Here is a 201163-nt window from a genome sequence, read left to right as displayed (position 1 = left end):
CCCTCCACAGGGTCCTCGACACGATCTTTATTCATAGCCACAGCAGTGATCCTTTCAAGCCCGCAGCACTCAGCCGCGGACCATCAAGCCACCACCGTTTACACACACCATCGGACAGTCCCAGATCAGCGGGAGAACCTATTCCTTCGCGACATGCCTGTTTCACTATTCAGTGCCTGACGTGCCGGACCGATCCTTCTACGAGATACGAGTGGCGTCTCGAGGTGGCCCGACTTTCACCCACGCCGATCTATTCGCTGCTGGATGGAAAGCTGACATGTCTATCGGGTGACAGGTATTCCAGGATCCGGGTTTCTGAGCCGTACTCCCGGCGGCAACCGGATGCCGCACCCAGCCGTATGACCCCACAGCGAGGCCCGGCATTCAAAGCCGCTTCGACCTCCATCTGATGCCATCACAGACGGTCGAAACTCCACTTGAACCTGGAGAAAGATAGGGTGTGTTGAGGTTGGTTTGCCCGGCACACTCGTTGGCGTGAAAAGCTCCGAGACCTTTGTCGCATTGCCTATCCGGCCGGAATCTTCCAGGGTTGTGCACGCGGGTGGGCAGACAGGTTGTGCACCTACTCTGACCCGGGCTTTCAGGACTAGAAGACTGGTTTGGCGCCGTTTTCCGAGTTGCCCCCGCCACTTACTCGCAGCAGGCCTTCGGGCCTGCTGTTTGTGTTTTGTGAGCTGGGGTGTTGGGTATCGGGTAAATCGGTTGAGGGGCCTGGCAAAGCGCGCGACACTCGCGCATGGGCACTACCGCCGACAAACTGGCCGAATCGGTCGCAGAGATTGTTCGCATCCCAAGTGTTAACCCGCTTCAGCCGGGTCCCCGGGCGGAAGCCGCGGGACCGATTGGAGAAGCGGCGCTTGCCAACCATTTGGCCAAGCGTTTTGAAGCCCTAGGTGCCACCGAGGTTGTGCTAGATGAGGCGTTAGAAGGACGTCCCAACGTCTACGGGTTTTTCCCTGGTCGTACCGATCGGTTGGTGGTGTTAGATGTTCACACCGACACCGTGACGGTGGAGCACATGACCGACCCACCTTTTGATGGTCGGATTGAGAACGGTGCCGTGTGGGGCCGGGGAGCGCTCGACACCAAAGCGTCGATGGGGGTGATGCTGGCCTTGTTGGAGGGTTGGCAGGTGGCTGGGGTGCGCCCGGAACCGACCCTGTTGGTGGTGGGATCAATCAGTGAAGAAGCCGGTGGATTGCCAGGGGCTGCCCGTTTTCGGGAATGGGCGGAGGGTAGAAATCTAGAAATCGACCAGATGATGGTGGCTGAGCCCACCAAGTTAGCGCCGATTCATGGCCACAAAGGTGGGGTAGGCGTGACGGTCACCGTGCATGGTGCGTCGGCACATTCGGCGCTGCCGCACTTGGGTAAGAACGCCATCGTGGCGGCGGCACCAGTAATTCTGGCCTTCCAAGCGGAACACGAGCGGCTGCAGGCCCTCACCCCCAATACTGAGCTTGGCAACAGTACCGTGTCGGTAACGGTGATTGAAGGGGGAACCGGAGGCAACGTTATTCCAGCTTCTTGCACGGTGCGGGTTGGCCAGCGGGTGGTACCTGGTGAAGATGCCAACGAGGTGTACGAGCGCTTGGTGAAAATCGCCGAAGAGGCGTGCCCCTTGCCGGTAACCTGCGAGCCGATGCGGTCGCCGGAACAAGACGGTCGGTACGGTTCGGACGCTTTCTACCAATCAGCTGATTCGCCGTTTATTCAGCTGTTGGCTTCGGTTACCGGGAACAGTCCGACGGTGGCACCTTATGGCACCAATGCGCTGCGATATGTGGGTTTTGTGAACGAGCTGGTGGTGTTTGGTCCGGGCAGCATTGACGATGCTCACCTAGCCACCGAACACATTGATATTGCTGGTTTGGTTCGTTTGGCCGAGGTCTATACCGCCTGGTTAAACCCGGCCTAAGCCTGTCACTAATGATTTAGGGGTACGTTTCCGTTCTCCCCACCTCCGACCCTTAGTAGACGTGCCGTTAGCTCAAGGTCTCATGCTTAAGCTGATGCTAGGTTTTCTATTCCATGGACAGTAATAGCGCCGAGTGGTTGGGTCTTAACCGGGTTTCCGAAACCGAGTGGTCTTTCAAGCTAGCTGGTCGGCTATGTCGGCCCGATGCCCGGCTCTACGGAGGTACCGGGCTGGCGGCGATGCTGGCTACCATGGAAGCCCAAACCGGTCGCACCCCGCTGTGGGCCACGGTGCAGTTTGTGGGCAGCGCGGCGCTCGGCGAGCAAATAGATTGTGAGCTAGAAGTGCTCGCTAACGGGCGTCGAACCTCTCAGGTGCGTTTCACCGCCCGGGTAGGCGACCGGGAGATACTAGCCGGGGTAGGTTCTACTGGTATCCACGTGGACGGCAAGGTCCCCAATACCCAAGTTCCGGCTATGCCCAAAGTGCCGGGACCAGAATCTGGTGTGCCGTGGGGATCACCTCTTGCTCGTGACCCCCAAGTGGAAGACTGGACCTATACGGCCGAAGTTCGAGAAGTGGAAGTTGACCCGCTTCGTATGTACATGTGGGCGCGTATGCGACAAGGCGAAGCTATTGGGGCTGCGGAGTTATCGTTTCTGGCCGATATCGTCCCGCCTAGCGTGTTGCGGGTGGTGGGCGAACATGGTGGCGGCAACAGTCTCGATAACTCCATGCGATTTGCTCACCTGGTCGACACCGAGTGGGTGCTATTCGAGTTTGACCCTTGGTTTATCGCCGGAGGTTATGTTCACGGTGGGGTAAAAGCGTGGGCAGAAACCGGTGAGTTCCTGGCCCATGGAAGCCAAACTGCTTCTGCCACGATCATGCCTAAACCGGTGGGTTGAACGCGGCCCTTACCGCGCCTGATTCCGGCAAGACGATGAGCGAGGTGATTACTGAGCTCATTCGCTCTGGGCTACACAAACAACAGCAGCCCACCCAGAAAGGTGTGCGAGGCTTACCGGTAGTCTCGGTTGGCCGAACGATCACCGCCGAAGACGTACGAAACCTTGCGGACGAGTGACTAAAACGTTCCCGGCTGATACCAATGTGCTGATCGCTTTGATCGTTCGTGAGCACGGCCACTTCGAGCTGAACGGTGATTCCCCCTGTATTCACCTAATTACGATGACTGACCTGTCGCTCGAGCCCCTTCTATTGCCGTTCGGAAAGACGTGATCACACGGCGGCAGGACGTGAACGGTATGCTCATAGGCATGGAGTTGACGAAGCTGATTGAGACCCGTCCGGGTGTTCGGAGTGGTAAGCCATGCTTCGTGGGTACTCGAATATCGGTTTACGATGTGCTCGAGTATCTTGCTGCTGGTATGAGCTCTGAGGAAATTATTGCTGACTTTCCTGAACTCACCGATACGCATGTGCGAGCTGCCTTTCAGTTTGCGGCGCTACGTGAACGCCGCCTAGCTACAGCGTGAAGCTGTTGTTCGACCAGAACCTATCTCGATTTCTTGCATGGACCCCCACCTAAATTCGTATGGCTGCGTGTTGGGAACGTATCAACCGAGGAAATTTGCCGTGTGCTAATTGACTATCGTCATTCCATTAAACGTTTTGGGATGGGCGGTGGAGAGGCGTTGTTACCAATACCTGCACGGGATAGTCCATCGGCCTAACCCGCACCCAAAGTTTGGTTTGGTCCCAGTCAATGTTCGAGCGTTGATTCTCGACACCTTATAAAGGTCAGTTCATTGCGGGTGACGAATATGAACGTGACGGTTTTGTATCGGTAGTGTCAACCCCTTCATTACGGTGTGTGGCGGACACCGTCGGTCGATGTATGGTCGAGAGGCCACGACGACCTAGATTCGTTTCGGTGTACTGACCGCTCTTGAACGAGACCTAGACGGTCTTGCGTGTCAGGGTGGCTATGTCTTGGTTCCGACGTACACCGAGCGTCCCGGATGGAGCATGTGCGGCATGCGCTCGAAGTCCAGACCTGCCGCCGCGAAGCTGCGAGCGAACTCATCTGGATCTGAGAGGCGCATCGTGTGCCGCTCCTCGACAGTCGTGATGCCCTGTGGAGTCGCGGCGACGTACTGCATCTCGATCGCGCAGTGCATGCCAGACCTTGAGGAGCGCACCGCGCGAGCCACTGCGAGATCACCCTGACGACCCGACTCGGCGTTGACGGTCGACCCGATCCAGTAGTCAGGTTCGACCCACCCCTCGATGAGCAGCACGCCACCCAGGTTGAGGTGTCCCGTCATGTTGGCCACAGCAGCGTCGAGATCTTCCTGTCCCGTCAGGTATCCGATGCCGCTGAACAGCGAGACTACGACGTCAAAGGTACGGTCGAGTTGGAAAGATCGGAAATCACCTTCGACGAGTTGGACGTTGGGTGCACGCTCAGCTGCGATATCCAGCATTGGGCGGCTCAGGTCGACGCCGACGACGTCGAAGCTGGACGCGAGGTATGGCAGGTGTGCGCCAGTGCCGCATCCGACATCGAGCAATGTGGCAGCTGTTGGCTTGTGACGCAGAACCTCGCCGATCACGAGCTCCGCTTCTGTTTGCGGGGCGCGGCCTCGGGCCTCGTGGATCAGGTCATAGAAGCGAGCAGCATCTCCATACACGGGCTTTAGCATAGTGCCGCTCCAAGTGTGCCTTGGTGGAATCTGCCGTGGATTGGTTCAGTCAGTGAATCCGCGATAATTGCAGTCCGTCACTGGTGACAAACTCAGCGCGGCCACTGCCGAGCCCCAGCTTCCGCCCGGTGACTCGTTGCCGGGGTTCATCTCATCCAACGTTTGGAGGGGCTGGCACGAGGTGCACGAGCTACAAAATGATGACGTATTTGGTAGGCGCCTTACGCTCCGAGGTTTGGTTGAACTAGCACGGATTTAATCAGGGTAGGGCCAGTTATGACAGCTATTGCCGGATCGGCCACCCGGATTAAAACCAGTGCGAAACCACAAGCGAGTCCGTGGCGAGCTGAGTTGAACGACTTGGTTAGGGCAGCTTCGGGCGGGATGCTCTTTGGTGTGCCATTGCTCTACACCATGGAGGTTTGGTGGATCGGTAGCCACACCCGACCAGAGCAAACAGCGGTTGTACTCGCATTCCTGGCGATACCAGTGTTCGCTCTTAATTTGACCGAAGGTTTCCGCTCGAAGCCTGACCCGAGGTTCTGGGAAGCGGCGGCTGACACGGTGGAGGCCGTGGCCATTGGTCTTGTAATCACAGCGATCGTGTTGATCTTATTGCGGGAAATTCAGATTGGCCCAGATATCGCAACTGGGCCGGCGCTAGGCAAGGTTTTGTATGAAGCAGCGCCATTTTGTCTAGGTATCGGTGTTGCCCGGCATTTTCTTGATGGCGCAACACAAAAGCAAGATGACCAGGTTGACAATAAGGATTACCTCAAGATGAGTGGCACCGCCAGAGGCGAGTCGACGAGCCCAACTGAGACGAGCGAAGATGAAGGGCGATTGAATGCGACGCTAGCTGACCTGGGCGCGGCCACCATAGGCTCTGTGTTCATTGCGCTTAGCATCGCCCCCACCGACGAAGTTCCCATGATTGCCAGTCGGATGGGCGGCGGCTGGTTATTGCTGGCGGTGGCCGCTTCATTGATTTCTTCCTATGCAATCGTGTTCGCTGCTGGATTTTCCCGTCAGGAGAGTCGGCACGCTCAGGAGGGCATATTCCAAAGCCCGCTAAGTGAAACAGTGGCCTCCTACCTGGTTGCGTTGGTGATTTCAGCGTTCTTGCTCTGGTTTTTCCAACGCGACATGAGCCCTGTCAGTGATTTATTCAATCGAGTGATTGTTCTTGGTTTTCCCGCCGCTGTGGGAGGCGCCGCGGGACGTTTAGCGATATGAACAACGATCATGAACAAGGTCGCAGTGCAGCTGAATGGACGACTTTTGCTGGCGCTTGCCTTATCTTACTGGTAGTCATTGGGATGCTGATCGCCCAGATGGGTGACCAACATTCTCCTGCCGAGCCCGTAGCAGTTCTCACCGGTGAAATCCGCCAAGTTGGCGCTAGTCACCATGTAGAGGTGGAAGTAACGAACGTTGGCAGCTCGACCGCGGCAGAGGTCACAGTTGAAGCCAAACTTGAGCTAGCTGGAGAGGTTTCGGTGGGTGAACAAGTTGTTGATTTTCTGGCCCCGGGGGACAAAGAGCATCTCGTGTTTGTGTTCGATAATGACCCAAGTGTGGGCCGATTGTCGGTACGGGTTTCTGGATATGCCGTTCCTTGAATCGACGTTGAATAGGGTGCATTGGTTTGTCGCATACCGCCTAGCAACGATGCAGTAGCGAAACTGACCGTATGATGTGTCAGCGGCTTGACTACGGTCGCGGTTCCAGCCGGTGGGAAGGCGAAAACCGATCAACATTGCGGCGGTGCAGCTCACCAAAAGGAGCTGGGTCAACTCGCAATTGGATGTAATTAGCCCCTAATCCGCCGTTTTGTTTGTCTTGCGTTCAAAATATTTGTGGGCTACGTGAGGCTTGTAGCTAGGCCGAGGGTTCTTCACCCAGAGATTTTCGGGCATCCGCTAGCAACAAATAGAGGTGAAGAGGGTCGGTAGGCGACTTCGCAAAGCCGAGGCTTTGGTAAAACGTGGTTGCCTCTGCGTGCAGGGCATGAACCAAAAGGATCCGCACACCGATCCGATCGGCGGCGGCCAGAGTCGACAAAATGGCGTCGCGAACTAGAAATCGTCCTAACCCATACCCTTGTGCTGCCCGATCAACCGCCAGTCGGCCCATAAGAACGGCCGGCACCGGGTCAGGAGAATTCCTACGTAACCGTCCCGATAAGTCGCGGTGGGCAATAGCCACAGCAGACAGAGTGTAATAACCGAGGAGCTTGTCCGTTCCGCCGTCCAGGCAGACATAACAGCGGCTTAGGTCTCGCGTGTGGTTGGCCAAAGCCTTATCGACTAGGTAGCGGTTTAGAGATTCCTCACCACAGTCGAAACCAGCGGTGATGTCGGCAGCGTTAATCGGACGCGGACGTTGTGGTTTCAGTCCCAGGGCGCAGCTTCCTTAAGAAGGTTGGCAAGCTCACGCCGGTGCATCGCAGGGCGATCAAGGATGGCGTTGAACTCTTTCCAAGCAGCGTCATCTATATGAAAAAGTCGACGATCAGCCAGGGCCTCCTCAGCTCGCACCAACGCCGCGGTGGTAACAAACTCGGTTAATGATTGGCCACTGGCCGTCGCCGCTTCATCGATTAGGGCACGCTGATTTGGGGTCAGGCGCACTGCTAAGCGTGCATCTTTGCGCTCCACTGACCCGGGATTTGTTGTAGCCATAAAAAAGAGTGTACGCCTATTGTGTCAACAATCAACCGAGCAATGCGGTGGAAAGCTGTTGCACGCCGTGAGTAACGGTGAGTTATCAATCAACGACGAGTTTGGTGCGGGCTCGTTTAGCAGCGGCCACCAAACCTGTGAGTGAGGCTCGGGTTTCGGGCCAGGCGCGAGTTTTCAGTCCGCAGTCGGGGTTCACCCAAAGCCGTTCGGTGCCCAGCGTTTCAATGGCACGAGCCAAGAGATCGTCGTATTCATCATCACCCGGTACCCGCGGCGAGTGAATATCCCAAATACCGGGGCCAATTTCGTTGGGATAGTGGTGCACCACAAAATCGTCCAATAACTCCATGTGGGAGCGAGAGGCTTCCATCGAAATAACATCGGCATCCAACGCAATAATGGCGCCTAAGATCTCACCAAATTCGGCGTAGCACATGTGGGTGTGAACCTGAACGTCATCAGGTGCCACCCCAGCCACCAGTCGGAAGGCTTCGGTCGCCCAAGCCAGATATTCCGCCCGGTCGGCTTTGCGCAGGGGCAAGCCTTCGCGTAGCGCTGGCTCGTCGATCTGCACGACAGGAATACCGGCCTTAATCAGATCATCAACCTCATCACGCAACGCCAGCGCCAACTGTTTCGCAGTGGTGGACCAAGGCTGATCGTCGCGTACAAATGACCAGCACAAGATGGTGGTCGGACCGGTCAGCATGCCCTTCATAGGGCGATCGGTCAGGCTGGCGGCGTAGGTGCTCCACTCCACCGTCATGGGTGCCGGCCGCACAATATCACCGTAAAGTACCGGCGGTTTCACACACCGCGAACCGTAGCTTTGCACCCAGCCATTAGCAGTAGTGAAGAACCCTTCCAGCTGGTCACCGAAGTATTCCACCATGTCGGTGCGTTCAAATTCGCCGTGCACCAAAACGTCGAGACCAAGCTCTTCTTGTTCTCGAATGCAGGCCTCGGTGGCTTCTTTCAAACCGGCTTGGTAGGTGGCCCGGTCGATTTCACCTTTGCGGAATTTTTGGCGCAGTTCACGAATCTGGCGGGTTTGGGGGAAAGAACCAATGGTGGTGGTGGGCAAAGCTGGCAACGGCAAACGCTTGGCTTGAACCACCCGGCGTTCAACATAAGCAGAAGCGCGTCTCGACATGGCTGGGGTGATCGCGGCCACCCGATCGGTGACTTCTTGGCGATGGGCTCGCTCGGAAGCCCGACGCGACGCTGCCGCAGCACGGTTCTCGGCTAATTCGGCATCTACACCGTCGCCACGACCGCCAACCACCTCACCGATAATGCGGATTTCATCCAGCCGTTCGGTGGCAAAGGCCAACCAAGAACGAAACTCGGGGTCAAGATTCGTTTCTGCGGAAAGGTCAACCGGCAGATGTAAGAGTGAACAAGAAGGCGCGATCTGAACTTTGTCGGAGCCGATTTGTTCTACGACCTGGCTAACTACCTCGATTTTTTGGTCAAGATCGGAGCGCCACAAGTTTCGACCATCCACAACCCCAAGCGACAGCCCCAAAGAGTCGGGCCGGGCCGCCAAGACCTGGTCAAGCTGGTCGGTGCCTCGTACTAAATCGAGGTGCAAGAAATCAATGGGGAGCCCAACGGCTGTTTCGACCGACGACCCGAGCGCGCCGAAATAGGTGGCCAGAGTAACCTCAGCATCACCAGCGGCTTGGCGTAGAGCCTGGTAGGCCGGGGCATAGGCGGCTAAGGCTTCATCGAGTACATCGGTGACCAAAAGCGGTTCATCAAACTGGAAAGCGGTGGCACCGGCCTGGCGCAACGCACCCACCAGTTCCACGTAGGCGGGTAGCAACTGGTCGATCAACTCGAAGGTGTTGCCGCCATCGGTCCGTTTGGAACGAGCCAAGAAAGTAATGGGGCCAACCAGCACTACTCTGGCGGCTACCCCTTGGGCTTGGGCTTCTTGTAGGTGCGCCAAAAGTCGGGCCGGGCGGGCTTCAAAGACCTGGTTCGGGGCTAGTTCGGGAACCAGCTGGTGGTAGTTGGTGTCGAACCATTTCGTCATCTCAAGGGGGGCCCGCTCTTCCCCATCAAGCGCCCCACCCCGGGCCATCACGAAATAGCGTGCCAACCCAGCATCGTCGGCCTCGGGATCAAAAGCAGCACCGCCGAAACGCTCCGGCACCGCACCAACCGCCAAAGTGGCATCGAGCATCTGGTCGTAAAGAGAAAAATCACCCACCGGAACCCGACTTAAACCTCGCTCGGTTTGAAGCTTCCAATGGCGGGCCCGTAACTCCGCGGCCGTGGCGCGTAGCTCATCGTAGGTGCCGCTACGCCAAGCTGCTTCTTGGGCCCATTTCAGCTCGCGGGCAGCTCCAATACGGGGAAAACCAAGGTTGGCGGTAATGGTCATGAGTTTGTTATTCCTTCAGTCGAATTGTTTGGTGGTACTGCTCCATTTGGGGTGTGCTGAATCTCAACGAGGTGCTTACCGTCCACGATAGGAACCTAAAGAAGCAGTTGCGGCTTTGTGTCGGTCTTCGCGCTGGTGATGCAGCTGTGGTTGTGGTGAGCCATGACCAACAACTTCATAGCGATCTGGCCCACTGGCCCCAGCTGCTCATGATCAGGATTTGAGGACGAGGTTGCTAGCGAAGCGCCAGTAGCTTTTTAACCTCGGGGTGCCACGACTCGCTAGCGGTGGCATGCACAGATCTCCAACCAAACGATCGGGCCACCTCAATGTTCTCATAGGTGTCGTCAACAAAAACTACCGATGACCGCTGGTCCGGTGATAGCCCTAATTTTGCTGTTACAACTTCAAAGAATTGCCGGTCGCTTTTTTCGAAGCCAATGTCAGCCGAGTAGAAAATCTGGCCAACAGGAATGCTCTCGTTGATTCGTTGGTAGAGATAGTGAGCCCGTCGGTGTTCTTGGTTTGTGACTAGCACCACTTGGTGTCCTGCAGAAACAGCTTGGCAAGCGAGCTGAAATGTTGCCTCGAAAGGTATGTAATCGGCCTCGAACCAACAAGTCAGTACAGATTCAACATCGGCTGTAGTTCCCAAGAGTTTCAACGACGCCTGAAGTTCATCCTCGACGGACGCTTGACCAGTGACGATTTGCTTCCATTTTGGCTCAAAGAAGGTTTCACGAATCTGATTACGGTCAATTCCAAATTGTGTGTTGAGCTCGATGGACCAGTGACCAGCACCGCCACGATTGGGGTCGAGCAGAACGCCATCAACATCAAGAGCAAGTATCGCCATTACCTAACCCATGTTAGCCAACGTGGCGCTGTCGGAACTTCGGCCAACGCATATAACGCGCGAGGGCAAACCTTCCTTAGGGCCCTTCCCTATGGCGTCGGGTGGCCACCGTTTACATTGAGCGTTTAGCCGATGCGTGGCCTCGATGAAATAAAGACGAAGGTTTGTTTCTGTGTGCTTAGTTCACCGGGAGACGGCCTAGGCGGAATCACCCGGCAGATAAAAAGCACAGTTTGGCCCGGGTGCCTGAGCCAGGCGGCTGTCGAGGGTCATCAAGGGTGCTTCAATCGATTCCGCTACCGCTACGTACCAAGCGTCGTATGGAGTGAGGTTAGCGCCAAGAGCCCAGATTCGTTCTGCGAATGGTTCGTATGGAAAAAGCTCAATTTGAAGATCAAGTAGGTCGTGGTAGGCGAGCGAGGCCACCTCGTTGCTGATCTCATTGGAATGGCTGGCCCGGCGTAGCACGTTGGCCACCTCTACTTGGATTAATACCGGCGCAAACAGCGCTGCTTCGGTGAGGAGCGCTTCGGTCCATTGCCCGGTGGGGCCGCTATCAACCAGCGCTGATAGCACCGCCGATGCGTCGACCACTAGGTTCAACGGCGACCCTCGGAGACATGAGCCAGGATTGCCTTGTCATCGAGCTGGCTGCCGGTGGCTTTCTTGCGGCTATTGATTCGGGCCATAACGACCTGTGCGGTGGGGCGACTAGCAAGTTCGATAAGTCGGTGTCGCAAGTATTCCTGTAGCGACTGTCCGTTTAACGCTGCTCTCGCTGATAGTTCTTGGTGGGTCTGGTCGGGGACGTTCCGGATAGTAATGGAAGCCATACATGCATTTTAGCAGTGTTAGCGGCATAATGATGCTGCAAGGCGATCTGGGTTTGAAATAACCATGGTCCGATCGCTACACCAGTAGGGTTCGAAAACCTGATTTCGACGGCGACCGCTCGGCCTCTCCTTGAAAGGCGAGGCTCTGGTGAGAACAGTGACTGCGCCCAGCCAGTGATCGGTCGGTCAACTCTAGGGTTCAGCCAGTAGATTGTCTTAGAAAAGCTAAGGGGATGCTGGTGAAGATTGAACAAATAAGACTGCAGGACGACAACGACCAGGTCACCCTCACCACCTACGTGCTGGAAGATTCGGCCGAAATGTTGGGTGGAGCTCGTCGACCGGCGGTGCTCATCCTGCCTGGTGGTGGCTATATCTTCTGTTCCGATCGTGAAGCTGAGCCGGTGGCCATGGCTTTCGCCACAGCCGGTTACCACGCTTTTGTGTTGCGCTATTCGGTTTATGGGCTAAGCGACCAAATGACCAATCTCGAGCCCCGCGCCCATTCCCCTCACCCCCGACCGCTCATCGATGTGGCTTTGGCTATGCGTGAAATCAACGATCGGGCCGAAGAATGGGGGGTCGACACCGAGCGCATTGCGGTGGCTGGCTTTTCGGCTGGCGGGCATAACGCCGCCATGTACGGCGCCTATTGGGACAAACCGCTCGTGACTGATGTTATTGGTGAGCCGCTGCGTCCAGCGGCCCTTATCCTTGGTTATGCCATCAGTGACTTCACCGATTTGGTCGAGCGGTTATCAACGCGAAGTGAGTTTGAAATTGCTCTCTACAGCTCGGTGCTTGTGGCGTTTTTCGGTAGCACCACACCTAGTGACGATGAACTTAAAGCCGCCAGCCCTGCCCCCTTGGCCGATGGAAGCTTCCCACCGTCGTTCATCTGGGCTACCGGTGCTGACATGGTGGTCCCACCACAACAAAGCCTGATTATGGCCCAACGCCTGGCCGATCTCGGTGTGCCCAATGAAGTGCATCTCTTTGAAGAAGGCCGCCACGGTTTGTCGCTCGCCACCCAAGCCACCGCTAGTGGCCAAGGCGAAATCGAACCCCGGGTGGCAACCTGGTTCGAACAGTGCACCACCTGGCTGGCTAAACGTTTTGCGCTTCCCGTGCCCGAAAGGTCTCGCTGGGAACGCGCCTAGCCGGCCCGTCGAAGAAGCCGAGGTGCGCCGACTGCCGATCGCAAAGCCTAGCTGGCTGGCTTGACGGGCTTGGCTGGCCAGGTCTGCGGGCCGAAGTCTGAACGTGCCAGATCGTATTGAACGTGCCAGATCGAATAGTGGGGCAGTTCGTGCTTCGTCTCGGATCTTGTTATGAGTTTTCTCCGCATAGCGCGTAAAACTCATAACAAGAACGGTGAAGAATTGGGGGGTGAAGTGAGAAGCCGAAATTCGACGGCTGGGGCTGTTGTGGTGGCACAAACCGCCTCTGTCGTGTTGCTCGTAACTCTCGTTACCTGGTTCCTTATTGGTCAGCTACGTGAGACACCAATTTCCACCGAGAACGGGTGGGACTACAACGACTACCTCTTCCAAGTTTCGTCGCTGCCAAGGTGGCTTGAATACGTCGTTGCTTTGGTAGGCACTGGGACGCTTTGGTGGGTGTTGCGCCCGTTGAACCGAAGGCTTAGTGCACGATGGTCTGCTAAAGGTCGATGGCTCCTGCTTATTCATGCTCTAGCTACTGGTGTTGCCGTGGGTGCTGGGGGAAGAGTTATTACTGCAGGTACCAGCGGAGCCAACATCGGTGGCGGGCTGCTCATGATGGCCCTTCCGATCCTGGTTCTTGGTAGTTGGCTAGCGGCAGCACCCATCTATCGCCGTGCGAATATACCCCGAGGCAACTAACCAGTCCCCTTAGCGGTTTAGGGGTTTGCACTGGTCGAGCGCTGGTGATCCGTTGCGTGCCGCATATCGGTCTATGTTCCGAGATCGCGTAAGTCACGCCACATGCGATCATTAAGGGCACCAGTGGCCCCAACCCGAAAAGTCTGGCTGGGAACGCGCCTAGTGGGCGGGCTTGGCTGGCTTGGTCTGGGGGACGAAGCCTGAACGTGCCAGATCGTATAAACGTCCTGGCTACCTAGAATGGGGAAGAGCCTGCCAATTAGAGGAGCTTGATCATGCCCACCCATGACCATGAGCACGGCCACGACGACGATCAGCCGAGCGATTACCGCCAGGGCGGCGCTGTCGACCGTGATGATCACGATCACGATCATCACGATCATGGCCATGACGACGATGGCCACAACCATCACGACCACGGTGACCATGCCGAACATTTTCGCCGGCTGTTTTGGTGGAGCCTGCTGTTAACCCTTCCCGTCGTCATTACCAGCCCCATGGTGATGGACTGGTTTGGATACAACCTCGATTTCTACGGTGTGAACTGGGTGGGCCCAGTTTTAGGCAGCATCATTTTCTTTTGGGCGGGCTGGCCGTTTTTAGAAGGTGGCTTATCCGAGCTTAAGGCCCGCCAACCGGGCATGATGCTCTTGATCTCAATGGCAATCATCGTGGCCTATGTGGCCTCAATGGTCACTTCGTTCGACCGCTTTGATCTTGATTTTTGGTGGGAGCTGGCGGCACTAGTGTCGGTAATGTTGCTGGGCCACTGGCAAGAAATGAAAGCCTTGGGCCAAGCCCAAGACGCCGTAGCTGCATTAGCCGAACTTCTACCCGATGAAGCAGAACGAGTGTTACCCGATGGTTCAACCGAATCGGTGAGACTAGATGAATTAGCCGCCGATGACATTGTGTTGGTCCGTTCGGGTACCCGAGTTCCCGCTGATGGCGAAATTCTTGAGGGCTCGGCAGAACTTGATGAATCGATGATCACCGGCGAATCGAAACCGGTGGCCAAAACGGCGGGTGACCTGGTAATTGCCGGCACGGTTTCTACCGACTCTGCCATCCGGGTTCGGGTGCGCGCCGTTGGTGAAGACACCGCCTTGGCTGGCATACAACGTTTGGTGAGCGAAGCCCAAGATTCCCAATCACGTACCCAAGTGTTGGCTGATCGGGCGGCGGCACTGTTGTTTTATGTGGCTTTTGGCGCCGCCATCATCACGGGGGTCGTGTGGCTGGTAGTTGGCGATGCCGGCGAAGCTGTGACCCGGGTGGTTACCGTGCTGGTAATTTCGTGCCCTCATGCACTGGGCCTAGCCATTCCCCTTACTACCTCGATTTCGGCAGCCTTGGCGGCGCGACACGGCATTCTCATCAAAGACCGTTTGGCGTTTGAGCAAAGCCGCACCATCGACGCTTTTCTCTTCGACAAAACCGGTACTTTAACCAAAGGTTCCCACACGGTGGCCGGTACGGCGGGGGTTGCGCTCAGTGAGCGCGAGGTGCTTCGGCTCGCCGCCGCGGTAGAGGCCGACAGCGAACACCCTTTAGCTCGAGCCATTGTGACGGCGGCTTCGGAAGCCGGAGAAATTCCAGCGGCCACTGAGTTTCGTTCCATGACTGGCCGCGGCGTTGAAGCCACAGTCGAGGGCCGCACCTACGCCGTAGGTGGGCCGAACATGCTGCGAGAACGAGAGCTAAGTGAGCCGTCGGAACTAGCCGAGTGGATTGAAGGCTGGCGCGAGCGGGGTTCATCGGTTCTATTCCTAACCGACGATCACTCGGTACTGGGCGGCATCGCTGTGGAGGATGAAATACGCCCTGAAGCTCGCACTGCCGTCGATGAAATTAAGAAACTCGGTCACCAGGTGGTGCTTATCACCGGCGATTCACAGGCCGTAGCCGATGCTGTGGGCCATGATCTTGGGGTCGACCAGATAATGGCTGAGGTACTGCCCGAAGATAAAGACGCCCAGGTTTCTGAGCTGCAAGAACAAGGCCTCAAGGTGGCCATGGTTGGCGATGGGGTAAACGATGCCCCCGCACTAGCCCGAGCCGATGTGGGCATTGCCATCGGCGCGGGCACCGATGTGGCCATCGAATCGGCTGGCCTCATTTTGGCTAGTTCCGACCCTCGCTCGGTGGTGAGCATCGTTAAGTTGTCGGAAGCCGCCTACCGAAAGAGCGTTCAAAATCTGTGGTGGGCGGCTAGCTACAACATTGTGGCCATACCAATTGCGGCCGGTGCGTTGGGCTGGGCCGGTGTGGTTATGCCACCAGCTCTAGCGGCGATTTTGATGAGCCTTTCCACCATCGTGGTAGCCGCCAACGCCCAACTGCTTCGTCGAATCGACCTCGCCGTTTCCTAGCGCAGCCCCCCGATGTCGTAAGCGGATCTTGTTATGAGTTTTGCGCGCTATGCGGAGAAAACTCATAACAAGATCACGGGCAGTCAGCGATTAAGCGGTGGTCGTGGTGGTTGTCAGCGTGTTCACGCGTTCTGGAGCAACGCGGGCGGCGTGGCGAATAGCGCTAAAGCTCAGCAGCGAAGCCACCACAAAAGCCAACGACAACGGCGTTATGGTGCCGTCGAATTGGCGGTCGATGAGTGAGCCGAGAATTGAACCGATCACCATTGGTGCCATGCCTAACAGGGCGGCTCCCGACCCAGCCACATTGCCCAACGGGATCATGGCCGCCGTATTGGCGTTGATCATCATGATTTGTAGCGACATCAACGTGAGTAGCAGGGTGAATGCAAACAACAAGAACGGTGGTGTTCCGTCTCCAACAATGGCTACAACCGCCATCAGGGTTGAAGCGAGAACGAAGCCCGATGAGGTTACAAACAGGATTCGATCGAGGCCGATCCGTTCCACAATCCGCCCGTTGATGAGGGCGCCTACCGCAAGGCCCACCGCCATCACGCCAAAAATCAGGGGGAACCAGGTATCAAGCCCAAACACAGTGCCGAAGATGTTTTCTGATGAAGCTAGGTACGACAAAAATACGCTGGTGGCAATGGTGATGGCAGCTAGATAGGGCAAGGTACCCGGCGTGGTAAGCACTATCCGCCAGCTTGCAATAATCTCGGTGCCGCTTAGGGATCGACGTTTTTCTGGCGGTAAAGTGGCTGGTAGACGTACCGAGAAGGCAAATACCACCACTGCCACTGCAGCGCACATAAGTACTGTGTAGTGCCACGAGCCGAGAGCAACCATGGCTGCCCCAGCACTCGGAGCGATCATTGGTACCAGCAGGAAGATGGCCATGATGTTGGACATTTGGCGAGCCATCTGTTCGCCTTCAAACGAATCTCGAATAATGGCAGTGACCGCCACTCGTGGCCCTGCGGCGCCGAGGCCCCAAATAAATCGAGCGAACGCCATAGTGGCGAGCGTTGGCGCGAGCATGGTTGCAATCGCACCGATGACGTAAATGGCGAGGCCACCCCAGAGCACCTGGCGACGCCCGAAGCGATCAGCTAGCAGCCCGGCGGGAAGTTGGCCTAGCCCAAAACCGATCATGAACCCTGTGACCAGCACCGCGACGTCAGTGGCGCCACGGGCTAAACCAAGGTCGTCTCGGATCGAATCAAAGGCGGGCAGCATCGAATCAATGGCGAGAGCTGTCATAGCCATGGTGAGCGACATGGTTAAGGTGAATGCCACCGATCCGGGTCGTAGTTTTCCGCTGTGGCTTAAGGCTGGTTGATCAGCGTCCGAGGCGTTGGTGTGATCGCTAGAGGCTTTGGGCATTCCCTGTATCCTGGCGTGGTTCTAAATTTTCAGCACATTCCTGGCTGTGTTTGGCATTAGTTGTGTCCGACATCCGCTGTGTTCGGCATTAGCAGCGTTTGTCGTTGGCGGTGTTGGGCGCACCTGATATTAACGGTTCGCCCTCTGTTTCGGATCTTGTTATGAGTTTTCTCCGAATAGCGCGTAAAACTCATAACAAGATAACCGGCGGCCCGAGCATTCGGAACGACCGTCTGCCGTTTCTGGACAGGTTCTAGAAAGAGCCCCGCCGCTCGCTAGCCGCGCTCTTTGCTTGCGAATTTTGCCGACGAGTTCGTGCCACAACATAGGTTGCTAGAGCCAAAATTGCGGCCGCAACAAGAGTGGCAAAAAAGCCAATTCGGCCGACAGTGGCATCGATAGTTCGTCGGCTAGTCGATGATGGGTCGGCCAAAATAAACCCGACAAATATCGCCGCCGCCAACGAGAGGATAAAGGCGGTAGCTTGCCATGCGCGCCCTGACAGTTGGGCACGTTTCCGCAGGATGAGGCCCGCTTTTAGCACCCGTCGCACTCGCACTATTCGTAATGCTCCCACCAGGCGAATCAGCCGAAATATCTGAATTGGTCCCACCGCAAAAACCACTGCCGGGATGGTGAGAAGGGTGACAGCAACTACAAAACGGTGCTTGCGGAGCCATTCCAAGCGGTCGGTGCTAAACGCCAGTAGCACCAAAGTTTCAGCTATGAACACGGCCATTGTGGCGTAGTTGAGAGCTGACCCGACGGTTTCAGCGTGGCCTTCCATGGTGGTTAGAAACATGGCTGGAACCGAGGCCAAAGCAGCCACAATTACCGGAGTTGTGAACCAAGCCTCAACCTGTTCAGCACGATTACTTTCGGCTTCGGGCACAACACTTGTTTCAGATGTAGGAACGTGGCTCACAAAAAACAGCTCGGGTCGACGTCCTAACCAGGCTATCGGTTTTGCTTCGCCGAAGCGGGGTCCTAATTGGAAGCTAGATTTGAACGGAGCTCCGCCACACGCCAGTAAGAATCCACGGCGTTTTCAAGCGGAATCGTCCCATTGTCAATGGCCTGAGCCAACGCCTGATGAATTTGTTGGCATGCGGCCGTTGTGGCAGTGATGAAAACGTCGACTCCGGCGTTGGCAGCCTCAACCACAACTTCCTCTATCGGCCCGAGTTCTTTAACAGCTTCGGCGTCGAAGGCATCGGAAATAACTACACCATCGAAACCAAGCTCATTCCGCAGCAGGTCGTTGATGATGTGTTCGGAAAGCACCGCCGGTACCGAGTCCAACGCCGGGTAGGTAGCGCTTGAAATCATCACCGCATCTGCGCCCGCATCAATACCAGCGATGAAAGGTGGCAGGTCTGTGGCGTTCATCTGTTCCCGAGAAAGATCGATCTCAGTCGGATCGAAATCGGTGTTAGTAACCGCCGCACCAAGCCCCGGGAAATGTTTCACCGTGGTCGCCACACCACCGTGACGTAGCCCAGAAACGAAGGCCGCCACGGCCTCGGCTGCTAATTGGGGGTCATCGCTGAAAGAACGTTGTTGGCTCACTAGGAATGACCCTGCTCGTGCCACATCGGCCACCGGGGCGAGGTCGAAGTTGGCACCCCAGCTGAGCATCACTTCGGCGGTTTCAGCACCTTGTTGAGTTATTTCTTCAGTGCTGAGGCGACCGAGTTCAGAGGCGCTCAATTGGGGAGGTCCGTCGATGCGGCGAATCTGGCCGCCTTCTTGGTCGATGGTGATTATGGCTGGGCCTAACCCGCTGGCGGCTTGACTGGCAGCGGCTTGAATGGCGGCTGCGCTTGTTTGGGCGGTTTGTTGGTTGGGGATATTGCTCTTGAACCACAGAACGCCGCTGGCTTTACCTTCAGCGAGCATTCCCAAAATCTCATTGGGCACGGTCAGGCCCGAATAGCTACAAATTGTTCTGGCACCGGCTAATTCTTGGGTTGGTGGAGGTGGAACCGTGCTGGTTGTAGTGGCCTCGGTGGTTGAGGTTGAACTGGTTGGCGGCTGTGTTGTTTCCACTTCAGTGGTAGGGGGGCTGCTCTGGGTAGTTGAGGGTGCCGATGAAGAACCTGGTTCGGAACACGCCGCCAACACAGATAGCACCAGCAACAATGCAACTCTCTTGGCCACACTTATGCCGAAAGTACCGAGAGCATCACCGCCGGGAGCATGTCGCTTGGCGGTTTCAGTGGTTTCAGTGGTTTCACCAAGTGGGCTGGGGCGTGGATTGGAGCGTCGCCGCATATTGCCAGCCTGGCATGAGTTTCGCTAGCCCACAACGAAGAGCTGGATTTACGAAGGGCCAGTAATTGTGACTGACCCGAGAGTTTGTCGAGCTAGTGAGTTGTCGTAACATCGCTGGCGATGACTAGCACCTATGCGCCCAAACGTGATGAAGCCTTGTTCCGTCTCGAAGGTGATTTTCTCATCCCCGGGGTGCTGTGTCGAGGTCCATGGTACGAGGGATCGCTGCATGGAAGTGCCATGTTGGCGGCTATTGCACGCGGGGCCGAAAACCATCCCACCGATGTTCCCCGACAGGTGGTGCGACTCACAGTTGACATGATGCGTGCGGCCCCCATGGCACCGTTACGAGTTGAAACATCCACCGTTCGGGCGGGCAAAAGCATAGATTTCGTCGACATCTCGCTCTATACCGACGATGAGCTTTGGGTTCGTGGCACTGCGTTGCGGGTTCGGTTAACCGATTTACAGGTTGACAACAACCAGGCCGCAGAGCGCTGCCCGGTGCCACCTAGTGGAACAGACATAGCCGCACCTCCTTTTATGCGGCCCGGAGCAGATGAGCCAGCCTTTCATCACGCCATCGATATTCACATTGACCCGATGGATGAAATGGTCTGGTTTCGTCTGGCCGTTCCAGTGGTGGAAGGTGAAACCAACTCGGGCTTCTTGGCCGCTGCCACTCTGGCTGATTGGACGTATTCGGTTCCCAACCTGTTGCGCTCTACCCAGGAGAGCCCGACTGTTGATGAGGAGCGAACCGTTTTTGCTATCAATGCCGATACCACCCTCAACATGTTTCGTCCTATGTCGGGGCCTTGGCTTGGGATGAACACCGACTCGCACATTGGCGTGCTGGGTGCCGGTGTCGCCAATGCCCATCTCTACGATGAAAACGGCGTCCTCGGATTCGCGTCACAAAGCATCCTGGTTCGGGGGCCAAGTGGGGCACCGCTTTCAGTCCGCGAGGTTTCTGGTTAGAAACCGCCGCTAAAGGGCCCCGTCACTCAACCAACCAGGGTGATAGGTCGAGCATGGAGAAGCTTCGCTTGCCGCTTCGCCAACCGCTCGCCATCGAGTGTTATTGGGCGAGCGGTAGTCATCAACAACTCACCATCGAGTGTGATTGGTGGAATGGCCGCCGCTCGCTGAACCTCTAGCATCGGCTCGCCTTGTAAGACGTGCAAACGCGTGCTTTATGCGTACTTCGCTACTGGTGAGAAGGTGCTGGAGGCGCGCCTTCGACCTCGAATGAAGTTTCGTCGATATAGCACCACCACCAGTTCTCACCCGGTTCGTAGGAACGAATAAGTGGGTGGTCGGGGTGTTCGTGCCAATGGGCGGTGGCATGTTGGTTTGGTGAGCTGTCGCAGCAGCCGACATGACCACAGCGCATGCACAAGCGAAGCTTGACCCACTCTCCCCCGATACGCTCACAATCTTCGCAACCGTTACTTGAGGGGGTGACGTCGGCGACGGTGTCTAGGTGGGCACAGATTTCAGTCATATCGCAGTGCTCCCTTCTGCTGATCTCACGATAACAGCGCTGCAGGCCGTGCGTGGCGTTGATCGTTGTGCCGCAACCGGGTACATTCAGCGGGCATGAAATACGGCATCATGTTTGCGAACACTGGTCCATACGTCAGCCCCGAGGGTGCTGCTGCTATTGCCAAGGCCGCTGAGCAGGCGGGTTTCGAGTCGCTGTGGACGGTTGAGCATGTGGTGGTGCCACGTGAATACGCCTCGGCCTACCCGTATTCAGGTGATGGCAAGATGCCGGGTGGTTCTGATTTCGACATCCCCGATCCACTTATTTGGCTTACCTGGGTCGCAGCCCAAACCACCACCTTGCGGCTCGGTACCGGCGTAATGATTTTGCCTCAACGCAACCCGGTGATTACTGCCAAAGAAATCGCCACCCTAGACCTGCTCTCTGGCGGCCGAGTAGAGCTGGGCGTTGGGATTGGTTGGTTGGAAGAGGAATTCGAGATTCTAGGCGCTTCGTTTCCTGATCGGGCGATACGCACCGAAGAGTATGTGGAGGCCATGCGGGCACTGTGGTCACAAGACCACGCCACCTTCGAAGGCGAAACAATCAAATTCACTGAGGCAATCAGTAGGCCACGTCCCATTAACCGCAAGGTGCCAGTCCACATCGGGGGACACTCGGTCGCCGCGGCGCGAAGGGCTGGGCGTTTGGGCGATGGATTCTTCCCCGCAAAAGGCGACTTGCCCGCACTGTTAGATGAAATGCGCCAGGCCGCAGAAGACGCCGGGCGTGACCCGAACACCATTGAGGTGACCGCGGGTGGTGCTGGTGTGGCTGCCGGTGGTGAACAGGCATTAGACGAGGTGGGCCGCCTAGCTGAGCTAGGGGTCAGCAGAGTTATTGTTCCACCCATGGGTTACAACCCAGCCGCAATAGGGGAAGTGCTAGCCCGTTTCGGTGACGAAGTAATTGCCCCCAGCCAGGCGTAGAGCCACCGCTACCTGAGTGCCAGCCGTAGAGACACTGCTACCTGAGTGGTCGCAATACAAAGTTCGGGCATAGCGGGCTGTGCCTCTCTTGCAGGCATACCTAAGCCTCACTGGAAGGCAGGCCGAGCGTCCGCTTGGGCAGGAGAACTTGAGCTCAACTACCCAGCGGACGGTCAAGATATAGCTAGTTGCTTTTGAGGTGGTTAATTCTGCCACCTCTTAGGGCTCATTTGGGGGCGAAGCGCTGACCGCCGTCGAGGCGGATACACGAACCGTTCAACATGGCCGATTCCACAATGGCCACCGCCAAAGTGGCGTACTCATCTGGGCGTCCCATCCGCTTCGGGAAAGCAGCATCTTTAGTGAGCACATCAGCGAACTCATCGGGGATGCCTTTGGTGAGCCCAGTGGCGAACAAGCTTGGTGCGACCGAGTTCACCCGAATACCCATGCTCCCCAAGTCTCGGGCCATGGTAAGGGTCATTCCGGCAATGCCAGCTTTGGCGGCGGTGTAGGCCACCTGGCCAATTTGACCCTCGAAGGCCGCAATTGAAGCGGTATTAATTATCACGCCACGTTCGCCGTCGTCGTTCGGTTCGTTCTTGTTCATTTCCCAGGCCTGAAGACGGTTGAGATTGAAGGTAGCGATTAGGTTCAAGTCGATAATGCGTTTGAAGGCATCCAGTGGGTGAGGCCCGTTCTTGTCGATGGTTCGTTGGGCAACTCCGCCACCAGCGGTGTTAATGGCGATGTGAATTCCGCCCAATGATTCTGAAACCTCCGGCACCACACGTTCCACCGCAGCTTCATCGGTAACATCTAGTGGGTGGAATGTTCCGCCCAAGCTTTCAGCCACTGCCGCGCCATCCGAGGTTGGCAGGTCGACAATGGCGATCTTGGCACCCTTTTCTTTCAGCCGCTCGGCGGCGGCACGTGCCATTCCCGAGGCGCCGCCAACGATCATGGCGCCGGTTCCTGAAACTTGCATTTACTACTCCTGTCTCCGTACGGGCACTGCCACAGATGGGCCCTGCAACCTTCACCAAAGGCTATACAACAGGCCGGTTTGAAGGTGCCGGAAGATAAAAGTTCATCAACAGGGCGTAGGTAACAGCCGCACAGATCTATGGTTTGGGCTCATATTCGTAGCTTCGGAACTCTGCCTTTGGAATTTGGTGCCCTTGGTTTCAAATCCCCTAGGTTTCAAGTCCCCGTGGTTTCAGGTCTTCCTGCTCTCAGACCTTTAAGCCGTAAGGTTCTAACCAGGACCGGCGAAGCTTAAAAGGACTCTCGATATCGAACTTCGAGAGCGGCTTGGCTGTCGATTCGTTGCATTCAAGGCGTTAAAGGTGGCCCTCTAGTAGTTTGTGACACGTAAAACGATTGCGCTGCGCCCACACGTTGGTGGGTGCAGGCTTCTTTCCCTTGTTATGGCTATGAACGGAGCGGGCCACATATGTCTGATGTAGAACCAGTATTAGTGCGTGAAGAACGGGGAGCAGTGTTAGTACTGCGCCTAAACCGACCCGAGGCGCGCAATGCCTTGAATCCCGAATTGATGGGAAGCTTTGGTGCCGCGCTAGCCGAGGCCGAGGAAGACCCCAACATTCGAGCCGTGGTGGTTACCGGCACTGGTGACCGGGCGTTTTGTGCTGGAATGGACCTGCGGGCCTTCGCATCGGGCGACAACAAGCCCACGCCCGAACAACAAGAAGGCATGGCAGTTTTTGGTCGGTTTGTGCGAGGCAACGTAAGCGTACCGGTAGTGGGCGCCGCCAACGCCACAGCCGTTGCGGGTGGCTTTGAAGTGCTGATGGGTTGCGACATGGTCGTGGCTTCTTCGGCCGCCCAGTTTGGCTTGCCCGAGGTGAAGCGCTCGCTGTTTGCTGCAGGCGGAGGCATTGTGCTGGGCACCCGTATTCCATTGGCGGTGGCCCTCGAAATGACTCTGACCGGCGACAACATATCAGCCGAACGTGCCTATGAGCTGGGCTTGGTTAACCAGGTGGTTGAACCCGACGAGGTGTTAGAGGCCGCTATTGCGATGGCCGAACGCATCGCGAAGAATGGCCCGTTGGGGTTGGCTGCGACCAAGGAATTGGTGCGTATGGCGGTTAACGACATCGACGCTGCCTGGGAACGCCAGTCGGTTCTGCAACCCCAGGTCTTTAACAGCGAAGACGCCAAAGAAGGCGCCACTGCGTTCATTGAGAAGCGTGACCCGGTTTGGAAGGGCCGCTAATTCCTCTTTGGTTTCTGATCTTGTTATGAGTTTTCTCCGCATAGCGCACAAAACTCATAACAAGATGCTGCTGACACATCCAGCTGGTTTCAAAAACCGAATCTCCCCGAATACGGAGCTTCCCGAATACGGAGCTTCCCGAATGATGATCGCGCATAGATGTGGATTGTCTACTCGTTAGGGGCCGCATTCTTTGCTGGCTTAACAGCGGTGTTAGCAAAAGCTGGCGTCGAGAGCATCCCCTCAAGTCTTGCCACCGCGGTACGGACAATAATTGTGTTGGTTTGCGCCGGGGTGATGGTACAGCTTGTCGGTTCAGCGCCGACTATCACCGAACTTGACGCCAAAACCTGGGTGTTCCTGGTGCTTTCGGGTATCGCCACGGGTGCCTCTTGGCTGTTCTTTTTCCGTGCCTTACAGCTGGGACCGGTCGCTAAAGTAGCGGTTGTCGACAAGTCGAGCATCGTTTTGACCCTCGTATTGGCCATCGTTGTCTTCGGTGAAACCGAATCGCTAGCGGTAAAGCTGGTCGGAATAGTCCTAATAGCGGTTGGTACTTACTTTATGCTCGAGCGGCCAGCCCGATCCGACACCGGAGCCGAACAAGGCCCGTGGATGCTCTATGCGTCAGGTGCTGCTGTTTTCGCTGCGCTAACAGCGGTTTTGGGCAAAGTGGGAATCTCGGGCGTGGAGGCCAACCTGGGTGTGTACATCAGAACCACCGTCGTAATTGTGATGGCCTGGTTGGTTGTTCTTGCCAAAGATGAATACGTCTCTTTGCGTAACGTTCCGAAGCGAGAGTTGGTTTTTCTAGGGCTGTCAGGTGTGGCGACCGGCGCTTCTTGGCTGTTCTATTGGAAAGCCATGCAAGATGGACCTGCGAGCGTGGTGGTGCCCATCGATAAATTGAGCGTGGTAGTAACAGTTGGTTTGGCGGCCATTTTCTTTAGAGAGCGACAAGGCCGAAGGTCACTCTTAGGGTTGGGCTTAATCGTCGGGGGAACCTTGGCCATGGTGGCCACTGCCTAATGGCTAAGCGTCGGGCTCGGTGGTGTCGTAGCTGCTGGCATGATGACCCAAGCTGCTGGCATGATGACTGAGATTCGCGTGTGCAATCCCGATCTTGTTATGAGTTTTCTCCGCATAGCGCACAAAACTCATAACAAGATCGTTGTGATTAACGGAAGGAAAGTGTGAGGTAATGGCCCGGCTTTATTTGGTACGTCACGGACGAGCGAGCGCTGCGTACAACGTAGACGCCGACCCTGGTCTCGATGAGCTGGGTCGTGAGCAGGCCGACGCGGCGGCCGCTGAACTTCAGAGCATCGGTCGCTTACCAATTGTGACTAGCCCAATGAGACGTTGTCGTGAAACGGCGGAACCGTTAGCCAAGCTTTGGGAAACCGAAGCCGTGGTAGATCAGACGGTTTCGGAGGTCGTGGCACCGACCGATGATTTGGAAGGTCGGGGTGAATGGCTGAGCCGTGCCATGGCCACCGGGTGGGCACAGCTAGAACCGCAACCACAGGCTTGGCGTCAATCTCTATTAGAAACGGTAAGAACCGCCGACAAAGACACCGTAATCTTCAGCCATTTTATTGCTATCAATGCCATCATCGGTGCCGCCCGAGGCGATGACGCCGTGCTGCAGGCCAGGGTCGACAACGGCAGCATCACCGTGGTTGAAAACGGCCCCAGCGGCCTGAAGCTCGTTAATTGGGGTCGCACGGCCGATACCGAAGTTCTCTAACAAACTTATGGCTTCCGCTAGCCAGAACACAGAACAAGGTGGGCTCATGGTCTGACCAAACGGGATTTGGTAGCTGGAATGTGTAATGTGCGGTGACCAGCTGATCAAGCCAGGAAGGTTAGGTTCAGAGCCCTTGACTTCGTGGATTAGTTTTTTCAGCTTCAATAATATGGTTGGCGTTGGTTGAGCCCTCGGTTTGCTTGCCCCACCGGAGCGCGACCAGTAACGCAACAAGTAGTACGGCTGCGGCGATGCCCCATGCAACTAGACTGCTCATCTTGCTCCTCCTTTTTCTATTCGATAGCTCGTATGATACAAGCATATGATCAATATTGTGGCGGCAGAGGTATGTTAGGCGGGCCACGTGAGCCCGCCTAACATACCTAGCATAATCTTAGTGACATAAGATTATTCTCGGGTCTGCGTGGTGCAGAGGTTGAACTCTTCAAAGGCGAGTTCCAGCACTTTGGTCGGAACAAGGTTGCCGCCAGGGCCATACATAGGCTCAGTGTCCACGCCGAATGACGCAATGCATTCAACCGCATCGGCCATGCTGTTTTGGCGATCACCAAAGGTTTCCAGTGAAAATGCTTGATCGACAAAGAAAGCGAGCTCGTCGTAACATTTGTCGTGAGCTTCGATCCCGGGGTCAGATGGTGCGGGATCAGAGGAAATGATTACCCCATAGCTGAGCAGCTTTCCGCTCCAGTCTGGTTCGGTGTCGGTGACGTTTAGCCCGGCCTCACGGGAACACGAAATTACTCTATTAATTGCATCTTCGTATTCAGACCTGGTCACCTCGCCATCCTCTAAAGCCTCAAATTGAGATTGCAAACCTGCTGCTTTTGCAAGCTGCGCCATTTCGAGTATGGATGTTTTTACGGCATGGCTATTCGTTGGATCAATATTATTAGGGTCATTATCTGACTTCGCAGATACATTTGCGTTGAGTATTAGTGTTAACGATGCAACTATGAGCACCCCGAGTGTTGTAGCTGCTATTAGTCGCATGAATTGTGGTTTCAAGAACTCTCGAAAAGTCATTTGCATAATCCTTAGCGTTGCTAGTGGTATTTATCTCAGAGTGAATAGCTCGTTATGTACCCATTTGCTCGGTGCTCAGAACGGCTCACGTAGTACCAGCCGTTGCTTGGTGTTGAAGAGAAGGTGTCAAAACCACTTGACCACGACGCATAGTAAAGGTGGTGTGGGTCAGGATGGTCATGACCTTTATAAATTCCGATGATCCGGCTTCCTGTGCTGGTGCACGTACCCGAAATGGCACCGCTCGTAGCAAAGGCACGTGCAAAATAGCTGAAATCACCGTCCATGTGGGCCACGGAGCGACTGCACGTACCAGACGTGGCAGCAGTGACGTGCCAATTATCGTTACCTGTGTGTGGCGTCAAGATGTGGGCTGATGCCACGGAGCCGCTGGTTACACCAATGGCGGTAACGAGGGAAAGTAAAAGTAAGCGCATAAACGCACGCTTGTACCTCGTGAATCTGTTCGACATGGTTCACGCTCCTTATTCTATTTTAACCGGGTAAATCCCCCACCCGATTTCCTATGTAGGTAAAAGCCACTATACACTTGTATTTGGTAAAATGGCAAGGGAAATTATTTAGGTGCTGTTGAACGGTTGCTTAATCCTGTAAAATTATTTTAGTAAATTTTATCAAAGGGCGCAGCCCGGGTGGTCTTGGGGACCACCGTAAGCGTGCGGTCTTGAACCAACCTCTCGTCGCGGATGGCCTACGCTTGTAGGTATGAGTGTTGTGAAAATTAATGCCATAACTGTTCCAGCTGAAAGCGGCGATGAGCTGGCCCATCGCTTTGCTGCTCGCGCTGGTGCCGTCGATGATCAAGACGGTTTTGAGGGCTTTGAACTACTACAGCCGACTGATGGCCGGACCACGTGGCTAGTACTGACTCGCTGGCGCGACGACGCAGCTTTCGAAGCTTGGGTTAACTCGGCGGCCTTTGGTGCTGGCCATCAGTCAGAAGGGGGGCAGGGACAGGCCCCTGAAGGTGGCGAAGCGCCGAAACGTCCGGTTGGAACGGCGGCTGAGCTTTGGTCGTTTATACCCGCCGGCGGTTCAAACCCGCAAGGTTGACGCTCTCGGTCCCTTGTTAAAACGCTCGGATCCCTGTTAAGAATCGTGGGGAGTTCACACCAGCGCGAAATAGGCCCGGGCCCTCAGTAGGTACGATCTGGTCGAGAATGGGGAGTTCACACGAGCATGGAACAGGCTCAGACAGTATAGAACTCTTAGCTGTGCCGAAAATGAGCGGCCCTTAGGGTCGATCAGGTTATGACTGCTCCGAGACTGACCTGGCCGTCGGCAGCACCTCGCTTCTATACGAATCGAAGCCCACGAAAACTCAACGAGAGCCTAAAAAATTAACCAGAGCCAGCGGTGGAGACGGATCACGCCCGTAAAGCAACACCGCCGGCTCTGGTGTCTTGAAGCCGCCCGTTGGAACATTGAGCACGTAGCTAGTTCGACCCTTGAGCACGCCGCCGGTTCGAACATTGAGTCTTAGCTAAATGGTTTTAGGGTAGTTGTACGGCATGAGTGACCCCCAAGACCAAGCCGAAGCGCTCGATGACGACAAAATGGCGGTTACCGACACGCCGGTAGACGACCTTGAGTACCCACCCGAGGAACCAATGGGTGTGGGCGAATATGGCACCACGCCAGCCGAAGGACGGGTCGATGAACCGATTGAAGAACGTGAAGATCGGTATCGAAGCGAAGAGCTGCCCGAAGAAGATGGCATGCGTTTAGTTGAACCGCCCGACGACAGTGACGAGGTTGGCGCTGAAGATACCGAAGGCACGTCGGTCGCCAGATCGGTTGACGCCTCCGACCTTTCTGCAGAAGAAGAAGCCGTGCATTTCACCGATCCTCCGCCAATGGACGACTACGAAGACTGAGTTGCCAGATTGGCAAGCAGGGGCTTGCATAGGCGGTCGGTCAGTGTAATGGCTGGTGATAAAGGGGTGACAACGTGGGGAGTGGCTTATTGAGATAGGTTTAAGCCACACGCGTGTCGAGGCGAGAAGCGGAGCAAGCCATGTATGCAGTTACGATTGTCGACGGTGCCCTCCATTGGAAAGAGCATCCCGATCCGGTACCCGGTGCTGGCGAGGTGCTGGTGCATGTACGCGCGGCCGGTCTTAACGGGGCCGATCGCCTCCAAGTGCTAGGTCGATATCCGGCTCCGATAGGTTCACCGTCAGACATTCCAGGCCTAGAACTGGCCGGTGAAGTGGCGGCTCTTGGCCCCGGGGCTGACCGCTTTAAGGTAGGTGACCGAGTAATGGCCGTGGTAGGTGGTGGTGGCCAAGGCGAAATGTGTCTGGTTCACGAACGCCATCTGATTCCAGTACCCGATTCGCTAGATTGGGCCGCGGCTGGTGGTTTCCCCGAGGTTTTCACCACGGCCCATGACGCCCTCTTTACCCAAGCTGGCCTCTCAATGGGCGAACGGCTGTGTGTCCATGGTGCCGCGGGCGGCGTGGGAATTGCCGGGGTTCAGCTGGGGGTGGCCGCTGGTGCACATGTGGTGGCGACGGTTAGGAATGAAGGACTGCGAGAAAGCGTGGCAGCCTTGGGTGCTGACGTTGTAGAACCCGATGGTTTTGGCAGTCACGGTCCTTTCGATGTGGTCCTAGAGCTTGTCGGCTCGCCCAATCTGCCTAACGACTTACGTTCTCTAGCAATTGGCGGAAGAATCGCCGTGATCGGTACCGGCGCTGGCAACAAAGCCGAAGTAAATCTGACTGATCTCATGGTGAAAAGAGCGCGCATCCACGGGTCAACCTTGCGAGCTCGAAGTCTTGAAGACAAGGCCGCCGCGGCTCGTGCTGTTGAGAAACATGTATTGCCGCATCTAGCTGCGGGAGCACTGAAAGTTCCGGTTGAAGCCACATACCCAATGGCAGAAGCCGCTGACGCCTACGCGCGTTTTGCGGCTGGCGGAAAATTCGGCAAGATCGTTCTGATTAACGACTGAACGGGTACCCAGGTCGGGCAGGTGCCCTTAATTTACAAATGTCACCGGGGCGCCGATGGTAGGAAGAACTGTGCGCAGGCCTACAGGGGAGAACTCGTGCCTCATTGGGTCTGTCCCGGTACGGAAAAGATACAGCGCCGACTAATAACTTGTCGGTCACTGAGGGTGGGCGCAGCTAGTCGGAACTGAATTCCGGCCAGTCGTTCACGATGTCGACCATTTTCGCCCCAAGATTTACAGCGCTGCCGATTAATGGGCCCTGAGCTACTCGTGGGTCGTCGTAGCTTGAAGCGTTACGTCGGGAATGCAACAATCGAATGAGCCCGAGCTCTTTGTCGCTAAGAAGGTCGGCAAAGATGCACGTGAGAAAGTCGGCGACTTTGCCGTGTGTTTCCCCCTCCAAGCGCTGGCCCAAAGAAGCGGAACAGGCTTTGGCAAGATCGTGCATTGCTGACCAAATCATTTGTAATGCCCCAGCTGGGTCGTGGTTGATGATTAAAGCCGCCGATTGGTGGTGCCGGTGAGCGGATGCCACCCACGCACTCGCGGGAACCACGTTCGGCGCTTTCAACTTGTCTAACAGGTGTTGTTGGAGACAGCTAGCTGTCTGGTCTTTCATCCTCGGAAACCTCAACTAGGGGTCCGGCCAAGATGGCCGTAGTAATGGCATTCGAGTCACCGTTTTTGTTAGTGAGAATATAAGGTGAAATGGTTATTCCACGCTTGCCCGACACGCTGAGACAAGCCTCGACGATGGGCCATTCCTCGCCGGTGGTTTCAACCAGCACATCTATATCGTCGGGCGGAGGCCCAGCTTCGCCGAGGTGGCGGCGTGCCCAAGAGCCAAAAACTGCGACTCGACTAACGCCGTTAATGGCGTAGAGCTTGGCCAGGTCACTAAGTAGGCCCACCGTATGGTCAGCCAATGCGACCAAATGTGTGGTTGTGGGGTTATCCCAGTTGAGGGAAAGCTGATTAGCACGTCCGATGGGAGTAGCGATAAGAACACCAGCGTTACTCAAGCGTGCTACTTCGGCAGCAACGGTGGCCCTATTTAACCTGTGACGTTTAGCAATTGAGGCCGCCGTTAACCCGGGGTGAAGGCTAACTTCGTGCAAGATGATTGGCTGCACACGGCTGCGCCAAATGGGAACCAGTTCTGTTTCTGCGGTGCGAGCCATAGCTGAATTCTAGCGGTATGAAGTTGAGATTGTCTTGCTAAAGACGACATATGGCTGGTTTAGCGCAACAATAGGAATACGGCAGCTTCGCCGAGACGAACTGCTAGCCCAACACTGAACCCAACCTCTAACCCGTTCGCCAAGCCAACTACTAATTCAGACCGCGGGCGTCTTGTTTCAAAGCCGTATCGACGGTTAAGGCCGAAGCCACCACCAACGACAAGAGCGGCTGGGGAATAGACTCGTGAATCTGCACCACGTAGTTGTCGGCTGTGGTGAACATGGTCTTCATCAAACCTTCCCAAGTCTTCGTTATACGGGCAATTTCCACGTCGTTAGCATCACGAATAGCGAAGTTCCAGGCGCGCCAGTTCTCGGCATTGATGGAACCCAATGCCTGGCCCCCAGCTTCCAAACTAAAACGGATCTTGCCGAACACGTTCTGCTGCACAATCCGACCAATCTCGGAGCTGTTGGCATCCTCAACCACCACGGTCGACTTAAAAACTTTGGCGGGTCTGGTCAGGCGGAGCCGAATCTGCCCTTCGCTGTCGGCAATCTCTAGTTTGTGAGTCATGAACTGATCCCAACCAGTTAAAACCCGCATCGCCTTCTTCACCGATGATTGACCGACTTGGTTGACCGCTGCGATCTGTTTGCCATGTTGATTGAATACGCCGTATTGATTGTTAACTTCAATCAGCTTGACCTTCTGACTGACTACCAGAATCGGTTCGCCCCACAATGTTCCGTCGCCGTCTGCAATGTTCTGCTTAATCCCAGCGCCTCGGACTCCATCACCGGTCACCATCTTCACAACATCGGGCCGACTCGGTGCATCGCCAAGGCCAAAAGTCGAATCAACCTTGTCTCCGAAATCCGGTTCAAGTGGTTCCGCCGATTGCACGCCACCGTCTGAAACGTGGTCGGTCCATTGGACACCATCCCAGTAACGGTACTCGTGGCGCCCCGCCGGATCAGGGTACCAATTAGCTGGTGTTGAATTATCAGACATGACTACCTCAGTAGGGAAGTGGCAGGGAAAGTTCCGGATGGACCGACGGGTCGGCAACCATCGAATCACGTCACGTACTTATGAAGGAATTGGTGAGCTTAACAGCTAGCTTTCCGCTTCCGGCCTTCGGTAGGTGTCGACCGTCCAGGTCTCGTTTATAACGCGGCCATCTTTAGTGGTGGCGATTCGCTGGGTGCCATATATCGAACGGTGTGATGACATTACGTACGCCACACTGCAAGCAATAACAAGTGGTACCAATGGGCCAAGGCCGAACAGCTCGATTCCCATTATCGTGCAGGCCAAAGGGGTGTTAGTGGCCCCCGCGAAAACTGCTGCAAACCCAAGTGCCGCCGCAAGCGGCACCGGCAGCCCGAGTAGGTGGCCAAGGGTTGCGCCTAGCGTGCTACCAATCACAAAAAGTGGGGTGACTTCACCCCCGTGAAAACCGGAGCCCAAGGTGAGCGAGGTGAATACCAATTTTAGAGCAAACGCGAACGTAGCTACACCAATCGCCTCGTCTAACGAGTTGGTGATTAGAGGTAGCGATAAGCCCAAGTAGTCGCGCGTGCCAACCAGGTAGGTGAGCCCAATAACCCCAAGTGCTCCAACTACCGGTCGCAGCGGTGGGTACCGCAACTGCCTAGTAAATGTGGCTTTAACGAATCGGGTCAGCTCTACGAACACTCGAGCGCAAAGACCAAAGGCAATTCCGGCCACCACTACCTTGGCAAATACGACGGGTGTGAAATTAATAGCTTCAATTATGGGTACTGCTAGGTGTTTTACGTCCAGCGCTATTACTACACGATCACCGACTACCGAAGCTGCGACCGCGGTGATTAGGGCGTCGTATCGCAAACGGCCGATCGCTTGAACCTCAAGAGCAAACACCGCTCCAGCCAACGGAACGCCGAAAACAGCGCCAAAGCCTCCGCCAATTGCGGCGATTAACAGGTTGCGTCGCTCCTCGGGATCAAAACGAAAGGTACGAGCAAACCAATCGGTTAACCCAGCTGACATCTGGATGGCGGTAGCTTCTCGACCAGCTGAACCACCAAAGAGGTGCGTAGCGATAGTGCTGATGAAAATGAGGGGTGCCATTCGCCGCGGGAGCCAGCCTTGCGGGGAATGAATTTCGTCTATGACCAGGTTGTTTCCCTGCACAGCGGCTGCACCATAGAGATGGTAGGTAAGTCCAATCGCTAAACCGGCTACTGGTAGTAGGAACAAGAGCCAAGAGTGTGCGAGTCGTGTCTCGGTGGCCCATTCCAAGCTCAGAAGAAACCCGCCTGACGACAAACCCGCTAATGCTCCGACGGCACTGCCGAAGACGAGCCAGCGCAGCAAGTATTTAGCTAAACCCCAATGTTCCTGCACGTTGATGCGGCTCAAGCCTATTAGGTTTCGCAAAGAAGGCGTGCCCGTAGTGGTGCGTTCGGGGGGTGCCTGCCGCTGATGCCGATGACCTAACCGTTTAAGGAGCTTGTTAAACAACGTGAGTCCTTGTCTCAACCCGAGTAGGCGTTGCGCCTGGTGACAGCTTTGGCTTATAGCCCAGTTTCTACCAACAAGCGCGCCGCGATTGCTTAGTAGGAGCCATCAGCCCTAGGGCGGTTAAAGGCGAGCTCCATCGCCGTTGAAAAGATTACTAAGTTGAGGATAACCGGTGTAGCGGTGTGGCTTGTTATCTGGCAGGTGCGCTTTCAGCGTATGGAGCAGGTGTTCGGCCTTTTAGGTTTGGTGCTGGTGGTCTTTGCTGTCGCTGCCTTGAAACTGGGGCCGGATTGGTCGCAGCTTTGGCAAGAAACCACCCGTCCTACAGTTCCTAAAGGCGAAGGTGTGCCCACCTATTGGTATTACGCTATTGCTCTCTTTGGCGCGGCTTTAACTCCCTATGAGGTTTTCTTTTATTCCTCCGGCGCTGTTCAAGAACGGTGGACTCGGGACGACTTGAAAACAAACCGGATTACCGTGTTGGTTGGTTTTCCTCTTGGTGGGCTGCTGTCCCTTTCGATTATGACCACCGCCGCAATTGTGTTTCGGCCTGCCGGTTTCATGGTTTCCGAGTTGGCGCATGTGGCTTTCCCGGTGTTTCTAGCGCTGGGCAAGGTAGGGCTTGCCTTAGTAATTATTGGTTTTTTTGTCGCGACTTTCGGTGCTTCGCTCGAAACAGCGTTGTCTAGTGGCTACATGGTGGCCCAATATTTTGGTTGGCCATGGAGGAACGATCGACCGCTCGCCGCGGCTCGTTTCCATACTCTCGTTTCCATACGCTCGTTATCGTCGCCATCTTTTATGGCCGTCACGGTTGGGCTGACCACTCTCGACCCGATCAAAGTTGCCGAGTTTTCGTTGGTATTTTCCGTGGTGGCCTTACCGTTGACGTACTTGCCCATCTTGGTGGTTGCCAACGACCCGTCGTACATGGGTGTCCTTGTGAATTCACAGATTTTGAAACCTTATGGCGGCGCTCTCTTATTGGACGTATCCCCGGAGCACGCCATGAATCTGAGTGAGCTGTTAGGTCTCGAAGTGGTAGATTTCGACGGCCGCAAAATCGGTAAAGTTCGAGAAGTTCGCTTGGTGCACGACGGTGTCCGGCGAAGCGTCCCGGGGGTTGGTTTTAAAGTGCAAGGCTTCATCGTTGGGAAATGGACGATTGGTGCCCGCCTGGGTTATGACCAAACCGGCATGAAAAGCCCTTGGATGGTGGCGGCCATTGCACGGTGGTTTATGCGCCGCAGCGTTTGGATCCCATGGGAGGGTGTTGGGAATGTGGAAGGCGACCACATTGCTCTTCGAGTGCGAAAAGCCACATTGGGGCCGCCAGCAAACGTTAGAGACGGGGAAGCACCTCGTCACGAATAAATTTGAAACCTCGTTCTTGGTTTGGTCCTACTTGCTGTACAAAGATTCGTGTCGCACCTGCTTCGGCCAATTCTCGAAGTTGGGTTACGTATCGTTCTGGATCAGGACCAACGGGAGTATTGCCGACAGCATCTTCTTCAGTCACTATTGAAATGGCTTGTTCGAAAAGTGCCGGTGTGCGCAGATCCTGGCTCAGCTGTCCGGGTACACCGCTCGTTGGCCAAAGTTTGTGGCAGATCTGGCGGGCGCGCTTTTCATCTTCATCCCAGCAAAATTTCATTAAGACATGAACCTCGCCCTGGCCGCCGTTCTCCCGAAAAGTCGAGATTGTGCCCGAATCGGCACCGGTTAGGACTAAACCGTCGGCCATTTCAGCCGCTGCTATCGCTGCTTGGGGACCAAAGGCCGACATGAAGATTTTGGGCGGGTTGTCGGGGAGGTCGTAAAGCTCGGCGTCTTCGACCACGTAGTATTTACCCTCATAAGACTGTTCACCACCGCCCCAAAGAAGACGCAAAATTTCGATCGCTTCTTTCAGCATGGCCAAGCGTTCGCGTGCGGGCGGCCATCGGTGGCCAAGAATGTGCTCGTTTAAGTTCTCGCCGGTGCCCACACCTAACCAGAACCGGCCGTTGGTTAAAAGCGAGGTGGTGGCCGCTGCTTGTGCGATGATCGCCGGGTGGATTCGCACGGTTGGACAGGTGACAGCTGTGCCAAGGGAGATTTCGCCTAGTTGAGACAAAGCCGCCAGCGCTGACCACACAAACGGTGAATGCCCCTGCGCTCGAACCCACGGGTGGTAATGGTCGGTCACGGCGAAATCTTGAAAGTCATTCGCCATGGCGGCACGGGCCGAAGACAGCAAAGTATTTGGGCCCTGTTCCTCACAAGAGAGGCCCGCCCCCAATAAAAGATTATTCGATGCCATGGTGAACACTGCCCACCATTGTCGCGATCAAACAATGCCAGAAATATTTGGCAAACGGTTATAGAGAACCCCGAGACACCTGGAATACACCCTCTGTGAACTGGTGAAACACTATTGCGTGGTGCTTTACCTAAATGTGGCTTCCACTGGCTTTACGTCCACGGAATCCGCCCGGCCGCCGGGAAAACAAGTGTGACGCCGGTAACATATAAATGCGGGCAAGTGGCTTTCTTGTATTTGAAGACGCTGATAGCGGTAAGTGTGAATCAGTGGCCTCCAAATAGGGAGGCCTTGCTAAGTGAAGGAGTAAGTGATCATGGGTAGCAATTTTGACGAAGCCAAAGGCCGAGCAAAAGAAGCAGCTGGCGACCTTACTAATGACGATGAGCTGAAGAAAGAAGGCAAGCTCGATCGGGCAGCCGCCAAGGTAAAAGAGACGGTAGAAGGCGCGAAAGACAAAGTGGAAGACGCCATCGACTCGGTAAAAGAACGTATGTCGGACTAGCACCAGCTCGAACGAAAGTTATCGAGCATTACCACGAACTTGAAGTTTCCTGTGAAGAGTTTTCAAGTTCTGTAGACAGAAGTACGCGACACCGAGACGATTTAGATCGTTATTCTCTGGGAAAGGTAAATCGTGAATCTAATCTTAGGAATTGTAGCCTTTATTTTAGTGATTATCGGAGTTATCCAACTCTTGCAAGGCGCACTTATCTATGGTCTCGTGCTTATTATTGCAGGCCTGCTTATAGGCCCAGGTGGCTATAGTGTAACCCGTACTCGAATGCGGTGATTGTAAATGGTGTAACGCGCCCATCTGGGATTATTCGATTTAATCCCAAAGTGGTAGGGGCCGATTTTAAGAAATATCAACTCGAGCAATCTGAGTGTGCTTGGGTATCTAGCGCGGCGGAAATTCGATTAATGGCCGAACCCGGGGGCTTCGGTCAGTTATCCCACCGTAGGTGGCGAAGGGGGGCAGTCTCATATGACGGTGAACCTCGCAACATCAAGACATCGCAACACGCACACAACAGCACCTAACGCCCTCCCTAGGGGCGAACGCAAAGACCCACCGGCGCAAAATCCGCAGGTCTGGGCCGACCATATTCTGGTTGCAGATAGCAACGACCGCGATGCTCTTGACCGGTTGGTCAAGGAATATCAAAGTTACGCCCTTTCCCTGGCTGCGAGGTTGCACCGAGGGCATGAACCTCGTGAAGATTTGAACCAGATAGCACTTGAAGGCCTTGTTTTGGCGCTTAAGCGCTTTGAACCAGCTCGCGGTATTCCGTTTCCGGCCTTTGCTACGCCCACAATTATGGGCGCAATACGTCGCTACTACCGCGATCACGGCTGGCTGGTGCGAGTGCCACGCAGTGTGCACGAATTCGTGGGTAAACAACGTGACACGACTGAACGGTTGTCGTCGTCGTTGCATCGTCCGCCAACGGATGTCGAGACAGCCGCAGCCATGGCAGTTTCAATGAAAGAGCTGCGGTTGGCGAACATGGCTCTACACGCCCGCGATACCTGTTCGCTTGACGCTGTTATGGGTGACGAAGACCCATTAAGCGAACGCGTCGGCAACGAAGATGCAGGTTATGCATTAGCAGAAAACCGTATGGCGGCTGAAACCGCCATTCGTGAGCTTAACGATGCTGGCAGACGCTTGTTGCATCTGTACTTTTTTGAAGAGTACACCCAAGCACAAATCGCGGAAGTTCTTAAGGTAAGCCAAACACAAGTTTCACGACTGTTGCGCGATACTTTGCGTCAATTACGAAGCCAAGTTGAAGCCCGAGTTGCTAGTTAGTCGGTTACTTCCAAAGTAATCTTTATGTACTAACAATTTATTGATTGAAGCGCTAGCGGTGTGTTAGTGGTTACGCAGCGCTTCAATTAGTTGATCTTTCGTCATTGAAGATCGACCTTTAATACCAATCTCTTTGGCTCGTTCATACAATTCCGCTTTGGTGCGGTCCGGATAGTTTTCAGCTTCACCTCCTTTACGCCCGGTTTCGGAACGTGAAGTCGCGGCCGATTGATTGGCGATCCGGGCCGCTTTCTCTTTGCTGGCGCCTTCCCGGCGGAGCGCTTCATACTGCGCATCATCCTTAATGCTTGGACCGTGATCTTTAGCCATGATTTGCCCTTTCATCGGCGTGCTCTGACATGAATTGCTTCATGGCGCACTTCCCAATTTCAAGGCCTGAACCCAACGCCAATTGATATCGCCCGATCGAAGTGCTGATGGCCCATGGCTCGTTAAGTGGGTAGAGGTAACACAACGGTGGTTTGGCCCGCGCCACGCTGCTGGGTGACCTCAAAGCATGAGGCCCCATGACCTAGGCGACATCTTATGGCTTCCGTTCTTGGAATTAATGCTGTATTTCACGACCCGGCAGCAGCCCTTGGCGCAGCATTGGCGGTAGCGCACGAAATGGGCGACCAGCCCGAGCCCATGACCATGGGCATGCCAGTCGTATCAATAGGCACGCTAGAAGTACCCGACGCAACCCGAGCCACAGTTGAGGCAATTGACATTCTGGGTTCAGTAACTTCGGTAGTTTGTTGAGCTGGCGTTGATGTGCCTGGTCCTTTGGTCTCAGTGCCAACGGAATCATGGAACCGGGTGATAGCTGTAAACCTCATAGGTACGGCCGCCGTGGTCCGTGCCGCATCGCCCGAACTTGAACGTAGCCGCGGACGCGTGGTCATCGTAGCTTCGACCCTGGCACATTGTGCCGTCTCCGACGCCACGGCTTATTGTGCATCCAAATTCGGCGTAGTGGGTTTCACTCGTGCGGTTGGCTTGGACGATTTTCTAACCTCTGTACCGGCGCTGCGAGCACTGCGGAAACGTTTTAGCAACGGCCACTTGGTGCTTTTTGGACCGTCGGCACCTTCCGAGTGGGGTCCGCCTAAGAATGGTCGGCATGTCGCCCTTTGGTCGGGACGTCGAGGCGATGCTCACGCCGCGACTGTTGACCCGGGCCTGATCGAAATTTCCGTGGCACAGGTTTGGAATGCCATTCTTGCGCTTCAAGAAATCTGGGTGAATCCGCCTTTGTCGAGATTGGTTGATAAGGCGTAATAAATAGTTTGCATTACGATTCGGCCATCACACAGGCAGTACGAGTCAACTCCATGCGAGACGTGTACGTCGTCGGCTATGTTGGCTGGTCGCGCATAAATTGCGGGGTTGATGCTGCACAGGAACGTTCACCTGAACCTGAAGCGGCGGCTCTACAGCCTCGCGGTGACACATCTAACGAGGAGGATTTTGTGCGTTTTACCGGTGGGTCCAAATTTCTGGTCGGCGTCTTTGCAACGCTTATGCTGGTGTTTGCAGCCGCTTGTGGCAGTGATGACGATTCAGCGGCTCCATTAGACAATTCGGCGTCGAGTGTGACGGATGATGCTGATGGTTCGCAGGCTGGTGGAGACTCAGATAGTGCCGAGGTTGACGATGGCGAAGAGGTCGTCGACATTGACGATGAGAACGGGAAGGGTAATGGCCAAACAGCCGGAGGCGCCAGCACCCTGATAATCGACGGTGAAGAAATCTCGGTCGATAAACCGTTGTGCTACCTACGTCCTCAAGACGCCGCAGCTGGCGGTGGGAATATCTTGGCTACCGCCCAAATGTATGGAACTAACTCCGAAGGAGAACAGGTTCACATCGATTTCACTCGCTTTGATGAAGACAGCATGTTTCACGGAGACATTGTCGATGTGAACATCGGCGAAATTATGTCGGCCGAGAACTACCAGGCTTCTCTTGAAGAGGGCGCTATTTCCGTCGATGGCGGAATAGTGCGCGGCGACAATGTCGTCGTCGAAGGTGGACCAGACTTTTCTGAATTCGTGGTCTCATTCGTAATGGCCTGTTAGCCCGCTGAGCAGCCCTTAAAGGTGCGCACAATCGTAGGCAGCGTGGCGAAGTGAGCTTTCCTTCGTAAGATAAATCTTGTGAGCGATACCGCAGTAATGCCAGCTGGGTTCCTAGGGCACGGCAGCCCCATGAACGCCATAGAACACAATCGTTATACCGATGCATGGAGTTCTTTCGGCAATGCCGTTCCCCGGCCTCGCGCTATACTTTGTGTGTCGGCACATTGGTATACCAACGCTTCAGCCGTTACCGCAATGGCCAAACCTCGGGTAATCCATGACTTCTATGGTTTTCCCGATGAGCTATTTGATTTTGATTACCCGGCGCCGGGCCACCCCGAGGTCGCCGAGTTGGTAACTGAAATAGCGAAACCGGTGTGGGTTGGTTTGGCTGCTGATTCTTGGGGTCTTGATCACGGCACCTGGTCGGTGCTTACTCACGCCTTCCCAAATGCTGATATTCCGGTGGTGCAGCTTTCTATCAACGCCCTTGAACCACTGGAATACCATTTAGACCTTGGAACGCGTCTGCTTGCCTTGCGTGAACAGGGAGTGCTGGTAGTGGGCAGCGGCAACGTGGTGCATAACCTGAACTTGTTGGACTGGAAGAATACCGACAGCGGAGAGCCTTGGAACCACAGTTTCGACGAGGCGCTGATTGAGCTTTTGACACAACGCCCTGACGAAGTGCTGAAGATTACCGAGCATCCTTTCTATAGCCGCGCCGTTCCAACTCCCGATCATTTCATTCCCGTGCTTTATCTGGCGGGCTTAGCGGCCGCCTCAAATGAGACGTTGGATGTTCTCATTGAAGGGCCAGCGTACGGGTCGCTTTCTATGACCAGCTATTCTCTGGGCGTCAATGCACCGGTCGCGGAAAGTACTGAACCTGCGGCTGAATTAGAGGCGCCAGCTAGCCAACATCCCGATCAAAGCAATATCTAGCGTTGGTCGGTGGCCTCGAGGTTTAGCACCAGCAGATAATTTCACCGAGGAACGTTCCGAAGGAGGCGTCGGGGTGAGCCGCCCATTCCCTCCAGCCTGCCGAAATTCGTTCTAACGTGCTTGGCGTGGCCAGTTCTAGCTCAACGCTTTGGGTGGCAATCGCGGAATGGAGAATTCGCTCGGCCCACATTTCTCCCCAGAAACGACTGCGATCTGGGGCTGCAAAACTCCAGGCACTAGCTGATACTTGAACATTTTCAAAACCGGCCGCATGCGCCCAGCTAAGCAGGTGGCGGCCCGCTTCGGGTTCACCGCCATTGGAGCGAGCCACAGCTTGATATAACGCCATCCACTCGTCTAGCTCGGGTATTTTGGGAAACCAATTAAACGCCGAATAGTCGCTGTCGCGAACTGCAACGAAACCGCCGGGCCTGCAAACACGTCGCATTTCTCTAAGAGCTTGGACTGGGTCGTGTACGTGCTGCAACACCTGATGGGCGTGCACTACATCAAAGCTGCTATCGGGAAACTGCATCGCGTGAACGTCTCCCACCACGCCGTCGGCACTAAGCCAGTTCGCAGCCAACTCATCCATGGTTAATCGGATGGTTTCATCAGTCGTCTCTAGTGCAGTCACACGCCCGGGTGCCACCAAAGACACGAAGTCGCGGGTAATGGTTCCGGGTCCGCTCCCAATGTCTAACAGGTCTTGTCCGGGTTTTAAGTATGGAAGCAGATAGGCGGCGGAATTAGCAGCATTACGCCACCGATGCGACCGCAAAACCGAATCATGATGCCCATGGGTATAACGGCGTTCATTTGCGTTCATTCTGCTGTTGAGCTTACCCACGCTCAAGGGTCCTTTCCTTACAAAGGCTGGAGTAGTAATTTAATTGGCGTGCCGCCAGATTTGACTGGTACGGAAGCTGTTCGCCTGAGCCGTTTTATTGAAAGCCTCTCGACTGACGACACTGATAGTCAACAGTTCAGGGACGAGTTTTCCCGTAATCGGTTGGTGCTCAATTAAAAATATTGGCTTGAGAGCGAGTAGCAGAAATCTCTAATTCGAGTGCGCTTGCGAGGGCAACTAGCGTACGCAACGTTGGGTTTTGTGCGTGTGCCGAGAACAAGCGTCTGACCGCTTCTGGTCGCAGTCCAGCACGGCGTGCCAATTCTGCTTTTGAGAACCCCAGTTCCTCTCTACGGTCATCAAGTGCCCGGATGATGCTGTCGAATTGTTGAATCCGACCTTTGGCTTCTTCGTAGTTGGTCTTGTATGCGGGGTCCTCTAGCCTATTCGCGAAATACCGCTCGGCACCGGTCTGTGGTCGCTCCATGCTCTTAGCATATGCCGTAACATAAACGTTACGCTACCGGTATGGAAGATGTTCGAAGATTTGAGCGGTATCGGTTGAGGTAATATTGCGATCTATTTGTCAGATTCTGAAGGACCTTCGAGTGCGTTACCCAAGGGTTCTCTCGGGTCATGTTTAAATGTGAACTCATTCGGTAACTATTCCACCTCGAATGGTGCAAGTAGGTTTTTTGTTTGGTGTAGGACAGTTGAGAACTCCTGCGTTCCTAGAAGGAAAGACGCTGATTTTTGAGTATGGACCTTGGCTGGCTTGATCAATTGCCACAACCAAATCAAAAACGCCTTGCGGTGCGGGTTAGCGACGAAGCCCGTCGTTGGCTCAGGAAAGGTCATCCGTGGCTTTATGAAGATTCAATAACCTCAATTTCACACGATGGCCAAGCAGGTGACCTTGCGGTTGTTTTCGACTCCAAACGCGATTTCGTCGCTATAGGTCTTTTCGATCCGAACTCGCCTATTCGGGTGAAAGTGCTGCATCGGGGTAAACCCACTCCAATCAACGATCAATGGTGGGGCACACAACTAGAAGAAGCCTTAGTTCGCCGTCAAGGTTTGTTGGCTTCCACGCACACCACCGGGGTACGGTGCATTAACGGAGAAAACGACGGCTTCCCGGGTCTGGTGGTCGACAAATACGACCAGATAGCTGTCGTCAAAATCTATACCGAAGCCTGGTTACCCTACCTGGCGACTTTGGTGCCGCAGTTGGTAGAACTACTAGAGCTTGAGAGCCTAGTTTTGCGTCTCAGTCGCCGTAGCGCGAACCATGTACCCGCTGTCATCTATGACGGTATGGCAATTTACGGACATGCCCCTACCGCGCCAGTTCTGTTTAAGGAAAACGGTTTGACGCTAGAGGCCGATGTGGTGGCCGGACAGAAGACTGGTTATTTCCTTGACCAGCGCGATAATCGTCATTTAATTGGCGAGAACGCTAGGGGTGCAAGGGTGCTGGATGTTTTTTGTGCTGGCGGTGGGTTCACTGTTGCGGCCGCGGCGGGGGGTGCCCGTTCGGTTCTTAGCGTTGACATTAGTGCCCCAGCACTTTCGGCTACGGCCCGAAATTTGGCCCACAATGGCCATATTCCAGCGGTTGCAAATTGCAAAGCCTCTTCTCGTCAGGGAGATGCCTTCGAGGTGTTGGAGCAGCTTGCTAAGGAAGGTAAACGCTTTGATGTGGTGGTCGTTGACCCGCCAGCATTTGCGCAGAACCAAGCCAGTGTTGCCTCGGCGTTACGCGCCTACGCCCGCCTTAGCCAATTGGCGATCCCGCTGGTCAATAGTGGTGGGCTCTTGATGCAAGCCTCGTGTTCGAGCCGGGTTACGGCCGAAGATTTTTATCGCGTCGTAACCAAAACGGCCAGTAATGCGGGTGTTCAACTAGAGGAATTGTGTCGTAGCGGCCATGCGCTAGATCACCCGGTCCGATTTGAAGAAGGGAAGTATCTTAAAGCGATTTTTGCGCGAGTTCGCCGCTAGAACCGCTATTCGACGACGCTTCAGCCACGTTTTCGCCACTAGAGCGGTTGCCGCGAAGCTTGAGATACGCCACCTTGCCTACACCAAGCACTGGTCCGGCCAAAATGGCACCTACGAAGCCAAAGAGCGAACCACCGATTAACACCCCGATCAGAATAATAAGGGGAGGCAGGTCGGCGGCTTTACTGCCGACTGCCGGTTCAAGAACATGGTTTTCGAACGACTGGTAAGCAATGAAGATAACCAGTGCAATGATCCCTTTAAGCGGACCCTGGGCTATTGCCAGCAAGACCAGCGGCGCGCCACCCATGAAACCACCAATTTGCGGAATGAAGTTCCAGGCGGTTGACCACACACCAAGTACTGGTGCCAGCGGCACGCGCAAGAAGAGGGCAATGAACATCACTACGATGCCGTTCAAAGCTGCTACAAAAGCCGAGGCCGCAGCCACATTGGACAAAGTGGTGTATGCGGCTTCGCCTAATTCCTGGGCCCTTTGGCGTGACCTAGACGGTACGAGACTGCCCGCAGCATTCACTAAACGTGGACCGTCGAGCAGGATTGCTAAGACTATCGAGACCAGCCAAAACAGCCCGATTAGTCCATCGCCGGCTGACGCTGCAACTCGTTCAACTAGCGACGAATCACTTAAACGATCTGGAAGTTGTTTCAGTTCGTCTTCGATTTTTTGGGAAACATCATTGTCGGCCAGAAGCTTACCCACGATGGGCAAATCTTCCAGTGAGGCAACCGCTTCGGGCGCTTCTTTCGCTACCTGGTTGGCAGAGTCGGTCACCGACGGTCCGGCCACGATGGCCACGGTGGCCAAAAACGCAACGAAAAGGCCAATCACAAAAGCAATTGAGGCAATCCGAGGGAACTTCCACGACCGCACAATGGCGGACACGGGCCGGTCAACGCCAATGGCGATAAACCCGCCTACCGCTAGCCAGATGACAAAGGATTCCATCGATTGGCCCAAGCGATAAAAACTAAAAATTCCGAGGACCAAGACCGCCGAAGTCAACATGGTGCGTGGCGAAAAGGTGACTAAGAGCGAACGGTTAGCGGCCGATTCGACCGCGGCTGCTGTGTCACCGTTTTCGTAAGAAGCTGATGCTTCTAGCTCACTCAGTGGAATTTCACCGTCACTGTAGGCCAGTAACTGAGCTTGTTGAGCCTGTAGAAAGTCGCGATAGGCAGCCAGTATCCCGGCCAAAGTTGCTACCACCACCAAGCCCACAAAACCACCGACGATGCCCAGGATGTAAAGCCCAGCACCAATACCAAATAGTTTAAGAACCGGTCCGAGTCGGAGTTTGTCGTTTGCCCATTTTTTGCGCAGGTAGCGGTCGATAACGATAAATAGGACGGCAAAAGCCGCCACACCTAAAGGCCAATTGTCGGTGGCGAAAGCCATGGCAACAATGGGTGACCATGCCAAGGGACCGCCCAAAATGGGCATGGTGACGGCCAGAGCCACCCAGGCGCCTAGCGAAATCGAGCCGGGCAAACCAAGAATCAAAACCACACCGGCCGCAACTAACCCGTGCCCGGTACTCACCCCAATAGTACGACGACAGTATGAACTGGCTCTAGAGGCACCGCTATAGATGAGGTGTCGGAGGTTGTTGCGTCGTTCGGGCGAGGAAACGCCACGCAACGCGGTGGCTAAGAGTGTCTGGCCCTCTGAGACCATGAAAGCCGCCATTACGGCAATAACTACCAATTTGCTGAGTTGGCTAGCAGCAGCGGTGAGGTCGGAGTCACCTAGCACCGCGAGCGCGGCGAAGTCGTCGAGCAGGTCGTGACTCCGTGTCACTAGATCCATTTTTTCGGCTAATTCAGCCAGCGTGCTCTCGGGTTGCAAACGTTCAATAGCAGCTTCGATCCCATCGGCTAAGGCCGTCGACTGGCGATTTAGGTCCCAGCCAATCGTCGACGCCGAAGCAACAACCAATGCCATTCCCCCGAGCGTCACTCCAACAAGTGCTAACGCTTTGGGCATGTGTCGTGACAGGCGATTAATACCCGGCGCAAATACGATCGCAGCAGTGACCGCACCAATTATGAGTGCCAAAACCGAGTGAGCACGATCGACAATTTGTAGCGCCAACCAAGTCGCCACAATGATTGCGGCGATAGCGAACAAGCCTTGTGGTGGGATGACCAATCGGTAGGTTGACAGCCGTTGAGCACCAGTTTTGCCGTGATCTGTGGTGCCCCGAGAACTCATACGGGCAGCTTATCGGCCTTAACCAAACGGTAAAGGTTTTGGTAAATAGATAGCAGTCAGCCCTACTTGGTGGTGTTGTAGGGTTCACCGCTACCTACCATCGGTTCGGTGGCGCATCGGTAATTGGCGAGTTGTGTTTCGTTGGTCAGTGCCGAAGTCCGAGAAGTGACGTTTCGGTGGGGCCGCCTTCCCAAGGCGGAACAATTCTTACCAGATGGTCTTAAGTAAAAAACGCTTGGTATAGAGGCTCTGGCAAGCCTTCAAAAGGTGAAGATTGGGTGTGATGCTTGGAAATGGCTTTCTCGCGCTTTGCTAACCAACGGGCAGATTCCACCACCGTGGTGATGTCGTCATCCGGACGTCCTAAATCAGTTTCCAAGTACACGCTATCAGGCTGTCGAGATGCTATTTCTTGGCTCCATGCATGCATCAGCGATCGTGGCAAACACCAGTGATATAACGCTGCATCCCAGGTGACGCAGTTGTGAAAGGCGTCAGTCGCAGCGGCGCCTACCGCCGCATGGTCACGGTGTCCGTCTGATCCAGTGGGGTCGAGCGTGACTACGACATCGGGGCGGTGCTGCCGCAAGAGCGAGCCAAAGCCAAAGGTTTCGTCGTCGGTATGGGCGACCACTGCTAAGAGCGTCGGTGTGATTTCTTCGTCTGTTGGCGACCCTGGTGTTGACTGAATAGTCAGAGCATGGACTCTATTTTCGTTGGTGAGGCTGTGAACATGGCGGTTGGCGGCCGCGAAGACCCCGGCTGCTTCATCCCAACGAGGATCGGTGGTGCTCGGCCATTGGTTAATGGCGTCTTGGGCCCATTTTGTCCATTCGAAAATGGTGGAATGAATCCGAAAAATTAATTCGAAACTGACGGCGTTGACGGATACCCGTTGGGCGATGGCCCCATCAACCGGGTAGTCGGCAGTTCCGGCACCTACCTCGGCCAGCTCAGACATTGCTTCAAAAGCAGCTTCTCGCATGTGTTCAATGGTGCGAGCAAGCAGTTCAAGCGAACCACCGGGGGCGAAAAACACCTTGACCAGGTCTTCAATTTCGAGACGTGGGATGGAACCGGTCTGGTCCAGCCAACGGCGGAGGGCTCGTTCTCCATCCGTCGTTATGAAATATACGGTGCTGGTGCGTTTTCCAGTGAGTTTCTCCTCTGAAGCTGCAAGACCCTTGCCTACCAAAGCCTTGGGTAGGTCGTAGATGGTGCGTTCTCCAAGTGGCCAAAACCAGCGCAACGACCGCTGAAGCTGAGTCGCTAACTCGTATGTTGTCCACGGTTGAATTGCCAACAATCCGAGAATGGCCGCTTCCCCGGTGGTCAACGAGGGTACCCCCCGGACATCTCCAATCCATAAATCGATGGGGTTCACGAGATCTTCCAAGATGTAGCGCTGAATATCTAAGATCTGTTCCCGACGAGCGTCTTCGTCAACGGTTGCTGCTTGTTGATCCAACATTGTGTCTAACTTGGAATCGTTGGTACCGGTCCAGTTCCGGGGCCCTCGATGGGGCTTGAGCGGTGGATTTAGCTATGGTCCCAGGGCCCAAAGCAAACGATAGTAAAGGATCCGTGACGGATCTGGGTCAATCCCGTAGGCCTTGAAGAACCGAGATTCCCAATCTGAACCGAAGTTCCACTCAAGGCTCCAGGATGCGATGGCCAGATCTGCCCATCGATCGGAAATCCCAAGCGAACCCAGGTCCACATGTGCCGCCCATCGGCCCGTAGAGTCGATCAATGTATTAGGGGCGCACGCATCCCCATGACACACAACAATGAGGTCGGGTGTTGGCGGATCTTCGAGTATTGCGAGGGCGTCTTCCAGGGTCAGATTAATTCCAAGGGATGCAACATCTAGGTCAGTTAGTTCTCTATTTGATGCCCGTGCCATGACCTGGGACACGCGATCTTCGGTACTCCATTTGAAGGGACACAAAGGGACGGGTAATGACTGGTGAAGAGCCGCAAGACCTTGTCCAATGGCATCAACGGCAGCCTTGGGGACAGTCTTCCACCAATTTGATACGGCACTGCTTGCCTCGATGCCCTCGCTAACTAACCAGGCACCATCTTCGTTCTGGCCGATGTCTAAAAGCTTCGGCACTGGGGTGTAATCGTAGGCCCATTGCATCCTCTGCGCTTCAGCGTGCAGTCGATGGTAATGATCGGGCGGTCCCCATTTAACAAAAATAGAGGTATGGCGGTCAGATATTTTATAAGTAACTCCGCCTAAGGTATTAATCCAAATGGGTTCAACGGAGCGTTGCCCGGCAATGCCTCTTACCGTGGCTGGAACGGTAATCTGACCCTCAGGCGGGCCTGCAATTCGGAAGCTCAATGGGGACCTGGCTTCATACGCTTAATAAGCGATGCCCGACAGCTAGTCTTTCTTTGAGAAACGATCCTTCACCGACTCGAATGCCGATTCGGCCTTGTCTTTTACATCTTCGGCAATGTCTTCGGCCTTATCTTTCACGTTCTCGGCGAAGTCTTTAGCTTTGTCTTTCAGCTCGTCCTTGTCGGTGTCTTTAAGCTCACCTAGGGCTTTTTTCGCCTTGCCAACGAGATCATCTGCTCCGGCCATGCTTTTCTCCTCTGTTTATTCGTGTGATCACGGCTTGATCTGAAACGAGGCGGTAGTAAAGCAACCCTCAATCGAGCGCTTGCTCAACCTACGCGCCTTTCCCTGATTCTAGCTTCGCCAGTGTTGCAGGTATCAGCACTTTTGGGTGACACCTGTAACTTCGTCTCGTGCGAATTGCGAATGAACAAGCTGCATTACGGTTGGGATTACCCGTATCGGGGGAGTACTAGATAGTTAAGGTGCAAAGACAGACGGTTAATAGGGAGAAGCTATGACTAGCGATACCTCAATAGAACAGTTGCAGCTTAAGTTTGGCTACTTCTTGGTACCGAATGAGGATCATCAGCTGATTGAAACGGCTAAGCGTGTTGAGGCTTTGGGGCTTGACTACGTGGGAATCCAAGATCATCCCTATCAACGGCGTTATGTAGATACCTGGATGTTGATGGCCTTTATTGCGGCCCACACGTCGACGCTACGAATTTTCCCTGATGTAGCCAACCTGCCGTTGCGACACCCGCCGATAATCGCCAAGGCCGCCATGACTATTGGCAAACTTTCAGGCGGACGCTTTGACTTGGGTCTCGGAGCAGGTGCTTTCTGGGATGCCATCGAAGCCTACGGTGGTGAAAAACGTGGTCCTGGTGAATCTTTACGGGCCTTGGAAGAAGCGATTTCAGTGATCCGGATGATTTGGAGTGGTGAAGGCAACCTCCAGTTTCGGGGAAATCACTACCATCTGGCCGGGGCACGAGGCGGGCCGATGCCCACGGCACCGATAGGTATTTGGTTGGGTGCCTATGGACCCAAAGCGCTTGATCTCACCGCTAGAGTCGCGGATGGTTGGGTGCCTTCTTTCCAAGGGGATGTGGCACCGATCGCGCAGATGAGTGAACGTTTGGACGAAGCGCTTGACTCGGCCGGTCGTGCTCGAAGCGAACTGCGGCGGGTGATGAATATTTCTGGGGAGATAACAGATTCTTCATCACGCGGTCCGCTGCATGGACCGGTTGATCAGTGGGTAGACCAGCTCTGGGAATTCGCGACCGTCTATGGCTTCGATACCTTCCTGTTGTGGAACGAAGACCCACGACAACTCGAACGGTTCGCCAAAGAGGTTGTTCCAGCTCTTCGGGTGCCATAGTTTATGACCGCAAATCTGGTAGCTAGCTCATACACGATCCACTCTCTAGCCGCGGTTTATTCCCATTTAGGGTGAGGTGGTGGCCAGCGACACTGGGGCGAGCTCGTCGAGTGAGTTCACCTCGGTGGTGCAGTAGGGCATTAGATCGGTAAGTAAGCGAGTGCCGTTTATCACCGCCTCGGGTGAATGTACACCGGGTGTCAGTTTGGACTGGAGCATCTGTTTTGCGCCCAGTGCGACTGGTATCCCCGTGGAGCCATCCATGCCAGACGGAAGCGTTGCGGCGTGGCATCCTACGGTGGTTCTTTGACCATTTAAGGTGCCCGTTGCGAGGGCGAAAAAAGAGGGCAGTTCGCCATAATCCTCATAATTCTGGGCCGACAAGGTTTCTAGGATGTCGGGGCGGCTAGAGGGTTTTACGAGGACGCTCGCGGCTTCCTCTATTGATAGTCCGCTAGCGTCGAGTTGCCTTTGAAGTTCGACGAGAAGCGAAATGACTCGCTTTGAGGTCATTATCACGTTAGCGCTCCGGCCTTTTAGGCCTAGAGAGCTTATAAGGGTTAGCGGCTCGGGGTGGCCCACGATGTAACCGGTGCCTGAACCGAATCCGGGGAAATCAAGTTGGACAGCTTCTAGTGGCGGCACATCGATGTGATGGCCACCTTCAGCGATGGTGACCTTGCCGTGGATTTGTTCCATTAAGTGGACGGCGGCTGCCGATGGCTTCGTCGAACCTGGTACGGTTCCGCCCGTGTTTTCAGACCAGCCCGAAGTTTCGACTCCTAAAGGCCACGCGGTGAAGCAGTCTTCAACCTGATCGAGCTGGCTGGCAGCACGTTTTGCCAAGAGATTCGACAGCCCTGGGCTGGCACCCATGCCAATTACTGCGGCAATGCCTGCCGCTGTGGCTTCGGCGTCTAAGGCGAACATGGCCTTGGTGGGCTCGGGGTCATCGCAAATGTCGATGTAGTTCGTTTTCGTAGCAATTGCCGCTTTCAAGGTGGGCACACCGAGGCGGAAAAACGGTCCGGCGCAGTTAACGACTAAATCGGCATCCGACAAGAGCGCCTCGAGGGCCTCCTTGTCTAGCGCATCGATTTGGGTAGGTGTGATAGTGGTTTTCGGCTCCGAAATTCCAGCGGCAATGCGCTGGGCCGCTTCTTCCACGTAATCGGCTAACACCAGTGATGTTATGGACGAATCTTGAGCCAGATGTTCGGCGGCGGTGCGACCCATGCCTCCACCAGCGCCTAATAGTACGACTTTCATGGTTGACCCTTTCATTGGTGGCGAATCCCCCTCGCCCCGAATCACTAGTCAGCCGTTACCTGGGCAACGTATGACCACCGTCATGTGATCAAAACCATAACGGCCGTTTTAGATTCAGTCAATGAAGTTTTTCAGGCCAAACTCTTAGTTAGTGACCGGAGCGGTTTGAATCTCGTCCAGCACGGTGTCGAAACGGCGAAACAAGGCTGGAATTTGTGCTTCGTCCCGCAAGACTCTGGCCTGGTTCGATGCCTCTACAAACAGGCGCCTCGCGGTCGCACCTTGCCAACCTTCAGGAAGAAGCTCCGGAGGTAGAAGCGGGTCATCTTCTAGAATCACGCCCCATCGCGCCACCACCGCTACGACTGCCGCCAAAGCTTGTGTGGTATCAGTAGCTTGTTCCAATTGGTCCAGTATGTGGGTTGTTTCTTCCACGAAAGTAGACCATCGATCAGCCAAATCTTTCAGATCCCACAACAGTGCAGCGAGTGCACGTGGCTCGCTTTGGTCACCAACCGTCAAGTTACGGCTTGGGATGTAGATCATGCGATCGGCCACGCCAAGGTTGGTGGCCACTCGCCGTATCGCCGCGTCCCAATCATGAGGCGATACGTAGAGTCCATTCGCCAGAGGTGCTCCGCTTAAAATACGAACGATATGGTCCCGGAGAGCATTTCGTTCGGAGCGCCTGCCTTCGTCGATTGTGAATCCAACCAGATGCCAACAGCCATCCCAACTGGCGTTAGGCCGATCAAGTGACCAGGCCAAACGCAGAAATTCATCTTGTGGATCGATTTGACGACGACCTTTGGCGGTGGCGGTGAAGAGCGCTTGGCGGCCTTGGCCTTCTTGGGAAAAGATGTCTTCTTGAACTAAACGGGCCAGGCATTGTCGTACCTGATGTACGGTAAAACCACACGTCAACGCCACGTCATAGAGCTCGTCAGCAGGCAGGCTGTTATCGGGGCGGACCATGCCCAATACCAACGAGCGTGTCGAGATTAGATCGGTAAGTTCAACCACCTAGCTAGTCTGGCAGCCCCAATCAATTTTGGCGCGACTCCCTCCCCACTATGAACCTGAACAGATCTTGTGGCTTCGCTGTAGGATTCGGTTTTGTGATTCCTGTTTGTGGTCGGACGTGTTCTCCGAGGTCAGCCGGGGTGTGTGGATGCGGTCAAGACCTGTCGATCTTTGTTGTAAAACCGCTGTGATGACGGCAACTGAAGGCCACGGTAATCTGGCTGGGTGGCCGACTCCTTTGGAAAATCAAACGACTATTTCGATCTGGATGATCCGTTGCGGTCTCAGATACTGGCTGCGGCGGCCAAAGTAATTGGTGAAAAGGGCTATTACGACACCCGAATCGTCGACGTCGTTCGGGCCGCTGGATTGTCAGCAGGAGCGCTGTATGGCCGCTTTGAATCGAAGGAAGATTTATTAAAAGCCGCCATCGTTGAAGCGACCTACTCCGACAGTGCTGCCACTGGTTACAACCGAGACTTGATTGCCGAAATGACGGTCAACGCGGCCCTAAATGAAGCACCGTTGGGTGACAACGAAGCGCTACGGCTTGAAGCGTTTGTTACCTCGCGACGTGACGACGAGGTGGCCAGTGCCGTGCGTGAGGCCCAAGAGCTACGCCGACAGTCTGCCCAACCGATTGTTGATGACGCCTTAGGTGGTCCTGCAAGCCCCGAGATGAACATGCAGGTTGATGCGGCGCTTTACATTTTAGAAACGCTTCACCTGGGGTTCTTGTTACAGCGCTCGGCCGGTATACGACCGCGTGACCCCGATGCTTGGGCCGAGGTTGTAACCGAAATGGTGAACTCACTCTTAGGCGATGTAATCGAGCGCGCCAACAAACTTCGGTAAGCCAAACAACGGATTCGCCCTAGGTTGCAACAGGGTTAGGCCGCGGCCGGGCGCAAAGGTTGGTGCAGCAAACTCACCTCATTAAACTAGGGCTGCTTCGGCGGCTTCTGTAGCTCCAATATCGGCATAGGCCAGAAGTTCTTTGCCTAGGGAATAGGCAATACGGTCATTCCAGGCCATCTCCGGATTAAGGTGACGGCGACTGTAGCGTAGTGCCACTAAAGCGGAGCGATTGTCTGCGGCACCCAGCTCACACAAAAGTGCCCCCTGCACGACATGGTTTAACAAGGTTGTTAAACGCTCCACCCCAGCGTGTGTCCACTCGGTATCTACGCTGTCGATTTCGGCCATGCGGTTCGCTAACTCGTCACGCTTAGAGCGCACCGTTTCTACTGCTTCAGCTAGGAAAGAAGGTCCGGTCGCGGCTAGGTCTAACGCTTCGTCGACTCGGGTCAATACCGCTTCGTGGGCGTTGTCGCGCCTAATGGCTCGTAGCACGTCAAGGGAGCAAATATTTTCCGAACCTTCCCAAATGGGGTGGCACACGGCATCGCGTAACAACCGGGTGATACCCCAATCCTCGCAGTAGCCGTTTCCTCCAAAAAGATCAATGGCATAGCCCGAGATTTCTACCCCAAGGCGACACAAACGTACCTTGGCTGCCGGCACCAGAATTCGGCGTAGGCGTGCACCTTCAGCATGTCGACCTGCACTTACACACTCAAAGCCCAAAGCTACGGCGGCTTCTAGGTCAACCATACGGTCGATTAGCTGCTCACGAACCAGCGGTAAGTCGGCTAGAATACGGCCTTTGGCTTCACGGTGATGGGCCCAAATTACCGCTTCCAAAAATGATCGGCGTGCAATACCTAATCCCATTAAGGCCACGCCGAAACGAGAGCCGTTAACCATTTCCATCATGCGGTTAAGTCCACGGGCGTCAGAGTCTGATTGGGTTCCATCTGAGCGTTTCGGGCGCAAGGCATAACCAAGAGCATCATGCAGCTCCACTTCACCAGTGGGCACCGATCGTGTTCCGAGTTTGTCTTTCAGTCGCCGCATCGAATAGGTGTTGCGGCTGCCGTCTTCTAGGTAGCGGGGCAACAGGTATAGCCCTATGCCAGCGCTACCCTCGGTAGCTCCCTCGGGGCGTGCCAGAATGACGATGGCATCACCGTCAATATTGGAACAGAACCATTTCTCGCCGTTTAGAAGAACTCTTCCATCACCGATATCTCGGGCCGTGCAGGTAACAGTTCGCCCGAGGTCAGAACCTCCGTTTCGTTCGGTGAGAAACATTGAACCGTCGGTGCCCTCATCGAAATTGTCGGTTCGAAGCCTGGCGAGTAAGTCATCTCGCAAATCATCGGGAGCGTAACTGGCTACCAGCCCCGCTACCCCCGAGGTCATACCCAGCGAACACACCATTCCGGTGTCTGCTTGTGAAAGCAGGTAGTTTGCAGCGGCGGTTACCACGCCTGGGGTTGGTCGGCCTCGGCGTTCGGCCTCGGCGGCGAAGCCAGAAACGTAACCGGCCTTCCATAGTTTGCGTTTAGAGTCGAGGGTTTCCGCCGGGTGATGAATCTCGTCAATTTCCTCGGCCATGCGTCCGTAGCGAATGAGCTGAGCAGGAGCAGCGTCGATCACGTCGGCATTTTTCGCAATGTCATTGGCGCAAAGCTCGGCAAAAGATCGCAGGGTTTCTTCGGCCCATTCACGATCTTCCGGGGCTGTTTGGCTTCTGACTCGAGCCTGTAAAATCGGGTCCAGATCGTACCAGTTGGTGCCAATCGCCCCGTCCATCTTGGTGTAGTCAATGCCGCTAACTGACATAGCGCCTCCCCAGCAAGTCCACCTAGGTTCGACCGGTTGGAGAAGAAGCGAGCGTGTCGAATCCTTGGTCCCGCGTGGTCGAGAGTTCTTATTTGGGCCCATCATAACGACATCAGACCATCCGGTGAGATGATTCATGTCGCCAGCTGCTGGTTCAAACGGCGGCTATCACAAGTGGCGGGGAAGCTGGCTAGGCTCGAGAGATATGTGCGATCACTGCGGATGTCGCGACTATGAGCCGATTGCCGAACTTACCGCCGAGCACGACGAGATCATGAACCTGGCGCGTTCGGTAGCGGTGGCCACCGAAGATGGGCTTGCCGACCCTCTTGAGGTTGAGCGATTGCAAGCATTGTTAGAGCTGCATACCACTAAAGAAGAAATTGGTCTGTACCCGTTACTTCTTAGTACCGGCGATTTAGAGCCCGAGGTATGTGAGGCTTTTGAAAACGAACACGATGACCTTCACCAGATGTTAACGGATGGGGTCTTTGACCAGCGTCAATACAACATTTTGGTGACGCATATTGAAGCCGAAGAATACGGGCTCTTCCCCAGCGCCATGTACGCCTTTGATGCCGAGCTATGGACCAAGCTGTCGGAAGCTCATCATCGGGCCATGCACCAACTAGGCATTGCGCACGAGCACTAAGCTCACCACAGCTCTCGGTTGGCAACACAAGGTGGTTGGGACTCCAGCTAGATGAGCTACGGGTTTAGTTTGAGCAGCATCGTACTGTGGGTGATGCTGCCGTCTTCGGAAGATTTTTCGTCTACGACCACGAAACCTAACCTCCGATAGATACGCATCGCCGGGTTGGCGTTGTCGACACTGAGGCTAAGTGCTGGCAGCTCCTTCGACCGTGCCGCATCAATCAGCATCTCGATTAAGCGGCTACCCAGGCCTTGTCCTCGAGCTTCTGAAACCAGTCCGAGGATTAGCTCTGGTGTGTTTTCATCGACGAAACCGTAGCTAGGTTCATCGGTATTGAAGTAGCGGTACCAGGTAGCGCCGAGTGGGGTGCCGTTGGTGTGTGCCACGAAGCCATAGTCGCCATTCTTTGGGAAATCGGCCACATATTTGGCTAGCCCCGGCTCGGACATAATTTCTGCTACTGGACGAAGTGGATTGGCGTGCCAGTCGACTGCCACGGCAAACATTGTTTCGAGAAAGGCCTGGTCGTCAACGGTGGCTGGCCTGATTTGGATCACTTCTCGTTGCCCGCCTTTCAACGGTTTGGTCCAGGTTGGAAACAGCACGATGACGGTGCTTTGGCGTCTTAGGGTCGTAACTGTTCTGTCGATTGCTTAGCACAAATACGTCACACTCAACCGAGCGGAACGCGCTTCGGTGTACGCATTGCGACGAAGGAGCAGGTCTATTCCTCGGGTCTATTGCGAGGGTTGATTGCGAGGGTTCTAGGGCGGGGGCCAGATTCAAGCCCCGACTTGGTGTGTTCACTGCGGAAATTTCTTAGACGGATGTTTCAAAGGTTGTGAAACAATCTATTGCGATATATCGTTAGCATATCGCAATAGATTTATTAGGAGAATTAATGAGAAACATGCGTAATTACAGAGGCGGCGGTTTCGACAGTGGTTTTGAGCCGCGTGAACGAAATGACGGTCGCGGTTACGGTCGAGGCCGAGGTCCAGGTCGTGGTCACGGTGGCGGCGGATCCGGTGCAGGCCGAGGATGGGCAGCTGCCGAAAGATCAGGCCCCGGTCGCCGGGGTGGGCCTCGTCGTGCGCGCCGCGGTGAAGTCCGAGCCATGATCTTGGCCTTGCTAGCCGAACAACCGATGCACGGTTATGAGATGATCAAAGAAATTGAAGAACGTACCGGTGGAGTGTGGAAACCCAGCCCCGGTTCCATTTATCCAACCTTGTCGATGTTGGAAGATGAAGGCTTGCTCACCGCTGATCAAGAGTCAGGCCGTCGTTCTTTTACCCTAACCGAAGCAGGTCGCACCGAGGCCGCTAAAGGGGAAGGGCAAGCAACCCCTTGGGAAACAGTGATGGCCGGAGTAAGCGCTTCGGACCACTCGCTGCGCCAAGTCACGCGACAAGTAGGTATGGCCTCGCGCCAGGTGGCCGAAGCTGGCAATGAAAAGGCCAAAGCCGATGCCGTTGCGGTGCTTGTTGAGGCTCGCAAAAAGCTCTACGCCATTCTGGCCGAAGCTGATTAGCGAAATTTCCGAGTGCGAAGCTGGTGCGAATTTGCACCGCTTCGGTGCAACTTAGGGTCGTGGGCAGCCTTGGTAGTGAGAGTGAACAATAATTCGATGTGGCGCTAGCAGTGGCTCTACGGCTGGCTGGTATCAAAGGCAATCTGGCTGGTATCAAAGGCTATAAAGCATGCCAGTCGTCACACAGGAGCGGTAGGGTTTCCAAAAGCTTCAATAGTGAGGAGCCGACCGCTCGCCATGTCAGCCTCCACCCCAACTGCGTTTTCCCCAGCTGCAGCCCCACAAGATCGAAAAACCGCGGCCACCCAATCCTCGGTCGATCCTGCCCCGCTATGGAGCCCAGCTGAAGAACGTGCCCTGCTCGAGATAGTTGGGCGTTCAACCCCGGTAGTCACCGACGGCTGGCGAACTATTGACCTTGGTCGAGCGCTGTTGTTGGGCTCTCCGCTGGCAGTAGCCATTCGTTTAATGCATCTGGTAGCCGTGGTGGCCTTCGTCCTTTTCGTTAAAGGGCTCTCCAGCACCACGTCATGGGGAAACCTTTGGCACAGCTTTCGTTACCCCCTCTACACGGTGGCTCTGTTGCTGATCGTCAGCATCACGGTGCGTCGACTACCAGCACAAAAGCTTATTCGCTACTGGGGGCTCGGTACGATGTTGACCACCAGCTTGGTGTACTACCTAGCCGGACCCCTAATGCGAATCTTCGAGAGTGAAAGTCCCGACATTTGGTTGGTGCCGCCCCTTGAAGAAGCCGCCAAATTGGCCCCGATAGTGGTGTTGTTGGCATTCATGCGTCGGTTGAAGTTCCAATATGGCACCGCCGATGTGTTGGTGATTGGTTTCGTTCTCGGTTTCGGGTTTGCGTTCACCGAAGATGCACTGTGGGGTCGAACCACAGCCGATGGGTTTCGGGGTGTTTGGGGTTACCTAATTCCAGGAATGTGGAATGTGGGTGATGGTTCGGTAGTCGTTGGTCATGCCGTGTGGAGCGCGGTGGCGGCTTTCGGATTGGCACTAGTGGTGTTGCACTGGCGCAACGCCTTGTTGCTGATGGTTGGTGGAATCTGTTTGGTGGCACCAACCCTTGATCACATGAGAAGCAACGATCATGACAGCATCGCCCCTTGGTTGCAGAACATATTTATCGGCCACTACTCCTTACCGGTACTTTTCTTGGCGGCCATTGTGCTAGCAGTTGGGCTCGACTACTTCACGCTGCGGCGGGTGTCAGTTCGTGATCATCTTTTAGCCCCACGCCAAAACCCTTCGCAGGGTTACCTCAAGAACCAAAATGTTGACCGCAGTTTCTTAGACCGCTTGACACCCTGGCGATATTTGCGTTTGCGCAATGGACTGTATTACCACCGTGCCTATGAGGTAGACCCATGGCCACAAAAGCGCCCGGCCGATTACACCGTGGCCTTGCGAATGGCTGGCCGAGCAGGTCGAGAGTGCGGTGCGCTAGACGGTAATCTGCCTGCCGAGATGGGCTGGGCCCCATGTCCGAACAACCTGCAACACCAACGGTGGTTCAATGATCAGGGCTGGAGCCCTTATGTGGTCGCAACGAATAGCGGTGTTGAAGAACCAATTGTTGAAGCGGCACCGGATCGACCCGAAGCCATGGCCCAGCCACCGCAGCGAGCGCCCGAGGCATGGGTGAAGCAGGTGGCGGCGCTAGTGGTGTTAGCGACCGCTTATGTTGTTTATCGCGTGGCCACCGGCAGTGAACCAGAGCCTGACGTTATTCGGTTTATGCCGGTTCCTGGAGGTGATGGTTTACCCGGCGGCCTAGTTGGCGACCCTTCCGTGCGCCTGCCAGAAGTGTGGTGGACAAGTTTGCCCGGTGCCGGGAATCCACCGCCGCCTTGGGGCGATCTCGGTGGTCCAATGTCGGGACCCCCAAGCCCCGACCCAACGCCACCTCCACCTCCCGATGAAACCGGACCGAACCTCGATGGTCCTGACGCTCCTCCAGACAGTGAAGGTCCACCGCCACTGCCCACTGGCCCGCCGAATGATGGACCTCCTGATGATGGACCACCTGATGATCCTGATGATACGAATGAGGACTGTCCATGAGTGATCCACTACAAGTCGTCATCAATGGAAGCACTCAAGCGGCGTTGCTGCATGTTGATCTGGGCGCGGGCTTGCGTTTCTACGCCGATGAGCGAAGTACCTCGCGGCGACTTCGGGACTATGAACTACGGGTGGCACTCACCGGAGCGCGTCCACCAAGCGACATAACAGCCGTCTTGGTTGAAGCTGATTTGCCCTCGGGGTTGGTAAGCGCCGAACTAGCACCCAAGCCACACTTAGTCTGGCAGCACTACTGGGATGGTCAAGGACCGAGCCCCGAAGCTGTTAATTCCGCCAACGGTGCGGAAATGGCGTTAACCCCGACTATCGGTTCTTCGAGTATTCCGGTTCGGGTTGGTTGGCGACGTCAACCAACCCGCGGTCGGCCCGAACATACTCAGTGGTGGCAACGAGACCAGATCCGGGGAACGTGGGATGCGCGCAGCGTAGGTTTTGGTGGATTTGTACCTTATGGCTTATGCCACTTTGAGCCTTCCACGCAGGTGCTTTGGCACGGTGCTGGCCAACGCTCCACGCAGGTTGATGTGGTTCCTGGCACCAAGCGATCAACGATTGGTCTTTCGTGGGTACCCGCTCGTGATGAGCACATTGTGGTGGCCACCCAAGCACATGTTCATGTCTTTGGCGGAAATGGTTACCATCTGCGTAGCTTCAACCGTGTTAGTACCAAAGAAACGTTTCGTGCTCGATACGACGACCGTTGGCAGCTCACTGGCTGGACTCTGCCTGGTGATGTTCAAATTTCTTGCCAAATTGGGGCTGAAACCGTTCAGATTCGGAGCTTTACCGGAGCACAGTACGAGCTCGTCCTAGACGCCCATGGTCGTGCTGCCAGCCTGAAGTTGATCAAAAATAATGAAGCCGCTCCAGCGCTCTTTGAATTTGGGTTCAATGAACATGGGCTACTTGAAAACGTGACCGATCCCGTGGGTCTAGAAGCGCGAGTGCTTCACGACCAGCTCGGTAACGCAACCGCGGTCTCGTGGTCGAGCGGATATCGGGTTGACACCGTTATTACCAATGATGCTGGAGTTCGAAAGATTTCCCAGCTAAGCGGCGGAGGTCAAGAGTCAAGCGTTAGTCGACGTTCGGTAAACATGAAGGGCACCGAACTCCGCCAGCATTGTTGCGGAAGCGGTTCCGACACCATAATCACCGAGGCACCGGGTGAAACCATCACCCTGCAGCCGAATGGCACCGTGGTGAATGTGGCAACCGAGACCCGCTCGAGTTCGGATGGCGTTACGCAAATTGAACGGGTCACTCATCGCACACCTGGTGGGCGACTAAAAACCACTATCCGGCACAAGAACACGGCGGCCAAGGGCACGATCACCGAGGTAGTTGACCAACACGGTTCGAAATGGCGACGAAGTTTTGATCCTCAGCGAAGAGCGTTTACCGAAGAATCGCCGAACGGCTTAGTGACTAGCGCGGAATTTACTGAAGCTAACCAGCGCCGCTGGACACAACCCGGGTTAGGGGTGGTGGAAGCTACCTACGAGCAAGGTCGCCTGGTTCACCAGAGAGCTGGTACTTCTGAAGCGAGTTTCCTGTACAACGAGCACGGCTGGGTAAGTGCCATCAACCACGATGGTCTCAAAAGAGAGTTTCGTTATGACTCGGCTGGTCGGCTGGTAGATGAGTTTAACGGGCTTGGCTGGCTGCATTATGAGCGAGACGCTGCCGGTCGGGTGGTAGCTACAACCTCTCCAAACGGCGACCAAACCCAGTTGGAACTGGCTCTCGATGGGCTGGTTCTCAAACGGCGGCGACCGACCGAGATTGGCATTGTTACCGAAGAGTTCACTTACAACGATGATCGTATTTTGGTTTCTAGCCAAGTCGAAGGCGAGGCAGCACTCGACTATGTCCGCGACCAGGCCGGGCGTGTGACGAAGCTAAGTGCAGGCGAGACGGAAACCTCTTTCGTTTGGAATCCACACAGCGGTCAACCACAAAGCGCCGCCACCCACCACGGCGACAGCGTTGCCTATGTTTACGATGGATATTTGTTGGCGCGTCATGAGACAACCGGGCGGGTTAATGCCACCATTGAATTCGACTATGACCAGCATTTTCGGGAATGTTCGGTAACCGTCGATGGGCTAATCGTGAACACCGAACGCGATGCTGCTGGCAACATTTTGGTGAGGGGTCCGGTCCGAGTAGTGCGGGAAGCTGAAACTGATCGGGTTTCGTCACTGCTTGTTGGACAGTTACGCACCGAATACCAATACAACTCGAGCGGGGCACTGGTATTTCACGCCACCTACCACGGCGAGCAGCTGATTTTCGCGGAAACCATCACCCGTGATTCCGCGGGCCAAATAGTAGAAGTAGTAGAAACCGAATCAGCCTCGCAACAAACCATTAAATACCGCTACGACCAGGCAAAACGTTTAGTCGGAGCTTGGCGAGATAATTCAGTTTTGCTGGGTCTAAACTTCGATCCCAACGACAACATTGTTGAATACATTCGTAGTGATCAACACCTGACCGCCACCATTGGGGCAGGTGATCGACTACGCACCTTCGATGGTTTGCCGGTGGAACACAGCCCCTCAGGACTAGTGCAACGCCTTGGCCGACGCCAGTTCCACTACGACGGTTTTGGCCAGTTACAGAGAGTGGACGTTGACTTTTCGCTGCCAGCGTCAGCCTCGAGGGAACACCAAGGATCTAAGGTTGACCCAACCGAAACAGCAGGCGAAGTCAACGTCGAAGGCGTATCGCATTCGGTCGAATACCGGCGTGACGCCTTTGGTCGGCCGCTCGAAGCCAATGACAACGGCAACCTGCGCTATCAGCTGTTGTGGCGTGGTCAGCGTGTGGCCCAGGTCTACTATCCAAACGGCCGTACCCTACGAACCGTGCATGTCGATACGGCCACAGCACCAGAAGTTCTCTTTGGGGGCAACGAATTGCTTCGTGTGATCAGCGACCACCGAGGCAACGTGCGGCGAGTGATTGAAGCAACGACCGGTGAAGTGGTCCAAGCCCTGGATTACGACCCGCTGGGTGACATCGTGGCTGATTCCAATCCCGGTTTCCAGCCTTTTGGTTATGCGGGAGCGCTGCATGACTCAGTGGCCCAAGTGGTTGATTTGGGTGCTCGACAACTCGACCTTTCAAGTTCCCGTTTCTTACAGCCCGACCCGCTCGATTTAGCTGGTGGCCAGTCAAACCTGTATGTCTATGCTGGCAACAATCCCGTTAACCGCCACGACCCGCACGGGTTACAGAGTTCTTCACAAGCCCCAGTGCAGGTTTGTGAAGCCACCATTATGCCCACACCGGGCCGGTCGTCTTGGGCATCGGTGGACCACGGTTATTTGAAGGTCAACGGTCATCGGCGGGGAATGGCTGGTACCGGTGACTGGCGAGACGGCCTGTGGGTGGAGTGGGAAGAACACGGTGATGAATATGCCGATGTTGAAAGTTGTCGTCCCATTGAAGATGCTGACCCGGAATGTTTGTTGAACGTGACCACCCCCGGGGGAGGTTTACTATTTTATGCGCCTAACAACATTTGTTGGGATGCGGTTTGGGAAGCCCTTGACGCTTGTTCGCCCGATGCTAACTGGAGCTTTGGCGAAACCGATGAGACCTGGCCTTTGGCACGGGCGCACGAAGGTATCAGTAACGTTTCTCGAACCAGTCGACGCTACACGCGCAAAGCCATCGATACGATTCTTGGTTGGTTCGACTGAACAACCCAGCAACCCGAATCTTTAAGTTCGCCTAAACATCTCGGACGATAAAAAAGTATAAGGCTGCAGCGCTGCGCCACGGTGATACCGGTGCGAACGCTACAGCCTTAAGGTCCTTACGCTACCTATGTTGCTCGCTTATTAGGCGAGCGGTAGCTACTACTTAATCAACGGGTCGCGGGGGAGCCCGAGGATGCGCTCACCAATTTGATTCCGCTTAATCTCCGAGGTTCCACCGGCGATCGACATGCCACGATGCATCATGAAGAGGCCGTGACCAATAGCTCCCAAACCATCGGTAAAGGCAGTGTCGGGGCCGTTCATTTCAGCAATGAAGGCTGCCGATTCGTGGCCTAGCTCTGACAAGATGAGCTTGGTCATGGCACCTTCGGGGCCAGGTCCAGCGCCCGCAACGGCACGGTTCACAGCCCGCAGGTTCAACAACCCAATAGCTTGGTTCTTGGCGATATAACGGCCTAGGCGGGCAGCGCCACCATCAAGACGCTCGGGATGAGCATCGAAAGTTTCAACCAACATCGATGGTGGAACGGACATACCACCTTGCCCCCCACCAATGCTGACACTCTCGTTGCCTAGAGTGGCGCGAGCGACAGTCCAACCACCGTCAACAGGGCCAACCACATCGTCGTCGGGCACAAAAACATCAGTGAAGAACACCTCGTTGAAGCCGGAATCACCGCTGGTTTGACGCAGGGGACGAACCTCAACGCCTTCAGCGTGCATATCAATCACCATCATGGTGATGCCATCGTGCTTGGGTACATCGGGGTTGGTTCGTACTGTAGCCAGGCCAAATGACGACAGATGGGCACCCGAGGTCCACACTTTTTGGCCATTGACCAGCCAGCCGCCGTCAACTCTGGTGGCTTTGGTCTTCACACCAGCGGCATCCGAGCCAGCATCGGGTTCCGAGAAGAGCTGACACCAAATAACTTCTTGGTTGAGAGCTGGCATGACCCAACGATCGAGCTGGTCTTGGGTGGCGTATTGCACCAAGGTCAGAATATTCCATCCGGTGATGCCCAGATTGGGGCGCTGAATACCAGCCTTAGCAAATTCTTGCTCGATGACCAGCTGCTCGATTGGGCCAGCGTTGCGGCCATATGGGGCTGGCCAGTGGGCAAACGCGTAACCCGAGTCAATAAGGTTGGCCTTTTGTTCAGCCTCGGGAAGGGCTTGATGCTCGGCAATGAAAGCTTGGACTTCGGCCCGGATTGGTTCGGCTTCTTCGGGAAGCTCAACCTCTTTACCTCGTGAAACACCCTTGCGGGTTAGATCAACCAAATCAGCGGCAGCGTCGTCGGGGCGAATGATGCTTCCCAGCACGATCGAGCGGCGCATATTTAGGTGGGCGTCATGCTCCCAAGTAATGGCGATGCCACCGTGTACCTGGGTATTCAGGTTGGCACAGAGATAAGCGGCATCGGCTGCTAGTGAGGCCGCCGTAGCAGCGGTGAAGGTGAAAACATCACCTCCGGTGGCAGCAGCTTTGGCGGCATCCCAAACGGCACTGGTGGCCAGCTCGGTCGCGACCGCCATGTTGGCACAGTGATGCTTCACCGCTTGATAGGTTCCAATCACACGACCGAACTGCAGACGTTCTTTGGCGTATTGGGCACCCTGGTCAGTAGAGGCTGCGGCTAGCCCGGTAGCCTCTGCGGCCAGAATAACGCGGGCTAAATCAACTAAAGCTTGAGCGCCACCAGCCACTACCGTGGCTTCGGCGCCATCAAATGAAACGCGTGCGCTGCGACGGGTGGGGTCGAGGTTGGGTGGATTTTCAACGGAGGTACCAGCACCGACTTCCACGATGGCTAGGTCGGCTCCTGTAGGCACCACGATGATGTTGGCTAATCCGCCGCCCAAGACCGTGCCCGCATCGCCTGAGACTTTGTCGCCGTTGGCGGAAACGCTTCCGCCAAGGCCAATACCGCCTAGGAGTGAACCGTCAACCAGACCTGGTAGGAGCCGGGCTTTGGTGGCCTCGTCGGCCACGGCATCGATCACGGCGCTGGCAATTGTGGTTGGAACTAATGGGCCGGGGGTCACCTCGCGGCCAGTTTGTTCGATGACCACCACTAGCTCTTCAAGGCTGTAGCCCGAACCGCCATACTCTTCGGGAATGTGGAGCCCTGGCCAACCCATGGCAACCATTTCGCCCCACAGCTCGGTAATGGGCTCGTCGGGGGTTTCAAGCAGTGTCCGTGCGGCCCTGATGGCTCCGCGGTTGGTCAAGAAATCTGCGGCTGTTTCCGCTAGAGCCTTGTGGTCTTCGGATATAGCAATCGACATATATAACGTCCTTGATTGGTCGGTACTCGAAACGGGTTCGCTTCTGCGTTAGTCCAAGTTGTAATGATGTCATGCCAAGGTGGGTCGCGCCTGAGTGTTTGAGATAAAGGTGACTTAGGGCACCGCTTGCCATTAGATCTTCGTGCTCGGCGCTGCTTAAGGCCTTGGCTAAATTGCGAGGTCGCACACATTCCGCGCGCTTGTTGCTAAACGCTGAGGCCTATCAAACGGGTGACTCGTTCGTCGTCGCCACCTAGGTGTTGGGCCAATACCCCAAGCACACGTTGCAAATCGAGAGTGTGGGCAGCAAGCATTTCTTCTAGGTCAGCCCAGTCTTTGGTGCGGTTAAAGAAAGCTTTGAAAACCGCCAGATCATTACAGTTCAGAAACGGTATTGAATGCCCGGCGAAGTTCTCGTAGCGCACTCGAGCGGCTACCTCATGGTGAAACGGGGTGGTGTTTAGAAATACGTCGAGCGGGGTTTGGTCCCACCAGAGTCGAACTTGGCCATCACGCGTTGCCACCTCAATGTCGTCGTCGCTCCAAATGAGGCCGTCGGGAAGGGTTTCAAACACCGTGCCAGCGGCTTCGGCATCTAGAAAAATGTTGATGTCGATGTCGATGGTGCCTCGGGCTTGTTGCGTGCACCAAGCCAAAGCCAATGCTCCGCCAAAGCCGTGGGGAACCTCACCAGCACTTAAAGCCAGATGTATCTCCACGATTTTGTCAACAATTGAAAGGCGAGGTTCGGGGAAGGCCATTTAGGGTTCACTCACTTAGACAACAATTGTGTTGGCACAGAAATACAGCGTGGTCTTAAGGTTTGGCTGGGGCGTTATTCAACCGGTTGAATTCGGAACTTGGGGGCCTGAAGGGTGCGAGAGTGACGGGCCGGAAATTGCGCGGCTAGTTCCAAGGCCATCTCAAGCTCATCGCCTCGGTCGAGCCCGTTGGCCCGGCGAATTCGGCGTTCTAAACGAACGTCGAGCTCGTAGCCCGCGGCACGAATTATTCGCATCATAGTGTCGATTGAGGGGCTGTTACGGGCGTGTTCGTAGGCCACCAAAGTCGAGTGTGAGGTGCCTGCGCGCTTGGCTAACTCTCGCAAACTCAGTTGTGCCGATGAGCGGGCTTCGGCGATCAAAGTTGCTTCCATACACCCATGGTATCAAATTTGATACCATGGTAAACCTTGATAGTCCGCACAGTCCTGATAGCTCTTCAGTTGGTGTATTTAGACTCCGAGAGCTATGAGAAGGCCCGCTTATCGTTTACGACGTCGGCAAGCCGGGTTCGGAGAAGCTCGCTCAAGTTAGCAAGACCGTCGTCTTGAGACCCTGAACCATTTGCTGCCACGCTGATTTCGTCAGCTTGTCGGTCGATGTCTTGAATCACATTAGAAATTTTAGCTATGGCGTCAGAAGCTGCAGCTGCAGCGGTTTGTGTTTGCCGTATATTCTGCACAATCTGACTACCTGATTCAGAGGTCGCATCTGCCAAATGTCTAATTTCTGTGGCTACTACGTTAAAGCCCTTACCGGCTTCTCCGGCACGAGCAGCCTCTATGGTTGCATTAAACGCAAGTAGCTTGGTTTGGGCGGCGACCTTCTGTATAAGGGTTGCCGCTTCTTCTATTTGTTTTGACGCCTCTTCTAAAAGGACGACAGTTTCTCTAGCCGCTTTTGATTCAGATACACCGATACCTACCGAAGTAGCCAGGGCACCAGCAGAGTTGCTTAAGTCGGTGGATGCCTCACTAACTTTCGATGCCACATCAAGTATGAGGCCATCGGCCGAACGCATTTCATTGTAGGCGTAATTAATGGTTTTGGCACCCGTGGTAAATGCGCCTTGTGTGCCCCGGGTTAGGAACTGTCGGTAGAACCTACCTTCCGCCGCTGCCTGTAGGGTTGCACTTGACTCTCGAACGTAGGCGTCGGTGTTATCGATTAATGAATTTATAGCCCAACGTACTTCCTCTAGAGCTGGGATCAGCAGGTTATCGTCGGTAAGCTTCGGAACCCGTACTTCTAAATCGCCTTGGCTAGTTCGCCGACAAACGGATGTTATGGTCGCTATGGCTGTTTCGAAGAGCTCTAATTGTTGTCTAAACTGTTGTCGTTTAGTGCTTCCAGGTTTCTTCAGTGTCGACATCTTGAACATCACAGTCTCTCTACTGACTTTGTAGCTAAACCCCAGACGTATTCATCGTAGGTTTGATTTTGTCGAGCGAGAGTTTGTTGCAATAGATCGGTGCCAGCATCAATGCTCGCTCTGCCTCGACCCGCAAGCTTTTCTTGAGTGAGTAACATTGAATAGAGCTGGCTCACTTCATTTATGGCATCTCGGTCAGGCACTCGACGGTTTGAATGATATCCAAGAACATTTCCTTGAGTGTCTAAACTCGGTGTTATGTGAGCAAATACCCAGTAATATGCGCCATCAGCGGCCAGGTTGTTTATGTATGCAAATAGTTCTTTGCCATGCCTAATGGTGTCCCAAAGTAGTTGAAAGATGCTACGAGGCATTTCAGGATGTCGGATAACGTTATGAGGTTTACCAATTAGTTCTGACTCGCTGTAAGCAGAGACTCTGATGAACACGTCATTAACGTAAGTTAATCGACCCTGGAGGTCGGTCTTAGAGACAATTACCTCATCTAGATCAAATGATCGTTCGACGCCGGTCGCTAGTACTGAAGTTTTGGCCATAAGAAAATCTTTCTGGGACACGACTCCTCAAGGCCCGAGCTGCGGTGCTGAACCTGCGACGAGTAACAAGAGCGGGTAGGACGTGGTGCAACCCTTCCTACATTGACCTTTGAGATCGGCTTGACAACACCAAACATTAGAAACGACGTTAATAGTTTTGGAAAACGATTAAACACAACCAGCAGCGGGCGGCGCACCCATTTAACCTGGTTGCGCCAGCAACCGCTCGACGACTTGGCGTTTCATGGCCGTTTGTTTAGCTCGTTAGCCGATTGGATGTTCACCCGACGGCTGATCTGCTGATTTAATCCAGAGCCAGCGCAGTATCGGCAGGCTGGATTCTTAGTGGTGCTGTGCTTGGCTCGCCCCGCAATACGCGAACGGCTAGTTGCCCTTGTGAAAGCGACGCCTCAAGGCCAGCGCCAAAGCCAGCGGGAACATCAATTTCTCGTTCGTAGCCGCCGTACTTCCATTCCTGAATCAAGTACTGTCTCGGCCCAGCGCTTCGCAGCTCGCCAAAGATTCGAAGCTTGCCATCGGCCAGCTCAATAACTACATCATCGGGTTGAACCGTCGGAAATGGTGCCACAACCACCATTGCTGCCGAGCTTTCATAGACGTTGATGGGAACGTTTTGCAGGGTCATGCTGGCTCGCGCCCGTTCGGTCGCATCAAGCACTTGTTGATGCAATGCAATGCTGTCCACTGAACACCCCCCAATTGGTGTATGACAGGAATCAAAAGTGAATTCCTTCACACCGAGGTTAGTGGTTGGGCTCTGGTTTTCCGACCTAGCGCCTTTGATTCAACTCGATACAGCGGCCCGCCAGCAGTTTTAGAAGCGTCGAGGTCACGTTCGGAACTTTCCACGGATTGTGAACACGACTAACGCCAGCCGAGAGGAGCAGTAGTGCTCGAAGTCGAGCTTCATCTTGGCGATGCCCTAGGTCTTCAAAGAGTTGGGCAAAATGTTCGAGCATGGCAAAGTCGGCGGCCTCGACCGCCGCGGCTGCTCGTTGGTCACTGCCAGCCCAATCACGCATGGCAATATCGAGCGGCCCGAGAGATTTGTTGTGGGCGAGCTCGGCCACAGCCTCAAGTCGCTCAAGGGGGTCGGCCACGGTAATGCTTGAGATCAGCTCGCGAACTTGATCACCACCGTAGAAGGTGGCCAGTTCGTTTCGATAGGTGGCGATATTACGAAAATGATGGTAGAAGCTGCCGGTGGTTAGCCCAGCCTCTTCACAGAGTGCGTCTAACTTCACCGAGCGAATCCCACCGGTTCGTAACAGTTCCTGCCCGGCTAAAAGCCAGCGTACCTTGGCAGAACCCATAGTCATAACAAAGCTCGCCCTCTTGAAATAGCCGCCAGGGTGACAGCGCAGCGTTGTTGGTGATCAGAAAAGATCTTGTGCATAGTTTGTCTTGTTGGTTGATATCCTAGATCAGTTTTACATCATATCGGATTAGGGCATGCCAGTTCTTAGGGTTGATTCTCGAAACGCTATTAGTCTGAAAGACCGAAAGCACGTTAAGCAAAGGGAATGTGATGGAACGAGATGTATTCGAGGCTGAGCACGACATGTTTCGCTCTAGCATTCGAGAGTTCTTTGAACGTGAAGCCGTACCCAACATTGAACGATGGGAAAAAGAAGGTGTTGTCGACCGCGAGTTGTTCCTAAAGGCCGGTGCCGCTGGTTTCTTAGGCATTGATTTACCCGAAGAACACGGCGGCGGGGGAACCCGCGATTTCCGTTACAACCAAATAATAAACGAAGAAGTGCAGCGAGCCGGCCTTGGCGGCTCGGGCTTGGGTATAACGTTGCACAACGATATTTGTGTGCCCTATTTCCGCGACCTCACCAACGACGAGCAAAAGTCTAGATGGCTGCCAGGTATCTGCTCGGGCGAGCTGATAACGGCAATTGCCATGACTGAACCTGGTACTGGTTCCGATCTCGCCAACATTTCTACCACTGCCATCCGAGACGGCGACTACTACCTGGTCAACGGGTCGAAGACGTTTATCACCAACGGAATCAACGCCGATTTGGTAATAACCGCCGTTAAGACTGACGCCACCCAGAAGCATCGCGGAATGTCGCTGTTGGTTATCGAGCGAGACACGCCCGGTTTCAGCCGGGGCCGAAACCTCGAGAAAATCGGTATGCACGCCCAAGATACGGCGGAGTTGGCTTTCAGTGATGCCCGCGTCCCGGTTGCCAACCTTCTTGGGGCCGAGGGCGAAGGCTTCAAGCTACTCATGACCAATCTCGCACAAGAACGGCTATCAATCGCCGTTGCTGGGGTGGCGGCGGCCAAGGCAGCCTTGGACTGGAGCGTTGAATACACCAAAGAACGCCAAGCTTTCGGCGCACCCATTAGCAGTTTTCAAAACACTCGATTCGCCCTTGCAACCTTGGCCACCGAGGTCGAAGTTGGTCAAAGTTTCATCGACCGTTGTGTAGCTTTGTTAAACCAAGATCGCTTAAGTGCCGAAGACGCTGCCATGGCCAAATGGTGGTGTACCGAGCTACAGGGCCGTGCGGTCGACCAAGGCGTGCAGCTCCACGGAGGTTATGGCTACATGACCGAATATCCCATTGCGCGTGCCTACATGGACGCCCGTATAACCCGAATTTATGGTGGCACTACCGAGATCATGAAAGAGATCATCAGTCGCTCACTCTAAGGCGGACTAAGAACCTATTTCTTGTGCTTTTCGGAAGGCCCGTTCACGTCGAATGGCACGGAAATAGGCTGCTCGATCATCAAAGCGATGGTGGGCTAAATAACTATCCAGATCATCAGGCGGGTCAACGCCGTGCACCTCGGTGAACCACCATCCCAGCAGCTGGCCTTCGTCGGCGTTCATGCCATCATCGGTGTCGGTATCGGCCTTGCCGCGGGGAGTGTCGTTGAGCTCGTGCGCCCAGGTTGAGCCAAGCGCGGCGTGTTTTTCCCGAGCTCGTTTCAACAACGTCCCGTATCGCCGATCAATGCGCAGTACATCAGTAGCTACCGGGGTTAAGCTATCGCCGAGCAATGCTCTTGACCAGGCCAAATGAGTGTCGCCAATAATGATCGTGCGTAGATCATCGACATCCATTTGTTCCTCAGCCAACCATGCCAGTACGTCGCCTTGTTCCAACAGACCCATCTCTCGTCGGCGTTCGTCGAGCATCAATTGGGTTTCATCGGGCCGCAGCTCGACCGAACGTGCATCAGCAAAGGCCGAAGCCAAAAGCCGAACCATGGCACGATCCAATATTTCTTGGTGGGCCACCGCGTCGAGCCGTAGTTCATCCATTACTTGTTCGAACTCACTCACGGTGGCTGGCAGATCATCACGGCTGCGTCCCTCAGCGATTTCAAGCCGCGCCTTCTCCCAAAAGGTGGTGTGCTCGAAATTCCAGGTCTTCGGTGCGACGCTACGACCCGAGCGGTCCCACTCCGCCATTACTTCCAACAGATGTCGTGCGTCGGCCGCCTTTTGGTTAATGGCACCCTCTGCCAACCAAGGGACTAATTTGCGCTGCACCTCGGTAGCAGCCGCTCGCTCAAGCAAGCGCAATACGGTTGGCCAACGCCGTTCGGTGTAGTGCAGGGCCTTAGAGATCTTGGCAACTTGGTCGGCCTCGTCATTAGTGATCACGCCCTCGTGTCGAGCCTGGCTGAGAGTGGCGCGAATGTTGACCATGGCATCGGTGGTGGGGCGAAAGTCATCCTGCGGTCCAAGGTGGGCCACCGCCACTTCATCGTCATCTTCAAGAACACCGTCTCGGAACCATTCAAATACGGTGCCGACACCCACCATGCCGAAAGGAAGCAGTTCGACGGCCCGAAGCGCGCCCATGCTTGAAGCGCCAAAAAGCTGTACCCCTTGTTCCATTGCCCAAAGCAATTCTTTGTGCCATGGGGCAGGAACACGTTCAAAATATCCGTCGATAATGCCAATGGCCTTCGGTCGGCCACCTAAAGCACGATAAACATCACCCATGGCGGCGGGCGGCTTCACAACTGCCTCTGGCAAGAGTCGGCTAATTTCCGCGGCTGGCAGCGATGGTCCACCGAAAATAACTAGTTCATTCACAGTGAATTCACCTTGTGTAGCCGGGCAACAAACTCTTGCGCCCTCAGGTTCGGTTGATACCAAGTTCCACCCGGCCCACGATGTTCAAGCCCTGGAACAACCACGCGGAAGACCGGAATGCCAAACTCTTCCTGGCTGAGGTCGATGGCCACAATTTCATCTAAGCCACACGCCACCAGCATGGCGATGATCACAGCGACATCGTCTTCTAGCGAATCAGTGGAGAGATCGGAAAGTTCGCCGAAATCCCTACTGGCTGTTTCCTTCATTAAACGGCGACGTTGCGAAACGCTTTCGGCGCTTTCAGCTTCGGCATATTCGCTATAGAGATTGTCGTCGCGTGCACCAGCAATATAGGTGAGTCGACTTTGTGCGGCTTCGGTCAAAGCTCGGATGAAAGCCACTTTTGGATTGAGGTGGCAGCCGTGGCCCGAGCTGATAGGCAGCGGACGCCACGGATTGGCCACTCGATCAAAAATCTCGCAGGTCAAAGTCGGTAGTCCAATATCGGACGTGATATCCCACATGGCTACAAAAACACCAGCTTCGTGGCACTGCTCTAGAAGTTCTCGACAATCGGGGTCGGTAACACTTTCGAGGTTGATGCGCCTAGTGGCACCTAATTCTTTGGGGACGAGGTCAAAGAGCGTTTTAGAATCGCGTTCAATCACTTCGCATAACCCGTGGCTAATAGCTTCCAGGGGGTGATTCCCCGATGCCAACCCGTTGGATGTCATTGAGAAGCAACCCGCCGACGGAGGCATAGGTAGCGAACAGTCGACACCAACCACCTCTTCTGGTACCCAAACTGAATCGCCACTCACCAAATCGGTGCCCTCAATCCACAACAGCTGCAATCCCGGATCCAAGGTGCCTCCATAAGAACGAGGCAATCCTTGATGTTGGATCACACGGTTACTTCGTTCGATCTCGGTGGCCGACGCCCTCCAAAGGGGCAGTCGAATGTGCTCCGAATGCCAGCCTTCGATGCTTTCCATAATTCCCGAAGCTTTGGCATGGTCTAGGGACAGACCTTTGCCTTGCGACACCGCTAGACCGCGGCTGTTTGGTCGGGCCACCATCACCACTGGAATGCCAATGACATCCAAACCAGTCACATTCGAAACCCTGGTTATCCCGAAGGTGGGAAAATGGGGCTGGACCCAGGCGATCGTCTCCGCAGGAGGCCTTACACGGTGAGTGCCTCGAAATACGCGCTTGTCGCTATTGCCGTAATCGTGAACGATCGCCCGAGTGCCGGGCTGATCGTTAGCCGATAACAGGGCCCGGTCCTTTACGCCAGCTCAGCGTGTCGGATGCTGAGATAATCACGGTCTTGTCGTTGTCGCCCGCAAACGTGGTGCCCGAAGGAACCGAGCCAAAGGGACCAAATTGGCCCCTCAGAATCTGGTTGGCTTCCTTGCCCAAGAGGGGGTTACTGAAGTCGAAACCCGAAACCTCATCAGCGCTGAAGGCTTCCTTGGCGACGGCCGCGCTGGCATCGTCAACTTTGTACTTGGCCAAGATGACCTCTGGAATGAAGTAGACCGAACCGTCGGTTCCTTCAATAACGGCACCAGTTACGCTATCCATTTGTTCTGCCACAGGTACTCCTAATTAGGGTCGCAGATCTCGTTGTGAAATCTGTTCTGAACTTGAGCACCTTGGTGAGGTGCCCGACCTACTAGACATCGAATGGCCAGGTTGGTTACACAACATCATTCGAGCTTGGTGCCGCGCATACCCGGCGGGTATGAAACGACGCTCGGCTTGGAAATGTATGTTTTTAAGGCTCGATGTAACCGAACTAGTGGCCTAGCGTCTAGGCGGTGTCGAAGTTGAAGCGGGTGCGTGATTTAGAAGCGCATCACCACAGCAGAAGGACTTAACAAAGTGAGTGATACGCCTCAAGGGCCAGGTTGGTGGAAAGCATCGGACGATAAGTGGTATCCGCCAGAACAACACCCCGACTATCAAGGCGGGTCTAGCCCCGATCCTGTTGAGCCGTCGGGCCAGCCATCCAGTGGCGATGCAGCCGTGCCACCGACAACTCCGCCAGCAGCCACGCCACCGACAACTCCGCCAGCTGCTGCAGCCGGGGTTCCGGGTGCCACAACCGGTGCACCCAATACACCAGGAGCCGCGCCCGGCGCTACTCAAACCGCCGCCAAAGAAAATGGCTCGAAATCAAAGTTGATTGTGGCCGTAGTGGCAGTCATCGCGGTGATTGCGGCCGGGTTTGTGCTGGTCAACGTATTAGGTGATGATAAAGCCTCGGCTGATGGGGTAGCTCTTACTCCTCTCGGCAAGGCCGGTGCCGACGGCTTCACCGCTTCCTTTGCGACTGAACCAACAGGTAGCTTGCGCGCTTTTGCTGAAAAGGGTGCGCCCACTACCCAAGAGGGTGATGAAGGCGACGACGAAAACACCGACGCTGACAATGCCGAAACTGGGATCGACCGCAAGGCCGGTTACAAGTCGATTTCGGGTGATGTGCCTGGCCTCTACGGCGGCACGCTCGACGAGCTTTCCTGCGATGTTGATCAGCTCAGCACGTTTTTGGCAGATGACGAGGCCAAGGCCACTGCCTTTGCGGGGGCTTTAACACTAGATCCTGCCGACCTCGATGCATACCTAGATGGTTTGACCCCAGTGAACCTAGGTTCCGACACCAGAGTGCTAAGCCACGGATTCAAAGATGGTGCGGCCGTTGCAAGTGAAGCAGTGCTTCAACGCGGCTCGGCGGTGTTGGTTGACGCTCGTGGCGTACCTCGAGTGAACTGCTATGGCGGTAATCCGCTGTTGCCACCTAGCCTGGGTGACAACGAAAGTTTCAGCGGTGACAAGTGGGGTACATTCGATCCCGCCGAAGTAGTGGCCGTCGAAGAATCCTCCGGTGACATTGATGAGTTCGACCTGATTGACGTTGAAACAGGCGAAATGTTCTCTCGGAAGGCCGGTAAAGGTGATGCCAGCCAAGGTCGTGATCGTCCTGCCCAAACCGGACGTCCAATTGATGGTGAAATTGAGCTTGACAAGGTTTACAACGACCGTCTTGAAGACGACCGGCTCGAAGCCCGCTACACCTTTATTGCCCCCGACAGTGGCGTAATAACCTTCCGCCTGGAGAATGATCGCGAAAGCACCAACTCCGTACGTGTCGAAATATATAACGTAGGCTCACGCCTCTACAACAAGCGGATAAACCCCAACGATTCGACCGAGTGGACGCTAGTGCTCGACCACGAAAGTGGCGGCCAATTCGAGATAATCCTTGACGAAGGGCCAGCCCTTTACAGCTTCGAGCTGGCATCGGATCTCCAGAAAGATGCTGGTCAACAAGGTGATGCCGGAAGTAGTTACGACACCGCGTTTGAGATCGAGGCAGGCGAAAAGGTTAACGGACGGCTGGGCAACCATGACCGCCTTGACACCTATCTGGTGGAATTGCCGGCCGGTGTGGTGTTCTCCTTCACAGCCGAGACACCACGTGACTCCAGTACCGTCAAATATGAGATCTATTTTGAAGGTTCAAGGGTCTTTAACGGTCGTGTGAATCCTGGTGGCAAAACTGAATGGAGCCAGCTGTTCTCGGACAAAGAAACCGGTTACCTAGAAATCTACGTGACCGAAACCGAAGGTGCCTACAGCTTCCAAACCGATATAACCCCGCAAGAAGATGGCGGTATTGAAGGCGACGCACCCGGTGACTTGGCCTCGGCACGGTTGGTGCCGGTAGGTGAGGAACTAAACGGTCAGGTCGGTGGGCGTGATCCGGCTGACTACTACCTCTTTGACGTGACTGACGCCAACATGACTTTCCAAATTGCCAACGCTGCTACCAGCATGAATACGCTCCGTTTTGAAATTTATAATGAATCGGGTAACCGGCTCCTTTCGCATCGGGTAAACCCAGGTGCCAACGATCAGCGTGAGTTTGAAGCAGAAGTTGGTGAGCGATACGCGCTTTACATTGATGAAGGGCGGGCCGAATACACCTTTGGATTCAACATCTCAGGTGAATAGGCAGAAGCAACAGCTGTGACCGCCTCAAGTTTTCGCATCAATATTGAGGGTCCCGATGGATCCCGCCAATCTCTAGAGCTAAACACGGCTCTAGAGTTTGGCCGGGAGGCCACGGTAGTAATCTTCGACCCGCTGGTGTCACGTCGCCATTTACGTTTAGAGCCCACGCCCGCCGGGGTAATTGTTGAAGACTTAGGTAGTTCAAACGGTACGATTTTAAACGGTGTGCGGTTACGCTCCGCCACCGTTTTAGGTGCGGGCGACTGGCTGCAGATCGGACGAACCCGAATTGTTATCAGTGCTGAGCAACCGAACGCAGTGCCTGATGAGACGAACGTTTCGACTCCGCTAGAAGCAGCGAACCGTCCGGCCCTGGACGAGCTGGTCACGCTTGAAACCGATGCCGCTTTTATTCGCTATCGCGCCGCCAGCTACGCCGAAACTATCGTCGCCGAGCTTGCAAAAAGTGTCACGCTAGCCAGAAGACGTTTGGCTAATTTGGGTTCCGAACCCTGGGGCGTAAAGCCACAGATATGTTTTGTTGACCCTTTCCCCGATCCTTCAAACCCGAATGAATTAGTCACTTCAGGGGCTGTAATTGTGGCCGAACGTGACGAGGTGTGGGTAGCGGTCACCTCCGAACGCTCGCCCGAAGCCCCCGAACGATATTTGGCGCGGCTTTTTGGTGCACAGCTACCGGCGGCTGACGAGCTGGGCCTACTTCTTGACGGCTACGGCTTGTACCTGGCTGGGCTTCGACCTGACGACGAACTGCGTGAGAGCGAAGTTCCACCGATCAGTGCTGCCGACCCCGACCAGGCCGTAATCTTGGCGGCGTCATTCGTGGGGTATCTGATTAAGCGGGAAAACCAGCAAGCATTTTTGCGGTTCTTAGCTGCGGCACGATTGGGTAACCGTGACGAAGCCTCACGGGCCGTCTTCGGTGAAGGTTTGGCCAAGCTGGAACAAAACTGGCGTCAAAACCTGGCACGAGAACAGGTGAAAGCGAAACCACGAGCCTTCTTCCGCCTGGCAGCCCGAGAGCTTCGGCCTTATTGGGCCAAACAGATTGAAGTCGCTATCTACATGCTGATGGGCTTGGCTTTCACGGCCGCTTTCCCCTTTGTGTTCCGCTCTTTAGTGGACGATGCCATACCAAATGGTGACTGGAACAAGGTCACCACGTTACTGGGTGGCTTAGCAGTGGTGTTGGCCATTTCGCAGGTGGCCTCGCTGCGGCGATCGTACCTGTCTACCTATATGAGTGTGGCCGTGGTGAACAGCATCCGAGAGCGAATGTTCGCCCGTTTGCAGGCCCTCTCACCGGGATGGTATCACCGTCAAGAAGCTGGCGATGTTATGTCACGTTTCTTCTCAGATGTCTCACAGGTGGAATCGGGCTTCAGCGCGGTTTTGCGTGATGGGGCCTTCGAACTTTTGAGCCTGGTGGTTTCGGCGGTGGTTCTGTTGAGCTTGAACCCACTTTTGGCCTTAATCGTGTTAGCCGGGGTACCCGCGGTGGCCGTGATTTACTCACGAATGGCCAGTGGTGCGCTTAGCCGGTCGATGGCGGTGCAAGAACAAAGCGGTTCGGTACTGAATGTTCTTTCCGAGAACTACAACGCCCAACCAGTAGTTAAAGTTTTTGGACTAGAACAACGTGAGGTCAGCCGCTTTCAAGCAGTTTCCAAACGTCTTTTCGACTCGATGCTGCGCCTGTCGCTCTTTGGCGGAATCTTTTCACTCACCGTGAACAGCGTGGTGATGGTACTGCGCCTGGTGGTTCTCGCCCTAGGAGCCTGGCTGATTCTTGAAGGCCGTTTTTCGATCGGTGGTTTGGTGGCTTTCATGGGCCTCATGGGCGAAGTGCTGGGCCCCATCGGCAGCCTTACCGGGGTGGGTCAGCAGATGCAGGCCTCAACCGGTGCTTTGGCTCGGGTGGAAGAGGTGTTGAACGCCGAAATTGATGTGCCAAACAGCCCCACCGCAGCCGACGTGCCGCCCCTCACCGGTGAGATTCGTTTCACCAACGTCAAGTTTTCTTATGTGCCTGGTGAAGCCCCGGTTTTGGATAATTTCTCGTGCGTGATTCCGGCTGGCACCAAGGTGGCTTTCGTGGGACCATCAGGCGCTGGGAAGAGTTCGGTGCTCAACCTGCTTATGCGTTTCTACGATGTGGATGAAGGTTCGATCACCATCGACGGACGTGACATTCGTGAAATCACGTTGGCCTCATTGCGCCAACAAATGGGTGTCGTCCTGCAAGAGAGTTTCTTATTCGACACCACGATTCGTGAAAACCTACGAATGGGCCGGCTGAATGCTGCCGAAGCTGATCTAGTCAGCGCCGCCGAAGCAGCTGCTATCCATGAAACTATTTTGAATCTACCTGGCGGTTACGACACCTTAGTTGGCGAACGTGGCGGGCGACTTTCTGGGGGGCAGCGCCAACGTTTAGCTATTGCTCGTGCTCTGGTACGCGACCCGGCCATCTTGATTTTGGACGAAGCCACCTCGGCCTTAGACCCTCGAACCGAACGCCAAATAGCAGCCACCCTTGATGAAGTGGGTCGCTCACGCACCACGGTTGCGGTGACTCACCGTTTGGCTTCGGTGGCAAACTACGATCAAATTTTTGTGTTGTCCCAAGGTCGGCTGGTGGAACAAGGAACACACCAAGAATTGCAGGCTGCCAAAGGGGTTTACGCCGAGTTATGGGCCGAACAATCGGGCGGGTTACCAGCGCAAGACTCGTCGGTAGAAGTGGCCGCTGCTTTAGGGCGACTTGAGCTATTCGCCACTTTGTCAGGTGAGGCACTAGAAGCCTTGGCGACCAGCATGCGCCGGTTGCCCCTGGCCCCCGGCGAAGAGATTTTTAATGACAATGGGGCTCTTACCATGCTGCAAAGCGGCGGAGCACGCGTCATGACAACCAACGCTCATGGCCAGCGCCAACAGGTGGGTGAGTTAGCACCTGGCCAGGTGTTCGGCCTTTCCGCCATCCTCGGTGATGCGAGCTCGCTAATTTTACAAGTCACTGAAGCTTCGACCGCGTTGGTGTTAGACGCCGAGGTCATAAGTGGAGTTGCCGCGGAACATAGCGTCGTTGCCGAGGCATTGGCCGGTTCGGCACCTCGGGTAGGGCCAGAAGAAGGATTACGTTTACGTGCCACTATTGGACCCGCGTCCCTAGCACAATAGAGCTGGCACCAAGGTTCCTTGAACAACGGAGATAAAGTGCTAAATTTCGATGATCCGGTTCTGCTCAGCGTGCTTCAAGCTGCTTGCGATGCGACCGGTGCCGCTAAGGCACTACTTCTAGCAAATAATGATGTCGAGCTAGAAGTGGTGGCTGGATTGGGCGACGGTAGCTCGGCCGCTGAGGGGGTAACAGTGCCACTAGGAGTGGGCGTTGCCGGCTTCGTGGCAGCTTCGGGCCAACCAGTGGCTTTAGCCCCGCACTCAGCTGACGCTCGCATTGCCGAAGATGTTGCCGCTCAACTTGGTTGGGAACCTAAGGCCATCCTCACCGTGCCGTGTGCCGGTAACGACACCATTGCTGGGGTCTTGGAACTAATCGACCCGGTTGGTGGCAACGGTTTCAACTTTGATGATGTTGAAATCACCACGTTGTTAGCCGGCGTAGCCGGAGTGGCACTTGAGCATCGGCTGGCTAGCAACGCAGTACCTTCCCCCGAAGCCTTGGGCCGCGATATTGTGAGTCTGTCGCAATTGAACCCGAGTCGCTATAACCAACTTGCTCCCATGATCGAGATTTTGCTCAACAGTGTCTGACCCTCAACTGCCAGCTTACGGGCGGCGTTCTACGGTATTGCGCCTAGATTCGGCGGCCTCCATGGACGACCTCTCTCCGAGCTGGGCTTGGGGAGGTGCCACCGGTAAGGGTGTGAGGGTGGCGGTCATAGATTCTGGCGTTGAAGCCCAACATCCAGACCTAGACGACTGCGTGGATGAAGCTAGTGGGGTGCAAATTACCCTTGACCCACACGGTGAGGTGGTTGAAGAGCGCGGCCCTCATGACGATTCGGTGGGTCACGGTACAGCTTGTGCCAGCATCATCCATGGGATTGCGCCGGAAGCTCGAATCACTAGCGTCAAAGTGTTGGGCCGAGGCTTGAGCGGAAAAGCAGCTGCCTTTTTGCGCGGGTTGGCCTGGGCGGTTGAAGAAGGTTTCGACGTAATTAATTTGTCCCTAGGCGCGAATCGCCGAGAATGGGCGTTGCCGTTCTATGAAATTTGTGATCGTGCTTACTTTTCGGGCTCTTTTATCGTCACGGCCGCCAACAATCTTCCCCGGCCCAGTTTTCCGTCGCTTTATGCTTCGGTGGCCAGCGTTGCCTCAAGCCTGTCAACTGACCCTTATCGCTTTCACCACAACCCTGAACCTCCCACCGAGTTTCTGGCACCGGGAGTCGACATCGATGTGGCGTGGAAAGATAGCTCGCGTATTGTGGCAACCGGAAATTCCTACGCCGCCCCCCATATCAGCGGAATAGCGGCCCTTATCCGCTCGAAACATCCTGAACTCCGACCGTTCCAGCTGAAGACCGTTTTGTGGGCCACAGCCGCCAACGTTCGAGAGGCACCCCGGCCTGCCGGACGCCGCACAATAGTGCGTTCGGGCACCGTTTCGTCACGCGCCAGCATGGTGCTACGTTCCACCCCAATTCAAGGTGTTCGCCTGGGTACAGAACCTCATAACTAATCGCCAGAAATGTTTCAGCGGCTGTGGTGGCCTACGATCGAAACGTGGGCCACGACGTAAGCGACGAGGGGTTGGTGCAAGCCACCATAAAAGGCGACGGTAAAGCCTACGCCATTCTCTTTGAACGTCATCACAAAGCAGTGCGCACCACAGTACGAGGCCATCTACGCGATTTAGACGCTGTGGACGATGCCGTACAAGACGCATTTACCCAGGCTTTATATCGTTTAGATTCTTTACGCGACCATTCACGATTTAGACCTTGGTTGTTGGCGATTGCACGTAATAGCGCCGTCAATCATCGCCGCAAGAACACCAAGGTGACGCTCGTTCCAATTGACGAGGCTGGTGGTGAAGGCACGGTGGCCATCTCTGAAAATCTCGGGCCCGAAACTGAGGTTGAACTCCGAGAGTTGGCCAATTTGGTTCGTGGTGGGGTAGCGGATCTAACCAAGCGAGATGCCACCGCAATCTCGATGGTGCTGTGGCTTGGGGTAGGTCCTCAAGAAGTGGGCGAAGCCTTTGGTATAACAACTGGTGCCGCCAAAGTTTTGCTACACCGGGCCCGTCACCGCTTGCGAAACGCGCTAATCGTGCAGATGGCAGCAGCCAGTCGAGATTTTGATTGTGAAACCTTGGTTGCACTCGTCCAACGGGATGAGATTTTGGAGGCCGCCAAGCATGTAAAAGACTGTTTTAGTTGTCTAGAAGCCAGTAAAAAAGCAGTAGGATTGACTGACTAATCATCTGTCCCGGCATGGACGAGTGACTACTATTTTTGAACAGATTATGCGGTCTTTAGCTGGCGGTGTAACCGCACCCATGAAATAAGGTCTAGGTAGGCGTGAGCGATGACGACGAACCCTTAGAGGACAAAACTGACGCAGCGCAGAACATGCTTGCCAAGCTGCGGCGTTTTATGGACGAAGAGCTGCAACCAGACGAACGTCAAGCGCTTAGCGCCCTACTGGCCCCCGGTATTGCCTCGGTTTATAAAGACCCGGAAGACGACGAGGTCACCGGTTTTCAGGTCACGTCCTGGCTCCCCGAGGCCCTTCCAAACTACTTATCGCAAGCAGTACGAGTTCGCAGTTGGCACGTTGAAGGTACGTAGCTCTACGGGGTTTCGTCTCGCGCGTTGTCATATTGTTCTTGACAGCGTACGAAAATCTGCTCCATTGGAGCGGTAAGGCTGTCACCATCACGCTGGAGCAATGCGTCATTAGCCATAAACGCGGCCACTGTTAGCTCTTGTTGTGCCAGCTCCACCGCACAATCGCACACTGGTTTGGCTACCTCACCTTGTAGACACGCTCCTTCTAAACGAGCGATGGCAGCCACGGGAATTTCATTTGTGGATGGATCGCCGCTGTTGTTTCCACCTCGTAAGAACACCATGGAGCTCACAATCACCAAGGCCACTGCTGCTATTGCAATCAGCAGGTATCGCGCGGGTCCCGGCGATTTGGGCGGGCTGGCCGGTTGGACGTCAGGTTCTGGTAGGGGTGGTGTGGCTGCAGTAGGTGCTGGGGCTGTTGGTGGCGGTGTAGCGGGAACCGAAGCTGTCGGTGCTGATGTTTGGGGTGTAGCAGCTTCCTGCGTCGCCGTTTCAGGAAAGGTAGCTTCGGGTGCTGTCTGCTCAGGGGCGGTTGGTTCAGGTGTGGTTGATTCGGAGGCCGCGACCAGACCAGTGGCTTCTAGGTCGGCAACAATAATGGTGGCATTTGAAGGTGGAATGTTCTCTTCGGGAGCATCCTGATTTACCGGCGCGTCAAGCGCGGGTTCTGCAACCATCTGCGGTGCCTCGGTGTTACCACGTCCGAAAACTCTGGAGTCCAGCACCGGGAAGCTAGCGTTGTCAAGCCAACCAATCCCAAAGCTGGCGGTACCGGCACCGTGTAGTTTCCTCGCGAAATCGAGGGCACTAACCGGTCGATTTTCGGGTGCTTTTTCTAAGGCGTGCATTACTACTTGGGCAATGGGCCCTGGCACGCTGGAGGCAGCCTGGGTTAGCGGAACCGGCTCTTCGTTCACATGTCGAAACAACTGGGCCAAAGGTTCACCCGTTGATGGAAACGGGAGATCACCCGAGAGCAGTTCGTACAGCATTACTCCCACGGCGTAAACGTCGGTAGCGGCGGTGACTTGGCGGCCTAGGCCCTGCTCGGGTGCCATGTAGGCCGGAGTTCCCATAATAACGCCGGTAGCGGTACGGGTTGAGGAAGCGTCGCCCAGCACTTTGGCGATGCCAAAGTCAGCCAGTTTCGGCACCCCGGCGGCGTTAAACAACACGTTTTCGGGTTTAACATCACGGTGCAAAATGTCTCGTTCATGGGCGTGTGCTAGTGCTGAAAGCACTGCCAAGGAGACTGCGCAGGCGTCTTGCGGGCTCAGCTCTCCGGCTTGGAACCGATCCCACAAGGTGCCTCCGGCCATGTATTCCATCACCAACAGACACATGCCATCTCGTTCAACAAAATCGTAGAGGGGCACAATATGGGGATGGTCGAGTGAGGCCACCATTCTGGCTTCGGCCAAAAACCTTGCTCGAACTTCAGGGTCGGCCCCGAAAGCCCGCGGTAACTGTTTAACGGCGACCTGGCGATTAAGTGTTTTGTGGGATGCCTCAAGCACTACACCCCATCCGCCTCGACCAATCTCGCCCGCAACCTCGTAATTAGGTAGCGATTCAACCAGTAAACGGCGTTCAACGTTCATAGTTCAGCGCGTGGAAGTAACGGTAGAGGTGAGGCCATAGCGCTAGCTTAGAGGTCGTTGCAGCCCGACCTCGACCATCGTCGCATTGGTAATTGATGCACCCCCCGATGGATTTGGTGCCTCTAGACCCATATGTGCCATGGTCCGGTTGGGTCAGGGCGAATGGCGTGCCAGGTAACTGTGACCCGGGCTTGCTGTCCAGCAATAGCTTGAATCTGGTGTAGTTGATGACCATTGAAACACAGCAACGAGCCAGGTGAATACGCCACTTCGGTCGCTGGCTCGGCCATTGTTACTAGCTGTCCTTCGGTGCCAAAACCGTGGTTCCACAACTTCAAGCTCCCGCCCACATCAGCGTTTTGCAGCATAAGAACAAAGCTCAGGTTGGGTGTTAACAGCCCCGCAGCGTCTTGTGAGGCGATGCCCATCCAATCAAAGTGAATATCACCGTCGTTATCGGACAGCTCTGCCGAGCTTGGTTCAAAGTTGATAATGCTTGGCCCTGCCCAACCCGGCCGTTCTATTACCTCGGCACCCAATAACTGTGCTGTTAAATCGATGATGTGTTGTGTGAAACCAGGAATCGTGTTTTCTAAGGCTGTTTTGCCTTGTGTTGCGCCGTGACGATACTGGGCAACCCGTTCTTCAGGCTGATGGTAGCGATCAACGTAGGCGAACCATACGGCCCCCAAAGTTGTGGTGTTTCCCAAGCTAGTTCGATCCCATTGTTGTGCTCCGCGGCTGGCTTCAACCCACGAAGCCGCCTCGGCGGGGTTTAGGGCGTCGGTAATTAGGCAACCGTTGTAGGTGTGGGTTAATTCACCTACCTTGCCAGTGGCCTTGGCTAGTGAGGTTAAGTGAGTTTCTGTTGGGGCTAAGAGGCGTGAATATCGACCTAAATGCGAAAGCGCCACCTCCACGGTGGCAGGCGGAGTGCTCCAAAAGTGGTTGATTATTTCAATCAACTCGCCATGATTCAACTCGACCTCGATTGGATCGGCATCTTTGGCCGATGGAACTGAGGCAACAGAATGCGGTGCTGTGCGGTGGGTGTCCATTGCGAACCAAGTCGTTAAAAGCTGAAAAAGGTTACTTGGTGGCTGTAACTAAATGAGGGCGTTGTCGTCTTGGGAGCACAAGTAAGCACATGTAATTGAAAACCAAAGGAGTTTCAATGGCCGACGAGTTTCCAAGCCTTGGCATTAACGCTACCTCAGACACCATCACCATCAAGCTGCCTACCCAAGCTGACACCAGCTTGCCTCGCATCCCAGCCGAGTTGTTGGACCGCGAAGTACCAAGCCTCGTAGTGGAGTGGATAATCGAATCGGACGAAGTCGGCGTTTTAATCCAAGAACTGCTGCAGGCACCGACCGCCTCACTGTGCAGAATCTTTCACGTTCCCACCAATGCCTCCCGTGACAACCTCCTTGATCCTAAGCTCTCAAACCTCGGTGGCTTCGCTTTCGGGTCGCCTGCTATCCAAGCCCCGGCTTTTCGTGCCCCTAGCCCGGCAACACGACCCGAGGTGAGCGGTTTCTCAGGTGGGCCGGAAATTATTGAGGCTCTGCCAGCAGGTGTTCAGCTACCCAACCGGCTGCTAGAACTCTGTGAAATCGCCGCACGGGTTCAAACCTGGATTGAAAAAGGATACCGGGTGCGTGACTGGGCTGAAGACGAAGGCTTCGGCGATGCTAACTGGCTACCAGCCGCCAGCTAAGCCATGACTGGTTTCCCCACCGAAAATACAGTTGACGCTCTAGGACTTTTATTAACTAGATTCTGTCCGGCGGCTTGTGATCATTGCGGGTCTAGCTCTGATCCCGATCAGCGTGATTGGATGGACCAACTGCTGGCTAAGCGCCTGTTGCGTGCTGCCGCAGATAGCCAAATTTCACGTGTTTTGTTTTCAGGTGGGGAACCTCTCGCCCGGTTCAACCACGCCTTGCCCATTATTGAGGCCGCCGCGCAGGAAGGTTTAGAGGTGTCGGTCTGCTCAAACGGAAATTGGGCACGCGACCTTAGCCAAGCCAAACGCCGAGTTGGCGAGTTGGTAGAGGCAGGGACGACGGCGCTCTTGCTTTCCACTGACCGTTGGCATCTTGAGTTTATTCCCCTCCAGGCCGTTCTTAACGCCAGTCACGCTGCCAGTGAAGCGGGGCTCGAAGTGCAAATCTCAGTTCCGTCGGCGGTTGGTGATTTTCAAGCGATTGGCTTGGCTTCAACCTTGGCAGCGCAGTGCGGGGTTGAAGTGGTTTCACACCCAGTCCACCCGGTAGGCCGTGGTAAAGAACTGTCGTTAAAGACAGTAGGAATTACCCCGCCAGACTTGGGTGGGTGCCATTTAGCGGGGCACATCGAAGTTGACGTCAACGGTTCGGTTTCAATTTGTCCGACCAGCGCCGAGTTTGGGCCCGAGAGCCCCTTGGTATTGGGCAACGCTGATGATGTTGAGCTAACAGATTTAATCAACAATTATCGACGAACCCCTTGGTTTGCCATTATCCGCATGTGGGGGCCACTCGGTGCCCACCTTCTGGCCGGAGGGCATCGTGATTTGAGCGATAGAAGTCCCAAGACTGCGTGGCATCCGTGTCACTTATGTGCCGAGGTAAATGCGGTTAACGAAACCGTCGAGTTGGCCTCTAATCGGCTTGGTTCCGATTTACTAGCGCCCACGCCACCCGAACAATTTGCACTTGTCTTGTCAATGGCTGCTCGGGAGATTGCACAAGCATTCGACGCACATGAACAACTAGTAGAGATCAAATGACGACCACAACAAATGCTTCAACCGCCCTGGCCACCTCGGTGTATGCCCTACGAGCAGAGGTGGGTGAAGACTCGGTAATGTGGTCATCTACCCGTACCGGGCACCATATCCTGCTTGATTTAACCAACGATGCATTGGTACAAAAAGGCTTGCTAGATGATCTAGACGACCAGTTGTTGGGGTTGCTGTATGCCACTGGCATTTTGGTGCCTTCGCATTGGGATGAACGCCAAGCCGCCCAAGATGCTTATCGTGAAGAACAAGACGCGAGCGACACCTTGCTACTCACTATTTCGCCCACAGTGGCGTGTAATTTGCGCTGTGGCTATTGCTTCGAAGCTGACCATCCAGCACGTGCCATGCCCAAAGCTGAACAAGATCAGTTGGTGCGATTCGTTAAACAGAATATAAGCGGTCGACAGGCCTTGGCCGTGACCTGGTTCGGTGGCGAACCGACCTTGCAAATTGACACCATTTTGAGTCTGTCGCGCCGTTTAATGCAGGTAGCTTCTTTCGCCGGTGCGGGATATTCAGCCACCATGATTTCCAACGGAACCCTAATTGACGACGCTATGGCCGAAGCGTTGGCGAATGCCCGAGTTTCAAGTGTTCAAATCACCATGGACGGCGTGGCAGAAGTACACGACTTATTGCGCCCAAGTGCGTCTGGGCGAGGCTCGTATGAGACCACATTGAACGGGGTAGCGGCGGCGTACCGGCACCTTAGCGTGAGTCTTCGAGTGAATATCGACCGTCGAAATGTGGAGGGCGTGCCTGCGCTCTTAGAGGACCTAGCCCAACGAGAGCTATTTGTGAACCTGGGTTTTGTTCGAGTTGAGCCCGCAGCGGTCTATCAACCTGAAAACTTAGATTCAGTTCCCGAATCTTTCTTAACGGTGCCCGAGTTTGCCGCTGTTGAAGTGGAATTGTACGAACGTGCCCGCGAACTAGGCTTTTCAATGGCAGTGGCTTTTGACACTTCGAGTTCGACACCTTGTGCCGCCGTTAAGAGTTCTCATTTCGCATTTGAACCGGGTGGTCGAGTGAAACGGTGCTGGGCCGAGGTAGCAGATGACAACAAAGTGGTAGCTAGCTTGGGGGTAGTCGGGCTTACTGTCAGCGCTGAAGCTGACGAACGTTGGCGAACCTATGAGCCATTTGATACTGGTTGTGAAGGATGCCCATTTTTGCCGGTGTGTTGGGGTGGCTGCCCTAAAGCACGCCTCGATGGTGCCATGTCGATAGCGACAAGCGATGCCGAACGAAAGAAATTCAAAGAGCTTTATGTCTGTAACCCGCGGCGTTTTAACTGGCACGAACTCGCAAAACGGGGCTTTGTAGCCTGACTACATGGCGCTATGCCACCCTGAATTACCACGATTTGGTCCGCTGTCGTTAACGGCCTAAATTTGCGGCCCCAAGGCGCCGTTTCGCCAAGCGTTAGGTTAATGACTGTGCTTCAGGCGGCGCAGAGTTCGTTCCATCGACAAGAGCCCCAATGATGATGGTGACTGCACTCCAAGTGCGTTCAATAGAGCGCGGTCGCTGCCCAGACGGCTAGAGGCAGCTGAAACCTGTGCCGCCATTTTTTGAAGCTGTTGGTTTTGGTTAGCGAAATGAAGCTGGTTGCTCATCGAGACCTGGCGTTCTTGCCAACCAGCGGTTTCACCGGGCCAAGGAGTGTTACCGAAGTGGGCCGACAGAGCTGGAAAGAAAGTGTTGAGCGCCAAATGGTGCGCGAATGCTTCATCCCATACCACGGCTAAGGAAGCCCCTTCCGGTATCGACCGGACGATAACCAGATGGCCAACTTCATGAGCCAAGCCGTAGATAAGGTTCATGCCTACGGGTGGCGGCAGAGCTTGTTCGATATCAGAAATAGCCAGCATGATCGTGCGTTGATAATCGGTACGCAAGATTTCTTGGCCTACCAATACCATGGAAACCTGAAGCTGAATGGCAGGTAGTAGCAGTTCTAATTGCTCGGTCGCCGCTTGGTGGCAAACCTCGATCACCTGTTGGGCGGCCTCTACTAGCCAACTTGGCGTAACTTCGTGGTCCATGGGCGCCCAGTCTGGTGTTGACTTACAATTTTGGCTCTCGGGGAAGACCCAAAATGCGCTCTCCGATGATGTTGCGTTGAACCTGGCTGGTCCCACCGCCGAACCAGCCACCAGGAGCAGCCAGAAGCGAGTTAGCTTCGGGGCCCAACAAAGTAGCGTTCGCGCCTTGGAGGTCGGCGGCCAGGTTGGCCAGGTCGAAGCTAAATCCGGTCATTCCAAGCTTGCCTAATGATGAGTTAACGGAAGCGGTTGGGCCCTGGCGCTGGGTCATATATAGGTAGGCCTTACCTTGGCACCAAAGCTTCATCAGACGGTCTCGTTCAACAGCGCTCAGGCCACGTTCTTGGGCCAGGGCCAACAAGGAATCGAGACGTTTGGTGATCGCCCGACCGGTGCCACCAATGTGGCCGCGTTCATTGGTTAGAGCGGCCATTGCTATTAGCCAACCCTGACCTCGTTCACCTATCAGAGCATCGGCTGGGATTCGAGCGTCAGTGAAGAACACTTCATCGAATTCCGCGTCGCCAGTCATCTGCCGTAAAGGGCGGGTTTCGATGCCCGGGGTGTGCATATCAACCACAAAGAACGAGATGCCCTGGTGTTTTGGCGCGTCGGCTTCGGTGCGGGCCAACAAAATGCCCCAATCGGACGCCCGAGCACCAGAACACCAAACTTTCTGACCATTTAATACCCACTCGTCGCCGTCGAGTTCGGCTTTGGTAGATAACGATGCCAGGTCACTACCAGCACCCGGTTCCGAAAAAAGTTGGCACCAAACACGCTCGCCTTTAGCAGTTGCCGGAAGATGGGCATTTTTTTGTTCTTCGGTTCCAAAAATCTGCAGCGCTCCCGCTGCCAACACTAAGCCCACCATATTCAAAAAAGGCGGTACCGAATGGTCTGCGCAAGCTTCCATCCAGGCTTGTTGATGTTCAACACTTAGGCCCTGGCCGCCGTAAACCTCAGGCCAAGCAATGGCAGCAAATCCGTTCTGGTGCAGTCTCGCCTGCCACTCCATACCCTGATCACGCCGCTCAGCGGGCATGATGGGCCCCCAATTTGGCGGTGCCGTTGATTCTTGTTCCGCTAACCAAGCGTTAGCCCGCCCTCGAAATTTCTCCACGCTGATCATGGCTACTGATGTTAGCTAAATGGCCACAAGAGACCTTCAGTTTAAGTAAAAGCCGAGGCCTAAAGTCACGATTTAAATAAAGCCCGAGCATTCATTTGGTAGTCGTGCAACAATTACGAAAGTACAAACAAAATTTGCCACAACCTGTCATCCTCTAAGGAGGTACTGTGACAACTACCGCGCCCGATGAGCATTTAGAAGCGGTAACGATTGACCGTGTAGTCATTCGTTTTGCTGGGGATTCTGGCGATGGCATGCAGCTAGTTGGTGATCGCTTCACCGACTTGTCTGCAAGCTTTGGCAACGACCTTGCCACCTTCCCCAACTATCCAGCGGAAATTCGTGCACCCGCTGGAACCGTGCCCGGAGTTTCAAGTTTTCAGGTTCACATTAGTGATCACGATATTGTGACCCACGGTGACAACCCGAATGTCTTAGTGTGCATGAACCCTGCAGCCTTGTCGGCGAACATTGCTGACCTTCCACCGGGTGGAACTTTAATTGTAAATAGTGATTCCTTTGAACAGCGTGACCTTGATAAGGCCAAACTAAAATCGAATCCACTAACCGATGGTTCACTTGAACAATTCAAAGTGTTCCAAATCCCGATGACCTCAATAACGGCGCGGGCGACGGCCGAGCTTGGTGTGAAAGCCCGCGATGCTGAGCGATCGAAAAACTTCTTCGCTCTCGGGCTAGTGTGCTGGATGTACAGCCGTCCCTATGAGTCGGTCATTGAATGGACGAACAAGCAGTTCGCGACCCGTGAACTAGTCCGCGACTCAAACCTAGCGGCCTTTCACGCTGGCTATGCTTTTGGTGAAACCGCCGAATTGTTTGACCACCCCTTTGAGGTGAAACCGGCTGCTTTGCCCAAAGGTAAATATCGCAATATCACCGGAAACTTAGCCACAGCGTATGGACTAATCGCCGCGGCACAGCAAGCGAAACTTCCAATGGTGTTAGCCAGTTATCCGATCACGCCCGCCTCAGACATTTTGCATGAACTTTCGAACCACAAGAACTTCGGTATCCGAACTGTTCAAGCTGAAGACGAAATTGCGGCCGCCGCTATGGCGGTTGGTGCGGCATTTGCTGGAAACTTGGCCGTTACCACGACCTCCGGTCCCGGCCTTGACCTGAAGTCGGAGGCCATTGGTTTGGCTATCAGCCTTGAATTGCCCATGGTCATTATTGATGTGCAGCGTGCTGGGCCTTCTACTGGAATGCCCACTAAGCCCGAACAGGCCGATTTGATGGCTGCTATGTACGGGCGTCACGGCGAGGCACCGTTACCTGTAGTAGCCGCTAAGACAGCTCCTGATTGTTTTAACGCGGCTTTCGAAGCGGCCCGTATTGCTCTGAAGTATCGAACGCCAGTAATTCTGCTTTCCGATGCCTACTTGGCCAATGGTGCTGAACCCTGGTTGCTGCCCGACCTCAACGCCTTGCCCGACATCTCGGTTGATTTTCAACGCGAAACTAACGCTTCCGATGCTGACGGCAATCCCGTTTTCTTGCCTTACGCGCGTGACCCTGAAACATTGGCTCGCCCCTGGGCAGTACCTGGAACGCCTGAACTTCAGCACAGAATAGGCGGAATTGAAAAGCAAGACGGTACCGGCAACATCAGCTATTCCCCTGAGAACCACGACAACATGGTTCGCCTCCGCCAAGCGAAAATCGATGGCATCGCCAAAGATATTCCCGGTGTGGAGGCTGACGAGCAAGATGATGCCAAGCTTCTCGTATTGGGATGGGGCTCCACCTGGGGTGCCATAAACGCCGGTGTGCGTCGTGTGCGGGCTCAGGGTCACAAGGTTTCGAGGGCTCATTTGACCCACCTAAGTCCCTTCCCTGCCGATCTAGGTGAGCTGTTGATGCGCTACGACAAAGTTCTTATTCCTGAAATGAATACGGGCCAGCTGGCTCTGTTGATCCGTGGGCGGTTCTTGGTGGATGCCCGTAGTTATACCCAAATCTCGGGTGAGCCGATTAAGGCCTCATCGCTTGAGACTGCAATTTTGGAGGAGTTGGCCCGATGAGCGCATTACCTGTTGATGCCGTCAATGGTTCCGAAGGAACCCCGGTGGCCTTGACCCGAAAAGACTTTGTTTCCGACCAAGAAGTTCGTTGGTGTCCGGGTTGCGGTGATTACAGCATTTTGGCAGCAATGCAATTTATGTTGCCTGAAATCAACGTGAAGCCCGAAGACATTGTGTTCGTCTCTGGCATCGGCTGTTCATCACGGTTCCCCTACTACATGAACACCTACGGCATGCACACCATTCATGGTCGTGCGCCAGCTATTGCCACCGGCGTTGCACTGACCCGACCCGATCTTGATGTTTGGGTTATCGGTGGCGACGGCGACATGCTTTCCATTGGTGGAAACCATTTGATTCATGCCTTGCGTCGTAACGTTAACATGAAGATTTTGCTGTTTAACAACGAAATCTATGGTCTTACCAAAGGACAGTATTCACCCACTTCCGAACAGGGCAAGGTCACCAAATCGAGCCCGTTTGGCTCGCTCGACTATCCCTTCAACCCGCTATCGGTGGCCATTGGGGCCGAAGCTACCTTTGTGGCTCGTACCCACGATATGGACCGCAAGCATATGCAAGAGATCTTCACCCGTGCCCATGAGCATAAAGGTGCGGCCTTCGTTGAGGTCTACCAGAACTGCAACGTGTTCAACGATGGGGCGTTCGACGGTATTTTGCGCAAAGACGTGCGTGAAGAGATGCTGATTCCCCTAAAACATGGCGAACCGATTCGGTGGGGTGCCGATGGCCAACATGGTGTTGTGCTGAACGAATACGGTGAAGCTTACGTTTGCAGCGTCGAAGACGTCGGTGTCGAGAACCTATTGGTTCACGATGAAGGCCGAGAAGATCCATCGCTGGCGTTTGCTCTGTCGCGTATCTCTGAAGGCCCCACCATGCCTACTCCAATTGGAGTATTTCGCGATGTGGAGCGCCCTGTTTATGACGAACAGGTAGCGGCGCAGGTTGAGTCTGTTTATGAACAGTCAGGGCCAGGTGATTTAGAGGCGCTACTCAATTCGGGTACCACTTGGACCGTTGAGTAACACAGTGAATTACGGTCGGTTCGGGCCACTAATAAGGGTTCGGGCCACAGTGCGAGACTTGAAGGCAGAGCCAACGTCTCAATGTTCTAGCCTCCGTTAAATGCCTAAGTGGGCACTACCAGCAGATCGATTTAGGTTGAACCTGCTGGTAGCGCCCTTTTTAGGCAGATTCTACTAAACCCGAGTTGTTTAGTCGGGTTTAGGAAGTTAGCGTGCACCACATGCACAAATTGTTCGCTTTCCCCGAAACAGTCAATGAATACGCGGCACGGACCGTGGCTGCTGGCGTAGTGGCAATGTGTGCGCTTTTGTTGGTGACTGGCTGGCACTGGCTGGTGGTGCCATTGGCATATGGCTTTGTGGCACGGGTGCTTAGTGGCCCTACCTACAGCCCCCTAGCGCTTTTGGCCACCAAAGTTGTGGTTCCGAAGCTTGGTCTGCCGAATCGTGAAACCGCTGGTTCCCCTAAGCGATTCGCGCAAGGGATAGGAGCCACATTGTCGGTTACGGCTGTGGTGTTTTTGGCCAGTGGACATCCCGGTGTTGCCAGCGTGTTGGTGGGCATGATTTTGGTAGCGGCCAGCTTGGAAGCGGCCCTCGGTTTTTGTGTCGGCTGCTTCATTTTTGGCGGCCTGATCCGCTTCGGGCTAATACCAGAATCGGTCTGTGCTGAGTGTGCCAATATTTCTGAACGTCTGGCACGTCGCGAGGCCGAACTGGCTGCTCAGGCTGCCCACGGCACCAATTCCAACCAAATTTTACCCTCGGCCTAGCCCCTGTATTTGAGAACGGCCAGCGTGGGCTGGCTATTGCTGCGGCGTAAGGACCGTCATACCAAACTTGTCACGACCGCCAACATAAGCAATGGCGTCTACGGCTTGGCTCATGCTGAAACGTTTGGTTATGGGTGCTTTAATTGTGCCGGCGGCCAACATGGCTTCCAGGTGATCGCGGTTGCGGGCGGCGGTTTCGGGTTCTAGACGCTGAAAGTCGCCAATTTCGTAGCCGGTAATGGTTGAGCCCTTCAGCAGCACCAGATTCAGTGGGATCTTGGGAATGGAACCGCTGGCGAAGCCGATTGCAACAAAGCGCCCACCGTAGCCCACCGCGCGCAGTGCTTTTTCGGAGTATTGTCCACCGACAGGGTCGAGCACGATGTCGACACCCTTAGGGCAAAGTTGCTTCAGGGTCTCTTTGAAACCGTCTTGGCTGTAGTTAACGGTTTCATCGGCACCAATTGAGCGGCAGAACTCAAGCTTTTCTTCACTCGACGCACATGCCACAACTCGTGCACCAAGGGCTTTGGCAACGGTAATGGCCGCACTGCCCACAGCGCCGGAAGCACCCAGAATTACTACGTCATCACCGTCTTTGAGCACACCGGCAGATTCTGACACTAAGGCATCGTAGGCGGTGCGATAGGTAGCTCCGGTCAGGCATGCCAATTCAGCGCTGAGACCATCTGGGGTGTGCCGAAGAGCTGCTGCTGGCACGGCTGCTTTTTCGGCAAAGGCACCTACAAAACCCATGCCGTGTACACGATCACCAACGCCAAAGCCCGATACATTTTCACCCACCGCCAGTACAACTCCAGCCAAGTTATTGCCTGGTGTGTAAGGGGTTGGCACTTTAATCTGGTAGAGACCAGTTGCAATCAAGGTGTCAACAAATTCCACCGAAGCGGCGTGAACCTCAACCAGTACTTGGTCGGGTCCAATGGTGGGGTCAGCCACCTCTCTTAGCTCGATTGACTCGAGTCCACCGTCATCTAAACAAAGCACTGCACGCACGAATATTGTCCTTTAGCCACAATTACAACGTGCCACCATGATGACATCCCTATGCCTGGCATGTCGGTTGATTCGTGGTCGAGGTTGCCGGGCCGTGCAACGAAGGTGCGGCGCGAAAAGAATCGTCCTAACCGTAGTGATGGCGGGGTAGTGCTGCTAGAGGTGAAATATGACTAATCGAAGAAAACTGCCATCTGTGTTCCTGGTTTTGGCGATGGCTCTGGCTTTTAGCGCATGTAGTAGTGATGACGACAACGGCGACAGCGGTGCGACCGGTGATGACCTAGCCAACGGAACTACTGAGTTGCCCGAAGACCCAAGCAGCACACTGCCTCCGGAACAGTCGACTACAACTACCAGCGACGCTGAATCTTCCAACGGCGATTCATCCAACGGCGATGGATGCTGGGTGCATCTCTATGATGACGATAATTTCAAGGAAACTGACGACAACTTCCGGCTCACCGAGCCGGGTCGTTACAGCGACTTGTCTAATCTTCCCGGTGCCGACAAAGACTGGGACGATGAGGCCGACTCGATTCGCGTAGGAGACTCCGCCACGGTCACACTGTGGTCGAAGCGTGACTTCCAAGGCAATAAGTTGGAACTCGGATCTGGTGATGAAGTCGCCGATCTTGACGATGAACCGGAGTCACTTGAACTGGTTTGCGACTAGCTTCCAACCAGTCGAATCACAACTGAATAATTAGCTTGTCTGGCTATTAGGGCCGAAGGTCCCGTGCGCTCTATCCCTTTGGCCCTTGGCCCCACCACGTCTCTACATAATGATCGTTGTCTAGAGGCAACCGCTTTCAACGCCCGACCCCTGTTTCGGCAAGGTCCCGCTGTTCATGAAGCGTTGTCGCGACCTGGTGGTTCCAAATGCTTATTTATCCATAGGCGAAAGAAGGCGAGCAGTGGCACTTTCTTCTGGTATCCGGCATCGACGGCAACGTTGGCGCCTAATAGCGGCGGTTTTAGCAGTCTTCGCAGTAATTGCGGCGGGCTGCTCCGATGACGGTAATGGAAACGGCGGCGGGGGAGGTGCTTCTGGTTCGGTGCAACAGATTGCCCAAGAGCGTGGGCTTTCAGAAGCCGACCTCATCGCGGCCGCCAAGACCTACGTTCCCAGTGGTCAACACGACGAATTTCTAACGTTTGCTTCTGGAGGTCACTCCGGTCAGGTGCACGTAATAGGCGTTCCTTCAATGCGGTTGCTCCGCACAATTGGTGTATTCACGCCCGAGCCTTGGCAAGGTTGGGGTTATGGCAACGTGGCAACTGAGGAGGTCCTCAGCCAAGGACACAATCCCGATCACGAAGAGCTTCGTTGGGCTGACACTCACCATCCTGCACTTTCAGAAACTGACGGTGAATACGATGGTGAGTTCTTATTTATCAACGACAAATCAAACTCGCGGGTAGCGGTCATTGACCTTCGTGACTTTGAAACAAAACAGATTGTCTACAACCGCGTGGCCAACAACGACCACGGCGGTACCTTCGCTACCCCAAACACCGATTGGGTCATTGAAGGCGGCCAATATGCGGCGCCACTTGGTGGCGAGTTCGCACCGCTAGACAACTACGACGACGACTATCGGGGTCTCATTACCTTCTGGAAATTCGATCGTGATGCCGGTCGAATTGATGTTTCAAAGTCTTTCTCGATGGAGCTGCCTCCTTACTGGCAAGACTTGTGTGACTCTGGAAAATTGGCTTCTGACGGTTGGGTATTTTGTAACTCGATCAACACCGAGCTGGCCACCGGCATGGAGCACTCCGGTGCTGAATTCGAGGCTGGTACCAGTGCCAACGAGACCGACTTCCTCCATGTCATTAACCTGAACAAGGCGGCCGAAGTCTTCCAAAACGGCGGCGCTTCCGAGATCAACGGGTTTCCTGTGATTGAGCTCAACAAAGTTGTGAGCGAGGGTCTCTTACACTTCGTTCCTGAGCCTAAGAGCCCCCACGGTGTTGACGTAACGCCAAATGGTGAATATCTAACAGTTTCGGGCAAGCTCGATACTCACGCCAACGTGTATTCGTTTAAGAAGATTCAAGATGCCATCGCGGCTGGAGTGAGCGAAACCGACCAATTTGGTGTGCCTATTATTCCCATGGAAGATGCCATCGAGGCCCAGGTGGAGCTGGGTCTAGGTCCACTACATACCCAGTACGACGACAAGGGCTACGCCTACACCAGCCTGTTCCTAGATTCAGCCATTGCTCGTTGGACTTTGGGTAATGGTATGGAGCCTGAAGGCGAAGAACCCTGGAGCCTAGTTACAAAGACCGAAGTTCAATACAACGTTGGTCACCTGACCGTGGCTGGAGGCGACACGGTTAATCCCGATGGTCGCTACCTGATCTCCATGAACAAGTGGTCAATCGACCGTTTCTTCCCAACTGGGCCATTGCTCCCGCAAAACTTCCAACTAATGGATATCAGCGAGGGCGGCCAAACGATGCCGGTGATCTACGACTCACCAATCGGTGTGGCTGAGCCGCACTACGCCCAGATCATTCGGGCCGACAAGTTGAATCCGTACATTGTCTATCCACTTGGTACGGACCCCAGCTTGATGGCCGGGCATAGTCAGCCAACTGAAGATGCAATCGGTAAGAACGCTACTTTGAGCGAAGAGGATGCTGGTGTTATTCGTGACGGTAAGAACGTCACCATCAACATGACGGCAATTCGAAGCCATTACACCCCCGACCTGATTGAGATCGAGCAGGGTGACCACGTGGTTTGGCACATTACCAACTTGGAAACTACCCAAGACGCCACGCACGGTTTCGCAATACCGGGCTACAACATAACCACCAGCTTGGAACCTGGAGAGACAGCGACGCTTGAATTCGACGCCAATGTCCCAGGAGTGTTCACCTACTACTGCACCGAGTTCTGCTCGGCCTTGCACCTAGAGATGGTGGGATATTTCTTGGTGAAGCCGTAGTTAGGTAGCACTAACTGAGGATGCGGCCCAACTCGCTGACCTAGTTGGGCCGCATCCTCACACTCAATTCTTCGCATTGGAAATACGTCGTACGGAGGTGGCGTAAATGGGTCTCATGGCCCGGGTGCTCGGTCCCCGAATACCTAAAGACGAGTACAACGAGTACAGGGCGCGTTACCGCCTACCGACGGCCTTCTTCATTGCCGCCATGATGGCAATCTTGCTATCTCTGTTGTTTCCATATTGGCTGCTTGACCTTAAAGCACCACAGTTTCCACAAGGCCTTCATGTCAAGGCCTATGTAAATCGGCTGGAAGGGCGAGTTGACCCAGTTACTAATTCCAACGATTTAGAACAGCTCGACGCTTTAAATCACTATGTTGGTATGGCGGGCCTCGATGAGGGTGCCGAGTTTGAACGCTCTATTGCTGTTCTTTCCATTGTGGTATTTGCAGGGTTATTAGCGTCAGCAATTGCTATTAATAGCCGATATGTGGTGTTGATGGCGCTGCCAGCAATGCTGTTTCCTTTTATTTTCCTATTAGATCTGCAGTATTGGTTATGGAGATATGGCCATACTTTAGATCCGCGGGCGCCACTGGCTAATGCAGTTGGTGAGTTTACCCCGCGTATTTTCGGTACTTCAAAAATTGCACAGTTCAATACCATCGCAAAACCTGGCACTGGCCTCCTGTTGGCATTCGCGGCAGCGATCTTGGCGGCACTCGGTTTGTGGTTCCACCGTCGAGCTTTCAAGCCGCTGGTATTAGCCGCGCAAGAGGAGCAGGTGATAGCAGCCACGAGCGAGCTAGAAGAAGGTGACGGTTAGCGAGCCGTGACCATGCGATTTCCTCTCGCTTTGTTGCTGGCTGTGGCGGTGAGCCTGACCGGGGTTTGGCTCTTGGTTTCGACCAGCAAGGCCGACGGTCAAGTTGCCAATATTGAATCGGCAATTGATCTAGCGTCTTTGATTGCTAAAACCCCAGCGGGTGAGACTCTTAACTTGCCAGCCGGGGTTTATGCCGGTGGTGTGGAAATTGACAAGGCCATAACCCTAAAGGGCGAGCCCGGTACCATTATTGACGCCTTTGGGCACGGTTCTGTAATCACGATCAACGCTGCTGACGTGGTCTTAGATGGTCTTGAAATTCGCGGAACTGGTGCCACGATTGCCAATGCCGACTCGGCGGTGTACGCCAAAAAAGCGCCTCGTACGACCGTGCAAGACTGCGTGATACACGACGCATTGTTTGGGGTCTATCTCCTGGAAGCCCCCGACTCGGTGGTCTTACGGAATGACATTCGCTCTAAAGAGGTGAGGTTAACCATGCGCGGTGATGGTGTGCATGTCTACCAGTCGCCGGGCACGTTGGTCCAGGGAAACGAGGTGCGAGAAGGGCGAGATATAATTGCATTCTTTTCGTCGGATACCAGGATCATTGACAACAAGGTTGAAGACGGACGTTACGGACTGCATATTATGTACTCCGATAATGTTGATGTGCAGGGCAACATTATGTTTCGCAATTCAACTGCCATCTATGTGATGTATAGTCGCGATAGCGAAATCAAAAATAATGTGTTGTCTTTCAGTGCGGGGCCGAGTGGTTATGGTATGGCCACTAAAGAATCTGACATTCCACTAGTGAGCGGGAATCGGTTTGTGGGAAATCGGGTGGGAGTATTTATGGATACAACGCCATTCAATGCTGGTAAAAAGCTCCGTTTCGATCAGAACGTGTTTGCTTACAATATTTCTGGTGTGTTGTTTCAGCCGTCCATACATGACACCGAGTTCACCGGCAATGCTTTCATTGACAACCAGGAACAGATCTCAATCACTACCGGTGGAGTTCTACGCGGGAACGACTGGACGATTGATGGCGTAGGTAATTACTGGAGCGATTACGCCGGGTATGACCGCAACGGTGATGGCCTAGGCGACATTCCTTACCGTGCTGAAAGCTTGTACGACTCTATGACTGATCGTCACCCTAAGCTACGTTTTTTCGCCGAGACACCGGCAGCGCAAGCTTTGGACGCCGCGGCCCGAGCCTTTCCATCATTGCGACCTGACCCTAAGGCGGTCGATGTGGCGCCGTTGGTGCACGCACCAGAACTGCCCAAAATTGAAGGCATGCCCGAGGGTGCTTCACGGAGCGTCTTGGCGTACATGTCGATACTGCTTCTAGGGCTTGCAGCGATCTTGGTGTGGCGCGGCACCAGACCCCTAGGACGGGTGGCGACATGATACGAGTTCGTAATTTAGTTAAGCGTTACGGTTCGGCTGTCGTGGTCGATAACGTTTCGTTCAACGTTGAGCCCGGTGAAGCTGTGGCATTGTGGGGTCCTAATGGGGCTGGCAAGAGCACCATTATGCGATGTTTGTTGGGTGCTATTCGGTTCTCTGGCAACGTTGAAATCGGTGGTTTTGACGTACGCAAGCGACCGAAATCGGCTCGCACATTAATCGGCTATGTGCCACAACATCTTTCCTTCTACGACGACATCACCGTGGCCGAAACCGTTGCCCTTTCAGCTCGGCTGCGCCGAATCGATGTGGCGGCTGGCATGGTGCAACTAGAGCGGGTTGAACTAGCTGAACATCAACGCAAACGAGTAGGTGCGCTCTCGGGGGGAATGAAACAGCGTCTGGGCATCGCGTTAGCGCTAATGGCCGACCCGCCAGTGCTGTTACTCGATGAACCAACCTCATCTCTCGATGTGGTTTCGCGTGCTTCAGTATTAGAAGTCTTTGAGGGTCTACGCGATTCCAGGCGAGTGATTGTGCTCACCTCGCACCATTTGGAAGAGGTTGGGGTGATCGCGGATCGGGTGATTGCCATGGACGCTGGCGTGCCGGTCTTGGTGTCAGAGCCCGCCACGCTGGCAGAGAAATTGGGCCTGCGTTCATGGATGCATGTGAGTATCGACGACAGCGATATTGATTCTTCGATCGACGTTCTGACCGCGGCTGGTTTCGAGGCCAGCACTAATAGTCGTGGCGTGTTGGTTGAAGTTACCGCCGGAGAAAAAGGACGCGCTTTGAATGCGCTCAGTGCTGCCGGAATTCTGCTTAGAGATGTGGATGTGTGGCGCTAATGGAAACGGTACAAGAGCATCAACCAAAGGCCCGTGAACGCACCGAAGCTCGTGTGGTTCGGGTGCTGGCTTTCAAAGAACTTCACGACGCACTGCGAGACCGCTGGCTATGGCTTTATGCGGGGGCCTTTGCGGTTCTGGCCACCTCGATTAGTTCTATTTCAGCGTCCAATACCTCAACCATTGGATTTACGGGCTTTGGTCGCACGGCCTCATCATTAGTGGCTTTGGCCCAAATGGTTGTGCCTTTAATGGGCCTAACTATCGGGGCTCGCAGTGTGGCTGGTCAGCGCGAACGCGGCACGCTGACGTTCTTATTGTCGCATCCGGTTAACGCCACCGAGGTGTACCTGGGCATTTTCTTAGGGAATGTGGTGTCGCTCTTGGCCGCGGTGTCAGCGGGTTTCGGCATCGCAGGAGGGGTGTCTGCACTTCGGGGGGCACCGGTCGATGGTGTCGAGTTGGTGTGGTTGGCGCTTTTGGCGTGGCTCTTGGCGGTTTCCATGGTCGGTGTGGGCATGGTGGTTAGCACCATTTCGAGCCGAAGCGCCACGGCGATGGGCTTAGCGTTAGTGCTGTGGTTGGCCTTTGTGCTCTTGGGCAACCTTGGGCTCATGGGCACCGCTACCGCCACCCGAATGGGTGAGGGCAGCCTGTTCATGGCGGCCGTTGCGAACCCCGTTGAGGCTTTCCGCTTGTCAGCGATGACCATGCTCGATGGTTCGCTTGATGTATTAGGACCTATCGGAAACTATGCCGTGGACCGTTTTGGTGATCGAGTCAGTTGGGTCACCGGCGGATCTCTGGCAATTTGGACGATTATTCCTGCCTTGGTGGGCGGAGTGGTATTTACCAGAAGGGCAGAACGATGAGGCGACTTATCACAATTAGAGTGGGCTTTTGGCCGCTGTTGTTGGCCATATTGTTGGCCGGAACTGTGAGCATTTCCGGTTGCTCAGATGACGTGGCTTCGGGCCCACCGAAGATCAGTTATGGGCGCGACACCTGCGATTTTTGCCACATGATAATCAGCGAAGCACGCTATGCCGCCGCTTATCGAGATGGTAATGGCAAGCCGTATATTTTCGATGATATTGAAGATCTGGTGCTGCACGCCGAAGAACACGGCCATAGCAGTGACATGACGGCTTGGGTGCATGATTACAACACTGAGGAATGGCTAGAAGTTGACGATGCTTGGTTTGTATTCTCGCCCGAGATTCCAACGCCCATGGCAGGGGGAATGGTGGCTTTTGAAACTGAGCAAGCCGCCAACGATTTTGCCGAAACAGTTGAGGGTGAGGTCCTTCGGTGGGACGGAATACTCACCCATGTGGCCGAAGGGGGTGATGCCGGCTCGACACATGAGCATGGCGGCCACTAAGTGGTGAAATCTATACTATTTCTACTATCTGTTATTTAATTTGAAAAGGCTGGTGAGGTTGTATGAAGAGGTCTAATTTCAGAGCAGTGCTGGGCGTGCTAGCAGTGGTTTTTAGTTTTACATTGTTAGCGGCAGCGTGCGGAGACGACGATGATTCAGGTAGCAGCGGTAACGGAGGAACTTCCACCACTGCAGCGGCCGATAACGGCGATTCCAACGGTGGATCGGCTGGGGGAGATGCTGCCGCAGGCAAAGACCTATATGCAGGAAGCTGCGTGTCATGTCACGGTGCCGATGCTAAGGGTTTGCCAAATCTAGGCAAAGACTTGGTTGATTCCGACTTTCTCCATGACTTAAGCGACGCCGATGCAGTGGCTTTTATTAAGCAAGGTCGTACGGCCGCTGACCCTGAGAACACTACGGGCGTTGATATGCCGCCTAAGGGTGGAAACCCGGCCTTAAATGATGACGACATCAACGACATTGTGGCCTATCTTCGGTCGATCGCCGAGTAACCGAGCGAATGTGAGTTGAATGAATGCTCGAGCTAGTAAACCATCAGAATTCGGATTGTTAGCTCGGACGTCACGGCGGCACTGGGGCGGCGTTTTAGCTGTCTTGGTGTCGCTGCTGATGGTTTTAGCTAGTTCTTGTAGTTCCGATAATCAGGCGGTGAAACCGAACGGCAGTGGTGCCGCGGCTGGTAATGCCAATGGCGACAGTGTGTCCGTTGCTTATAACGCAGTCGATGCTGTTACCGGAGAAGCGGTTTCAATAGATGACCTGGTGGGGCGACCTGCCATGGTTTCGAGTTGGGCTACCTGGTGTGCGCCCTGTCGACGTGAGCTTCCGGCGTTGGAGCGCTTGCATTTGGAACAGCCCAAAGACGGGCTACAGGTGGTGATTGTGAACCTGGATTCCTCAACACGCGACGAGACCATCATCCAAAAGATGGTTGACGATCTTGATCTCACCATGACGCAATGGCGCGATGGTGACGACAATTTTACCCAGATTTTTAAGGGTTTCGGGGTACCGATGTCGGTCTTAATCGATTCCTCTGGCCAAATCGTGCACACCTGGCACGGCGCTATCAACCCCGATAGCGAAGGTGTCCGCAGCATTATTGAAAAAGTTCTTTAGGCCAGCGCGGCCGCAGACCCTAAACAGTGGCCTTACACACTAAACAGTTCACCGGTGGAAGGGTTGCAGCAAACTGGGTTAGTGGACGTTAACGCTGGGTTTAGTCATACCTTCGTCGTTAACTTGCTGTGTTAACCCAATGAGCTGTTCAAGATCGTGCAGTTGTTTATCGAGTCCATCCGAAGTCAGCTGCACTCGCAGTTCATTAATTCCGGCCGCCGCATAAAGTCGTAGACGATCGAGAATTAATTCCGGAGTACCAATCAGATTGGTTTTGAAGCCGATCTCGTTAGGAACCCGTTCTCGAGCGGCTTCTCGATCACCAGCTAGCCAAAGCTTCTGCACCGCCTGAATGTCCTCGCCCCAACCTTGGCGTGCAAAGGCGTTGTTGTAGAAATTGGTGGTCGGTGAGCCCATGGCACCAAAGGTGAACGCGTATCCTGCGGCGTGGCGTTGTGCCGCCTCCTCCACGTCGTCAGTGAATTCCACGGAAACCGACACGGTAAGATCGATTTCACTCAGGTCCCGTCCGGCCTTGGTCGCCCCTTGGCGAATTGGTTCAATGAACACTTCGGCTGATTCTGGCATAAACGAATTACCAATCCATCCGTCGGCTTGTTCTCCAGTTAGCTCTAGGTTGGCCGGACCTAAAGACGCTAAATAAATGGGAACGTGTACCGGCGGCATAGCTGATCGAATGCTGCGACCTTCTCCACCTGGCAATGGGAGTTCATAAAGGTCGCCTTTATAGTTGAGTTTCTCGCCCCGAGTAATCATTCGCACGATCTCGATGGTCTCTCGGGTACGGGTGATTGGTTTGTCGAACGCTACACCGTGCCAGCCCTCCATAACCTGCGGCCCGCTGGTACCTAGGCCCAGAATAAAGCGGTCGTGCGAGAGCGCCTGCAACGATTGCGCTGACATCGCCAACAGAGCCGGCGTTCGTGTGCCAAGCTGCACAATGGCGCTGGCCAGGCGAATTTTGGTGGTGCGGCCAGCCAGAAACGCAATGGGGGTTAAAGCGTCGCCAGCCCAGAATTCGGGCAGCCAAACGGTGTGAGCACCTAGTTTTTCGGCTTCTACGACAAAGTCAATAGCACTTGGTGAGTAGGCACCACCCCAGATTCCAATTTTCATTAGTGCTTTCCTAGCTCTAGGTAGCGGCCCTCACTGACGTTCTGCCAAGTTTTTAATGCCTTCGAGGACGGCATGGATGTTGGTTTCCCATTCACTCAGGCGCCGGGCCACAATCCGTTCTTCTTTATCAGGCATTGCTTTAATGGCAATGGAGAGACCAGATGGTGCTGGCCCCATTCGGCCCCCATGGGTTAGTCGAACCGGTGCTTTGGAATCGTGTGACGGTTCAAGTCGGTACCACCAGGTGGAAGTCGGCGATTCGACGCTGGTCACGGCCCACTCAAAATGTCTTTCGGGTTCGTAAACAGTTACGTAAGAAATCGTTTCCCAGCCCCCCATGGCCGAATGTTCGTTTCGGCCCTTGAAGCTGGCACCGGGTGCGGGCCCGCCATCTATCCATTCAGCGCCTTGGAACTCTTCAGAGAACCTGGCAGGTGTATTGATGTCGGTTACTAGCATCCAAACGATTGGCGCTGGAGCATCAATATCAATGGATGCTTCAAAGCTGGGCGCATCAGAATACCGCATGGTCCTCCCCCAGGGCGTTGTTGTCTCCGCTCAGCATAGGTCTAGTTAATAGCTAGTTCCATGAACAAGGGTTTGTGGCTATTGCCGCTAGGCTCTACTCTATTCCATAGATATGTGGAGGATGAGTGGTCAGCGGCAGCAAGAGAGATGAACTCTTTAACGATCTGGCAACCGTGGGCAAGGCGTTAGCGAACCCGAATCGGCTGAAGATAATCGACTTGTTAAGCCAAGCTGAATACTCCGTGGATGCCATTGCGACTGAATTACGTACGGGCGTCACCACTATTTCGGCTCATCTGCAGGTCTTGAAGGCCGCCAGTGTGGTAGCCACCCGATCTGAGGGAACCAAGGTCATCTACCGTTTGGCTGGTGACGATGTGGCCCACCTGTATGCAGCACTTGGCGCAGTAGCGCGTTCGCATTCGGCGCAGGTGGCGCGTTCGTTGGAAGACTACTTGGCTGGAGAACTAGCAGAGACGAGTGAGGCGGGCCCAGCTGGGGTGGATGAACATAGCGGGGGCGAAGCCGAGGTGAAACAGGTGACCAAGGCCGAACTTGAGCGGCGACTAAACGAGGGCAATATCACCCTCATCGACGTTCGCTCACCGATTGAGTACGCGGCGGGCCATATTGGTGGTGCGGTTTCGATTCCGTATAGCGAACTGGTCGAGCGGTTAGAGGAAATTTCGGCCCTCACTTCTCTTGGGTTTGAAGCCGATGGACAGCCCCGAAGCGAGCATCAAATCGTCGCTTATTGTCGCGGTGCCCATTGTGTACTGGCGCACGAAGCAGTACGTATCTTGAACGCCCACGGTTACCATGCAGTTCGACTTGAAGAGGGATTCTTAGAATGGCGAATTGCTGGTAAGGCGGTTGAGGTTTAAGCCATTTCCCGCCGAGCTCGTTTCCAAGCCACCGCCAGAGCCGCCACCAGAACAACCACTGCGACCAACCAGCCCGGAATCCAACCGAACCAGTCGTTAATGCGATCTTGTAGGCGAAACTCTAAGTCGGTGTTATCGCCAAAGAGTCCGGTAGCCCCCACCATCCCGTCGAAGCGGATAAACATCCAACCGATTATTACGAACAGCGCCCCTGAGATAACCGATGTGGTGTGGGTACGAATTGGGCCAAGCTTAATCGGTTTTCCACGAAGCCAACCACGTTTGCCCAGGTCAAAGTGGTCCCACGCGGCGGCCATCACGAACAATGGGGCTGTCATTCCCAGGGTGTAAACCCCAAGCATGATGCCACCGTGTAGCGGCACCGATTCGGTGGCCGCCATGGTCAAGATGGCACCTAAGACGGGGCCGGAACAAAACCCGGCCAGGCCATATACGGCACCTAGGGCATAGGTTGAAACAATGCTTCCTTGCACGTCTAATTTTGCGGTCCCGGCCTGTAGTCGATTGGTGAAAGGTATGGAGAAACCTTTGCCCAATAGCTGATATACCCCCAAGGCAATCAACACCCAACCCGCTACTAGAATCATGGTTTCACGGTGTTTGTAAACCACCGTTGAAGCTAAGGTCGATCCCATTCCGAGTGGTACCAAAACGGTGGCCAAACCAGCCCAAAACACAAGCGTTCGCATTGCAAGAGCGCGCTTGGTAGAAAACGCATAGGCAAAGAAGGAAGGCACCAAGAGCGCGCTACAAGGCGATAACAGTGCCAAAACCCCGGCCACAAAAGCCGTTATTAGGGTAACTTCGCTCAAGGTCCGGTCCTATTAGGCGGGCTGAATCGACGTAGAGGCAAATGCTGCTAGTCGAAAACAACGCCAGCTGCGACCGCCGCGTTTTCGATGGTCGCAACAAATACTTCTGGCGGTTGTGCGCCACTTACGAACTGGCCATTAATAAAAAACGCCGGGGTACCTGTGACGCTGTATGAAACACCTTCATCACGGTCGGCATCAACTGCCGCGGCGGTGGCGGGGTCGTTCATAACTTGGCTGAAGCGTTTGGTGTCGAGTCCAAGATCGGCCGCAGTGGCGATCAAATATTCGTCGGTGAAATGTCCGCTATTAGGGCGGCCTTGTTCGGCGAAAAGACGGTCGGTGTATTCCCAAAACGCTCCTTGGTCGGCTGCCGCGTGGCCAGCATTTGCAGCGGTGAACGATTCGGTGCCGAGAAAGGGAAAGTCGCGCCATTCGATACGAAGAAGTCCGGCTTTCACGTAGGTGTTAATCAGATCGGGCTGGGTTTGGGTGGCGTGACGCCCGCAAAACGGACATTGATATTCGCTGTACATGATCATCACAACGGGCGCATCAGTTGATCCGAGTGCAAAACCATTGTCGCCCCGAGGTCGAGGACCGGGGAAGTTGAAGGCTGGCAAGTTGGCAGCCGGATCTTCGTTTGGGTTAGCCGTGGCTTTTTGGTCAGAGTTGCCAGCACCGGTGAACGAGAGAATGGCAATGATGCCAGCTACCGCCGCTATCACCAATGGAATAGTGGCTTTCTTGAGCCCACTAGACAGGCCACCGGAGGAAGCTTTAGCCGTGTTTGTCTGTTTGCTCATGCGCCTTGAAACTCCCATTATCCAAAACTCTATGGAATATCGTACCTGGTAAGTAGGAGAGGCCCAAATCTACGAAACGCGTGCTAGCAGTCAGCCTTTCGACAAGTTGCGCTATTGTGACGCCAGACACAGCACTGAGATTTGGAGAGAGTGATGGGTGCAGGCTCAATTTTGACTGACCGGGGATTTTGGCAGTTGCCCTTGGAAGAGCGCATGCTGGGATTTCAAAAGGTCCGCGAAGAAAGTGCATTTGTTCCGGCCCGCCTCGAATTTCCCGAGGTTGGAATCTCGGAAGACTTTTATGCCATCACGCGGCACGCAGAAGTATTAGAAATCAGTCGCAGGGCTGACGACTTTTGTTCCGGCAAGGGCGCCGTAACTATTCAAGATATGGCCGAAGATGCACTTGAGTTCTTTGGATCTTTTATCAACATGGATGACCCTCGGCATGCTCGCCAGCGTGGCATTGTGGCGCGTTCTTTCACTCCCCGTCAGCTTCAGGGGGTCCTCGACAGCGTAGAAACCATCGCTAATGAAGTCATCAATAGCTTCTGTGAGGAGGGTGAGGTTGATCTTGTTGAGGTGCTTTCACAGCCGTACCCGCTCCTGATTATTTGCGACATGATGGGCATCCCGCGTAGCGAGTTCCAAACAGTTCTCGACGCTACCAACGTGATTTTAGGTGCTGGCGACCCTGAATTCTTGGGTGGCAAAACCCAGATAGAGGCCATCTTCGAAGCGGCCATGTCGCTTGAAGCCCTCATGCGGGAACTTGGCGAAGAACGTAAGCGGAACCCAACTGATGATCTAACCTCGAAGCTGGTTCATAACGATGTCGGCGAAGACATGTTCGACCCTGCCGATCTAACCCCGTTTTTTATCCTGTTGGCGACTGCTGGCAACGATACCACTCGAAACGCCATTTCATACGGGGTGAAGCTGCTGTCGGAAAACCCCGATCAGAAAGCTATTTGGGCTAATGACATCGACGGAGTGACGCCCACGGCGGTGGAAGAAATCGTACGGGTGGCTTCACCGGTAACCTTTATGCGCCGTACCGCCACCCGAGACGTAGAGATTTCGGGTCATCAGCTACTTGAAGGTGACAAGGTCGTCATGTTCTACGGTGCTGCTAATCGCGACCCACGTAAGTTTGAGAACCCTGAAGTCTTTGACGTGTTGCGCACGCCCAATGATCACGTTGGGTTTGGAGGACCGGGCCCTCACTTCTGCCTGGGCGCTCATTTGGCTAGGCGTGAACTAAACGTAGTTTTTCGCCAGCTGCTCACTCGGTTGCCCGATATGGAACTGGCTGGTCCGCCAGTTCCACTCGATGCAGTAGGTATTCCTTTGGTGGCAGGTATCAAACACATGCCAGTGCGATTTACGCCCACCGCCCCTGTCTAACGGTCCAAAGTTCCGGCTTTAGTTTCCGTAGGTGTGAGGCATAATGGCGTCGTCTGGAATGACCCCCAAACGACCCGATTGGTAATCCTCCACCGCTTGAACCAGTTCGTCTTTGGTGTTCATCACAAAGGGGCCGTAGTGGACCATTGGCTCACCAATCGGTTCACCGCCCAACAGCAGCACTTCCATGGAATTGGTACGGCTGTCTTGTGATGCGCTGGCGGTTAGCAACAACCGATCGCCAGCGCCAAAGGCCGCGGTTTGGCCCATTTTGATGGGTGCATCTTCAGGGCCAATGGTCCCTTCACCAGCAAATACGTAGGCCAAGGCGTTGTAAGTGCGTTGCCAGGGCAATGAAAGGCGTTCCCCGGGGGCAATTGAGGCGTGGATCATGGTTATGGGCGAGTGGGTAGAGCCTGGCCCTTGGTGGCCATCCACTTCGCCAGCGATGACACGAATCAGCGCGCCGCCATCTTCTGAGGCCAACAGCAACACGTCGGAAGCTTCAACAGCTTGGTAGGCCGGTGGAAGCCATTTGGCTTTAGCGGGAAGGTTGACCCAAAGTTGGAAACCGTTGAAGAGGCCCCCGGTTTTCATCATTTCCGCTGGTGGGGTCTCGATATGGAGAATGCCCGAAGCGGCGGTCATCCACTGGGTGGCACCCTCGGTGATTAGTCCTCCGCCGCCATGGGAGTCTTGGTGTTGGAACTTGCCATCAATTAGGTACGTCACGGTTTCAAAGCCGCGGTGCGGGTGCCAGTCGGTGCCTTTAGGCTCGCCGATTCCATAGTCGATTTCACCCATGTGGTCCATCATTATGAAGGGGTCGGTTTCGGTGTATGGCAAAGCCGCCATGGTGCGCCGCACCGGGAAGCCCAGACCTTCAAATCCGCTCGGGCCCGTGGTTATGGCCTTTACTGGCCGTTCAATTTCTTCGAGATTGGCGCTTGTGACTCGTGGTAGCACCATCGTGTCAGCGGTTACAGCAGGCATGCGAGCTCCTTTGGTGGGAATGGTTGGGTTCTGGTTGTGGAAAGGCGGGTTCGTTTGGGTGGTTGTGATTCTTAGTTAACCAAGAGTCTACCAACTATAAACATGATACGTCATATATTATTCCCCATTGGTGAATGTTTATCTCTGAGGATCTAACAAGATGGTGTGACCGGTCCTCGCTCATGCGCCAGGGTTGGCTCGGGATGACAAAAGGTTCGGCAGTTGTGTAACCGTTCTGGGCTTTTGGGTGTCTAGGGTGGTGACTTGTCTCCGACATAGGCGTGAAAGGAAAGTGTTTGATGATTTCTGGTTCTCGAGCGAGCCACTCTTTGTTGGGCCGACTGCTGGCAGTGGTTGCTGTTGGTGCTTTGTTCTTTGGTGGGGTGGTGGCCTGTTCGTCAGATTCTGAATCTGAAGGCCAAAATGGCCAAGGTGTGAATCTAGGCCAAGCATCTAGCGATGTTGATAATGACGGCGATGAAGGTGCCGAAGCTGACAATGGCGCCGATGAAGGTGCTAGCTCTGATGCCGGGTCGCAAGAACGTTCAGATTTGCCAGATGGCTTTCCAAACATCCCACTGCCAAATTTCACTAAGTCAAGCACTTTGATGAGTGGAGACAACCCGGGTGGCACCTTTAGCGTTCTGCTAACTATTGATCCCTCGTTGAATAAATCTGGCGACGACCTAATTGAGGAATATCGAACCCAATTGGTGGGCGAAGGCTTCGAGGTGCTTGATGAGGGCCCACCGTCGGCAGAGCTTGAGAATGATGAATGGACGATTTATTTCCACTCGTCCATGGACGGAACGCTGACGGTCGCCGTTTCCCCAAGATAGGCTAATGGCCAACTCTATCTAGGCGGTTAGGGGCGGTCATGCGTCGTTCGTCAGATGTTAATGCCACGGCAGAGCCCAACATGAGTGGCAAACCCGAGATCTCACCGAAAGAAATTAAGGCTTACCGGTGGAATCTGATAGCTCTCGCCGTAGTGGTCATAAGCGCCGTTTTGGTTCTTTTAGTGCCGACCGGCAGCAGTGTAGAAGTCTCGGTCGTGCAAGACGAACTTGGTGCCCGTACCGAAACGGTGACCAAAGATAGTGTGTCTCTGCTTGAGAACGAAGGACCATCGGTTCTGATTCTCATGGCTATCCCGGTGCTCTTAGTTGCCGTGCCGTTGATATTGCCCGTTGCACGACGTCAGCAGGCCCGAGTTTTCGTGACTGGATTAATGGGTGTATTTATTGTGCTCGGCATGATGAGCATCGGGGTGTTCTTCATTCCGACACTGACCGTGATGATGATCTCGGTGCTCGTTAACCGATCGAAAACCCCAAGATTCTGATGACACAGATTGCCATTCAGCAAACCATTATCGGGCTGCCATAGGTGAGTTAGATGGCCGAAAGTGCGCCGTGGCTCAAATGTAAACGGATGCTTCGCGAAGGCAACTGCTCGGGAGCATGAGTCACAATAACGGTCGCCGTTTGTTGCTCGGTGGTTAAATTAGCCAACAGTTGCATAACCTCTCGGCCGCGGTCCTCGTCGAGGGCCGCGGTTGGTTCGTCGGCTAACAAAACTGATGGCTTGCCCATCAACGCCCGAGCAATGGCCACCCGTTGGCGTTCACCACCGGATAGTTGGGCTGGTCGGTGGCCAAACCGCTCGCCGAGGCCAACCTCAGCTAACAAGTTCTTGGCTCGGCTTCGCGCTTCTGAATCCAACTTTCCGGCTATGTGGGCCACTAGTTCCAACTGTTCGAGCGCGGTGAGAGAAGGCAGGAGATTGGCCGATTGGAAAATGAGACCGATGTGGTCTTGGCGAGCTTTCGTACGTGTGCGCTGGTTGGCGTTCGTGAAGTCGTCACCAGCGATGACTATTGTGCCGGAGCGAGGTTCTCGCAGTAGTCCAGCCACCGCAACAAGGGTTGATTTACCTGAACCTGAAGCTCCGGTGATTGCTACCAGTTCACCAGACTCAACGGCCAAGTCGGCCTTATCCAGAATAACCAGCTCTTCGGGACCGTCTTTTACCGTGACGTTGATGTTTTCTAGACGAATGCTCACCTTAAACTCCTGCTGCCATCGCCACGGCCGGGTCGACACTGGTAATTCGCCGTAGAGCAATCAATGATCCCAACATGCCCGCCGCTATGAGAAGCAGTGCCGTGGTGAGCAGTGACGTTGGTTCAATCCGAAAAGGAACCTGGTCGCTAACTACTGCGCCAATAGCCGCCGCGATAGCGGTACCTACCAAGGTGGCAAGGGTAATCACCACCGCCAGCTGGCCCAGCGCGTCTCGAATTACGTAAGTGGTGCTTGCTCCGAGTGCCTTCAGCAACCCAATTTGATGAGTGCGCTGCACGGTCCACACTGTAAAGAAAGCTCCAATCACCATGGCGGCAATTACGATCAAGAAGCCTCGGATTAGCGACATGGTGGCGCTTTCAGCCGCGAAACCGGGTGAACCGTTGTATGCCGCTGTTTTGGTATGCACCACGGTGTCAGAAGCGTTTGCCAAGGCATGGAGATCGGTGTCGCCAGTATCTCGAATGGCTATAGCGTTAAACCTACCTCGAGCGCTTTCGCCAAAAACGAGCTGTTGCCAGACCTCAAGGGAAGTAAAAGCGATATCCACGTGGCCATAAGAACCGCTGTAGGTGAAGCCTAAGATTGGAATTGTCGTGTCGGGGCCGATGATTGTGAGCTCGTCGCCCACAGCCAGACCGTCATCTAAGAATTCATCGCTTAGCACGATTCCACCCTCTGTTAGAGCGTGTTCAGCCTCACCCGTAGGCGCCAGAAACGACCCCGTCGAGGTACCGAACAAGGCCAAATCGATTGTTTTGCCCTCGGGTGTGCGTGCATTGAAGAAAGACATACCAACCGGTGCCGCATCGTCAGGCATGGCCTCAAGCCAAGGCTCCGCGTTGTCAGAATCCAAGCTCGAGCGGCTGAATTCCACTCCCGCTCCTTGTTGAAACGCGAGATGAGTTAGCGGCAAGCGCCGTAAACCTGAAATTCCATCATCCACAAGTCCTGTGGCTAAACCTGAAAGCAGGCCTGCCAAGAGGGCAACCAGTGCGATTACGACGCCAACCAGCACGAAGCGTCCGCGGGCAACCCAAAGGTCGCGCCAGGCAAGGAACATTCAGTAATCCTTAGTTCGAAGAAGTTTGATCTAGACCGCCACGGTGTAGATCACCGACCGGCTAAGCATGTACCAACAATCAAGTATACGTTCCCTAAACGCCTGTTTGTGGTCGAGTGGCTTGGCGAGCGTGGTGCTGAGGTGCTTACTTGGTGGGTGCTTGGCGAGAGGTAGCCGCTAAGTCATCTAGGAATCCGTGTGCCCACCCCACGGCATCGTTACGCTTAACGGCGGTTCGCATCCGCTCCATACGTTCTCTAGCTTCTGGTGGTGCCATCGAAACAGCCTTTACGATAGCATTTTTCAGGGCATTGATGTCGTATGGATTCACGATCAAAGCGTCGGACAACTCGTCAGCGGCGCCAGCAAATTCTGAAAGCACCAGCGTCCCGGTGAAGTCGTACCTGGTGGCGACGTACTCTTTGGCCACCAGGTTCATACCGTCTCTAAAAGGCGTCACCAACATGACATCGGCGGCTCGATACATGGCCATTAGGTCGTCGAAGTCGACGTCTTGATGTAGGTAATGCACCACCGGAAAGCCAACCCGGGAATGATCACCGTTAATTTGGCCCACCAGTCGATCAACTTCGGCACGCAAAGTGATGTAGGCCTCCACGTCGTCACGGCTTGGTTGAGCCACTTGCATCATGGTGACATGGGCGGGGTTCAGTTCACCGTCATCCAATAATTCGCCCAACGCCCGTAGTCGAAGATCAATTCCTTTGGTGTAGTCCAATCGGTCAACGCCTAAGAGCACCGTGTGGGGTGTACCTAGGCGGGCTCGCAAATCGCGTGCCGATTCTGTGGTCTGGTCGCTCATGGCGGCCTCTTCATAGGTATTAAATGAAATACCAATCGGGTAAGCCGACGCTCGTGCGGTGCCGGTGGGGGTCTTTATCAGGTCACCCTCAACCGAATCAGCCAGATTTAATTGTTGAACTAGACGGCGGAAATTAGCGGCTGAGGCCGGGGTTTGAAAGCCGACCAAATCGGCGCCGAGCATGCCGCTGGCTAATTGGCTTCGCCACGGTAAGGCTACAAATAACTCGGGAGGTGGAAACGGGATATGTAAAAAGAAGCCAATGCGCAGATCAGGTCGCAGCTCGCGCAACATGGCGGGCACCAGTTGCAATTGGTAGTCGTGTACCCACACTAAAGCACCTTGGTTAGCTACCTGGGCTGCGGCATGAGCATAGTGTTCGTTTACTCGCCGGTATCCGTCGAACCAACGCCGGTGAAACTCGGCCGGTACCGCTTTGTCATGATAAAGCGGCCACAACGTGCCATTCGACATTCCATCGTAAAAGAGCACCTTTTCATCTTGGGAAATAGTGACTGGATGAAGATAGAGTGCATCCAAATCGAATGGGTCTTCGGCGCCATCGCTCCCGGTCCAACCAATCCAGGCGATACCTTGGTAACGGGTTAACGCAGGTTCTAAGGCTGATACTAATCCTCCGGGACTTTGCACCCAGCCGCCTTCTTCTTCGCCTTCGGATGGGTCTTCCGATGGTTCTTCCCAACGTACCGGCAACCGGTTCGCCACAATTACTAGGTCAGCATGTCTATCTTGTTTCGTGTCCATGAATAGTCTCAGTCTGCTGTTGCAAAAAGTTGGTCAGGTTGTGCAGCCATTCTTGTACCTGCCCCGGATCGGCCAACTTAAAACGTGCCCAGGTGCGGCGGTTCTCAGCTATAGCCTGAGTTTCGCTGGCTACCACGATGGTTATGTCAGCGTCGCCACGGGCCACAAAAGCGTCTTCGTCGGTGCGGTCATCCCCGATGTAAACCACTAGCCCCCGAGGCAGTAATCCCCACTGCTTAACAATCCAGTGTACCGCATGACCTTTGTGCCAATCGAGAGCGGGTCGAACTTCGCTGACCCGTTTTCCGGTAGTTATCAATACTTCATCGTGTTGGGAAGCCACGGTTTTCACCGCTTGGCGAACCATTTCCACTTGGCCTGGGGCTACTTGGCGGTCGTGAACACTAAGACCGAAAGGTTTCTCTTCTACTATCGCGCCAGCCACGTCGTTGAGGGCGTCGTGCAATTCTTTGGCTATAGAGGAAAAGACCTCGTGATAACGGGCGGCGTCTACAGGATGATGCACTTCACCGTTTGGCTGAAGAATCTCAAAACCATGGCTGCCAGCAATGTAAAACGAGGAGTTTGGAAGCCTGGCTTTTACCTCGGTGGCTTGGCGTCCGCTGATAATGGCAGTTGGAACCAGCGAGGCCAGCCGGGCAATAACGATGTCGTTTCCAGCCAGGAGTTTGGCATCGTCGGGGTCGTCGACAATGGGAGAAAGCGTGCCGTCGAAATCTAAGCAGACTCCCACCGGCCTTGCGCCAATTAGCGTTTCAAAATCAAAGGTCGAATCGAGCGCGTTGGGCAAGCTCGAGACAAGGCGTTCGGCTCTGGTCATGCCGGGCTGACTCTGCTCTTCCATGTCTTTACCCTAGGCCGCAAAATTTGGGGCTGTGTTGCTTCGGGTGGGCATTAGGTCTTCTAGAACCGATTCGCAGTTCCGAGCATGGTTGGGTTTGCTATATCCATTCTTTGCGGCGAAACACGACGTAGAGAATGATTGAGAGCACCACAATTAAACCAACGGATGTGGCAAGCCCAGCGGTATTTCCATAACCAGGAAACGGTACGTTCATGCCGTAAAAGCCTGTCACTAGCGTTGGAACCGCCAGGATCGCGGCCCAGCTCGTTACCTGTTTCATGATTTGGTTTTGGCGGTAATCGCGCAGGCTCAAGTTGGCTTCAGCGATGCTGGTTGCCATATCGCGCAAAGCCTCGCTTGATTCGGTGAGTGTCAAGGTGCGGTCGTAAAGGTCTTGGTAGTACGGCCGAACCTCCTCTGGGGTGGTGGTTGCAGGCCGATAGGTCATGGCGCTCAATGACTCTCGGGTGGGGTTTATGAGTCGATGAAAGTTCATCAGAGCTCGCCGCATCAAGAACCACTGGCGCTGATTACCTGGAGAAATGGGGTGTTCTGAAAAAACTTGCTCGCTCAAATCGTCGAGGTAATCGTTAAAAACTTCTGCCATGTCGTCATAGCTATCTAACAGATTACTGAGCAGTGCATACAGAAAAAACGCGACTTGCTGACGACTGGAAACCTCGAAAGAATCCCAATCCTGGTAAACCTGCTTAAGCGGAAAATATTCGTTTCGGTGAACCACGATTACCCAATTGCTGCCAAAGAAAACGCTAATTGGGCTTTGGCTCACATGAGATGTAGAGACATTGAAATGTATGGCTCGAAGGGTTATAGCGAAATGGGTGTCATATCGACTAAGCCGCGGTCGTTGACGAGTGTTCTCGAGGGCATCGACGGCTACGTCGTGTAGGTCAAAGAGGTTGGCCAACGTTTCGAGTTCACTAGGAGCTGGCTTGAGGAGATCAATGATAATCACCGAGTTCGGCTGATTAATGTAATTCGACACCTCAGCCATAGGGGCGTCGGTGAGTACCAACTCCCCCTCGACGTACACACGGCTATTTAGCGAACTCATCGAGTTCATTCTTCCATGCTCGCCGGTTGTTGCAACGAGTAAAGCCCCTAGTTATACGTAGCGGCTAAGGGGCGTTGCAGAAATAGCCGTTGAGCTAACCAGAGTTTGGGTCTAGCGCCACAAGGAGATTGGTCATTAGTTCGGAACGTTGAAGACTGTTCATCGAGTCATCGAAATCGATGCGTAGGCTGATCACTCGAGAATTGCGAGCTTGGTCAACGCTCCATTCGTTGTTGGATAGTTTTGAAGCATTGTCTTCAAGGTCCGTTAACTTGGCCTCAAGCTGCTCTTTTAGTTCTATTGCTTGAGTCTCGGTGGCGCTGACGATGACTATATGAGCTGCACTTACTTGAGCTTCCCACCAGTTGAGAGGTGCTAGCGCGATGGCTGGATAGGTGTCAGCTTCGCCGGGAGCCTCATTGAGAGTAATGGCCGCAGACCAGCGACTGTGTTGTCGTAGGTGGTTGAGAACTTCACGTGCCTGATCGAGGCTGTCGCTCTCGGTCGGTGCGTCGAGTATTTGGTCGATGGTCCCTTTTAGTGATTCGGTTGAACGGGTGGCCACGAACAGACCATCTACTAGGGCCACACGATGACCAAAGGAACCAAGAATTGAGGGTCGGTCGTACTGAGCGAAATCTTCTCCCCACGAGTAGTAGGTGACGCCGCGGTGTTCGGCAGTTTCAAGCAGGTCTACCCAATCGGTGTTGTTATGAATTGTGGCGTCAAGATTTTCGGCACTGAAATCTCCGCTAAGTACCCAAGTCTCCTCAGGTGGGAAACCCCACCGAATTGCGGCAGTTATATCGAGGGGGTCGATACCAAATTCGCTCAACCATAGATTTGGGTCAGTCCCTTCGGTAGATGCTTCGCCATCAAGCGATCCACGCATGGCCAATTGAAGGGCAATGGTTAGGTTCTCAGTGGTTAACTGGCCCGATTCGAAGCCAAAGTGGAAGTCGACATAGTCGATCGGGGCTATATCGGCAGCTTGGGTCCAATTGACAGCTCGGAAAATGTTTAGATCAACGGGACTCGAGGCGACTAGATCGTGGCCGTCTTTTTGGTTGACGTAGACGAGGGCCGCTGCTGCGACCACCACCAGAATCACGGCTGCGGCGACGAGAGCTTGGAGCTTTAGGAGTCCGGCTTTCGAGGCGGTTAAATCCACTGCTCTCGTAGCGGCGGCTCGTTCTCGCGCCTCGGTGGCAGTAATCGGTCTTGAGCCTTCCCCGTTATAATCGACCCACGCTTTTATCTGTTCTTCGATGCTAAGCATGGTCCACCTCCAAATGGCGTCGGAGACCATTCAGGCCACGTTTGAGATGTGTTCCAACAGAGCTTTTTGAGATATTTAAAGCTTCTGCTACCTCGTCATACGTCCAGTCACAACCGTAAACTAAGACCACTGCAATGCGTTGTGACTCACTCAACTGTGACAAGCCAGCGGCGAGCTCAGGTTCAAACTCCGGAATCCGACCCACCCGATCGACATAAGGCATAAGGCCTTGGCGCTTCTGCCGGCTTTTTGATTGAGCCACCCGGAACACGTACCCTCTCGGGCTGCGCATCGAACGGACCCGATGCCAGTTCTCCCACGCCCAAGCGAGGCCTTCTGCCGTTGCATCACGACCGTCTTCTGGGCCGTATAACGAAACCAGAGCAGCGCGAAGGCTTGCCTCGTGGGCTTCGACAAAGTCATCAAACTCTGTCTCTTGAAACTGGCTCATACCTATAGAGACCGTTACATAGGAGGTTGGGACGACACCAGATTACGAAATAGTTCTTCCTGGAAACGGTAGGATTGGGGTGTGATTCCGGTTAGTCGAGCTGAAATAGCACCGCCGCTGCAGGTGGATAAGTGGTTTAATGCGGCCGCTCCGATCACCTTAGATGAGCTTCGTGGCCAGGTCGTGGTGATAGAAGCGTTCCAAATGCTGTGTCCCGGTTGTGTGGCTTACGGTTTGCCCCAGGCCCAACGGATTGCCACCACTTTTAGCAACGAAGTAACCGTGTTGGGGCTGCACACAGTCTTTGAACACCATGCTGCCATGGCCCCGGTGTCGTTAGAAGCATTTCTGTATGAGTACCGCATTAATTTTCCGGTTGGGGTTGATACACACTCCGATCCCGAAGGGATGCCCGCCACCATGCAAAGCTACGCGTTGGCAGGTACACCAAGCCTTCTTTTAATCGATAGAGCTGGGCGTTTACGGCTAAATGGTTTTGGACACCTAGATGATCTGGCGCTTGGTGCCGCTATCGCCCGACTAATTGACGAACCGAGCCCGTAGCCATCGTCGGTGCCGTCTGATACGTGCGGTAGGTTAATGGGTAGATGCATTAGGGAGGCTCGATGCCAGAGCACATGAAACAGTTGGCGAACCTGGGTGATACCACCGAAATTTGTGTAAGCACAATGTCGTCGCCGGTGGGTGAGTTGTGGTTGGCTGCTAGCGCTACGGGGTTGCGGGCATTGATGTGGCCCGGTGAGTACCCCGAGCTGCAACGGCTTAGTGGCCCCAAAGACATTGGCGATAAAGCTGCCGCAACCGCGATCTTAGAGCAAGCCAAAACCGAGTTGGAGGAATACTTTGTTGGGGAGCGGCAAAGCTTTTCAATTCCGCTCGACCCGGTAGGAACGGAATTTCAGCTGGCCGCGTGGCAAGTGCTGCGTACAATTCCCTACGGCGAAACCATTTCCTATGGTGACCAGGCTCGGGCGCTGGGCGACATCAAAAAGTCGCGTGCGGTTGGGGGTGCCAATGGTCGTAACCCCATCAGTATTATCGTGCCGTGTCACCGTGTGGTCGGTGCGAATGGGAAACTCACCGGCTTCGGCGGCGGTCTTGACACCAAATCGTGGTTATTGCACCACGAAGCCAAAGTAAGCGCACAAGTTCTGGTTTAACTTCGATTTTTGATTTTGTGATGCTTGCGCCTCAGCGATTCTGCGTTGCTGGAACGTGGCACTCCTCAACTAGCAAAATCGTGTCGAGTGCGAGCCATACCGCTTTCACCTTCAGAACTGGGTTTCACTCCAAGGACCTGGTGCACCCCGAGGCCTCCGTCTTCAAAGCCGACTGCCGAGGCCGCCATATACAGGTGCCAGACCCTGGTACGTTCCTCGCCCACCAAGCGCGTTACCTCACCGCGGTGTAACTCTAGATTTGCCACCCAATGCCTCAGGGTTTCAGCGTAATGTTCTCGTAAGCTCTCGACGTCGCGAACTTCAAAGCCGCTAGATTCCATGGCTTGAACGACGTTGCCCACGTCGATCAATTCACCGTCGGGGAACACGTAACGGTAAATGAAGCTGCGGTTACCCAGCTTTGAACCACCGACGCTAGAGATGGCATGGTTCAAAAGGCGACCGGTCGGCCGTAGAAGATCGTTTAGAATGCGGAAATATTTGGCCATGTGGACCTTGCCCACATGTTCAAACATGCCAATGGATGAGATAGCGTCGAACGTTTCACCACGCAGGTCGCGGTAATCTTGCAAGCGAATTTCCACGCGCTCGGAAAGGCCAGCTTCGGCAACTCGCTGTTGTGCGAGTTCGGCCTGTTCCTGGCTGATAGTAACGCCTACCACGTTCGCCTGATGTTCCAGTGCGGCGTGCATCGCCATCGAACCCCAGCCACAGCCGACATCTAAAAGCCGTTGATCCGGTTTTTCATGCAAACCAAGTTTGCGACAAGTTAGCTCGTGTTTGGAAGCTTGAGCTTCGGCCAGCGTCATCCCAGGCTCAGCAAAGCGAGCACAGGAGTAAGTCAGTGAGGGCCCAAGAATTAGCCTGTAGAAATCATTGCCGACATCGTAATGATGGCTGATGTCCGAAGCGTCGCGTCGTTTGGAGTGACGCCAGCCTTTAACCCGCGCTTCAGTTTGCGGGGCCTCCGGCGGCAGGTGGAAAAGATCTAGCTTCTGGGCGGCAGTGAGCACCGCAGGTAAGGCGCGCAGTCCTTTATGGATAGCTCGGCCCGCGGGTCGTAACGCCTTGATTAGCGCAAAAATATCACCCTTAAAATCGATTTCACCGGCGACATAGGCCCGCCCCAAACCAAGTTCGTCAGGCGCCCAAACGATGCGCTGTAGTGCATTTTGAGAACGTACAAAAATGCGGCCAGCGGGGTTTGGTGCACCGATTGATGAGCCATCCCAAAAGACAAGCTCTACCGTGATCTCGCCCAAAAGGCTGTGAACAAGCGGCTCTATTAGCTCTGCTACCGTGGCGGTTGGGCCCGACGAGGTGGGGTCCTGATCGCCATTCGATGTGGCATCAGCATGCTCTACGGCTGCCATTGCTGCCTCCGTATTATCTAGTGGCATTTCTACTAACCCTAATGTGACCTACGTAAAGTCGGCACAGGTTTTTTTCTTCAGTTGGGACTAAAGACCTCTAGATATTATTTCTACGAATAGCTAGAATTATCTGTCAAGGCTAGGTCGGGGCGTGTAAAAGCCGCTGACTCGACAGTTTGGCGTGAGGAGTACTGACGTGTGTGATCATTGCGGTTGTCGAAACTTTGCACCAATTGCGGAGTTGACCGCAGAGCACGTGGAGATTCTGGCCTTGGCCTGGCAACTTACCGAAGCACACCAGGAAGGTCGTAGTGCACCCGAAGGTGTGGCCAAAGAGCTGTACGCCTTGTTGGAGGTGCATGATGCCAAAGAAGAGGTGGGGCTTTATCCAATCTTGTCGGCCCTAGGTGGGCTCGACGACGATGTGCGGGCACAACTTGAGGCCGAACACGCCGAATTGTTCGAGGTTCTCGACCACGGCGTGTTCGACCGCAAGGTTTACTACTCCCTCGAATCACATATTGAACTGGAAGAACACGAACTTTTCTCGGGTGCCATGCTTCGATACGACGAAGCCGAATGGGAAGAAATGAGCTTGGCTCATCACGCCGTGGAACACGCCTTTGGCCGTCCTCACAGCCACGGTGAGGACGATCATCACCACGCCCATGGCGCTGGTGCGCACGAACATTCTCACGAACACGAACATGTCCACGGACATGCTCACCCCGGCCAACCGGCAGCGGTGGCACCAGTTACCGCGACGGAGCCAGTTCACTAGCTATCTTTGAACGCTGTGCCTACCAGGCGTCGATCCAGGGTAATTTCTTGTCGGTTCTGACGGGTCGCGGCGGTAGTGCGGCCAAGGCATTGCTAATCCACCGACGAGTGTCGGCTGGGTCGATCACATCGTCAAGCGCAGGCGTTAGACCCTGTGCCAGGGCTTTGCCTCGCTCATAGGCGGCTGCCACCATCGATTCGTAAGTGGCTTGGCGTTCATCGGGGTTTTCAATGGCGGCCAGTTCGTTGCGATACCCGAGCTGCACTGCTCCCTCTAACCCCATGCCGCCGAACTCTCCGGTTGGCCACGAAATTGTGAACATTGAGGCCTGATAGCTGCCACCAGTCATGGCAATGGCGCCAAGTCCGTAGCTTTTTCGCAGAATCACCGCCAGTAATGGAACGCTGAGATTCGCCCCGATTACGAACATTCGTGAGCAGTGGCGAATTAGTCCCGTAGTTTCTGCTTCGGGGCCCACCATGTTCCCGGGGGTGTCTGAAAGTGAAACGATTGGAATGTCATAAGCCTCGCACAGCTGCATAAAGCGGGCGGCTTTGTCGGCGGCATCAGAGTCGATGGCACCGCCCAGGTGCATTGGGTTGTTGGCCATAATACCCACGGGGTGGCCTTCGATTCGGGCGAATGCGGTGATCATTGCTAAACCGAAATTAGGGCGAAGTTCAAGAACCGAATCGGTGTCGGCCATGGTTTCTATAAGTGAGCGGATGTCGTAGGCCCGAACCCGATTTTCGGGAATGGCACGGCGCAATAAGCGCTGGTCAGCGCATTCCCAGTTTTCAGTGGACCCCTGAAAATAACTCAGGTATTGCTTAGCGATCGCCACTGCCTCGGTTTCATCTTCTACCAACACATCGATCACACCGTTTTGTTGCATCACCTCGATGGGACCGATTTCTTCAGCTCGAAAAGTGCCCAGACCACCACCTTCAACCATGACCGGACCGCCCATGCCAAGGCTGGTGGATTTGGTGGCGATGATAACGTCGCAACAGCCCAACAGCGCGGCGTTTCCGGCAAAACAATTACCCGAAACTATGCCAACCAGTGGCACCGCCCCGCTTAGCTTGCCCCAGTACTCAAAACCTCGGATAAAGCCGCCCCCTTCCGTGTCTCCCGGTCGGCCGCCGCCCCCTTCAGCAAAAATCACGGTGGGTAGACGCCACCGCAAGGCCAATTCGGCAATGCGGTCAAGTTTGAAATGGTTATTGGCGCCTTGAGTGCCTGCCAACACGGTGTAGTCATAGCCCATAACTGCTATTCGGCTTTGTTCCACAGAAAACAGGTGGCCATTGACATGCGCCGTTCCCATCACGAACCCGTCGGCTGGGGTTTGGGTAATCAACTCTTCGATGGAGTTGCGGCGCCGCCTGGCGGCCACGGTGAAGGCACCCCATTCGGTGAAAGTGCCAGAATCGCAAAGATCGTCAAGATTCTCTCGAACCGTGCGATGGCCCTTGGCATGCCGACGTGTCACTGCTTCGGGGCGGTTGGCGTCGAGGGTATAACGGCGACGGTCTAGAACTTCACCTAGATCACGGCGAATTTCATCGAGATCGAAGATTTCGGTTTCTTGGGGCGTATTATTGGCAACAAGATCAGCTGGTTCCAAGACAATAATGGGCTGACCTTTGGCAACCGTATCGCCCACCTGCGTTAAGACCTGGGTGGCGACTCCGGCGGAATCAGCTAAGACCAGATGTTCCATTTTCATGGCTTCGATAATGAGTAGCTCATCACCATGGTTAACTGTGTCACCGCTCTTGACTAGAACTTCAACGACGGTGCCATCGGTGTGAGCAGTAATGGTGTGGTTACCGTTTGGAGGTGCTGATATTGTTGCGAATGCTGGTTGTTTTTGGTTTTTGGGAGTTGCGGCGTCGGTCGATGTTGAGGTCGAGGTGTTTCTTTGCTGGGCCGGTGACGCTAAAAGCGCTTTGTTAAGCGAAGGCGATGCTTCCACGCCCACGGTTTCGTTGTTTGAATCCAAGAGCTCGTCTAAGTGCTCATCAATGAAGGTGGTATGAAACTTGGCTGCCTCCACTTCGGGGCGTGCTAAGAGCTCCAATAGAAACGACTGGTTGGTTTCAACCCCCTCGATATTGGTTTGATCAAGCGCACCTCGAGTTTTCGCTAATGCGGTGGACCAAGTTCCAGGTGAAGTCACAATTAGTTTTGCCAATAACGAATCGAAGCGGGGGTTAGTGTGGTGTCCACTTCGGAAACCGGTGTCCATGCGAATGCCACGCCCGGTAGGGGGCTCAAAATCGTGAAGTGTTCCAACTGCGGGTGCCACTGAACCGTTGGTTTCCATAGTCTCGGCGTTGATGCGAACCTGAATGGCAATTCCTTTAGGCGGTGAAATTGCCGCCGAAGACAGACCCAATTCTGCTAGCGTCTTGCCTTGTGCAATCTGTAGTTGCAGCGCCACAAGGTCTAGGCCGGTTACCTCTTCGGTAACCGTATGTTCAACCTGTAGTCGAGGGTTAGACTCAATGTAAATAGCGGTTTGCTCGGCTACCAAGAATTCGACGGTTCCGAGGCTGTTATAGCTGGTCAGCTGCCCTAAAGTGACAGCATACTCGAACAGTTGCTGGCGAATTTCTTCGTTAATCATGAAGGCTGGCGCAACTTCAACCAGCTTCTGGCGGTGACGCTGCAAGCTACATTCACGATCCCACAAGTGGAGAACTTCGTGGCCATCACCAACGATTTGCACCTCGACGTGGCGCGCCTCGGGCAAAAACTCTTCAACATATAGCTGTCCGTTTCCAAAGGCAGCTACGGCTTGGCGTGTACAGGCGGTGAAGGCTCTTTCTAGCTCAGCGCTGTTGCGCGCGATTCGCATTCCTCGGCCTCCACCTCCGGCGATGGCCTTTATCATTACCGCCGGATCGCCAGACCCTGCTTGGTTGACACGGTTTGCAGGGCCGATGTTGCTCGACAATTCGGAGGTCGATTGCAATGCAGCCAGAAAGTCTTGAGCTTCGCCAAGCGAGGTAGGGCCGTTGGTGCCACGTAGCACCGGTATGCCAGCTTCGGCTGCCATTGTGCGTGCTGCTGCCTTGTTCCCAAAAGCGGCTAGCGCCTGCGGGTTTGGACCTATGAAGGTGAGCCCTGCCGCAGCGCAAGCGAGTGCAAAGGCCGCACTTTCACTCAGGAAACCGTAACCAGGATGTATTGCGTCGCAGTTCATTTTGCGAGCGGCACCAATTACGGCGTCGATGTTGAGGTAGGCACGAGGGCCAGTTTCGGCAAGCGTTACCGATTCGTCGCACTGCGACACATGCCAGGCATGAGCCTCATCTTCAGAGGCCAGAGCAATAGTGGTGATGCCTAGATCGGCGGCGCTTTGAGCAATTCGAACAGCAATTTCGCCTCGATTGGCGATTAGCAAACGCTGCATGTGTTCCCCCTTGCGAACTGCCTTGCATCTTAACGGCAACCTACGCAGTGCTATGCTTATAGGTATGGCAACTGCGGCTTCGACTGCTTTGAGAGAGAAAGTGGACCGTCACCTATCTGAGATCAAAGATGCTGTTTTGAAACATGGTGGCGTGTCGATTTCGCTATTCGGCTCGGTGGCGCGTGGTGAAGATAACTCAGCTAGCGATATCGCTTCAGTAATTCCTGGCTTCGCGGTAGGGCACGTCGGCGAAGGGGTTGGGTTCGCGGGGGAGCCCAAGGGCACGTTCCCCTAAGATATTTCGCTGAATTTCATCGGTACCACCCGCTATTGATTGGGCTGGTACTGAAATTAAAATCTCGGCCAAAATTCCATCTAATGGGGCCCGAGAGTCGGTGCCAGCCAAAAGCCCACCTGTGCCAGCGATCATCCCGTGAACTTTGGCTGCTTGGCGCGCTACCTGGCTAAGTGCCAGCTTGCCAATAGAGCCTTCAGGCCCTGGTGGACGCCCAAGAGCACGAGCCGCCTGGGCACGGTCGGCGGTCCAACCCGCCGCGCGATTCATAGCAATAAGGCGAGCCAGCTCTTGTCGGATGATCGGATCTTGAGCTCGCCCAGAATCTTGAGCATGGCTGATTGCCAAGTCGGCCCGCCCGGCTCGTTGTGGGTACCAGGAATAAACCTTCGCTGACTCTGCGGCCTCGGCCATTGCCTCTTCTAAAACTCGGCCCGGATCTACCCCTCGAAAATTTCCGCGCCCTAGAACCGCGAAGCGGCGCTCATGCGCCAATGTTGCTAACGCGGCTGCCCAACCTTCATTAACCGTGCCCACCACCCAATCTTTGGGGATGCGAGCGTCGGTGAGAAAGACCTCATTGAAGGAGTCGTGGTAGTTCATTTGCCGTAGTGGCCGAACTTCAACCCCGGCCTGTTTCATGGGCAATACGAAGTAAGTTATGCCCTTGTGTTTGGGGACGTCCCAATTAGTGCGTGCCAGTAACATGCCTAAATCGGCATGGTGGGCGCTGGTATTCCAAACTTTTTGTCCATTAACTACCCACTCATCCCCATCTAGCACTGCGGTGGTGGTCAGGCCCGCTAGGTCGGAACCAGCGGTTGGCTCGCTAAATAGCTGGCACCAGGTTTCTTCTCCGGTCAATAGCTTGGTTAGAAAGCGTTCGCGGCTGAAATTAGGGCCTTGTTCCAAGATTGTGGGCCCGGCCAAACCAACCGGTAAACCAGGCAACGCGCCTACTTTACGCAGTGCATTTGCTACCACCGACTCGCTCCAAGCGGGCAAGCCTCGGCCATGCCATTCTGCTGGCCAAGAAGGAACGCCCCAACCCGACTCGGTGAGGCGTTCTCGCCATTTCCTTAGCGAAAGGTTTGGGTCCCAGTTTTCTTCCGCCCAAGTGCGCGCCTGCACAGCAATTTCAGCTTCGGTCACGGTTACACCAGTCGATCTTTCTAGAGAACGGTTAACTATGGTGATGATACCATAATCGACATAAATGTCGATTCATTTTAAGGTGCGGGGTTTGTCGTGATGGTGCATTGCGCTCTGCAGCATTGGTAGTGGTTGTTCCCAGGGGTACCATGAGACAGTGGCTGGTGGTATGGACGATGCTACGAGTAAAGATGGTCGCCATTTCGTGCTGAACGAGAGCTCTCAAGCAGATGAGGAAAACAGGTCCTTAGATCCCGCCGACGATTCGAAGGGTCGAACTCGCGGCGGCTGGATACCGGTAGGTACAGCAGCTGAACGTCGAGTAGCTCACGCTGAACGGTCTACGGAGAAAGGTCGACAAACTCGACGGAGGATTGTCGATGCAGCGCGTCGAGTCTTTGAAGAGCGTGGGTATCTCGACGTTGGTGTCGATGAAATTGTCCAAGAAGCGGGAATGGCGCGTGGTTCGTTCTACACATATTTTTCAACCAAGGTTGATATTTTGCGTGTGATTTCGGAAGAGGTCGCACAGTCCATTGACTTGGCTCTGGTCACGAGGCCAACAGACACCCGGCTTGATCCAGTTGACTCTTTGGTCCGATCCAATCTCAGGTACATGGAAGCGTATCGGAACAATGCCAAGATGTATGCCCTGCTTGAACAGCTGAGCCATATCGACAGCGAGCTGCTTGAAAAACAGGGTCAACGACATCAGCGAGATGTTGAGAGAATTGCAGCAACCATCGAACGCTGGCAGCGTCGCGGATATTCGGACCCTTATGTGGCCCCGATACCGACTGCTGCGGCTCTACTAGCGATGACTCGACATACCTGCTTTTGGCTCTACGTGCGCGGTGATAAACAATATGATGAGGCCGACGCCGCTTTGGCGATGAACAACGCATGGATTCGTACCGTCGATCTGCGGCGAGTTCCGAATCCAGATTGGTCCCACTAATGCCCTGCGAACTATGCAGAGCGATGAAGCCGACTAGCGGCCGACAAAGTTAGCGACACGACGTTCGCTAACTGCCTTAAGTCCTTCCCGGAAGTCTTCAGTTTGCTGAAGGCGCTCTTGCTCGGAACGTTCTCTGGCCAAAGCTGCCTCGATGTTTCGGTTGAGAGGCGCTCTCATCGTGTGCCGAATAGATTGCACAGCCAGCGGAGCCGATTTTGCGATCTCTTCGGCTAGGTCGGTGGCTTTAGCTTCGATCATGTCGGCTGAAACGAGATAATCGCATAGTCCAATGTCGAAAGCTTGGCGCCCGTTGAGTCGTTGGCCTGTGTACAAGAGCTCGGCACTCCGCTGATTTCCAATTACCCACGGAAGCGTTTCGGACAACGCAAAGCCATGGTGGAAACCAAGCAATGAGAAATTGGCCGAGAATCGTGATTCAGGCGATGCCACGCGGAAGTCTGCGACCAAAGCCAAACCGAGGCCACCTCCGATGGCAGCTCCTTGGACCGCCGCCACTATGGGAATCTGTTGAGCAAATAGCCGAGTCGCTACGTCATAAACGTGGCGAGTTCCGTCACCACGTAATGAACCAGTACTACCAGAGAAATCCGCTCCTGCGCAGAAGTTCTTACCGTCGCTGCTAAGGACGGCGGCCCTGGCACCGTTCTTCGCCCCAGCCTCTAAAGCGTCGGCCACTGCGGAGAGGGTGTCAAAATCGAAGAAGTTGTGAGGCCCTCTCTCAATTCGAACTTGCAGGACATGTGTTTCTGGGTCTTGTTTAGCAAAGACATCTTGACTCGAGCTCATTGCGATAATGTACCAAGAATCGACATTAGTGTCGATATTGTTCTTTCTAGGACGACGTGAAGGGAACAGAAGTGCGTATCGGAGTTCACTATGGGTCTTCAACGGACTTTCCATCGGTCATTGAAGAGATAACCACATATGATTACCTGGGAATTGACCATGTTTGGGTCGGTGAGAGTTACGGCTATGACGCTATAAGCACTCTTGGGTTACTTGCGGCGAAAACTAAGAACATTCAACTTGGAACGTCCATCATCGGGGTTCAAACTCGTAGCGCGGCCTTGATTGCAATGACAGCAGCAACCATTGATGTGTACTCGTCAGGGCGCATGAATCTTGGCCTCGGAGTTTCAGGGCCTCAGGTGGTAGAAGGCTTTCACGATGTCTCCTTTGGTAGGCCGCTTCGAGACACTCGCCAGGTCATTGAAGTATGTAGGACGTTATGGTCTGGAGGGTCGATAGCTTCAGAGCGATACCTAAATCATGGGGCTCCGTATCGAGAGCTCAAAATGATTCATAGGGCGCCACGCCAGTCGATTCCGATTGTGGTGGCGGCGGTTGGTGACCAAAACACAGCGCTTGCCGCAGAGCTCGCGGACGCTTGGATGCCAGTTTTCTTCTGGCCTGAGCGATATCGGGAAATCTGGGGAGACTCTCTAGACGTTGGTCTAGGAAGGCGGGCACCAACACTTGGCGATTTAGGCATCGTGGTAAGCATTGCAGCGGGAATAGATGTCGATCGTGAAGCATTTATTGATCTGCAGCGTCACTACGTTGCGCATTACGTGGGTGGTATGGGCACGCGTGAGAACAATTTCTACAATCGACTGTTTCGTCGGTACGGGTTTGAAGAAGAAGCAGAGAAAATTCAAAACCTCTATCTCGGAAAGCAGCGGGATGAAGCCCGGAAACTGGTGCCCCGAGAGTTCTTAGATAGCACCACCGTTCTTGGAGATGAAGACTTCGTCCGTTCACGTTTACGTGCATACCGTCGGGCGGGTGTGAGCCATATCAATATCAACCCTGTCGGTGCGACACCCGGTGAGCGTCTGGCTCAGCTCGAAAGATTGCTTGAGGTCGTACATACGCTCTAACGCCTGCGGAATCGTTGAGATGGCTAATTCGTCGATTCATGGCCTTCACGGTGAGATTGACATTCCTGGGTGGCCAGCTTGCTGCGGGAGTCGACCTGTAATAATCGACATCAATGTCGAACTAATGATACGCTGAGCTTGCTCAGGCGAGAATTGCGTCTGCTTCAAAAACTTGGGGGAAATGTGCGCACACGTAGAAGTCGAATCGTTGCGAGCGTCTTTTTGGCTTTAATGCTTTCGTTTATGGTCGCATGCGGATCTAGCGGAAGTCGGGAAGACCTGGGTCTCAATGCTCAAAGCTCTACCTCGACCAGTGGATCTGCTGAGGATGTTGGTTCAAACGAGTTTGAAGCTATGCCTGTGCGGGGAGGTGTATTGACCATTGCGGAAATCTCGGACGGAGATACCCTCGACCCGTATGCGTCAGCCTATGCAAACGTACACCAACGGGTTGGTCTCGCTGCTAGTCGATTATTGAAGCCGGACACCACAGGGGAGTACGGGTTCGGGGAGGCTCCCTTAGGTCCGGACCTAGCAGAAGCTTGGGACATTTCAGATGACCTCCTCACCTACACATTCAAACTGCGTGAAGATGTGTTCTGGCACGACATAGCGCCCGTTAACGGACGTCAGTTCACCTCGGATGATGTGGTAGCAAGTTTTGAAAAGATCCAAGCTGACGGTGTGCAGGCAAGCATGTTGGCGCATGTAACCGAAATAGTCGCCCCCGATGATTTCACCGTAGTTCTGACGCTTGATCGACCATTCGCTCCTCTTCTGAGCTATATGGGAAATCACCAGATGTGGATCATGCCCAGAGAGGGTATTGAAGGACTGTATGATATGTCTAAGGTGCTTATAGGCACGGGTCCTTTCATTATGACTAAATGGGACCGCGATGTGCAAACTGTCTATGAAGCTAATGATAATTACTACGATAAGGATCTGCCGTATCTAGATAAGATAGTTATGCCAGTAATTCCTGAGCAGTCGGCACGTATTGCAGCCTATAGGTCTGGTGAGATTGACATGATTGCCTCACTGACGCCTCAGGAACGTGAGCTAATTATGGCGAGTGTGCCTGGAAGTTATGTCGTTGAAGATATCGGCACGTCTCCCGTAATGATGTACGTCAATATGGGGCGTAAGCCGTTCGACGACGTTAGAGTTAGGCGAGCTATCAGCCTGGCTGTGGACCGAGTTGGCCTAGGTGAGACAATATTTGGTGAGGGTCTGTTGTCGGGGCCGGTAAACAGTCACCTTGCTCGTTTCGCGTTATCGCAAGATGAACTTTCTGAGCTGATTCCCTACGATCCTGAACTGGCTCGGCGGCTATTGGCCGAAGCTGGCTACCCCGATGGCTTTGAATCTTCCCTTATGGTGTCTTCGGGGTATGGGCCTGCATATGTAACGGCCGCAGAGTGGGTGGTGGCCGACTTGGGAGATGTCGGTATCAAAATGAACATAGACGTGGTAGATCAAGCCACATATAGCACGCGGCGGCCAGAGGTAAATTACGATATGGGGGTCGGTCCGTCCACGCCATTTCAAGAACCAGATGAATGGCTACGTTCGCAATATCACACCGGGGGAGATCGTAACTGGTGGAATATAGATGATGCGACGTTAGATGAGATGCTTGATGAACAAGCACGAACTGTTGATGAAGATCAGCGAATTAAGCTTGTGCAAGATATTCAACGGTATATTTTGACAGATGTGGTCAACCCATCACACTTGTGGGTTGCTAACACCGCAACGATTATTCAACCTCGAATTAAGAATTTTGCCCCGCAACCTGAATATGGACGTGGCTATTTAGCGTACCTGTGGATTGAAAATAGCTAAAAAGAATTAGTCCATATGCTGCGGTAACTTTGAAAGTAGAGAGGGATTTATCTTGGACATGCAGCCACAAAGGTCATCGATCCTAAATGGGATACGAATAGTCGATCTTACGTCGGTGGTTATGGGGCCCTTCGCCTCGCAGATCTTGGGGGATATGGGCGCTGACGTTGTGAAAATCGAAGATGGTCGCGGTGATACAAATAGGTTTATGGGTGGTGGCCCACACCCGCAGATGTCAGGTATCGCCTTGAACATCAATCGCAACAAGAGAAGCTTGTCAGCCGATTTGAAACACGATGGAGGTCGTCAGGTTCTTTATCAGTTATTGGAAGAGGCTGACGTGTTTATGACGAATCTGAGACCGGGCCCTCTTGAGCGTCTAGGACTGTCTTATGGCCAGCTTAAGGACCAGTTTCCCCGACTAATATTTTGTCAGGCTCAAGGCTTTCGCTCCGGCACAGCTGAGGAAAATCGGCCAGCGTACGACGACATTATTCAGGCCGCAACAGGTCTGCCCAGGTTGTCCGAAGTTACCGCTGGCAAGACTTCGTTTATGCCATCAATTATCGCTGACAAAGTTGCTGGTATGGCCATGGTAAATGGGGTACTGGCCGCATTGTATGAACGAGAATGCAGCGGTTTGGGCCAACAAGTTGAAATTCCAATGTTTGACGCTGTCTTGGCGTTCACTTTGGTAGAGCACCTTTCACGAGCAGCGATTGAGGGCGGCACAGCAACATATAGCCGAATAATGACTTCGACTCGTGGACCACATGCGACCAAGGACGGATTCTTGGCAGTGATGCCCTACAACGACGCTCATTGGAGGTCATTGTTTGAGGCGGTTGGTAAAGAGGAACTGCTCGAGGTGCCACCGTTTTCCGACTTTGCCACTCGGCTCCTGCGGGCAGAGGAGGTTTACGGGATTCTGGCAAGCATTATCGCAGAACGGACGACGGCCGAATGGTTGGATCTTTGTGCTAAAGAAGGCATCCCGGCGAATGTGGTGCCGACCATCGATGAGATTGTCTCTGACGAAGAGCTTCATCGGGGAATGATTACAACCGCGCAGCACCCACTAATTGGTGAATATCGAGTCGTTGGCCCGTCGATACGGTTTTCGGAGACGCCGATGACGGTACGCCGACACGCGCCTATGGTCGGTGAGCACACCCGTGAAGTTCTAACGGAATTGGGCTACAACGAGGTCCAAATCGAGGCTATGTTGGCGGCTGGAGCGGTGGCCGAACCCACCGAAGGCTAGCTGAGCGGTATTGATGGCCGTCGAATTTGTTATCTCGCTGACAGTATGCCGACCTAGTGCACCTGGGCTGCGTACACGTTTCCTAATCTACGGCTCGAACTAGCCTGCAGGCACGGTGCAGAAGAGCTGATTACGCAGGCGGGTTCTTAATGCCCAGACCAGCAAAGCAACGGCACCAACTTGTAACAGCGGTTGCATTGGTTCGAACCATTTAATGGCACCAGCGCTGCCTAAAGCTAAGAGAACTACTTTGTTACACACCGGGCAACCGACTGCGAAAAAGGTGAGCATCCCAGCGACCAGTCCTCGCCGGGTGTCCGGATCGGCCAAATCCGCCTCATTGGCTGAAACGCCTGACGGCTGAACCTCGGTGCTAACAGAATTAAGGTTTACGTAGGTGCCAACCAGTAGACCCAAGAGCACGGCGCTTAAGAGCAGAGAAGGCCACGACCACCAAGTTGGTGGAATTTCCCGACCGAAAATCGGATTCGGAATGAGGTCGGTTGGCAGCCCAACCACCAACACGTAGACCACGGTCGCCCCAAGAGCGGTGAGCCATTGACGCTTGCCCCAACTTCGCAACGCTTCAAACGACGATATGCGGGACGATGCGGCAGAAGTATCGAGTGAAATTTGTGGCACGTAGTCCGCCTTTAAAACCCTATGGCGCAGTAGCAATCCATGCTGGGCCACTATACCCCAGTGGGTTTAATTGGCAACGTCGGTTCTTAGGGCTCGAACCCAGCCTATGGCAGGGTGGTAAAGGTGAGTAACGAATCTCCCGAGACACCCACTGATCTTTGGATGCAGTTGCACGCCTCATGGGACGCCCAACAAGAGCTTTACATTCGCGATCGTGAGCGTCGCTATGAGGTGCTGTTTGAATTTGTAGATCAGGTGGCGCCAGCGCCTACACGAATCCTCGACTTAGCCTGCGGACCGGGTTCGTTGGCGAAACGATGTTTAGACCGTTATCCGAAGGCGCAGGTCGTGGCGGTTGATATTGACCCAGTACTACTTCAAATTGGGAAGAGCGCCCTAGGTGATATGCAAGGACGCCTCAGGTGGGTTCAGGCTGATCTGCGTGAAAACGATTGGTGGGCGTATCTACAACCCAATTCCTTCGACCTGGCGGTGTCATCCACAGCTCTGCATTGGTTAACTGCCACCGAGCTAAAGTCCTTATATGGGCGAGCGGCCTCATTGCTAAAAGCCGATGGGGTTTTGCTCAATGCCGACTATTTTGAACCGAACCCAGCTGCGTCGCGACCGGCAGCGGCCATTGAAAAAGTGGATGAAAAGCGGCAAGCCGAGGCCCGAACCAATGGTGCTTTGAGTTGGGACGACTGGTGGCAAAAGGTGCGAGAGATTTCGGAATTGGGTCCTGCTTTGGCGGAACGTGATCAGATTTTTCCACCCGATTCGACCCGGAGCCAGCTAAGCCCCACCTTTGATGAACATCGTAAAGCTTTAGCGGAGGCCGGTTTCAGTGAGGTGCAAATGGTTTGGCAAGACTTAAATGAAGGCCTGCTCGTGGCGCTTTTGGATACATCCAGCTAGAGGCCTGGCCTAAGCTCGGCCCAGTTAGCCATGAGCGGGGCGTGCCCAAAAGCGATGGAAAGACGACGTTTCGGTGCCGCTAGCCTTGGTCCACAAGGCATGTTCATGGACCCAAAAAATGTCTAGTAAAGGGGACCAATGAGCTTTGAAATACCTCAAGATTTACAGGATTATCTGAAGGTCTTAGACGATTTCATTGATGCTGAAATCAAACCGCTCGAAGAAGCTGACGACAATATTCGCTTCTTCGACCACCGCCGTGAGGATGCTCGAACCAACTGGGAAGCCGGCGGTTTGCCTCGTGAGGAGTGGGAAGCGCTCATGGGTGAAGCACGTCGTCGAGCCGACGCAGCTGGCCATTACCGTTATCCGTACCCTAAAGAATATGGTGGTCAAGAAGGCACCAACCTGGGGATGGCGGTCATACGCGAGCATCTGGCCCTCAAAGGGCTGGGGCTGCACAACGATCTACAGACCGAGCATTCCATTGTGGGGAATAACGTTGGTTTGCTATTGATGATCGCTCACGGCACCGATAAGCAAAAGGCCGAATGGATTGATGATCTGGCCGCCGGAAGGAACGGTTTTGCCTTTGGAATCACCGAACCTGACCACGGCTCGGATGCTACCCATATGGAAACTTATGCGGTGCGTGACGGTGATGAGTGGATTATCAACGGTGCCAAGACTTGGAACACTGGTATTCATAAGGCCAAATGGGATCTAATTTTTGCTCGCACGAGCGGCCAAGCTGGCGATGGAACCGGTATTACTGCCTTTTTGGTACCCACCGATGCGCCGGGTTTTAAAATCGAAGAATTCCTCTGGACCTTTAATATGCCCACCGACCATGCCACCATTTCACTCACGAACGTTCGGGTGCCGCACGAAAATATCTTTGGTGGTGAAGGCAAAGGTTTGGGTGTGGTGCAAATGTTCTTCAACGAGAACCGCATTCGCCAAGCAGCATCCAGCCTCGGCGCGGCCCAATATTGCATCAACGAAGCCGTAGAATATGCCAAAGTTCGGGCACCGTTTGGCAAGCCGCTGGCAACCAACCAAGGCATTCAGTTTCCGCTGGTGGAATTACAGACACAAGCGGAAATGCTAAGAGCCCTGATCCATAAAACTGCTTGGCAAATGGACGAATACGGCCCGTTTTCGGTGTCCGACAAAGTTTCAATGTGTAACTACATTGCTAATCGCCTTTGCTGCGACGCGGCTGATCGCGCCATGCAGGTACATGGTGGTTTGGGCTATTCCAGGCACAAGCCATTCGAACATATCTACCGGCACCACCGGCGATATCGAATTACCGAAGGCGCCGAAGAGATTCAGATGCGCCGGGTAGCTGGATACATGTTTGGTTTCATGAAACAGCGAGCGCCTAAAGGCGTTTCTGAAGACAGCTAAATGGTTGATGTCAGGCCGGTGTGCCCGGCCTGACATCCAAATTGCTTAAATGGTCTAGATTTTAGCGATGTGCTGCTAACCAGGTGTTTTACGCCCCTTGAGGCGCGCTATCCCTGGGCGGCTTCATAGGCCTTCTTGTATTCATCGACCAGAATCCGCTTATAAAGCTTTCCGGTGGGCAAACGAGGCAGCTCATCGCGAAAATCAATCGAACGCGGCACTTTGTAAGAGGCCAAATGTTGGCGCATGAAGTTCATAAGTTCGGTTTTCGTCTCATCTTCAGCCGCTTCGCCATCAAGCAGTTGAATCACCGCTTTCACTTCTTCACCGAAGTCTTCATTGGGCACTCCGAACACTGCTACGTCGGCCACCGCTGGATGCTGAATGAGGACATCTTCAATTTCTCTCGGGTAAATGTTCACTCCGCCAGAGATAATCATGTGAGCTTTGCGATCGGTTAGATACAGGTAGCCCTCTTCGTCGAGGTAACCGACGTCTCCCAAGGTGCTGAGACCACCCGAGCGCCGTGATTCCGCCGTTTTTGCGGGATCGTTGTGATACTCGAATTCTCCGCCGCCACCAAAGTAAATAGCGCCCTCTTCACGCGGTCCAAGCTCGTTACCATCCTCGTCAAGAATGTGAATTTCACCGACCATGGGTCGGCCTACAGAACCAGGGTGTTCTAGCCAGTCTTCGCTGGTTATGAAGGTAGAACCGTTCCCTTCCGTGCCAGCGTAATATTCGTAAATTACCGGGCCCCACCACTCAATCATGTCGCGCTTCACCGGCACCGGGCAGGGCGCAGCAGCGTGAATGGCGACTTTGTGGCTCGATAGATCGTACTTATTCCGCTGTTCTTCGCTCAGACGCAACAGGCGAATAAACATGGTTGGTACCCATTGGCTATGGGTGATCTTGTATTTCTCAATTAACTGCAACGCTTGTTCGGGGTCGAACCGCTCCATGATCACTACCACGCCGCCAAAACGGTGCACGTTGATAGAAAATGCCAGCGGTGCAGCGTGATACATGGGTGCTGGCGAAAGGTATGCCATACCATCGGCAAACTGGTAGAGCATGCCCATGGCGCTCAACAACGGGTCGTCCTCGTCGGCTGGGTGACCTTCCGGCAGTGGGCGAATAACCCCTTTGGGTCGACCAGTGGTTCCCGATGAGTAGAGCATAATGGTCCCGTGGCTCTCATCAGCGATGCCCGAGGTGGGTTGGGCCGCCATTAGGTCTTCATATGAGTCGAACCCTTCGGCGTTGCCGTCACACATCAATCGATTGGTGACCCGCGACAAACTGCCCCAATCTATGCCACTGGCAACCTCGGCCAGGGCCCGTGACGTGAAGAAAACTTTGGCCTCGCAGTCTTCAACAATGTATGCCACTTCTTCTGAGGTCAGATGGCTGTTGATGGCAGTTATATAAATGCCAGAACGTAGCGCCCCCCACACGATTTCCATGAAGTGGATCTGGTTTTCCATAAACAGCGCCACATGATCGCCGCGCTCAAGGCCAACCGAACGTAAATACTGGGCGACTTGGTTAGAACGCTCGTTAAGTTCACGATAAGTCTGTGTTTCGCCAGATGTGGCCATGATTACTGCCGGACGGTCAGGACTTGTCTCGGCAAAATTTCCTGGATACATGTTCCCCCTAACGACATTCCCAAATTGGGCCGATGACCCCCCGGCCATCTATGGCAACCTTAATGGGCGAAGTGCCAACAGTGCTACGAAAAGGAATCTCTCAACCATGAGCAGCGTGCAGGTAGAAGAAATCGACGACGGCATCACAAAAGTCACGATGAACCGACCAGACCGGCTGAATGCTATGGATGCCGAACTAGTGGAAGGCCTACACAACGCCTTTGGCTCCATTGGTGTTGAACGATCTACTCGTGCCGTAATCCTCACCGGTGCCGGTCGCGGGTTCTGCGCTGGCTTAGACCTCGGTGGCTACGGTGAAACCCCAGGTACCCAAGATGAAGGACGGGCACCCCTGGGTTTGGCGACCCAGCAACACATTGCCACGTTGGTGCCAAGGCTTCGCTCGATGCGCCAGCCCGTGATAGCTGCCGTTAACGGACCAGCAGCTGGCGGTGGTTTGGCGCTGGCGTTGGCATCTGATGTTCGGATTGCCTCGTCGAGCGCCAAGTTTAACGTGGCCTTTGTTCGTATTGGGCTTTCTGGTTGCGACATTGGAGTCTCATGGCTCCTGCCACGTTTGATCGGCGCCGGTCGGGCCTTTGAATTGCTGTTGACTGGTCGCATCATTGATGCCACTGAAGCGGACCACATCGGCCTGGTAACCAGAGTGGTTCCCGAAGCTGAACTTATGGATTCGGCGCTTGATACGGCACGGATGATTCGTAATAACTCGCCGATGGGTGTTTGGATGACCAAAGAAGTGATGTGGTCAAACCTGGAGGTCGGTAGTTTGCAGGCTGGGATCGACCTTGAGAACCGCACACAGATTCTTACGAGCATGACTGAGGATCACCGAGAAGCCATGGTGGCCTTTCTGGAAAAGCGTGATCCTCAATTCAAATACGGTTAATTGAAAACATGCAGGTCGATCAGGCACGAGCTATTTGCTGAGAGTGGCAATCGCAGCTTCAAGTTTGGCAGCTGCGCCCTCGGCCACCTCGGCGAATGCTGCATCTGGCATTAGATGGCGTGGGTCGACCGCGCTGACACGGGTTCCACCGTCAGGAGTAGCTTCGAGCACAACGTTGCACGGCAACATCAGCGCTACCGTTGGATCGAGTTGCAACGCTTGGTGGGCGAAGTTCGGATTGCAGGCACCAAGAATCTTCAGCGGCGGTCGATCTACGTCAATTTTGGCTTTCAGGGTGGCGGCAACGTCCATTTCTGTGAGTACGCCAAAGCCCTGCTCGCTAAGGGAAGCCCTAATAGCTTCCTCGGCGTCGGCCATGTTGGTCTCGAGAACAACCGAAAATGAGTCCATATCCTTCTTTCCTTTCCATAATTGTTGTTAAGCGACAACGTGGAGTGAACGCTGTTAGCGCTTGGCAAAACCGGTAATTCGACTAAGTAGTGAGCTTTGTCCATTGGCGGCTCGAGCTGCTTTGGCGGCTGCTTTGGCCTCGGCGCGCTCTTCAGCGCATCGGCACCTTTTGTCACGCGGTACTCCCGCTAAAACCTGTTCTACATGGGCGCCGCAACCGGCATATGTGGGGCGGTGGCATCGGCGGCATTCAACTCGTGAGCACATACCCTCGAGGGTATACAATTTCTTTATGGCTGCAAACTCACGGTGAAACACCCGATTAATTAGGGGTTCGACTAGATATAACTAGGCCATATTGCCTAGAGTACTTTTTCGTAGGCTATTTCAATGGCGTGAAACGTAGCCTATAGGTGGGATTTATGAATTTCTGGTACGAATGCAACAGGTTGGCGTTTATACCCACGCGGGTATAATTGCTATTCCATGATTCCTTGGAAGACCTTGAAGCGAGGCGAACTCCGGTGAAGTTCATCCAGTACTATCTAGATTGTCTTTCCCATGCCAGCTATCTGGTGGCAGATGAGAGCTCTGGCGTCGCCGTTGTGGTTGACCCCAGGCGCGACATCCAGATCTATCTTGATGACGCCCATGAAGCTGGCCTTGAGATTCGCTACGTCATTGAAACCCATTTCCATGCTGACTTTCTCTCGGGCCACCTCGAATTGGCTGAAGCAACCGGGGCCGAAATTATTTATGGCGCTGCAGCCAATCCGGCTTTTCCCATCCGTCGGGTCCGCACCGGCGAGCGACTCATGCTTGGGGATGATTCAGGAGTGGTGCTTGAATTCCGTGAAACGCCCGGTCACACGCCCGAATCTATAAGTGTGGTCGTTTGGGAAAGCGCGAACGAAAGTGAACCGCATTCGGTCTTGACTGGCGACACCTTGTTCATTGGCGATGTGGGCCGCCCTGACCTATTGGCCTCGGTTGGAGTGACTGCCGACGACCTGGCGCGCTCACTTTATGATTCGCTGCACTCGCAGCTGATGGTTTTGCCTGATGCTACCCGGGTGTATCCGGCCCACGGTGCTGGTTCCGCTTGTGGCAAGAATCTTTCCACTGAAACCACTTCTACTATTGGTGAACAACGGCAAATGAACTACGCCGTGCAGCCCATGGGCGTGGAAGAGTTCGTGAAAGTGGTGACCGAAGGGCAGCCCACAATGCCCGGCTATTTCGGCTTCAATGCCAATCTCAATAAATCAGAACGAAGCCTGATCGACGTCTCTGCACCGCTGCCACTGTCACTTGAGCAGGTTCTCGCAGCCCAGGCCGACGGAGCCATTGCCATTGATACCCGCGATTCGATTGATTTCGCCCACGGGCATTTTGTGGGTTCCATCAACGTTGGTCTCGACGGACGATTCGCTGAATATGTTGGCAGCGTAATTGAACCTGGCACCTCGCTGATCATCATTGCCGACCCAGGTGCCGAAGTTGAGGCCAAGACTCGCTTGGCTCGCATTGGCTTCGACCAGGTAGTTGGCTATCTCCAAGGTGGAATGGGTGATCTGCTTGAACACCAAGAACTAATAGAACGCGGCTCGAGGCTTGGGGTTTACGAGGTTAGACAACGTGGGCTTGCTACGAGCACCCAGATGATCGACATTCGCAACCCCGGGGAAACTGCGTTGGGCACTATTGCCAATGCCAAGACTATTCCTCTCCCGCAGCTGCGTGATCGGGTGGGTGAAATCGATCTCAACCAACCAGTGATCGTGTTTTGCGCCGGTGGTTATCGCTCCTCAGTGGGTGCAAGTTTGCTGCGTACCCTGGGTGCCCGAGACGTGTCTGATCTCTTGGGGGGCTACGACGCCTGGATGGATGCGCAACGAATGGCAGTCGTAAACCGATAAGGCCGCCAAAGCTTGTGGTGCCAACAAGGTGGGAGTTGGCACCACATTACTTATCTAGGTCGATTTGCCAGTGGCTATTTGCCCGTCGCATTAACAGCGCGGTTACGGCTCTGTCAAGGTTGCTGCTACGCCCTCAAGTTCGCCATCACCACGAAACAGGTGTTGGTGACCATCGCTAAAACGCAGTAGCGCCCATCCTTCAAGCAGGTGGCCATCGGGGGTGTTGACCGTGAGGGTGTAGCGCCCGGCGCGCAACCGAGTGCGATCAGGGGTGCGAATTGTGGCTTCCCAATCGTTGGGGCCGGGCATCTCGCCGATCACACGCTCAACCACAAAAACATCGGCGTAGCTAGCGTCGATTAGAACGTTATTAATAGCCACAGTTTCGGCCAAGAGCCGCCAAGAACGCATCGGGTGAACTGTAATACTTCGTGGCACCAAAACCACCCGACCGATAAGGTTGGCGCACCAGATTACAGGGGGCTTCGCCAGTGAAAGTCGTGCTTGAACCGTCGGATGAATATACGCATGAACCCGACCCAGTTCCGAACTACAACGAATCGATGTACTTGAACGCCTTTGACCTTAAAAATGAGGTTGGCGGCTGGTTTCGCATTGGCAACAGAGTCAATGAAGGTTATGCCGAGGTCACGGTGTGCATCTATTTGCCTGGTGGTCGCGTCGGCTTTGTATACGCGCGGCCCCAGATTCACAATAACGATGAGATGAACGCTGCCGGATTATCTATTGAGGTGGTTGAACCTTTCAAACATCTAAAGGTTCGTTATGACGGCAAGGTGTGCCTCCTTGACGAACCTAATCAAATGGCTGAGCCACGCGTAGCTTTTAGTGAAAACCCGTGGGTGGCATGCCAGGTAGAACTCGATTTTCACGGAGTTTCACCTATGTTTGGTGGTCGGCCTGTGAACGATGATGGCACTGAGATTGTGCAAGATTCTGAGAATTCGTTCTCAAAGGCCCACTACGAACAGCATTGTGCTACCACCGGTACCATCCAGGTGGGCGATGAGGTGCTCGAGATCAATGGCCTAGGCCTACGTGACAAATCGTGGGGACCACGTTATTGGCAAGCCATTTCCTGGTATCGATGGATGCCGATGGTGTTTTCAAAAGATTTTGCCATGATGATTTCTATCGTGGGTGGCAAACCCGGTGGCATGGTGCTTGAGAATGGTGAATATCACCTGGTCAGAGACGCCAGCATCGAATCGGACTGGGACGAGAACAACTATCAAACCGGCATGCGAGCTGAAATCAAAACCGACCACCGCGCCTACAGCGTGGCAGGAGAAGTAATTTCATTGATTCCACTGCGAAATCGCCGTATAGATTCCGAGGGTAATGAGCTAACTACTCGAATTACCGAAGCTATGACACGCTTTCATTGCGATGGCCAAGTTGGTATCGGTATGAGTGAATATCTTGATCAGATCGTGGATGGAATTCCTATAGGGCCGGATGTCAAATAGTTGAGTCGGCTAGTTAGTCTGGTGTTTAGTAGAAAAACTAGTGAGAAAAAGGCTCCCAATGTCTGAACCAGTCAATATTCATGAGAAGTTTCCTGCTGGCGGCCAGGCGCTAGCCCGTATTGAAATCGCGGTCCGCAAAAGTGGTCTCCCCAGCTCTACTATCGAACTGGTAAAGACGCGTTCCAGCCAGATAAATGGTTGTGCTTTCTGTCTCGATATGCACCACAAGGATGCCCGCGCCGCTGGTGAAACTGAAGAACGGCTATACATGCTAAATGCCTGGCGTGAAGCAACTTGCTACACCGAGGAAGAACGTGCGGCGCTGGCGCTTACTGAAGCCATCACAATGATCTCCGAAGCACACGTGCCAGCCGAGGTTGAAGACGAAGCGCGCAAGCATTATTCCGATGAACTCTATGCCGCTTTGGTGTTTGCCATTATTGCTATCAACTCGTGGAACCGTGCTGCCATTGCCTCGCATTCTGAACCGGGCCTATATCAACCGGGCCAATTCGACCAATAGAGCATCGGTTTGGGGCGTTCATTTCCGGCTAGTCGATGTAGCGAACAGTGCGTCGGGCAATGAAATAAACAGGAATTGAACCCAAAATGACCAGCATCAAGGCATAAGGCGCGGCTGCGGTAAAGTCAAGCGATTCACCGTTGGTGGTACCCCACAAACCAGTGGCCAAGGTTTGAACGTTGAATGGCAACAACATAAGGGTAGAGGTGAGCTCTTTGCTGGCATCCAACCCAACCAAAAGCGCACCGGTGGCGATTCCTGGAAAGGCTATCGGCAACGACACACGGCGAAAGCGTTCCCAGCTATTGCTGCCAAGGGCAGCCGCTGCTTCCTCAAATTTGGGGGCAGCGGCTTGAAGGCCAACCCCTTGGTTCGAGACCGCCAACGGCAAAAACATAATTACGTAGGCCAAGATCAATAGAGTCGGTGTCTTATAGAAGCTGGGAACTAGACGGGTTGCTAAAAACACCAACGATAAGGCCAAAACGGCGTTGGGTATTGAATGTGCCAGCCAGACAGAACGCTCGGTTAGATGCGAAAACATTGATGGTTTGCGATTGAGCCACCAGCTCACCGGTAGCGCCATGGCCGTAGTGACCAAACCGGCCCACAGCGCATAATTCAAGGTTGTTCCGGCCGAGGCGAATACCTGCGACCAGTTGACCACAATTGCTTGGCGTGGTGAGTTGAGTCCTCGAAACGTCATATAAAACGTAGGTGCGACGCCAGCTAAAGGAACGATAAGTGCCGCCAAAAAGACTGGAATTCGGGCGCGCTGTAGGCGAATCTTGTTCGGTGGTCTAACGGTTTGCGAGGCCACACTGAGGGGAATGGGGCGACCGGAGAATAACCGTCCGAGCACTAGAAAACCTAAGGTCAAGACCACCAATAGAAGCGAAAGCGAACGTGCGGAGGTGTAGTCGCCATAGTCAATCATCTCAGCCATGATGGTGGTGGTAAGCGTGCGCTGACGCAGTTGAACCATCGTGCCGTAATCGGACAGCACATGTAGAACCACGATCATGATGCTGCCAGCCAACGCCGGACGCAGTTGCGGAAAGCTGACTTTCCAAAACACTCGGAACGGATGATGGCTCAAGCTTCGGGCTGCCTCTTCTTGAGCCGGGTCAAGATTTCGAACCGCTATAACGCAAGCCAGAAAAACGTAGGGGTAGAGCGACAGGGTTAATACCGCTACCGCACCCAGAAATGACGTTATGAAGTCGGAGTGCGGGTTAAAAACGAGGTTGGCTGAATAGATGGCATAAGCACTGACAAAGCTGGGAATAGCTAGAGGCAGAGCAAAAAGCACCGTGAGGAACTTGCGAAACGGTACGTCGGTTCGAATCACAAGCATTGCCGCGCTGATACCGATTGCTACCGACGCTGCTGAAACGGCCAGCGCCAGCCCCACGGTCCGCCTGATATCGGGCCAGGTAGTGGGGTAGGCGAACAGCTTACGGATCGATTCGTAGGAAAAACCCGCCAGGAAGAGATATAGAAAGGGCGCTAAAGATAGAAGGCCGACGCCAATGGCAAGAATCGGCACTAGCGACGGCCTTCTATCGGATTGCGGCATGGGTTAGCTAGACATACCCAAACGCTTCAAGAGGTCTTGGGCCTCTGTTTGATTGGCGAAAATAGACATATCATAAACCGGAGACTTCACATCGGCCAGACTACCCACCAAGGCACTTTCGGAACCTACTGCCACTGGGTATTGGCCGCCTGAGAGGGCAAGGTCATCACTTGATAGGAACACTTGGCCACCGTCAATATTGGTCAGCCACTCGAGGAAGTCCGCAGCCGCAGCCTGGTTCTTACTGCTAGCTAAAATACCTGCACCTGAGGAGAGAATGAGATTGCCGGGATCTTCAATCGGGAAATTGTAGATTTTGGATGTCATTTGATCGGGCCCACCAACCTCGTTCGCTTTGATCCACCAGTAATAGTGATTGGACAAGCCCATAGCGTGCTTGCCAGCCTCCACAGTGTCGCGAACGTTGCCGTTCTTTTGTTCGTTAACGCCGTTGGCTTTAATTCCTTCTAGGAATTCGGTGGTGGCTTCCTCACCAATTGTGGAAATGAGATACTGCGTCGTGGCCACGAACGCCCCTGAAGGTGCCCAGGCAAAGCTGCCTTTGTATTTCTCATCGGTTAGGTCCATCAACGATTCAGGCAGGTCGGCTTCATCAATCACGGTGGGGTTGTAGTACAGCACCCGAGTTCGTGCTGCGTAGGCGACCCACAGGTTGTTGGGATCTGATAACCCCGGCTGCACCTGGTCAACTATGGCTGAATCGAGCTCAACCAACAGGTCGGCTTTGGCGAGTTGCGCCACCGGCCCGGGGTCTTCGGAAAGAAAAATATCGGCTGGTGAGGCCGAACCTTCCGCTTCAATCTGTCCGAAGTTAGCGTCGGGCTGAATATTGAATTTTACGCCTGTTTCTTCAGTGTAGGCAGCGGTTAGAGTCTCGATAAGGCTGAGGTGTTGGTCAGTGTAAACAGTGAGCAAGACATCACTTTGCGGAGTCTCGTCACTTGAAGGTGGAGATGAATCGTCGCTGCTCTCAGTTGATTCTGTGGTCGAAGATGCCGCGTTGTTATCCGATGAATCATCAGAAGAACACGCGCTCACCATCGCCAATAACAAAACGGCCAGCGCAATGGCAAAGCTCGACCGGAAGCGGTTTCGGAACACAGGGGGGTCCTTTCGGTTGCGAATATATGACAAAATGAACGAAAGTTAGCCGCGATTTAAGGTAGCGGTGTGCCTATCGTTCCGGTCAATCCGGCCTTAGGTGGCGTAGGTACATACCGGGTTTTCAACTTCTAGAAGTACCTGGTCGCCGATGGCGTAGTTACGATCACCGATGATGCGCACCGGCACCGTGCGCGACAACTCGGGTACATCCACGCAAAGCAAACTATCGTGCCCATAAAACGTTCGGTCTCTAATGGTGCCGATGACGCCAGACTGGTTCTCCGCAGCATAGTTATTTTCAATGCTGCTAAGCAGCGATACCCTAATGTTCTCAGGCCGAATCAATACGTCGCAGCGGCCCGTTCTGCCGTGCCATACCGAAACCGGAAGATTGCCAAAAGCACACGAAACGTTGGGCCCACCTTTTGGTTCGGTCGCCTTGACGTGGCCATCGACTATTACGGTTTCGCCCATGAACCGGGCCAGCTCTAGGTCGTTTGGCTGATAGTAGGTCTCATCGGGCGGACCTACCTGAACCATTTCTCCGGCCCGCATGACCGCCACTCGATCACCGAGCGCCAAAGCTTCTTCCTGGTCGTGTGTGACCAACACAACCGTACTGCCTAGCTTTCGCAACAACTGGCGGACCTCGTTGCGAAGCGTTTCTCGTAGGTATTCATCTAACGCGGAGAATGGTTCGTCTAAAAGAACCACTCGAGGTCCGGGAGCTATCGCCCGGGCCAATGCGATTCGCTGCTGTTGGCCACCGGACAATTCATGTGGACGGCGCTTTCCAAGATTTCCCAATCCGACCAGGTCGAGCGTTTCTTGAACCCGTTGACGTCGTTTCGAGCTGTTCATGTGACGAAGCCCGAAACCAACATTCTGGGCTACCGAGAGATGTGGAAAGAGAGCACCGTCTTGGGGCACAAAACCGATACCGCGCTCGTGTGCTGGTACTGATCGGCGACCTGGAGCAAAGACGGTTTCGCCATCCACGCTGATGAAACCAGAGTCAGGGGTTTCGAAACCTGCGATGGAACGCAGCAAAGTGGTTTTTCCACAGCCAGAAGGGCCTAAAACGGCTACGAATTCGCCGCTGGCAACATTGAAGTCGACAGTGTTTAGCGCGACCACCGCCGTCTCGTTATCTCTCCCGCCGAAAGACTTGGTGAGTTGCACGACTTCAAGCACAACTCGACTATACCGATGCTGTACGCAGTGCCACAACGCAACTGTTAAGAGTTCTTTACACAGAGGCAGCGCGGATCTTTCGTTGACGTTGTGCCAATTCGGCTTCTCAAGGGATCGAGCTCTAGTAGGGTTAGCCCTTAAGACACATACTTTTCAGGCCATGTGTGCGCTATTTCTATCGGATTTTATTGGAGGCCCATTATGAGTGACACGCTGAAACCGGTTCAAGCGTTTCTAGAGTCTTGGCAAGAGTTGATTGCGCCTGGCGCACCATTTGCCATGGAGGAAACAACTATTTTGGGGCGCCCGGCACGGGTTTTCCCAGCTGCCCCACCTAATCTTCGAGCGGTCTGGGAAGGCTCAGCGGGCTATGGCGACAAAACCTATATCGTCTACGAAGACGAGCATTACACCTATGGGGAAATTCACCGTCAGGTGCGAGCGCTTGCCAACTATCTCTCTACCAAACACGGCATTGCCGAAGGCGACAGGGTTGGCCTATCAATGCGGAACTACCCGGAATGGGTAGTGACTTATTGGGCGGTAATTTCCTTGGGTGCCACCGTGGTTGGCATGAACGCTTGGTGGATCACCGGCGAAATGGAATATGCCCTTCGTGAAACGCATCCGAGCATCATTGTGGTAGACGGGGAACGTCTTGATCGGCTATTGCCAGTGCTGGATTCTTTGCGAGCCGATCACCCATTAGAAGTGATTGCCACCCGACTAAGTGGTGAATGGCCCGAGGGCGTAATCCGTTGGAGCTCGATTGTCGAAGGCGACGCCCCAGATACCTTGCCCGAGGCCAATATCAACCCCGAAGACGACGCCACCATTTTCTTCACCTCTGGAACGACTGGCCAGCCAAAAGGTGCCCAGATCACCCACGTCGGTTCAATTACCAACCTGATGAACTTGATCTTTATGACCAGTGTGGCTGGTGCAGCCGATGCCAAGATTGCCGCTTCCAGCAATGGCGAAAGCACAGTGGCCATGCCAGAAGCCGAAAGCCCTGTATATCTGGCACCTACACCGCTCTTTCACGTAACGGCCCTCAATTGTTTGCTTCATCCGGTCACGGTGGCTGGAGCAACGGTTGTGCTTATGTACCGCTGGGATGCCGGTCGCGCGCTCGAGCTAATTGAGCGAGAAAGGGTGACCAACATATCAGGCGTGCCGACCATGAGCCGCGAGGTGCTAACCCACCCCGACTGGTCGAAGCGTGACACCTCATCGCTCATAGGCATGTCGGGTGGTGGCGCGCCGGTGCCCCCAGATCTAGTCGACAAAATCGGTTCGTCATTAAGTGAAGGTGCCGCCACGACCGGTTATGGCCTAACCGAAACTAGCGGAATCGTGACCGCAAACGCTTCGGGTAGTTATACCGCCAAACCTGCTTCTTGCGGTCCGGTAGTGCCCACACTCGACGCCAAGTTGGTAGATGACTTGGGCGAAGACTTGCCGAAGGACCCTAATACTGTGGGCCGCTTGTGGGTTCGTGGGCCGGTGGTTATTAAAGGCTATTTCAACCAGCCTGAAGCCACTGATGAAGCCATCGTGGATGGTTGGTTCGATACCGGCGATGTTGCCCGCATCGATGAAGACGGTTTCGTGTACATTGTGGACCGGGCCAAAGACATGGTGTTACGCGGCGGCGAGAACATTTTCAGCTCGGAGGTCGAAGCAGCGATTTACGAGCATGAAGATGTAGCTGAAGTTGCTGTCTTTGGAATTCCTGATGAACGTCTTGGTGAAGCAGTAGCAGCGGTAGTGGTACCCACCCCAGGCGCCACAATCGACGTTGAAGAGCTGAAGGCCTTTGTCGCGGAGCGTATTGCTCGTCATAAAGTGCCCGAGGCCATTACTGTTCGAACCGAACCCTTGCCGGTCAATGCCAACGGTAAGTTTCTGAAGCGCGAGCTTCGTTCCGAATATTACGCTGCTTAATAAGCAGTGCACCCAGAGAGGTAAATCTAAATGAAGCTGAGCATGTCGCTGTCGTACGCCGGAGGATTCCTTAAAGGCGTAGAGCAGGTACAAGCCTTTGAAAAAGCCGGCGTCGATATGGTGTGGGTGGCCGAAGCCTACGGGAACGACGCTGTCACCCTCATGGGCTACATCGCTGCCAAGACCGAAACTATTGAAATAGCCTCCGGTATTTTGCCGCTGTACACCCGCACCCCAACGCTGTTAGCCATGACAGCGGCCGGTTTGGATGAAATTTCGGGCGGTCGTGCAGTGTTGGGTATTGGTGCCTCAGGGCCCCAAGTGATCGAAGGCTTCCACGGCGTGCCTTACGATCGCCCGTTGCAGCGCACCCGTGAAATCATCGAAATTTGTCGGCAGGTTTGGCGCCGTGAACGTGTTGAGCATCAGGGCAAGGCCTACCAAATTCCGCTGCCCGAAGGCCAAGGCACCGGCCTAGGCAAGGCTTTGAAGCTGATCACGCATCCTCAACGCTCGGATATTCCTATTTATGTAGCGGCACTTGGCCCTAAGAACGTCGCCATGGCTGCCGAGCTTGCCAACGGTTGGCTTCCAATTTTCTACAACCCACATAAGGCCGCTGACGTCTGGGGTGAAAATTTGGATGAAGGTAAGGCCAAGCGTGATGCAAGCCTTGGCGAACTTCAAATTGTGGCTGGTGGTGCGATTGGTTTTGGTGACGAAGCAACCGCAAAGATGGTGCGCGACGCTAGCCGACCAATGGTGGCACTCTACGTTGGTGGCATGGGCGCCCGGGGCCGCAACTTCTACAACGACCTCTTCAGTCGTTACGGTTACGAAGCCGAAGCCAAGGAAATTCAAGACCTGTACCTGGATGGTAAGAAAGATGAAGCCGCAGCAGCAATACCCGACGACTTTTTGAAAGCAGTGTCACTCTTTGGTGACGAAGGTTTCGTTCGTGACCAAGTTCAGGCCTATAAAGACTCAGGTGTAACGGCGTTGTCTGTCATGCCAGTCGGTGGGGAAGATCCGTTAACGGTACTTGAAAAGGTGAAAGGCTGGGCCGACTAAGCCAGCGACACGTGCAAACGCACTAAACAACACTAAAAATGGTTGGGGCGCTGCTAAATCAGCAGTGCCCCAACTCTGTTTTATGGTTAGAGATTTCGCCTAAAAAGCGAGTGCACCCGCTCCCAGTGCAACTCAGAAGCATACCGATCGTACCGTGGACCGGCCGGAGCAAATCCGTGTAAGGCCTCGGTCATGAAATCAAGAGTGTAGGTAACATTGGCCGCTGCCAGGGCCTCTTCCATGATGGGTATGTCTTCTTTTGGTGCTGTGGTGTCGTTGTCGCACCACGCGAAGTGCACCTCGGCTTGCACCGGGTTTAAGCCCAAGTGCGGTGAATCGTCGGTATCGCGTACCAACCAGGCTCCGTGGATCGAAGCGACCGCATTTACTCGCTCCGGCAGGGCTCGCGCCAGCGAAATCACTAGACCTCCGCTCATGCAGAAACCCACGGCTCCTACCTTGCCCTTGGCGGCGGCCGCATCGCTATCGGCAAAGGCCAACATTGCCTCAGCATCACCAATGATATTGGTGGGAGTCACGCTGTTCATCAGCTCGCTTCTAGCGTGCATGTCTTCGTCACTTTGAGTGAACTCGCGAAAGGGCCCGCCGCGATAGTAAAGGTAGGGCATCATCACGTAGTATCCAGCGCTGGCTAGGCGCGATGCCATGTCATGAAGGGCCGGACGAATGCTAGGCGCGTCCATGAGATATAGAACAACGGGATGCGGTCCGTCGTGTTCGGGGTGATGAATGAAGGTGGTCATTTCACCTTCGGGTGTTGTGATTTCTACTTGGCGTTCGATCATGCCTAAACCTCCAATAGTTGCGTGCTTCGCGTAGGCCGGTGTGCTTCGGCGAGCTTATGCGTAGCTGATTGGTGCGATCTCTAGATGGGTCAGGCCCAAAACTAGACCAAGCGTGGATCTTTTGGTTCGCTTTCAATCAAGGCCCGCGTATATTCAGCCGTGGGTTTCGTAAAGACGGTGGCGGTGGCACCGGTTTCAACAATCTGCCCTGAATTCATGACCACCACCCGCTCACTAAGTTTGCGTGCCACGGTCAGCTCGTGGGTAATGATTAGAACAGTGAGGCCCATCTCGCTCTGTAGCTTTTTCAAAAGTCGTAGAATTAGAAGCTTGACCGGGCCGTCTAAGCTAGCGGTCGGTTCATCCAAAATCAGCAGTTCTGGTGATAGCAGTAAGGCTCTGGCCAAAACGGTACGGGCAAGTTCACCGCCACTCAGCTGGGTGGGTTTGCGGTCTAAATAGCCTGCTGTGAGACCGACTCGCTCTAGCATTTCGGTGGCGATTTGCAGTTGGTCGGCATGGTTCTTACCAATGTTGTGCACCCGTAAGGCCTGGAGCAGAGCATGTTTCACGCTGCGATGCGCATTCAGGGCCGCACGTTGGTTCTGGCTGACCAGTTGAATTTGGCGTCGTAATGATGCTGGTCGGTTAAAGCTAAGCTCTTCCCCTTTGAACCAAACCTCGCCAGAGCTGGCCATTTGGGCACCGGCAATAATTCTTGCCAAGGTAGTTTTTCCGGAACCGCTTTGGCCCACCAGAGCCACGATTTCTCCGGCTTTTAGTTCGAGGCTGGCGTTTTGCAGACTTAAGGTTTCAGCCTTGCTGCGTGCCGTTGAATACTGGTGCGTAACGTCGCACACCGATAATAGGGGCACTGCGGCTTTGGTCGCGCTTGGCGGGCTCATGTTCACTGGTGCTGAGGCTGGTGAGTTGGTCGCTTCTGAGCGATTCTCGAATGTTGTGGCTTTGCTGCGTGGAGCTAGGGCCATTTGTGAAATCGAGCTCACCAAGGCCTTGGTGTACGCGTGTTGCGGAGAGTTGAAAATGTCGGCCACGGTGCCAATTTCGATCAGCTGCCCGTCTTTCATGACGCCTACCCGGTCGCACACCTGAGAAACAACGGCCAAATCATGCGATATGTAAAGCATGGCGATGCCTAATCGCTGGCGTTGCTCTTCCAGAACTTGAAGCACCGCCTGCTGCACGGTGGTATCCAACGTGCTGGTAGGTTCATCGGCCAACAACAGCGATGGTGAGGCCCCGAAAGTGGCAATGGCAATCACCAGGCGCTGTAGTTGTCCGCCCGAGAATTTAGATGGCAAGTCGTTTGGGCGTTCCACGACCTCGTCTAAGCCAATGGCCACCAAATCATCGGCATAGCGCGCAATGGCATTATCACCTAGATACCAATCAAACTGGCGTCCCACCGAGGTAGTAGCGGCCAACGAAGTCATTGGGTGCTGCGGAATTAGGCCCAAGCGACGGCCGCGTAGCGTGGACCACGTTGCCGTGTCGGCCCGCAAAAGGTCATGTCCTTCAAAGGTCAACGCTTGTGCATCCACTCGGGTATCCAACCGGTGCAGGCCCAAGATCGCATTCACCAGACTGCTCTTGCCCGAACCCGAGGCGCCCACTAACCCCAACACCTCGCCGGGCGCGATATTGAAACTTACTCCTCGAACAGCCTCCGTTTTGGTCTTTGAACCTTGGTAGGTGATTCGGAGATCGTCAACCACCAAGAGCGCATTCGCCATCGTTCCCAATTCTGTCGAACCTATTCCGCTTTAGTGGTCGCGGAAGCTCAGAAGCTGGGGATTGATCCGGCTAATGCGAAGACCGTTGGTGTCAATCGGTGCGAGTTCCTTACGTTGGGCCATTGCGAGCTTGGGATATGCCGGTGGGAAAATGATCGCTTCTTCTGCGAGCCGACGCGTAATTTTACTGAGAGCATCCACTCGTTCGTCTTCGTCGGCAGTTTCCCACACCGAGTCCATCCAAGCGTCCACTTCCGAATCTTCATAGCCACACGACAACAGGTTTCTGGAATGGGCTGGAGTAAGGGTCATGTAATTCGCCGGACCGCTCGTGAAACCACTTTGGAACAGGTTCATAAGCATTTGGTAATCATTGGCGAGCCACGCCGAAGACCATGGGCCACCCGCTAACGGACGCAAGTCAACGGAGATGCCAATTTCGGCCCAGCCAGCCGCTAAGACCGAAGCGATTTCTTTGGCGGTTTGGGTGGTGCCAAGAGTGATGGTGAATTTTCGAACGTTGGTGGTTGCTTGCTCTAGATATTGCCGAGCTAAATCGAGGTCGCGTTCCTCGTCAAAAACTTTTAAGTCAGGGTCCCAACCGAGTTCTGCGGGACCTATCGGGCCTTGGCCGATAGTGGCGTGGCCACCAAAAACGCGGTCTTTCACACCTTTGCGGTCCATGGCGTGGGCAATTGCCATTCGAAAATTTCGATCGCTAAATGGCTCTTCAAAGAGGTTGACGTAGGTCAGAATATCGAGTGGTGATTCTGCCATGATCAACTCAAGGTCGTCGTGGTTCTCAATAGCCGACAAGTTCTGATACGGCACCGAAGTTATGAGGTCGATTTTTCCTTGACGAAGGCTGACAACCCGAGTGGCACCGTCGGTGAAAACTGTAAATTCGATGCCTTTGAAGGCTGGTTTTGGGCCGTGGTATCCGTTATAGAGCGACATGGAAACTGTTTGGCCATGGGAATAACGGTCGAGTTGGTAAGGGCCAGTACCCATCATTGTGTCTTTTCGATCTACGAAATCGCGGTGGCTGATCGGAAGGTTGGTGAGATGAGAGCGTAGCAATCCGTAGGGTTTGGCCAGCCCGATCGACACGGTGTGCTCGTCGACTTTATCGAAGCGCTGTACGTATTCGAGCAAATACGTGATCCATTCACTACCTGAACCGAGGTTCAGCATGTGATCCAGGGTGGCAATCACGTCATCGGCCGTGAGCAAGTCACCATTGTGGAAGGTGATGTCGCTGCGTAGGGGAATGGTCCAGGTCAAAAGGTCGTCGCTGATAGTCGGTTCGGCGGAAGCCAAGAGAGGTACCGAATTCAGGTTTTCATCGTAGGTGTAGAGCGTTTCGATGATGGGTTCGGCCAGCCACCTGGTTTGTTCAGAGCCTGAATCTAAGGGGTTGAGACTCGAGGGCGATCCGGCAACACCGATGCGCAAAATGCCATCTTCGTGTCGACTGACTACGGCGTTAGAACTGCTATTACTGCTGCAAGCTGCCAACACGGCCGAACTGGCAACAGCGGCACCGAGGGCACCAACGCCCAAGCCAAGAAAACGCCGACGCGACATGCGTGCCGCGGCCATAGACGCCGACATAGACGTTTCTGCCAGGCTGTTGTGCATGTTTTGGGGGCCTTGATACGCGGCCGTAACACCGTTATCCACAGCAGCGGCACTCTTTGGTTTAGAGGGGAAGCTTTTCATCTTGGTTAAGGGCTGCTTCGGTTGAGGTGTAATTCGAGATAAGGGGGTCGGTTGGGTTGTCTACAAGGCTGGCTTGAGTGCCGCGTGAGGTGAGGTTGTCGGCCAAAAGATTGCCACCGGTAATTCCGGCCACCAAAACTGCCCCTGGTATGAGGGCATACCACCAGGCACCATCTACCAATTGGCTGCCAGCTTCGCTGATCAGGTTACCTAGGGTTGGCTCGGGCGGTGGTACGCCAAGCCCCAGATACGAGAGCCCACCTTCGGCAAATACGGCGATTGCGAAGGCCAACAGAGCTTGAATTGCGATCACCGGTGCGATGTTTGGTAGCACCTCACGAAGCAGAACTTCTCGATTGGGCACCCCAATTAAACGCAAGCTTTCTACGTATTCCTTTTCAATCTCGACTAGAGCGGCCGAACGGGTGACCCTGGTAAAGAACGGGATAAAACCCAGACCGATGCAAAATATCAGTCGAGTCGTCATGGATATTTTCACTCCAAAAAACGCGACATCTCCTGTGGCCACGATGCCGAGCACGATGATGGCCAAGATGAATTGCGGCACGATCTGCGTCATCTCTACCACGCGCATCAAAATCTGGTCAGGCCAGCGCTCGTGACGCCAAGCTGTGTACACCCCAATCGGGACGGCAAAAGCCAGGCCGAATAGCACTGAACCTACGCTCACAAGCAGCGACATCCATGCTCCGGCACTCACACGCACAAAGAGGTCACGTCCAAGTAGATCGGTACCAAACGGGTACTTCCACGAGGGTGCCTCGGCACCCAAGGCGCTAAGGCTATTAGGGTCACTTGGATGTAACAGCCCGATTAGGGCCAACAGAACAAAGGCTCCAAGCAGCACCACACCTAACCAGGTAGCCGCTCGGCTCGTGCCTCGTTTCTTACGGGCTAGCGCACTATAAGTCGTTCTCGAGATATTCATGCCGTGACCGGTGCTGGGTGAGATTTACGCGGCCTTTTTTCACCAATCCGTTGACGCAAACGTGGGTCCAAAAAGTGGAGTGCAATGTCTACCGCCAAGTTCAGCGACAGGAAAATGATGGCGGTCACTATGGCAGTACCAAGAGCGAGATCGTAGTCATTCAGGCCAAAGCCCATCACCATCAATTGACCCATCCCAGGGAGTTGGAACACGTTTTCAATCAGCACGGTTCCCGAGAGCATGATGCCAGCAACCAATCCAACCACGGTAATGGTCGCCGGAGCAGCGCTTTTCATGGCAATTCGCCAGAGAATGTGACTTTCGCTCATGCCCATGGCCCTCGCAAAGCGAACTTCATCGCTTTCGTAAGCTTCTATCAAGGCGGAACGTAACGCCCTAGCCACCATGGCGAAACCACTTAGGCTAAGGATGACTGATGGCAGAATTAGGGATCTAAGGTTGGCCGCAGGGTCGGCCCCCAAGCTGCGAAAACCACCCGCCGAGGGCAGCAAGTTGGGGTAACGGTTACCGACAACTACCAAGCTGATGACCGCCAACCAATAAGAGGGGACCGAAATGGCCAGCACCGTGCTAAATCGTGCCAGTGCATCACCACGTTTACCCTGAGCTCGGGCCGAAGCAATGCCAACAGCGCCACCGGCACCAACGGCCAACAGAGTGGCGATGCCGCCAAGTTCTAGTGAAACTGGTGCCGAGGTGGCGATCATTCCCGCCACGGAAGAACCGTCGTATAGAGATTTCCCTAAGTCTCCGGTCAATAGTCCACCCCAATAGCTTAGGTATTGCACCGGTAGCGGACGGTCCAAACCCTTCTCGGCCATGATGGCGGCTTTGGCGGCCGGGTCGGCCACGATCTGCGGTGGAAGGTTATTGAGCGGGCTAGCGGGGGAAACGTGCAGCAGCACGAACAGCACCGTCACCGCTAACCAGATGGTGGCGGCCAGCATTAGTGCACGACGGACGAAGAATGATGTCATTTGGGCGAACCGACGTCCATCTTGGTCGACTGGTTTGTAGCTCTATTCAAGATGACGAGCAGTTGAGTGCGTGTGGTTGTGCTTCTAGGCATATTATAATTGATTTAATATTGTTTATTACGACAACCTGTCATTATATATTGACAAGCTGTCAATGATGCCTGACAACCTGTCGAACTAATGGCTACTCAATGTCGTTACATTTATAAATAATGGCCGATGATTGGAATAAGTTCCAGTCTATGATTAATAATCCTTCATGCGCTACACGACAATATGGAGAGCAAGAGCCTAAAGATGGTGTTTTTTAGCCCAAAAGACCTGATAACCACTGAGAGCACCACCAGCTCCTTGAGTAATCGGGCTGCTCAGCTTGCCGGGCCGCACTGTGCTAGAGACCGTAGTCAGGGCGTAACTCGAGCAGCCGCGCTTGGCATGCTTGCCGTGGTGTTTAGTCTTTTGGCCCTGGTATTCGCGGCTCCAGCCAGTGCCGCACCGTCAATTTCTGTCAGTCCCAACCAAGGCCTTAACCCCGATGGCGACTTTGTCACAGTTAACGGATCGGGATTTGAACCCAATAGCCAGCTATTTGTGATGCAATGTCGTTCCACCTCGGGCGATGATCACACCTGTAACTCAGTGGGCCTCCAAAAGGTGACGACTGATGGAGCGGGCAACTTTTCGCGAAGCGGAGTCAAAGTAACCAGCCGGTTTGGGGCTACCGACTGTTTTGCGGTTCCGTGCGCGGTCAAGACCAGTGCTGTTTCGGGCCACGCCGATGATCGTTCTTCCGACGTGTTCTCCTTAATCTCATTCCGTACCGCAGAACCGCCCGCGCCACCGCCTCCGCCGAGTCAGCCCACGCAGCCATCGGTTCCGCCAACCGAAGCTAATGTGCCCACACCTAGCGAACCGGTTCCGCCCGAAGCTAATGCGGCCTCTGGCACCGACAACGAGGCCGAAAACCAAGGCGAAAGTGGCGCTGGTGACGAAACTACCGAGGATGACGGCGTGTCTGACGAGTCAGAAGAGCCTGAAACTACGACTACCACCGAAGCCGAAAGCGAAACCGCTGAAGCAGAAGAGGTTGCATTAATCTCCGCCGCGATTGACGACAGCGGTTCGGGTGGCGGCATTAGTCCGTTTCTTGTGGGCTTCATTGTGGTCGGCTTAGCAGGTGGCTTGGCAGCTGGTGTCGCTATCGCCAAACGCCGTTAACCCACCGCCTAGCTCACGCTTTGTCTTCGGTAAGTACCACTCATCTCGTCTTCGGTAAGTACCACCCATCTCATTTCAAAATCACCAAAATTAGAAAAGCAATCAAGGAGCATTTAATGGCCCTACCAAATCTCTTGTCGGCATCTGGCCGTAAGCGGCTGAAGCGGACGTTGGCCGCTGGCATGCTGAGCGCCGCCACACTGCTCCCGGCGATGGCAATCGGTGCGCCTTCGGCTTACGCCGCGCCCAATCCACCTAGCGTCAGTCCAACCAGTGGTCTTGATGCCGCTGGGGCCACCGTCAACGTGAAAGGTAGTGGCTATGACGAGGGTACGGGGGTCTACGTTCGTCTCTGTGGAGCACCCACCCAAGCGCTTGGTGATGAAGCTGGTCGTAACAGCGTAGGGCCCTGTGATGGTCAAGGGATTTGGGTGACCAACGCCATGACCGTGCCCGGCACAGCGCCTATGACCAGTGGTGCTTTTGACGTCAACCTTCCTGTGGCTGGGGCATTCCAGGACAAGGACGGCGGTGTAGTCGACTGCATGACCGCAGGCGCTTGTGGAATATACATTCGCGGTGACCACACGTCAGCGGATGATTACTCGCTCGAGGTGTTTGTTCCACTCAACTTTGACCCCAATTCCACGCCACCAGTCTTTGAGGATGAAGATGAAGCCGAAGATGGTGCCGTGACGCTTACGCTGTCGAAGTCAACCGGGTTGGCTGGCGGTGAAACAATCACCGCTACCGGAACTGGATACGCACCTGACCAGGGTATTTACATCCAATTCTGTGCCGCTCCGGAAAATGCTAACTCGGGTGAAGCTGACGGTCGGTCAACCCGTTGCTATCCGGGCCAAGACGGCAAGCACACCGTTTGGATGACCCCGGTGGCCGCCGACGGCACTTTCAGCTCGCCTATCGTGGTTGAACGGTCTTTTACTCTGGCTGATGGCACTGAGCTCGATTGTTCGGCGCCGGGTGCCTGCGGTGTATTCACGCGCCGTGATCACAACGGAGGCGCGACCGACTTCACCCAAGACAAGTTCGTACCCGTGACCTTTGGTGATGGTGATATGGCACCGGCCCCACAAGCAACGCTGCGCGGAAACCGAGTTGATCGTTTGTTCGTGGGCGGTGACGAGGTTCGGGTTGAAGGTAGTGGCTTCCGTCCCGGTGTGGCCTATGTGATTGCACAGTGCGTAGCGGGCGATTCTTCGGCCTGTAATTTCGCGCAAGCCAAAGAAGTTACCGCCAATGAGGTTGGTGACCTTTCGGTAGTATTGCCAGTACAGGGTCGTGTCGGCAGCGTGGAATGTGGCACCAACAAGTGCGAAATCCGGAGCTGGGCCGTGTCTCTCAGCGAGCCGGGCGACGAAGTCACTCTGCCCATTTCGTTCGCCGTTGGTTCCAATAGCGTGTTGCCCCGCACTGGTAGCAACACCATGCCGATGGTCGCGACCGGTACCGCAGCTTTGCTCGCTGGCGCAGCGTTCCTCGGCATGAGCCGTCGTCGTGAAACCACCTACTAAGGAGCTTTTAGTGCCCTTTGCTTCAAATTCCATTGGCGATCTGCGTGGCCAGCTGACTAAAGCGTTAGTGGTCTTCGCCGTCGCTTTCACAGCCATAGTGCCCTACGCCGCCTTGACGGCAACCAGCGCCGCTGCCCAGCAGAACCAGGTTGATGTGCAGCCAACCGGCGACCTGAACGCGGCAGGTGACAACCTCCATATAACGGGTAGTGGTTATGCCGATGATGTTGGATTGTTTATCCGCCTTTGCGGAGCACCTACACAGCAGCTCGGTGATGAAGCCGGACGTGAAAGTGTGGGGCCCTGCGATGGTCAGGGTATTTGGGTTACCAACACCATGTCGGTTCCCGGAACGGCACCTTTAACTGACGGCGCATTTGAGATCGATTTGCCGGTAACAGGTGCCTATCAGGTAGATGACGGAAGTGTGATCGATTGCATGGAACCCGAATCGTGTGGAGTCTATGTGCGTCGTGATCGCTTTGGGGCTGAAGATTTCTCATTGGATCTCTTCATTCCGGTCACCTTTGACGCCGCAACCGAGCCACCCTTTGCCAGTGAAGGCGGTGCCAGCCCAGCTGCCACGCCAACTCTGACACTTTCTAAATCCACTGATTTGGAGTCGGGCGAAACAATCACGGTGAATGGAAGCGGCTATGTGCCTGACCAGGGTGTGTATGTGCAGCTCTGCCAAGCCCCGACCGGTGGTGAACTGGGAACTGAAGAAGGGCGCGCTTCACGCTGCTACCCCGAGAACGACAGTGAACACATCGTTTGGTTTGCACCCGTGGCGGCAGATGGCACTTTCTCAACTCCACTAGTAGTCGAGCGGACCTTCACACCGACTGATGGCGAGGAAGTTGATTGTAGCGAAGCGAATTCATGTGTGATCTTCACACGTCGTGACCATGAAGGTGGTGCTACAGACTTCAGCCAAGACCAATTTGTGGGTATTAGTTTCGCTGATAGCGAAGAGGCTGAACCCGAAGAATCGGTTGAGGCAATTGCAGAAACGGTTGAGACGGCCGCAGCCGCCGATGAAGACAAGAGCAGCGGTGTGAATCCGGTGCTATTGGGCGCGGTGGCGTTATTCCTTGCCGCTGCGGTGGGCTTAGGAATCTTCCAAGGCCGCAAACAAAAAACAACTTAAATACTGTGGTGCATCTCTAATTGGGATGCACCACAAATTCATTGAAATCGTTGCTATTGGCAAGTAATCAGCCGTGCTGTGGTTATCCGTAACAGCGAGTTTCTACGGAAGTCCGCTGATGATAACGGGAGTGGTTTTAGCGGCGCGGTAATTTACGTGGTCGATCGTTTGCATCTATGCGAACGCCAACGGCTCGCAAAACGAACTCCTCGGTCGAAGCAATTTGTTCGTCTAGAGGAGTTTCGTCTTTAACGGCACTCGCTCGGCCGATGCAGGCCGAGATCATGGCTACCGTCGAGGGAATGTCGTCGGCGACCAAGTAGCGGCGGTCGCGACCAGCGGCCACGATGGCGGTGAGACGCTCTTCTAGCATCATCACGTGTGCTTGAGCCTGGGCGGCAGCCGAAGCTGGCAGCAAAAGCCGTAGCTCGGGCCCCGGCGGTAAATGGTTATCCGAAAAGTATTCGAGCTGCAGTCGAATGTAAGTGCGCAGCTGATCCACCGGATTGTCGACCGGACGCAAAGCGTCGTCAAGGCGTAAAATATAGCCCTCGGTTTCGTGGGCCACGTAGCCAATAAGTAGATCGGTCTTATCGGCAAAATAGTTATACATAGCGGTACGCGACATGCCGCACGCTTCGGCTACATCGGCAATGCTTATATCGTCGTAACCGATTTTTTCGATCAAATCACCAGTCGCTTCATAGATACGACTGATTACTTGTTCACGATGAGTTGGGCCTGATCGGCTAGAAGGCCTAGCCACCTGCAACTCCAACTCGGTTTTTGGTCATTCCAACGTGCCCGCCTATGGCCGCTTCTCTAAATATTAAGCCATAGTTGGCTTGGGTAACCATGCTGCTACTTTAGGTTGCGAAGTGCTCAAATGGCATTCGCGCGCACAGTTACCCAAGCTTATCGTTTCATTTACGAATTCTTCGGCAGCTGGTTGAAAGGAACCTTGGAAAGGTCACCTGGTTCTTTGGGCAGACCAAGTGCACGTTCGCCAACCAAGTTGCGTTGTATCTGGTCAGTACCGCCATAGATTGGCAGCGCCTGAGCACCTAAACACAAGCCGGTTGTCGTTACAGCTGCTGATCCGCCAGGTAGCGCCTTCATGGTCTCGCGGTCGGCTTCTTCGTACGAATGCAACATGCCCCGAGCGCCGAGCAGTTCCATGCCAAGATCGCGGTTGTGGCGCAGAATGTCGGCCATCAAAAGCTTTGAGAAGTTGGCTACGCCGGGAATGTCGCCGCCTTGAGAACGCACTGCCTTGTGGCGCTCAGTAGTTAGGCGAGCGAGAGTTCCCAGAATGTGTGACTGAACCAGCTTTTGGCGGATGACTGGCTCATCAATACGGCCGAAGTCTTTAGCCAAGTCAATGTAGAGCTGGGCGGGTGAGATGTTAGCCGCTTTGGCTTCAGTCTCAGGCTTGTCGGGAATGGATACGACCTTGTTGCGTTCACCTACGAAATCGCCGGCGCGCTTGTCGAGTTCACCAAATTTGGTGCCCGCACGAGCGATGCGGCCCCCGGCGGCGCTTGCTCCGCCTCGAGCACCCATGCCTGAGCGTTCGTGTAGCAAGGTGGTGTTGGTCGCTGCCCACCCGTTGTTGACAGCGCCGATGCGGTTGGCGTCGGGCACGGTGGCATCAGTTAGGAAGACCTCATTGAACATGGCGTTACCAGTCATTTCCCTGAGGGGTCGAATCTCAATGCCTGGTTGGTGCATGTCAATGGCGAACCAAGTTATGCCTTGGTGCTTTGGTGCCTCTGGGTTGGTGCGAGCAATCAGCATACCTGCATCGGCGTATTGGCCACCTGATGTCCAGACCTTTTGACCGTTAACATGCCATAGTTCGCCGTCTTGTTCGGCTCGACATGTGAGGCCCGCCAAGTCGCTGCCTGCGCCAGGTTCTGAGAACAGCTGGCAATAGGCAATTTTGCCCGTAACCGCAGGTGGAATTAGTCGTTCAATTTGTTCACGGGTGCCGTGGGTGGCAACGGTGGGCGAGAAGAGCCCAATAGACATACCGGTAGGTGCGGCTAAGGCACCAAATTCGGCGATTGTGCTTGCTACCAAGAGGGCATCGCCTCGGGTTAGCCCGCGGCCAAAGCTGTCGGGTGCGAGCATGGGTGCCGACCATCCAGCCATGCCCAAACGTTCCCACCATTCACCGACGCTTAAGTCTGGATCCCAATTTTCCTCAAGCCACGTGGTAAGTTCGTCAACTAGCGCTGGGCTAGTGGTAACGACGGCTTCGCTCATTACAGAGTCCCCCAAAAGTGTTGTGCTAACAGGATTCAAATTAGTTAGAGTATCGCACTATTTGGGTCTCTATAGATAACTGACAGACGAAATACTTAGGCCCTCTTCTGGTGGGTTGGCCAGCTGTCTCGCGCTTTCGGGTTGTGGAACCGAAGCGCTGCTGGCAAACTGGGAATCATTCTCATTTATACTTAAATCGGAGAGCGCAAATGCGCAGATTCACCAGCTTGGCATTGTTATTATCGACGGCATTGCTTGTGGTCGGGTGCGGTACTGCCGGGAAGAATCAGGGAAGACCTTCCAGCACCGAATCCAACGTCGAGGGTACGAACAAGCCAGCCACCATCGTTGTAACAACCGCTGTTTTGGGTGACGTTGTTGATAATTTGGTGGGTGAGGCGTTCAAGGTTGAAACAATTATGCCCCGTGGCGTTTCACCTCATGATTTTCAACCCTCGGCACGGCAGGTTCAAGCCATTGAAACGGCCGAGCTGTTGGTGGTCAACGGCGGTGGTTTTGAGGAAGGTTTGTTGAAGGTGTTTTCAAGCGCCAGCGATCGTGGGGTTCCCATATTTACGGCCCTCGAATATGCCCGTCCGGTTGCCTACCGCGACCATTCTCACAACGACGATTCTCACAACGACCATTCTCGCAACGACCACGGCCATGAAGATGACGGGGAAGGCCATGGACATGATGACGCCACAAGCGGTGACGACGATGCGCAGCTTGGTCACGAGCACGACGAGAATGGCATCGATCCGCACTTTTTCACGGATCCCGCTCGTATGGCCCTGGTGGCCGAGGCCCTATTCACCCAGCTAACCGATAATTTCCCGCAGCATTTCGACGACCAAAGTCGTGCCCAGGCCCAAGAATATATTGACCAACTCGGTGCGCTTGATACCGAGGTTCAACAGCTTCTTGATTCAGTTCCGACTTCCGATCGGAAGTTGTTAATGAACCACGGGGTGCTTGGGTATTTCGCAGATCGCTACAATTTTGAGATTGTCGACACCATCATTCCGGGCGGTGGAACTTCCGAAGGTGTGGGTGCCGAGCATCTTGCCCAATTGGCACAGGTTATGAAAGCAGAAGGGATCTCGGTGATATTTGTGGATCATGGTGCCACCGATCGCTTCGCCAAGGTTCTTCAAAGTGAACTTCCTGGGACTGCGGTGGTTGAACTGTACAGCGAGACTTTGGGCCCCGAAGGCTCAGAGGCGGCCAGCTACCTAGAGATGGTACGTTCGAATGCAACTCGTATCGCCGAAGCCTTAGGTTCTAAATGATCATCCAGTGGTTCAGCGAAGCTTTCGAACTGGGTTTTATGCAGCGGGCGTTACTTGGTGGGCTGGCAGCGGTCTTAGCCACCTCAATCGTTGGCACGTGGATTGTGTTACGGGGGCTTACGTTCCTAGGTGATGCGCTGGCCCACGGTGTAATCCCAGGTATAGCCCTGGCCGTGCTGTGGGGTTTTAATCCGCTACTCGGCGCGGCCATAGCGGCGTTGGTGATGAGTGGCCTTATTTCTTTGTTAGCTGAGCGCACTTCGATTCGTGAAGACACCGGCATCGGGCTGCTATTCGTAGGGATGCTGTCACTTGGCGTCATTATTATTTCGCGCTCAAGTTCGTTTAGTACTGATGTCAGCGCACTGCTATTCGGCGATATTTTAGGTGTAACGCGCTCTGATATTTCGATCCAGTTCATGGCGGCCGCGTTGGTCATCGTGATCAGTGTGTTGCTATATCGGCCGTTCTTGGCGCTCACATTCAACCGTGAAAAAGCCATCACCTTGGGGATGCACCCTGGTTTCGCCCAGGCCGCCATGTTGACCCTTTTGGCGCTCAGCATTGTTGCCAGTTTTCAAGCTATTGGCACCTTGTTGGTGTTCGGACTCCTTATTGCACCGCCCGCCACGGCAACCCTTTTTGCCCGGCGGGTTCCCTTAATTATGCTCGGCGCAGCTGTTTTAGGGGCACTGGCCGTGTTCTCGGGCCTATTGATCAGCTATTACCACGGCACCGCCGGTGGGGCCACCATCTCAGCGATGGCGGTTGCCTTTTTCTTTGTCGCCGTGATTGTTAAAGAGATCACAACATTTATAGGTTCGAAGCGACACGCCGCGCTTTAGCAGCCTGCGACTGCCTTTTTTCGATGGGCGTGCTTTCTTCGATGGGCGTGCTTTCTTCGATGGGCGTGCCCGCGTTCAGAGTGAATGGTTAGCAGCCAATTAGTAGTGCGTAAGCAGCCATACATCACATGTGTTAGCGCCGTGGTGCGCGTTGCGCATGTTAGTTTTGGCTGACCGGCCCAACGAGGCCAGACATTCGTAACGATGCACTAGCCAAAGCTGTGAGCCCAAGAGGTGAACTGTGATTCCTGAATCGCTATCGATCGAAGAACGCTGTCGCATTTTGGGTGGTGCTTCAACCTGGCGGACACATGCCATTGAAAACGCCGCGATTCCGGCCATAAAAATGTCCGACGGGCCAAATGGGGTGCGAGGCGAAGCGGAAGGAGCGGACCTGTTGCCAGGCGTTGTGGTGCCGGTCGGTATTGCCCTTGGCGCTACCTGGAATGTTGAGCTTTTGGGCCAAATCGGTGATCTCTTGGGCCTTGAATCGCGCCGCAAAGGCGTTCATGTGTTGCTGGGGCCCACCGTGAACCTACAAAGAACCCCCATTGGTGGCCGGGTGTTCGAAGCATATTCCGAAGATCCTGAGTTAACTGCCAGGCTGGGTGTGGCCTTTGTGAAAGGTGTTCAAGCTCATGAGGTGGCGGTCACGGTGAAACATTTCGTGGCCAACGATACCGAAATTGAGCGGATGGACGTCGATGCCATCATCGACGAATCCACCTTGCGTGAACTGTACCTACGGCCATTTGAGGCCATGGTGAAAGAGGCCAACGCTTGGGGCATCATGTCGGCCTATAACCAGCTAAATGGTGAGTTTTGTGCTCATAATCGATGGTTGCTGCACGATGTGTTGCGAAAAGAGTGGGGCTTCGACGGTTTCGTGGTGTCGGACTGGGGTGGTGTGCATGAGACGGAACCCGCTGTTCATGCTGGGCTCACCATTGCCATGCCCGGACCACGTACCGTCTATGGCGAGAATCTAGCGATTGCATTCGAGCATGGTCGGGTTGAAGAAGCCGACATTAACGATCGCGTTAGCGAAGTGTTGAAACTGATCGAGCGCACCCGGGCTGGCGAACGCAGTGCTGATAAGCCCCAAGAATCAATTGACGATCCGAAAGAGCGGGCATTAGCTCGCCAGGCGGCAACCGAGGCCATGGTGCTTCTGCGCAATGAAGGCCACCTCCTACCACTCGAACCTTCGACCAAAGTGGCGCTAATTGGTGCCAACGCCGAAGCGACGAGAATCATGGGTGGCGGAAGTTCTTCTATGGAATCTCACCCCTACCAATCGATCAAAGAAGCGGTAGTGGAGCGTTTCGGAGAAGAATCAGTGCGCTACGAACTGGGTGCCACCATCGACAAGTATTTGCCACCCTTCACGGGCTCAGCCCTGCGTACACCCGACGGCGAGATTGGCTTGTTGGCCGAATATCGTAATGGTCGTGACCTAGATTCGCCCATTGTTTCAACCACCGTCGTCTATTCCACTAACTACCGGAGTTTCGGAAACCCACCATTGGGTGTCGGCGAAGGTCACTTTTGGGTCACGTTGCGCGGTGAGCTAATCCCCGACCATGACGGCCCATATGAGCTGGGTGCCATTGTTGGGGGTAAAGCTCATGTCACGGTGGCTGACCAAGTGTTGGTTGATGACCCCCGACGTGCACTTCCACGGGGCGACTGGACCTTCGGCCACGGTTCAGAAGAACAAAAAATGGTGGTTGAGGCGCAGGCCGGAGTGCCTATTCCGGTGCGAATCGACTGTTCCGGTATCAACGGTTTTGCCGTGTTCACCCTAGGTGGCGCGCCGCTAAATCCTCCGCCCTATCTTGAACGAGCCGTCGAAGCAGCACGTGAGGCAGATGTGGCGGTAGTGGTGGTTGGCACCAACGACGAGTGGGAAACCGAAGGTGTTGACCGGACCACCATTTCACTGCCCGGTGACCAAGACGACCTCATTCGCCAGGTGGTGGCGGCTGCAAAAAAAACAGTCGTAGTAGTGAACGCTGGCGGCCCGGTAGCAATGGATTGGGCAAACGAGGTTGACGCTATCTTCACGGCACCGTTTGCGGGCGAAGAAACCGGCCCCGCAGTGGCCGCAATTCTGGCTGGAGACGCTGAACCATCAGGCCGTCTGCCCATTACATATCCACGCCGGTTGGAGGATTCGCCCGCTTGGCCCTACTACCGACCGCTGAACGGCAAACAACGCTATGGCGAAGGCCGGTTGATGGGTTATCGCGGCTTTGAGGCCAATGGTGTAGAACCCCTGTGGCCATTCGGACATGGCCTAGGTTATGGCACCGTCACCTGGTCGAAGCCAGCACTTTCCACGACTGAAATCGACGGTGATGGTACCGTGGCCATCAGTGTGGCGCTGACTGCGGGGTCAGATCGTGATCGTCACGAGGTGGTGCAGGTGTACATCACGCATCCCAACGGGGAAATGCCACCAAAAACTCTGGCGGGCTTCGCCAAAGTATTGGTACCGGCTGGCGAAACTGTCACCGCCACCATTGAGTTGAGTCAGGTTGCTTGGCGTCGGTTCGATTCCACCAATGGTGACTGGGTAGTCGACCCTGGGGAACGGAAGGTACTAGTGGCGGCCTCTTCTGCCGATATCCGAGCCGAATTGAACTTGCGTATCCGCTGATCATCTTGTCGGCCGGCTAGGCGCCTGGCTTCGGCGCGCCAGCGTATTTTTCGCTGGTTGAGCGGCTAAATCACCTTGTCGGGGTTCAAAATTCCATTGGGGTCGAACGCGGCTTTAATCCGGCGCATCAAAGCGATCTTTACCGGGTCTTCCAACTCTAAGAAATACTTGCGCTTGGCGGTTCCCAATCCATGTTCGCCAGAAATCACTCCACCAAGGGACATTCCAGTTTCAAAGAGGCGCATCATAACCCGAGGCATGTTCTCAGGATTGTTGGGATAGACCGAAAGGTGCACGTTCCCATCGCCAGCGTGACCGCACCCGGTTATGAAGGCCTCCTCTTCAGCCGCAATTTTGCTTACCAAATCGAAAAACTCAGGCATCGACCCGCGCGGAACCACAATGTCTACCAAGTCGCCAGCGTTGGTATCTTTGGAAAGCCAAAACGCCTGTTCACGGGCTCGAATCAACGCTTCGCCTGCACCTTTAGGCAACACGTAAACATCAAGAGCCCCAAAGCCGCTAGTCATTTCCGCCAAAGCCGCAACGTCCTCATCGAGTCGCACCTCCGCCGAATTTTCCATCACCATCACCAGATAGGCCTCAGTCTGAGCCTTCACGTCGGCGGGAACGCCCAGGCTCAGCTTATGGCGCTCCGACAAGGCGTCCATCAGCCCAACGTTGATGTATTCCACAATCATGGGACCAAGGCCACTAGCCACCAAACGTGGCACAGCATGCATAACCTCGTCGAGAGATCGGAAGGGGGCCAATATCGTTGCTTCGTGAGCCAGCCGAGGGTGCAACTTGATGATTACTTCGGTGACCAAAGCCAAGGTTCCTTCAGAACCAATTATGAGTTGGGTAAGGTCGTAGCCCGTCGACCCTTTTACGAACTTGCCACCGGTACGGATAATTTCGCCCGAGGTGAGCACCACTTCCAACCCCAGCACCTGGTGGCGCGTTACGCCATACTTAACCGCTCGCATGCCACCGGCGTTGGTCGCCACGTTTCCGCCGAGAGACGAGCTGTTCTCACCAGGTTGCACCGGGTACACCAGCTGCAATGGTGCTAAGACCTCATCAAGTTCGGCCAGGGTGACCCCAGGTCCAACCACGGCCATTTGGTTCTCAATATCAATCTCGATTGACTTCATCCGCTCGAACGAGACGACCACCCCGCCAGCGTTGGGAATTGCGGCCCCCGATAGGCCGGTCCCGCTTCCTCGGGCCGTAAGAGCGAGCTTGTGTCGATCACAAATCTGCACAATGGCGGACACTTCTTCGACGGTTTCGGGAAGCAACACCGCGACCGGTGCTTGAGGTGTGAGGCCCAAACCTTCATCGTGGCTGTAGTCGTCGATGGCGGTGGTCAGAATACGGGCTGTTGGAAGAGCGTCGCTGAATAGGGCGGAAATCTCGGCTACTTGGAGATTGGCTGGCGGGGTTTGGGTAGACATGGCGGCGTTTTCCTCGGCGTTGTTGGCCTTGGGAACTGAGAATATCGGTCCCTGGGTGCCAAGTTAGCCCCTCCGTCGTTCGCGCAACCGGTGATCGCTGATCTTGTTATGAGTTTGATGCGGATAGCGCACAAAACTCATAACAAGATCAAAGCGCCCGCGCCAACGAGCCTGGCTGGTCGCGCCATGGGTCTTGGGCATCGCGGTTTCGGTTACGAGTTAGTTTCCTTTCGCTATTGGCGTTGGGCCGTGGCTAAGAAGAGTGAAAAGCCCTCACGTGCGCCATCGTCGTTGGTGCAGTCGTCCACGTTGACCTGAACGAAGCCCGCTTTGGTGAGCTTTTCCGCCATCTCGCCACGATCAAAACCATGGTGACCGTGAAAATTCTCACCATGGAACGAACCGTCTTCTAAGTCGAGGTCGACGATGGCGACATGGCCGCCGGGGTTCAACATGGCATAGAAGTTTGACAAAATGGCGTTGGTGTCCGGGATGTGATGCAACACCATTGACGTCACGATCAGGTCGAACTTGCTTGTAGTGCTGCGTTCTTCACCCAGATCTTCGGCCCAAATGGCGGCCGGGCGCAGAGCCCCAGAGGCCATTTTGTTTTTCATCACCTCGCGCATTCCAGCTGAGGTGTCAGCCAAGGTAATTTCGCCAACCTCATGCTGTAATTGTTGGGTAACTAGGCCGGTGCCAGCGCCGTATTCCAACATGGCCATTGAACTTGTTAAAGGAACGGCACTGCGGATCGCGGTGGCAATGTTGGCCGCGCGCAGTTCTTTGGAAGGGTCATCCCAAGTGGCCGCTTTGTCGTCGAAGCTATGCGGGTCGAAGGCGTCGGCATGGGCATCGTGGTCGTGGTCGTGCATGACCGTCCTTTCAATACGAAATGCCCTTCAGCCTAACCAAACCGTTCTCATTGGCGACGCAGAACGGGCGTCACGGCAACGAGGAGATAGCTAGCATCAAGATATGACCGTCATCTTTGTACATGGGGTGCCAGAAACAGCACGCATTTGGGACCCACTGATCGCCGAGCTTGATCTGGCCGAAGCGGTGGCTTTAAGACTTCCCGGCTTTGGTAGCGATTTGCCGGACGGTTTCGCTCCGAACAAAGAGAACTACGGTGCCTGGCTTTTGGACGAGATTGCACCCTTGGAAGAGGTCCACTTGGTGGGGCATGATTGGGGCGCCCTATTGGTCACCGGCATTTTGGCAACGCAGCCTTCCAACGTTGCTTCATGGGTTATCGACACCGGTGACTTGAACCAAGATTTCAAGTGGCATGCCACAGCCAAGATTTGGCAAACGCCCGGTGAAGGGGAGGCCTTTATGGAGAGTTGGCTGGCTGCTACACCCGAGGAACGCGCCGCTGGTCTTATGACTATGGGTGCACCTGCCGAAGGTGCGCGATGGATGGGCGAAGACGCTGACGCGACCATGGGACAAGCGATATTGGGTCTCTACCGCTCGGCGGTGAACGTTGCGGAAGAATGGGGTCCCGGTATCGATTCTTGGAATCTGCCAGGTCTGCTTATCGGCTCGGCTAACGACCCATTTCGCAAACCTCGATTCACGCAATCGTTGGCGAAACGCACCGGTGCCAAAGTGCTGGATCTGCCCGACGCGGGTCACTGGTGGATGCTCGAAATGCCCGAAGTTGTAGCACCGGCGCTACGTGAATTCTGGGGAATGTGAAAACTATGCAACTTGGTGCCATTCTTCCGCAGCTTGAGATGCAACCCACCCCAGACGAGCTCAGGGCGGCTGTGGTGGCAATTGAAGAGATGGGGTACTCGCACTTAGCGCTGTTTGATCACGTAGTTGGGGTTGATCCCGAGGCCTATCCCGGGTGGAAAATGCCTTACAACGTAGATTCGCTGTTTCACGAACCAATGGTTCTAATGGGTTTCTTGGCGGCTATTACAAACCTCGAACTTGTGACCAGCATCCTTATATTGCCGCAGCGTCAAGCAACTTTGGTGGCCAAACAGGCCGCTGAGGTTGACCTGCTTTGTGGTGGACGCCTGCGCCTAGGCGTGGGGGTAGGCTGGAACGAGGCTGAATACGAGGCCCTAGGCGTTCCCTTTGGTAATCGTGGTCGCCGCCAAGAAGAACAAATCGCACTAATGCGAAAACTTTGGTGCGAACGAAGCGTGACCTTTAGCGGAGAATTCCACCAGCTTAAAAGCGTTGGTATTGCACCGCGACCGTTGCAACAGCCAATTCCAATTTGGTTAGGCGGTTCCAGCTCGGTGGCGTATCAACGCATTGGTCGTTTGGCCGACGGTTGGTTTCCACAAGTTCGACCCGGGGAGCGTCTCGAAGCGGCATTGCGCGAGATTCAAATTGGTGCTGCTTCGGTTGGTCGCGATCCAAGTGAAGTCTCTATGGAAGGTCGAGTAAGTTTCGGACCGGGTGGCCTAGACAACCTAGATAAAGTGGCACAACAGGCGGAAGCTTGGCGTAATGCGGGTGCCAGCCACTTGGCCATCAATACCATGGGCGCTGGTTTTTCAACCCTGCATGAACATTCAGAAGCATTTATGAGAGCTATTGAGGTAATCAATCATTAGCTATTGTTTCGATAGGTAAATTCTATTATGATGGTGGTAGTAAATAAATTTTAGTTCGCTGCAAACTAGGAGATTTAGATGAGTGAGAATACGAATGTAAACACTGGTTCTACTACCGGTTGGGGGGCACCAGCACCAAGTGACCGTAATTCACTGACGGTCGGTGCCAACGGCCCGGTTCTGTTGCACGACGTCCATTTCTTAGAGCAAATGGCGCACTTCAACCGGGAAAAGACTCCGGAACGTCAACCACACACCAAGGGCTCGGGTGCTTTTGGTGAGTTTGAAACCACCGAAGATGTTTCTCGTTACACCAAGGCGGCCTTGTTCCAGCCGGGCGTGAAAACTGACATGCTGGCTCGCTTCTCCACAGTTGCTGGCGAGATGGGCAGCCCCGACACCTGGCGTGACGTCCGCGGGTTTTCCCTCAAGTTCTACACCACCGAAGGGAACTACGACCTAGTCGGGAACAACACGCCAATTTTCTTCTTGCGTGACCCCATTAAGTTCCCTCACTTCATTCGAAGCCAAAAGCGTCTACCCGACTCGGGCCTGCGCGACGCCAATATGCAGTGGGATTTTTGGACGTTGAACCCGGAGACTGCTCACCAGGTGACCTACCTGATGGGTGATCGGGGCCTGCCACGTTCTTGGCGGGAAATGAACGGTTATGGCTCGCATACCTATATGTGGGTGAATGCTGCTGGCGAGCGATTTTGGGTTAAGTACCACTTCATTAGCGACCAGGGTGTGGTGAACCTGACCAACGAAGAAGCCGTGGTAACCGCTGGTGTTGATGCTGATTCACACCGTCGTGACCTCTTCGATGCCATTAAACGCGGGGATTACCCATCGTGGACGCTGTATGTACAGGTCATGCCCTATGAAGAGGCCAAGACCTATCGATTTAATCCATTCGATCTAACCAAGACCTGGTCTCTGAAGGACTATCCACGAATCAAGGTGGGTACCATGACCTTGAATAAGAACCCCGAGAACTTCTTTGCCGAAATTGAGCAAGCAGCTTTCTCGCCGGGTAACACCGTTCCGGGTATTGGATTGTCGCCAGACAAGATGCTGTTGGGTCGAGCATTCGCCTATAACGATGCACAGCGGAACCGTATCGGAACGAACTTCCACCAACTGCCCGTCAACCGTCCACGAGTGGCGGTGAACACCTACATGTTCGATGGTCAAATGGCCTACGAACATTCGGGCAATAAGCCCGTCTATGCACCTAACTCGGCCGGGCGTGGCTATTCCGACGGTGATGCGAACCCGGAAGAGTCTTGGGGTCTAGACGGTGAAATGGTTCGACAACCCTATGAATTGCATGCCGAGGATGATGATTTCGGCCAAGCGGGCACGCTGGTTCGTGAGGTGTTTGACGACGCCGCTCGTGATCGCTTGGTGGAAACGGTAAGCATTGCTCTGAGCAGCGGTTTGCAACCCGAGGTCTTGGCCCGTGCCTTCCAATATTGGAGGAACATCGACGCCAGCATTGGTGAACGAATCGAGGCCGCGGTTAAGGCCAAGCAATAACCTTCGCCACGGGTCAATAACCCAGCACCGCCGACTACAGCTCGGCAGCGACAAAATTAGAAGCATTACACACGCGTTCTCGCATCGTGGCACGACTATTAGCTACGGTGCGAGAATGCGCTTTTTAAGGGGGCTCTACCCTCTCATAGCCGTTCTTATTCTGGTGTTACCGGGTTGCGGCGAGAGCAATAATTCTGGCCCGAGCGCTGGCAGCGAAACAGCCGACCAGGTGTTACGAGTGGCTTTCGCAGAACCGATTGGCGTGCTAAATCCCCAAGCCTTTACTGGTCACTTCATGGCACTCGACATGGTGTATGAACCGCTGGTGCGATATGGACCAAATGGCGTCGCTCTGCCCGCCTTGGCTGAATCATGGGATTTCAACGAAGACGGTACGGAAGTCGTTTTCCATTTGCGTGAGGATGTGAAGTTTCACGATGGCACCGAGTTCAATTCCGAAGCCGCAAAGTGGAATCTGGAACGCTGGGTCGGCGTACCTGATTACAGTTTCCTTCGAAGCTCGCTACTGATTTCAAAGATCGAAACACCCGACGAGCTGACCTTGGTGTTGACGCTGGATCATCCTTACGGACCATTACTAGGTGAGCTGAGCCTCAATCGTCCCGTTCGGTTTCTAAGCCCCAACTCAGTTGATGACAAGGGTCAATACCAAGCACCAGTTGGTACTGGCCCCTGGCGGGTAACGGCCGTCAGCGACACCTCAGGAACTTTTGAGCGTTTTGACGATTACTGGGGTGAAAAGCCGAGCTTCGAGCGGGTAGAAACGAAACTGATTCCCGATTCGCAGACGCGCCTCAGTGCTTTGCGTTCTGGGGAAGTAGACCTGTTGGGTGGTGGCTACATGGCGCCCATCGGCGCAGTGGAAGCCGAAAATATCCAGCAAAATGCCGAGCTTGAGCTTTATCGCGGTGCCGCCGACACCACTTTACTTCTAGGCTTCAACCCCAATAGCTCACTGCTTGATAGCGAAGTTCGCACCGCTATTAATTTGGCAGTCGATAGTGAGGCCATTAGCAAGGTTCTATATGGAGATGATGCCGTGACGGCGGCGGGTCTATTTCCTCCTTCCATACCGAACGCCTTAGCAAATATGCCCGCCAAATTTGACCTTAACCAAGCCCGGGCAACTCTCGATGAAGCTGGCTGGAAACTTGAAGGTCGAGGTCGCGTTCGTGATGATCATGACCTTGTTCTTAAGATGTTGCTAATTGGTGATGCCGCCCACGGCCAGGGTGATTCACGAAACGCCGGGCAGGCTATCGCCGATTCATTGAGCCAAATTGGGATCACCGTCACGATTGAGTCGCTTGATGGTCCGGCGTACTTTGATGCGCTAACAGCCGGTAATTATGACCTAGCGTTCTTCAATACCTACGGCGCGCCCTATGATCCACCGGGCACGGTGGCAGCTTTCTTGCAGAGTGGCGGTGGTGAAGCACCAATATGGATTGACGATGTTTTGGAAAACTTGGTTGCCCAGGCCCTTAGCAACTCGGATGAAGCTAACGAGGCAGTGGCTTACGTCGCCATTTTCGACCACCTTGTTGAGGCTAAGGCGTTGGTACCGATTACTCATCCACCTCGTTATTACGCCACTGCGTCCCGCGTAGTCGACTTTGTGATACCGCCCAGCGAATACGAGTTTCCTTGGCGTGGTCTAGCGTTACGCCCGTAACCAGGGCCTTGGTGAGCAAGGCCTGCTACGAGTGACACAGCCCAGAGATAACAACAAGCGGTGGTCTGGACTGTTGACGGCCACGGTTTCGGTCATTTTAGTGGCTTTGGTGGTGAGCATGGCGTCGTTTGTCCTGATGCGGCTCACTCCAGGAAGTTCGGCCACCGCGATTGCCAAGAAACGTGCGCATGCTGGTGCAACTCCTGCTCAGATTGAAGAATTAGTCGCTGTTCTGGGCCTCGACGATCCGTTGGTTGTGCAGTATGGGCGTTGGCTGGGTCAGGCCGTGCAAGGCAAGTTCGGTGTCTCCGAACGTAGTGGGCTTGCTATTCGTCACGAGATTACACGCCGGATTTGGCCGACCGCCCAGATCGTGTTGCCGGCGTTGATTTTGGCTGTTGTGGCCGGATTAACCGCCGGGGTAATAGGTGCCATCACCAGACACCCGATCCTGAGGCTCGCCGCACGCGGGGCGGGCTTAATTAGCGTCTCAATTCCTGCCTTTTGGCTGGGATACCTATTAATTTTGTTGTTCTCAGAACGTTTGGCATGGCTGCCAACCTCGGGCGTTCAGGCTGGAAAGTCGCTGGTGATGCCAGTGCTGGTCCTGGCAACCCCTGCCACGGGCGTCATCAGTCGCGTGTGTGCGGTCAGTGTTCTCGATGCTTTGCGCCAGCCTTTTGTGACCACTGCCATGGCTCGAGGTGCTTCAAACCGTTCCATTTTGATCAATGACATCGGCCGCTATGTGTTGGGGCCGGTAGTTTCGGCAATCGGTTTACAGCTTGCTGCCATGATGGCGGGCACGGTGGTCGTTGAAACGCTTTTTGGCCGTCCAGGTCTGGGTTCGTTTTTCTTGGAAGCTGTTAGCTTGCGCGACCTGCCAGCCGTACAAGCGGTGGTGGTGCTCTACGCCATGGGGTTTGTGTTGATTAACCGCAGCACTGATGCCGTAGTCGCAGCGTTTGACCCGCGAATTCGTGCCAGTGAGGTTGGATGGTGAGGGTTTCGCAGGTTCTGAGACGGCAAAGGTTGGTTTGGTTGCCGTTGGTCGCGTTCATGCTGGTGGGGGCCTTAGCGCCAATCTTGGCGCGCTACGGAGCTAGCGAGACAAATTTATTAAGGGCTTTAGAGGCCCCCAGTTCAGCCCACTGGTTGGGAACCGATCAGCTGGGTCGCGATCAGTTTTCTCGGGTTATTTTTGCGGCTCGCACTTCTTTGTTGCTGGTAAGTGGTGTTATAAGCATCTCGGTTGTGTTTGGCCTGCTCATCGGTAGTGTAACGGGATATTTCGGTGGCAAGTTAGATCGGTTCGGACGCTGGTTGACCGACTTTGCGATGAGTATCCCGGTATTGATATTAGCGTTGGCAATTCTGGGTATCGGCGGTGGTGGAACCAGAAATCTGATCTTCGCTCTGGCGCTCTTTGGGTGGGCACCCTATGCGCGTCTGAATCGCAACGTGGTGGTAGCTAATAAAGGTTTGCTCAGTGTTGACGCTTCTCGGGCGCTTGGCGCTTCGCACCTACGGCTGCTTCGTCAGCACTTATGGCCTCTAGCGTGGCGGCCTACGGTCGTATATGCGAGCACCGATGTTGCGACGGTAGTGCTAACCAGTGCCACCTTTAGCTTTCTTGGCTTAGGGGTTGCTCCGCCTACACCTGAATGGGGCCAGATGCTGGTCGACGCGCGGCCATACCTCACTCAGGCTTGGTGGATGGTAATCCCGCCGGGGCTGGCCATTGGCCTAGTAGCGTTAGCCGCCAACTTGGTGGCCGAAACGATGGATGCGCCAGCCCCTAGTTCACAGTTGTGGGGTGCTCGGACCACGCCACGCTTAGCCCTGCCAATGATGGTAGCTGTACATCCGAATAACATGAATATTTCGGAAGAAGCGCAAGTGGTCGCTGAGGTGTCACCGGTCAAGATCAGCCAGCAGGTTTCAGGTGACCATCCACGCCTTCTTTTCGAGACCAATGACTTGGCGGTGACCTTGGCGGAGGCCAACCGTGCAATACCGGTGGTTCGAAGCGTCTCGTTTTATTTAAAAGCTGGTGAAACGCTAGGCATGGTGGGCGAAAGTGGTTCTGGCAAAACCATTTCTTCTCTAGCTCCGTGGGGGTTGGTAGGCACCCACGCCCGAGTCGACGGCTCGTCGAAGTATCAAGGATTCGAGCTAGTCGGATCAGCGGTGCCTGACCAACGGGCGTTACTCCGTTCAGAGGTCGGTGTGGTGTTTCAGGAAGCTAAATCAGCGCTGCATCCGCTAAGGACCGTTGGTGCCCAGCTAGGTGAAACCTTAGTTCTGCCGAATGGTCAACGGCCGAGCCGCCAAGTGCGTAAACGTGAAGCTATTTACTTACTCGGGAAAGTCGGCTTGGCAGTTCCATCAATGGTTTGGGGCCAATATCCGCACGAACTTTCGGGAGGAATGCTTCAGCGGGTGATGATCGCCATGGCATTGGCTAACGAACCGACGCTATTAATTGCCGATGAACCTACCTCGTCGCTGGATGTGACGACCCAGGCGGTCATCATTGAACTATTGGCCAATCTGGTGGCTGAGGCCAACATGGCGATGTTGTTCATTAGTCACAACCTGCCAGTGGTGGCCATGCTGGCTGATGAAGTGGTTACGATCGCGGATGGAGTCAGTTCGAAGCGTATTTCTACCCGAAGTTTGTTGCGCGAGTATCTTGAGGCAGGTCTCATCATTCCACCGAAATACACACGCTTGGGGCCAGCGTCTGAAGGCGGCTCAACCAGGTTGGTTGAGTGATGTCGCTCCGGCTGGCTCAGGGGTGTCGGGGCCGTGCCGGTGCACTCGTGCCGCCAAGATCGCTACGCCAAACATTATGACAGTGGCCGCCAGACCTGCCCGGTTCAGTCCCTCTACGAAAGCAGACTGCGCCGCGTGTGCTAATTGTGACCCTTGCGGTTCTCCTAAAGTAGCCGCCGCCACAAAGGCTGCCCCTAAGGTTTCTTTAGCATGAGCAATGGCGTCGGCAGGAATGTTTACCAAGCCTGAAATCTCAGTTCGATAGACGGCGGTCATGATACTGCCCAATACGGCGGTGCCTAGGGCAATACCAAGCTCATTGGCGGTTTCGGAAACCGAGGAGACTTCACCGGCCCTCCTTGGCGGAACTGAGGCCAAAATGCCGTCGATGGATACGGCCATAGCGGCGCCGAGCGAACCGTTAATGATCATGGCGGCCAGGACAATGAACCAGACTGAGGTGTTCACTCCCACGAAGAAAAGCACGGCAAAACCCGCGGCACCACCAAAAAGGCCTGCTGTTACCACCCCAAATGACCCAAAACGGCGTGCACCTTGGGGTGCCAAAATTGTAACGATGATGGATGCAGCTACCGAGGGGAGCAGATGAATGCCAGCGCTAAAAGCTGAGAGTCCTGACACCAGCTGCAGGTACTGGGTCACAAAGAACATGGCACCAGCAAAACCAAAGCACGCGATCAAGTTGCCCAAAACACCAATTCGAAAGCGTTCCTTAAAGAACAATTTGATATCGATCATTGGAGTTTCTTGGCGTAATTGTCGACGAACGAACATGATACCGCTGCCAATCCCAACGCCGAACGCGATCGCCATCATCCACGACAAGCCCCCTTCAGCAAAGCTTTTGATGGCGTAAACTGTGGGCAACATAGTGGTCATTGATAACGCTGAGCTACCCAAGTCGAACGGCCCTGGGTCAGGATCGCGTGATTCTGGGGTGAATCGAGGGGCCAGAACCAGTAGGGCCGCTGTTACTGGAGCTGCCAATAGGAACACCGACCCCCACCAATAATGATCAAGCAAGAAGCCACCAACGATTGGGCCCACTGCTGAACCGGCAGCAAAGGTAGCCGCCCAGATAGCAATGGCCAGCTGCCGTTGTGTCTCGTTGGGGAATACGTTTCGAATCAATGCCAAGGTGGACGGCAACAAGGTCGCCCCGGCCACACCTAAGACTGCTCGTGCTGCGATTAGCGCGGCCGCGCTTGGTGCAAAAGCGGCGAGGACCGAGGCAACTGAGAAACCGGCAGCGCCGAACAAAAGCAGTTTGCGGCGGCCTATCCGATCGCCTATTGCACCCATGGTGATCAAGAGACCCGCTAACACAAACGAGTAGATGTCAATGATCCACAACAAAGCAGAACTTGAGGGTTCCAGGTCGGCACTAAGGTGCGGAATAGCGAAACCCAAGATGGTGCCGTCCATCGAGATCATTAGCACTGGTAGCACCAAGACAAACAGCGCAAGCCACGGGTGTTTAGTTGGGGGAGAGTTCATTAATCACGCATTGGTCAACAGGTGAGAGTGGAAGCCAGGCTGATGGCCCAGGGGCTGGCCAGTCTCAACTTTGGCCCAGGCCCTCAGTGAGGTTAGCCCGGTTATTGCCGTGTGCCACTTCGGCCAAGACCTAGTGCGTAACGTCGTTTTCGCGATGCTGGAACATCCAAACGATGGCCGAATTCAAGAGAATGACGATCGAGCCCAGCACCGCTAAGCGTCTGGTTCGTCCCGAGCTTTCGAGGCCAGTTCAGCCGGGGTGCTTGACGTGTCAGATAATGCCATTCCTACTGTTTTATCGCCCGATCACACGAAATGTCGATTGCGACTTTTTGGGCCAGACGAACATGGTGCTGCAGCCATTAAGTAATGTGAGCCCAAATAAGACCAACTAGAGGCAGCCGTGGAACTGAACTGGAACGATACAACCGATTTTGAAAACGCTGATCGCGGTTTTATGGGCACCATTAACCCTTGTGTGATCAAAAACACGGAAGGACGTGTGGTTTGGGACGGCGATAGCTACGATTTCATTACTGGAGAAGCTCCCCCAACCGTGCATCCAAGTCTGTGGCGACAGAGCATCTTGGTTTCAAAACACGGCTTATATGAGATCACCGAAGGTATTTACCAAGTTCGTGGCTTCGACCTATCAAACATCACGTTTGTCGAGGGTGATACGGGAATTATCGTTATTGACCCGTTAATCTCAGCCGAAACCGCGGCCGCGGCCTTGCATTTGTATCGCCAGCATCGGGGCGAACGCCAGGTTAAAGCGGTGATCTACAGCCACTCCCACGTGGATCATTTTGGCGGTGTATTGGGGGTGACTTCCGCCGAGGCCGTTGAATCCGGCGAGGTACAAATCATTGCTCCCGAGGGCCTCCTGGAACATGCTATTTCTGAAAACGTATATGCCGGTGCGCCTATGGGACGTCGAGCTTCATATATGTATGGCGGGTTGCTGCCTCGCAACGCAACCGGTGCTGTGGGCTCGGCGTTGGGCCAAAATACATCTACCGGATCTGTGGGTATTCTGCCGCCCACAATTGAAATTTCCCGCACTGGGGAACGGTTGAACATTGACTCGGTAGAGATCGAGTTTCAGGTCACCCCAGACACAGAAGCACCTGCGGAAATGAACTTCTATTTCCCTGGCTTTCGAGCCTTGTGCGTGGCTGAAAACGCGACGCATGTGTTGCATAACCTGCTAACGCTACGTGGTGCTTTGGTACGTGATGCACATAGCTGGGCCCGCTACCTAACCGAAACCATTGATCTTTGGGCGGATCAATCAGAGGTGGCCTTTGCGTCGCATCATTGGCCGACATGGGGTTCCGCGGCGGTAATTAAGTACCTCTCAGCTCAGCGTGACGTGTACGCCTACCTGCACGATGAAGTATTACGGCTGATGGGTTTGGGCTATCAAGGTACCGAAATTGCCGAAATCATTACTTTGCCACCAGCGCTCGAAACCGAGTGGAGCACTAGGGGCTACTACGGTTCAATCAGCCACAACGTGAAGGCTATTTATCAGCGGTATATGGGTTGGTTTGATGGCAACCCCGTGAACTTGTGGACCCATCCGCCTAAGCCGCTAGCAGATCGTTACGTGGCGGCCATGGGTGGAATAGAAAAGGTATGTGAGCTAGCTGAAACTGCGGTTGCAGAAGATGACTTGCGCTGGGCCGCCACGCTTTTGGGTCACGCCGTGTTTGCGGATGAAAGCCACGAGACGGCCAAAACGGCGTTGGCTGATGTGCTAGAGAAACTGGGCTTTGGCTCGGAAAATGCTATTTGGCGAAACTTTTATTTAACCGGGGCCATGGAGCTGCGTAATGGGGTAACACCACTGCCGGGACGTCCGGGTGGGGCGTTAATGAAACATCTGCAGCCCTCGCAGATTTTTGATTCGATGGCCATCAACATCGACGGTCCCAAGGCCTGGAACCTTGACCTAGAATTCGATTTTATTTTCACAGATTTGTCGCTGCGATACCGGGTCACGCTACGAAACGGAATTTTGGTACACCGTCGAGCCCAATCACACTGGTCCGCGGCGCGAACCACGGTGACTTTAACCAAAGATCGACTGTTTGGTTTGATTCTGGGTGATCTTGAAAGTGCTGGTCTTGAGATAGTTGGTGACTCGGCCGCCGTAGGGGAGTTCCTGGGCGTACTCTCGGCCCCCAATCGTAGTTTTCCTATTATGACCCCGCGTGATGAATACGAGGCCCCTTAGATTAATACAACCTTTGGGCCCACTTTACGTGTTCAGTTGGTCACTAACAGTGATTATGAAGGCACACTTAGGGCCGACTTACGCTAACGTGTATACCTATCTATTACGCAGTATTTGGCTAGGCCGGTAGGTATGAAATTTCCTGATGAGGTAAGTGAAGAAGCCCTGCGGCGTTTAGCGCGCGCCGAAGGACAGGTGCGTGGTGTGCAGCGGATGCTGGAAGAGGGTGCTAGCTGTAAGGATGTGATAGCCCAGCTGAACGCGGCACAAGGCGCGCTTCGCAGAACGTCGCTTCGATTGATGTCGGCAGGGATGCGTTATTGCATGAACAATCCCGACGAAGCCGAGTCTGAGGGCATGACTGTGGAAGAGATGGAAGCGCTCTTTCTGAACCTGAAATAGGTCGACCTGAATTACTCGGCTGCTGAATTGCACAGTCTTCGCTGAAAATCTTTGAGAAAGTTAGAGCCTCACCAAGAAGTAGATTGCCTTGGTGAGGCTCTAACTAAGTAGCTCTAAATCAGCTTGGTTTAGTTCGAGCTGTTTTGGGCCTCAATGTCGGCACGTACTTGTTCCATGTCAAGTGCCTGGGCCTGTGAAATTAGATCGTCCAGTGCTGCGGCCGGTAGCGCACCAGCCTGGTTAAAGAGCAAAATGCCATCGCGAAAGAGCATGAGCGTCGGAATCGACATGATTCCTGCTGACCCTGAGAGGTTTTGCTCGGCTTCTGTATCGATTTTACCGAAGGTGATTTCAGGGTACTTGGTAGCTGCTTCTTCGAAGATGGGCGCAAAGGTGCGGCATGGACCACACCAGGCGGCCCACCAGTCAACCAGGACTATGCCATCTTTCGAGACGGTATCTTCGAAGGTGTCTGCGGTGAGGTTTATTGTGGACACGTTTTGCCTTTGCTGTAGCGAGACAGTTTTCTGAGTTTGAAGATTGAATGGCTTTATCAGTAGCCAAACATTTTCAACCAGCCACGACCGGCTAATATTCCAATACTACACAATTCTATGGAATATCGGTGAACCGCTCGTTCGGTTTATCTGAACCACGCGAGCCATACTCAGAAACGTTAGCGCTCTAGGATTAACGCTGAGGTGGGCTAAACCACCAGTTAGACATTGGTTTAACGCTAACGGGAAAAGAGGGGGAATCCTATGAGAGCATTCCAACTTGTTGCACCAGGTGTCACCGAGCTGCGAGAAGTTGATACGCCGGTGCCTGGTGCTGGCCAGGTGTTGTTGAAAGTAACCGGGGCTGGCGTATGTCATTCCGATCTACACATACTTCATGCTCCTGCCACGGTTTTCCCCACCCCAATGACCTTTGGTCACGAGGTCTCGGGCACCGTGGCCCTGGCCGGTGAAGGTGTTGTTGGCTGGGAGGAAGGGACCCCTGCTTTGGTCTACATCTGCTGGGGTTGTGGTCGCTGCAGTGCTTGCTTGGTAGGTGCCGAAAACTATTGCCGTGCCTACCCAAGAAGTACGGTTCCCGGTGGTGGGCTAGGCCTTGATGGCGGCATGGCCGATTATGTGGTGGTACCAGCGCGCCATCTGGTGCCACTTGGTGATTTAGACCCCATTGCCGCCACGCCTTTAACCGATGCTGGGTTAACGCCCTACCATGCCATTGCTCAAGCCCGCTCGCGCTTGAACCCAAGCTCTACCGCAGTAGTGATCGGTGTTGGTGGCTTGGGACACGTCGGCCTACAGATTCTTAAGGCCACCACTGGGGCGACTGTCATCGCCGTCGATACCGATGAGGCGCGCCTCGCCCAAGCAACCGAGTTGGGTGCCGACCATGTGCTCCTAGCTGAGACCAACACCGCAACCGACATTCTGGCGCTCACCAATCAGGTCGGTGCCGATGCCATCTTCGATTTCGTTGGGCTCGATTCAACCTTGGATATTGCTGGCAACGCCGTGCGTTCCGCAGGTCAAATAATGCTGGTTGGTTTAGGCGGCGGTACTTTGCCGATGAGCGCTATAGGGATGGCCGCACCGGTACCTTGGGGCGTTACTGTGCAAAAACCATATGGTGGCACTCGCCGTGACTTGGCAGAAGTTGTAGCGCTAGCTGCGGCCGGGCGAATTCATGTGGCAGCTACTGCTTTCCCCCTTGATGACGCCGCCAAAGTTTTTGCCCAGCTTGAACGCGGAGAAATTCTTGGCCGGGCCGTGTTGGTTCCCTAAGAATCCAACGCTTCTGCCACCCGCGCCACGATCAGCGCCCTGTTTGGCTACCTGGTTTTCACCTGGCGAACCAAGCTACCAACCGAAGCTAGTTACCAACCGGGGCGTCAATATCGACGGAAGCGGCTTGGAACTGCGAGTTGTATAGGCGATGATACGCCCCTTGGGCTGCTAGCAGGTCGTCGTGTGAACCTTGCTCCACAATTTGGCCGTCCTCCATCATCAATATGATGTCGGCGTCACGGATAGTGGAGAGGCGGTGTGCGATCACAAAGCTCGTCCGCTGTGCTCTCAAGTTTGCCATGGCTTCTTGGATCAACACTTCGGTTCGGGTATCTACCGAGCTTGTGGCCTCGTCCAAAATGAGAATAGAAGGGTTGTTGAGAAAGGCTCGGGCGATGGTAATGAGCTGTTTTTCGCCGGCACTTAGGTTGGTACCGTCTTCGTCGATAACCGTTTCGTAGCCGTCCGACAACGTGTGCACAAAACGGTCAACATATGCCGCCCGGGCGGCCTGCAAGATCTGTTCATCGGTGGCTTCGAGGTTGCCGTATTTGAGGTTTTCCCAAATGGTGTCTTCGAAGAGCCAGGTGTCTTGTAAAACCATCCCCACATGGCTGCGCAGCTGGTCGCGACGTAGGTCGGCGATGTTGACACCATCAAGGCTAATTTGGCCATCGTTCAGTTCGTAGAACCGCATTATCAGGTTTACCAACGTAGTTTTACCAGCACCTGTAGGACCGACGATGGCTATGGTTTCGCCGGGGTTAGCCACTAGCGAAAGGTGCTCTATCAGGCGTTTGTCAGGGCTGTAAGAGAACGAGACGTCGCTGAAAACTACGCGACCTTCAACGGTTTCCAACGATGGTGGGTTGGTCGGTTCGGCGCTTTCTTCTTCTACGTCTAGGAACTCAAAAACTCGCTCTGCCGAGGCAATTCCCGACTGCACCATGTTCATCATGCCCGCCAAGGTACGAAGAGGCTGGGTGTATAAGCGAGCGTATTGAATGAATGCCTGAAGCTGGCCAATAGTCATTCGACCGCTCGTAATCATGAAACTTCCAGCCACGGCCACGAACAAATAGTTGAGGTTACCAAGCAATGACATCATGGGTTGGGTGATGCCCACGATGAACTGGGCCTTATAACTGGCTTCGTATAGCTGGTCGTTAACTGTCGAGAACTCGGCTTCAACCTGGCTTTGTCGCCCGAACACTTTTACTAGCGAGTGCCCGGTAAAGGACTCTTCCACAATGGAGTTCAACTCGCCGGTATGGCGCCACTGTGCCCCGAATCGTTTTCGAGACTTTCTCCCTACGAACTTCACGATCCACAACGAAACGGGAATCATTACCACGGCAAAGATTGCTAATAGCGGCGAAATCCAGGCCATCATGAACACCACGCCAACCACCATCAGCAACTGGTTGAGTACCTGGCTGACGCTCATTTGAAGGCTTTGTGTGATGTTGTCGATGTCGTTGGTAACGCGACTCAACAAGTCGCCCCTGGGGGTGCGGTCGATGTAGTGCAAAGGCAGACGGTTTATCTTGTCTTCTACGCTTTCGCGTAGCCGGAACATGGTTCGGTGAACCACTCCCGCCATGATGTAGGCGGTTAGCCACGACAATGCTGCACCCACGACGTAAATAATTACGGCGGTAGTGAGGACCGTTAAGAGCTTTGAGCGGTCTAAGCCATCACCGCTAAAGAGCCCGTCTACGATGACATCGGTGGCTTGACCCAGTAAACGAGGACCATAAACAGTCATGCTTACGCTAATAATCACCGAAACCAAAATGACGGTGATGAAGATGCGTTCGGGTCGCAGCAGATCTTTGACACGCCGCAGCACCGCTTTGGGGTCGGCCGAAGTGGACATGGGGGGCGCACCCGGCCCGGCCCAAGCGTTTCGAGTTAGTGCCTGATCACGGGTTGAGAGGCGAGCACCGGATTCTGGTTGTTGAGCGTTGTCGTTCAACTCTTTGCCTCCACACTCATTTGCGAGTCGACGATCTCAACATAGGTTGGGCAGGTGGCCAAGAGTTCGTCATGGGTGCCAAGTCCGACCACGGAACCTTCCTCTAGCACCACAATTTGATCAGCGTTCACAATGGTGGACACCCGTTGCGCCACCAAAATAGTGATGGCGTTGGCGGTATAGGGCACCAGAGCAGCTCTCAGGTTGGCGTCGGTGGTCAAATCTAGGGCCGAGAACGAGTCGTCGAAAAGATAGATATCTGGTTTGCGGATAAGGGCGCGGGCAATCGCTAATCGCTGGCGTTGCCCACCTGAAACATTGGTACCGCCTTGGGTGATCTGCGAGTAGATGCCCTCGGGCATGGCCGCCACGAAGTCGGCACCTTGGGCCACTGTCAAGGCTTCCCAAATCTCTTCTTCGGTCGCATCTTCTTTGCCGTAGCGAAGATTGTCGGCAATGGTTCCAGAGAAGAGGAAAGGACGCTGCGGAATTAGGCCGATTCTGGCCCACAGGTCATCTAGGTCAAGCTCACGTATGTTGGTGTCGTCGATTAAGATTGCACCGCCTGTGACATCGAAAAGTCGAGGTACCAGGTTCAAAAGCGTTGTTTTACCCGAGCCGGTGCTACCAATAATGGCAGTTGTTTCCCCAGGTCGAGTGGTAAACGAAACAGAGCGGATCACGGGTTCCTCGGCACCTGGGTAACCGAAAGTCACCTCTCGCAGCTCAAGTGCGCCGCGGTGTCCAACATCGCTGCGGGCGTGGCTGGGGTTTGTAACCGAAGCCTCGGCCCTTAACGCTTCCATAATTCGATTGCCAGAAACAGCAGCCCTAGGCAACATGACGAACATGAAGCTTGACATCATGACCGCCATTAGCACCATCACGATGTAGCCCAAGAACGCCACCAGCGAACCAATTGACATCTCGCCAGCATCGATGCGCAACGCGCCGTACCAAATGATGGCCACACTGGCACCGTTTTGAACCAGCATTACCGCGGGGAAAAGGACAGCCATAATGCGGCCAGTGCGAAAACCGGTGTCGGTTAAAGCCTGGTTAGCCGTAGCGAACCGTTTCTCTTCGGCGGGTTCACGCACGAAAGCTCGAACCACCCGGATGCCGGTGATTTGTTCGCGTAAGACGGTGTTTACATCGTCGATACGGTCTTGCATGAGAGTAAAAATGGGGTGCGCTTTGCCCATCAAGGTGCCCGCGACTAGTGCAAATAATGGTATTGAAATTAAGAGCACAATAGAAAGCGAGGCATCTTCTCGAATCGCCATGTAAGTACCAAAAACACCAGTTATGGGTGCCATAACAGCCATGGTGCAGGCCATGTGAATCATGGCTTGTATTTGTTGAACATCATTGGTGATACGCGTGATCAGCGTAGGGGCACCAAAGTGGCCCATTTCTTGCGAAGAGAAGCCGGTTACCTTGTGGAAGAGGTCTTGGCGAATCTCGCGACCGGCCGCCATTGAGGCGCGAGCGGCGAAATATATTCCGGCTACCAAAGCCAGGCCTTGACTAATGGCTATTATCATCATCCAGCCACCAATTGACCAGATAGCACCGCTGTCGTTTTGAACAACGCCCTTGTCGATTATGTCAGCCGTGACACGTGGTAATAGCAGGGTGAAGATTGCTTGAAGAACCTCAAAAACCAGCACGCCGAAGAGCAGTGCTTTCACCCGAGGCATATAAATCTTTAACAATTCAAGCATTAAACAATCCCCCGACCGGGCACGACCAGTGCCGCGATCATCTGAGGCAGGCTAACCAAGAATCTTCTTTACTAAGTAAATGAGTGACATAAGTCATAATAGTGCTGGTGGTTGGAGCAACACGTGTTTGATCTGACTCGCCGCCACTAAGGCTCTAGCGTGGCGGAATGAACGAAGTTGCATTGGTATCTGGGGGCGGTCGAGGTATTGGCCGCGCAATTTGTTTGAAACTCGCCCAGGCGGGCTATGACATAGCGGTTAATTACCGCCGTGATGAAGAGGCGGCCGCGGCCACCGTCGCTGAAATTGAAGCATTAGGTCAAAGGGCAATCGCCGTGGCAGCCTCAGTCGATAATTGGGATGCTTGCCAAGCCATGGTGGACAGGGTGGTGGAAGAGCTGGGTGCTCCCAGCGCGCTCGTCCACAATGGAGGAATTGCGAGCCGCGGGAATAGCGTAGTGGACACCGAGCTAGACGAGCTGGACCGTGTGATCCGTACCCATGCCTACGGTGGGTTTCATCTTGCCAAACTTTGTGTTCCTTACATGAAAGAACGCAATAGCGGAAACATTGTCATGATTTCGTCGGTAGCTACTGATTCAAATGGTGCGAATGGCTCGCCTTACAATATGGGGAAGGCGGCTCTCGAAGCCTTAGCCTTCACACTGGCGAAAGAAGTTGTCGGCCACAATATTCACGTCAACGTGGTAGCACCCGGACTGGTTGCCACTGATATGGGTGACCGTTTAACTAAGGCCACCACTGGGGGAAGAGCGCAAAACGCTGCAGATCTTGATGCCAACGCCCCTTTCGGGCGTGTTTGTCGCCCCGACGATGTGGCCAACGTTGTGGCGTTTTATCTATCTGATCATGCCGGCTACGTGACAGGGACACGTATTCGCGTCGACGGCGGTGGCGCCCTTCGGTTTTGATGTCTCAGGTGCCAACTCCGGCGTGTTAGATCAGTTATGCACAGCGTCACCTCCGATGGAATTGGCGCGACGTCGCGTTGGTTACACTTTGTGTCAGTTTGAAGGCCAACTATGGCCTAAAGAAAGGCGGGCTTGTCCGTGAGCGATACTGAAGAACCCATACCATTACCCGATCTGCCCGGTGCGCCATACGACATCGAGTTCTTTTTCGATCCCGGCTGTCCATTCGCCTGGCAAACTTCGGTTTGGATACGACGAGTCGCCGAGCTCGAGAGTGTCCGAGTGGGATGGCGTTTCATTTCGTTAAAATTCTTGAACGAAGATTCGGATGAGCCAACTCAGGCTGCCGAGGGTCGAATGCGGGGGCTGCGTTTTCACCGTATTTGCGCCGCGGTGCGGGAACGGTTCGGCAATGAAGCTGTGGGGAACTTGTACAAAGCTTACGGCGAACGGTTTTGGTACCAAAATGCCACGGGCACATATTTGGAACGAGCGGCCTTCGGTGCCCAGGCCGCCAAGCTCGATGAAATCCTTGACGAGCTGGCGCTTCCGCAGGACCTACTAACCGAGGCCGACAACGAATCGTACGATCAGCTGATTAGAGCGGAAACCGATGGTGCGTTGGCCCGTACCGGTGCCGGTGTGGGTACACCGATCATTACGTTCGATCCGCCACATGGGAACTCGCTGTTTGGCCCGGTTATTAGCAGTGTGCCTGATGACGACACGGCGGTGGAATTTTATCGTGCTCTGCGGGTGTTCGCTGATTTCCCAGATTTTTCAGAGTTGAAACGAACTAAACGTCCACCGCTTGATCTACCGCTCTATAAGCAGGATTAAAACGATTTCCTACTTGATTTGAGTGGCCTCTACCTTTCGGTGCACTGGTAGCGGCCACTCGAATATAGGGCTGCATACGCATGCGGCCGATCAGCACCTAGTCAGTGGCCACCACCTGAACCAAGGCCGTTCCTGAACGTCCAAAGACTTCCGGTGCATAAATCTCTTCGGCCCGCGTGGGCGGCGTAACGAAGCTACCGGGGGTAGTGGCTCTCGCCAGGTAACGGTATTCGTACACCCCCGCACCCAGATAGGCCGAGAAGACTTCGGCACGGTCATCACGCTGATTAGTGTGGTCGAACCACCATCGCCAGCGATACGAAAGCGGCCAAGGTTGATCCGCGGGAGGATCTTCGGGCAAATCGACCTGTGGAGTGTTGGCGAAGTTCGGATTAATAATCTCAAGTCCGGCTGGTAGCGGATCGATCAATGCCACATTGCGCCGGTCGCTTTCGGCCACCATCGTCACCCGTACCGCCACATTGGCACCGGCCTTGATTTCCCAAGTGCCGTCTGTGTTCTGTCGCACATCGTCGGGGTTATCCACGGCTTCGTATTGGCGTGAAACCACAAAACCCTCATCGCGGGGGTCTAGCCGTAGGTCATTCGGCGCGTACTTCAATCCGAGCCGGTAGTACAGGCGTCCAACCCCACTTTTTGCTACCACCAAAGACGTCATATTTTCGGGCTTAGAGCTCTGCTGAAGTGAGTTTTCGCTGTTATTTGATGGTTCTGAGAGCCCTATGAGGGTTGCCATCGGGATAGTGGATAAGACTGAAGTGGTCGAATATCCGCTCCATTCGGTCTCGGTGACCAGGGTTTCGCCCAGCCAAACTCGAGCCACGAACTCGGGTGATTCAGCCTCGAAAGCATCGAAATAGGCCTTAAGTGCCAGCAACACAAAACTGTTTTCTTGAACCGATCCCCAATGCCCGGCCGGATTACGCTTGTTACCAATTAATCCATTCACGACCTTGGGGATAAGGTCAGAATCTGGGTCGAGGTTAATTAAGGCATCTAGAACCAACGCTGTAGCGCGGGTATCCGAGGCCAACACAACGTAACTGTCTTCATAAACACTGTTGGTGAACGTTACGGCACCAGCGGTATCGACAGCTCGATTGTGTACCTCTCGTTCAATTGTTTTTTGATGGGCGTTGTTTACCAGTGGCCAAAGCCTGGCCAAACCCTCCAAATCGAGCCTGTCTTCGTTCGATTGGAAGAATGAATCAGCAGCTGTTGCAACGTCGATACCGGCCTGATCTTTTACTGATAGGGCATAGGCAATAACGCTTAGACGCGCTTCATGTGACCAATCGGCTGGAATGTGTTGTTCTATCCACTCGAGATAGTTGAGCCCTTGAGACAAGGCAGCTTCGTTAACCACGTAACCGGCGCGCTTGGCCTCTACCAAAGCATGCACAACCTGGGTTGAACGATACGGATCAGAAGGCTGGTCGCGACGCCACATGGGCCAACCACCGTCGCCGTTTTGCTGAATTACAAGACGGGCTAAATCAGCGCTCACCATCTCACTCAGCGCAGACGGCGAGGGTAATTCCGGTGAGTTGAAGGCATCAAGCACATCGCGCAGCGCCACAACCGAAAGTATCCGTGATGCTAAGGCGTCGCTGTGGTCCAATGGATAGTCCACCAAGGTGATTACAGCGTCGGCCAGAGCCGCCAATGCCGTAGAGGACGTGGTTATTTCCAGGCCACCAAACTCCTCGAACACGTTCGTCGGGGGCGTGAGCGGCAGACCATTGGCACCGTCATCAATCACGCCATAGGTAGCGAACGCTTCTCGGGTGGCTGGCGTGAATACGGGAATTTCAACTTCAACCGAATCTCGTGATTCACCGGTTTCAGCACTTAGACGGAAACGAGCCGTACCGGCATTCTCGGTACGAACGGGCAAGCGCACCTCTACCCGATTATGTGCTGGCACCTCAACCACGAGACCTTTAGCTCCAAGTGCTTCCAAATTGTCGGTCTCGAGTATCAATTTAGTCTGCATCGGCTGATCGGTTTGGTTTTGCAGTACGAAAGGAAGTTGAAATTCGTCCCCGAAATTCGCAAATCGGGGCGCAGACGGGCGGATTTGGAGTGGCAGCCCGGTAGACAAGGTGCTTTCGCCCATTCCGAAATGTTCTGGACCCTTCGCTACCTGGGCCACCAAACGATAACGGGTCAGGCTCTCGGGCAGCTCGAACGAGCTAATCACCTGGCCTGCTTCATCGGTTTGGAGCAGCGGAGCGAAAATAGCCAAGGCATCAAAGTTCGATCGACTTAACGTGATGGCGTTGCCAGCTCCAGCGCTGGTGCCATCAGAATCTGAAGCAGCGGAACTTAAACCTCTTTCGCGTTGTGCCATGTCGGCTGAGTCTTCTGGGGCGACATTGAGCTCTGCCTCCTCGTCGCCGAAATCGCTGGTTCCGATTCGGTCGTTGCGGAGGGTGCTGCGACTTGAAAACGCTGCCACGTAATCACCAAAGGGTTCGTACATGGCAGTAATTGGATTAACGGCCGTGTAACCGCTTAGTGCCAATACCGCTTCGTCGACCGCCACCAACGTAACTTCAGCATTCGGTACAGCCTTACCAGCTTGATTCGTGACGCTCACCCGTACTTCTGCGCTTGCGCCGGGCGTATAGCTTTCCTCAATCGGCGTTACTTCGACGTTCAGCTGGCGTTGAACTGGTGGTACCGAGATATAGAGCGAATTGTTTGCCCATGCTGGACGGTTGGTAAGGGTTTGGTTCGCCGAGGTAGCTCCTGCGCCGGCGGTGTGAGTACCGGCAACGGTTACGAATAGCTCAAAGCCTGGTACCGCTGATTCCTCAATCGGAATCTCGAGGGTGGCAGCATTGTCAACAAGGGTGAAGTTGTGTGTTGCACGAATTCCAGCACGACTAATAACGTACACACCTTCTGAAGCCTCAAACGGTGCCTGCACCAAAACCTGGGCAGTCTCACCGTGACGGTAGGTTGGGGCGTTGGGCACCAACTCTAAAGTCTCGGCTTGGTTGTACCCGAAGGAGGCAGGGTCTTGTGCGCCCTTAACCCAATGAATTATCTCAGTACGTGTGAAACCGCCCTGGTCGTCTTCGACGGTGGCGCTTAGGCGGTATTTGCCGGCCTTATTGGCCGAGAAAGTAACTTCGGCGGAATCGGCCGTCGATCGCAGAGCCTGGTATTGCTCGTCGACGCCAACCTCGCTCCATTCTCCATTGGCATAACGTTGTTCCAAACGCGCCAGTTCAAATCTCACTTCACGATCTTGGGAAACGTTGCCGTCAATATCGGTAACAATAAACTTGGTATCAAAAGCCTCGTTGACCTCGCTGAAGGTACGAGCTGATTGCATACCCACGTAATTAGAACCCGAGTGCACCAGAGCTTCGACATTGGAACCTAACTCCACCCGGTTGATGTCGGTCACGGCTGCCGAAGCGCTAATAACCAGTGGTTGGCCATCGTTGGTGCCCGACATTTCCACTCGTAGAGTTGATTTACCCTCGGCGTTGGTTACACCCTCAAACTTCTCAGTTTTTTGAGGTTCTGGTTCTGGCCAACCTGGAGCGCTGACCCCACGAGACATGCCCAACTCGTCAAGGAGCATCGGCCCGCTGCCGTAACGCATAATCGGGTAATCTTCCCACCAGGGTCGCCAAATTCCGAAGGAATAATCGGACCAATTCGGTGGCGAATACTGACCGGTTGAGTAGGCAACATCCCAACGAATGGGGGCTTGTGCCAACGCGCCACCGCCCAAGTAATTAGCCGAAAGGTTCACATCAAGGGGTTGTTGCAATAGCTGTGCGGCGCTCGAGTTCAACTCAGTTTTCACTTCGAAATCGGGCCGACGAAATTCTGCTAGCTGTAATGAGTGGGAATGGGTCTGATTGTCAATATTGCGTTCATCGCTAAGCCGGAAATTCACCCAACCTTGACCCAAGTTGGCCCCCTCAGCCACCCGAAAGGCCACATCAAAGCCGCCTTGTTGGCTTAGCTCGGCGGTACCTTCGGCAATGGTGTTACCAAAAGCATCGCTTGCGGTGTAGCTGACGCTAGTGCCGAGAGGAAGCTGAAGCTGAGCGTCGCCACTTCGAGTTAACTTACGAACCCAACCTTTAATGTTCACGGTTTCACCGGGTTGGTGTAGACCTCGATCGTCGAAGGTGTGCCAACGCAGTTGATCTTTGATAGTGCCATTTCCCGTGAAGTTGGTGAATATGTCGTCGATGATGACTGAGTCATCGCCGCGCTGACCTACCAGGTAACCCAAATTCGAGGCTTTGCTGATCTCAGCTATTCCGTTATTCCCGGAGATACCCCATACATCATTAGGATTGGTAAAGATCTCGACGTTTTTGGTTGGTTGACCGGTAGCAAGCTGGGTAGCCACCACCACGGATGATTTTTCACCCGCCAAGACTTCAAGGCCGATTTCGCTGCGTTGGAGCCATACCACCCTCGGTCGAACTTGCCAGTAATTATTGTCGTTGGGGCTGAAACGTTTGGTTGGTTGTATAACCGCCACCAAATGTCCAAACTCGGGTAGGTATTCATCGAGGTTTATGGTTGTTAGCCCAAGATTTCCGTCAGACCCGGCGGCTTCGGTCGTGAAATCGGCAATTTCCGGGAACGGAATCTTTAAACTTTCATCCCAAAACCATTGGAACTGTGATTCTTTGAACGTTGAGTAGTCGCTAGTAGAAACCTCATAAAGCTGAACCCTGAGACGGTCCAAGCCGCGGGTTTGAAATTGCAATTGTGCTTGATCAGTTTTGGGGTCAAGCGTGATTAATGGCAGATCAAGGCCAAAAATGGCGGGTGTAGCTGTTCCGAAGTCGATGGTTCTGGTCTGCTCGCTACCCAGGGATTGACCGTAGATGTCGCTTAGATCAGCGGGAAAGTTAATGGTGTAGGTGGTCTTGGCTTGCGTTGCCCCCGAAATCAGTAGACGGTTGCCCGAAACGTTGATCACCAAATCTTCAATGCGGGGCTCGATTCGAAATTTTTCGGGTCGAAACTTGGTGACGTCGATGGAGGTTGACATTTCCACCACCAAGGTGTCACCGGGGCGGCAAGTGCTTTCGGTCATACATGCGATTTTAGAAATTGACAGCTTGGGGTAGGTTTGCCCGTAGAAAGTGCTGTCATCCGACGAGGTGGAAGTGCCTTCGGCGGAGCCCAGTTTGGCCCCAAAGCGCAGCGTGACCGTGGAATTAAGTGGTAGCGGCTCGGTTGGTGTTAAGGCAACGGCACGTCCATTAGGCGTGGCCTTAAATAGGGCCGAGGCTGCCTCGTCTTGGTCGATCTCATCATCGCGAGCCAAGCGGATGGGGTAAGTGGTGCCATCAGCTTCGAGCTCGATATGTTCAAGCGTCTCGTGGGCCTTGACTAGTTGATTGAACACCGCCACCACTACGGGACGTGATTCGAGGTATTCCGGTTGTTCCCAGGGCGAAAGCTTGGCCGGGGAGTCGGTTGAAAACCGACTAACGGTCGAGACGTCAACGGTCGGAGTTTCAAATTCGAAAGAGTAATCCTCGCTGAGACTCACCCCAGATGCTGAAGTCATCTCCGCTGGAATGACCACCGTGTATTTGGTGGAAGCAGGAAAGCGGTCGAGCGTTTCGCCATTGATGGTCGGCGCTGGTGAAAAACGTAGGGTGTTCGTGCCGAGCCAGTGCCAAGAACCATCAACGTGGGGCGAAATAGTAATTGGTGGCACTTGTTGCGCTAGCTGTTCCAGTGTGGCCAGCGCCACCATGGGCTGGTTGAAGGTCACGCTTAGAAAGGGTGCTACCTCGACTGCGCCAACCGGGCTAGTACGGATTACTTCCACATCGCCATATTCGATGGTGTCTTGGTCGGCGGTATCGGTTTGTGGAGGTGGAAACTGGGCCTGTTCAGTGACGCCACTGCGTGGTGGTAGCAGTGATTGCGCGGGCATGTTCCAGGCCTGGGCAAGGTCGCTACTGGTGACAAAGGTTGAAAAGTGACTTAGAACAGCTTTGATGGACTCTTCATCCAGGGGCGAGCCAGCTACTAAAGAGGGTTTGTCAGCTTCCGGTTCTTCCACAACATCACGGTTACTAAGGCGCAAGACAACATCGGTTTGACCTGGATTGGTGGGGTCTGTGTTGAGTTGGTCGATGACTTCTCTACCACCTTCTTGAAGGGGTTTACGGCTATCTCTAGCAATGGCGCCAGTCATTAGTGGCGCCACAATCGCTAAGACCACAAAAATGGCGATGGCGGCAACGCCTTGCCGATCTTTGGTGGCTTGGGTCGCGAATTCCCTCGGGTTAGCGTCTTTGTCATTCATCGAAACATAAGACGTAGCAAGTTATCAATAAGTTCCCGCTCACTATCAGGCCTTATTCTCGCTTTTGCCGACATTGCGAAGCGGAACCTCCTAGTGTGACCTCCGGCACGTATTTACAAAAAGTGAGGCAATAGGGGTGGAACTTATTTACCGTAAATCTCGGTTTTTGGCATTAGCTTTGGTGGTAGCTCTATTCGGCGCCGCTTGTGGCAGCAGCGACGACGACTCGGGTAGCGCAACCTCGACCACGCTTTCGGGCACATCCACGACCGAGGGCGCAGATGACAACAATGATGATGCCAATGAAGCCAAATACGGAGGTTCGTTGGTGGTGGGCATTAGTGCCGAAACCAATACCTGGACTCCGGGGCTCGCCAACCTAGCGGCTAGTGGCATGACCGTGGCACATGCCATTTACGATCCGTTGGTGTGGCTCAACAGTAACGGTGAATTTGTGGGTTACTTAGCGGAATCAATTGAGGCCAACGAAGACATCACGGCGTGGACGCTAAAATTGCGCGAAGGAGTTACTTTCCACGACGGCACTGCTTTAGATGCTGAGGTGGTGAAGTGGAATTTCGATAACTTACATTTTGCCCCTACCTCTCAGAGCTATGGGTATCTGGTCGCCGCCAAGGTCGACAACCTAGAGGTCATCGATCCGCTGACGGTTAGGTATAACCTCACCGAAGCGAACTCGGCGTTCCCCGATCTATTGCGCGGCGGTCCTGGCTTGGTGGTATCCCAAGCCGCCTATGAAGCTGACCCGGATGGATTCGGTGATCACCCCGTCGGAACCGGTCCTTTCATGATGAAGGAATGGCGACGTGATGACCGTGCCGTGGTTACACGCAACGAGAACTATTGGATGAAGGATGCCAATGGCGACCAACTGCCGTATCTCGACCAGATCACGTTCCGACCTATTCCCGACGGTGAAAGTCGCTATCAAGCCCTAATGGCGGGCGACATTGACGTGATACAAACTAACGACGGCACCGACATCGCCAATCTCGTGGAGCTGAGTAATGGCAACGATTTTGCCGTGACAGTTGTGAAGAATAACAGCGCTGGGGCCATCTTGTTGAACGTGTTGGTACCCCCAATGGATGACGTGAGGATACGCCAAGCGCTCTTGATGGCCGGAGATTCAGAAGCTGCTCGTGAGGTGCTGGGAACTCTCGCCGAGGCCGAGGCGGCGACCGGTTTTTACGCTTCCGACAGTCCGTGGTATTCCGCGGAAGCGGCACAGGTATACAACGATCTAGTAGACGCCGGTCTTGAAAAAGCCGTGGAACTAGTCGAGGCCTATAAGGCTGACCCAGCACGTTCCGATGGTGGCAGCCCCGGTGATCCAGTTGAGATTACCTACACCTGCGCTACCGATCCCACCTTGGCCATCTTGGCTCAGCTGCAGCAGTCGCTGTGGGCTCGCGCGGGAATCAACACCACGCTTGAGTCGTTGGATGAAGGCACCATGGTCACGAACGTGGTGGGAGGCGTTGATACTGAACCACGCTTCAAAGGCACTTACATGGCTAACTGCTGGCAGGCGGGTGGAGGTTTGGAAGATCCTCTCTCAACCTTGGGTCCATTCTTTGGTGCCGTGGCGTCGTCACCCGGCAACTTCACCAACTACACCAACGCTGCCATTGATGAAGAAATCGATGTGCTGCGCACAAGTGACGACTTTGCTACCCGTTACGGTGCCGTTGAGAAGATTCAGAAAGTGGTGGCTAGTGAGGTTCCGATTATTTGGTCATCACAATCAATTTCAGCCGTTGGGTATCGGGCCACGATTGTAGGCATCGCCGACTGGACGCTACCGTCAGGTGAAGCGGGCACTGGCAACCCTGATGGAACAATGAGATTCCATCAAGTAGCGCTTGCCCAATAATTACCAAACTGGCGAAAGCGATCTGTTGAGGTAGCTGAGTGCCCCAGGAGAATGAAGCGCATATGAAGGCCAATGGTCCGGCCCGCTCGGGCGGGCCTAGTACAGAACTCTTGGCGGAAGCTCTCACGGGTTTAAACGGCGCACCAGTCGAAGTTCATGATCTGGTGCGCTTAACCGGTGGTGCCTCACGAGAGACTTGGTCGTTTACTCAAGTGACCGAGCATGAGTCCCGTCCACTTATTTTGCGTCGTGATCCGCCTGGTCGACCAGGAGCGCCGGGTTCGATGCGTCTAGAAGCAGCGGTGATAAGTGCCGCGCACCAAGCAGGGCTAGCGGTGCCGGAAGTTCTGTTAGTGGACGACGGCGATGTGCTGGGAACTGCCGGTCTGATCATGGAACACGTGCCAGGGGAAACCCGACCCCGGCGAATTTTGGGCGACGATCGTTTCAGCGATGCCCGGTCGGTCTTAACCAAACAAGTGGCCGAGTTTTTTGCCGGTCTGCATGCGATCGACCCCAACACCGTTTCCGGGTTGGCCCAGCCAGATCCATTGGAAGATTTTCAAGCGGCCTATGACCTTGTTGGTCAACGGCGACCCATCTTTGATTGGGCGTTTGCTTGGCTGCGCCAGAACAAGCCACCTACCAACCCTGGCGCGATCGTGCATGGTGATTTTCGCACCGGCAACCTCTTGGTCGACGAAACTGGTTTAAGAGCTGCCATTGACTGGGAACTCGTTCACATTGGTGATCCGTTAGAAGACCTCAGTTGGCTGTGTGTGAAGGCTTGGCGTTTTCGTGAACCAGCGCCGGTTGGTGGTTTCGGCCAGTTGACCGAGCTGTTCGAGGCCTACGAAGAAGCGGGTGGCCAACGGATTGACCCGCAGGCCTTCAATTGGTGGTTGGTGCTAAACACCTTGAAATGGGGTGTTATGTGTCTCACCCAGGCTCAAGCTCATCTGGCTGGTCTCGTGCGGTCTGTTGAGCTAGCCGCCATTGGTCGGCGGGCTGCCGAGCAAGAGTGGGATCTTTGTGAATTGCTTGCCCCCGAGCTCACCGAGGAGATATCGAAAGGCCGCAACGACGAGGCCGCCCGGATTCAGGCGGAAGAACCTGTCAAAGCCACCCACGACGATGCCGATTCAGGTGAGGCGGCGGTCGATGGCGGGTTTTTTGGACGCCCGACGGCCGAGGAATTATTGCAGGCCGTGGGCGAATTCCTGACCGATTCCGTTATGAAGTCGGATGTGCCCTCGATCGCCTTTCATGGTCGAGTGGCTGCCAATTTGGTGGCTGCATTGGCTCGCGAGGTGGCAATGGGCACCGAAGTAGCCGAGCGTTACCAACGGGGCCTTCACCAACTCGGTTTCAAAACGCATCGGCAACTTTCAGACCACCTGCGTAGCGGTGAAGCCGAGCTAGAAAACCGCGAGCTCATGTCAGTTTTGGCAGAAGCGGCCTTCGACCGGTGTTTAGTAGTGAATCCGCGCCACCTGCTTCTTTGATCGTATTACGGGCGAAGGGCGGTAGCTTCGCCAAGCCATCGCAGGCGTTCGAGTTGGGCCGGGGGTATTTCGCCTGAGGCCGTAGGCCCCACGTTGATCAGCAGGTTGCCGCCGAAACGGTTGGCGTTGTGCAGCGAGTGCAGCAGTTCATCTTTGCTTATGAAGTCTTCTGGGGTTGAGCTTTGGTTGAACCCAAAGCTGGCGTCCATGCCCCGAACGGTCTCCCAAGCGTATTCCGGAGCGTGTTCCATAGCGGTATATTCGGGTGTTCGAACATCGAAATGGGGTGGTTTGGGCGGGATCAGACCCTGGTTCTTGTGCGCTGTTTTCCTGAACAACGAATTCAGCTGATGTTGAATCGGCTTAAAACGAAGCAGCTGATTCAAGCGTGAATATGGCAACCATCTATCGTTGACAACGCCCTCGGGAACGCTGCGATAGTAGTGCTCAAACAGCGACCAGAGTTCGGGGCGGCGACCGGGCCACGAAATATCGTTCCACAATACCGAGGGCCGGTATCGTTCAATCAGCTCGCGGACCTGGGCGTCGGCATAGGCCGGATATTGGCCTCGCGGTACAGCTAACGCGGTCTGAACCATGGTCCCGATTGGGGTTGCATTAAAGGTCCAATCCAATCCCCCGGAATAGTAGACACCAAAGCGAAGACCAACGCCACGCACCGCTTCTGCAAGTTCACCAACTACGTCGCGTCTGGTGTGCCAGTCTTTGTGATAGGGGTTGGTAACCCGTGATGGCCACAAACTGAAACCGTCGTGGTGTTTGGTTACCAATACCACGTATTTGGCACCTGTGGTTCGAAAAACCTCGGCCCATGGTGTGGGGTCCCAGTCACTGATGGCCTCGTTAAAGTCGGCACCGAAATCGCTGTAGGGCCTCGAACCATAGTTTTGGTAGTGATATTTCGCTACCGGACTGTTCGGGAAGCGGAGCGAATTTTCGTACCATTCGGTGTACGGGATACGAGACATGGCGTCTTCGTCGTGTGATGTCAATATCTCAAGAAGGCCTTCTTCTTTGGGTGCGTATGCTGGCACCGAAGCTGGTGTCCAGTGAATAAAAATTCCCAGACGTGCCTTATGCCACCAATTAGGTACCTGATGTTTCCGTAGTTCGCGGAGCGCCCCAGAAGCCATTTCTTGTGTGTCCCCCTTAAGAATGGAATCTCAGAGAGAATAGCGGTTGTAGTGCCGTGACCAGCGAGAAAGTAAAAAGCAGGGCATCACTGGAAAATCAGTTTTAAACTAACAGTGCCACTTGTCATATGACCGCTGGTCATGATTAGCTTTGGGTAATTGAACTTTACGGTTCTAGGCGCAACATAGGGGAGTGTCGTGACCGATCTACTTGAGAATCATTCAGCTGAGGCCACCGCAGTTCAACACGTTGATGTTTTGATCGTTGGCGCTGGCATTTCCGGCATTGGTGCCGCGTACCATCTGTTGCGCGATCATCCGCAACGCACGTTCTTGATGCTTGAAACACTTGATCACTTTGGCGGAACTTGGTGGACACATAAATATCCAGGCATTCGTTCTGACAGCGACCTCTACACCTTCGGTTACAAGTTCAAGCCTTGGACCGGGGCACCCATCGCGACCGCGGAAGAGATCATGAAATATCTCACCGAGGTGGTGGAAGAAAATGGTATCGACCAACACATTCGCTATGGCCATCGGATCGACGCTGCCAGCTGGTCCAGCGATGATCGACTCTGGACCATACATGCCACCCGCCTTGAAACCGGTGAAGAACTACAGTTCACCGCCAATTTCTTCTGGATGTGCGGTGGCTATTATCGCCACGCCCAGGGTTATACGCCCGAGTGGGAAGGAATGGAGAACTTCGGCGGCACCATTGTGCACCCACAAACCTGGCCCGATGACCTAGACCTCACCGACAAGAACGTGGTGGTTATTGGATCTGGCGCGACGGCCGCAACGCTAATTCCAAATGTGGCCTACGACTGCAAGCACGTGACCATGTTGCAGCGTTCGCCCACCTTTTTCTTCTCTCGTCCCAATCGAAACGAGCTGGCTGACACCCTACGAGAGCTTGAAATTCCCGAAGAATGGATACACGAGATCGTGCGGCGGCGAATTTTGACCGATGGTGAAGCGATCATCAAGATGTCTTTCGATGACCCCGACGCGCTGCGGAGCGCCTTAGTAGAAGGTGTGCGCGAGTTGTTGCCCGAAGGTTTCGATGTTGATCGACATTTCAACCCACCGTATCGACCCTGGCAACAACGAATTGCACTGCTGCCAGATGGTGATCTCTTCAAGGCGGTACGTGACGGCCAAGCAAGTGTCGCCACCGATCAGATCGACCATTTCACTGAAACTGGTATTGCCTTAACCTCGGGTGAGCACCTTGATGCCGACGTGATCATCACGGCTACGGGCTTCACTATGTCGGTCATGGGTGATATCCGCTACATGGTTGACGGCAAGATTATCAACCCTGCTGAACTGGTTACTTACCGTGGTGTCATGTTCACCGACATGCCCAACTTTGCCTATGTCTTTGGCTACTTCCGCTCTAGCTGGACCTTGCGAGCCGATATGATCAGCGAGTTTGTTTCGCGCATGCTGAGTTATATGGATGAGCACGGTACCGATATGGTGCAACCAGTTTTGCCTCCGGGAGATGCCGAGATGGAACTATGTGACTGGGTGGAACAAGATCAGTTCAACCCCGGTTACCTGGCGCGGTCGATGCATCTGTTGCCCAAACAAGGCAAGTACGACCCATGGCGGCTCCATCACGATTATCGACCCGAACGCGAGATGTTCGAGGCCGTAAAGTTCGACGATGAGCCGTTGATGTTCAAGTAGCTACGCGCTGGCCACAAAACGCAATATTCGCGACGCGAAGCAGCATTTGGAGTTTCAAAGCCTGGGGATACACGGTCCAGCGCCCAACTCAATCAGGCCCGTGATGTCACCGTCTTGAAAGCTGGTTATGTTCGCTTGAGCGCGTTCGTACATCAACTGAGATTTATCATCAACATGGTTTAGGCCAACCAGATGCCCAAGCTCGTGCAGTATTACACCCTTTACGGCTTCGCGACCGGCACCATAACGAAACGATTGCTCCAGCTGCGGTCCATCCAGAATTACGACACCTGAAACATAGGTAACCGTTGGCTGGTCGCTGGATGCAATGTTCGAGCTTCCGCCAATTCCAGTAACCAATCCTTCCAAATCGGGGGTCTCCGCCGGATCGCTCCAAGCGATTAAGACCGGTGCCCACCGATCACCGTAGCGTTCGGGCATGTAGGGCGACCGATTGCTGGTGGGCACTTCATCGGTTTCACCTTCCAAAATAAACACCAGTCCGGTGATCCGGCTGATTTCATCTAAGGATTCGGCCACCAATTCTGGACCGTATGGCGGTGCGGTTCGATTGTTGGTTACCACGTGGATCGGTCGACACGGGTCATACGTGACGGGCGTTACCCCATCGTCTTGAAGAAACACGAACCGGTATGAGTCATCGTTGGGGCTGGGCGCCAACGGCACTCCGAGTGGGGTGGACGACTCTGATTTTCGTGGCGTCGGGACTTCGATTAAACGTCGTCGACCTTCGCTTTTGCTCGGTGAATATGTCCAAATTGAAGCGGTGTTGATAGTGCGGGGCGTATAAAGAGTGTGCAACGCAATGGCTAAGCAGACCAGCACCACCAAACCCCTAATTCCATGGCGGTTCTCGCGTTTTGGACGGTAGATATGGGGCTGACGCACGCCTTTGCGAGGAATCCATCGGCGTCGAACGTGAATTGGCTCCGGAGGCGTATAAAACTGGCGATAATCTTGTCGCCGCTCTTCGGCGGACGGTTCACGGATCAGAGCACGGTTAACGAAATCGTCGTCAAAAGCAATGTCCTCGAAAGGGTCATGCTCGGGTGAGTCTTCCGGCTCCATCATTCTAGGATGGACTAAGAGATTTCTGTTTGCACCTAATTGATATCGATCATTATGCAAGATTGGTAGAACGTCATATTTTTCCAATCTGCATCAAGAGCCAGAGGTAGATGACCGTGACTGCTAGTTCTAATGTTTCCGAGCAGGCTACAGGCCTGGTAGATGAGGCTATTGAGCTCCATTCAAAGTCGGTGGCGCGCGCCGATATTGCTTCGCGTATCGTGGCTCGGGCTCGCAATCGGGAAGAACTGGAAGAAGCGTATCTTCTATGGCAACGCAAAGTGCATCACATGCCCAGTTGGGACCATGATGCCATTGCAGTCTTACGGATATTGGAG

The 201163-nt window shown here is 54.4% G+C and carries 180 protein-coding genes, 1 pseudogene and 1 riboswitch (1 of these 182 only partly in view); of the genes and pseudogenes, 95 read left to right on the top strand and 86 right to left on the bottom strand.

The window, feature by feature from the left end:
- The first annotated feature begins 757 nt into the window (after positions 1–757).
- The 5 genes from WC184_07735 to WC184_07715 all read left to right on the top strand — a co-directional run bounded on the left by WC184_07735 (position 758) and on the right by WC184_07715 (position 3438).
- On the top strand, positions 758–1939 hold the full coding sequence (locus WC184_07735) for a M20/M25/M40 family metallo-hydrolase (protein ID MFA7477774.1): 1182 nt from the start codon (positions 758–760) through the stop codon (positions 1937–1939).
- A 113-nt stretch (positions 1940–2052) separates the two neighbouring features.
- Positions 2053–2847 (top strand): thioesterase family protein, encoded by a 795-nt coding sequence (locus tag WC184_07730; GenBank protein ID MFA7477773.1) that lies wholly within the window; start codon positions 2053–2055, stop codon positions 2845–2847.
- Complete coding sequence (locus WC184_07725; GenBank protein ID MFA7477772.1) at positions 2844–3026, top strand: antitoxin; 183 nt, start codon at positions 2844–2846, stop codon at positions 3024–3026. Before WC184_07730 ends, WC184_07725 begins: the two co-directional genes overlap by 4 nt.
- On the top strand, positions 3023–3181 hold the full coding sequence (locus WC184_07720) for a hypothetical protein (GenBank protein ID MFA7477771.1): 159 nt from the start codon (positions 3023–3025) through the stop codon (positions 3179–3181). Before WC184_07725 ends, WC184_07720 begins: the two co-directional genes overlap by 4 nt.
- 38 nt (positions 3182–3219) lie before the next feature.
- Entirely contained in the window at positions 3220–3438 is a 219-nt protein-coding gene (locus tag WC184_07715; GenBank protein ID MFA7477770.1) for a DUF433 domain-containing protein, read from the top strand.
- A 450-nt stretch (positions 3439–3888) separates the two neighbouring features.
- Here WC184_07715 and WC184_07710 read toward each other — a convergent pair whose 3' ends face one another.
- A complete protein-coding gene (locus tag WC184_07710; GenBank protein MFA7477769.1) occupies positions 3889–4596 on the bottom strand; it encodes a class I SAM-dependent methyltransferase in 708 nt (235 codons plus the stop codon).
- Between the two features lie 288 nt (positions 4597–4884).
- Here WC184_07710 and WC184_07705 point away from each other — a divergent pair, with 288 nt between their 5' ends.
- Together WC184_07705 and WC184_07700 are read left to right on the top strand one after the other, a co-directional pair.
- Entirely contained in the window at positions 4885–5844 is a 960-nt protein-coding gene (locus tag WC184_07705) for a TIGR02587 family membrane protein (GenBank protein MFA7477768.1), read from the top strand.
- On the top strand, positions 5841–6230 hold the full coding sequence (locus WC184_07700; protein MFA7477767.1) for a TIGR02588 family protein: 390 nt from the start codon (positions 5841–5843) through the stop codon (positions 6228–6230). Before WC184_07705 ends, WC184_07700 begins: the two co-directional genes overlap by 4 nt.
- 259 nt (positions 6231–6489) lie before the next feature.
- On the opposite strand, the gene WC184_07695 is transcribed toward WC184_07700, so the two are convergent.
- From WC184_07695 to WC184_07670, 6 genes are all read right to left on the bottom strand, one after another.
- A complete protein-coding gene (locus WC184_07695; protein ID MFA7477766.1) occupies positions 6490–6906 on the bottom strand; it encodes a GNAT family N-acetyltransferase in 417 nt (138 codons plus the stop codon).
- Positions 6907–7001: 95 nt separating this feature from the next.
- On the bottom strand, positions 7002–7292 hold the full coding sequence (locus WC184_07690; protein MFA7477765.1) for a DUF1778 domain-containing protein: 291 nt from the start codon (positions 7290–7292) through the stop codon (positions 7002–7004).
- Between the two features lie 85 nt (positions 7293–7377).
- Entirely contained in the window at positions 7378–9684 is a 2307-nt protein-coding gene (metE, locus tag WC184_07685) for a 5-methyltetrahydropteroyltriglutamate--homocysteine S-methyltransferase (GenBank protein ID MFA7477764.1), read from the bottom strand.
- 235 nt (positions 9685–9919) lie between these two features.
- Positions 9920–10540: an HAD family hydrolase gene (locus tag WC184_07680; protein ID MFA7477763.1), complete on the bottom strand. Its 621-nt coding sequence runs from the start codon at positions 10538–10540 to the stop codon at positions 9920–9922.
- Between the two features lie 198 nt (positions 10541–10738).
- Positions 10739–11134, bottom strand: coding sequence for a type II toxin-antitoxin system VapC family toxin (locus WC184_07675; protein ID MFA7477762.1), 396 nt, complete (start codon positions 11132–11134; stop codon positions 10739–10741).
- A 5-nt stretch (positions 11135–11139) separates the two neighbouring features.
- Positions 11140–11373 (bottom strand): hypothetical protein, encoded by a 234-nt coding sequence (locus WC184_07670; GenBank protein ID MFA7477761.1) that lies wholly within the window; start codon positions 11371–11373, stop codon positions 11140–11142.
- Positions 11374–11606: 233 nt separating this feature from the next.
- On the opposite strand from WC184_07670, the gene WC184_07665 reads away from it, so the two are divergent.
- From WC184_07665 to WC184_07655, 3 genes are all read left to right on the top strand, one after another.
- Positions 11607–12533: an alpha/beta hydrolase gene (locus WC184_07665; protein ID MFA7477760.1), complete on the top strand. Its 927-nt coding sequence runs from the start codon at positions 11607–11609 to the stop codon at positions 12531–12533.
- Between the two features lie 171 nt (positions 12534–12704).
- Complete coding sequence (locus WC184_07660; protein MFA7477759.1) at positions 12705–13238, top strand: hypothetical protein; 534 nt, start codon at positions 12705–12707, stop codon at positions 13236–13238.
- A gap of 275 nt (positions 13239–13513) precedes the next feature.
- Positions 13514–15610 (top strand): copper-translocating P-type ATPase, encoded by a 2097-nt coding sequence (locus WC184_07655; protein ID MFA7477758.1) that lies wholly within the window; start codon positions 13514–13516, stop codon positions 15608–15610.
- A 90-nt stretch (positions 15611–15700) separates the two neighbouring features.
- Here WC184_07655 and WC184_07650 read toward each other — a convergent pair whose 3' ends face one another.
- The 3 genes from WC184_07650 to WC184_07640 form a co-directional block, all read right to left on the bottom strand.
- On the bottom strand, positions 15701–16999 hold the full coding sequence (locus WC184_07650; protein MFA7477757.1) for a multidrug effflux MFS transporter: 1299 nt from the start codon (positions 16997–16999) through the stop codon (positions 15701–15703).
- A gap of 253 nt (positions 17000–17252) precedes the next feature.
- On the bottom strand, positions 17253–17924 hold the full coding sequence (locus tag WC184_07645) for a hypothetical protein (GenBank protein ID MFA7477756.1): 672 nt from the start codon (positions 17922–17924) through the stop codon (positions 17253–17255).
- A gap of 62 nt (positions 17925–17986) precedes the next feature.
- A complete protein-coding gene (locus tag WC184_07640; GenBank protein MFA7477755.1) occupies positions 17987–19273 on the bottom strand; it encodes a glycoside hydrolase family 3 N-terminal domain-containing protein in 1287 nt (428 codons plus the stop codon).
- 120 nt (positions 19274–19393) lie between these two features.
- On the opposite strand from WC184_07640, the gene WC184_07635 reads away from it, so the two are divergent.
- The gene (locus WC184_07635) at positions 19394–20254 is read left to right on the top strand and encodes a thioesterase family protein (GenBank protein ID MFA7477754.1); all 861 of its coding nucleotides are present in this window, start codon (positions 19394–19396) and stop codon (positions 20252–20254) included.
- A 26-nt stretch (positions 20255–20280) separates the two neighbouring features.
- Here WC184_07635 and WC184_07630 read toward each other — a convergent pair whose 3' ends face one another.
- The gene (locus WC184_07630; protein MFA7477753.1) at positions 20281–20436 is read right to left on the bottom strand and encodes a hypothetical protein; all 156 of its coding nucleotides are present in this window, start codon (positions 20434–20436) and stop codon (positions 20281–20283) included.
- Between the two features lie 47 nt (positions 20437–20483).
- Positions 20484–20780, bottom strand: coding sequence for a UBP-type zinc finger domain-containing protein (locus WC184_07625; GenBank protein ID MFA7477752.1), 297 nt, complete (start codon positions 20778–20780; stop codon positions 20484–20486).
- Between the two features lie 95 nt (positions 20781–20875).
- On the opposite strand from WC184_07625, the gene WC184_07620 reads away from it, so the two are divergent.
- A complete protein-coding gene (locus WC184_07620) occupies positions 20876–21751 on the top strand; it encodes an LLM class F420-dependent oxidoreductase (GenBank protein MFA7477751.1) in 876 nt (291 codons plus the stop codon).
- 226 nt (positions 21752–21977) lie between these two features.
- Here the strand turns inward: WC184_07620 and WC184_07615 are convergent, their stop codons facing one another.
- Positions 21978–22739: an SDR family oxidoreductase gene (locus WC184_07615; GenBank protein ID MFA7477750.1), complete on the bottom strand. Its 762-nt coding sequence runs from the start codon at positions 22737–22739 to the stop codon at positions 21978–21980.
- 468 nt (positions 22740–23207) lie between these two features.
- On the opposite strand from WC184_07615, the gene WC184_07610 reads away from it, so the two are divergent.
- The 3 genes from WC184_07610 (at position 23208) to WC184_07600 (ending at position 25743) form a co-directional block, all read left to right on the top strand.
- A complete protein-coding gene (locus tag WC184_07610) occupies positions 23208–23993 on the top strand; it encodes an enoyl-CoA hydratase-related protein (GenBank protein ID MFA7477749.1) in 786 nt (261 codons plus the stop codon).
- 159 nt (positions 23994–24152) lie between these two features.
- On the top strand, positions 24153–25022 hold the full coding sequence (locus WC184_07605) for an EamA family transporter (GenBank protein MFA7477748.1): 870 nt from the start codon (positions 24153–24155) through the stop codon (positions 25020–25022).
- Positions 25023–25194: 172 nt separating this feature from the next.
- Positions 25195–25743 carry a histidine phosphatase family protein gene (locus WC184_07600; protein ID MFA7477747.1) on the top strand — a complete coding sequence of 183 codons (549 nt, stop codon included), beginning with the start codon at positions 25195–25197 and terminating at the stop codon, positions 25741–25743.
- Positions 25744–25867: 124 nt separating this feature from the next.
- On the opposite strand, the gene WC184_07595 is transcribed toward WC184_07600, so the two are convergent.
- Positions 25868–26020, bottom strand: coding sequence for a hypothetical protein (locus tag WC184_07595; protein MFA7477746.1), 153 nt, complete (start codon positions 26018–26020; stop codon positions 25868–25870).
- Between the two features lie 131 nt (positions 26021–26151).
- Positions 26152–26787: a hypothetical protein gene (locus tag WC184_07590; protein ID MFA7477745.1), complete on the bottom strand. Its 636-nt coding sequence runs from the start codon at positions 26785–26787 to the stop codon at positions 26152–26154.
- A gap of 179 nt (positions 26788–26966) precedes the next feature.
- Here WC184_07590 and WC184_07585 point away from each other — a divergent pair, with 179 nt between their 5' ends.
- The 4 genes from WC184_07585 (at position 26967) to WC184_07570 (ending at position 29767) form a co-directional block, all read left to right on the top strand.
- A complete protein-coding gene (locus tag WC184_07585) occupies positions 26967–27164 on the top strand; it encodes a hypothetical protein (GenBank protein ID MFA7477744.1) in 198 nt (65 codons plus the stop codon).
- A 349-nt stretch (positions 27165–27513) separates the two neighbouring features.
- Complete coding sequence (locus WC184_07580) at positions 27514–27861, top strand: antibiotic biosynthesis monooxygenase (protein ID MFA7477743.1); 348 nt, start codon at positions 27514–27516, stop codon at positions 27859–27861.
- 458 nt (positions 27862–28319) lie between these two features.
- The gene (locus tag WC184_07575) at positions 28320–28685 is read left to right on the top strand and encodes a hypothetical protein (GenBank protein MFA7477742.1); all 366 of its coding nucleotides are present in this window, start codon (positions 28320–28322) and stop codon (positions 28683–28685) included.
- A gap of 140 nt (positions 28686–28825) precedes the next feature.
- Positions 28826–29767, top strand: a complete 942-nt coding sequence (locus tag WC184_07570) for a zinc-binding dehydrogenase (protein ID MFA7477741.1) — start codon at positions 28826–28828, stop codon at positions 29765–29767.
- A gap of 175 nt (positions 29768–29942) precedes the next feature.
- Here the strand turns inward: WC184_07570 and WC184_07565 are convergent, their stop codons facing one another.
- From WC184_07565 to WC184_07550, 4 genes are all read right to left on the bottom strand, one after another.
- A complete protein-coding gene (locus WC184_07565; protein ID MFA7477740.1) occupies positions 29943–30386 on the bottom strand; it encodes a hypothetical protein in 444 nt (147 codons plus the stop codon).
- Positions 30367–30948 carry a hypothetical protein gene (locus WC184_07560; GenBank protein MFA7477739.1) on the bottom strand — a complete coding sequence of 194 codons (582 nt, stop codon included), beginning with the start codon at positions 30946–30948 and terminating at the stop codon, positions 30367–30369. The genes WC184_07565 and WC184_07560 overlap by 20 nt, the downstream gene beginning before the upstream one ends.
- A gap of 151 nt (positions 30949–31099) precedes the next feature.
- Positions 31100–31963 (bottom strand): phospholipid scramblase-related protein, encoded by an 864-nt coding sequence (locus WC184_07555; protein ID MFA7477738.1) that lies wholly within the window; start codon positions 31961–31963, stop codon positions 31100–31102.
- 105 nt (positions 31964–32068) lie between these two features.
- Positions 32069–33358: a chloride channel protein gene (locus tag WC184_07550; protein ID MFA7477737.1), complete on the bottom strand. Its 1290-nt coding sequence runs from the start codon at positions 33356–33358 to the stop codon at positions 32069–32071.
- Positions 33359–33549: 191 nt separating this feature from the next.
- Positions 33550–33610, bottom strand: a riboswitch (Fluoride riboswitch).
- 9 nt (positions 33611–33619) lie between these two features.
- Between WC184_07550 and WC184_07545 the strand changes: the two genes are divergently transcribed.
- A complete protein-coding gene (locus WC184_07545) occupies positions 33620–34834 on the top strand; it encodes a divalent metal cation transporter (protein MFA7477736.1) in 1215 nt (404 codons plus the stop codon).
- Here the strand turns inward: WC184_07545 and WC184_07540 are convergent.
- The gene (locus WC184_07540; protein MFA7477735.1) at positions 34803–35762 is read right to left on the bottom strand and encodes a TIGR03557 family F420-dependent LLM class oxidoreductase; all 960 of its coding nucleotides are present in this window, start codon (positions 35760–35762) and stop codon (positions 34803–34805) included. The genes WC184_07545 and WC184_07540 overlap by 32 nt on opposite strands.
- Positions 35763–36078: 316 nt before the next feature.
- Between WC184_07540 and WC184_07535 the strand changes: the two genes are divergently transcribed.
- The 3 genes from WC184_07535 (at position 36079) to WC184_07525 (ending at position 37578) form a co-directional block, all read left to right on the top strand.
- Positions 36079–36267, top strand: a complete 189-nt coding sequence (locus WC184_07535) for a CsbD family protein (protein ID MFA7477734.1) — start codon at positions 36079–36081, stop codon at positions 36265–36267.
- Positions 36268–36399: 132 nt separating this feature from the next.
- Positions 36400–36555, top strand: coding sequence for a GPGG-motif small membrane protein (locus tag WC184_07530; GenBank protein MFA7477733.1), 156 nt, complete (start codon positions 36400–36402; stop codon positions 36553–36555).
- 195 nt (positions 36556–36750) lie between these two features.
- Entirely contained in the window at positions 36751–37578 is an 828-nt protein-coding gene (locus WC184_07525) for a sigma-70 family RNA polymerase sigma factor (GenBank protein ID MFA7477732.1), read from the top strand.
- Between the two features lie 63 nt (positions 37579–37641).
- On the opposite strand, the gene WC184_07520 is transcribed toward WC184_07525, so the two are convergent.
- The gene (locus WC184_07520) at positions 37642–37908 is read right to left on the bottom strand and encodes a Rho termination factor N-terminal domain-containing protein (protein ID MFA7477731.1); all 267 of its coding nucleotides are present in this window, start codon (positions 37906–37908) and stop codon (positions 37642–37644) included.
- Positions 37909–38286: 378 nt separating this feature from the next.
- Here WC184_07520 and WC184_07515 point away from each other — a divergent pair.
- From WC184_07515 to ygiD, 3 genes and pseudogenes are all read left to right on the top strand, one after another.
- Positions 38287–38574: pseudogene (locus WC184_07515) on the top strand (SDR family NAD(P)-dependent oxidoreductase).
- Positions 38575–38867: 293 nt separating this feature from the next.
- A complete protein-coding gene (locus WC184_07510; protein MFA7477730.1) occupies positions 38868–39659 on the top strand; it encodes a hypothetical protein in 792 nt (263 codons plus the stop codon).
- A 96-nt stretch (positions 39660–39755) separates the two neighbouring features.
- On the top strand, positions 39756–40604 hold the full coding sequence (gene ygiD / locus WC184_07505; GenBank protein MFA7477729.1) for a 4,5-DOPA dioxygenase extradiol: 849 nt from the start codon (positions 39756–39758) through the stop codon (positions 40602–40604).
- A 22-nt stretch (positions 40605–40626) separates the two neighbouring features.
- On the opposite strand, the gene WC184_07500 is transcribed toward ygiD, so the two are convergent.
- The gene (locus WC184_07500) at positions 40627–41433 is read right to left on the bottom strand and encodes a class I SAM-dependent methyltransferase (GenBank protein ID MFA7477728.1); all 807 of its coding nucleotides are present in this window, start codon (positions 41431–41433) and stop codon (positions 40627–40629) included.
- 190 nt (positions 41434–41623) lie between these two features.
- Positions 41624–41941, bottom strand: a complete 318-nt coding sequence (locus WC184_07495) for a helix-turn-helix transcriptional regulator (protein ID MFA7477727.1) — start codon at positions 41939–41941, stop codon at positions 41624–41626.
- A 272-nt stretch (positions 41942–42213) separates the two neighbouring features.
- On the opposite strand from WC184_07495, the gene WC184_07490 reads away from it, so the two are divergent.
- Positions 42214–43458: a class I SAM-dependent methyltransferase gene (locus WC184_07490; GenBank protein MFA7477726.1), complete on the top strand. Its 1245-nt coding sequence runs from the start codon at positions 42214–42216 to the stop codon at positions 43456–43458.
- Here WC184_07490 and WC184_07485 read toward each other — a convergent pair.
- From WC184_07485 to WC184_07470, 4 genes are all read right to left on the bottom strand, one after another.
- Positions 43427–45694 (bottom strand): AI-2E family transporter, encoded by a 2268-nt coding sequence (locus WC184_07485; protein MFA7477725.1) that lies wholly within the window; start codon positions 45692–45694, stop codon positions 43427–43429. The genes WC184_07490 and WC184_07485 overlap by 32 nt on opposite strands.
- A gap of 220 nt (positions 45695–45914) precedes the next feature.
- The gene (locus WC184_07480; protein ID MFA7477724.1) at positions 45915–47165 is read right to left on the bottom strand and encodes a helix-turn-helix transcriptional regulator; all 1251 of its coding nucleotides are present in this window, start codon (positions 47163–47165) and stop codon (positions 45915–45917) included.
- 72 nt (positions 47166–47237) lie between these two features.
- Positions 47238–48047: an aminoglycoside 3'-phosphotransferase gene (locus WC184_07475; protein ID MFA7477723.1), complete on the bottom strand. Its 810-nt coding sequence runs from the start codon at positions 48045–48047 to the stop codon at positions 47238–47240.
- A 42-nt stretch (positions 48048–48089) separates the two neighbouring features.
- On the bottom strand, positions 48090–48293 hold the full coding sequence (locus tag WC184_07470) for a YtxH domain-containing protein (GenBank protein MFA7477722.1): 204 nt from the start codon (positions 48291–48293) through the stop codon (positions 48090–48092).
- Positions 48294–48564: 271 nt separating this feature from the next.
- On the opposite strand from WC184_07470, the gene WC184_07465 reads away from it, so the two are divergent.
- Positions 48565–49437, top strand: coding sequence for an LLM class flavin-dependent oxidoreductase (locus WC184_07465; GenBank protein MFA7477721.1), 873 nt, complete (start codon positions 48565–48567; stop codon positions 49435–49437).
- 66 nt (positions 49438–49503) lie between these two features.
- Here WC184_07465 and WC184_07460 read toward each other — a convergent pair whose 3' ends face one another.
- Together WC184_07460 and WC184_07455 are read right to left on the bottom strand one after the other, a co-directional pair.
- The gene (locus tag WC184_07460; GenBank protein MFA7477720.1) at positions 49504–50706 is read right to left on the bottom strand and encodes a saccharopine dehydrogenase NADP-binding domain-containing protein; all 1203 of its coding nucleotides are present in this window, start codon (positions 50704–50706) and stop codon (positions 49504–49506) included.
- Between the two features lie 144 nt (positions 50707–50850).
- Positions 50851–51729 carry a PaaX family transcriptional regulator C-terminal domain-containing protein gene (locus tag WC184_07455; GenBank protein ID MFA7477719.1) on the bottom strand — a complete coding sequence of 293 codons (879 nt, stop codon included), beginning with the start codon at positions 51727–51729 and terminating at the stop codon, positions 50851–50853.
- Positions 51730–51954: 225 nt separating this feature from the next.
- Between WC184_07455 and WC184_07450 the strand changes: the two genes are divergently transcribed.
- The gene (locus WC184_07450) at positions 51955–52584 is read left to right on the top strand and encodes a helix-turn-helix domain-containing protein (GenBank protein MFA7477718.1); all 630 of its coding nucleotides are present in this window, start codon (positions 51955–51957) and stop codon (positions 52582–52584) included.
- Positions 52585–52665: 81 nt separating this feature from the next.
- On the opposite strand, the gene WC184_07445 is transcribed toward WC184_07450, so the two are convergent.
- Positions 52666–54417 (bottom strand): acyl-CoA dehydrogenase family protein, encoded by a 1752-nt coding sequence (locus tag WC184_07445; protein MFA7477717.1) that lies wholly within the window; start codon positions 54415–54417, stop codon positions 52666–52668.
- A 136-nt stretch (positions 54418–54553) separates the two neighbouring features.
- Between WC184_07445 and WC184_07440 the strand changes: the two genes are divergently transcribed.
- Positions 54554–55069, top strand: coding sequence for a hemerythrin domain-containing protein (locus WC184_07440; protein ID MFA7477716.1), 516 nt, complete (start codon positions 54554–54556; stop codon positions 55067–55069).
- A gap of 56 nt (positions 55070–55125) precedes the next feature.
- On the opposite strand, the gene WC184_07435 is transcribed toward WC184_07440, so the two are convergent.
- A complete protein-coding gene (locus tag WC184_07435) occupies positions 55126–55677 on the bottom strand; it encodes a GNAT family N-acetyltransferase (GenBank protein ID MFA7477715.1) in 552 nt (183 codons plus the stop codon).
- Positions 55678–55973: 296 nt separating this feature from the next.
- Here WC184_07435 and WC184_07430 point away from each other — a divergent pair, with 296 nt between their 5' ends.
- The 3 genes from WC184_07430 to WC184_07420 all read left to right on the top strand — a co-directional run bounded on the left by WC184_07430 (position 55974) and on the right by WC184_07420 (position 62425).
- A complete protein-coding gene (locus WC184_07430) occupies positions 55974–56606 on the top strand; it encodes a PadR family transcriptional regulator (protein ID MFA7477714.1) in 633 nt (210 codons plus the stop codon).
- Between the two features lie 237 nt (positions 56607–56843).
- Positions 56844–58691: a PrsW family glutamic-type intramembrane protease gene (locus WC184_07425; protein MFA7477713.1), complete on the top strand. Its 1848-nt coding sequence runs from the start codon at positions 56844–56846 to the stop codon at positions 58689–58691.
- A complete protein-coding gene (locus WC184_07420; GenBank protein MFA7477712.1) occupies positions 58688–62425 on the top strand; it encodes an RHS repeat-associated core domain-containing protein in 3738 nt (1245 codons plus the stop codon). The genes WC184_07425 and WC184_07420 overlap by 4 nt, the downstream gene beginning before the upstream one ends.
- Before the next feature lie 159 nt (positions 62426–62584).
- On the opposite strand, the gene WC184_07415 is transcribed toward WC184_07420, so the two are convergent.
- The 7 genes from WC184_07415 to WC184_07385 all read right to left on the bottom strand — a co-directional run bounded on the left by WC184_07415 (position 62585) and on the right by WC184_07385 (position 68789).
- A complete protein-coding gene (locus WC184_07415; protein ID MFA7477711.1) occupies positions 62585–64738 on the bottom strand; it encodes an acyl-CoA dehydrogenase in 2154 nt (717 codons plus the stop codon).
- Between the two features lie 206 nt (positions 64739–64944).
- Positions 64945–65499, bottom strand: a complete 555-nt coding sequence (locus WC184_07410; GenBank protein ID MFA7477710.1) for a hypothetical protein — start codon at positions 65497–65499, stop codon at positions 64945–64947.
- A gap of 74 nt (positions 65500–65573) precedes the next feature.
- Complete coding sequence (locus tag WC184_07405; GenBank protein MFA7477709.1) at positions 65574–65894, bottom strand: helix-turn-helix transcriptional regulator; 321 nt, start codon at positions 65892–65894, stop codon at positions 65574–65576.
- 92 nt (positions 65895–65986) lie between these two features.
- A complete protein-coding gene (locus tag WC184_07400) occupies positions 65987–66892 on the bottom strand; it encodes a methyl-accepting chemotaxis protein (GenBank protein ID MFA7477708.1) in 906 nt (301 codons plus the stop codon).
- 8 nt (positions 66893–66900) lie between these two features.
- Complete coding sequence (locus WC184_07395; protein ID MFA7477707.1) at positions 66901–67449, bottom strand: PAS domain-containing protein; 549 nt, start codon at positions 67447–67449, stop codon at positions 66901–66903.
- Between the two features lie 304 nt (positions 67450–67753).
- Positions 67754–68155 (bottom strand): Hsp20/alpha crystallin family protein, encoded by a 402-nt coding sequence (locus WC184_07390; GenBank protein MFA7477706.1) that lies wholly within the window; start codon positions 68153–68155, stop codon positions 67754–67756.
- A gap of 85 nt (positions 68156–68240) precedes the next feature.
- Entirely contained in the window at positions 68241–68789 is a 549-nt protein-coding gene (locus WC184_07385) for a TetR/AcrR family transcriptional regulator (protein MFA7477705.1), read from the bottom strand.
- Between the two features lie 209 nt (positions 68790–68998).
- Between WC184_07385 and WC184_07380 the strand changes: the two genes are divergently transcribed.
- The gene (locus tag WC184_07380) at positions 68999–70141 is read left to right on the top strand and encodes an acyl-CoA dehydrogenase family protein (protein MFA7477704.1); all 1143 of its coding nucleotides are present in this window, start codon (positions 68999–69001) and stop codon (positions 70139–70141) included.
- A 6-nt stretch (positions 70142–70147) separates the two neighbouring features.
- Here the strand turns inward: WC184_07380 and WC184_07375 are convergent, their stop codons facing one another.
- The 3 genes from WC184_07375 to WC184_07365 are packed head-to-tail and all read right to left on the bottom strand — an operon-like array spanning position 70148 to position 73147.
- Positions 70148–71542 (bottom strand): TfuA-like protein, encoded by a 1395-nt coding sequence (locus tag WC184_07375; GenBank protein ID MFA7477703.1) that lies wholly within the window; start codon positions 71540–71542, stop codon positions 70148–70150.
- On the bottom strand, positions 71539–72789 hold the full coding sequence (locus tag WC184_07370) for a YcaO-like family protein (protein ID MFA7477702.1): 1251 nt from the start codon (positions 72787–72789) through the stop codon (positions 71539–71541). The genes WC184_07375 and WC184_07370 overlap by 4 nt, the downstream gene beginning before the upstream one ends.
- A gap of 22 nt (positions 72790–72811) precedes the next feature.
- On the bottom strand, positions 72812–73147 hold the full coding sequence (locus tag WC184_07365; protein MFA7477701.1) for a hypothetical protein: 336 nt from the start codon (positions 73145–73147) through the stop codon (positions 72812–72814).
- Between the two features lie 288 nt (positions 73148–73435).
- Between WC184_07365 and WC184_07360 the strand changes: the two genes are divergently transcribed.
- The 6 genes from WC184_07360 (at position 73436) to WC184_07335 (ending at position 81408) form a co-directional block, all read left to right on the top strand.
- The gene (locus WC184_07360) at positions 73436–75568 is read left to right on the top strand and encodes a DUF6777 domain-containing protein (protein ID MFA7477700.1); all 2133 of its coding nucleotides are present in this window, start codon (positions 73436–73438) and stop codon (positions 75566–75568) included.
- Positions 75569–75583: 15 nt separating this feature from the next.
- The gene (locus WC184_07355; GenBank protein ID MFA7477699.1) at positions 75584–78769 is read left to right on the top strand and encodes an ABC transporter transmembrane domain-containing protein; all 3186 of its coding nucleotides are present in this window, start codon (positions 75584–75586) and stop codon (positions 78767–78769) included.
- An 18-nt stretch (positions 78770–78787) separates the two neighbouring features.
- A complete protein-coding gene (locus WC184_07350) occupies positions 78788–79363 on the top strand; it encodes a GAF domain-containing protein (GenBank protein ID MFA7477698.1) in 576 nt (191 codons plus the stop codon).
- On the top strand, positions 79356–80294 hold the full coding sequence (locus WC184_07345) for a S8 family serine peptidase (protein MFA7477697.1): 939 nt from the start codon (positions 79356–79358) through the stop codon (positions 80292–80294). The genes WC184_07350 and WC184_07345 overlap by 8 nt, the downstream gene beginning before the upstream one ends.
- 44 nt (positions 80295–80338) lie before the next feature.
- Positions 80339–81037: an RNA polymerase sigma factor gene (locus WC184_07340; protein MFA7477696.1), complete on the top strand. Its 699-nt coding sequence runs from the start codon at positions 80339–80341 to the stop codon at positions 81035–81037.
- Between the two features lie 101 nt (positions 81038–81138).
- Positions 81139–81408 carry a hypothetical protein gene (locus tag WC184_07335; GenBank protein ID MFA7477695.1) on the top strand — a complete coding sequence of 90 codons (270 nt, stop codon included), beginning with the start codon at positions 81139–81141 and terminating at the stop codon, positions 81406–81408.
- A 2-nt stretch (positions 81409–81410) separates the two neighbouring features.
- Here WC184_07335 and WC184_07330 read toward each other — a convergent pair whose 3' ends face one another.
- Positions 81411–83012, bottom strand: coding sequence for a protein kinase (locus WC184_07330; GenBank protein ID MFA7477694.1), 1602 nt, complete (start codon positions 83010–83012; stop codon positions 81411–81413).
- A gap of 122 nt (positions 83013–83134) precedes the next feature.
- The gene (locus WC184_07325) at positions 83135–84070 is read right to left on the bottom strand and encodes a hypothetical protein (GenBank protein ID MFA7477693.1); all 936 of its coding nucleotides are present in this window, start codon (positions 84068–84070) and stop codon (positions 83135–83137) included.
- A gap of 116 nt (positions 84071–84186) precedes the next feature.
- Here WC184_07325 and WC184_07320 point away from each other — a divergent pair, with 116 nt between their 5' ends.
- The 3 genes from WC184_07320 to WC184_07310 are packed head-to-tail and all read left to right on the top strand — an operon-like array spanning position 84187 to position 87131.
- Complete coding sequence (locus WC184_07320; GenBank protein MFA7477692.1) at positions 84187–84732, top strand: hypothetical protein; 546 nt, start codon at positions 84187–84189, stop codon at positions 84730–84732.
- 3 nt (positions 84733–84735) lie between these two features.
- The gene (locus WC184_07315) at positions 84736–85785 is read left to right on the top strand and encodes a radical SAM protein (protein ID MFA7477691.1); all 1050 of its coding nucleotides are present in this window, start codon (positions 84736–84738) and stop codon (positions 85783–85785) included.
- Positions 85782–87131 (top strand): radical SAM protein, encoded by a 1350-nt coding sequence (locus WC184_07310; GenBank protein ID MFA7477690.1) that lies wholly within the window; start codon positions 85782–85784, stop codon positions 87129–87131. The genes WC184_07315 and WC184_07310 overlap by 4 nt, the downstream gene beginning before the upstream one ends.
- A 99-nt stretch (positions 87132–87230) precedes the next feature.
- Here WC184_07310 and WC184_07305 read toward each other — a convergent pair whose 3' ends face one another.
- Complete coding sequence (locus tag WC184_07305; GenBank protein ID MFA7477689.1) at positions 87231–87848, bottom strand: hypothetical protein; 618 nt, start codon at positions 87846–87848, stop codon at positions 87231–87233.
- Positions 87849–87870: 22 nt separating this feature from the next.
- The gene (locus WC184_07300) at positions 87871–88980 is read right to left on the bottom strand and encodes an acyl-CoA dehydrogenase family protein (GenBank protein ID MFA7477688.1); all 1110 of its coding nucleotides are present in this window, start codon (positions 88978–88980) and stop codon (positions 87871–87873) included.
- Positions 88981–89147: 167 nt separating this feature from the next.
- On the opposite strand from WC184_07300, the gene WC184_07295 reads away from it, so the two are divergent.
- The 3 genes from WC184_07295 (at position 89148) to WC184_07285 (ending at position 92847) form a co-directional block, all read left to right on the top strand.
- On the top strand, positions 89148–91025 hold the full coding sequence (locus WC184_07295) for a 2-oxoacid:acceptor oxidoreductase subunit alpha (GenBank protein MFA7477687.1): 1878 nt from the start codon (positions 89148–89150) through the stop codon (positions 91023–91025).
- Complete coding sequence (locus tag WC184_07290) at positions 91022–92074, top strand: 2-oxoacid:ferredoxin oxidoreductase subunit beta (protein ID MFA7477686.1); 1053 nt, start codon at positions 91022–91024, stop codon at positions 92072–92074. The genes WC184_07295 and WC184_07290 overlap by 4 nt, the downstream gene beginning before the upstream one ends.
- Before the next feature lie 221 nt (positions 92075–92295).
- Positions 92296–92847, top strand: a complete 552-nt coding sequence (locus WC184_07285) for a DUF4395 domain-containing protein (GenBank protein ID MFA7477685.1) — start codon at positions 92296–92298, stop codon at positions 92845–92847.
- 33 nt (positions 92848–92880) lie between these two features.
- Here the strand turns inward: WC184_07285 and WC184_07280 are convergent, their stop codons facing one another.
- Positions 92881–93864, bottom strand: coding sequence for an NADPH:quinone oxidoreductase family protein (locus WC184_07280; GenBank protein ID MFA7477684.1), 984 nt, complete (start codon positions 93862–93864; stop codon positions 92881–92883).
- A 169-nt stretch (positions 93865–94033) separates the two neighbouring features.
- Here WC184_07280 and WC184_07275 point away from each other — a divergent pair, with 169 nt between their 5' ends.
- From WC184_07275 to WC184_07235, 9 genes are all read left to right on the top strand, one after another.
- Positions 94034–94540 (top strand): hypothetical protein, encoded by a 507-nt coding sequence (locus WC184_07275; GenBank protein ID MFA7477683.1) that lies wholly within the window; start codon positions 94034–94036, stop codon positions 94538–94540.
- 241 nt (positions 94541–94781) lie between these two features.
- Positions 94782–96827: a Sec-dependent nitrous-oxide reductase gene (nosZ, locus tag WC184_07270; protein MFA7477682.1), complete on the top strand. Its 2046-nt coding sequence runs from the start codon at positions 94782–94784 to the stop codon at positions 96825–96827.
- Positions 96828–96933: 106 nt separating this feature from the next.
- Complete coding sequence (locus WC184_07265) at positions 96934–97656, top strand: cytochrome C (GenBank protein ID MFA7477681.1); 723 nt, start codon at positions 96934–96936, stop codon at positions 97654–97656.
- A gap of 12 nt (positions 97657–97668) precedes the next feature.
- Positions 97669–99078, top strand: a complete 1410-nt coding sequence (gene nosD, locus WC184_07260) for a nitrous oxide reductase family maturation protein NosD (protein MFA7477680.1) — start codon at positions 97669–97671, stop codon at positions 99076–99078.
- Positions 99075–99929: an ABC transporter ATP-binding protein gene (locus WC184_07255; GenBank protein MFA7477679.1), complete on the top strand. Its 855-nt coding sequence runs from the start codon at positions 99075–99077 to the stop codon at positions 99927–99929. Before nosD ends, WC184_07255 begins: the two co-directional genes overlap by 4 nt.
- A complete protein-coding gene (locus WC184_07250; protein MFA7477678.1) occupies positions 99929–100801 on the top strand; it encodes an ABC transporter permease subunit in 873 nt (290 codons plus the stop codon). The genes WC184_07255 and WC184_07250 overlap by 1 nt, the downstream gene beginning before the upstream one ends.
- Entirely contained in the window at positions 100798–101313 is a 516-nt protein-coding gene (locus tag WC184_07245) for a nitrous oxide reductase accessory protein NosL (GenBank protein MFA7477677.1), read from the top strand. Before WC184_07250 ends, WC184_07245 begins: the two co-directional genes overlap by 4 nt.
- Before the next feature lie 62 nt (positions 101314–101375).
- The gene (locus tag WC184_07240; GenBank protein MFA7477676.1) at positions 101376–101828 is read left to right on the top strand and encodes a cytochrome c; all 453 of its coding nucleotides are present in this window, start codon (positions 101376–101378) and stop codon (positions 101826–101828) included.
- 19 nt (positions 101829–101847) lie between these two features.
- On the top strand, positions 101848–102456 hold the full coding sequence (locus WC184_07235; protein ID MFA7477675.1) for a TlpA disulfide reductase family protein: 609 nt from the start codon (positions 101848–101850) through the stop codon (positions 102454–102456).
- Positions 102457–102534: 78 nt separating this feature from the next.
- Here WC184_07235 and WC184_07230 read toward each other — a convergent pair whose 3' ends face one another.
- Positions 102535–103593, bottom strand: a complete 1059-nt coding sequence (locus tag WC184_07230) for an LLM class flavin-dependent oxidoreductase (GenBank protein MFA7477674.1) — start codon at positions 103591–103593, stop codon at positions 102535–102537.
- A gap of 30 nt (positions 103594–103623) precedes the next feature.
- Positions 103624–104121 (bottom strand): SRPBCC family protein, encoded by a 498-nt coding sequence (locus WC184_07225; GenBank protein ID MFA7477673.1) that lies wholly within the window; start codon positions 104119–104121, stop codon positions 103624–103626.
- A gap of 125 nt (positions 104122–104246) precedes the next feature.
- Between WC184_07225 and WC184_07220 the strand changes: the two genes are divergently transcribed.
- On the top strand, positions 104247–105005 hold the full coding sequence (locus WC184_07220) for a metalloregulator ArsR/SmtB family transcription factor (protein ID MFA7477672.1): 759 nt from the start codon (positions 104247–104249) through the stop codon (positions 105003–105005).
- On the opposite strand, the gene WC184_07215 is transcribed toward WC184_07220, so the two are convergent.
- Entirely contained in the window at positions 105002–105838 is an 837-nt protein-coding gene (locus WC184_07215; GenBank protein ID MFA7477671.1) for a cytochrome c biogenesis CcdA family protein, read from the bottom strand. The two genes, WC184_07220 and WC184_07215, sit on opposite strands and share 4 nt — an antisense overlap.
- Positions 105839–105885: 47 nt before the next feature.
- Positions 105886–106644, bottom strand: coding sequence for a DsbA family protein (locus tag WC184_07210; GenBank protein MFA7477670.1), 759 nt, complete (start codon positions 106642–106644; stop codon positions 105886–105888).
- Positions 106645–106797: 153 nt separating this feature from the next.
- On the opposite strand from WC184_07210, the gene WC184_07205 reads away from it, so the two are divergent.
- A complete protein-coding gene (locus WC184_07205; GenBank protein MFA7477669.1) occupies positions 106798–108051 on the top strand; it encodes a cytochrome P450 in 1254 nt (417 codons plus the stop codon).
- Between the two features lie 18 nt (positions 108052–108069).
- On the opposite strand, the gene WC184_07200 is transcribed toward WC184_07205, so the two are convergent.
- On the bottom strand, positions 108070–109044 hold the full coding sequence (locus tag WC184_07200) for a pirin family protein (protein MFA7477668.1): 975 nt from the start codon (positions 109042–109044) through the stop codon (positions 108070–108072).
- A gap of 299 nt (positions 109045–109343) precedes the next feature.
- Here WC184_07200 and WC184_07195 point away from each other — a divergent pair, with 299 nt between their 5' ends.
- Both WC184_07195 and WC184_07190 read left to right on the top strand, forming a co-directional pair.
- Entirely contained in the window at positions 109344–109883 is a 540-nt protein-coding gene (locus WC184_07195) for a hypothetical protein (protein MFA7477667.1), read from the top strand.
- 38 nt (positions 109884–109921) lie between these two features.
- Entirely contained in the window at positions 109922–110389 is a 468-nt protein-coding gene (locus WC184_07190; GenBank protein ID MFA7477666.1) for a hypothetical protein, read from the top strand.
- A 49-nt stretch (positions 110390–110438) separates the two neighbouring features.
- Here WC184_07190 and WC184_07185 read toward each other — a convergent pair whose 3' ends face one another.
- The 7 genes from WC184_07185 to WC184_07155 form a co-directional block, all read right to left on the bottom strand.
- Positions 110439–111110 carry an ABC transporter ATP-binding protein gene (locus WC184_07185; GenBank protein ID MFA7477665.1) on the bottom strand — a complete coding sequence of 224 codons (672 nt, stop codon included), beginning with the start codon at positions 111108–111110 and terminating at the stop codon, positions 110439–110441.
- A gap of 1 nt (position 111111) precedes the next feature.
- Positions 111112–112194 (bottom strand): ABC transporter permease, encoded by a 1083-nt coding sequence (locus tag WC184_07180; GenBank protein MFA7477664.1) that lies wholly within the window; start codon positions 112192–112194, stop codon positions 111112–111114.
- A gap of 145 nt (positions 112195–112339) precedes the next feature.
- Positions 112340–113782: a trehalose-6-phosphate synthase gene (locus WC184_07175; GenBank protein ID MFA7477663.1), complete on the bottom strand. Its 1443-nt coding sequence runs from the start codon at positions 113780–113782 to the stop codon at positions 112340–112342.
- Positions 113763–114647, bottom strand: a complete 885-nt coding sequence (gene otsB / locus WC184_07170; protein ID MFA7477662.1) for a trehalose-phosphatase — start codon at positions 114645–114647, stop codon at positions 113763–113765. The genes WC184_07175 and otsB overlap by 20 nt, the downstream gene beginning before the upstream one ends.
- 97 nt (positions 114648–114744) lie before the next feature.
- Positions 114745–115722, bottom strand: a complete 978-nt coding sequence (locus WC184_07165; protein MFA7477661.1) for a magnesium transporter CorA family protein — start codon at positions 115720–115722, stop codon at positions 114745–114747.
- Positions 115723–115816: 94 nt separating this feature from the next.
- On the bottom strand, positions 115817–117001 hold the full coding sequence (locus WC184_07160) for a hypothetical protein (GenBank protein ID MFA7477660.1): 1185 nt from the start codon (positions 116999–117001) through the stop codon (positions 115817–115819).
- The gene (locus WC184_07155; GenBank protein MFA7477659.1) at positions 116994–117452 is read right to left on the bottom strand and encodes a sigma-70 family RNA polymerase sigma factor; all 459 of its coding nucleotides are present in this window, start codon (positions 117450–117452) and stop codon (positions 116994–116996) included. The genes WC184_07160 and WC184_07155 overlap by 8 nt, the downstream gene beginning before the upstream one ends.
- Before the next feature lie 81 nt (positions 117453–117533).
- Between WC184_07155 and WC184_07150 the strand changes: the two genes are divergently transcribed.
- Positions 117534–118016, top strand: coding sequence for a TlpA disulfide reductase family protein (locus WC184_07150; protein MFA7477658.1), 483 nt, complete (start codon positions 117534–117536; stop codon positions 118014–118016).
- A gap of 62 nt (positions 118017–118078) precedes the next feature.
- The gene (locus WC184_07145) at positions 118079–118633 is read left to right on the top strand and encodes a methylated-DNA--[protein]-cysteine S-methyltransferase (GenBank protein MFA7477657.1); all 555 of its coding nucleotides are present in this window, start codon (positions 118079–118081) and stop codon (positions 118631–118633) included.
- 65 nt (positions 118634–118698) lie between these two features.
- Here WC184_07145 and WC184_07140 read toward each other — a convergent pair whose 3' ends face one another.
- Positions 118699–120054 carry a cyclopropane-fatty-acyl-phospholipid synthase family protein gene (locus WC184_07140; protein MFA7477656.1) on the bottom strand — a complete coding sequence of 452 codons (1356 nt, stop codon included), beginning with the start codon at positions 120052–120054 and terminating at the stop codon, positions 118699–118701.
- A 214-nt stretch (positions 120055–120268) separates the two neighbouring features.
- Here WC184_07140 and WC184_07135 point away from each other — a divergent pair, with 214 nt between their 5' ends.
- Complete coding sequence (locus tag WC184_07135; GenBank protein MFA7477655.1) at positions 120269–120808, top strand: hypothetical protein; 540 nt, start codon at positions 120269–120271, stop codon at positions 120806–120808.
- Positions 120809–120827: 19 nt separating this feature from the next.
- Here the strand turns inward: WC184_07135 and WC184_07130 are convergent, their stop codons facing one another.
- Both WC184_07130 and WC184_07125 read right to left on the bottom strand, forming a co-directional pair.
- Positions 120828–124232: a carboxyl transferase domain-containing protein gene (locus WC184_07130; protein ID MFA7477654.1), complete on the bottom strand. Its 3405-nt coding sequence runs from the start codon at positions 124230–124232 to the stop codon at positions 120828–120830.
- A gap of 214 nt (positions 124233–124446) precedes the next feature.
- On the bottom strand, positions 124447–125679 hold the full coding sequence (locus tag WC184_07125; GenBank protein ID MFA7477653.1) for an acyl-CoA dehydrogenase family protein: 1233 nt from the start codon (positions 125677–125679) through the stop codon (positions 124447–124449).
- 169 nt (positions 125680–125848) lie between these two features.
- Here WC184_07125 and WC184_07120 point away from each other — a divergent pair, with 169 nt between their 5' ends.
- Positions 125849–126637 carry a TetR/AcrR family transcriptional regulator gene (locus WC184_07120; protein ID MFA7477652.1) on the top strand — a complete coding sequence of 263 codons (789 nt, stop codon included), beginning with the start codon at positions 125849–125851 and terminating at the stop codon, positions 126635–126637.
- A 33-nt stretch (positions 126638–126670) separates the two neighbouring features.
- Here WC184_07120 and WC184_07115 read toward each other — a convergent pair whose 3' ends face one another.
- A complete protein-coding gene (locus WC184_07115) occupies positions 126671–127444 on the bottom strand; it encodes an enoyl-CoA hydratase/isomerase family protein (GenBank protein MFA7477651.1) in 774 nt (257 codons plus the stop codon).
- Positions 127445–127515: 71 nt separating this feature from the next.
- Here WC184_07115 and WC184_07110 point away from each other — a divergent pair, with 71 nt between their 5' ends.
- The 3 genes from WC184_07110 to WC184_07100 all read left to right on the top strand — a co-directional run bounded on the left by WC184_07110 (position 127516) and on the right by WC184_07100 (position 131650).
- A complete protein-coding gene (locus tag WC184_07110; protein MFA7477650.1) occupies positions 127516–128538 on the top strand; it encodes an LLM class flavin-dependent oxidoreductase in 1023 nt (340 codons plus the stop codon).
- A gap of 183 nt (positions 128539–128721) precedes the next feature.
- Entirely contained in the window at positions 128722–130386 is a 1665-nt protein-coding gene (locus tag WC184_07105) for an ABC transporter substrate-binding protein (GenBank protein MFA7477649.1), read from the top strand.
- 58 nt (positions 130387–130444) lie between these two features.
- Positions 130445–131650 carry a CoA transferase gene (locus tag WC184_07100; GenBank protein ID MFA7477648.1) on the top strand — a complete coding sequence of 402 codons (1206 nt, stop codon included), beginning with the start codon at positions 130445–130447 and terminating at the stop codon, positions 131648–131650.
- A 99-nt stretch (positions 131651–131749) separates the two neighbouring features.
- Here WC184_07100 and WC184_07095 read toward each other — a convergent pair whose 3' ends face one another.
- Positions 131750–132292 (bottom strand): hypothetical protein, encoded by a 543-nt coding sequence (locus tag WC184_07095; GenBank protein MFA7477647.1) that lies wholly within the window; start codon positions 132290–132292, stop codon positions 131750–131752.
- A 123-nt stretch (positions 132293–132415) separates the two neighbouring features.
- On the opposite strand from WC184_07095, the gene WC184_07090 reads away from it, so the two are divergent.
- Positions 132416–133210, top strand: coding sequence for a class I SAM-dependent methyltransferase (locus tag WC184_07090; GenBank protein MFA7477646.1), 795 nt, complete (start codon positions 132416–132418; stop codon positions 133208–133210).
- 138 nt (positions 133211–133348) lie between these two features.
- Positions 133349–134623 carry an acyl-CoA dehydrogenase family protein gene (locus WC184_07085; GenBank protein ID MFA7477645.1) on the top strand — a complete coding sequence of 425 codons (1275 nt, stop codon included), beginning with the start codon at positions 133349–133351 and terminating at the stop codon, positions 134621–134623.
- A 107-nt stretch (positions 134624–134730) separates the two neighbouring features.
- Here WC184_07085 and WC184_07080 read toward each other — a convergent pair whose 3' ends face one another.
- Positions 134731–136278, bottom strand: coding sequence for an acyl-CoA synthetase (locus tag WC184_07080; protein ID MFA7477644.1), 1548 nt, complete (start codon positions 136276–136278; stop codon positions 134731–134733).
- A gap of 106 nt (positions 136279–136384) precedes the next feature.
- Here WC184_07080 and WC184_07075 point away from each other — a divergent pair, with 106 nt between their 5' ends.
- Complete coding sequence (locus WC184_07075; protein MFA7477643.1) at positions 136385–137188, top strand: enoyl-CoA hydratase-related protein; 804 nt, start codon at positions 136385–136387, stop codon at positions 137186–137188.
- A gap of 30 nt (positions 137189–137218) precedes the next feature.
- Here the strand turns inward: WC184_07075 and WC184_07070 are convergent, their stop codons facing one another.
- The gene (locus WC184_07070) at positions 137219–137599 is read right to left on the bottom strand and encodes a DUF302 domain-containing protein (GenBank protein MFA7477642.1); all 381 of its coding nucleotides are present in this window, start codon (positions 137597–137599) and stop codon (positions 137219–137221) included.
- A 54-nt stretch (positions 137600–137653) separates the two neighbouring features.
- Positions 137654–137866 carry a hypothetical protein gene (locus WC184_07065; GenBank protein MFA7477641.1) on the bottom strand — a complete coding sequence of 71 codons (213 nt, stop codon included), beginning with the start codon at positions 137864–137866 and terminating at the stop codon, positions 137654–137656.
- Between the two features lie 257 nt (positions 137867–138123).
- On the opposite strand from WC184_07065, the gene WC184_07060 reads away from it, so the two are divergent.
- Entirely contained in the window at positions 138124–139518 is a 1395-nt protein-coding gene (locus WC184_07060) for an MBL fold metallo-hydrolase (GenBank protein ID MFA7477640.1), read from the top strand.
- Between the two features lie 102 nt (positions 139519–139620).
- Here WC184_07060 and WC184_07055 read toward each other — a convergent pair whose 3' ends face one another.
- A complete protein-coding gene (locus WC184_07055) occupies positions 139621–139929 on the bottom strand; it encodes a hypothetical protein (protein ID MFA7477639.1) in 309 nt (102 codons plus the stop codon).
- Between the two features lie 80 nt (positions 139930–140009).
- Between WC184_07055 and WC184_07050 the strand changes: the two genes are divergently transcribed.
- Together WC184_07050 and WC184_07045 are read left to right on the top strand one after the other, a co-directional pair.
- A complete protein-coding gene (locus WC184_07050; GenBank protein MFA7477638.1) occupies positions 140010–141008 on the top strand; it encodes a hypothetical protein in 999 nt (332 codons plus the stop codon).
- 58 nt (positions 141009–141066) lie between these two features.
- Positions 141067–141531, top strand: coding sequence for a carboxymuconolactone decarboxylase family protein (locus tag WC184_07045; protein ID MFA7477637.1), 465 nt, complete (start codon positions 141067–141069; stop codon positions 141529–141531).
- Between the two features lie 28 nt (positions 141532–141559).
- Here the strand turns inward: WC184_07045 and WC184_07040 are convergent, their stop codons facing one another.
- The 3 genes from WC184_07040 to WC184_07030 form a co-directional block, all read right to left on the bottom strand.
- Positions 141560–143080 (bottom strand): iron ABC transporter permease, encoded by a 1521-nt coding sequence (locus tag WC184_07040; protein MFA7477636.1) that lies wholly within the window; start codon positions 143078–143080, stop codon positions 141560–141562.
- A 33-nt stretch (positions 143081–143113) separates the two neighbouring features.
- Positions 143114–144232 carry an extracellular solute-binding protein gene (locus tag WC184_07035; protein ID MFA7477635.1) on the bottom strand — a complete coding sequence of 373 codons (1119 nt, stop codon included), beginning with the start codon at positions 144230–144232 and terminating at the stop codon, positions 143114–143116.
- 96 nt (positions 144233–144328) lie between these two features.
- A complete protein-coding gene (locus WC184_07030) occupies positions 144329–145429 on the bottom strand; it encodes an ABC transporter ATP-binding protein (protein MFA7477634.1) in 1101 nt (366 codons plus the stop codon).
- Positions 145430–145630: 201 nt separating this feature from the next.
- Here WC184_07030 and WC184_07025 point away from each other — a divergent pair, with 201 nt between their 5' ends.
- Positions 145631–147376 (top strand): class I adenylate-forming enzyme family protein, encoded by a 1746-nt coding sequence (locus tag WC184_07025; protein ID MFA7477633.1) that lies wholly within the window; start codon positions 145631–145633, stop codon positions 147374–147376.
- A gap of 30 nt (positions 147377–147406) precedes the next feature.
- Positions 147407–148447 (top strand): LLM class F420-dependent oxidoreductase, encoded by a 1041-nt coding sequence (locus WC184_07020; GenBank protein ID MFA7477632.1) that lies wholly within the window; start codon positions 147407–147409, stop codon positions 148445–148447.
- An 86-nt stretch (positions 148448–148533) separates the two neighbouring features.
- Here WC184_07020 and WC184_07015 read toward each other — a convergent pair whose 3' ends face one another.
- The 5 genes from WC184_07015 to WC184_06995 form a co-directional block, all read right to left on the bottom strand.
- Positions 148534–149253 carry a dienelactone hydrolase family protein gene (locus WC184_07015; protein MFA7477631.1) on the bottom strand — a complete coding sequence of 240 codons (720 nt, stop codon included), beginning with the start codon at positions 149251–149253 and terminating at the stop codon, positions 148534–148536.
- A gap of 101 nt (positions 149254–149354) precedes the next feature.
- Positions 149355–151007 carry an ABC transporter ATP-binding protein gene (locus tag WC184_07010; protein MFA7477630.1) on the bottom strand — a complete coding sequence of 551 codons (1653 nt, stop codon included), beginning with the start codon at positions 151005–151007 and terminating at the stop codon, positions 149355–149357.
- A 30-nt stretch (positions 151008–151037) separates the two neighbouring features.
- Positions 151038–152729 carry an ABC transporter substrate-binding protein gene (locus WC184_07005; protein ID MFA7477629.1) on the bottom strand — a complete coding sequence of 564 codons (1692 nt, stop codon included), beginning with the start codon at positions 152727–152729 and terminating at the stop codon, positions 151038–151040.
- Entirely contained in the window at positions 152710–153678 is a 969-nt protein-coding gene (locus WC184_07000) for an ABC transporter permease (GenBank protein MFA7477628.1), read from the bottom strand. Before WC184_07000 ends, WC184_07005 begins: the two co-directional genes overlap by 20 nt.
- Positions 153675–154676: an ABC transporter permease gene (locus tag WC184_06995; GenBank protein ID MFA7477627.1), complete on the bottom strand. Its 1002-nt coding sequence runs from the start codon at positions 154674–154676 to the stop codon at positions 153675–153677. Before WC184_06995 ends, WC184_07000 begins: the two co-directional genes overlap by 4 nt.
- A 351-nt stretch (positions 154677–155027) precedes the next feature.
- Here WC184_06995 and WC184_06990 point away from each other — a divergent pair, with 351 nt between their 5' ends.
- The 3 genes from WC184_06990 to WC184_06980 all read left to right on the top strand — a co-directional run bounded on the left by WC184_06990 (position 155028) and on the right by WC184_06980 (position 158579).
- Positions 155028–155894, top strand: a complete 867-nt coding sequence (locus tag WC184_06990; GenBank protein ID MFA7477626.1) for a neocarzinostatin apoprotein domain-containing protein — start codon at positions 155028–155030, stop codon at positions 155892–155894.
- A 116-nt stretch (positions 155895–156010) separates the two neighbouring features.
- Positions 156011–157429, top strand: a complete 1419-nt coding sequence (locus WC184_06985) for a neocarzinostatin apoprotein domain-containing protein (protein MFA7477625.1) — start codon at positions 156011–156013, stop codon at positions 157427–157429.
- 10 nt (positions 157430–157439) lie between these two features.
- A complete protein-coding gene (locus WC184_06980; GenBank protein ID MFA7477624.1) occupies positions 157440–158579 on the top strand; it encodes a neocarzinostatin apoprotein domain-containing protein in 1140 nt (379 codons plus the stop codon).
- Positions 158580–158715: 136 nt separating this feature from the next.
- On the opposite strand, the gene WC184_06975 is transcribed toward WC184_06980, so the two are convergent.
- Positions 158716–159345 (bottom strand): TetR/AcrR family transcriptional regulator, encoded by a 630-nt coding sequence (locus WC184_06975; GenBank protein MFA7477623.1) that lies wholly within the window; start codon positions 159343–159345, stop codon positions 158716–158718.
- 161 nt (positions 159346–159506) lie between these two features.
- Positions 159507–160847: an acyl-CoA dehydrogenase family protein gene (locus tag WC184_06970; GenBank protein MFA7477622.1), complete on the bottom strand. Its 1341-nt coding sequence runs from the start codon at positions 160845–160847 to the stop codon at positions 159507–159509.
- A 209-nt stretch (positions 160848–161056) separates the two neighbouring features.
- On the opposite strand from WC184_06970, the gene WC184_06965 reads away from it, so the two are divergent.
- The 3 genes from WC184_06965 to WC184_06955 all read left to right on the top strand — a co-directional run bounded on the left by WC184_06965 (position 161057) and on the right by WC184_06955 (position 165646).
- Positions 161057–162139 carry a metal ABC transporter substrate-binding protein gene (locus WC184_06965; GenBank protein MFA7477621.1) on the top strand — a complete coding sequence of 361 codons (1083 nt, stop codon included), beginning with the start codon at positions 161057–161059 and terminating at the stop codon, positions 162137–162139.
- The gene (aztB, locus tag WC184_06960; GenBank protein MFA7477620.1) at positions 162136–162984 is read left to right on the top strand and encodes a zinc ABC transporter permease AztB; all 849 of its coding nucleotides are present in this window, start codon (positions 162136–162138) and stop codon (positions 162982–162984) included. The genes WC184_06965 and aztB overlap by 4 nt, the downstream gene beginning before the upstream one ends.
- 241 nt (positions 162985–163225) lie before the next feature.
- On the top strand, positions 163226–165646 hold the full coding sequence (locus WC184_06955; protein ID MFA7477619.1) for a glycoside hydrolase family 3 C-terminal domain-containing protein: 2421 nt from the start codon (positions 163226–163228) through the stop codon (positions 165644–165646).
- 65 nt (positions 165647–165711) lie between these two features.
- On the opposite strand, the gene WC184_06950 is transcribed toward WC184_06955, so the two are convergent.
- Positions 165712–167106, bottom strand: a complete 1395-nt coding sequence (locus WC184_06950) for an FAD-binding oxidoreductase (protein MFA7477618.1) — start codon at positions 167104–167106, stop codon at positions 165712–165714.
- A gap of 233 nt (positions 167107–167339) precedes the next feature.
- Complete coding sequence (locus WC184_06945) at positions 167340–167981, bottom strand: class I SAM-dependent methyltransferase (protein MFA7477617.1); 642 nt, start codon at positions 167979–167981, stop codon at positions 167340–167342.
- A gap of 103 nt (positions 167982–168084) precedes the next feature.
- On the opposite strand from WC184_06945, the gene WC184_06940 reads away from it, so the two are divergent.
- The 6 genes from WC184_06940 to WC184_06915 all read left to right on the top strand — a co-directional run bounded on the left by WC184_06940 (position 168085) and on the right by WC184_06915 (position 175704).
- On the top strand, positions 168085–168810 hold the full coding sequence (locus WC184_06940) for an alpha/beta fold hydrolase (protein MFA7477616.1): 726 nt from the start codon (positions 168085–168087) through the stop codon (positions 168808–168810).
- Positions 168811–168815: 5 nt separating this feature from the next.
- Positions 168816–169688, top strand: coding sequence for an LLM class F420-dependent oxidoreductase (locus WC184_06935; protein ID MFA7477615.1), 873 nt, complete (start codon positions 168816–168818; stop codon positions 169686–169688).
- A gap of 78 nt (positions 169689–169766) precedes the next feature.
- The gene (locus WC184_06930; GenBank protein ID MFA7477614.1) at positions 169767–171230 is read left to right on the top strand and encodes a catalase; all 1464 of its coding nucleotides are present in this window, start codon (positions 169767–169769) and stop codon (positions 171228–171230) included.
- A 115-nt stretch (positions 171231–171345) separates the two neighbouring features.
- Entirely contained in the window at positions 171346–172926 is a 1581-nt protein-coding gene (locus WC184_06925) for an ABC transporter substrate-binding protein (protein MFA7477613.1), read from the top strand.
- A 31-nt stretch (positions 172927–172957) separates the two neighbouring features.
- A complete protein-coding gene (locus tag WC184_06920) occupies positions 172958–173929 on the top strand; it encodes an ABC transporter permease (protein MFA7477612.1) in 972 nt (323 codons plus the stop codon).
- Between the two features lie 38 nt (positions 173930–173967).
- Entirely contained in the window at positions 173968–175704 is a 1737-nt protein-coding gene (locus tag WC184_06915) for a dipeptide/oligopeptide/nickel ABC transporter permease/ATP-binding protein (protein ID MFA7477611.1), read from the top strand.
- Here the strand turns inward: WC184_06915 and WC184_06910 are convergent.
- Positions 175684–177222, bottom strand: coding sequence for an MFS transporter (locus tag WC184_06910; protein ID MFA7477610.1), 1539 nt, complete (start codon positions 177220–177222; stop codon positions 175684–175686). The genes WC184_06915 and WC184_06910 overlap by 21 nt on opposite strands.
- A gap of 457 nt (positions 177223–177679) precedes the next feature.
- Here WC184_06910 and WC184_06905 point away from each other — a divergent pair, with 457 nt between their 5' ends.
- Complete coding sequence (locus tag WC184_06905; GenBank protein MFA7477609.1) at positions 177680–179464, top strand: alkyl sulfatase dimerization domain-containing protein; 1785 nt, start codon at positions 177680–177682, stop codon at positions 179462–179464.
- Positions 179465–179596: 132 nt separating this feature from the next.
- Complete coding sequence (locus WC184_06900) at positions 179597–179866, top strand: metal-sensitive transcriptional regulator (GenBank protein ID MFA7477608.1); 270 nt, start codon at positions 179597–179599, stop codon at positions 179864–179866.
- A 128-nt stretch (positions 179867–179994) separates the two neighbouring features.
- Here WC184_06900 and trxA read toward each other — a convergent pair whose 3' ends face one another.
- Complete coding sequence (gene trxA, locus WC184_06895; protein MFA7477607.1) at positions 179995–180363, bottom strand: thioredoxin; 369 nt, start codon at positions 180361–180363, stop codon at positions 179995–179997.
- 264 nt (positions 180364–180627) lie between these two features.
- Between trxA and WC184_06890 the strand changes: the two genes are divergently transcribed.
- Positions 180628–181662, top strand: a complete 1035-nt coding sequence (locus tag WC184_06890) for an alcohol dehydrogenase catalytic domain-containing protein (GenBank protein MFA7477606.1) — start codon at positions 180628–180630, stop codon at positions 181660–181662.
- Positions 181663–181750: 88 nt separating this feature from the next.
- On the opposite strand, the gene WC184_06885 is transcribed toward WC184_06890, so the two are convergent.
- Positions 181751–183544, bottom strand: a complete 1794-nt coding sequence (locus WC184_06885) for an ABC transporter ATP-binding protein (protein ID MFA7477605.1) — start codon at positions 183542–183544, stop codon at positions 181751–181753.
- A 95-nt stretch (positions 183545–183639) separates the two neighbouring features.
- Entirely contained in the window at positions 183640–185370 is a 1731-nt protein-coding gene (locus WC184_06880; protein ID MFA7477604.1) for an ABC transporter ATP-binding protein, read from the bottom strand.
- Positions 185371–185537: 167 nt separating this feature from the next.
- Here WC184_06880 and WC184_06875 point away from each other — a divergent pair, with 167 nt between their 5' ends.
- A complete protein-coding gene (locus tag WC184_06875; GenBank protein MFA7477603.1) occupies positions 185538–186302 on the top strand; it encodes an SDR family oxidoreductase in 765 nt (254 codons plus the stop codon).
- Positions 186303–186440: 138 nt separating this feature from the next.
- A complete protein-coding gene (locus tag WC184_06870) occupies positions 186441–187142 on the top strand; it encodes a hypothetical protein (protein ID MFA7477602.1) in 702 nt (233 codons plus the stop codon).
- A gap of 97 nt (positions 187143–187239) precedes the next feature.
- Here the strand turns inward: WC184_06870 and WC184_06865 are convergent, their stop codons facing one another.
- Positions 187240–193479, bottom strand: coding sequence for an Ig-like domain-containing protein (locus tag WC184_06865; protein ID MFA7477601.1), 6240 nt, complete (start codon positions 193477–193479; stop codon positions 187240–187242).
- Positions 193480–193615: 136 nt separating this feature from the next.
- On the opposite strand from WC184_06865, the gene WC184_06860 reads away from it, so the two are divergent.
- Together WC184_06860 and WC184_06855 are read left to right on the top strand one after the other, a co-directional pair.
- Entirely contained in the window at positions 193616–195376 is a 1761-nt protein-coding gene (locus tag WC184_06860) for an ABC transporter substrate-binding protein (GenBank protein ID MFA7477600.1), read from the top strand.
- 38 nt (positions 195377–195414) lie between these two features.
- Positions 195415–196881, top strand: coding sequence for a phosphotransferase (locus tag WC184_06855; protein ID MFA7477599.1), 1467 nt, complete (start codon positions 195415–195417; stop codon positions 196879–196881).
- 5 nt (positions 196882–196886) lie between these two features.
- Here WC184_06855 and WC184_06850 read toward each other — a convergent pair whose 3' ends face one another.
- Complete coding sequence (locus tag WC184_06850) at positions 196887–198035, bottom strand: alpha-L-fucosidase (protein MFA7477598.1); 1149 nt, start codon at positions 198033–198035, stop codon at positions 196887–196889.
- A gap of 198 nt (positions 198036–198233) precedes the next feature.
- Here WC184_06850 and WC184_06845 point away from each other — a divergent pair, with 198 nt between their 5' ends.
- Positions 198234–199736 (top strand): NAD(P)/FAD-dependent oxidoreductase, encoded by a 1503-nt coding sequence (locus WC184_06845; protein ID MFA7477597.1) that lies wholly within the window; start codon positions 198234–198236, stop codon positions 199734–199736.
- 54 nt (positions 199737–199790) lie between these two features.
- On the opposite strand, the gene WC184_06840 is transcribed toward WC184_06845, so the two are convergent.
- Complete coding sequence (locus WC184_06840; GenBank protein MFA7477596.1) at positions 199791–200828, bottom strand: matrixin family metalloprotease; 1038 nt, start codon at positions 200826–200828, stop codon at positions 199791–199793.
- A gap of 113 nt (positions 200829–200941) precedes the next feature.
- Here WC184_06840 and WC184_06835 point away from each other — a divergent pair, with 113 nt between their 5' ends.
- Positions 200942–201163, top strand: partial view of a hypothetical protein gene (locus WC184_06835; protein ID MFA7477595.1) — the 5' portion only. 60 nt of this gene lie beyond the right edge of the window; the window shows 222 of its 282 coding nt (coding positions 1–222); it begins with the start codon at positions 200942–200944; its stop codon lies beyond the right edge, outside the window.

Source organism: Acidimicrobiia bacterium (assembly GCA_041676705.1).
Classification (GTDB): Bacteria; Actinomycetota; Acidimicrobiia; order Acidimicrobiales; family SKKL01; genus Actinomarinicola.
This window is presented reverse-complemented; position numbering and strand designations above follow the sequence as displayed.

What these genes read in the sequence shown, in the direction of transcription:
- WC184_07120 (MFA7477652.1), top strand. Translation starts at nt 125,849, where the DNA reads ATGGACGATGCTACGAGTAAAGATGGTCGCCATTTCGTGCTGAACGAG.
- WC184_07625 (MFA7477752.1), bottom strand. Translation starts at nt 20,780, where the DNA reads ATGACTGAAATCTGTGCCCACCTAGACACCGTCGCCGACGTCACCCCC.
- aztB (MFA7477620.1), top strand. Translation starts at nt 162,136, where the DNA reads ATGATCATCCAGTGGTTCAGCGAAGCTTTCGAACTGGGTTTTATGCAG.
- WC184_07130 (MFA7477654.1), bottom strand. Translation starts at nt 124,232, where the DNA reads ATGCAGCGTTTGCTAATCGCCAATCGAGGCGAAATTGCTGTTCGAATT.
- WC184_07650 (MFA7477757.1), bottom strand. Translation starts at nt 16,999, where the DNA reads ATGCCCAAAGCCTCTAGCGATCACACCAACGCCTCGGACGCTGATCAA.
- WC184_07205 (MFA7477669.1), top strand. Translation starts at nt 106,798, where the DNA reads ATGGGTGCAGGCTCAATTTTGACTGACCGGGGATTTTGGCAGTTGCCC.
- WC184_07655 (MFA7477758.1), top strand. Translation starts at nt 13,514, where the DNA reads ATGCCCACCCATGACCATGAGCACGGCCACGACGACGATCAGCCGAGC.
- WC184_07315 (MFA7477691.1), top strand. Translation starts at nt 84,736, where the DNA reads ATGACTGGTTTCCCCACCGAAAATACAGTTGACGCTCTAGGACTTTTA.
- WC184_07255 (MFA7477679.1), top strand. Translation starts at nt 99,075, where the DNA reads ATGATACGAGTTCGTAATTTAGTTAAGCGTTACGGTTCGGCTGTCGTG.
- WC184_07605 (MFA7477748.1), top strand. Translation starts at nt 24,153, where the DNA reads ATGTGGATTGTCTACTCGTTAGGGGCCGCATTCTTTGCTGGCTTAACA.
- WC184_06850 (MFA7477598.1), bottom strand. Translation starts at nt 198,035, where the DNA reads ATGGCTTCTGGGGCGCTCCGCGAACTACGGAAACATCAGGTACCTAAT.
- WC184_07015 (MFA7477631.1), bottom strand. Translation starts at nt 149,253, where the DNA reads ATGATCGAACGCCAAGTAGAAATCACAACACCCGAAGGTGAAATGACC.
- WC184_07175 (MFA7477663.1), bottom strand. Translation starts at nt 113,782, where the DNA reads ATGGACACGAAACAAGATAGACATGCTGACCTAGTAATTGTGGCGAAC.
- WC184_07480 (MFA7477724.1), bottom strand. Translation starts at nt 47,165, where the DNA reads ATGTTGGATCAACAAGCAGCAACCGTTGACGAAGACGCTCGTCGGGAA.
- WC184_07245 (MFA7477677.1), top strand. Translation starts at nt 100,798, where the DNA reads ATGAGGCGACTTATCACAATTAGAGTGGGCTTTTGGCCGCTGTTGTTG.
- WC184_07555 (MFA7477738.1), bottom strand. Translation starts at nt 31,963, where the DNA reads ATGTCTGATAATTCAACACCAGCTAATTGGTACCCTGATCCGGCGGGG.
- WC184_07425 (MFA7477713.1), top strand. Translation starts at nt 56,844, where the DNA reads ATGTCAGCCTCCACCCCAACTGCGTTTTCCCCAGCTGCAGCCCCACAA.
- WC184_07240 (MFA7477676.1), top strand. Translation starts at nt 101,376, where the DNA reads ATGAAGAGGTCTAATTTCAGAGCAGTGCTGGGCGTGCTAGCAGTGGTT.
- WC184_07670 (MFA7477761.1), bottom strand. Translation starts at nt 11,373, where the DNA reads ATGGCTTCCATTACTATCCGGAACGTCCCCGACCAGACCCACCAAGAA.
- WC184_07640 (MFA7477755.1), bottom strand. Translation starts at nt 19,273, where the DNA reads ATGCGGCGACGCTCCAATCCACGCCCCAGCCCACTTGGTGAAACCACT.
- WC184_07570 (MFA7477741.1), top strand. Translation starts at nt 28,826, where the DNA reads ATGTATGCAGTTACGATTGTCGACGGTGCCCTCCATTGGAAAGAGCAT.
- WC184_07470 (MFA7477722.1), bottom strand. Translation starts at nt 48,293, where the DNA reads ATGGCCGGAGCAGATGATCTCGTTGGCAAGGCGAAAAAAGCCCTAGGT.
- WC184_06970 (MFA7477622.1), bottom strand. Translation starts at nt 160,847, where the DNA reads ATGAGCGAAGCCGTCGTTACCACTAGCCCAGCGCTAGTTGACGAACTT.
- WC184_07590 (MFA7477745.1), bottom strand. Translation starts at nt 26,787, where the DNA reads ATGACTTTTCGAGAGTTCTTGAAACCACAATTCATGCGACTAATAGCA.
- WC184_07160 (MFA7477660.1), bottom strand. Translation starts at nt 117,001, where the DNA reads ATGCTTAGCATCGAAGAACAGATAAAAGCGTGGGTCGATTATAACGGG.
- WC184_07660 (MFA7477759.1), top strand. Translation starts at nt 12,705, where the DNA reads ATGAGTTTTCTCCGCATAGCGCGTAAAACTCATAACAAGAACGGTGAA.
- WC184_07045 (MFA7477637.1), top strand. Translation starts at nt 141,067, where the DNA reads ATGTCTGAACCAGTCAATATTCATGAGAAGTTTCCTGCTGGCGGCCAG.
- WC184_07610 (MFA7477749.1), top strand. Translation starts at nt 23,208, where the DNA reads ATGTCTGATGTAGAACCAGTATTAGTGCGTGAAGAACGGGGAGCAGTG.
- WC184_06910 (MFA7477610.1), bottom strand. Translation starts at nt 177,222, where the DNA reads ATGAACTCTCCCCCAACTAAACACCCGTGGCTTGCGCTGTTTGTCTTG.
- WC184_06925 (MFA7477613.1), top strand. Translation starts at nt 171,346, where the DNA reads ATGCGCTTTTTAAGGGGGCTCTACCCTCTCATAGCCGTTCTTATTCTG.
- WC184_06905 (MFA7477609.1), top strand. Translation starts at nt 177,680, where the DNA reads ATGGGCACCATTAACCCTTGTGTGATCAAAAACACGGAAGGACGTGTG.
- WC184_07690 (MFA7477765.1), bottom strand. Translation starts at nt 7,292, where the DNA reads ATGGCTACAACAAATCCCGGGTCAGTGGAGCGCAAAGATGCACGCTTA.
- WC184_06965 (MFA7477621.1), top strand. Translation starts at nt 161,057, where the DNA reads ATGCGCAGATTCACCAGCTTGGCATTGTTATTATCGACGGCATTGCTT.
- WC184_07210 (MFA7477670.1), bottom strand. Translation starts at nt 106,644, where the DNA reads ATGAGCAAACAGACAAACACGGCTAAAGCTTCCTCCGGTGGCCTGTCT.
- WC184_07115 (MFA7477651.1), bottom strand. Translation starts at nt 127,444, where the DNA reads ATGAGCTCGAGTCAAGATGTCTTTGCTAAACAAGACCCAGAAACACAT.
- WC184_07140 (MFA7477656.1), bottom strand. Translation starts at nt 120,054, where the DNA reads ATGCCACTAGATAATACGGAGGCAGCAATGGCAGCCGTAGAGCATGCT.
- WC184_07195 (MFA7477667.1), top strand. Translation starts at nt 109,344, where the DNA reads ATGATTTCTGGTTCTCGAGCGAGCCACTCTTTGTTGGGCCGACTGCTG.
- WC184_06890 (MFA7477606.1), top strand. Translation starts at nt 180,628, where the DNA reads ATGAGAGCATTCCAACTTGTTGCACCAGGTGTCACCGAGCTGCGAGAA.
- WC184_06865 (MFA7477601.1), bottom strand. Translation starts at nt 193,479, where the DNA reads ATGAATGACAAAGACGCTAACCCGAGGGAATTCGCGACCCAAGCCACC.
- WC184_06945 (MFA7477617.1), bottom strand. Translation starts at nt 167,981, where the DNA reads ATGCACGACCACGACCACGATGCCCATGCCGACGCCTTCGACCCGCAT.
- WC184_07420 (MFA7477712.1), top strand. Translation starts at nt 58,688, where the DNA reads ATGAGTGATCCACTACAAGTCGTCATCAATGGAAGCACTCAAGCGGCG.
- WC184_07405 (MFA7477709.1), bottom strand. Translation starts at nt 65,894, where the DNA reads ATGGAAGCAACTTTGATCGCCGAAGCCCGCTCATCGGCACAACTGAGT.
- WC184_07715 (MFA7477770.1), top strand. Translation starts at nt 3,220, where the DNA reads ATGGAGTTGACGAAGCTGATTGAGACCCGTCCGGGTGTTCGGAGTGGT.
- WC184_07265 (MFA7477681.1), top strand. Translation starts at nt 96,934, where the DNA reads ATGGGTCTCATGGCCCGGGTGCTCGGTCCCCGAATACCTAAAGACGAG.
- WC184_07080 (MFA7477644.1), bottom strand. Translation starts at nt 136,278, where the DNA reads ATGTATCCAGGAAATTTTGCCGAGACAAGTCCTGACCGTCCGGCAGTA.
- WC184_07580 (MFA7477743.1), top strand. Translation starts at nt 27,514, where the DNA reads ATGAGTGTTGTGAAAATTAATGCCATAACTGTTCCAGCTGAAAGCGGC.
- nosD (MFA7477680.1), top strand. Translation starts at nt 97,669, where the DNA reads ATGCGATTTCCTCTCGCTTTGTTGCTGGCTGTGGCGGTGAGCCTGACC.
- WC184_07385 (MFA7477705.1), bottom strand. Translation starts at nt 68,789, where the DNA reads ATGACTATGGGTTCTGCCAAGGTACGCTGGCTTTTAGCCGGGCAGGAA.
- WC184_07540 (MFA7477735.1), bottom strand. Translation starts at nt 35,762, where the DNA reads ATGGCATCGAATAATCTTTTATTGGGGGCGGGCCTCTCTTGTGAGGAA.
- WC184_07575 (MFA7477742.1), top strand. Translation starts at nt 28,320, where the DNA reads ATGAGTGACCCCCAAGACCAAGCCGAAGCGCTCGATGACGACAAAATG.
- WC184_07235 (MFA7477675.1), top strand. Translation starts at nt 101,848, where the DNA reads ATGAATGCTCGAGCTAGTAAACCATCAGAATTCGGATTGTTAGCTCGG.
- WC184_07300 (MFA7477688.1), bottom strand. Translation starts at nt 88,980, where the DNA reads ATGATCAGCGTGGAGAAATTTCGAGGGCGGGCTAACGCTTGGTTAGCG.
- WC184_06930 (MFA7477614.1), top strand. Translation starts at nt 169,767, where the DNA reads ATGAGTGAGAATACGAATGTAAACACTGGTTCTACTACCGGTTGGGGG.
- WC184_07620 (MFA7477751.1), top strand. Translation starts at nt 20,876, where the DNA reads ATGAAATACGGCATCATGTTTGCGAACACTGGTCCATACGTCAGCCCC.
- WC184_07600 (MFA7477747.1), top strand. Translation starts at nt 25,195, where the DNA reads ATGGCCCGGCTTTATTTGGTACGTCACGGACGAGCGAGCGCTGCGTAC.
- WC184_07325 (MFA7477693.1), bottom strand. Translation starts at nt 84,070, where the DNA reads ATGGACACCCACCGCACAGCACCGCATTCTGTTGCCTCAGTTCCATCG.
- WC184_07730 (MFA7477773.1), top strand. Translation starts at nt 2,053, where the DNA reads ATGGACAGTAATAGCGCCGAGTGGTTGGGTCTTAACCGGGTTTCCGAA.
- WC184_07700 (MFA7477767.1), top strand. Translation starts at nt 5,841, where the DNA reads ATGAACAACGATCATGAACAAGGTCGCAGTGCAGCTGAATGGACGACT.
- WC184_07400 (MFA7477708.1), bottom strand. Translation starts at nt 66,892, where the DNA reads ATGTCGACACTGAAGAAACCTGGAAGCACTAAACGACAACAGTTTAGA.
- WC184_07305 (MFA7477689.1), bottom strand. Translation starts at nt 87,848, where the DNA reads ATGGACCACGAAGTTACGCCAAGTTGGCTAGTAGAGGCCGCCCAACAG.
- WC184_07430 (MFA7477714.1), top strand. Translation starts at nt 55,974, where the DNA reads ATGAGAAACATGCGTAATTACAGAGGCGGCGGTTTCGACAGTGGTTTT.
- WC184_07615 (MFA7477750.1), bottom strand. Translation starts at nt 22,739, where the DNA reads ATGCAAGTTTCAGGAACCGGCGCCATGATCGTTGGCGGCGCCTCGGGA.
- WC184_07395 (MFA7477707.1), bottom strand. Translation starts at nt 67,449, where the DNA reads ATGGCCAAAACTTCAGTACTAGCGACCGGCGTCGAACGATCATTTGAT.
- WC184_07065 (MFA7477641.1), bottom strand. Translation starts at nt 137,866, where the DNA reads ATGTGCTCACGAGTTGAATGCCGCCGATGCCACCGCCCCACATATGCC.
- WC184_07560 (MFA7477739.1), bottom strand. Translation starts at nt 30,948, where the DNA reads ATGGCTCGCACCGCAGAAACAGAACTGGTTCCCATTTGGCGCAGCCGT.
- WC184_06940 (MFA7477616.1), top strand. Translation starts at nt 168,085, where the DNA reads ATGACCGTCATCTTTGTACATGGGGTGCCAGAAACAGCACGCATTTGG.
- WC184_07415 (MFA7477711.1), bottom strand. Translation starts at nt 64,738, where the DNA reads ATGTCGATTGCTATATCCGAAGACCACAAGGCTCTAGCGGAAACAGCC.
- WC184_07025 (MFA7477633.1), top strand. Translation starts at nt 145,631, where the DNA reads ATGAGTGACACGCTGAAACCGGTTCAAGCGTTTCTAGAGTCTTGGCAA.
- WC184_06935 (MFA7477615.1), top strand. Translation starts at nt 168,816, where the DNA reads ATGCAACTTGGTGCCATTCTTCCGCAGCTTGAGATGCAACCCACCCCA.
- WC184_07290 (MFA7477686.1), top strand. Translation starts at nt 91,022, where the DNA reads ATGAGCGCATTACCTGTTGATGCCGTCAATGGTTCCGAAGGAACCCCG.
- WC184_07230 (MFA7477674.1), bottom strand. Translation starts at nt 103,593, where the DNA reads ATGAAAATTGGAATCTGGGGTGGTGCCTACTCACCAAGTGCTATTGAC.
- WC184_07525 (MFA7477732.1), top strand. Translation starts at nt 36,751, where the DNA reads ATGACGGTGAACCTCGCAACATCAAGACATCGCAACACGCACACAACA.
- WC184_07155 (MFA7477659.1), bottom strand. Translation starts at nt 117,452, where the DNA reads ATGAGCCAGTTTCAAGAGACAGAGTTTGATGACTTTGTCGAAGCCCAC.
- WC184_07000 (MFA7477628.1), bottom strand. Translation starts at nt 153,678, where the DNA reads ATGAATATCTCGAGAACGACTTATAGTGCGCTAGCCCGTAAGAAACGA.
- ygiD (MFA7477729.1), top strand. Translation starts at nt 39,756, where the DNA reads ATGCCAGCTGGGTTCCTAGGGCACGGCAGCCCCATGAACGCCATAGAA.
- WC184_07410 (MFA7477710.1), bottom strand. Translation starts at nt 65,499, where the DNA reads ATGGCCTTCCCCGAACCTCGCCTTTCAATTGTTGACAAAATCGTGGAG.
- WC184_07165 (MFA7477661.1), bottom strand. Translation starts at nt 115,722, where the DNA reads ATGAGTTCGCTAAATAGCCGTGTGTACGTCGAGGGGGAGTTGGTACTC.
- WC184_06840 (MFA7477596.1), bottom strand. Translation starts at nt 200,828, where the DNA reads ATGATGGAGCCGGAAGACTCACCCGAGCATGACCCTTTCGAGGACATT.
- WC184_07520 (MFA7477731.1), bottom strand. Translation starts at nt 37,908, where the DNA reads ATGGCTAAAGATCACGGTCCAAGCATTAAGGATGATGCGCAGTATGAA.
- WC184_07485 (MFA7477725.1), bottom strand. Translation starts at nt 45,694, where the DNA reads ATGAGTTCTCGGGGCACCACAGATCACGGCAAAACTGGTGCTCAACGG.
- WC184_06900 (MFA7477608.1), top strand. Translation starts at nt 179,597, where the DNA reads ATGAAATTTCCTGATGAGGTAAGTGAAGAAGCCCTGCGGCGTTTAGCG.
- WC184_06950 (MFA7477618.1), bottom strand. Translation starts at nt 167,106, where the DNA reads ATGTCTACCCAAACCCCGCCAGCCAATCTCCAAGTAGCCGAGATTTCC.
- WC184_07285 (MFA7477685.1), top strand. Translation starts at nt 92,296, where the DNA reads ATGCACAAATTGTTCGCTTTCCCCGAAACAGTCAATGAATACGCGGCA.
- metE (MFA7477764.1), bottom strand. Translation starts at nt 9,684, where the DNA reads ATGACCATTACCGCCAACCTTGGTTTTCCCCGTATTGGAGCTGCCCGC.
- WC184_07490 (MFA7477726.1), top strand. Translation starts at nt 42,214, where the DNA reads ATGGACCTTGGCTGGCTTGATCAATTGCCACAACCAAATCAAAAACGC.
- WC184_07070 (MFA7477642.1), bottom strand. Translation starts at nt 137,599, where the DNA reads ATGGACTCATTTTCGGTTGTTCTCGAGACCAACATGGCCGACGCCGAG.
- WC184_07085 (MFA7477645.1), top strand. Translation starts at nt 133,349, where the DNA reads ATGAGCTTTGAAATACCTCAAGATTTACAGGATTATCTGAAGGTCTTA.
- WC184_07005 (MFA7477629.1), bottom strand. Translation starts at nt 152,729, where the DNA reads ATGAAAAGCTTCCCCTCTAAACCAAAGAGTGCCGCTGCTGTGGATAAC.
- WC184_07225 (MFA7477673.1), bottom strand. Translation starts at nt 104,121, where the DNA reads ATGCGGTATTCTGATGCGCCCAGCTTTGAAGCATCCATTGATATTGAT.
- WC184_07440 (MFA7477716.1), top strand. Translation starts at nt 54,554, where the DNA reads ATGTCGCCAGCTGCTGGTTCAAACGGCGGCTATCACAAGTGGCGGGGA.
- WC184_07705 (MFA7477768.1), top strand. Translation starts at nt 4,885, where the DNA reads ATGACAGCTATTGCCGGATCGGCCACCCGGATTAAAACCAGTGCGAAA.
- WC184_07665 (MFA7477760.1), top strand. Translation starts at nt 11,607, where the DNA reads ATGCTGGTGAAGATTGAACAAATAAGACTGCAGGACGACAACGACCAG.
- WC184_07100 (MFA7477648.1), top strand. Translation starts at nt 130,445, where the DNA reads ATGCAGCCACAAAGGTCATCGATCCTAAATGGGATACGAATAGTCGAT.
- WC184_07500 (MFA7477728.1), bottom strand. Translation starts at nt 41,433, where the DNA reads ATGAACGCAAATGAACGCCGTTATACCCATGGGCATCATGATTCGGTT.
- WC184_07495 (MFA7477727.1), bottom strand. Translation starts at nt 41,941, where the DNA reads ATGGAGCGACCACAGACCGGTGCCGAGCGGTATTTCGCGAATAGGCTA.
- WC184_07320 (MFA7477692.1), top strand. Translation starts at nt 84,187, where the DNA reads ATGGCCGACGAGTTTCCAAGCCTTGGCATTAACGCTACCTCAGACACC.
- otsB (MFA7477662.1), bottom strand. Translation starts at nt 114,647, where the DNA reads ATGGAAGAGCAGAGTCAGCCCGGCATGACCAGAGCCGAACGCCTTGTC.
- WC184_07380 (MFA7477704.1), top strand. Translation starts at nt 68,999, where the DNA reads ATGGAACGAGATGTATTCGAGGCTGAGCACGACATGTTTCGCTCTAGC.
- WC184_07630 (MFA7477753.1), bottom strand. Translation starts at nt 20,436, where the DNA reads ATGCTAGAGGTTCAGCGAGCGGCGGCCATTCCACCAATCACACTCGAT.
- WC184_07200 (MFA7477668.1), bottom strand. Translation starts at nt 109,044, where the DNA reads ATGCCTGCTGTAACCGCTGACACGATGGTGCTACCACGAGTCACAAGC.
- WC184_07735 (MFA7477774.1), top strand. Translation starts at nt 758, where the DNA reads ATGGGCACTACCGCCGACAAACTGGCCGAATCGGTCGCAGAGATTGTT.
- WC184_07585 (MFA7477744.1), top strand. Translation starts at nt 26,967, where the DNA reads ATGACCTTTATAAATTCCGATGATCCGGCTTCCTGTGCTGGTGCACGT.
- WC184_07310 (MFA7477690.1), top strand. Translation starts at nt 85,782, where the DNA reads ATGACGACCACAACAAATGCTTCAACCGCCCTGGCCACCTCGGTGTAT.
- WC184_07250 (MFA7477678.1), top strand. Translation starts at nt 99,929, where the DNA reads ATGGAAACGGTACAAGAGCATCAACCAAAGGCCCGTGAACGCACCGAA.
- WC184_06880 (MFA7477604.1), bottom strand. Translation starts at nt 185,370, where the DNA reads ATGCTTGAATTGTTAAAGATTTATATGCCTCGGGTGAAAGCACTGCTC.
- WC184_07275 (MFA7477683.1), top strand. Translation starts at nt 94,034, where the DNA reads ATGACTAATCGAAGAAAACTGCCATCTGTGTTCCTGGTTTTGGCGATG.
- WC184_07680 (MFA7477763.1), bottom strand. Translation starts at nt 10,540, where the DNA reads ATGGCGATACTTGCTCTTGATGTTGATGGCGTTCTGCTCGACCCCAAT.
- WC184_06995 (MFA7477627.1), bottom strand. Translation starts at nt 154,676, where the DNA reads ATGACATCATTCTTCGTCCGTCGTGCACTAATGCTGGCCGCCACCATC.
- WC184_07145 (MFA7477657.1), top strand. Translation starts at nt 118,079, where the DNA reads ATGCCAGAGCACATGAAACAGTTGGCGAACCTGGGTGATACCACCGAA.
- WC184_06875 (MFA7477603.1), top strand. Translation starts at nt 185,538, where the DNA reads ATGAACGAAGTTGCATTGGTATCTGGGGGCGGTCGAGGTATTGGCCGC.
- WC184_07180 (MFA7477664.1), bottom strand. Translation starts at nt 112,194, where the DNA reads ATGTTCCTTGCCTGGCGCGACCTTTGGGTTGCCCGCGGACGCTTCGTG.
- WC184_07190 (MFA7477666.1), top strand. Translation starts at nt 109,922, where the DNA reads ATGCGTCGTTCGTCAGATGTTAATGCCACGGCAGAGCCCAACATGAGT.
- WC184_07460 (MFA7477720.1), bottom strand. Translation starts at nt 50,706, where the DNA reads ATGAAAGTCGTACTATTAGGCGCTGGTGGAGGCATGGGTCGCACCGCC.
- WC184_07330 (MFA7477694.1), bottom strand. Translation starts at nt 83,012, where the DNA reads ATGAACGTTGAACGCCGTTTACTGGTTGAATCGCTACCTAATTACGAG.
- WC184_07635 (MFA7477754.1), top strand. Translation starts at nt 19,394, where the DNA reads ATGACTAGCACCTATGCGCCCAAACGTGATGAAGCCTTGTTCCGTCTC.
- WC184_07465 (MFA7477721.1), top strand. Translation starts at nt 48,565, where the DNA reads ATGACTAGCGATACCTCAATAGAACAGTTGCAGCTTAAGTTTGGCTAC.
- WC184_07075 (MFA7477643.1), top strand. Translation starts at nt 136,385, where the DNA reads ATGAGCAGCGTGCAGGTAGAAGAAATCGACGACGGCATCACAAAAGTC.
- WC184_07445 (MFA7477717.1), bottom strand. Translation starts at nt 54,417, where the DNA reads ATGTCAGTTAGCGGCATTGACTACACCAAGATGGACGGGGCGATTGGC.
- WC184_07535 (MFA7477734.1), top strand. Translation starts at nt 36,079, where the DNA reads ATGGGTAGCAATTTTGACGAAGCCAAAGGCCGAGCAAAAGAAGCAGCT.
- WC184_07020 (MFA7477632.1), top strand. Translation starts at nt 147,407, where the DNA reads ATGAAGCTGAGCATGTCGCTGTCGTACGCCGGAGGATTCCTTAAAGGC.
- WC184_07055 (MFA7477639.1), bottom strand. Translation starts at nt 139,929, where the DNA reads ATGCGTTCTTGGCGGCTCTTGGCCGAAACTGTGGCTATTAATAACGTT.
- WC184_06985 (MFA7477625.1), top strand. Translation starts at nt 156,011, where the DNA reads ATGGCCCTACCAAATCTCTTGTCGGCATCTGGCCGTAAGCGGCTGAAG.
- WC184_07565 (MFA7477740.1), bottom strand. Translation starts at nt 30,386, where the DNA reads ATGAAAGACCAGACAGCTAGCTGTCTCCAACAACACCTGTTAGACAAG.
- WC184_07595 (MFA7477746.1), bottom strand. Translation starts at nt 26,020, where the DNA reads ATGAGCAGTCTAGTTGCATGGGGCATCGCCGCAGCCGTACTACTTGTT.
- WC184_07010 (MFA7477630.1), bottom strand. Translation starts at nt 151,007, where the DNA reads ATGGCGAATGCGCTCTTGGTGGTTGACGATCTCCGAATCACCTACCAA.
- WC184_06885 (MFA7477605.1), bottom strand. Translation starts at nt 183,544, where the DNA reads ATGTCCACTTCGGCCGACCCCAAAGCGGTGCTGCGGCGTGTCAAAGAT.